The organism is Mesorhizobium sp. LjRoot246, from assembly GCF_964254115.1.
Classification (GTDB): domain Bacteria; phylum Pseudomonadota; class Alphaproteobacteria; order Rhizobiales; family Rhizobiaceae; genus Mesorhizobium.
The window spans coordinates 2728804-2949618 of the sequence record NZ_CAXUSN020000001.1 but is presented as its reverse complement, the minus strand read 5'-3'; the positions used below and the strand labels follow the sequence as shown (position 1 = coordinate 2949618).

Genomic DNA, 220815 nt, shown 5'->3' with positions numbered 1-220815 from the left:
AGATCCTCGAGCGCTGCCGGGAGGCCGACAGCCGCATCTCGATCATCTCGCGCGAAAACCGTGGCCTTGTCGCGACGCTCAACGAAGGGCTGGCGGTCGCCCGGGGCGAGTTTGTCGCGCGGATGGACGCCGACGACGTCGCCTATCCCTGGCGCTTGTCGCGCCAGGTGGCGCTGTTTGAGCGGCGGCCCGAGCTCGGCTTCTGCGGCGCCGGCGTCGATATGTTGATCCGCGGCCGCATCGCCAGGGGCAAGCCCGATCCGGTGTTCCAGTTCGGCCGCATCCCTATTTTGGCGATGTTCTTCACGATCTTCATGCACCCGACGGTCGTCTACAACAGGAAGGTCATCGACGACAGCGTTCTCCACTACGACCAGACCTACAAGCACGCCGAGGATTTCGATCTTTTCAGGCGGCTGGCCGGCCGTTACCCGGCAGCCATGATGCCCGAAAACCTGGTCGTCTACCGCGTCCATGAGGCAAGCGTGACCAGCCGGCACGTCAAGGAGATGCGCAGGACGCATTTGCGGATCGTTGCCGAGAACCTCGAGCGCGAGGGCCTGGCGCAGGCGACACGGGACCTGCGCGACATTGGCGACGCGGTCAGCCACGACACGGTTACCCGTGCGGCCAACTTCATCGTCGCGCTGGAGGAGGAGATTTGCTCATTGCCGGCCGCGACGCGGCCGAGCTTCGAGGCCGGCGCGCTGAACCTGTTCTATTTCCTCTATCAACTCGTTGCCGATGAAAAGCAGCCCCCGCTGACGCATGAATTGCTGACGCGGACCGCGAAGTGGAACGTCATCCGGCGCCGCGAGCAATATGCGCTGCGGCCCGGCGCCTGGGCGCCCTGGCTCAGCCTCGCCTCGCTGTCGGCCAGCAGGCAAGCGGACGCCATGGCATACTTCTTCAAATCCGCGCCCGCTGCGGCGGTTCTGGCACCTTATCAGGCGGGCTGAGGTATGATCGTCAAAGCCAACCAACCTCTGCAGCGCGATCGTTCGACGGCGCTTGGCCCTGCCTCGGCTGGTCCCTGCCCGGAACGATCGGCGCCGGAAGTCAGCTTCATCATCTGCACGCGCAACCGCGTCGCCGTGCTCGAGGCCTGCATCAAGTCGGTGCAAGCCGCGTGCCGCGCACATGCCGGCTTCGCGGCGGAACTCGTGGTCGTCGACAACGGTTCGAGCGACCGTACGGCCGAATGCCTGGCCAGCATTGCGGACATATCGGACATTCCGTTCACGCCCGTTTGCGAGCCGCGCCCCGGATTGGCGGCTGCCCGCAACGCCGGGCTGAGGCGCGCGCGGGGCCGTGTGCTGGTCTTCGTCGACGATGACTGCGCGGTCCATTGCGACTATTTGCGCGATCTGGAGAAACACTATGCGTCCGGGGAACGATGGCTCATCCGGGGAGGCCGTGTGGAGCTTGGCGATCCCAGGGATTTGCCGTTCACCATCAAGCGTTCGCGGGTGCGCGAGCGGCTGACGCCGGATGTTCATCCCGGCGGTTTTGTGCTGGGCTGCAACATGACGATGCACCGCGATGTCGCGGCCCGCATCGGCTATTTCGACGAACGCTTCGGCGCCGGCGGACCATTGCGGTCGGCCGAGGATACCGATTACCTCGTGCGGGCGATGCTGCTTGGTATCCCGGTCGAGTATGTTCCGGACATGACGATATACCATCATCACGGCAGGCGGGATCGCAAAGACATCGAAAAACTCCACCGCGACTACAGCCTGGGCAATGGCGGGCTCTGCCTGAAACATATTCGCCATGCGCCTTGGCTGCTTCGCCATTTCTACTGGGCCGCAAGAGGGGCTTTGCGGGAATTGGCGGGCGGACCTGCGTTCGATCGTGAACTCGACCTGTCGCACTGGCCGATCGTCGGCATGAATTTGCTCGGCGCGGCCAGATTCGCGGTTCTCCTGCTGGCGAGACGGCCGCATGATGCGCCGGTGCGGCAAGATCAACAGGCCAATGCCCAAGCGAGGTGAACCGCTGTAATGCCATTGCTACCGCCAAGCCTGCCGATGTTGTTTCGGGCGTTCGGAAAGCAGCAACTGCGCCTGCTTCCGGCCGTAGTGGTTCTCGGCCTGGTCAGCGCCGTCCTCGAAGGGTTCGGCATCGGCCTGATCATCCCATTGCTGGGCATTATCATGGGACACGGCGACGCAGCGGGAATGGCCGGCTTTTCCGCTGTCCTCCAGCATGTCGGATCGAGCCTGAGCGAGCGCGACCGGCTTGTCGTCATTTCGATCGCCATCCTCGGCTCGATCATCCTGAAGAACGTCTTCGCCTTCGCCAACACGCTGCTGACGACCTTCATCTCCGGCAAGGCAAGTCATTCGATCCGCAGCGCCTTGTCGGAGCGGCTCTTGCGGGTCGGCTACCCGTTCTTCCTGCGGCAGAGTCCGGGGCGGCTGCTCAACATCATCTCCAACGAATCCTGGCGGGCATCGGACGCGATCCAGATCATGCTGTCGGCCATCGTCAGCGCATCGGCCGCCATCATCCTGCTGGTCTTCCTGCTGCTGCTTTCCTGGCGCATGACGCTGCTGGTCACGCTCGGACTGGCGCTCGTCCAGATTGCGCACGCCATCCTCTCGGCCAATCTCAAAGAGCCCAGCCGCAGCGTCGCTTCGCGCAACGGCCACCTCGCCTCGCAGATGCTCCATCTGGTGCATGCCGGACGCCTGATCCGCATCTTCGGACAGGAGAACCGGGAGAAGGCGATATTCGATACGGCGTCCGATGCGGTTCGCCGCGCCTCCTTCGTCCTGCTTGTCCGCCAGGGAGCGCTGCCGCCGCTGACGGAGGTCCTGCACGCCATGCTGTTCCTGGCGGTGGTGATCGGCGCGTGGCTGGCGCAGGTGAGTTTCCCGCTGATCATCGCGTTCGTCATTCTGCTCTACAGGCTGCAGCCGCATATGCGTGCCCTGCAAGGATCTTGGAGCCAGTTGCAAGGCCTGAGCGGATCGCTTGAAGAGGTGACCTGGATGCTGGATCCCATTGGTAAGCCTCAACCGCCACAAGGCGACGGGCCGTTCCACGGTCTGCACCAGGGCATCGAGTTCGACGATGTGACGTTCACCTATTCCGGAACGGATCAGCGTGAAGTGGTGCTGCATTCGGCGACGTTCGAAATCCGAGGCGGCCGCTCGACGGCGCTGATCGGCCGCTCGGGCGCCGGCAAGACGACGATCGTCAATCTTCTGTGCCGCTTCGTGGAACCAGACACCGGCAGGATTCTCGTCGATGGATCACCGCTCGACGGGATCGACGCCAGCCAGTGGCGACGGCACATCGCCCTGGCCAGCCAGGAGCTGGAACTGGTCGATGGCAGCATTTTTGAAAACATAACCTACGGGCAGGACGCGGCGACAGTCGGCGACGCCGAGAGCGCCGCAAGACTAGCCGAAGCGCATGAGTTCATCGAGCGGCTGCCTCAGGGTTATGAGACGCTGGTTGGCTACAGGGGTGTCAATTTGTCGGCGGGACAGAGGCAGCGGATCGCCTTGGCCAGAGCCCTGGTGCGCGATCCCGACCTCCTGATCCTGGACGAGGCCACCAATGCGGTGGACGGGCTGTCGGAAGCGGCCATTGTCGAGACTCTGAAGTCGAGAGCCGGCCGGCGCACGACCATCGTCATCAGCCACCATCACAGCACCATCTCGTTCTGCGACGACGTTGTGATCCTGAGCGGCGGCCGGGTGAAAAAGCAGGCTCCATTCGGTGCCCTGGCATCGCTCAGCATGGACGAGCTTTACCAGCACGAACCGCTCGACTGACAAGGGTCCAGATCAGATCGGCACGTGATCGCTTCCCGCGGGCGTTCGTGGCCTGCCGGCTGGCGGGTCGCCGCAAGGGTTCGAATCAGAAGCCCAGGGGATTGCCGCTGGCACCCTCCGTGATCGCACCAATGCCGTGCGGAGCTGAGGCACGCTACCTTGCCTGTGCGGCGGACCTGTCGATCCGCCTGGCCGGCGCCCCATTGGGTTTACTCTCCGGGTGAGGTGCCGGCCTCCCATCGTGGCGCTGTCGTCATGGCCACTCCGTGCCAACTGGCGAAGCGTATGCGAAGCGACGTCGCGGACACGCTGGAATGACAACGCGAGCTACGAAGCGGCGCTGACATTCCTGCGGATGCGCCGCCTGCCCGTTGTCCGTGCTTTCTTCGTCATCACCCCGGCCATCTCGACCACGCCGTCTTCGCGCGGTCTACCGCTGGTGGCCTTGTGGAGCCGCTCGTAGGGCAGCAATTCCTTGATCCGGGCATTGAGTGACGCGATTTCGGCTTTGAGGTCCTCGCACTCCTGCCTCTGCACGTCGAACTGTATCTGTTCGGATGCCTGTTGCAGCGTAAGCTGTGAAAGATTGGCGTTCACCTTCGAAAGGCTCATCTTGTCGTTGTCGTTCTCCTGGGCGAGCGCGGACAATCTTTCATCGGCGATTTTCTTTTCGGCCAGGGCATCGTTCAATTCACTCTTGAGCCTGGCGATCTCGCCGGTGGCTTCGCTGTTCTCGGTCGACGTTTGCTCCAGTCGCGATTGCAGGGTCTGGATCTCCGAGCCCAACCCACGCATTTCCGCCTGGCCGCGCGCCAGCTCGGCTTCCTTGTCGCCTTCCATCATACGGGCCGCTTCGGTTGTTTCCGACAGCTTCGCCTGTGCGGCCTCGAGCGCCTTCTGGAGCCGCATCTCCTCCTTCTCGCTCTTGCCGAGCGCGGCCAGCAGCTCCGCGAGCCGCGCTGCTTCGCTGGCATGGATCGTCGAGAGCTCGTCGAGCCTGTGGCGCGCCTGCGATTCCCGCTTCAGCGCCTTGTCGAGCTCGATCGACAGGCTGACATGCTTTTCCCGCAGCATCTTGCTCTCGCGCAAGCGCCTGTTGGCCTCGACCGTCCTGGCGGTCAGCCGCTTGGCGATGTCGCCGAACTCCGCCTCGCGTTTTGCGCTCGCATTGGCTGTCTCGACAAGTTCCAGCCTTGTCGCGGCAAGTGCCGCACGAAGCGCATCCCTGTCCTGAACCAGGCTTGTCTCGCGCTGTTGCATCGCTTCGAAAGCGCCATCACGCTCGCGCAGCTTTTTCACCGCGTCGTGCAGCTTTTCCGACAGCGTCCTTTGTTCGGCGGCCAGGCCGGCATTTGCAACCTCCAGCTCGTTGGCGCGAAGGATGTCGTTGTGCAGGATGTTGAGGAATTCGCGCGTCAGATGGTGCGAGGTGCCGATCTCCGACAGCTTGTCGTTGATCTCATCCAGATAATCCCTGGCGTCATGGAAGAGCCCCTCAAAGGCGCTCAATGCAGCCAGTCGGGTCTGGGTATGGGCGGTCAGGCGTGGCGCGGCTTCGGAGCTGTCCGTATCGCCCGCACTGTCCGCGTTCTCAGCACTATCGCCATCTGCCGCATCGGCTGGCTCGTCATGAGGTCCCGCCGCGAATTCCGGGACATCGTCGCTCTCGGGCGGCACCAGCTCTTCGGCGTCTAGACTTGCATCCAGCGCGTCCGCCAAATCGGTCTGCAGGTCCTGAATTGCTTTATCTACGTCTTCAGCACGCTTGATCAGGCCTCTGAAGTTCATGGCCGAACTCCCCTTACGCATACCTCACAAGGAACTTAACAAATTGCTAATATATCCTTACATCCGCTGATGGCGCAGGGGAAGCCCCCGTTGGCGGGAAGGTAAGTTTGGGACATTTGGGGGTTGGACGGCGCGAGGTAACCGATGCCGCGGCCTGGTTCCTCGCCCCCGCAAAGCGGGGGAGAGGTGGCTCGGGCGAAGCCCGAGACGGAGCGGGGGAATGGCTCGGCCTCAATGAATTCAGTGGGTACCCGCCAGCGTCGCGCTGCCCCCTCTCCGACCGCTTCGCGGCCACCTCTCCCCATTTCATGGGGCGAGGAACCCAAAATTTCATGGGGCGAGGAACCCAAATCTTGCAGCGCCGCGCTGACCCCCACCCCGCTGCTTCGCAGCGACTTGCCGGGGCGAGCCACGGGTCTCGCCCGTCCTTCGGACCCCCACAAGGGGGAGGGTGAAGACGCGCCCTGCCCGCCGGCGGATAGCGCTCTCATGGAGATGCGCAAAAAATGGGCGCCCTACCTCCCCCTTGTGGGGGTGAGCTGCCGGTTCGCGAAGCGAATTCATCGTGCCGGTGGCACGATGAAAGGCGGCGAACGCCGGGACGCTGCGCAGCAGCGGGGACCCGGCAGACGAGACCGCAGGTCCGGGTGGGGGTACTGGCGCTGGCCTTGCAGAACCTGGGTTCCTCGCCCCCGCAAAGCGGGGGAATGGCTCGGCCTCAATGAATGAGGGTACCCACCAGCGTCGCGCTGCCCCCTCTCCGCCTCGCTACGCGAGGCACCTCTCCCCATTTCATGGGGCGAGGAACCCAAATCTTGCAGCGCCGCGCCGACCCCACCCCGATCCGCTTTGCGGATCGACTTGCCGGGGCGAGCCACGGGTCTCGCCCGTCCTTCGGACCCCCACAAGGGGGAGGGTGAAGACGCGCCCTACCCGCCAGCGGATAGCGCTCTTCTGGAGATGCGGAATGGAACTGCGCCAAAAACTGGGCGCCCTACCTCCCCCTTGTGGGGGTGAGCTGCCGGTTCGCGAAGCGAATTCATCGTGCCGGTGGCACGATGAAAGGCGGCGAACGCCGGGACGCTGCGCAGCAGCGGGGACCCGGCAGACGAGACCGCAGGTCCGGGTGGGGGTGCTGGCGCTGGCCTTGCAGGACCTGGGTTCCTCACCCCCGCAAAGCGGGGGAGAGGTGGCTCGGCGAAGCCGAGACGGAGCGGGGGAATGGCTCGGCCTCAATGAATTCAGTGGGAACCCACCAGCGTCGCGCTGCCCCCTCTCCGCCTCGCTACGCGAGGCACCTCTCCCCATTTCATGGGGCGAGGAACCCAGGTCTTGCAGCGCCGCGCCGACCCCCACCCCGCTGCTTCGCAGCGACCCTCCCCACAAGGGGGAGGGTAAAAAGTCACCCCGCCATGGCCATCGGCACGGCGCTCTTGTTGGGGATCTGGATGTCGATTTCCAGCGTCGACATGGTCTCGCCGCGATCCATCGAGACCTGCAGATAATCCTGGTCGATCTGCACATGCTTGGCGATGACGGCCATGATCTCCTCGCGCAGGATGGAGACGAGGTCGGGCTGGCTGCGGTTGCGGCGCTCATAGGCGAGCAGCACTTGCAGCCGCTCGCGCGCCACCGGCGCGCTGGAGCGCCGCTTGAAGATGTCGAGCAGGTTCATGCCGCCCTCCTTCCCAAAAGACGATCGAGAAAGCCCTTGCGCTCGAAGGGCACGATAACAGGCAATTCCTCGCCCTCCAGCCGCCTGGCGGCGTCGATATAGGCGCGTGCCGCAGAATTGAGCGGCTCCGACAGCGTCACCGGCGAACCGAGGTTGGACGCCCTCAGCACGTCCTGGCTTTCCGGAATGATGCCGAGCAGCGGCACCGACAGGATTTCCAGCACGTCGTCGATGGACAGCATCTCGCCGCGCGACGCGCGGGCGGCATCGTAGCGCGTCACCAGCACATGCTTGGCGATCTGCTCGCCCTGCTCGGCACGCAAAGTGCGGGCATCGAGCAGGCCGATGATGCGGTCGGAATCGCGCACCGACGACACTTCCGGATTGGTGACGATGACCGCCTCGTCGGCAAAGCGCATGGCGAGCTGCGCGCCGCGCTCGATGCCGGCCGGGCTGTCGCAGAACACGTAGTCGAACACCGAGCGCAGCTTGTCGATGACTTCGCCGACGCCGTCCTCGGTCAGCGCATCCTTGTCGCGCGTCTGCGAGGCCGGCAGCAGGAACAGCGTCTCGACGCGCTTGTCGCGGATCAGCGCCTGCGACAGCTTGGCCTGGCCCTGGATGACGTTGACGAGGTCGAACACCACGCGCCGCTCGGCGCCCATGATCAGGTCGAGGTTGCGCAGGCCGACGTCGAAATCGACAAGCGCCACCTTCTTGCCGGTCTTGGCGACCGCGGCCCCCAGGGCCGCCGTCGAGGTCGTCTTGCCGACGCCCCCCTTGCCCGAGGTGACCACCACTACCTTGCCCATGAAAAGCCTCCGTTGTTGTTGGTTTGTTGTGTTGGTCGCGGCCATTGCCGGCCGCAACGAATGTTCAGCTCAGCGTCGAAACCCGCAGCGCGTCGCCGTCGAGAAACGCCTGCACCGGCTTGCCGCGCGAAACGCCTTCCATCTCCTCGGCGGTGACGTACCAGCCATCGACCGCCAGCAGTTCAGCCTCGTTCTTGCGGCAGAAGATGCGCGCGCCTCTGTTGCCCAGCGCACCCGCCGAAGCGCGCCCGCGCAGCGTGCCATAGACATGGATCGAGCCCGCCGCGATGATCTCCGAGCCGGACGCGACCGAGCCGAGCACGATGACATCGCCATGCGGATGCACGATCGCCTGGCCCGAGCGGATCGGCGCCTTGATCATCAGCGTGCCCGAAGCCTCCTGCGCAACCTGCGGCTCGCTATCGCCCGCCTTGCTTGCGTCAACCTTGCCGCCCTTGTCCGGGCCGACTTCAGGCGCCCTGCCCTCGGCCTTGCCCTCTGATGTGCCGGAAACATTCTCTCGCACCTTGCTGCCGGGCAGCAACCCATCCGTCGTCGCCTCCTTGGCGCCGACCAGCACCGGCGGCAGGTTGGGCTCGAGTGCGGTGTGGCCGTCGAGCTCGATGGCGTAGATGCGGATGCCGCGATGGCCAAGCACGCCGACCAGCGATTCGATCGCGGCGACATCGGGCTTCAAGGTGTTGAGATCAAGCACCACCGGCCGCCCGGAAAAATAGCCCGGCGAGTTGCCGATCCAGTGGTCCAACCCCTCCAACCAGGCCGCCAAAGGATCTTCCGGAGTCAATGTGAAAGCGACGAAAGAGCGGGCGCGAAAGCGGATGGATTTGGCCTCGAGGGGGGCGGCAAAGGTCACGGCTGGCGAATCCTTACTGAGAGGTAAACGCTAGCGAGGGAATGGTTAACGAATGGTTAATGAGAGGGGTGTGGAGGGAGGCAGTACTGACACGCTCGAAGCGGTTGCATTTCTCTCGGCGCGTTCAGCGGCGCGTGGACGCCTCAATGTCGGCGCCCATTGTATGCACGCCATCGTTGCGATGGCGGAGGCGCCAATCCGTGTTCGCAACAGAATAAAGGGAATAACCCTCAATTTTTGACTATTCAGGCCCTCGAGTAATCGTGCTCATAAGCATCCCTTGCTAGGAAGCGGCTGTACGCTGTGAGCAGTGACGCCGCGAGAGGATCGCGAATACGACCACACCTTCGGATGGGATATGCGAAGCCGCCACTGTCGTAGGATCCGTATTTAGCAAATGCCTTCTTGGGCGACCCCCGTGGGATGACGGCCGCCGCCAACAACGTTGCGACTGCATCTTTGTGAGCAGTACGAGCATCCTCAATCTGCTTGGTCACCTTGGAAAAATGGCTCCTCAGCTTCCCATCTCGATTTTCCCAGGCCTTGCTGGGAAGGCTAAGGGCTGGATCTGATGCGGCACCCAATTGGCAGCGACCATCTTTATTTAGAACAGCGAGGTCGAGAACATGTAAATTGGCGGGCGTGGCGTCAGCCAACTGGACCACGGCCGATTGTGCACCATCATGATCGTAGTGATCCAACGAAAAACTCAAACCGTCCTTTGGGGCTGTCTCGCCCAAAGGCCGTCTCCGAAGGGGCGCCAAAACAGCCACTTTGAAATTGTCTTCGCGAACACGTTCCCCGTTACTGCGAACCATGAGATCACATGGCTGGGCGATGAGTACCCAGAGTTTTAGGCCTTCACCTTCGCCAACCTCAAAGATGTCACCGTTGCGAAGAGGGTCATTGTACCCGTTGATCAGTTGTTCGCTCTCGTAGAGTTCTTCCCAACGCAGCTTGTGGAGACGCTCTTGGGCGGTCGCCGAAAGTTCTCTACCAATGTCGGCGATTTCCTTAACCGTGCGAGCGGCTAGCGAAAAATCGCCTACAGCGGCGTGTTGAAGGATGTGAGCCTTGACCTGATCTTTCTGAATAATCCCGTAGAGCCGTATGAGGGTATCCAACTCTGAGACACCTTCGACCTCCGAGGATTTGACTATCATATGCTCGAAGTCGATGGGGTCTAGGTCGGAAAAGCGTTCAAGCGCGTCTTTAAGCGCCGCCCCGAAGGCCGAGGATGCCAAGCCCTTCATTGTCTCGCAGTAGGTATTTATGAGGGTTCGGTAGACAGCCGCGTAGAATGCCGGCGCATCGTCAAGGTTGGCCTTGGCGATTGGCATGAAGAAACGGAGATCAATCTTCTCCTCCTTTTCCAATCGTCGCCATGAGGCCACTTCGTCGCCCTTGTCGACCGTGTGGGTGAGCATCCCGCAAAACCACCGTGTACCAAAACCTGCCTTCTCCTTCTCGGCCATGTCCCTGATAATGTCGGAGCCCTTAGCGAAGCCAAGATTCGCGTCATCAACTTCCAGTTCCTGATCGAAGAGAAACAGCGTCCGACGGTCCTCAGAGCACTCGGCGATCAGTTCGGCTCGTCGGTCATGCCAAGCGTGAGGCGTTAGCAAATGCGCCATTGTGGTTTCGGGAAGCAAGGTTTGTAGACGTCCCAGTGCTTCGCGCTCGGCTGAATCCTCAGTCTGTGCCGCCAGCACATCGCGAAGAGCCGTTAGTCCTTCGGTATCGAGTTCCCCCAAGCGAGCACCAACCTGCTCTTGCAAGGCTTCGTTGTCGAGCGCCAACTCGACACCGGGAAAGAACCGAGCTAGTGCGTCACTGGCTGTGGGCTTTCCTGCCAAGACCTTAACGATGGCCCCGACGTCGGTCTGAACCTCAGCCTTATCATCGACGAAAACTATCTTGACGATGTTCAATCGGTGGAAGAGCTGAGCAAGTCTTGCACTGTTTTCATCCGGAGAGGTCTCGTCGGGTTCGACGGCAGCCGCGTTGACGCCAAGGTCGGGCGCAGCAGCCTGTTCGACAGGCTCCGTAATAGCCGCCGGCTGTGCGGCGTCCGATTTCGGGGGTTTGGGCCTACTCGCCATCGACGATTCCTGACAGATCAAGTTCAAAAATGTATCTGCGGTTGTGTGCATTGCGCTCACTAAGGAGCGATATAGTGCAGCCCAGCGACTCCAATATCTGAGCACTAATAAATAGCCCAAGCCCTCGTCCTTCTTCTTTAGGCTTCAATGTGATGAAGGGCTCGAAAAGCGCATCTTCAACCGCCGGATCGACGCCGCCCGCATTGTCCCAAATTCGTAAGCGAGGGGAAGCGTAAGAGATGATCAGTTTTGGTTTAAATTCCCTATCCCGTGATTGAGTCTGCTTGAGCCAATATTCCGAGTTCAAGAGAATATTGTCGACGACTTGTGTCAAGCGCCCTCTGTTGGTTTTCACTGAAAAGTCGACACTATCCGATTGAGTCTCTGTTCGGATGTTCTTATCCGCCCATCGATCCCTGAAGTGTTCGGCGATCTCTTCGACGAGCTTCGATATTTTGAAGGTCTCTATCTTGTCTCGCTGATAGCGTAGGGACGGTGAGAGGTGGCCGATCTGTCTGCGAAGCGCAGACGCTGCAGAGGTGACTTCCTGACCAAGCACTAGAAGGTCTAAATTCTGAGGCACCGTCTTTCGCGCCCGCGCAACTGCGCTGGACGCCTTTTGCATCAGGCGGTCCGTCTGGTTTTGAACCTCGTGCGAGAGCGCTTCCGCGAGCAGTCCAAGACCTGCAAGCTCTGAGAAATCTCGAAGCTGGTCGGTCAAGACGTCCAGCCTCGGCGATAGACCGGCCACGATATCTGCGAGTTCCTTAGCCTCCGCCGCATATCTGCTGAGTTCGTTGAATAGAGCCTGCGACGCTTCGAGTGCTTGATTCGCCTCGTTAAGCAATTCGGCCAGCTGTCGCTCCGCGGCACTCGACAAGATAGGCGTCTGCTGAATTCCAGCGGTGACAGTGGTGATCTTTTTCTGTGCAGCGGTGGTGCTGGCCTCAAGTGACTTCGCAGCTTGGCTGTAAGTCGCCAAGCGGCGCGCAACGCCTTCGGCATCCATTATCGCCTTACGGCTCCCTTCGAAGGGCTTCGATCGGTTAGGAAGGTCGGCCTTATATGTGTTAAAGTTGCGCCTGGTCCATTCGTAGAAACTACCGATTGTCTCGGCGGCATGGATCATGAGGCGCCGGAAATTTTGGGAATACGGGTTAGAGACAAAGCCCTCTCGATCGGTCTTTTCCTTAAGATTCCCGTTTGCGGCTTCGCTGATTGAGACGAAGCCGATAACATTCTGCGGTCGCAACCCGTAGTACGATGTCGCGCTGGTCTGCTGAGCGCTTAGCCGCAGCCAGTCTTCCCCATTCAACCCATAAGGCTTGATAGCGAAGCCATCGCGAAACACTTTAATGCCCGCGTGAAGTTGAACGATCTCTTTGACTTCCGTAATGTTAGCCAACCCGCCGAGCTTGGCTCCCACCTCGTCACCACGCAGCAGAAACTCATCGATTTCCGCGTGGAATGGTCCGGGGTCGGCGATGATCACGGGGGAGCCGGCTGCACCTGGCATAGTCTCGATGTTGCCAAGCGCCGACAGCGGAACTCGGTATTTGAACTCAATGAAGTAGTTCGGATCTTCGCTGTATTTGAACTCCACGGCCGATTTCCGACCCCTCAGGTAGTCGAAAAAGGCTTTCCCATTATCCCGGGCTAAGAGTTGCTCGAACGAGTCTATGTCCTGATTGCCTCGGAGTTTGACGAGCCGAAATTTGCCGGCGAGATCCAATTGGCAGTCGGCATAGTCAACAACGAACTTTCCGACCGCAGCGCCGCGGACCCTTGCAGAGACCTGACCCAAGTCGATAGGCCGCCCGTCGATCCGAAGAGTCACCAAGAAAGGGCGAGCTTCCACAAATGGTGATATGATTTGCGATAGATCAGCTATTAGCTTCTCCACCCCGGTTCCGCGCCAAACGTCCGCATTTCGTAGGCCGGAGATGGCGAGCACAGTGCCCTTCTTCCGGCTCTGCTTGCCTGCCGTTTCGATCGAAACCGGAACCTCGCTGAGGCTCTTGTCGTCAGTGAAAGCGTTCCACGCAAAGGCGACGTGAAGAGTGTCGGGGTGGCCATCCTTGCGGGTATAGAGTTCGAGATTCTGGCCCAGCTTCTGGGTACTCAGACGCCCCAATCCCTTGTCACCTAGCGGTGTTCGGCCCTTCGGGGTGGTAAGGCCAGCGGCTTTCATAACCCGCTTTCCTGAGAGCGATATCATTAACCAGCCACGTTCAATATCGGTTTGGTCCATCCCCATGCCATCGTCATCGATGGTTATATAGCCAACTGCACCGGGAAATTTGCTCTCTGCACCGGGGGGCGGATCGACCGTGTTGACAACCACATGAGCGTAATCGGCGTCTGCATCGTAGGCGTTTTTGACCAACTCAACGATCGCAGTTACTTCGTCGGAGACCAACTCGTCGCCGAGTTGCCGGACGACGGCGGCGCTGATGTCGAAATGCGGACCGGCCATGCTGGCTACGCCTCGCACTTCCGGACTAGAAGGATTTTCTCTTCTCTCATCGTCGCCGAGCTAGCGTTCCGATCCGGCATTCGCTTGTGATGGATGCGCCGAGTCAGCGTGGTGACCACCTTACAGTTTAGCCCCTCGACCAAGTCGCTGAGCACCAAGTCGGTAGGGACTTGCTGGCCGGCAATGTTCCGGTTGCCGACCGTCCAGATCATGTAGCTGTTAGACTTCATCACGCCAGTGATGCTGTCGAGGCTCGCTCCGAAATCTCGGTAAAAGCGGAGTAGTCGACTCCGCCCGTCCTCAGGCTTGGCTGGCAGTCCATCGGCGAAGCGTTTCAACCGAGGCGAGGCCTCAAGCAGCGCGTCTTCGGTCCAAACGCTGTCACTTGAAACGCCTCCAAGGCTGCGACGGTCGATCTCCTGGGTAGTTCGAAGGGCCGCACTATCCGCTGCGGGATCAATATCCTTGAAGTCGATCCAGTGCAGCGGGAGATAGGAATGCTGTCCATAGGTGACAGTTGTAAGATTGTCGCCATAAGGCGGTGACGTCATGAGTAGGTCGAAAGGAGCTGCATCGCCCCAGTAATCGAGAGCTTTCCGTGTGTCTCCAATGCGCACGTCAGTCTCGGCGACATACTTGCTCGATTTGATCTGCTTCGCCTCAGTAAGCCTCCGTCGGAACGTCGAGAAGCTCGCAGCATTTTCTCGCGCCAGGTCGCGGAAAACAGTTATCGGCGAAAGCTTCCGCTTTGCGGTCTCAGCTGCCGGTCGGGCGTGAAGCTTGTATGTGGACGTCCGATCGTTACTCGTCAATCTGATGGTTTCGGCCAGAGTAACCCATAGGAAGCGCCTCACCCAGAGGCTCTCACACTTGCGGATCGCCCGCCGCAATCTGGACAAGTCAATGGAAACATCAGCCTGAAACCATTTTTCGCGGTTAGGCATCGATGTCTCGATGGTCTCACGACGATCAGCCTCAGCCTTCTTCGCGACAACATCGCCGATCGCCCCAATGGTGAACTCCACTGATCGCGCTGTTCGCACTCGACTGATAAGGACGGCAAGAGGATTGATGTCGTTGCCGTATGTATTCAGACCAAAGTGCATACCACTTACGAGCGATGTGCCAGATCCGAGGAACGGATCATAGACCGACTGGATGTCAGGACGCGCCTCTAGAACTGCGCCCAGCAGTCGGCGCTGGACAATCGGGACCATCATAGCAGGATACTGGAAGATGCAATGGACGCTATCGCTTCGGTCCCGCTCTTTCGAGGACCAAAAGTCAGGGTCTGCGCCTTTGGTATTGAGTAGCTCTAGAAGTTGCGCATCAACTTCTAGCGGCGTTCGGAGAGATTGTCGGCCAGGATCGCGTCGCGCAATCAGATTCATTAAGCGCTCGTCCTAAGCCGGCGGGGTATTCTGAAGTGGTCGTAAGATGAGCCTAGAACTCGGGATAGCCTTGCCGAAGCCCCACTCTCCGGTCAGTATCAGGTATCATAGGCTCAGTTGATGATTCCGTAAAGCTGCCATCGCAGGGCAGAGCCCCGACCCCTCCAGCACCTCGACCGTGTCATGTAAAACGCCTGCGCCTGATAGTCGTCGACATTTGCATCGCGGCCTTGCTTGGCGTCGGAGCGGGTTGTCGTGCTAGGATCGCCGGTCGGCACCCTGCTGCCCCAGCGCAACACGGCGGCAAATGCCGGTTCGCACGCACGCTGCCAGGCTGGCGGCGCAAGATTTTCCTGGCCGCAGACTTCGCAGGAGCAAGGGAATGTCGATGAGCGCAAGGGACCGATTTTTCCGCAGCCTGATGATGGCTGGCCTGTTTGCCGGTGTGTTCTGGGTGGATGCCGCCCTGGCGCAGGGCGCAGGCTGTACGTTCGCGCCGGTGGCCGGCACGGCTCGACAGATTCTGAGATGTCGGCAAGGCCTTACCATCATTGTCGAAGGCGGCTCTCGTTTCACGCTGGTGGACCGCGATCGAAACGGCAAGGTCGATGCGGTCAGGTTGCGGCGCAAGGCGCTGCTGCTCGATGCTCCGGCCGGCTCGGTCCCGGCTGGCTTCGCGGTTGTCACCCCGCAGGCGATCGCCGCGGCGCGCGGTACCAAATGGGCAGTCGACGTCGGCCAGGGCAAGACGTCTGTTTTCGTCCTCAGAGGTCACGTCGCCGTAAACCGGCCGGCGTCCAGTGCCGGCGTGGTGCTGGCGCCGGGCGACGGCGTCGACGTCGAGGCCGGAACAGGACCACTGACCGTCAAGCGATGGCCCGCCAAGCGCGTTTCCGCATTGCTGGCCCGTTTCGGCCAGTGAGCTTGCGGTGAGCAAGCGAGCGCTTCCGACGCTGATCGCGCTCATCCTGGCGGGTCTCTGGGGCGCCGGCCTGGGCTTCGCGCACTGGCGCGGCAATTTGTGGTTTCTCGATCGCGTCGAAGCAACGATGACCGATCTTCGAACGCTTGTGCGAGGACCAGCAAAGCCACCGGAGCTGATGACCATTGTCGCAATAGACGATGAAACGGTGCGGCGCGAGGGTACATATCCCCTCAGCCGCGCCACGCTTGCCCGACTTGTCGATACGATAGCGCGCCTTGGACCGAAAACCGTTGCGCTCGACCTGCTGCTGGTCGATCCCGGGGCAAAAGACAACGATGAGGCGCTCGCGCGGTCGCTGAGCGGGGGTGCAAGCGTCATCGCTGCCGCGGCGGTCTACCCCGGAGGTGAACAATGGACGGTGGGCGAAGGACCCATCGCCCGCGTACCGAATGCCGAACGGTTCCTGTGGCCCCTGAAAGCGTTCTCGGATGCCGCCGCTGTCGGCGTCGTGAACGTGGTCACCGACAAGACGGGAACGCCCCGCTTCGTGCCGTTGCTGTTTCGGGCCGGAGATCGGCTGGAAGCGTCTTTCCCCTTGCGGGTTGCCGCCGTGGCAGCGGGAGAGGATCCAGAAATCGCACCCGATCGTCTATCGCTGGGCGGACGCTCTATTCGGACGGACATTGGTCACATCCTGCCGCTGACATTCTATGGTCCCCGCGGCACGATCCGCACGATCAGCGCCGCGACGGTGCTGGACGGCCAACTCGATCCCGGCACCATCCGGGATCGAATTGTCGTGATCGGAGCGACGGCGACCGGCACCGGCGATGTTTTCCCGACACCGTTCGATCCCATACTGCCGGGCGTCGAAGTCATATCGACGGCGATTGCCCATCTGATGGCCGGCGACGCAATTGTGCGAGACCAGTCTGTTCGGCTTGCGGATGCCGGCTTTGCCGTGGTGCTGCCAATGGTTCTTGTCGGGCTGTTGGCATGGCGGCGAAACGCCGGCGGCCTCGCGGCGATCGCCGGCGTGATCCTGATCTGGTTCGTGGTCAACATGGCCGCTTTCTGGCACCACATCTGGCTGAGCGCCGCGCTGCCGATGACCGCCGCCGTTCCGCCGGCCATCTTGTTCGGAGCCGCGCAGCTTTGGCTGGGCAGGAGCCGGGCTCAATTTTTCGCTACGCAGAGCCAATTGCTTCAACGCGTTGAAGCCCCAGGCATGGGGGAGTGGCTGGCCAAGCATGGCGACTTTCTCTCGGACCCCGTCAGGGGAGACGCCGCCATCCTGTTCATCGACCTGTCCGGCTTCACGGGACTGAGTGAGACACTGGGACCGGTCGCCACACGCGAACTCCTGAACGGTTTTCATGCGTTGGTCGGCGAAGAAGTGACGAGCTGCGGTGGCGTCGTCACGAGTTTCATGGGTGACGGGGCCATGATCCTGTTCGGTCTGCCGGAACCAGCGGCAAATGACGCCTTCAATGCCGCCCGCTGTTGTGTGGGGCTCTCCAGCCGCACCAACGATTGGCTCGCCTCGTTGCCTGCATCGACCGCATCCCGGCTGGGCTTCAAGATTGGAGCCCACCACGGAACAATCGTCGCCTCCCGTCTCGGCGGCGAAGCCCGTCAGCACATCGCGGCCATAGGCGACACGGTCAACGTTGCCAGTCGCTTGATGGAGATCGCGGCCGACCAGAATGCCGAAGTCGCGGTGAGTGACAAAATGCTCGATGTCGCCGGCCGCGACTGCGCGTTGTTCAAATCCGGTACCCTGAAAGGACCCGTGGAAACACAAATCCGGGGACGATCCGGCTCGCTCGCAATCTGGCTTTGGCAGAGTGCACGGACGGCCAGGCCCTGATCGATGATGGCCGGCGCCCCAGGCCTCGAGACCCCCTCAATGCCGCTTGAAATACTGCACTTCCCTCTCATGGGCAAAAGCGCCGGCCAAAACGCAAAAACCCGCCTATGCGGCGGGTCACTGGCGCAAATCAGCACCATAGGGAAATATGTAGCATAGCTGCCGTCACCGAGTCAAGAAAAAATTCCTATCGACATGAAAACCCAACCGCACGAAGCTGCCCGCCGGACACATGCACTCCCGACTACGAAGGCCAGCGGCGCGATCGCGACTGGAGGCCGACATCCGAACGAAAGTAGCACCCAGATCCAGCTCGACGGAACATTAGCTAGAACTAATTGTTGATATGTGCGGCGGGTGGTGCCCTCCATCGCCTGCCGAAGATCGGCCGTCCGATCGGCCCGCGTCCTCCGCCAGAGGCGCGGGCTTTCGTGCCCAGGGGAAGACGCGGGCTTTCGCGCCCTGCGTAAGAGATGACCGACCAGCCCGTCGCAACCTGAGCGTTTTCGAGAAGCCGCATTGGCGGACCGTGCTCACGACCAGGGCCAAGGCTTTGGCCATGGCGAAAAAGATTTGCGCGAATAAAGCCGGTATTTTCCACCTTTCAGTTTCCGGATCATTTCGCTTGTCCCTCATCTGGGTTTCGCCGCCTCTTGAGGCTGCGCGCGGCTTGCTCGACCAAAGCGCGGTCGTTGCCCAGGCGGTCGATCAGTTCCTGCGCCTCGTCGCCCGATATGCCGGTGCGCACCGCCAGCGCCTCGACCTCCAGCACGTCGGAACTGGCGATCTCGCCGGTTTCCGGCACGGCATCATCCGCCGTCAGCGGCAGGGCTGACTCGCGGTCGATCTCGGCCTCGGCCTGGTACCAGTGCCGCTCGGGGTCGCCTTGCATGCGGCCTTCCCGTTCCCAGATCTGGTAGGCGCGCTCACGAATTCTGTCGTTCCGGTCGTGGCTCATGGTTAGTCCTCCTTTGGGATGAACGCCGCGCCAATGCGAACGCTCCAAAAAATCCGCGTGATCGGATCGCCATGGCTTCGGCGCGCGGGCTCTACTGGCATTGCCGCCTCGGACCGCCGGAGTATGGCTGGTAGGAGTTGTCTTCCGGGCGGTAGGAGCGGTAGCGGCTGAAGCAATAGTCGACATGGTCGGCGGAAAGCTCGGCGCCGCTGTCGTCGGCGGCATAGACACCCAGGCCAGCGCCGTTTTCGTCGCCATCGCCAGCAGCAGGCTGGGTAGGCTGATCGGCGGCTTCGGGATGGGGCGAGATGCAGGGGCGCAGCTGCCCGCTATAGGAGAGATAGCTGTTGTCGTCCGGATGGTAGGAGCGATAACGGCTGGCGCACCAGGCAAGATGCGAAGGCGACAGGTCGGGCGCGATGGCGCCGGTCACGACGGGATCGGGCGTCTCGCGCGGTTTGGCGGCAATATCGGGCGGCGCGGTCTGCCCGGCCGGCAGACGCTCAAGCCCCTGCCCTGCTTTGTTCACCGGGCGCGCTTTTTTGGTCCACAGCTCCGCCACGCTGACGGTGGCCGCTGCCTGGCGCGGCGACTTGGCGGCAAGCAGCCAGGCGGCGAAGCCCAGTCCGCTGGCGAAGACCGCAAGGGTCAGCACGAAGCCGCAGACCAGTCCCAACACCGCTTTCACGACACGCTCCTTGAGCTCCTGCTTATAGAATGCAGGGGCTCAAGGCTGGTTCCAGAAAAACGCGTGGGCGCACGCCCCGGCGCTGCCGCCGAGCGCCCCCGCAAGAGCCGACAAGCGGAGGGTCAAAAAGAGCGCCGAGACACAGTTCAGAAACAATATTCAACAGTTCGGAAAAACTGGCGAAAAGATCGGATGGCATAAGCATCCCGCAGCAATCGGAAAAATGGCCGTGCCGGGCAATGCCCGGCCTGGACGAGAAAGTATGGAAATGGATCACGGTGTCGACATCGCCGAACTGGACGCGGAACGATCGGGGCCGGAAAGCAGCCTGGCAAGCGTCGATGCGCTGGTAAAAACGGCCCCGGCAACAGTCACGCGCGGGCAAATCCTGACCGGCGCCGACTTTGCCCGGCAAGGCCTGCCCGGCGAGCGGCTCGATACGGTCTTCGAACAGCTCGCGCGGATGTTTGCAGCGCTGCCGGCGGTGATCTCCGACGGGCGTGTCTGGACGTATCGGGAGTTGGACAGGCGGGCCAACCAGTTCGCCCGCCTGCTGGTCAAGCGCGGCGTGCGGCCAGGCGACCGGGTCGGGCTCATTCTCGACCGCTCGGCGGAGACCTATGTTGCGCTTCTGGCGGTGATGAAGGCGGGCGCGGCCTTCGTGCCGCTCGCCACCGCGTTTCCCGAGGAGCGGATGGCGCTCATCATCGAAGACGCCGGCGTCAGCCTGATCGTCACCATCGCCGCCTACGCGTCGCGCGCCGATCAACTGCCGGTTCCGCATCTGCGGATCGACAGCGCCGACGCCGAAATCTCAGCACAATCCGACGCGCCGCTGAAGCCGCATGCGAAGACTTCGGACGACACCTGCTACATCCTCTACACCTCGGGCACGACAGGCCGGCCCAAGGGCGTCGTCATCAAGCACCAGAGTTTTGTCAACTTCATCCGCGTCGCCGCCGCCTCCTACGGCTACCGGCCGGGCGACCGTGTCTACCAGGGCATGACGATCGCCTTCGACTTTTCCTCCGAAGAGATCTGGGTGCCGTTCGTCGCCGGCGCGACGGTGGTGCCGGCGCCGGGCCAGATGCCGCTGGTGGGCGAGGAACTCGCCGATTTCCTGCGGCTCCACGACATCACCTGCATGGCCTGCAGTCCGACGCTGCTGTCGTCGATGACATCTGATGTGCCCAGCCTGCGCACGCTTCTGGTGGGCGGCGAGGCCTGCCCGCACAATCTGGTGGTGCGCTGGTCGAAACCGGGGCGGCGGATCCTCAACACCTATGGCCCGACCGAGGCGACCGTCACCGCGACCATGGGTACGCTGACGCCGGACAGTCCCGTCACCATCGGCGCGCCGCTGCCGACCTACTCGATCGTCATTCTCGACGCTTCTCTGCCGCAGCTCGCCGAGCCGGGCGAACTGGGCGAGATCGGCATTGCCGGCATCGGCCTCGCGGTCGGCTATCTCAACAGGCCGGACCTGACCGAACAGAAATTCATCGCCGATTTCGTCGGCCTGCCGAACAACCCGTCTGGGCGCATCTACCGGACGGGCGACCTTGGCCGGATCAACGACCGTGGCGAGATCGAATATGCCGGGCGCATCGACACCCAGGTGAAGATCCGCGGCTACCGCATCGAGCTCGGCGAGATCGAGGCGGTGCTGCTCGACCAGCCCGAGATCGCGCAGGCCGCAGTCACCACCTGGGAAATCGAGCCCGGCCGCGTCGAACTCGTCGCCTATTACGCGCCCAAGGCCGGCCTGCCGGCGATCTCGCGTGCGGAACTCGCCAAGACGATGAAGCGTCGCCTGCCCGATTACATGGTGCCCTCCTATCTGGAGGAGCTGCCGGCCATCCCGATGACGGTCTCCAACAAGGTGGATTTGCGCCAGCTGCCGAAACCGACAAGCGTGCGGCTCTCAGTCGATCGCGCCATGGTCGCGCCCGCCAATGACGACGAGCGTTTCCTGGCCGATGCACTGGCGACCGTGCTGAAATTCGACGAAGTGTCCGTCGAGGACAATTTCTTCGACGATCTCGGCGCCAACTCGCTGCTCATGGCGCATTTTTGCGCCCGCCTGCGCACCAGGAAGCAATGGGCGACGGCGTCGATGCGCGACATCTATCTCCACCCGACCGTGGCGCGGCTGGCGCAGCATCTCGGCGTGGCGGAAGAGATGACGACGGCCACCAATGAGCCTGTCCTCACCCGCCGGGCATCGAATTTCGCCTACTGGACCTGCGGCGCTGCACAGCTTCTGTTCTACGGCCTCTACAGCTATCTCGCCTTGTGGGCGGTCAATGACGGCCTCAACTGGATGTATGACGCGCTCGACGATCCGCTGCAGCTGTATCTGCGCTGCGTGGCGCTTTCGGCCGCGGTATTCTTCGGCATGTCGGGCTTTGCCGTCATCGCCAAATGGGTGCTCGTCGGCCGCTGGAAGGCGGAAGCGTTTCCCATCTGGGGCCTACGCTACTTCCGCTTCTGGATGGTCAAAACATTGATCCGCACCGCGCCCGTCGTGCTGTTCCGCGGCAGCCCGCTTTACAGCATCTACCTGCAGCTTCTGGGCACCAAGCTCGGCAAGAACGCCGTCATCGAATCCAAATCCGTGCCCGTCTGCACGGATCTGATCTCGATCGGCGCCAACACCATCCTGCGCAAGGAATCGATGATCCTCGGCTTCCGGGCGCAGTCCGGCTATATCCACACCGGACCGCTGACCATCGGCCGCGACGCCTTCGTCGGCGTCGGTTCCACGCTCGACATCGACACCAGGATCGGCGACGGCGCCCAGCTCGGCCATTCGTCCTCGCTGCATCGCGGGCAAAGCATCCCCGATGGCGAACGTTGGCATGGGTCGCCGGCCGTGCCGACCACCGCGGACTATTGCAAAGTGCGCAATGTCGATCCTTCCAACATCCGGCGCTTCCTGTTCGAGGCGATCCAGTTGATCGGGCTGTTTGCCATCGTCACCCCCTTGCCGCTGCTGTTCCACAGCTATTGGGAGAACGTCGGCGACGACTATCAGGAGACGATCGGCGTTGTCGCGATCGGCACCACGGTCACGCTGTTCGGCTACATCGCCACGGCCTTCCTGGCGGCCACGCTGGTGCCGCGCCTGACGAACCTGATCCTGAAGCCAGGCCGCACCTACACGCTTTACGGCTTCCGCTACTGGCTGCAGACCGTCGCCGAATTCTCGAGCAATTCCCGCGTGCTCGGTCTCCTGTTCGGCGACAGCTCGGCCATCGTGCACTATATCAGCGCCATCGGCTGGAACCTCAACAGAGTGGTGCAGACCGGTTCCAATTTCGGCAGCAATCAGCAGCACGAAAACCCGCTTCTGTGCGAGATCGGCACCGAGACCATGGTGTCGGACGGGCTGTTCATGATCAACATGCACAAATCCGCCTCCGCCTTCCGGCTCGAGCCGACGCGCATCGGCGAGCGCAACTATCTCGGCAACAACATCTACTATCCGCCGGATGGACGCACGGGCGACAATGTCCTGCTCGGCACCAAGGTGATGATCCCCATCGACGGGCCGTTGCGCGAGAATGTCGGGCTCCTGGGTTCGCCTGCCTTTGAAATCCCGCGCATGGTGAACCGCGACAAGGAGCTTATCGCCGGCATCGACGAGGCGGACCGGCGCCAGCGTATCCCGTTGAAGAACCGCCACAATCTGGTGACGATCCTTCTGTTCGTGGCAACGCAATGGGTCATGCTGTTCGCCACGCTGGCGATCTGGGACCGGGCGCTGAACTACTACACCGAATGGGCGGAGGTCGCGCTGTTCGTCGCCGTGCTCCTGACCTCGGCGATCACCATTCCGTTCTACATCTTCGTGGAACGGGCAAGCCTTGGTTTCGGCAGGCTGAAGCCGCAGATGACGACGATCTACGACGTCGCCTTCTGGCGCCACGAACGCCATTGGAAGCTGGCGGATTCGCCGATCGTGCGTCTGTTCGCCGGCACGCCGTTCCGGCCGATGATCCTGCGCCTGCTGGGCGTCAAGGTCGGCAAGAGGGTCTATGACGGCGGCAGCAATTTGACCGAACGCTCGCTGGTGGAGATCGGCGACGACGCCACCCTCAACGAAGGCTGCGTCATCCAGGCCCATTCGCTGGAAGAAGGCGCCTTCAAGTCCGACTTCATCCGCATCGGCAAGGGCTGCACGCTCGGGCCTTCCGCATTCGTCCATTACGGCGTCGTGATGGGCGAAGGATCGGTGGTCGATGTCGACTCCTTCGTGATGAAGGGCGAAGAGCTGGAGCCCAACTCGATCTGGCGGGGCAACCCGGCCAAGCTGCATCGCTTCGTCGAGCCGGTCACCGATGATGGCTCCCGGACTTCGGCTTGAAGAATGGCATCGGCTTGAAGACCGCGGGCATCCGTCTCGTTTCCGTGACTGAGGCCAACCGGACCCTGGTCACGGCCCTGGAGCTGGCGCCGGACCAGATGGATTTCGTCGCCAGCAATGCGGAGTCCCTCGACGAAGCCGAAACTGACGTGGATGCGCGGCCGCGCGTCGTGATGGCCGGCGATCGCGTCGTCGGTTTCCTGATGTACGAGGCGCCGCAGCGCGACGACGAGGCGCGCATCTACCGTTTCATGGTCGACCGCGCCTCTCAGGGCAAAGGCTACGGCAAGGCCGCGCTGCGTGAGGTGTTGGACGAGATCAAAGGTCTCGGCCACGTCAGGCACGTTTCGATCTGCTACGAACCGGAGAATGATGCGGCGCGAAACCTCTATCGCAGCGCCGGTTTCGTCGAAGAAGGGCTCGACGAGGACGGAGAAATGATCGCCGATCTCGCTTTGCCGGCACGGTCGCATGAGCCGTGACGCGGCCACCCGCAAGCCTGCGCGAGGAAACCGCCTTGGCCGAAGCGATGGCCGCCATTGCGCCAGTGGGTGTCCGCACCGGATGCCGGGTCATACGCGACGGCGATGACGCCCATCTGCTGCCCAATGAAGCGCATTCCATCCCTGCGCGTCAGCCTGCCATGCGGCGCGCCAGTGGCGCGGCGCGGTGGATCGCGCACCGATTGCTGGCCGAGCTTGGCGTCGACAACGTCGGCATCCTGCGCGCGCCGTCAGGCGCGCCGGTCTGGCCCGACGGGATCATTGGCTCGCTCGCTCACGACGACGACATGGCCGTGGCGGCGGTTGCGCCCGTCGGCCATATCAGCGCACTGGGCATCGACGTAGAGCCCGCGCAGCCTCTTCCAGGCGATATTTTAGCACTCGTGACAATTCCGGCGGACCGGACGGACGCAGCCGACCGGCATCTTGCCGGCCGCATCCTCTTTGCCGCCAAGGAAGCCGTCTACAAGGCCGTCTATCCGCTTGATCGCGAGGTACTGGGCTATGAGGACATCGCCGTCGACCTGAACGCAGGCCACGCGACGACGAAGACGGGCCGCAGGGCCAGCCTCGCCTACTGCGCCGCCCCGCGTGTCGTCGTGCTGGCGTTTGTCGAGGCGCGGTAGCGCCCCACTCGCCAACCACCTCTCGTTACCCCCTCACCTCGCATCCAGCCCGCGCAACCGCCAGTTCCCGGCCTCCGGCTGGATTGCCACAGCAAGAATTCGCCTACGGGCAGGTCTTCTTGCCGCAGACCGCGATGCAGATCGCCGGGTTCGAGCAGGTGTAGGTCTTCTTGGAATTGGTCCCGGATGAAGATCCGCTGCTGGAAGCGGCGAGCTGCCCGGAGGCGCCTTTTTTGGTCAGATCCAGCGCCTTCATGTCGGCGTTGTGCGCGCTTATCTTGCCGCATATTTCGCTGCCGCAAACCGCCTTGCAGATCGCCGGGTTCCAGCATTTGTAGGCCGCGAGGACCTGTGTCGGGAGAATGACGCAGAATATCGAGATGCCGAGAAATATTGCCTTCGCCGCACGCATTCTTGCCTCCAGAGGGCCAGCTATCCTGATGTCACGGAGGCCTGGCCGCTGCGCCCCCGCTGATGCCGATGCACCCGCCAGGGACAACATTTCAAGATTTATGCGGACCTGCCGCGCAAATGTGGCGGCAGGTGCAAGGAATGTGGCCGCACGTGCAAGATCGACATCGGCAGCCGCGCGCGAAAGCGCCGGACGGCACTTCACAAGCCCGCTGACCAGACACGGTTTCACGTTGATTTATCTGCGCTCCGGCGGATGCTGCCGCCCTATCGCAGCTCGCGGATCCAGTGCCACATGGTGTGGTTCCCGCCACGCCCGACCAGCAGCCCGCGCCCCTCCGCGGCAAGCGCTCGCATCTCGCGCGGCGTCATGTCGAAGGAGCGCCGGAAGGCGCGGACAAAACTCTTTCGGTGGCCGAAGCCGTAGCGATCGGCGATCCCGGCGATGCTTTCGTGCCGACGGCCTGGATCGACAAGTTCGGCGCGGCAGCGGCGCAGCCTTTCCTCCTGGATGTATCTGCAAAGCCCGCCATGGGGCTCGAAGAGATAATAAAGCTTGCGTAAGGAGATGCCGAAGATGGCGGCAATTGCACCGGCGCTGAGATCGTGGCCGAAGATATGCCTGTCGATATGGCGGCGGATTTCGCTGGTCAGCGCCATCTGTACGGAGCCAGCGCTTTCTTCCCCCACGGCCGAATTGATGGCGGCGGCGGCGAGTTCCAGGGTCGGCCTGATCACGGCCTCCGCGTCCTGGCGGCTGATGGCGGGCGCTGCCTCGTAGAGGCCGATGAGATGGCCGCGCAACAGCGCGGTCAAAGGGGCACTGCCCGCGATGACGCGCATATTGTGCTCGTCGGGCGCCCGCAAAAGCGGCGCCAGCAGACGGCGTGGTACGGTAAGATTGAGGCTGTCGAAATCGGAGGTCCCGGTCGACTGGGCCTGCGCCAGGTCGGCCACGATCAGATCGCCCGACGAAGCCTTTTCGTCGCATCCGCCGTCACGCCGTCCATGGCTTCCGCGCAGGCAGACCTGGAGCGTGATATGGTCGAGACCGTCGCGTCCGATGCGGGCGCGCGAGCGATCGAAACTCTGCGCGATGCATTTGTACGAGGTGAGAACGATCTCGCCGAAATGGAACGCATCCGCGTGGAACTGAAACCGGTCGTCGCCGGCGTTGCGCAGGCGCACATCATAGAGAAGGCCGATGCTTTCTTGCCAGAGCGCCACCGCTTCCCTGGGCACCAGGCCCCCCGTGTCGAGCACGCAACGCTGGATCCCGGTGGCCGCAAGCGGGCTCCGCGACACCATTTCTTGATTGCTGCCCCCAGCCGTCATCCGCCACGATCCTGAATCCGCGAACCGCTCAACATATGCATTTATGCCGAGGCGCGACAACAGCGAGCTTGCACGGCAATCACCGGTCTTCGGCGCCGGTCTTCGGAAAATCACAGAAATAACCGCGCCGGAATTGACAAGATCCGGGATGCGCTTCGGCGTGGGCCTACGCCCCCACTATCTCCGCATACGCTCTCACCTCGCCATCGAGCCCGCGCAGGCGCCAGTTCTCGCCCTCCCGCGCCTCGACATAACACGGCCCGATCGGCACCTTGCCGCCGCCTTCCGGCAGGTCGAGCACATAGACCGGGTTGCAGATACCGGACAGCCGCGCCCGCAGCGCCTCAGTCAGCGCCTGTCCCTGCGCAATCGTGGTGCGGCGGTGCGCCATGCCGCGCGCCAGGTCGCCGTGGTGCAGATAATAGGGTTTGACGCCAAGGCGGTACATCAGCTCGCGGCACAGCTCCTCCAGCACCTCGACGCTGTCGTTGACGCCCTTGAGCAGAACGCTCTGGTTGAGCAGCACGAAGCCGGCTTGGCGCAGCGTGCGGCAGGCTATCTCGGTCGCGGGCGTGATCTCCCGCGCGTGGTTGAAATGGGTGACGATCGTGACCATCAGCCGGCCCTGCAAGGCCGCGACCAGCCCTGATGTGATGCGCGACGGCAGCGCCACTGGCACACGCGTGTGGATGCGCAGCAGCCGTACATGCGGGATCGCCTCGATGCGCGCGAAGATTTCGGCAAGTGCTGCGTCCGGCAGCGACAGCGGATCGCCGCCGGTCAGGATCACCTCGCGGATTTCGGGGTGATCGGCGATGTAGGCGAGCGCCGGCTCCAGCGCCTCGCGCGTATAACCCCTACCGATCGAGGTTAGCGATTCCTTGCGGAAGCAGAACCGGCAATAGACCGCGCATTGATAGGTCGGAAACAACAGCACCCGGTCGCCATGGCGATGCGTCAATCGCGACACCGGGCTGAATTCATGGTCGGCGATCGGATCGTCGAGTTCGCCCTCCGCTTCCTCAAGTTCTTGCGGAGACGGGATGACCTGCGCCCGGATCGGATCGGCCGGATCGTTCCAGTCGATCAGGTCGAGATAGGCCTTGGGCGCGCGCACCTTGTGGTTCGCGGCCGCGGCTTGGGCGGCTGCGCGCTCGGCCGGCGACAGCGGCAGGGAGGCGAGATCGCGCACATGGCGCACGCCGGCGCGGATGTCCTCCTGCCAGGCGGTGTCGGGGGTAGCGGGTGCGGCGTGGAGGCTGGTGTCTGAAGGCATGGGATTTCTCGAGCGGCTATATTTGGGGCGGACCTATCCGCTGGATGACAAACCGGGTCAACCACGTGCTTTGCCGCAGATTGTCAGCGCCGCGATCCTTCACCCCCCTCTGTCCTGCCGGACATCTCCCCCGCAAGGGGCCGCAAGGGGGGAGATTGGATATCGCCATCGCTTTCGCCAACCGTCAACGTTGTAGAACGAGCGCCATGTTTGAAGCTGCCGATCTCCCCCCTTGCGGGGGAGATGTCCGGCAGGACCGAGGGGGGTGTTCAAGCGCCAACCTACCCACCCAACTTTCGCCGCATCGACCAGAGCCGCAATTTCAGGCATCTATGAACCGACAGCGCCGCATGGGAGATGCGGCGCCGCCACGGGAGGACTGCCATGACCAACACACCGGCGCCGCTGCCGCGCTACATCGATGCCGTTGCGCATTTTCGCATCGAGAACGAGATCGCAAAACTTCACGGCGATCCCGCCACAGGCATCAATGCCTGCGTCGAATGCTGCGACCGCCACGCCGGCCAGAACCGACTGGCGCTGCGCGCCATCTCCGCCGGCGGCGAACTGCGGGAATTCAGCTTCGACGATCTCAAGGATATGTCCGCGCGCGTTGGCAATGTCCTCAAACACGCCGGCGTCGGCCCCGGCGATGTCGTCGCCGGCATGCTGCCGCGCATTCCCGAACTGGTGGCGCTCATCCTCGGCACCTGGCGCATCGGCGCGGTCTACCAACCGCTGTTCACCGCCTTCGGCCCCAAGGCCATCGACCACCGGCTGAAGACCAGCGGCGCGAAGCTCGTCGTCACCAACATGGCCAATCGCGAAAAGCTCGACGAGGTGGAGGACTGCCCTCGGGTTGCGACCATCCTTGCCCCAGGCGAAGCCTTGCCGGCCGGCGACATCGATTTTCGCGCCGCCTTCGCCGCCGCCTCGCCCGACTGCGCGCCGGTGATGCGCAAGGGCGATGATTTGTTCATGATGATGTCGACCTCGGGCACGACAGGTTTTCCCAAGGGTGTGCCGGTGCCGCTCAGCGCGCTGCTGGCCTTCGGCGCCTATATGCGCGATGCCATCGGGCTCAGGCCCGACGACGTCTTCTGGAACATTGCCGATCCCGGCTGGGCCTACGGCCTCTATTACGCCATCACAGGCCCCCTGTTGCTCGGCATCGCCACGACCTTCAACGAGGGCGCATTCACCGCCAGGAGCACCTACGACATCATCGAGCGCCTCGGCGTCACCAGCCTTGCCGGTTCGCCCACCGCCTTCCGCCTGCTGCTGGCCGAAGGCGCGGAGGCGGCGGCCCACGTCAAGGGCCGCCTGCGCGTGGTGAGCAGCGCCGGCGAGCCGCTGAACCCGGAAGTGATCCGCTGGTTCGACGCCCATCTCGCCGCCCCCATCCATGACCATTACGGCCAGACCGAGAACGGCATGATGGTCAACAATCATCACGGCCTGTCGCACCCCGTGCGCCACGGCTCGGCCGGCTTTGCCATGCCGGGCTACCGCATCGTCGTGCTCGACGAGGCCGGCAACGAGCTTGGCCCCAACCAGCCCGGCATCCTCGCGGTCGACATCGCCAGATCGCCACTGCGCTGGTTCGGCGGCTATCACCAGGCGGAAACGCCGGCCATAGCGGGCGGCTACTACCGCACCGGCGACACGGTCGAGTCCGAGCCCGATGGTTCGATCTCCTTCATAGGTCGCGCCGACGACGTCATCACCTCCGCCGGCTACCGCATCGGCCCGTTCGACGTCGAAAGCGCGCTGATCGAGCATCCGGCGGTCAATGAGGCGGCGGTGGTCGGCGTGCCCGATCCGCAGCGCACCGAAATCGTCAAGGCCTTCGTCATCCTGGCGCCGGCCTTTCAAGGCACCCCGGAACTTGCCGAAGAACTGGCCCAGCATGTCCGCAAGCGCCTCTCGGCCCACGCCTATCCGCGCGAGGTCGAATTCGTCAGCGAACTGCCGAAGACGCCGAGCGGCAAGATCCAGCGGTTCTTGCTGAGGAAGGCTGAGGTGGAGAAGCGGAAGGGCGGGTGAAAAAAAGGCGCGACGCTGACGCTGCCAATCTCCCCCCGTGTGGGGGAGATGGCCGGCAGGCCAGAGGGGGGCGCAGTCCCGCCGACCTGTCTGGATAAATCGCGCTGCGCTCTCACGCTGGTCGGCTGAAGAAACGGTGGCAATCTGCTCTGTAGTGGAGGTTAGCGCTCTACGGCGCCCCCCTCTGCCCTGCCGGGCATCTCCCCCACGAGGGGGGAGATTGGCAGCTTCAGCGACTGGCTGTTTGCGGAAGTGGCGGCCGACTGGGTTGGGATGCCCAAGGCAGATTGAATCCTGGTCCTGCAGGTTTGTGCCAGCACCCCCACCCGGACCTTCGGTCCGACCTCCCCACAAGGGGGAGGTAGGGAGCCCAGCTTTTTCGCATCTCCATAACGATAGTGTGCTGAGAGTTCTGCAAATTCGCTGAGAGAGTGCTGTCCTGCGGGCTGGCAGGGCGCTTCCTCACCCTCCCCCTTGTGGGGAGGGTCGCTGCGAAGCAGCGGGGTGGGGGTCCGCGCGGCGTTGCAAGACCTGGGTTTCTCGCCCCGGAGGGCGGGAAGGGTCCGAAGGACGTGGCTCTCCCCGAACCGGCCCGGCGCTACTCCTTGGCGCGATAGGCGTCCGGCACCACGAACACTTCGTCGGCCCGGCCATAGCCGCCATCGGCGACTTCCTCGACCAGCACCATCGTGTAGGGGCGCACGCCCTCGCCGAAGAAGTCGACGAACATGGCGGTCGTTCGATGGATGAGGTCTTCCTTCTGCGCCCTGGAGAGAGCGGCCTGCGGCATCTTGATGTTGGCGAATGGCATGGTGGTTTCCTTGGTTTTTCGAGGGTGGGGATTCAGGCTGTCAGGTAGAGCCAAGCCGGCATGTCAGCCGCCTCAGACCACGCCGCCATTGGCGCGGATGATTTGTCCGTTGACCCAGCCGCCGTCCGGCCCGGCCAGGAACGAGACCACGCCGGCAATGTCGTCGGGCTGGCCGAGCCGGCCGAGCGGGATCATCTTGCCGATGGCCTCGATCTGGGCTTCGCTCTTGCCGTCCGTGAACAGCGCGGTCTCGACGGGTCCAGGCGCCACCGCGTTGACGGTGATGCGGCGCGCGCCGAGCTCCTTGGCCAGGATGCGGGTCATCGCCTCGACGCCCGCCTTGGTGGCGGCGTAGACGCCGTAGCCCGGCTGGTAGAGGCCGACGACGCTGCTGGAAAAACTGACGATGCGGCCGCCGTCGCGAAGCCGGCGCGCACCTTCGCGCATGCCGCGGAACACGCCGCCGAGATTGAGCGCGATTTGCGTGTCAAAGGAAGCGTCGTCGGTCTGCGCGAGCGGCGACGTCTTCATGATGCCGGCATTGTTGACGAGGATGTCGATGCCGCCGAACGCCTTCTCGCCGACGTCGAACAGTAAGGCGATGCCGGCCGGATCCGCGATATCGGCCTGCACGGCGATCGCCTTGCCGCCATCGGCTTCGATGTTGCGCACAAGAGCCTCGGCCTCCGCGCGGCCCCGTGCATAGTTGACGATAACGGCGACGCCGTCGCGGGCGAGCCGCCGTGCGATCGCGGCACCGATGCCCTTGGAGGCGCCGGTCACGATCGCGGTTCTGGTTTGATTGGATGTCATGGAAGTGTCTCCGCTTGGTCGGCGACACGGATATAGATCGGCCCGTCTTCCGGATAATCAGCCGCCTATTGACATCACTATTCGGAAACTGCGAACAAAAGCCATGGATCGTCTGGACACAATGCGGCTCTTTGTTCGCGTCCTGGAGCGACGCAGCTTCACCGCCGCCGCGGCCGACCTCGGCCTGCCGCGTTCAACCGCGACGGAAGCGATCCGGCGGCTCGAAGAACATCTTGGCGCACGCCTGCTGGAACGGACGACGCGGCAGGTGAACGCCACGCAGGACGGCGAAGCCTACTACCGGCGCTGCCTGTCGATCCTGGCCGAAATCGAGGATGCCGAGGCCGCCTTCCGCAATGCCGAGCCCTTCGGCCTGCTGCGCATCGACGCCAGCACGCTGCTCACCCGTACCTTTCTGTTGCCACGCCTGCCGGAGTTCCTCGCCCGCTATGTCAAGATCGACCTGCAGATCGGCCAGAGCGACCGGCTGGTCGATCTCGTGCGCGAAGGCGTCGACTGCGTCATCCGCGTCGGCGAGCCACCCGACAGCGGCATGATCATGCGCCGCCTGGCTGTCATCCGCGAGATCACCTGCGCCAGTCCCGCCTATCTCGAACGCCACGGCACACCCGCCTCCCCCGATGCGCTCGATGGTCACCAGGCGGTCGGCTTCGTCTCGTCGCGCACCGGCGAGACGCTTCCGTTCGAATTCACGGTCGACGGCAAGACCCGCGAGGTTCGGCTGCCGGGCCGTGTCGCCGCCAACAATTCGGATACCGCCGCCGACCTGGCGCGGCTTGGGTTGGGCCTCATCCAGGCGCCGCGCTATCGCTTCGAGAAGGATCTCGCCGATGGGACGCTCGTCGAGGTGCTGGCCGACTACCCGCCCTCACCCACGCCGCTGTCGGCGCTCTACCCGCAGAACCGTCAGCTCTCGCCGCGCCTGCGCGTCTTCCTCGACTGGGCGTCGCGCATCTTCGCCGAGGCGGATCTTTAAATCGACGCCGACAATCGTCCCCTCATTCCCTGAAGGCGCGGCTGATCTGGTCCTGCAGCGGCTTGACGAGGTAGGAGATCACGGTCCGGTCGGCGGTCTTGATGAAGGATTCGACCGGCATGCCCGGAACCAGCTTGACCTCGCCGAGGCGCGCCACCTCCGCGCTCGTCGTGGCGATGCGAACGGTGTAGTAGCTGATGCCGGTGCGCTGGTCGGTCGTCGTGTCGGGCGAGGTGCGCTCGACCGTGCCGTTGATTTGCGGCGTGGTGCGCTGGTTGAAGGCCGAGAAGCGCAATGCCGCCGCCTGGCCGACCCAGAGCTGGTCGATGTCGCTCGGCGCGATCTTGGCCTCGACCGTCAGGCTGTCGCTGTCGGGCACGATCTGCATGATCGTCTGGCCAGGGGTGATGACGCCGCCGATGGTGTGGGCGATGGACTGCTGCACGACGCCGTCCTGCGGTGCACGGATGTCGATACGCTTGAGCTGGTCCTCGGCGGCGATCTTGCGCTCCGTCAGTTCGCCGACCTTGCCGTCGATCTCACGCAGATCCTTGTTGACGTCGGTGCTGAGCTCGAGGTCGATCTGGATGATCTGCAGATTGATCTCGGCGATCTTGCCTTGGGCCTGCGCCAGGGCCGCCGTCAGCTGGCCGCGCTCGCCGTCGAGCCGCGCTGACTCGCGCTCCATCGCGGTCAGCCGGTCGATCGAAATCAGCCGCTTTTTCCACAGTGCGCGTATGCTGGCCAGTTCCTCCTCGACAAGCTTGATTTCCTGCGACTTGGCGTCCGCCTGGGCCGTGTCGCCGCCAATCTCCTTCTGCAGCTGGAGGATGCGCTCCTGCAGTTGGCTCTTCTGACCGGAACGAGCCGCCCGTCGCGTATCGAAAACCTGTTCTTCGCCAGCGATGATCTCGGCGATCGCCGGATCGCCACGGCGAGCGAGAAGGTCCTGCGGAAAGGCAATGGCGTCGGTGCCCTGGCGTTCGGCTTCGAGCCGTGCCTCGCGTGCCGACAATTGGTCGAGCGCCTTGGTGACGACGGCGAGATTGGCCGCCGGCATGGTCGGGTCGAGCCGCACAAGCAGCGCACCGCGCTTGACCCGGTCGCCGTCACGCGCCGCGATCTCGCCGACGACGCCGCCAGTCGAGTGCTGCACGTCCTTGACGTGGGAATCGACCACGAGAACCCCGGACGCGATGACCGCTCCCGAAATCCGGGTCAGCGAGGCCCAGCCGCCAACGCCGCCGACCAGCAGAGCGACCGCAATGAGGCCGAAACGCATATAGCGTCGAATGGATTGGTGTGAGGGACCGAGCATCGTGGATCCTCACTCACCCGCCGCCGCGACAGGCGGCGCCGGCGGCTCTTCGGTGGCGAGCCTAAGGTGCGGCACGGCGGTCACTGCCGGCTGCGGCCGCGGAAACAGCTTGTTGAGGACGTCTTCCTTGAGGCCGAACGCCTGGACGCGGCCCTGGTTCATGGCAAGGATGAAGTCGACCGTGACGAGCGCGCTTGGCCGGTGCGCCACGAGCACGACGATGCCGCCACGCTGCCGCACCGAGACGATCGCCTGGAACAGCGCCTGCTCGCCTTCGGCATCGAGGTTGGAGTTCGGTTCGTCGAGCACCACCAGGAAAGGATCGCGATAAAGCGCGCGGGCCAGCGCGATGCGTTGGCGCTGACCGGCCGAGACGGCTTCGCCGAGTTCGCCGATCTGTGTCTCGTAGCCGTCACGGAAGCTGACGATGAGATCATGCGCGCCGGCGGCCTTGGCGGCGGCAATCACCAATGCCGGATCGGCGTCGGGCTCGAAACGCGCGATGTTTTCGGCAATCGAGCCGGCAAACAGCTCGACATCCTGCGGCAGGTAACCGACGAAGCGGCCGCGGTCTTCCGGCGACCACTGGTCGAGGTCGGCGCCATCGAGCCTGACCCTGCCGGCGGCAAGCGGCCAGGCGCCGACAAGCGCCCTGACCAGCGTCGACTTGCCCGAACCGCTCTGGCCGATAATGCCGACGGCGTGTCCCGCCTCCAGCGCAAAACTGGCGTCCTGCACCAGCAGGCGTTGCGTGCCGGGCGCCGCGACGCTGACGCCCTGCATGAAGACGTGGCGGTTCGGCATCGGCATCGCCATCGGCTCGGCGTCGGCCGGCACGGCGGCGAGAATCCTGGTCAGTCGTTGCCAGCCTTGCCGCGCTGTCAGGAAACCTTTCCAGTTGGCGATGACCAGATCGACGGGCGCCAACGCGCGGCCGCTCAGGATCGACGCGGTGATGATGATGCCGGCGGTCGCCTGCTGCTCGATCACCAGCCAGGCGCCGACGCCGAGCATCGCCGATTGCAGCAGCATGCGCAGCACCTTGGACACGGCGCCGAAGCCGCCGGCGATGTCACTGACGCTGCGCTGCTCGGCCAAATAGTCACGGTTGGCGTCTTCCCATCGCTTCGCCATCCGGCCACCCATGCCGAGTGCCGCGATGACTTCCGCGTTACGATTGCCGGTCGTGGTCAGGCCGTTGCGGACGATGCCAGTCTGGGTGCCGGAAGTGACCGGCTTGCGCGTCAGCCGCTCGGCGAAGACCGTCAAAAGCACCAGCACGATCGCCCCGACCAGGGCTGTCAGGCCAAGAAGCACGTGGAACATGAAGATGATGGCCAGATAGAGCGGCAACCACGGCAGATCGAACAACGCGGTCGGGCCGGTGCCCGAAAGGAAGGTCCGCACGCTGTCGAGATCGCGCACCGGCTGCATGCTGTCGCCGTTGCGCCCGACCTTGAGCGGCAGCTTGAGGACGCTGGAATAGACGCGGGCGCCGAGCATCTCGTCGAGGGCGCCGCCGATTCGCACCAGGATGCGGCCGCGGATGAAATCGAGCACGCCCTGCCCGGCATAAAGGATTGCGACGAGCACGCTGAGGCCGATGAGCGTCGGCACACTGCGGCTCGGCAGCACGCGATCGTAGACTTCGAGCATGTAGAGCGAGCCGGCGAGCATCAGCACGTTGAGCACGCCGCTGAACAGCGCGATGGCGATGAACGCCGAGCGGCAGGACTTGATCGCCGCCGCGAGCTCCGAACCCGGCTGGCGAACGCCGGGCCTGACAGCTCGCTGCGCCGTCGCCGCGACCCGAGGGGCGGCGCCCGGGCCGGTTTCGGCCGCAGCGCGGCTGCCGCCGCGAAACAGCAGAAGAGCGCCAAATCCCGCCAGCGCCAGGCAGAGCAACCAGACGCCCGGCGACACCGGCAGCACACCACCGAGCCCAAGAAAAAGGGCGCAGGCGATCAAGACCAGACCCAAAGGTCTGATCCTGGCCCGCGCCGAGTTGAAGATAGTGGAGCCCCTTTCCATGCCAGTTCACGCGGGCGACGCTGCGGCAAGGCACCCGGCCCGAGGGCCGGAAGCCCGCTTCAGGCGATGCCCGTCAGGCCTCCCACTTCATGCAGCGTGAGCCAGAATTGATCGAGCGTGTTGGGATGCTCGTCGACGATGTTGGTTCCATCGAACCAGGCCACATGGCCGCCCGGCCCGGATGTCACCAATTGATCCTGGTTGAACCACATCAGCGCATTCTTCAGGCCCTCGCCGTCGGCCTCCTTGCCGCCGTTCCAGTCGGCAATGCCGGAACTCGCGTCGGTGACGTCGACATATTTGGTCCAGGCGGTCGAACTCGTCTTGACTGCACTGCCTGCCAGCGCGGTGCCGGCGGCGTTGGTGTCGATCTTGTCGTCATCGTTTGTGTCGAGATTGACCAGACCGGCCCATACCCCTTCGCCCTTCAGCCACATTACCGCCTCGGTGATCAGGTCGTTGGGCTGGGCGACGTGGTTGTCGATGTTGAGCTGGGTGGCGATTGCCTGCTGGAGCATGATGATACGAGCGTCGCCACCGGTCGAGCTCGATTCGATGGATTTCGCAAGCGAGTTCGAAATCAGCAGGGTGTGTTCGGCGGCGTCGGCGACACCGTCACCATCGGTGTCACCGAGCAGCAGGTTGCCGTCGTGGCGCGGGTTGATGTCCAGGCCCCAGATGACGCCGCTGCCAAAGGCGCTCTTGGTGGGATTGCTCTCGTGGCCAGTGACACCGTCCCAGGCGTCCGTATGGCTGCCCCAGAACCCTTGCGTCAGCGCCTTGTTCGAGAAGCCTTCATAATCGCTGCTGTCGGTAGCGGTCGGGATAAGTGAATGTCCGGCCGTGTCAGCGTAGGCATCGGTGGTGGCCGTTGCATTGTTGACGTAGCTGCCGGGCTGCGCGATGCCCGTAGCTTTGAAATGCCAGATCTCGTCCGTATCGAGTAGATTGTTGTGGTTGACGTCGCCGCTGTTGAAGCCGCCGCTGGTTATCGCCGCGGCATTGAAGTCATCACCGGTGCCGAGCGTACCATTGTCGTCCTTGACGACGACATTGGCGAGCGCGACATTGCCGTCGTTCTTGACATCGTAGGTCCAGGTCACAGGCTGGCCCTGGAAGATGTTGAGGCCGTGGTCGACGCCGTTGGTCTTCTTGTCGAGCGTGATATGCGGATTGGCGCCGAAGTAGCTGGAGCCGTCCGTGTCCTCGGGGGTGGCGGTATGGCCCGCGGTATCGGTAAACGACCCTGTGGCGGTGCCGATATTGCTGTAGTTGCCGATGCCCGCCACGCCAGTGCCGGTGAAGGTCCACGTCTCGTTTGTGTCGAGTTTGCCGTCCTGGTCGATGTCGCCGACATTGAAGCCGCCGCTGAGATCCGCCGTGACGATCACGCCCTGGTCGTCGGTCACGTCGATACCTGAAAGCGCGACGTTGCCGCCATTGGTGACCGTGTACTTCCAGGAGATCGCCTCGCTGGCCAGGATGGTCAGGCCGTCGCCGGATGTCGCGCCGTCGACCGTCACCTTGTCGATGTTGATCTTCGCATTGGCGCCGAAGTAGCTGGAGCCGTCCGTGTCCTCGGGGGTGGCGGTATGGCCGGCGTCATCGGTGAACGACCCTGTGGCCGTGCCGATATTGCTGTAATCGCCGATGCCTGCCACGCCGGTGCCGATGAAGCTCCACGCCTCGCCGAGGTCGAGCTTGCCGTCATGGTTGATGTCGCCGACATTGAAGCCGCCGCTGAGATCGGCCGTGACGACCACGCCCTGGTCGTCGGTCACGTCGATACCTGAAAGCGCGACGTTGCCGCCATTGGTGACCGTGTACTTCCAGGAGATCGCCTCGCCGGCCAGGATGATCAGGCCGTCGCCGGATGTCGCGCCGTCGACCGTCACCTTGTCGATGTTGATCTTCGCATTGGCGCCGAAATAGCTGGAGCCGTCGTCATCGGTAACGGTAACCGCTCCGGCCGAACCGGAAACATGGCCGATATTGGCGTAGTCGCCTGCGATGGCCGTGCCGCTGCCAGTGAAGCTCCAGGTCTCGGTGGTGTCTAGCAGACCGTTGTGGTTGGTGTCGCCAACGTTGAAGCCGCCACTCAGATCCGGCGTCACAACCACGCCTTGGCTGTCACTGACCGTGATGCCCGACAAAGCAACGTTGCCGGTGTTGGTCACGGTGTATTGCCATTTGATCGCATCGCCGGCGAGCACGGTCAGGCCGTCGCCGATCGCCGCGCCGTCGATCGTCACCTTGTCGATGCCGATCCCGGGGGTATCGGTGCCGGTGCCGGGCGTCGTCGTGGTGCGCCACTCCTCGAAACCGCCATTGGAACCGGAGAAGCTCGAATACAGCGTCACATAGGATCCGGCGCCAGCGCCTGCATCCGTAAATAACTTGACCGGAACGAGCACCCGATAGTCGTCCGTTCCCGATCCATGATTGGAATCGATCAGCAGCTCGTCGGGACCCAGATGGAAGATGCCAGTGAAACCTGTTGTAAAGCCCGCAGTGTAGTCGGTAAGGATTGCCCCTTCGTTGGAGATGTAGATATCCAAACCGGTCAGCGTGATGTCGGCGTTTGTCGCATTGTTGCTTTCGTTGAGGTCCAGCCGAAATTCGATATAGCTGACGCCGCCGACGATGATCGGTTGAATGTTGCCGTACTGCAGGTCGTGCGTGAAGGACGCCTTGTTGTCTAGGACATTGCCATTCTGATCGGTGTTGAAGCCCTGCTCGACATTTGTTGCCTGTATCCGCAGGAAGGAATCGTAGTTGCCGGTTCCCGAACCGATGGTCGTTGACTCAAGGAGTACGCCCAAGCCTATGTCCGCCATTGTTGTTTCCTCCACATTGTTGTCCGGTCAGCGGTCAAGCCGCGCCGTGTACCCAGCTTGATTGCAGCGCAAAGCGTTCGGCTGTCCGCAAAACGCGGCCAGGCCGGCGAGCAATCGTTTCGTGACAAAAGCTTTGAAAAGGGAAAGGACCGGCCGGGAGATTGCCCCCCGGTCGCCAGACACAGCTATTCCCGGACGGAACTGGCCCGCCGTCGGACTGACTGCTACACCCACACCCAAAGCCCCTACACGATCCCCAACGATCGCCCAGACGTTAATAATTCCCAAACCATATTTCGCAGGTTGCAATGCGCTCGTCTATATATCCCCGGTTATAGACAACAAGGCAGAGTTAATTTCAGAAAATTTCTTATCTCTGGAAAGAATAACTCTGCCATACCGATTGAATTATTTTCCACACTTGAGCTTAACGAGGAGAATTATAAAATTTTCCTGGCGGCACCGATGGTTTTTTCAAGATGAAGACCAGCATCGGCGCCCCGGAACGGCATCTTCTTCCGACCCGACGTTGCGCGCCTTGCTGGAGATGCCGCTTCGGGATTAACTAAGCAGTTGCTAATGTTTTGCGCAGCCACGCTGCTTCTGTCAACATGGCCTCACGCTTCGGGGGATGCGAGCCGGTTTGCGATGTTCGCTTGCGGCAAAAAGCAGTCACCGGCGCGTCATGGACACACGCAAAGGGAGAAGACGCCATGACCGAGCACGAGCGCAGGCCGCCCCCCATCGACGGCAATTTTCCGGCATGGAGCCGTAGCACCGAAGGCCGGCTGCTGGCGCACTGACGATGGTCACCACGGTTTTCGTCGCCGACGACCATCCGCTGTTGCTGCACGGTCTGACCGACCTGATTGGCCGCGACCCCGATTTCCGGGTGATCGGTTCGGCGCAGGACGGCACCGTCGCCTTGGCGATGATCCGGCGCGACGTCCCTGATGTCGCGGTGCTCGACATCAGCATGCCGGGATTGAGCGGTCTCGACATCGCCGCCGAAATCGGCAGGCAGGGCCTTGCGACGCTCTGCGTGCTTTTGACGGTCGGCGCCTCGCAAGCCCAGCTTTACGACGCGGTCGCGGTCGGCGTTGCCGGTATCGTATTCAAGGAGACCGCCGTCGAGGCGCTGCTCAGGTGTCTCCGCGAGGTCGCTGGGGGCGGCCGCTGGCTGCCGGCCGAGATTGTCGGCAAGGCCGTGCATAACGAGGCGTCCCGCCGGATCAAATGGCAGAAACTGTCGTCGCGGCTGACCAGGCGAGAAATGGAGATCGCCCGACTGGTTGCCAAGGATACGCCGTATGAACGCATCGCGGTCGATATCGGCATCTCGAAAGGCACGCTGAAGATCCATATGAACAACATCTATCGCAAATTGGAGGTCGCCTCGCGCGTGCAGCTTTTGCAGCTAGCCGCCGGCCAGATCGGACTGAGTGTCGCCAGCGTCGCTCCTGATCAATTCGGTTTTGCAAATCCGGCCAGGGACGCGTAACCGCGCACGACGCCAGCCTCCGTTCGCTGGCATAAAACCGGACAACCCGCGTGCTACCTAATCCGGACAACTCGTGTGCTTACGACAACAGACACCGTGGCCGTTGCGGACCGATCGCCACATTGTTATAGAGGCGCCGTCGGAAAAGGCAGACTTGGTTTGGTAAGCCCAAGTCCTTTCGGTAACGAAAGCTCTGGTCTTTGGCTTCGTGCACGAGATCCCCACGACGAACATCGGACGCTGATCGAGCGCCCAATCGTTCGTCCGTGTGGTGCTCAAGCTTGAGGAACGCTCCGGTCGAACATCGACCAAGGAGTCTTCCATGTATGAGCGACATTCCCCTCTCTATGACGTCGTAATTGCCGGAGCCGGCCCCGTCGGCTTGCTTCTTGCCTGCGAGTTGCGTCTCGCCAACCTTTCGGTCCTGGTGCTGGAGCAGGCCGAGGACCCGCACTCCCCCTTGAAACGGCTTCCGTTCGGTATGCGCGGCCTCTCGGTGCCGACCCTCGAAGCCTTCCATCGTCGCGGGCTGCTGAACGACATCGCGGCGCCGCAAAGCGCGAAGCAGGGCTCCGGCGGCGGCGCCGAGACCGTCCCGCATTGGATGCGGCAGCCACGCCGTGCGGGCGGCCATTTCGCGGGCATCCAATTCCACCTCGACGCCATCGACACCTCGAAATGGCCGTATCGCCTGCCGGGGCCGGCAGGCACCAGCATGATGGTCGAGATGGAGCATCTCGAAACCGCGCTTGCCGCGCGTGCAAGCGCGATGGGGGTCGAGATCAGGCGCGGCGTCGGCGTTGAAGACCTCGACCAGTCGGGGCAGGACGTGACCATCCGCGCTGGCGGGGAGACTTTTCGCGGACGTTGGCTCGTCGGTTGCGATGGCGGCCGCAGCACGGTTCGCAAGGCTGGCGGCTTTGAGTTCGTCGGCACCGATCCCGAATTCACCGGCTATTCCGTTGAAGTCGATATGGCCGATCCCGACAAGCTCAACCCGGGCCGCCACTACACGCCGACGGGCATGCACACTTATTCGCCGCCCGGAGTGATCGCGATGGTCGATTTCGACGGTGGCGCGTTCCACCGAACCCAGCCGATCACGCTGGAGCATGCGCAGGCGGTGTTGCGCCATATCTCCGGCACCGACGTCACGGTGACGGCGCTTCGGCTTGCCACCACCTGGACGGATCGCGCCTACCAGGCGACCGCTTACCGCAAAGGACGGGTGCTGCTCGCCGGCGACGCCGCTCACATCCATTCTCCTCTGGGGGGCCAGGGGCTCAATCTCGGGCTTGGCGATGCGATGAACCTTGGCTGGAAGCTGGCTTCCACGATCCGAGGCGACGCGCCGACCGGCCTGCTCGACAGCTATTTGAGTGAACGGCATCCGGTGGGGGCGCAGGTCCTCGACTGGTCGCGCGCCCAGGTCGCGCTCATGCGCCCGAGCCGCAGTTCCCGCGCGCTCGAAGCCATCATCCGCGACCTCATCGACACGCGCGACGGCGCGACATACTTCGCCGAGCGCGTGTGGGGAGTTTCTCTCCGCTACGATCTTGGCGGCAGCCATGGGCTCGTCGGCCGCAGTGCGCCGGACTTCGAGCTGGTCGACGGCACGAGGCTGGGAGAACTGCTCAGGGCGGGACGCGGCCTGCTTCTGGACTTCGACATCAGCTCTCCCCTTCAAGCGCTTGCAAGCCGCTGGAGGGAGCGGATCACCTATGTCGCAAGCAACGCCAAGGACCAGTTGGGCTTGAGCGCTGTGCTGGTGCGCCCAGACGGCGTCGTCGCTTGGGCCAGCGATGGCGCTCCTGAGCTTGTGGACGCTGTCCAGGCTATGTCGCGATGGTTCGGCGAACCCGACTAGGTGCGGACCGCATCGATCGCCTGATCAAGGCCGTTTCGGTCCAAAGGCGGACAAAAGCGAATGAGCGCACTTGATCCCCAACCGAAGTTTCCCGAAAATCATCCCAAAGCCGGTTGCTGCCATTCAGTGCGCCAATTTCGGTCTGTTGGACTTGATATTGCGGCGCCTGGCCTAATCGCCGCGGATGAGGAACCGGATAGCCATTGTGAGGAGACTGTTTATAACGGTCGCTGAAATGGCGATGACCAAGGGGAGACGATGCGCTACATACGTCCGCTTTCAATAGAAGATGCCGTTGGCCAGTTGGCCGGGTCGGCTGGCACTGCCGCCATCCTTGCGGGAGGCAGCGACCTCCTGGTCAGGATGAAGGGCGGCTTTGTCGAACCCGACCTCATCGTCGACATCAAGGCGATCGATGGCTTGAGCGAGATCCGGGAAACGGCTGAAGGCTTCAGCATTGGTGCCGCGGTCCCCTGCGCCGTGTTGGGTGAGAATGCTGCGCTGAAGAAGGCATGGCCCGGCGTCGTCGAAGCGGCCAAGCTGATCGGCTCCAAGCAGGTGCAGGGACGCTGCACCATAACAGGCAATCTCTGCAACGCCTCGCCGGCCGCCGACAGCGTACCGGCGCTGGTCGCCGCCGGCGCCAGGGCATCGGTTGTCGGGCCGGCGGGCCGTCGGACTATCTCCGTGCAGAGCGTGCCGACCGGGCCAGGCAAGACATCGCTCGCCAAAGGCGAGATCATCGAGGCGATCCTGCTCGACAAGCGCGCGCCGCGCTCGGGCGATGCCTATCTGCGTTTCATTCCACGCACCGAGATGGACATCGCGGTGGTCAGCGCCGGCGTGAACCTGACGCTCGATGAGCACGGTGTCGTGAAATCGGCCCGCGTGGCACTCGGTGCCGTGGCGGCGACGGTGATTCTGGTCGAAGAGGCGGCGGAGGTTCTCATCGGCTCCAAGCTGGACGAAGCGACGCTGGAGCGGCTCGCCAAGGTCTGCTCTGGGGCCTGTCGTCCCATCGACGACAAGCGCGGCACCATCGAATTCAGAAGAAAAGTCGCGGGCGTGCTGGCCAAGCGGGCCGCCACGACTGCCTATGCACGTGCGGGAGGCAAATGATGGCTGGAGTTGCGGTTTCAACGACAATCAACGGCGACGCTATCGAGTATCTTTGCCAGCCGGACGAGACGCTGCTCGACGTGCTGCGCGATCGGCTCGGGCTGACGGGCGCCAAGGAAGGCTGCGGCACCGGCGACTGCGGCGCCTGCAGCATCATCCTTGACGACCGGCTGGTATGCTCATGCCTGGTGCTTGGCGCCGAGGCTGAAGGCCGGCGCGTCGAGACCATCGAGGGCATGGCCCATGGCGATACGTTGCACCCGCTGCAGCAGAAGTTCCTCGAGCACGCCGCACTGCAATGCGGCATCTGCACGCCGGGCTTCCTGATTGCGGCAAAAGACCTTCTGGCCAAGAACCCAGACCCGACCGAGGAGGAAATCCGCTTCGGCCTCGCCGGGAACCTGTGCCGCTGCACCGGCTATGACAAGATCGTGCGTGCCGTCCAGGACGCCGCTAGCGTGATGAAGGGAGCGTGACCATGAATTTCGACCCGCGTTATTCGGCTCGCAACTTCGCATCGGTCGGCACGCGTCCGATCCGTCCCGACGGCGTCGACAAGGTGACCGGCCGTGCCCGTTACGGTGCGGACTTCAACATGGCCGGCCAGCTGGTCGGGCGCGTCCTCAGGAGCCCCCACGCCCACGCCACGATCAGGAAGATCGACACCTCGAAGGCGGAAAAGCTTCCCGGCGTGAAGGCGGTGATCACCGCGGCCGACCTGCCCGACCTCACCAATGGCGATGCCGCCATGTACGACATCCTCGACAACTGTATGGCGCGCAAGAAGGCGCTCTATGACGGCCATGCGGTGGCCGCGGTCGCGGCCGTGGATGCCCGCACGGCCAGGCAGGCGCTGAAGCTGATCGAGGTCGACTACGAGGTCTTGCCGCATGTCACCGATGTCGACGAGGCGGCGAAGCACACGGCACCGCTGATCAACGACACGATCTTCACCGAGGGCCTGGAGGAAAAGCCCGCCAAGCCGTCCAACATCTCCAAGCGCAGCCAGTTCGGCCATGGCGATGTCGGGACGGGTTTCGGACAGGCTGATTTCGTCGTCGAGCGCTCGTTCAAGACCGGGCAGACGCACCAGGGCTATATCGAGCCGCATGCCTGCGTGGCCAGTGTCAGCTCCGACGGCACCGCCGACCTTTGGGTCTGCACGCAGGGCCATTTCGTCTATCGCCAGCATTGCGCCCAGTTGCTTGGCATGGAAGCTTCCAAGCTGCGTGTCACCTCCTCGGAGATCGGCGGCGGTTTCGGCGGCAAGACCCATGTCTGGGCCGAGCCGGTCGCGCTGGCGCTGTCGCGCAAGGCCGGCCGCCCGGTCAAGCTGGTGATGACGCGCGACGAGGTGTTCCGCGCCTCGGGGCCGACCAGTGCCACCTCGATCGATGTCAGGATCGGCGCCCGCAAGGACGGCACCATCACCGCGGCCGAGGCGACGCTGCGCTATTCCTGCGGCCCCTATGCCGGCATGTGGGCCGAGATCGGCGCCATGACCGCGTTTGCCTGCTACAAGCTGGAAAACGTCAAGACGGTCGGCTACGAAGTGTTGGTCAACCGGCCGAAGACCGCCGCCTATCGGGCGCCGTCGGCGCCGATGGCGGCGTTTGCGGTGGAAAGCGCGATCGACGAGCTGGCCAAGGAGGTCGGCATGGATCCGGTCGCATTCCGGATCAGGAACGCCGCCCAGGAAGGCACGAGATCCTCCTACGGCCCGGTCTACGGCCCGATCGGCATCGGCCCGACACTCGAGGCGGTGCAGAGCCATCCGCACATGAAGGCGCCGCTAGGCAAGAACCAGGGCCGCGGCATGGCTTGCGGTTTCTGGTTCAACTTCGGCGGCCAGACCTGCACGGACCTCAACATCGGCATGGACGGCTCGGTCTCGTTGGCTGTCGGAACAGTCGATGTGGGTGGTTCCCGCGCTTCGCTGTCCTTGGTGGCGGCGGAGGAACTCGGCATCGACTATTCCCAGGTCAAGGCGATCGTCGCCGACACCTCCAGCCTCGGCTACAACGACATGACGGACGGCAGCCGTGGCACCTTCTCGTCCTCGATGGCGACCATCTCGGCCGCCCGCAACGCGATCAAGATCCTGCGCGATCGCGCCGCGCAGATGTGGGACATTTCCGTCGACGATGTGGTCTGGGAAAAGGGCCACGCGATCGCCAAGGGTGAGAAGCACGGCAATCTCGGCAAGCTGTCGCTGAAGGAGATCGCGGTCGAGTCGGGGAAAACCGGCGGACCGATCGCCGGCCACAGCGAACTCGTCGCCGACGGCGCGGGCGTCTCCTTCGCCACCCATATCTGCGATATCGAGGTCGATCCCGAGACCGGCGCCACCAGGGTGTTGCGCTACACGGTCGTGCAGGATGCCGGCAAGGCGGTGCACCCGACCTATGTCGAAGGACAGTACCAGGGCGGTGCCGCGCAAGGCATCGGCTGGGCGCTCAACGAGGAGTATATCTACGGCAAGGACGGGCGACTTCAGAACCCGGGCTTCCTCGACTACCGCATCCCGGTCTGCTCGGACCTGCCGATGATCGACACGCAGATTCTAGAGATCCCCAACCCCAACCACCCTTACGGGGTGCGCGGCGTCGGCGAGACATCGATCGTCCCGCCGCTGGCCGCGATCGCCAATGCGGTGTCGAATGCGGTCGGGGTGCGGATGACGCATATCCCGATGTCGCCGCCGCGCATCCTGGCGGCGCTGGAGGAACGGGCGGGCTGATGGTCGAAGTGACGCTCTGGGGGTCGCTTGGCGCGGCCGCCGGAGGCAAGAACAAGGTCGAGATCGAGGCCAAGGACATAAGGGAGCTGTTCAGAAAGCTGGCTGAGCAGTATCCCGGCCTCGAGCCGTTGATCGACCGCGGCATCGCCGTCGCCATCGACGGGACGATCTACCGCGACACCTGGTCGAAGGAATTGCCTAAAGGCTCCGAGATCTTCCTGCTGCCGCGTCTTGCCGGGGGGTGACAGGACAACCGTCTCGTTGCCAAGATCTGGCCTGTCACATGGACTCCAGTGAGGCGTCCCTATGACTGCCCTGGGTCAATGCCGCACTATATGACTCGCTCAGCTTCGCAGCCCCTGCGGCCCAAGCGCCTGCCGTCGGCTTCGTGGCGCCCCGTAGCCAGATTCAGGGTCGCATGCCTGGAACCAATGACGGACGAGACTGTTCAGTTGTAACTTTGATACGACGCCGACATCCCGGCCGATTGGGGCAATGCGGCGACCTTGAGGAGTTCTCATCATGAAGATTTCGTCCGGATTTCGTTCAATCGCGGTTGCCGCCGCCATCGCCGCTGCGAGCGTCAGCTTTGCCAGCGCCGCACATGCCGACAGCGGCACCATTCGCTTCGCCGTCTACAAAGCGGCCTTCTTCGTCGGTGGCTCCGGAGGCGAGGGAACGCTGACCTTCCACGGTCGCCGTTATCCGATCTCGGTCGGTGGCGTCTCGGGCGGTCTCGCCTTCGGAGTTTCCAAGACCTATTTCCAGGGCACGGTGCGCCATATCAGGCGCGCACGCGATGTGACCGGGGTCTATGGTGCGGCGGGCGGTGGCGGCGCGCTCGGCAAAGGGGCTCAAGTGATCGTCATGAGCAATGACAAGGGCGCGCAACTCGAACTGACGGGCAGGCAGGTCGGCCTGCAAGTCAACGCCGATCTCAGTGGCATGAGCATCTCGCTGCGGTAAGGGCCTAGCTCCTCAACCCCGGCGCTTCCTGCCCCGTCCGCTCGACATATTCGGTATAGCCGCCGCCATAGGTGTGGATGCCTTCGGGCGTCAGTTCCAATACGCGGTTGGACAGTGCCGCCAAAAAGTGCCGGTCGTGCGAGACGAACAGCATGGTGCCTTCGTACTGCGAAAGCGCCGTGATCAGCATCTCCTTGGTGGCGATGTCGAGATGGTTGGTCGGCTCGTCGAGTACCAGCAGATTGGGCGGGTCGAACAGCATCAGCGCCATCACCAGACGCGCCTTCTCGCCGCCTGACAGGACGCGGCACTTCTTCTCGATCTCGTCGCCGGAAAAGCCGAAGCAGCCGGCGAGCGCGCGCAACGGCGCCTGGCCAGCCTGGGGGAATGCATCCTCCAGCGTCTGGAACACGGTGCGCTCGCCTTCCAGCACTTCCATGGCGTGCTGGGCAAAATAGCCCATTTTCACACTTGGCCCGCGCGCCACCGTGCCGGTGTCGGGATCGGAAGCGCCGGCGACCAGCTTCAAGAGCGTCGACTTGCCGGCGCCGTTGACGCCCATGATGCACCAGCGCTCGCGGCGGCGGACCTGGAAGTCGAGCCCCTCATAGATGGAGCGGCTGCCGTAACCCTTGTGGACGTTCTTCAGCGTCACGACGTCCTCGCCGCAGCGCGGCGCCGGCTGGAAATCAAAGGACACGGTCTGGCGGCGCTTGGGCGGCTCGACGCGGTCGATCTTGTCCAGCTTCTTCACCCGGCTCTGCACCTGTGCGGCATGGGAAGCGCGCGCCTTGAAGCGCTCGATGAAGGCGATCTCCTTGGCCAGCATCGCCTGCTGGCGCTCGAACTGTGCCTGCTGCTGCTTGTCGGCGATCGCCCGCTGCTGCTGGTAGAATTCGTAGTTTCCCGAATAGGCGGTCAGCGAGCCGCCATCGATCTCCACCACCTTGTTGACGATGCGGTTCATGAACTCGCGGTCGTGCGAGGTCATCAACAGCGCGCCGTCATAATTCTTCAGGAAGGATTCCAGCCAGATCAGGCTCTCCAGGTCGAGATGGTTGCTCGGCTCGTCGAGCAGCATCGCGTCGGGCCGCATGAGAAGAATGCGGGCCAGCGCCACGCGCATCTTCCAGCCGCCGGACAGCTTGCCGACATCGCCGTCCATCATCTCCTGGGAAAAGCCGAGACCATCGAGCACTTCGCGGGCGCGGCCGTCCAGCGCATAGCCGTCGAGTTCCTCGAAACGATGCTGCGCCTCGCCATATTTTTCGATGATCTCGTCCATCTGGTCGGCCTGGTCGGGATCGGCCATGGCCGCCTCGAGCGCTGCCATTTCAGCCGCGACTTCAGAGACCGGACCGGCGCCGTTCATCACTTCGGCCACAGCGCTGTGGCCTTCCATGTCGCCGACATCCTGGCTGAAATAGCCGATGGTGACGCCGCGATCGACCTGCACCTGACCCTCGTCGGGCTGTTCCTGGCCGGTGATCATGCGAAACAGCGTCGTCTTGCCGGCGCCATTGGGGCCGACGAGGCCGATCTTCTCACCCTTCTGCAGGGACGCCGACGCTTCGATGAAGACAAGCTGACGGCCGTTCTGCTTGCTGATGCTTTCCAGTCTGATCATGCGGTTTCCGGGGCTATGCCTGCGATGAAAGGATTTGCCCGGCGCCTTACGCGAAGGATGGCCGCAAAGGAAGAGGCGCAAGCGCCGCAGACTGCCGATCTCCCCCACGAGGGAGGAGATTGGCAGCTTCACCACCAGACACACTCCAGAAACAAGATTCAACACTCCGGAAAAACTGGCGAAAACATCGCCTGTCATAACCATCCCCGCAGCGGCCGAAGCGGTCTGCGGCACAACGCAAAGCGATGGTCCCGAAACATGCAACGACGTTCGACCGGATGGATGGCTGCCCTGACAGGCATTTCGCTCGCCATGCTTGCGGTCGCACAGCCGGGTGCGGAAGCGGCGGTTACCCGAAGCGAATATTGCAACCGGCTCGGTCTTCAACTCGACGGGGCCATTCAAACGAAAGCCGAACCCGGAGCCAATGCCAGGGAGATCGCCGAGGCAACCGCGCTCCAGGACAAGGCGAACCGGTTTTGTGCCGAGCGCAAGCAGGCACAAGGCATCAGGACCTTCGCCAACGCCCTGAAGCTTCTTGGAGTGACGCCGGTCAACCTGAACCAGTGAACAACAGCCGTCAACCGTTTGGCTTCTGATATCCTCCCGGGAAAAGGCCGCCGCTCGCGAAAGCGAGGGCAGCTTTTTTTGACTACGCAGCTCCATAACGTGTGTAAAAACAAATACTTATATCGGTTCGACGATTCAAGACTTGCGGCCGGCTTCGGTCTTCGCACCGACGCAGGAATCGGGTGTCGGTTGGCGGTACGACATGCGATTGCTGATCTGCCACAGCAGAGGGACCGCCATGCTCACGCTTCATGATTATTTGCCATCGCAGAATGGCTGGAAGGTCCGGGTCCTCCTCGGGCTGCTCGACATCGCCTATGACAATCGCCTTGTCTCGATTTTCGAGGGCGAGAGCCGCACCGGCGCCTTCCTTGAACTCAATCCGGCCGGTGCCGTCCCCGTGCTTCAACTCGAAGACGGGAGCGCCATCGCCGAATCCAACGCGATCCTCACTTACCTCGCCGAAGGAACGCCCTTTCTGCCTTCGGACCGTTTTCGGCGCGCCAAAATCATGCAGTGGCTGTTCTTCGAACAATACAATGTCGAACCGGTCATCGGCTCGCTGCGCTTCTGGACCTTGACTGGACGGCTCGAGCGCAACCAGGGCATGGTTGCCGGCAAGCGCGAAGCTGGAGCCCGCACCCTCGCCGCACTCAACCGAAGCCTTGGCGACACCCCGTTTCTCGTCGGAAACGATTTCACGATCGCGGATATCGCCGTCTATGCCTACGCCCATCGCGCCGAGGATTGCGGCTTCTCGCTGACGGACTACCCGGCTTTCACCGCGTGGACCGGCCGCGTGCGCGACGCCATTAGTCCCGGTTATCCCGTGCACCCTTACAGCATCGATCCGCACTCGGGCGCCTGAGGGGCTTACTTCCTGCCTTGCGGATGGATCGTCTCGCCGCGCTTCAGCATCGCCACAAACGTCTCGATCTTCTTCTTGCGTCCAGCCTCGGTCTTCATGTTGTGGGTGCGGAAGGCGAGCGCGAAGCGGTTCTGTGCGCTGAGTTTTTCAAGCATCGCCTTTGCGGCGGGTTCGGCGTCGATTGCCGCTTGCAAGTCATCGGGGATTTTCATCTTCTTGCCGCTGCCATAGGCGCGCGCCCAGCGCCCGTCCGCCTTGGCCGCCTCGACCTGTTTCAGCCCATGCTCGGTCATGCGGCCCTCCTCGATCAGCCCTGCGACATTGTCGACGTTGATCAGGCTCCAGATGCTCTTCTTGCTGCGCGGCGTGTAGCGCTGCAGAAAACTCCGGTCGTCCAGCCCCTTGCGCACCGCATCGATCCAGCCGAAGCACAGCGCCACGTCGATGGCTTCCTTGGGCGTGATCGATTTCAATCCCGACCCCACCTTGTGCACCTTGATCCACACTTCGGTTTCCGTAGCGTGGTGCTTACCGAGCCAGGCGTAGAAGCTGGCGGGATTCGCGAATTCGTGGACCTTGTCCGGATCGACCTTGACCGGCGCCATCAGCCGGCCTGCTTGTTTAGTGCTGCTCGCGCCATCATGTCTCCTGCTCTCACCGCCTATAGCCTCCGGCATCTTGCCGCCCATCGTCAGTTTCCGTCAGCGCGCTGCCGCAAAGTCCGCGGAAGAAGAGAGCGCGCGCGATATTCCCCCACCATGCTATAGGACCGCAAGGTGTCAGGCTGGGGGAATGTGCCACCATGAAATCTCTGTTGCTCGCCTTTGTGCCCTTGCTGCTGCAGTCGACCCTTGCCCTTGCCGAGCCGATCGAAACCCGGAAAATCATCACCGCTGTAACCGGCGACTTCAACGGCGATGGCGCTGTCGACCTTGCCATGGTGGTCGAGACTGAGCCTGGCCATCCCATGGACGTCCACTTCTTCCTCAGGGACAAGGAGCACAATTACCTCAAGCCCATTGAGATCGTGCACGAGCTGATCCGCGGCGAATGGAACAACTACGACCGGCCGGGCTACGAGAACTCCGACACCGAGCCGGAACTGACGATGCTGCCCAACGGCTCGATCAAATTCTACCTGCCGGCGATGCCGATCGGCAGCGAACGGACCGACATGACGCTGACCATCGCCTGGCGCAACGGTGCCTTCATCGTCGCCGGCTTTGCTTATGACTATTATGACTATATGAAGGAGAATGCCGAAAGCGCCTGCGAGTACAATGTGCTGACCGGCAAAGGTACCAGCAGCGAAAAGCAGCCGGACGGCAGCACGAAGCACAAGATCCTCTCGGTCGAAGGCCAGACCATCGCCTTCAAGGACTGGAACCCGGGCACCACCTTCACCGCTTGCGGCGAGTGACCGGCGCCTCTTCGACCGACTTCAGGTTGGTGGCGGCGCTGCAGGCGTCAACCCGTGGCGGCGCATGATGTCCATCATCCTGGCCTTGTCCGGCGGACCGCCAGCGGCGGCGTAGAACATGGCGAATATCTCGCGGAAATAGTCCGGGCCGATCGCCGCCGGTGTGACGACACACAGCGCCTTCGCATCCATGCTGCCATTGTTGTCGAAGCGATGGACAGCGCCACGCGGAATGCACAGCGCCTCTCCCGGTCCGACCTCGATCGCCTTGCCGTCGACGGTCCAGGTCAGCACCCCGTCAATGCCATAGATCGTCTCTTCACAGTGATCATGGCTGTGCGCCGGCGCCAGCAGCCGCAACCCGCTGGCCACCTTCAACTCGAAGGTGGCGATGCTGCCGTTCGAACTGTCGCCCGTCACGAGGAAGTGAACCGACAGCCCTTTGTCGCCGATGGTCTCGTCGGCTGGATTGACCTGAAGATTCATGACTGACATTGCGCAAACCCCTCCGGTAAACTACATTTACCAGCTATCAGTAAACTCAATTTACCGGATCGTCAATGGCCACCTCAACGGAAGTTCTGCAGACCAAGACCGAGAACCTGTTGATCGGCGCCCTGCTGCGCGTGCCGGCACAAGCGATCCAGCGGCGGCTGATCAAGGAGCTCAACGCCGCCGGTTTCGACGAATTGCGCCTGCCGCATATGGCGGTGCTGCAGTTTCCCGGACCGGACGGCGCGCGGCCTGGCACCATCGCCGAGCGTGCAGGCATGAGCAAACAAGCCATCAACCAACTGCTCAGCAGTCTCGAAGGGTACGGTTATCTCGTCCGCTCCGACATTCCCGGCGACGGCGGTGCGCGCGTGGTGCGGTCCACCGAACGCGGCCATGCCGCCTTCTGGAAAATGGTCGATATCCTGCGCGACATCGAGGAGGAGTGGCGCATCGAACTTGGGCCGGAGCGCTTTGCCCAGCTGAAAGCTTTGCTGTTCGTCGTCTGGGAAAGTCCGCTGGTGCGTTGAGCCAGAGGCGGCGCCCATGTGCAGCTGACACAATCGGCATTTCCGATGGCGCCATCGGTTTCTTCCGTTTCCCCTCACCGCGCCTACCTGCCAATTCCTTGCCTTGTCCATCCAAGCAAAGGCAGAGCGATATGAACATCTCGAGACGGAAAATCCTGATCGTTGGCGGTGGCTCCGGCATGGGCCTGGCGCTGGCGCGGCGCTGCGTCGAGGCAGGAGCCAAGGTGATCATCGCCGGGCGCGGCGAGGACCGGCTGCGGCAGGCGCGCGAGGCGCTTGGCAACCCCGCCGGGCTGGAGATGGCCGCCGTCGACATCACGTGCGAAGATCAGGTCGCAGCTCTGTTCGCAGGGATCGGCGACCTCGATCACATCGTTAGCACCGCAGCCGACATCGAAGGCGCCTACCAGCTGTTGCCGGCGCTTAACCTGAAGGCGGCGCAAAAGGTGATTGAGAGCAAGCTCTACGGCCCGCTCCTGCTCGCCAAGCACGGTGCGCCGCGGCTGACAGCGACCGGCTCGATGACCTTCGTCTCCGGTATCGCCGCCTACCGGCCGGCCGCGCGCGGCTCCGTCGTTGCCGCTGTCAATGCGGCGCTCGAAGGGCTGGTGCGAGCGCTGGCCGTGGAACTCGCGCCAATCCGCGTCAATGCCGTGTCACCCGGCTGGGTCGACACCACCATCTGGGTGCAGGTGGCCGGCGATCGCAAGGACGAGACGCTGGCTGCGATGGCCGAGCGGCTGCCGGTCGGGCGGATCGGCCAACCCGACGACATCGCCGACGCCATCGCCTTCGTGATCGGCAATGGCTTTACGACGGGCACGACGCTGCATGTCGAGGGCGGGCACCGTCTCGTCTAGCGTGCGGCCGCTCCATCAGGAGTTGTTTGCAAACAAGGTCTTGGAGCGGCTCGCCGATTCAAGTCCTGAACCAGCCCTGGCGGCACCAGCGTGTCGCGCGCAGCGGCGAGCAATTGCTTGAGCGCCGGCGGCTGGACGCGCCGGCGTCGCCAGATCATCGCCAGCGGCGCCGTCCGCACCTGGCCGGGCCAGGGCATTTCGACGATGTCGCCACGCGCGAGCGCGTCCGTGACGGCAAGGCGCGGAACGAAGCCCAGCCCCGCGCCGGCCGCTACCAGCCGCGCAATGGCGCCGATGCTGCCGACCTCCGTGGCAAGTTTTGGCGCGGCGACACCTGCCTCGGCAAAGGCCGTGTCGAACATGTGCCTGTAGATGCATCCGGGCTCCGTTGCCACGAAGGAGAGCGTGGCAAGTGCTGCCAGGTCATGCTCTGCGCTGCCCTGCCCCGGAGCCGCGACCAGCACCAGCGGTTCGGCTGCTATCGGACGCACGGAGAAGCGTTCATCGGAGGCGGTCTTCGCCTCATCACGACGGTCGAAGCAGAACGCGACATCGATTTCGCCATCCTCCAGCTGGCGCAGCAGCGCGCCGCTGCCCGCCACCTTCATCCGAACGGTGATGTCGGGATGGCCGGCCTGGAACCCAGGCAGCCAGGGCGCCAGCCGGGCGGACGCAATCGTCTCCAGTGCGCCGATCGCCACCTGCCCGCTTGTCTGACCTGTGACCGCCTGCACTGCCGCGCGCGCCTCGCCATCGAGCCGCAGCAAATCCTCGGCGATCGGCTTCAGCGCCAGTCCTGCCGGCGTCAGTTCCAATCCTGTTTTCGAGCGCGTGAACAGGATCGCACCGAGCTCGGCCTCGAGTGTCTGGATCTGGTCGCTGACGCTCGATTGCGCGAGGTGGACCGCCTCGGCGGCGCGCGTGACGTTGCGGCGGCGTGCAACCGCGAGGAAAGTCTTGAGCAGTCTCGGGTGCATCGCGTGGCTAAATCGCCTATTGCAGCTGCGGCTTTTTCAGAAAACTGCCGCGGTCGGCTGATTTGACGCGCAGCCAGGTTTCGCGTCCGTCGCGCAGCACCCGCATCGGTATCTCGGCACCGGCCGAGCCGCTCTCCCACAGCTTGCGGTAAAAATCGGCCAACCCATCGACAGCGCCGTCGCGGATGTCAGAGATGATGTCGCCTTCGCGCAGGCCGGCCTTGGCCGCCGGGCCGCCTTCGGTGACGCTCATGACCACCACCTTGCCGTCGCTTTCGGCCGACAAGGCGCCGAGCCACGGGCGCGGCGGTTTGGCCACCTGCCCGCGCGTCAGGAGATCGTCGAGTATAGGCGGCAACAGATCGATCGGCACCACCATGTTGATATCGGCAACCTCACCGTTGCGGCTCATCTGCAGGCGCAGCGAACCGATGCCAAGCAGCGAGCCGTCGGCCCCGAACAGCCCGGCACCGCCCCAGGACGGATGCGCCGGCGCGATGAAGATCGCCTCGTCGAGCAGATACTCCCAGTAGCCCGCGAATTCCTGCTTGGTGACGATCCTGGCCTGCACCGACTGACCGATGCCGTCGGAAAGCACGACGGCATCGCCGACCTTGGCCTTGCCGGCATCCCCCAGCGCCACCGCCGGCAGGCCGAGCGGTGCCAGCGCCTGCACCAGCCCAAAGCCGGATTCCTGGTCATAAGCCAGCGCGTGCGCGGGCACGACGCGGCCGTCATGGCTGGTCAGCCAGACCTCTTCCGCCTCGGTGATGAGATAGCCGATGGTCAGCACCAGGCCGTCATTGCGAATGACGACGCCGCTGCCTTCCCTGAGCGTGCCCAGCGCCCCGGCCGTAAAGGCATCTTCGGGAACGGTGGCCCGCACGGCAACGACCGAGCGCGGATTGGGATTGATGGTCATGCTTTTGTCCTGGGTGGGCTTTGGTGACATCTTCTATAGGTATGCCACGTTCTATAGGTATGCCACGGACGGGAAGGCGCAAGGGTGAGGAGAAGCCGAATTGCAGATGGTGGCGCCGCCCCTCACCCGACAATAGTTCAACGCAAGTTGAACTTCCGCGTTTGCAGCCCTAATTGTAATTGGTTAAGCCCACCCGTTCCCGCCCCATCCTTCCCCGCGACACGAGGCCCCGAGATGACCGACTATACCCCGCCGAAAGTATGGACCTGGAACAAGCCGAGTGGCGGTGCCTTTGCCAGCATCAACCGGCCTATCGCCGGGCCGACGCATGACAAGGAACTGCCCATTGGCAAGCATCCGCTGCAGCTCTATTCGCTGGCGACGCCGAACGGCGTCAAGGTGACAGTCATGCTGGAGGAGCTTCTGGCGCTTGGCCACAAGGGCGCCGAATATGACGCCTGGCTGATCCGCATCAACGATGGCGACCAGTTCGGCAGCGGCTTTGTCGAGGTCAATCCCAACTCCAAGATTCCGGCTCTGATGGACCGCAGCGGCGCCACACCGGTGCGCATCTTCGAGTCCGGTTCGATCCTGGTCTATCTCGCCGAAAAATTCGGCGAATTCCTGCCGACCGAACAGCCGGCCCGCGCCGAAGTGCTGTCCTGGCTGTTCTGGCAGATGGGCTCGGCGCCGTATCTGGGCGGCGGCTTCGGCCATTTCTACGCCTATGCACCGGAAAAGTTCGAATACGCCATCGACCGTTTCTCGATGGAGGTGAAGCGCCAGATGGACGTGCTCGACCGCCGGCTGGCTGTGTCGGAATATCTCGGCGGCAAGGATTACAGCATCGCCGACATGGCGGTGTGGCCCTGGTATGGCGGGCTGGCACTTGGCCGCATGTACAATGATTCCGCCGAGTTCCTGTCCGTGCACGAGTACAAGCATGTGCAGCGCTGGGCGCAGGCGATCGACGCACGGCCGGCGGTCAAGCGCGGCCGCATGGTCAACCGCGCCTTCGGCGAGCCGGCCATGCAGTTGCACGAGCGCCACGACGCCAGCGATTTTGAGACGAAGACGCAGGACAGACTGGCGGCGGAATGACCTGAGGGACAACGAGCTGATCTCCCTCGCTGTCGAGGGAGGCCGGCAGCCTCAACTCACCCGCCTGTTCTCCACAGCCGACATCCACAGCCTGTCGATGTCGGCAAGAAACGTCTCATCGATCTCGTCGAGATGGTTCCAGTACATGCCGTCCTCATAGAAATAGCCGAGGTCCCTCTCGATCTCCTCAGCCTGTTGGGGCCTTGTCGAGCTGGATGTTGCCAAGAATTTCCGCCTTCATGTCGGCAATCCGCGTAAGCGAAAGGTCACCAAGTTCGTCGAAGCCGAGCCTGGGAAAAACCAGCCGGCTGCGCGGCAGGTCGGACAAATTGATGCACAGGCAGCCGTGCTTCAGCGCCTGGACAAGCAGGCGCGCCGACTTGGCTTCAAGGTTGCGCAGGGTGACGTCATCGCGCAGCGGATCGGCACGGCCGACGCCATAGAAATGTGTCTTATCCGGCCGATCGTAGATCATGTCGCAGCCCAGGAATGCCAGCACATCGGGCTTCTGGCTAAGAATGGTCCAATATGCAGCGGTTAGCGCCATCGTGGCGCCGGCATAGACGAAGCCGCCGAAGGCGTTCTGCGCCGGAACATACTGCGTGGCGCTGAATATCCGAGACTGCCGCAAGGTCGCGTCGTGGGGCAGCCGGTCCGACGGGAAATCGCCGGCATGGACGAGGAAATCCCAGTCGGGGCGCACCCGCCAGGCATTGTTGATGGCGACGATCCGGCTGAACGCCTGCTTCGGCCAAGGCTCGCAACGCACCGCGTCGGGCGCGCTGCCAAGCAGAAGCAGGATGCGGGGTGCGTCATCGCGAATAGTCTCGATGGGCGGCATGATCATCGAAGGACTTCCAGGTCTCGATCGAAAAACCGCACAATTGCAACCTGCATCCTGGCGGACGACTTTGCCAGCCTAATGCGCCGCTGAGCAGGCCACGGCAAAGCCCACTTCCAAAAGAAAGCCCGCCACCGACGCGATGTCGAGGCGGGTTTTCCCAGGTAAGTCCGACGCCGGTAATCTCCGTGTCGGGGTCATCGCTTAGCGCAGCACCTCGACGATCTGACGGGTATCGGGATCGACCAGGACGGTCCGGTGGTTGATCACGGCGACGCGGTATTTGACCTCGGGCACCTCACGCAGTTCGACCGTATCCGGCACCGACGAACCGAGCTTGAGTTCAACGCCCAAAAGGTTCACCGAGGCAAGCGGCTCCCTCTTGATGTATTCGCGAACGACCGTCTCCTGCTGCGGCTGGACGACGACGACATTTTCCGCCAGCGCCGCACCAATACCGCCCATCAGGACGACCGCGGCCGCCGCGCTTGAAAGATGAAGTTTCATGACAACCTCCTAGCGGTTAACTGATATTCCGCCCTGAATGGAAACTCCATCGCCGCCGTGAGGTTCCATTTCAAATTCCGAAATTCAGAACGCCACCGGATCAGCCATGCTATTGGCGGTTGCTGACCATATATCCAACAGCCAGCGCGAAAACAGCTTCAAGGTTTCGCGGATAAATTGTTAGATGGTCGATACTAGTGTGGAGAATGCATAAATCCAAGAAGCTTGTCTGGCGCACGCGCGAGTGGATGGGCCGGTAGGGTTACCCGGCCTCAAAACCAGACACCGTCGCGATGCAGCGGCGGGACGGCGTCGACTGGATCCTGGCTCGTCGCGACATGGTTCGCGCGCCTGAAGATCAGCCGCACGACGAGCACGAAGTAACCGACCTGCAGGATAAGCAGCGTCGCTATCGTCCAGGCAAACGCCTCCCAGAAAGACCCGGTGGCCAAGTAGGTCCAGACCGCAACAATGACGGCCATGGCTGACATTCCCACAAGAAACTGTCCAAAATACATCGGTCCCCAAAATCGTCGAAACCGCCCCGGTTCCAGCGACTCCCTGTCCCAATTCCCATTCCCACGGACAACGTTCCATTATTTTAGCAACTTCGCAACTATGTGATCGCTCGCCGGGTATGCCCTCGCAAAATTTGTTGCGCGCCGGCCTGGTCGGGAGCAATTTGATGCTCACGGACTGGGGTAGCGGAGAAAACGAGTCCGAGGGATGGGAAAATGACGCTCAAACTGATCGGGGCCGGTTTCGGCCGCACCGGCACGTGGTCGACCTTTGCCGCGCTGAACAGGCTCGGCTTGCCAGCCTACCACATGCAGGAAGTGATCATGAACAAGGCCAACAAGGGCCATCTCGATTTCTGGCGCAAGGTGGCCAACAGCCCGCCAGGCAGCCAGCACGACTGGAACCGCGTGTTCGCCAACTATACAGCCACCGTCGACAATCCCGGCTGCTGCGTGTGGAAGGAATTGATGGCCGCCTACCCCGACGCCAAGGTGTTGCTGACGCTCCACCCGCGCGGCGCCGAAGCGTGGTATGAGAGCACGATCGACACGATCTACTTCACCGAGAACGTCTGGCAGTTCAAGATCCTGGAATGGCTGACGCCGTTCGGCCGGAAATTCGGGGACATGTCGAGCAAGCTGGTGTGGGGCCGCACGCTGAAAGGCGCAATGGACGACCGCATCAAGGCGGTGGCGCGCTATAACGCCTACGTCGAAGAGGTGAAGGCAGCAGTGCCGCCGCAAAAGCTGCTGGTCTACAAGGTGACCGAAGGCTGGGGTCCGCTTTGCGAGTTCCTGGGCGTGGCCTTGCCCAACGAACCCTTCCCCAACCTCAACGACCGCGAGACGATCAAGAAGATCATCCGCGACATCATCAAAGGCTCCTATGTCATGCTGGGGCTGGCGATCGCAGCGATAGTGGCCGTGGTTGCGGTGCTGTGGTGGTGGTTAGGCTGACGCGCAAGCCGTCGGCAACCCAAAAGCAAGCCCGGCCTTTGCTTGTCGGGCACGGGAACAAACACCGGCACCCCGAGTTTCGCCCCCAGCCTTTTCAAGGATTGGAGGCCAGCATGGCACCGCGCAGCAAACCAAGCATCGACATCGAAGATGACGCACCGCAAGCCGATGGCCCAACCATCGAGCAGCAGGATTGGGAGGCAGTCAAGGGCGGCCGGATCCTGCCCGACTCCGCGCCGGCAAACGGCGACATGCGCTACGGCACCGAGAAGGATGGCGATCTGCCCGATGAAGATGACGACAACGCCTACCAGGAGAGCGACGACGCCCTGCCCGACGACGAGGAAGAGGCAGCGATACGACGCCATCCGACTCGCGAGGGGCGGTTCGATGAGACGTGAGCCTCTCGTCGCTTGAGATGTGACGGTCTGTTGTTGAACTTGCCAAAGCCACACTTTCCATGCCTGTTTTGCGGGCGAAGGCGCTTGGCCGGCTAAGTTTTCTGCCTGGTATTATATCAGTTTTGACTAAAATAGCGGAACGTCCAAGGGACATTGCCGGAACTGAACAAGGCCCCTTGGACCTTTGCGCTCAGCACCTAAGACCTTGGTCCTACAGAAAAAAGCAAAAGCCCGATGTGACCGATTGAAGCCAAGACAAGGGAACATCGGGCCTCGCTTTGCCGTTTGTCGCGAAAGCTCCGGTATCGCCGGGACTGTGTCAGGAGAACAGCGCGATGCCCCATCGTTCAAGCATCGTCAAAACGGGCCATGGGCCGGGCACGGCGATCGCCGTGCTGATGGTCGGATTGATGGCGGTGGGCATCGTGTTCCTCGCTCTCGGTGGTTCGCTCTACTTCGGAGAGCAGCCATCGGATCAACACGCGCTATCTTCGCTGCCCGCCCGATCGGTTCAGGCGGCCAATGGCAGAGCGGCGAATTGATCGCGCCCGACGGTTTGAGCTTGCATTAACATTAGATATAACTAATATATAATCGGCCGGCGACCGCCAGAAGTCGGCTGGCCCGGCGTGCCTCCCTTGCACCTGGCCGCCGGGCCAGTTTTCACCTTGCCGGCTTATCAGCGATCGGCCAGGCAACCTCATCTTCTTCGGGTTGTCGGGTCGAAGGCTGAAGTTATCAATGGATGAGAGAGCGCAAGGATGGATCCAGCACCTGGAACATCGGCCGCTGCGCCGATTGGGCGGCCTGCGACTGCAAGAGCCGCCGCCACTGCAATGCCAGACACTGCTGCCATCAAGCAGGCAGCCCCGGCGCATGGTGAAAATTGAGGATTCGCGAGCCGCCGAAGCAGCTCGCGAATCCTATCAGCGCAGGAAGGGACGTAGCTGCGCCGACCCACGACATGTCAGCCAAGGACTATTCCCATCACCAAGAAGGTGACGGCTGTCGCGAAAATCGGTGCAAGCAACCAGCGCGCTTGGCCAACACTTTTATCCATCTGCTTTCTCCGAATTTGCGAGAGACAACAGCCGCGAGCAACAGGCCGTTCCAGCCGCTGCCCTCGGTAAGACCAATGCGCTTTCGAACCCGACTTAAGTCGCAAGCCTCGTCCGACCGAAGCCCAAGGCGAGGAACATTTTTATTTGGCTCAAGTTCAGAAGATCACGTCAGCGTAGGACGATCCTGTCATGTGCTGACCTCACAAGGAGAAACGGCATGAGAAAGCATCTAACGGGCGCCGCAGCGGCGCTGTTGCTGTTGGCCGGAGTCGGCGCTGTCGCGGCTCAGGACGTTATCATTGAGCCGGAACAGGACACGATCATCCGCGAGTACGTGAAGAAGCAGCCCCTCGCTTCGGTTAAGATTCCCGGCGTGGAACTGAATGTCGGAACTGCTCTGCCGGACACGGTCGAACTTCATGAGGTTCCCAACGTCAAATACCGCTATGTGGTGATCGACAACCGCACGGCTCTGGTCGATCCGGGCACCCGCAAGATTGTGAAGGTCTACGACTGACCTTCGAATTGACCCAAGCCCGCCGCCAGTCATGGCGGCGGGCTTGCACATGCCAGCTTCAGTCAAGACGAGTGAAGCTGTGACGTCCCCTGTCTTGGGCGGTCGGATTGATGGTGGCGATCTGATAGCAGCATCGTTCCTCGACATGCCGACGGCCGTCGTGATTTGGTCGCGGTCGGAGCGGCGCCAATTGACATTGGGCAGTCTGCTGACATTGGGCAGTCTGCCTGGGTCGGTACAGAGAAGGAACGGCCCGGCACGCTTCACAGTCGGGGGGACGTTGGGGTCGTGCCAGGCCGTTACGGGTTCGGATATGGATTGTGCCCCGCGCTGCCCAATCTAGAGGCATATTAGAATTGGCGCAAATAAGACTGAAGTCCTGCCAGAACCGCCGGGAATTCGGCACGCCGAGATCCGGGCACAGAATCGGTAATTTAGCCCGGCCTATTCCGCTTTCGCGGAAGTTTCGAGCGGCGTGCAATGTGCAATGTTGCTAATGCGGCGGTACGAGCCGCCCTGGTTGACGCGGGCGCCCGAGCCATCCCAACAATGCGCCCCCCCGTCCGCGTCGACCACGGCAGACGCCTGGTCATCCAATTGCACGAAGTCGTGCGACGGCGGGCCGGACAATGCCGTCATCGCGCGAAGCGACAGCCGCCATGTTCGCTGCGGCTTCAGCCGCCGATCAGCGCCTTTGTAGTCACCAGATTGACGCCGGCCTCGGCGAATTCGCCATTGTGCCTGATGATGACCTGCTCGGCGCTCTCGCTGGCGCTGTCCAGCGTGCTGTGGGCATCGGAAACCACGGTCACACCAAGCCCCCTGGCCATCGCGCCCTTGACCGTCGCCGCCACGCAAAAATCGGTCTGTGCGCCCAGGAGCACGACGGCACCCGCGCCCTGCCCGGCAACCCAGTCGCCGAAGGCGGGATTGCTGAAGGCATCGCCTACGGATTTGGCAAAGGTCGGCTCGTCCGCTGCCTGGCCAAGTTCCGGCCACACCGGCCAGCCGGGTTCACCCGGCGCCAGCGGATCACCCGCCGGTCCATCGTGCCTGATAAAAGCGATCTTGCGCCCGCTGCGCCGCGCCCAGTCGATCACCGCCCGGGCACGCTCGACAATATCGGGCGCATCATGGATCGCCGGCTCGTGCACGCCGTCGAACATGCCTGTCTGAAGATCGATGACGATAAGCGGCGCGTTGTCGGGGAGGCTGGGTGTTAACATGGTTTTTACATAGCACGGCGGGCGAGGTGATCAAGGCACCACTCACTCCCGCGCACCGGCAAACAGCACCACACCGTCCCCGCCAGCCGCCGGCCAATCCCTGATGGTGCGATCGTCGCCGCCGGTCAGTACCGTGTCATCGGCAGCGGAGGCCACAGCATAGATCGGGCCGGTCTGGCTGTCGAACAGCGCAATCAGGTTGCCAGTGTCCATGTCCCAAAGCCGCGCCGTGCGTCAGCACCAGGTCGTCCAAGACCATTTTGCCAATAGTGTTTGTCGACAGGCGAACGCGCGCCGTCGCCTTACTTCAACACCACCCACACCGGCGCATGGTCGCTGGCGCCATCCTCGCCGCGCACGTCGCGGTCGATGCCGGCCGCGGTCAGGCGCCGCGCCAGCTTCTTCGACAGCAGGACGTGGTCGAGCCTCAGGCCGGCGTCGCGCGGCCAGCGGTTGCGGCGATAATCCCAGAATGTGTAGAGCGTCTCCTTCGGGTATATCTTGCGCAGGCCATCCGTCCAGCCCTGCTCGAGCAAGGCAGCGAAGCAAGCCCGGCTTTCCGGCTGCACCAGGGCGTTGTCGTCATAGGAGCGGGTGGGGTAGATATCACGCGGCTCGGGCACGATGTTGTAGTCGCCGGCCAGCACCACCGGCAGGCCGGTGTCGAGCAACTGTTCGGCATGCGCCTCCAGTCGTGCGTGCCAGTCGAGCTTGTAGGCGAATTTCGGTCCCGGCCGCGGGTTGCCGTTCGGTGCGTAGAGGCAAGCGATGATGATGCCGCCCACCGCCGCCTCGATGTAGCGGCTCTGCTTGTCGGCATCGTCACCGGGCAAGGCATCGCGGGTCAGCACGGGTTCGGCGCCTCGGGCCAGGATGGCAACGCCGTTCCAGGTCGGCTCGCCCTTCCACACCGCGCCATAGCCGGCCGCCGCAAGGGCCGAGCGCGGAAACTGCATGTCGCGCGCCTTCAGCTCCTGCAGGCAGACAACATCGGGTTTTGCGACAGCCAGCCATGCCAGCAGGTTTTCCAAGCGGCTGTTGATGTTGTTGATGTTGAAGGAGGCGATCTTCATCGAAGGTCAGGCAACGATCCGCTCCGCCCAAGCCCTCACCGTCTCCGCCAGCGTCTTCAAATGATCCCCAGCCGAAAATCCCGACACGCTCTTGCGTGGCTTGAGATCATGGTCGCCATCCTCCAGCCAGATTACCTCGATACTGTTGGACAGCCCGTAGCCCGCAACCTCGTCCCTGGTGCCGAACTCGTCGCGTGTGCCTTGGAAGATCAGCGTCGGCGTCTTCAATCCGGCGAGATGCTTGGTCCGCAATTGCTCGGGCTTGGCCGGCGGGTGAAAGGGATAGCCAAGGCACAGCAGGCCTGAAATCTCGCCCTTGGCAAACATCTCGTCGGCGACCATCGAGGCGACGCGCCCGCCCATCGACTTGCCGCCGATGATGAGCGGTCCCGTGACGCCCTTGGCCCTGAGGTCGGCGATCGCCTTGACATATTCCGGGTTGACCGTCTCGGCCCGCGGCGGCGGCTTGCGATGGCCGTAGCGGCGCGCGGCCATATAGTGGAATTCGAAACGCGCGACCTGGAAGCCGGCGGCGGCGAGCGCCTTGGCGGTCGCCGTCATCGAGGGCGAGTCCATCGACGCGCCGGCGCCATGGGCGAGCAGGATGGTGACGGGGGCGGTATCGTGGCCATCGAAGAGGAAGGTGGTCACGGAGCGGCCTCGCTAGAGAGGCCGCGTTCCGTCACACCCCCCTCTGTCCTGCCGGACATCTCCCCCGCAAGGGGGGAGATTACGCGCTCCGCCGCCTTCGCTAATCTCCTACTTTGCAAGAACGAGCGAAGCGCCCAAGCTGCCGATCTCCCCCCTTGCGGGGGAGATGTCCGGCAGGACAGAGGGGGGTGCTCAAGCGCCAGCATCCCTCACCCCGCCGATTTCTGCGCCAGTTGCAAATCCACAAACTGCACGCCCTTGATCGCCACCCGCGCCCATTCGGACTCCGCGTCGAGTTCGAGATAACGCACCCACAGCCGCCGCGCTTCCAGCAGATTACCGGCGTCGAATTCCAGTCTCGCCAGGTTGAACACCGGATCGGCATAATTCTTGTCGAGCGCAATCGCCTTCTGCAGGTGTCGGCGCGCCGAGGCGTCGCGGCCTTGCTCGCTCATCAGCCCAGCCAGGTTGAACCAGGCTTCGACGAAGGCCGGGTCGAGTTTTATCGCGCTGATATAGTCATGCGCGGCGTCCGCCGCGTGGCCACCGGCGCGCAGGCAGTTGGCGCGGTTGAAGGCGGCAATCGCATCGCTCGGGTCGATGGCCAGGCAGCGCTGGTAGAGTGCGGCTGCACCTTCATGATCGCCGCCCTCCTCCGCCGCTTCCGCCTCGGCGAACAGCTCTTCCAGCGTGTCGTCACCTGCCGAACCGGCGTTGCCGAGATCGAACAGCAACTGCCCGTCGAGTTCACTCTGGCCGCCTTCGAGATAGATGGCATCAGCGCGCCCGTGCTGCGACCCGACGTTGAGCGACTTCGCGGTCAGCGACGCCACCGGACCGGAACGATGGACGGAGCGCGCGATCGCGCCCCACGTCGCACCGCCGGTGATGAGCCCGGCATATTTGCGCGCCAGGATCAGGTCGCGGAAGGAATAGGGTTCCGCGTCATGCTCGAAGGCATCGAACAGCGACAACAGGTCGAGATCGGCGCCCGATAGCCGCGATTGCTCGATCAGCGATTGCCGCGACAGCGAAGACGCCTCCGGCGCCTTCATCAGCCCGAGCAGGCGCAGGAAACCGTTCTCGCTGAGCAGCTTGTGTCCGGCCGCGCGCTCGGCGGCGAGACGGCGCTCGATCTCGGCGTCACCGTTCTTGGTCAGTGCCGCCTTGGCGAGAAGTGTCCGGCCAAACACCACATGCGTGGTGCGCCTAGTCACACCGCGCCGCAACTGGCCGTGCTGGCGCTCGACCTCGCGCGCGGCCAGCCTGAGCGGAAACGCCGCCAGCGCGCCGATGGTGCCGAAGACAGCGCCCGGGACGGCCGGTGCCGTCATTTCTTGCTCTTGCCGACCGCCTTCAGCAGATTGGCCTTCAGCGGATTTTCATCAGCACCACCCGCTGCCGCCTTCTTCGCGGCGGGCTTGGCAACCTCGTCGGCCTTGCTCTTCGACTTGGCCGGCGGCTTCGATTGCGAGAGGCTCGCCTTCAGCGCATCCATCAGGTTGATGACATTGCCGCGCTCCGGTGCCGCCGCGATGATCGGCTTGTGGCCCTTCAGCTTCTCGCGGATCATCGTCATGAGCGCCGCCTCGTAGCGGTCCTCGTAGTTCTTCGGATCGAAGGTGGTTTCCTTCTGCTTGATCAGCGCTTCCGCGAGCTGCAGCATTTCCGGATCGGGCTTGCCGGCCGGGATGTTGCCAAAATATTCAGCCGTGCCGCGCACTTCGTTCGGGTTCCTCAAGGTGCACACGAACATGCCGTTCTCGCGCGCGCCGATTGTCACCACCCGCTCGCGGCTCGATAGCACCAGGCGTGCGATCGCCAGCTTGCCGGATTTGCGCATCGCTTCGCGCAGAACGGCGAAGGTTTCCTCCGCCATCGCACCGTCGGGCGCCAGATAGTACGGCGCGTCCTGATAGATGACGTCGACCTCGTCCTCGTCGACGAAGGCCTCGATGTTCATCGTATGGTTGGATTCGATGCGCACAGCGTCGAGGTCCGCATCATCGATGATGATGTACTGCTTGTCCTCGTATTCGTAACCCTTGACCAGGTCCGAACGCTCAACGAGTCCCAGTTCGGGGTCAACCGGCTTCATGTTGATGCGGTTGTGGGTCTTCTTGTGCAACTGATTGAAGCTGATGCGCTCGCTCGCGCTGGTGGCGGGGTATAACCGCACCGGACAGCTGACGAGGCTGAGCTTGAGATAACCCTTCCAACTTGCCCTGGGCGCCATGATATACTCCTACGCGGCCATGCACTGACATTTGCTGCAGCGCTTGCGTCCGAAGGACGATTGAGGCTGAGCAAATCCTACACCGACCGCACACAATACCGGCAAATCCCTGACGAAATCTTCCGCCATGCATTTGAGGTCGTGGACAGAGAATAATTCAAATTGTTCGAAGCGTCGATGGACTGGAATTTGAAACGCTGGCAGGACAGAGGGGGGCGCCACGGATCGCGGCGGTCCACATTCTGCAACCACTACCTCGCCCCCGAAACCACCGGCAAATCCCGTGCGAACTCATCAATCTCCGCCCACGGATCGCCCGACGTCGCCAACAGCCCCGGCAGCGAGGAATAGTTCAGATCCTGCGGCGCATCGATGGCCTCCAGATCGCTCCAACTCACCGGCGTCGAGGCTGGCAGATTGGTGCGGGCGCGCAGCGAATAGGGCGCCGCCGAGGTGTGGCCGCGCGCGTTGCGGTGATAGTCGATGAAGATGCGCTTCTTGCGGTTGTCCTTGCCCATGGTGGTGGTGAAGGTATCGGGCGCGGTTGCCGCCAGATGCGTGGCGATGGCGCTGGTCGCCTGGTGCAGCTTCTTCCAGTTCTGCTTACCCGTCACCGGCACCGTGATGTGGATGCCGCTGCCGCCAGAGGTCTTGGCGAACGGCACCAGCCCCAGGCCCTCCAGTTCGCCCTTGATGTGCACGGCGGCCTCGACCACCTCACGCCACGAAATCCCCTCGCCCGGATCAAGGTCGAGGACGATCTGGTCGGGCCTGTCGAGGCTGGTGCGGTGCGTGCCCCAGGTGTGGAACTCGACGACGCCGAACTGCGCCAGTGCCAGATAGCCTTTTGCCCCTTCGACCGAGAGGTAGGATTTGGTCTCGCCTTCGGAATTGGTCGCCTCGAACGTCACCACCGAGGGCGGCATGCCGGTGAAGGCATGCCGCTGGAAGAAGCAGTCCTTCGGCAGGCCGGTCGGGCAGCGCACCAGCGACACCGGCCGGCCGAGGATGTGCGGCAGCATGAAGTCGCCGACCAGCGCGTAATAGACGGCGATGTCGAGCTTGGTCGGACCGGTCTTGCCGAACAGCCGCCGCGTCGGATTGGTCACCCAGATGGTGGCCAGATCAGCCTCCGAGATCAGCCGCTTGCGTGTCGAGGACACCGGCGTCGACAGGCCGACATCCCTCAAGCCGCGGAAGACGCCGTGGCGCAGCGCATTGTCCGCCGTGCGGTTGGCGTAATGGATACGCGCCGACAGCAGCGGCCGCACCCAGTTCATCTCGCGCATGATCTCGCGCGGAACGCCCTCGGGCGCAGTGGCGCCTTCCCGCAGCGGCTGCAGCCTGGCGAGCAACTCACTGGCGGTGGCAGCATCGAAGCCGGTGCCGACCTTGCCGCGATAGTGCAATTCACCACCCTCGAACTCAGCCATGCCGAGCGCCGCCAACCCTTCGGCCGCATCGGAGATGGTGTAGCCGGCGATGACGAAGTCGCCCGATGGCAGCGCCTTGGTCTTGGTCCAGCTCTTGGTGCGGCCGCTCTGGTAGGTCGCGGTGGCACGCTTGGAGACGACGCCCTCCAGACCTAGTTCCGACGCCTGGTCGTAGAGCCCCTGTCCCGAGCCCTCGACATGGTCGGAGAACTGGATGGCGGAATTGGCGCCAAGGCCCGACAGCATTTGCGCCAGCAGCGCCTTGCGCCGGATAAGCGGCACCTTGGTCAGGTCCCAGCCGTCGAGATAGAGAAGGTCGAAGGCGTAGAAATGCAGCTTGCTGCCGGCCCCTTCCGCCAGCGCATCCTGCAGCAGCGCGAAGCGGCTGATGCCCTTGGCGTCGAGGACGACGATCTCGCCATCGATGATGGCGTCGCGGCACGGCAGTTTGGCAAAGGCATGCGGTAGGTCGCCATAGCGTTTCGTCCAGTCGATGCCGCCACGGGTGATCAGCTTCACCACGCCCTCAGTGAGATGCGCCATGGTTCGGTAGCCGTCGAATTTGATCTCGTGCAGCCAGGTTTCCCTGGTATCCTCGCCATCGGGCGGTTTTGGCACCTGCGTCGCCAGCTGCGGCTCGATGCGGCTGAGTGCCGGGGCCTTGAATGCACCCGGCAGCGTGCCTGGCTTCAGCGAACCTTGCTTGGGTGCGGGTTTGGCGGCCGGTCTCGCCGGCGCCGCCAGCTCTTCGATGCGCAATCCGGATTTGACGCTTTCCGGCCGCGCCGTGAGGATGTCGAGCGCGGTGTCGGACGCAAGGTCGCGCTCCTTGAAAAGCAGCCAGTTCTTCTTGTTCTCGTCCTCGCCGGGTTTCGGCTTCAGCCGCGTCAGCATCCAGCCGCCATTGAGCTTGTCGCCGGCCAGCCGGAACTTGAAAGCGCCGGTGCGCAGGCTCTTCTCGACGTCGTCCATCGGTGCCCAGGTGCCGGTGTCCCAGACGATCATCGGCCCGCCGCCATACTCGCCCTCGGGAATGACGCCCTCGAAGTCGATATATTCGAGCGGATGATCCTCGGTCTCGACCGCCAGGCGCTTGTCTGCCGGATTGAGCGAAGGCCCGCGCGGCACCGCCCAGCTCTTCAGCACATCGCCGACCTGCAGGCGCAGATCATAGTGATCCGATGTGGCGTGATGCTTGTGCACGACGAAGCGGTTGCCTTCGCCAGAGATCAACCCACCGGCCGGTTCCGGCGTTTTGGTGAATTCGCGTTTAGCGCGATAGGTCTTGAGTTTGGGCGGGGTGGTCATGGCAAAGGTCGAAGCACGGTGGCCAATTGCAAACGCCTCGTTCCTTCGCGCTACGTTTGCACCGCTCGCGATTTGTCACTTGCTCTCAATCGTCGATGGCCGGCGTCAACTCGAGCTCCGCCGGTGACAACCCCTGCTGCAGTTGGCTCAACCGGAATTCATCGACCCAGTACGCTTCGCCGTCGACCAGAACGCGGGCCTGGTAGGTGCCGTCCGAAAAACTCTGCGCGGTGATGTAGACCTTGTGGCGCTCGAGCGCCTTGCGCACCGCGGCGCGCTTGGAATTCTGGCCGATGACGGGACTGAACATGACACTGCCCTCGGTCGCCTGACACCCAACGCGGCCGCTGTCCGCAGCCTGGCGACTGGGCTCAAGGATGACGGAGACGCGCCATCCTGTCAATTTCGGTGCGCATTCCACCTTCAGTCCTTCAGTCGCCGCAAGCGGCGCATCAGGCTCTGGATGGTCTTGTTCAGTCGCGGATGCGACCTCGCCATGCCTTCGGCCCGGCTGCGCAGCAAAATGGCCGCGTTCGCAGCCCTGCCCCGCACCGTCATCGGTTCGCAAATCTCGGCCAGAACCGAGCTCGAGGCACCGATATGCTCCTTGTAGCCCTGGCTGCCAACCGACAGGTCGAAATAGTCGAATCCCCGCTCGCATCCCCACATCATCAGCTTGCCCATCGTCGTCAGACCGGGTGAGACATTGGCGACCGCATTCTGGTCGATGCCGAGCAGGAGGGTGTGAAGCGTGCCTTTTCTAGCCAGAACATAGATGGAGGCGAGCCAGGCTTCACCGACGCGCAGCCCGAAGAGCCGCACCGATCCATCGGACAGACCTTGGAGCGCTGCATGGCGGTAGAAGTCGACGACCGGGGCCTGCGTCAGGAGGTCGAAACGCCCAAGCTCGCGAAAGCGCTTCAGCCGCAGTTCCAGCAACGCGTCGAAAAGCTCCTCGGTCAGTGCCGGCGTGTCGGCCTCGACCAGAGCGAGGCCGCCACGCTGTTCGAAGGCGCGGCACTGCTTGTGGAACGTCTTGGCGAAGGACGGCCTGCAGATGCGCTTGATGAGCGTCTGCGAGTCACCGTGCAGGACGAGGCCGGAGGTGATCTGAATGGAATCGCGCGCCACCGAAAGCAGCGCCAGCGGATTTGCCACACCGTGCACCTGTTGCGGGATTCCGGCGATGTGGATGCGATCCGCCGGCGGCAGCGCGGCGCGGACTGCCGCCCAGACGGCGTCGGCACCCTGCCTGGTCCACGCTCTCGCATCCGCCAGCAGCGGCACCGAATAATCGCACACGCAGCAGCTCAGCCATTCGATCACGTGGTGGCCGAGAGCCCGGCGTCGCATCAGCGGCAGCAGCATGACCGGCGCACCCGTCATGGCGTCACTCACCTCGACGAAGACCAGGTCCGCATCTCTGGGCATCAGCCGTGCGGCGATTCCTTCGACCCAGGCATAGTGCTGATGGGCGGTGCAGACGCCGTCCGCCTCATGCTGCAACCAGAGCGGTCTGACGGTCTCGAAGCTGCTGTGCAGCCGCGCCGTATAGCGCACACCGGCCCCGGTGCTGGCTGCAATCGGGGAAGCCGGCCCATCGGAAAGGTCTGTAACAGCAGCCATTTGCATTGCCCGGCTTGCCACATGCTTCTCCCGTCATTCCGGTCCTCCACGCAGGCGCCGCAAACCCCGCATCAATCCCTGGATCGCCTTGAGCAGCCGCGGTTTGGAGCGCACGAAAACCTCGGTCCGGTTGCGGAGCTTGATGGCGGTGCTTACAGCACGGCCGCGCACCGTATTCTCGTGACAAAGCTCACCCAGGCTCGAACCTTTGGCGCCCATATGCTCCTTGTAGCTCTGGTTGCCTACCGACAGGTCGAAATACTCGAAACCCCGCCCGCGCGCCCAGCTCATCAACTTGCCCATGATCAGAAGCCCCGGCGAGACGTTGGGCACCGCGCCCTGGTCGATTGCTATCATGAGAGCATGAACGGTTACTTGATGGATCAACAGGTATTGTACCGCGATCAGAGCCTCACCGACGCGCAGCCCGAAGAGCCGCACCGACCCATCCAACAGACCCTCGAGCGCGGCGTTTCGATAGAAGTCGACAACCGTCCCCTGCGTCAGCAGGTCGAAACGGCCCAATTCACGAAAGCGGCTGAGCCGCATCCGGACTAGGTCGCCGAAGATGAGCTCCACCAGAGCCGGCGTGTTGGCCTCGACCAGTTCCACGCCGCCGAGCCGCTCGAGCCGGCGCCAGTCCTTGTTGAAGGCCTTGACGAAGGATGGCCTGCATAGGCGCTTGAGGACGGTTTCCGGGTCGCCGTCGATGGCCATGCCGAAGCTGGTGTGCAGGGAATCGCGCGTGGCCGTGAGCAAGGCCAGCGGGTTGGCGATGCCGCCGATCTCTTGCGGAATTCCCGTGATGTGGATGCGGTCCGCCGGCGGCAGCACGGAACGCACGGCTGCCCACGCGGCCTGTGCGGATTGCCTTGTCCAGGGGCTCGCATCGGCCAGCAGCGGCGCCGAATAGTCGCAAACGCCACAGCTCAGCCATTCGATCAACCGATGGCGGAAAGCCGGTCGCCGCATCAGCGGCACCAGCATCCGCGGCGCGCCCGTCACGGCGTCGTTTACCTCCACGATGAGCAGTTCCGCACCTTCCGGCATCAGCCGCGCGACGATCCCCTCGGCCCACGCATAATTCTGGTGGCCTGTGCACACACCATCCGCCTGGAAGCGCCGCCAGAGCGGCCTGGCCGCTTCCAGACTGGTGTGCAATCGCGCCGTATAGGCGTCGTTCGCGACGCCGGTGACGGGCTGGGAGGACTGCCCGTCGGGCAAGCCGCTCACCGCAGCAATTTGCACTGCCTGGACTGCCATACTTTTTCCTATCGTTTTGCCGTCGCGAACGAAAGCGTCCGCCGCCAAGCACCCAACCGGCTGTCGCGCGCCTCATCGGGATGCTCGATGTTCCATATGCGGTGATGCGCGAAATACCATGATGCCACGAGCACGAATATCTCGGAGACGGCGGAACCCGCCAACGCCCACGGCGGAGACGCGATTGCCAGCAGGATCGCGATCAGCACCAGCCCGACGACCGCGCCGCCCGTCGTGATGAACGCGACGATCCGGAAATCACCGAGTATCTCAAGCACGATGCGGGGCATGATATAGAGCATGATCGGGACAAAATTCGCGATAACGAAAAGGGCGATGAACCAGATCGAAGCGTCCTGGAGGGCCTGGGATTTTATCATCGGCAAGATGAACATGATGGCGCATCCATAGGCGAGGCCACCGAGCCCCATGACGAGCGCCCAGATCTTCGCCTGCGCCCAGACACGGACTGTTTCGTTGTTCCGCATCAGCCTGGCGAGATCCGGCTGCGTCATGTTGACGAAGGCGAGACTGATGATGCGCAGCGGGGCAAACAGCACCAGAACCGCCGCCAGCGGTGCGTAGGCGGCAGGCCCGGCAATGCCCGCGACCAGCAGCGCCAGACATTGACCCTGGATGTTGGTGGTGGTCGCGCTGAATGCCGACCAGCGCAACTGGGGCCAGAGCCCGATATAGCGTCGACGCGTCGGCATGCGGAAGCTGATGCGAAGTGTGCGCCTGGCCAGCCGGGTCAGGACGAAAATGCCGAACACATTTGCCGCGGCAAGTGCATAGAACACCGTCTGCAGCGGCTCCTGGACCTTCCAGATCGTCAGGCCGGTCAGGACAATGCCGGCGACTGTAAAAGCGCCGTCGCTGATGGAAACGATCACCTGCTGGCGACGTGCGAAGAAAGTCGTGCGCATATGGCTGCGCAGCGACCAGGCGCCGACGAAGCAGCCGGCGGCAATTCCGCTTGGATCGCCAAGCAGACGCATCAGAACAGCCGTACCGACGGCCATCAGCAACGCCACGATCAGCGCCGCCGTTCCGAACGCCACGTCATAGGCATCGACACCGGCGCTGTTGGTGCTTTTGCTCATCCAGATGCTGGCGGGAACGGCGGTGAGCGATCTAATATAGGATAAGCCGACGCCGCCCATCACCATGCCGATGGCGAAGAGGCCGTAGCCTTGCGCCGACAGCATGTGCAACAGCATGATGTTGAGGGCAAAGTGAAAGCCGCTCTGCATCGCCTCGCCGCCGATCATCAGCACGAGGCGTCGAACCAGATGGCTCGGGAACGCAAGTTTCAAGGCCGTGTCTCCGCTTCGCGGGCGGCCGGCGCCCTGCCCGGCCGTGCGATGGTCGCCTTTAGCTTGTCGGCGGCGATCGCCGCGATCGCGGCGGCCGCGACCGGCTCGCTGAAGATTGCCTCGTAGCGCGCGCGCCCGGCAGCGACAAAACGGCGCCAGGCCTCGGGGGTGAGGATGATCTCCTGCAATTTCGCGCCAAGAGCGGCTGCATCGCCGGGCGCAACATGCCAGCCGGTCTCGCCGTCGCTGACCACCTCCACCAGCCCGCCGATGGCCGACACCAACGGCGGCCGGCCATAGGCCATCGCCTCGATGGCGACGCGGCCGAGCGATTCCGGACGCCGCGACGGCACGGTGACGATATCGGCCCAGCGGTAGTGTTCCGAAGGATCTGAAATGAAAGGCAGGACGCTGACGCGCCCGGTGAGGCCCATGGTCTCGACCAGTTCGGCCAAAGCGCGCTCGCGCTCGGTGCTTTCGAAGGCGCCGCCGACCAGCCGCACGTCGACCCTCGCCTGCAGCGCCGGCGGCATCGAGGCGATCGCCTCCAGCAGCACCTCCTGCCCTTTGATCCGGTTGATGCGGCCGAGCAGCAGCACCCGCAACGGCCGCTTGCCGTCATAGGTCGTCGGTTCGACCGCCGCCGGCCCGGCAACGCCGTTGTAGACGACATGCGTGCGCGCGGCCCTGGGGTCGCCGAAAGCGGCCCGCGTCGCGCGCGAGTTGAAGATCAGATCCGCATGGCTCCAGTGCATCAGGCCGACGAGTATCCTGCGCATGGCGCCTTCGGGGATCTCGTGGATATGCAGGACGGCTTTGTGAGGCAGCAAGCGCGCGGCCAGCGCATAGTCGGCCACGATCGAGGTGTTGACATAGACGAGGTCGCAATGCCTGAGGCGCCGCCACGCCCTGAACACAGTAACCGGCAATCGCGCCATCTCGACCGTTGCAAGACGCGCAATGGCCTGGCGCCTCAGCACCCAGAGCGGTTCGAAGACAATCCGGCTGGCATGTGCTTCCAGGATCTGCACGATCGGCCCGCTGCGCGGCAAGACCACCTCGATGTCGGCCGACGGAAACGCCGCGCGCAACGCAGCAACGCTCTCCGCGAAGCTGCGGTCCGAACCATAGAGTTCATAGCCCTGATGAACGCAGGCAATCCGCATCTTTGTATCCCGCCAGGTGCTACAACCATCGCGCTCGGCGATAATGTGCAGGAGCCTTGCCGCAAGAACCATGCCGGATTCAATAGGCCGGCTACCCGGCCGCACGACCCCGGCACTGCTTCGTTTCGATACAGCTACGCACAGAAGGGTTGACCGAGAATGAAACAACTATCGGGTTCAACACCGTTTTTTTACAACCCCACGCGATGATCACCCTCCCGAACACCGAAATCGGTGGATGGCACGGAAGTTGCCACCTGCTTCTTAGAAATTAAGCTATATCTAATATATAGACATATGAAAGTGCCGCCGGCCATGAAACCAGAGACGCCTGCCATTCTGATCCTGGGGACGCGCGGCATACCCGCGGCCCATGGCGGCTTCGAAACCTTCGCCGAAAGACTGGCGCTGTTTCTCGTCGGGCGCGGCTGGAAGGTCGGCGTCTATTGCCAGGATGAGGTCGAGCGCATTGACCAGCGGGTGCGCAGCGAAACCTGGCGCGGCATCGAGCTCATTCACATCCAGGTTGCCTCCAAGGGGCCGCGCGCGACCCTGGAATTCGACTGGCAGTGCGTCCGCGACGCCGCCAGCAGGACGGGCGTCTGCCTCGTGCTCGGCTACAACGGCGCGGTCTTCCTGACTTGGCTCCGGCTGAAGCGGCGCAAGATCTTCACCAACATGGACGGCATCGAGTGGCGCCGCCCCAAATGGGGAATGGCGGCGCGCACCTGGTTCTGGCTCAACGAATGGATCGGCGCCTGGGCCTCGCATCGGCTGGTCGCCGATCATCCCGCCATCGCAGACCACCTGGCGACGCGCCGGCCACGCAGCGCCATCGCCACCATCGCTTATGGCGCCGATCCGGTGACATCGGCTCCGGAAGCGCCGATCCGGGCACTCGGCCTCGAGCCAGGGCGCTATCTGGTCTCGATCGCGCGCATCGAACCCGACAACAACATCCTGCCGATCGTCGAAGCTTTTTGCAGCCGCAAACGCGACATGAAACTGGTGGTGTTGGGAACGCTGTCCGACGACATCCCCTATCATGTCGCCATTCGCAAGGCGGCGAACGACTCGGTGGTCCTGCCGGGCGCCATCTACGACCAGGCGACCGTCAAGGCGCTCAGATACCACGCCCGCGCGTATCTGCATGGCCACACGGTGGGCGGCACCAACCCGTCGCTGGTCGAGGCGCTGGCCGCCGGCAACATGGTGATCGCCCACGACAATCCCTACAACAGGTGGACCGCCGGCGCTGCGGCGATCTACTTCACCGATAAGGACAGTTGCGCCGACCGGATGCAGCAGGCGCTGGACGATGATGCCCTGGTCAGGACCTGCGGCGTTGCCGCCAGGGCGCGCGCCCGCGAAGCCTTCCGCTGGGACGATGTTCTACTTGCCTATGAAAACGAAGCCTACCGCTTGCTCGGCGTGACCGCCGCCGAGACCGCCGCGATGGATCACGCATCGCACGGAACCGCATGACAGGCTGGTCGCGACGGCGGGTGCTGCGGACGGCGCTGTCCACGGCGGCGGCCCTTGGCTCGCTCCCGATCTCGCCGGCCGCCGTCGCCGCAGAGCCGCGGTTTCGGCGCGGCGTCAACGCCTGGCCCTGGTTCTCGCTGACACGCGAATTTCCCGCACCGCGCACCGACTATGACTGGCCGCCCTTCCAGTCGCAACGACCAGTGCCGACCCCAGACGACCTTGATCGGCTGCGCAGGACCGGGCTCGATTTCATCCGCCTGCCCGTCGATCCCGGCCCCTTCCTGGCCGCCGACGCTGCCGCGCGCGGCAAGTTGCTCGATATGCTGGACGCGGCCGTCACCGCCACACTCGACGCCGGCCTCGGCATCATCGTCAACATCCAGGCCAATGGCGCCACCCACTACTGGAACCCCGACCGCATGGTCTCCAGCACCGCGGCGCCCGCCTTCGATCTCTATCGCGGGCTGGTCGGCGAGCTTGCCGGCAGGCTGGCCCAGTTCCAGCCCGGCAGGGTGGCGCTGGAGCCGGTCAACGAGCCGGCGCAGGCCTGCGCGTCGAACGTCTGGTCGCAGATCCAGCTCGCGCTTCTGACCGCTGCAAGGGCATCGGCGGCGACCCTGCCGCTGGTCGTCACCGGAGGCTGCGGCTCGATGGTGAGCGGACTGACCGCGCTCGATCCGGCACCGCTGTCGCCCTTCGAGCCGATCCTGTTCACCTTCCACTTCTACGAGCCCTATCTGTTCAGCCATCAGGGGGCACCCTGGATGCGCGAGCCGGTCTACCGGTCGCTCAACAACGTGCCGTGGCCGGCATCCGCCGGCTCGCTGGAACAGACGCTGGCATCGGTCAGGGCGCGCATGGCGCAGGATACCGAAACCCCTGAAGACGCCAAGCAGGCCGCCTATGCCGAAACCGAGCGCGTGCTGAAAGTCTATTTCGACGCCAGGCCCGACCGCTGGTTTGTCGACAAATATCTTGGCGAGGTTCGCGCTTGGGCCGACGGCCACGCCCTTGCGCCGGAGCGCATCATCATGGGCGAGTTCGGCGCGCTGCGCACCGACGTCCGCTATGTCGCCGCGCCCAACCCGGATCGCGCGCGCTACATCGCCGATGTCAGGCAAAGCGCCGAGGCGTTCGGCTTCCCCTGGGCATTCTGGGATCTCTTCGACGGCATGGGCATGATGGATGACAGCACGCGGGCGCTGGATCCGGCGATGGTCGAGGCGCTCGGGTTGGTGATGCCGCAGTAGTAGAACTCGGACTGTGGAGATTAGCCGAAGACCTCCCCCCGCGTCGTCATCCTAGGGCGGAGCAAGGAGCGAAGCGACGCGGCGCAGACCCTAGGATCCATGCCGTGACGGTGATGATATGCTCCGGCGGTGCAAGAAACCAAACGCTCACCACCCGGTTCCACGAAAAAGTTCAAACCACTCCGGATTGGTCTTTTCGATCAAGTCGATCTTCCATTGGCGTGGCCAGCGTTTCAGGGACTTCTCACGTTGGATCGCATCAGTGATATCGAAATACTCCTCGTACCAGACAAGGCGTTGCACGCCGTAGCGGCTGGTGAAGCCTGAGCCTTGGCCGGACTTGTGTTCGGGTACGCGGCGGCCGAGGTCGTTGGTGACACCGATATAAATCGTGCCGCGCTTCTGGCTTGCGGTCATGTAGACGTAGCCGGTCATGGTTGAAGGGTAGCCCGCGTTCGTCCGTGTATAAGCACCATTCTGATCCGCCGCATTCTACGACTACCGTCACGGCATGGATCCTAGGGTCTGCGCCGCGTCGCTTCGCTCCTTGCTTCGCCCTAGGATGACGAAACGCGAGGGGAACCTGACGCTAACGATGGAGAGGAAAGCCCTGTCCCTGGCCATCCCCTGGTCCGCGCCCCGCTTGCGCCCTTTGCCGCACCACCGCCCGCGCCGGCCGGTAGAGCACCAGCGCCAGCACCACGAACTTGGTCAGCAGCGTCGTCTTCGACGCGACGCTTTCCGAGGTGTTGATCAGGATGATCCAGGCCAGCATCGGCAGCCAGATGCCGGGATGGCAACGGCGCGCCACCTCGAACAGGAACAGCACGAAGCCAAACGTCAGCAAGAGGGTGAAGAAGGCGCCCTGATAGACGATGGTGCGGATGATCGGGTTCTCGATGCCCTGTTCGAGGCCGTTGATGCGGCGCAAGCTGTCGATCAGGTCGACGTCCGGCCCCACGATCAGATCGCGCCATTCCAGGTACTTGAAGAGCTCGAACATCTCGACGCGGGCATTGGCGCTGCCGCTGTCCGACACGAAGCGCTCCAGCAGCGCGTCGAAGAAACCATAATATGCCGCCACGACGATGACGACCGGCAGCAGCGCGGCAAGCATGAAGCCGAGCGCCGCACCCAGCAGGTTGACGCGGCCCTGGCGCAATTTGGTGATGCCCTGAAAAAGCAGGTAGCAGCCGCCGAGCACGACCGTCGTCACCATCGCCGTGCGGCCGCCGAAGGCGACGAGTGCCGCGCATTGCAGGCCGATCAACCCTATCCGCACAGGCATCGACAGGGATCTGGCACCGGAGAGCAGCGCAAGCACGTAGATCGCTGTCACCATGGCATTGGCAAGCGGATGCCCCTGCAGCGCGCTCGAGCGCAGATCGGTGGTAAACGCCACGCCGTCGAGGCGATAGGGGAAAATCAGCGTCTTGGTGGCGAACTCGAAAAGTGCAAGCAACGCATTCGCCGTCATGACCACATGAACGACGGTCTGCAGCCCGGCGAATGTCCGTTCGTCGTCCTCGCTGAGCATCAGCACCAGAAGTGCTGATACCACGAATGTATCGATCATGCCGGCCATGCCGGGACGCTGTCTGACGATGACGACGAACAGCAGCACGACGGATATGGCGGCCATCAGAGCGCTGGCCGGTCGCCTGTCGGCGACATGGATGAGATAGCCGACCGGATTGCCAAAAGTGCAGGAGCGCCAGGCGAGCAGGAGCACGATCAGATAGGTGGACGGGTGGATCTTGGTCGCCGGGTTGCCGAACAGGCCGTCGTAATTGTAGCCCACCAGCCACAGCATGCCGCCCGATACGCTGAACAGCACCGCCACCGCAGCAATCAGTCCGAACCGCGTCAGCGCATCGACCGATGTGCCGGCCCGCGGCACGGCAGCACCATGGTTCGAAGCGCTTGCGCTCCAGCTGGCGGCCATATCAGGCCGCCTCGTCGACCAGCAAGGCCCCCGTCGGCAGCCGCCCCATGACGGAAACGGCCTGCGAGGTCGTGGTGACGTCGCGCATCGGCGTGGTGTTCAGCGTGGCGACGAGCACGATCTCGTCGGCCATGGCAACCAGCGGCGAGGCATTGAGATTGTCGGCCAGCGCACCGCCGTCGATGACGACGAGCTCGAAGCTCCGGCTGGCCTGGGCCAGCATCTGCTGCGCAAAATAGATGCCGTGCGCTTCCTGGAAGACCGCCTTCGAGCGGCCCCTGCCCAGCAGCGCGACATTGCTGCCGGTCGCGTAGTGGCTGACGGCTTCAAACGCGTATTCGCCGCGCAGCACATCGAGGATTCCCGGCTGCGGATCCTTCTGGCTGCCGCCGCCATTGGCATCGATGAACAGCACACGGCTGCCCCTGGACGCAGCGGCATTGGCCAGCAGCCGCGCCACCCGGCTGCGCTGCGCACCCTCGCCCGGCGACGACGTCACCAGGATGGATGGCACCAGCGGCCAGTCCGGCGGCCGCTGGCCCGAACTGAACATGCGCCTCAGCGCAAAGCCCATGACGGCGTCGGCCTTCTGGCTGGACGCGGCGGCGCGCGCGCCGCCAAAGGGCCACCAGCGCCGGCCAGTGCCTGACTTTGCCGGCACCACGCCCAGCACCGGCGCCTCGATGGCCGACTGCATCTGGGCGCTAGAAAGCACCGTTGGCGAGACATATTCCGCGATCAACGCCAGACCGGTGCCGAGCCCCAGCCCGCCGAAGATCGCGCCGACAAGCAGCAGCGGCAAGGGCGGCCAGCTCTTCTTCAAGGCGGGCATGGCGTTGGAGATGATGCGTGCATTCGTGCTGTCGACATTGATCTGCTCGCGCGTCTCCTGGGCGCGCTGTAGATAGTTCGAGTAGACGGAACGCAGCGCCTCGAGATCGCGCTGCAATTCACGCAGCCGCACCGAGGCCTGGTCGGTGTCGAGCGATTTGCTCTTCATGCCGGCGACCTTGGCTTCCAGCGCCTGCTGGTTGGCCAGCGCCCGTTCGTAGTCGGTCTCGGTGGCGGTGGCGATGCGGCCGAGTTCGCGCGCGATGAGCTGGCGCGTGTCGCGCAGCTGCTGCTGGGCCGCGATCAGAGAGGGGTGACGCGGCCCCAGCTCCGTGCCGAGCTGCGAAACCTGGTCGACAAGTGTCGCCTCTTGCGCCCGCAGGCTCGAGATCACCGCCGAGCGCATCGCTTCCGAGGTTGCGTCCGCCGTGCCGCTCTGCCGGCGCATCTGGTCAACCTGCGCCTTCAGCGCCGCGGTACGGCTCTGCGCCGCCGCAAGCTGCGTGTTGATCTCGGTCAGTTCCTGGTCGCTGACCAGATTGCCCGCCGCCATCACCATGTTGTTGGCGGACTTGTAGGCCTCGACGGCATTCTCGGCTTGCTGGACACGTTTGCGCTGCTCATCCAGCCGGGCGGTTATGGACTCGGAAGCATCCTTGGCCATTTGCGCCCGCGCGCTCGCCTGGTCGACCAGATAGGCCTGCGCGATGGCATTGGCCAGAAGGGCGGCCTTGTCGGCGCTCTTGGCGGTGACGATGACGTCGAGGACCAGGACCTTGTCGGCCCGCTTCACCGCCAGCCGCCGGCGCAGCGCGTCGAGCGTCTGCGCCGATCTGTCGCCTTCGGCCGATGCCGAACCAAGCAGCCGCGACAGCAAGCCCTGCCCGTTGAATTCCGGATCCTGCGTCAGGTTTGTCGCTGCGATCGCCCGCATCAGCACGCCTGTCGACTGGACCACACTGACCTGGCTCTCGACCTGCGTGATGCCGCCATCGGGTGAGATACGGCTGGGATTGACGTCGTTGGTGACGACCTGCAGGTCCTGCGGATCGATAAGGATTTCCGCCGCCGAGCTATAGAGCGCGGGCGTGAAAAGGCCGTAGACCAGGGCCACCAGCGTCAGAAGCGCGACGGTGCCGAAAATCCAGAACCGGCGGCGCACCAGGATGCGCTTCAGGTCGCCCAGTTCGACGGTTGAAGCTGCGTATGATCCCGCGGATCCCACATCGGGAGCGTATTGCTGAGGAACCATGGGCAGGGATGATTGCATGGCTGCCTCCGACAATACCCCATCTGCCGGCAAGATCAGATTGCGGCACCACCGTAGCTATTCCTCCAACTGTTAAAACATTGTTAATTACGTTGAGAGGTCGTGTGAATTTTGGCATGCAGTTTGCTTAAAAATATACATACCGAGGTGTTGGCGGCGCAGCGAGCGGAGACGTATGCAGATGGGGCTAAAATTTGACCGGACCGGCCTAGCCGGCAAGGCCGGGCACCGCCTTTTCGGGTCTCCGCCATGCAGATAAGCCTGCGCCTGAACGGCGACTGTGTGCGTGCCTTTCATGTCGCGCTGCTGGAACGCCTCGCCGCGCTTGGCGATGTCGAGTTGTCCGTCGATATCAGGCCGGCGAGCGGCGGCATTCCGAGCAGCGCCGCCGCCCTGTTTCAACTCGAAACGGCCATACATGGACTGTCTCATGATGGGCTGGCCAAGCGTGTGCCGCTTTCGGCGCTCGCCCCCTACCGGACACAGTCCCCCGCTTCGCCCGACCTGGTGATCGACCTCTGCGGCGATGTCAGGCTCGAAGGCACGCGAGTGTGGCGCGTCACCTATGACGGCGCCAGTGGCGAAGCCGCCTTGCTGGCCTTGATCCTCGCCGGCCGCACGCCGCTTGCCCGTGTCGAGGAGAGCGGCGTTGCGGTTGCCGTCGGGCGCCTGGGAACCGAATATGGCGGCATCGCGTTCGCGTCCTTCCAGGACATGCTGGCGCGCACCGCAAGCCTGATCGTCGCTGCGATGTCAGGCGCGGCAAGATCCGTGCCTGATCTGCCCGAGCCGGCGCAGGCAGGCAGCCCGCCGCCAATGCCTTCGGCCGGCAAGCTTGGGGTCAGAGCTGGCAAGGCGCTGGCGCGGCGGATCGTCCAGAAGATCTATCACCTTTGCTACAACGCGCCGCACTGGAAGGTCGGCTGGCGGCAAACCGGGGGCCGCGATCTGTTCGACCTGCGCGCGCATCCGGCATCGGGCTGGCAAGAACTGCCGGACGATGGCAGCCGCTTCTACGCCGATCCGTTCCCGATCCTGTATCAGGGCAAGCTCACCCTGTTCGTCGAGGACTATATCCATCGGCTGGGCCGGGCCATCATCTCCGCCGTGCCCTTCGGTCCGGCAGGCCCGATCGGGCGCCCTGAACCGGTGCTCGACCTGCCCTACCATCTCTCCTACCCCTTCGTCTTCGAGCGCGACGGCGAGGTCTGGATGGTGCCGGAAAGCTGCGCCAGCGGCACGGTCGATCTCTACCGCGCCACAGCCTTTCCCGGCGGATGGGTCAAGGAGGCGACGCTTCTGTCCGGCGTCGTCGCCAGCGACGCCACCCTGGTAGAGCATAGCGGTGCCTGGTGGCTGTTCGCCACCGTCCGCGACGGCGGCGGCGCGTTTTCCGACGCGCTGCATCTGTGGTCGGCACCCGATTTTCGCGGCCCCTGGACGCCGCACCCGAACAATCCCGTGCTGATCGACATCGCCTCGGCGCGGCCGGCCGGCCGCATGGTCAAACGCGGCAACGACCTGCTGCGCCCGGTGCAGGACTGCCGCAGGAGCTACGGTGCGGCTCTCGGCATCGCACGCATTTCTCACCTTGATTTGATCGGCATGGAGCAGGTCGTTGAAACCATCTTAAATCCCGGTGCGCTATGGAGTGGGCGCAAACTTCACACGCTCAACGAGGCAGGCGGTTTTGAGTTCATCGATGGTTCGGCGATCGCACCGCGCTGGAAACGACGGGTCCGCTATTAACCTAAACATTGGTTACCACCGGACACGCGCTCCGGTTGCTTGAGGTTGATTTTGCTTCGGAAGATATTCCGCCGCAGATCGTGATGCGGGAGGATCCGACTAGAAGGGGCTGTAAGATGAGTATCGCAGAGGCTGGCCAGACCGAAGTCGAAGTGGCGATCGTCGGCGCCGGAATGGCCGGCACCACCTTGGCAACAGTGTTGGGAAAAGCCGGCCGCAAGGTGGCGCTGATCGATCCGCACCGCGTCCATCACGACGAGTTCCGGGCCGAGAAGATCGGTATGGATCAGATGCTGCTGTTCGAAAAGCTCGGCCTCGATGCGATGCTCAAGCGTCTCGTCACCTCAACAACCGACACGCATATCTTCCGCCTCGGCCAATTCTTCGCGCACGAGAAGAAGTCTGAATTCACATTTTCCTATGGCGCGCTGATCAACGGCCTGCGCGACGCCTTGCCGCCGCAAGTGCCGCTGACGGTCGGCAAGGTAACCGAGGTCTCGACTGGACCGGACCGGCAACGGCTTGTGCTGGCCGACGGCACCGTCATCGATGCCCGCCTGCTGGTGGTGGCCACCGGCCACGGCGAAGCGGTGCGGCGCGCCGTCGGGGTCGAGCGCATAGAGCAATCGAAGGCGCATTCGCTCTCGATGGGATTCGACCTCGCCATCTCGCCGCGTGAATTCGGCCATCAATCCGTCACCTGCTATAGCAGGCGGGCTGCCGACCGTATCGCCTACATCAGCATCTTCCCCCTCGGCGACAAGATGCGGGCGAACATGTTCCTCTATCGCAATGTGGCCGAACCATGGACGCGGGCGTTCCGCCAGGAGCCGCAAAAGATGCTCTGCGAGCTTATGCCCGAAATAGCCGCGCGATGCGGCAACTTCGAAGTCGCAAGTCCTGTCGAGGTCAGGCAGATCAGTCTGAGCACGACGCAAGGCCATCGCCGCGACGGGGTCATCTTCATCGGCGATGCGTTCTGCACGACGTGTCCAACGCCCGGCGTCGGCATCGGGCGGGTGATGACCGATGTCGATCGGCTGCATTCGGTTCACATTCCGCGCTGGCTCGAAACACCGGGCATGGCGGCCGAAAAGATCAACGCTTTCTATGACGACCCGGTCAAGGTGGCTACCGATGAGGATGGCATGCGGGTGAGTTACTATGCCAAATCGATCACCATCGAAACCGGGCTGGAATGGCGCGTACGGCGCTTGCGCAACAACACCGCGCGCCAGTTGATGATCATCGGCCGCAAGGTGCGGCATCTGGGACAGCGGCGGGCGCCCGGCATGGCGTGAGGGGTCCTTCCACCCATCCGCCATCGAGGGCGACGGCGTCTTTCCTTCTCTTATCACTGTCTCTCATCGCTGCTCTCATCGCTGGGGGAGAAGGGAAGCGTCGAGGCACCCCAGCCTCGGCGCGACATTCCAGCGTTCCGCAAAGGCGCGCGTTGTAAATCGTCTAATCCACGGTAATTTGCCATCGAGAAGACGCGAGGCGGATCGCGCCGGGAGGACCCATCATGTCAGACAACACCTTGCCGCTGGTCATCAGCGCGCCTGAGCCACGCACGCTCGACCTTATCTTCACATCGCCGCAACTGGCGCGCCTGAAGGCGAAATACCGCATCGTCGAGACCACCGCCGACGGCGTTGTAAAACTACCGGCCGATGTGCTGGCGCAGGCCCGCTACATCGTCGGCCAACCGCCGATATCGCCGCAAACGCTCGAGCAGATGAAGGCACTGCGCTGCGTCTTCAATGTCGAGACCAATTTGATCAACAACATGCCCTATGAGACACTATTTGCGCGCGGCATCCATGTCGTCACCACCGGCCTTGTGTTCGCCGAGCCGGTGGCCGAGCTTGGCCTTGCCTTGGCGCTCAACCTCGCCCGCAACATCGTCGACGCCGACCTCGCTTTCCGCAATGGCAAAGAGCTCTGGGGCGGCGACGGAAACCGGACGGCGCGGCTGTTGTCCGGCGCCGATGTCGGCATTATCGGCTTCGGCGATCTCGGCCGCGCGCTGAACCGGCTGCTGTCGGGCTTCCGTGTCAGCACAAAAGTCTTCGATCCCTGGCTGCCGCCGTCGATCCTCATCGACAATGGCGTCGAACCGGCCTCGCTCGACGAGGTGCTGTCGACCAGCGACTTCGTCTTTGTCGTCGCCTCGGTAACCAGCGAGAACCAGGGTTTTTTGGGCGCCGAGGCCTTCGCGTCAATGCGCGAGGGTGCGGCCTTCATCCTGCTCAGCCGTGCCGGCGTCGTCGATTTTTCCGCCCTGATGGCAGCGGTGAAGAGCGGCCACATCGTCGCCGCCAGCGACGTCTTCCCGGAAGAACCGCTGGCGCAGGACCATCCCGTGCGCACCCTGCCCGGCTTCCTGCGCTCCGCCCACCGCGCCGGAGCGCTCGACATCGCCTTCAAGCGCATGGGCGACATGGTGCTCGAGGACATGGACCTGATCGACCGCGGCCTGCCGCCGCTGCGTTCCAAGCGCGCCGAGCGCGAGACGGTTTCACGCATGCGCTCCAAGCCGGCCGACCGGAACTGAGCCGGGGTTCGTCGCTGTCCGGTTGGCCGGCCTTGACCGCTTCGGTTCGCTCTTCCACGCATCATCGGCATCAGCTCGCCGATCGAGGTGGCGATGGCCGACGCGGGATTGGGTTGGGCGGGGGGGCCGGGTCCCGCGTCGGCCAAGGCGGCTCCCGAGGTCCGCCGCGTTGCGAAGCTAGCGAGTTACCGCCAGGCGAACAATTGCCTGGACCGATGGGTACGTTTTCGGACAGTTCGCGGGTCCGCTAATGCCCAAAAGTGACGCCGGTTCCAGGCGGGCGACATAGATCAGATTTCCCTTGGCGTTCATGGCTGTTTTTTCGATCTGCGGGCGACTGCTTCCATAAACGAGCGGGCGGCCGCGTCGCAAGCTGTTCTGGATGGTCCGTTCGCCGACAGCACAACCTCCGCGGCCTTCTCCGACATGCCATATTTTCTGGCAAAGACAGCGATTTCGTAAGGCTCCTTTTCAGCCCCGGGCGTCGAGGACGTAATCCTGACCTTGGTCATTGGCGAGTCCGCCTGAAACTCTCAAGCAATTCGCTTTCATTTCGGCAGCCATTCGCGAAAAGCGAGAACACCGTGGCTGCCAGTCGCTGCACGTCCGGCTCCACCGACATCCGGTCAAGTTTGCGTTCGGAGCAGACCTGATTGAAGACGCGTTGGCACAGCTGCAGATCGGAAGGATGGAAAGCGGAATTGTGCTTTTGAAGGCTCGACATGAGAAGCCCCTTTCGGAGCAGCGACCCACTTGCCCTGACGCTGTCGATCAAAAAATGAAATCGGGCACGGCAAGAGTCAATATCGGCGCCATCACAGTAAAAATCGTACAATTCTCCCGTGGGCATCAAGCGCCCTTTCGAACGGCTCGCAGGTCCGGGCACAATATGGCGCCCTTGTCGTTAGCCGGCGGATTTTATCGACCGTTGGCGCCTCGATGAAATGTCGGTTTTGTACCAAGCAGCGTTTGGTACGCTTCCGACACTAACATTCGGGCCGATCTTTTCATATGCGAACGGGCGGGGGGCGCCGTGTTTCGAATTTCACATCGTATTGATAGCTTTCTTCGTTCAGAGCTCCTATACATAGGCCATCGTCCGCACGTTTTTACGGGCACGGACGGCTGGGAGATCGGATGGCTCTTGCCCTGCATTGGGCTGCGCCATGTCTGATCCCGATAAGAAATCCGATAAGAACCATCGATACCGAAATCAGCTGCTGCGGCGCATGTCTGCGAACGATCTGGCGCTGCTCGAACCGCATATGCAGCGCTGCGACCTGCCGTTGCGCATGATGCTGGTGACCCCCAAGATTCCGATCGAAGCCGTCTATTTCATCGAACAGGGCATCGGCTCGGTGGTCGCCAGCACGACGAGCGGCCAAGAGGCCGAAGTGGGCTTCATCGGCTTCGAAGGCATGACGGGGTCCTCCCTGGTGATGGGCGACGACCGTGCGCCGCATGCCTGTTTCGTGCAGCTCGAAGGCGAGGCGATCCGCATCGAAGCTGGCGCTTTCAACGCGGCGCTGGCGGCAAGTGCGACCTTGCGTATGTTCCTACTGCGCTTTGTCAACGCGCTCCAGACCCAGGCCGCCTGCACCGCCCTCGTCAACGCACGGCTTAAGCTCGAGGAGCGGCTGGCGCGCTGGCTGCTGATGTGCGACGACCGGGTGCCCGGCGAACACCTCGCTATCACCCACGAATTCCTGGCCATCATGCTGGGTGTCAGGCGGCCGGGCGTCACCGTCGCCCTCCAGCTGCTCGAAGGCCGCGCGCTGATCCGTTCGCGTCGGGGCGAGATCGTCATTCGCGACCGCGCCGGGCTGCTGGAACTCGCCAATGGCAGTTACGGCGAAGCCGAGACTGAATATATCAGGCTGTTCGGCGAGATCGGCGCGGCCTGATCAGGATCGGTTGCCGCGCGCGGCCGGCTTGCCCAATGGTTTCGCTTCGCCGGGCCGAGCTTTAAAGCCATCCGCCGCTTGGTACGGGCCAATCGGCAGCCCGGCATGCTCCAGGCTTGCGAGCTTGCATTTCGTCTGTTCGGCGGCCGCCCCGACAAGGCAGTCGATGGCGAACATGGCACCCGCGTGGTCGCTTGCCGCGACCGCCTGGCGTATCTTGGTCAATTGCGTGTGCGTGTAGCCCAGAAGCTCGACCAGGTCGGTGTGATCCAAACCGCCCTCCATCATACCATGTCGAGTGGCCGATGTGAGGTCGCTCTTGGCACCGAAATACGCCCATTTGCACGGCTTGCATAGCCAGACTGTCAAAACCGTACAGTTTTGGCGCCACTGGACCGGTGCAATTGGCCAAAGGTCCTCCTTTGCGCCGCCGCTGCGGCGTGCGATGCTATATAAGAAATAACTAATAATGGTCCGGACGTCTGTCGCGGGGCGATGTCGTGCCAATTCGCGAGAATCTCGCCGCCAATCTCAGGCGGCTGATCCGACGCCACGTTTCCGTAAGCGCGGTGTGCAGGGAGCTTGGCATCAACCGCACCCAGTTCGAGCGCTATCTGCAGGGCAAGGCGGTTCCCAACAAAGCCACCGCCAGTCTGATCTGCGATTATTTCAAGATCGACGAGAATGAGCTGTATCGCGAGCCCGCTGTCGCGGCAGCCAGCGGCGACGGCCACGCATCGCTGCGCCAGACGCTGTATGAGAACATGGTGCGGCCGCCGTCGCCCGCTATCGCCAGCGGCACCTATTTCACCTACTTTTCGATCCCCGGCCGCCCCGATCTTCTGATGCGTTCGGTCACCTTTGTGCGGCGCGAGGCCGATTTGGTCACCTTCAGGCGGGTGACGCGGCCGGCTCTGGGCGATGTCCAGGGCGGAGCGAGTGTGCCCGGCAACCATTACGGCGTGGCGATCTCGCGCCTGAACTGGATCTATTTCAGCGGCATCAACCGCCGCCGGACCAGCGAGCCCTCGATCATAACCGTGCAGTGGGCTCCGATCTCCGAGCCGGTTCTGGTCGGCAGGGCGATTGTGCTCACCGGATCGGGGCCAGCCTTCGTGTCGGTCATCATGCGGCAGGACTTCGCCCGGATCAGCATGAAACGGGCAATGCGGATGGCGCGCATCGTCAGGCTCGACGACCCCAGCGTCGATCGACTGGTGGTCAGTCTCGCACGTGAAGCTGATAAACTCGGCTGAAATGGAAAAAATCGAGAAAATTTCAAGTTTTTCGACTATATTTTTCTTCTATCGGGCGGTTTTGCGCAAAAATCGCCGGAACCTTCATCCAGACCTGTCGTTTTTTAAGACGATCGTTGCTCGACGATCTCAAAGCAACAGGAGGATACGCCATGAACATCAAAATGATCTGCTTGGGCGCCATGGCACTTTCGATGGTCGGCGGCGCGGCGTTTGCTAAAACGTCGGCCCTCGACGACCCGGCCAAGATGCAGCCCTTCTACACCGACAGCAGTATGAAGACGATGGTTAGCGACGACGCCTTCGTAAAGGCGTGGAAGGCAATGACGCCGGACGACCAGACCGCGATGATGAAGGCCTGCGAGGACGAGTCGAAAGACGCCAACCCCACCAACAGTCACCCGGAATTCTGCAGCAGCGCGAAAAAGATCGGCGGCAGCAAGTAGCAGTCCACCGAGCCGACGAGAAAACAGCCCCGACGAGGGGCTGTTTTGCGCTCGGCCTTGAAACAGGCAAGCCCGCCGCCACGACGTTTGAACGTTTCCGGTGCCTTACGAGCACCGGCTTTGGCCCAACAAGCGCACCCCAAACCGTCTCTCATCACCGTCGTCCCTATTCTGGCCATGTTGCACTGCGAAAGATTTGTTGCATTGCGACGTCGGCCTACCCGGCCGACACTGCCGAGGCTTGGGCGGGCTGGGCTTGCACGAAGGAGCCGTCGTGGCAGCATCGTTCCGGCCGGACATACAAGGATTGCGCGCGCTCGCCGTCGGCGGCGTCGTCGCCTACCATTTCGGCCTCACCGCGCTGCCCGGCGGCTTTGCCGGCGTCGACATCTTCTTCGTCATCTCCGGCTGGCTGATATCGACCCACCTCATGCAGGAGATCGGCGACACCGGCCGGCTCGACCTTTGGCGCTTCTATGCTAGGCGCGCCCGCCGCCTTCTGCCGGCAGCTTTGTTCGTCATCCTGGCGACGCTTGCCGCCGGCTACTTCATCCTGGCGCCGCAGGAGCAGGCGCTCTATTCGCGCGGCGCCATGTTCGCCTCCGCCTATGCCATCAATCTGTGGCTGCTGCGCTGGTCGTTCGACTATTTCGCCGCCGACGCCGCCAGCAATCCCTTCATCCACTTCTGGTCGCTGTCGGTGGAGGAGCAGTTCTACCTGGCCTGGCCGGCACTGCTTTTGCTGGCCGCCTGGCTGCGCCCGGGGCGGCGCATGACGGTGATCGTGATCGGCGCGGCCGGCCTCGCCTCCTTCGCCGCCTGCCTGTGGCTGACCAGTGCGGCACCGGCCTGGGCCTTCTATTTCTCACCGCTGCGCGCCTGGGAGTTCGCTGCCGGCGGCCTGGCGACACTGGTCCCGGTAATTATCCTGCAATACCGCGCCTGGCTGCGGGCCGCACTAGGCTGGCTCGGTCTGGTGCTGATCGCGGCGGCCTATCTGCACTTGAGCGAAAACATGCCCTTCCCCGGCTGGTACGCGCTGCTGCCGGTTGTCGGCACCGTGCTGGTGCTGCTGAGCGGTGCAGGCGCAGAGCAGACCAACGGACAGACCAATTGGCAGGCGCTTGGCCCGGCCACCGCCTTGTCGCTGCCGCCTTTGCAATGGATCGGCACGCTCTCCTATTCGCTCTATCTCTGGCACTGGCCGGTCATCGTCTATGCCGGCATGCTGGTGCCGGATCTCAGCGTGCCGCAGCGCCTCGGCTGCGGCGCGCTGGCACTGGCGCTGTCAGCCTTCACCTATCACCTGATCGAAAACCCGGCGCGGCGCGGCGCCTGGCTCATGGCCGGCGCCCGCGCCTTTCCCACCGCAATTCAAGGCGCAAAACCTCTCCGCGCATTTCCTGGACTTGTTCTGGTCCCCGCGCTGGTGCTGACCGGTACCGGCGTGGCGGTCGCCTACGCCAATGCGCATCTGGCCACGCGCAACATCAGCCCCGAACAGCGCGGCATCGTGCAGGCCGCCGAACAACCCTCCATCGTGCGTGCGGTCGACAAAAGTTGCCTGCTCGACTTCCAGACGGTGACGCCCAAGCCCTGCGTGTTCGGCGCGGCGGATGCCGCCCACACCATCGTGCTGTTCGGCGATTCGCACGCCGACCACTGGTCGACGCCGCTGATCGAAGCGGCCAAGCGCAACGACACCAAGGTGGTGACCTATCTCAAATCATCGTGCCGCGCCTCGCGGCTTTCCACCTTCAACACGGTGCTGAAGCGCTACTACACCGAATGCGACGCCTGGCGCGAGCAGGCGATATCGGACATCATCCAGGCCAAGCCGCGCCTGGTGGTGATCTCGGAATTCTCTATCGGCAATCTGACGCGCGATATGCCCAACGCCAGCCGCACCGCCGAGGTAGAGCGCTGGCAGGCCGGCCTGCGCTCGACATTGCAGGCCTTCAGCCGGGCCGGCGTTGAGACGGCTGTCATCCGCGACACGCCGATCAACGCCAGCTTCGCCGACTCCTGCGTAGCGCGCGCGCTCTGGTGGCGCGAGGCCCCCTCGCCGCACTGCGATACGCCAAGGGCGGACGCCGCCAACGACGGCATCGCCGCCGCCGAGCGTGCCGTGGTGAAAAGCGTGCCGGACACGCGCTACATCGACCTCACCGACCGCTTCTGCAACAGTGCGACGTGCCATGTCTTCATCGGCGGCAAACTCGCATTCCGAGACCGTCACCATCTGGCCACAGCCTTTGCGGAGACGCTGGAGGGGCCGTTGGAGAGAGCGCTGTTTTGAGATGAGTGGCCCTCCCTTTTTTGGGTAAAACACGACATCATCTGCGCGAATCAACGAGACGACGGAAAAGTGGATACCCTTTCGACCACCGAACGCAGCGAGCGGATGGCGCGTATTCATGGCAGGGATACCAAGCCAGAGATGGTCGTGCGTCGGCTTCTCCACGGGATGGGATATCGCTATCGGCTCCATCGTGGCGACTTGCCTGGGAAACCAGACATTGTTTTTGGAAAACGCAAAAAGGCGATTTTCATTCATGGGTGCTTTTGGCATCGTCACGATGATCCGGCCTGTCGCCTAGCTCGCCTTCCAAAATCCAGACTTGATTTCTGGGAACCGAAACTATCAGCCAATGCGGAGCGCGATGCCCTAAAACAAGAAGCTTTGAAGCGACTTGGCTGGAACGTACTGGTTGTCTGGGAATGCGAATTGCGGCAGAGTGAACAATTAGAGAACAAGCTGCGCCAGTTCGTGGGGGAATAGCATGAAATCGATCGAGCTCTTCGCGGGCGCTGGCGGGCTTGGCATGGGCGTTAGCCGTGCCGGCTTCGCACCACAGGCCGTTATCGAGTGGGACCGGTGGTGCTGTGACACCATTCGCGAAAACCGAGCGGACGGCCTCGGCTTGGTTGGTGATTGGCCCGAGCCGACCGAAGGCGATGTTCGCGACGTGGATTTCCGCGAGCATGAAGGCAAGATTGACTTGGTGACGGGCGGTCCGCCGTGCCAGCCGTTCTCGTTGGGTGGCAAGCACCGTGCCCATGCGGATTCCCGCGATATGTGGCCGGAAGCTGTCCGGGCACTACGGGAAACAAAGCCACGTGCCTTCATTTTCGAAAATGTGAAGGGTCTTACCCGCGAAACCTTTGCCACATACTTTTCGCACATCCTTTTACAGATGACCTATCCGGAACTCGCGGCGGAACGTGACGAGGGTTGGGAAAGCCACCTACGCCGACTTGAAAAACACCATACCGGCCGTCGCGGCCCGGCCGGTTTGGAATATCGTGTCGTTCAGCGCGTGTTGAACGCAGCAAATTATGGCGTCCCCCAACGCCGAGAGCGCGTGGTTTTTGTGGGCTTCCGCGCCGACCTCGACATCAAGTGGGCTTTTCCGCTGGAAACGCATTCCCTCGACGCTTTGCTGTGGGATCAGATCCAGGGCGATTATTGGGATCGACACAGGGTCCGCAAGGCTGATCGCAAGGTCGGAGATCGATACTCAGAGCGCGCGGCTCGCCTCGATGACAAGCCGAAAACAGCGCCATGGCGGACAACGCGAGATGCGATTGGCGATCTGCCCGATCCCGAGCATGAATGGCGCAAGGCCGTGGACCACAACAATCATCGGTTCCAGCCTGGCGCGAGATCATATACAGGCCATACAGGAAGCCCACTCGACGAACCCGCCAAGACCCTGAAAGCGGGCGTGCATGGCGTGCCGGGTGGAGAGAATATGCTGCTGCGGCCAGATGGCAGCGTTCGCTACTTCACCGTGCGCGAAAGCGCCCGACTGCAGACGTTCCCGGACAATTTCCGCTTCCACGGCGCATGGTCCGAAACCATGCGTCAGCTCGGCAATGCCGTGCCGGTCGACTTGGCGAACATCGTCGCGCGCAGCGTGAAACGTCACCTCACCTTTGGGGGATCGGACTTCCTGAAATGAAGGGTTACGTCGAATTCGAGTTCGACCTTCCAGGCGCACTGTTGGCACGACTTATCGAGGTGCTTGACGGGCTTGACACTGCTCCACTCAACAGCGCGAGTTTGCAGGCGGTCCCCGAGGAACAGGGCGTCTATCAGCTCCTGCTTGATGACCAGCTTGTGTATGTCGGCAAGACCGACGCCGAGGCCGGGCTCCAGAAGCGCCTGTCCCGCCATGCGCGTAAAATCATCTATCGAGTCGGCCTTGATCCTGAACGTGTGAGCTTCAAGGCAGTCCGGATTTTTGTATTCACGGCGGTGGACCTAGAATCCGATCTCATTCGACACTACGGCGGCGTGAAGGCCATTGATTGGAACGGCAGCGGATTCGGGTCCAACGATCCAGGCCGACAACGTGACACCACAAAGGTTGATCCCAAGAACTACGACGCCAAGTATCCAATAGATGTTGACCGAGAAATTGCCTTCGCCATCGACGGCGACGAGACGGCCTCCAGTGCTCTCGCGCGTCTCAAGGATGCCCTACCCTATACGTTTCGCTATCAGCGAGCGCATGTGGATTTTGATGAAACCGTGTTGACGGCCTTGAAAGGACCTCTCACACCACGATCTGCGATCCGTCATATCGTAGAGCCATTGCCTCAAGGTTGGCAGGCGACCGTACTGCTCGGTTACATCATTCTCTACAAAGAGGAGCGCGATTATCCGCAAGCGGAAGTAATCGCGATTTCAAAGGGGTAGAGAGCGGCACCCGGCGCGTCTTCAGATGGTTTTTGGCGAGACCGCAAGGATGGGCGGCTGCTGACATTTCGCGCGCCCGGCTCGCTCCGTTCGTCACATCTTACGAATCTGTGGAACGGCGCCGCATCTCAGGGGTTATATTAGTCCAACCTTGAAAAGGAGGTAGCTATGAAGAAGCTCCTGCTTGTTTCGGTTATCGCCATTGCTTCGGCGGCGGCGATGATCGCCCCCGCGGATGCCCGCAGCCGTATCACGATCGGTATTGGCGGCTATTCGGATGACTATTACGGTGACGACTATTACAACGGTTACGACTATGGTGATCGCTACGTCTATCGCCGCCCCTATTACCAGTATGACGTCTACGACAATGACTACCGGCCGCGTTATTACCACCGCCGCCACCATTGCCGCATCAAGCTGATCAAGCACTGGCGCCATCACCACAGGGTCATCGAGGAAATCCGCATCTGCCGGTAATCTGATCTGTGAAAATGACGATCCCGGCCGGCATCGCCGGTCGGATCGCTCCCCTCCCTCACCGCCTCCCCATCATCATCCCATAATGCACCGCCAAGAGATCCAACCCGATCTTCAGCAGCTTCGTCACCAGATCCCGGCGCTCGCCGGTCTGCTCCGCCACGCCGTTGATCGACACTTCCGCGCAGCAGACTTGTCGCACCACGGTGGCGACATCCCGGTGGCTTAGCGCCCTGGTGGCGGCGGCGTGCGCGCGGCCGGCTTCGAGCACGCTATCGGCGATGTCGCCGCCATGGCGGCCGCCGTCGACGCGCTCGGTCCAGTGCATCGGTTTTACACTGGCCTGCTGGCTGCAGCGGAAATCCTCGCGGTAACGCAGGCCGGCCTCGCGCTGCTGGCGCGACAGCGAGGCGATGCCGACGAGCGGATCGACAGCGCGCACGCGCACGATGCCGCCGGTGGCGGTGTAGCCATCATTCGACACCTCGTAGACACGGGCAGCTTCCAGTGTACCCGCCGCCAGCCGCTTGCGGCCGAAGGCGTCATCCCTGAGCGCGAAATCATGGCCGACCTCGCGGCGGATGCGCACCTGCTCGGCCTCGCCCTTCGGCAGTTTTGGGGCCTGGAGTTTGGCGTGTTTGGTTTTCCTGGACATGGAGTGGCTCCTCGGTTTTGCAGAACTTGGGTTCCTCGCCCCCACGGGAGTGGGGGAGAGAGTGGCTCGGGCGAAGCCCGAGACGGAGAGGGGGCAGCGCGGCGGAAAACCATTGGCCTAACCTGTAGTTCGAATAGGGCCTTATCCCGCAGTTGGTTCCGGCTTCGCACAGGGCGTCCCCCGCTCCGTCTCGGCTTCACCGAGCCACCTCTCCCCCACTCCGTGGGGGCGAGGAACCCAGGACTTGCGAGGCTGCCAGCGCGTCCGCCGAGCTACATTAAGGGCCACTCGCCCATGGCCACACCTGCGCAAGCAGGCCCGGCATCCGGGCCGATGGAACCAGCGCGAAACTTCGGGCGTTATGTCGCGTCCATGCCAAGGAAGGTTCCGATGACAGCCTTCATGCCGGTTACCCTGCGCTTTTGCGACAACAGGACCATGCTGGTCTCCTCGGTGGCCGAGGCCGCCAGGGCGCTGGGACAGCAATGGCCCGATAAGACAGCACCGAGCTATGTCGAGGCGGCCCGGCTGGTTATGCTCGCCGTCGACGGCACTTGCTGCCAACGCATCGCCTTCGACGCCCTCACCAAGGCGGCCAGGCAACAGAACATACTGATCGCCAAGCCGAAAAGCCGCGCCCATGACTGGCTGGACGCCGTGACCAGCCGGTGAGAGGCATGCGTCTGCCGAAGATGTGATGCAACCGCCCGCCGGGGCGGCGCGTTTACATAAGCGGTAGGTGCAGCCGCGCGCAGAGCGAAGGTGAACGCCGTGGGTACGATGAAAACCGGAGTGCCTCTGAAAGTAGAGCTTGACGGGCAGATCGAAGAGATCGACAGCGTCAGCGACGCCGCCGATTTCCTGCAACGATGGCCGCTTGAGCGGCGCGGCCATGTCTATCGCAGCGCCCTCAATGCATGCAGCGCGGCAATCGCCGCGCAGATTTCCGAAGCCGACGCCATCAAAGTGTTCACCGGTTTTGCCCGGGTGACCGGCATATTGGTCGACGGAGGCAGATCGGCCATGACGATGGACGCAAGGAGCGCGCAGAGCGGCCTGCCCAAACAGGGCCGGCAGATGCCGAAATAGGGTTGCAGGAAGGCTCACGCCGGCGTCGCCTCAAAAACACGGCGCCGAAAACGCGCCTGATGGTAGGTGCAATAACTTTTCCGCGCCTTGGTGCGCATCCCGCAGCACAACATGTCGGCGCCCGGCCGGCTGCCCGGTGCATCCCCCTCTTCGGCAATAGAAATGTCTATGTCCTCTTCCAACGTCAGATCCAACGGCGCGCGGCAGCGGTTGAATAGGCAGTCGATGAAGCGCATCGCCACGCCATGCGGCTGGCGTCCGACGGGCGTGCGCGGCGGCACCGGAACTTTGAAACGATAGGCTTCGTCGTCGGCGATCAGCACGCCCACCTCGCGCACCAACAGACGCGGCGGCAGCCAGGCCGGCGAGCGACCGCGCTTGGCGGCCACCTTGCGCGTGCCAGTAACAGCGACGGCGGTGTCGGTCGTGCCGGCGGCCGGCCGGGTGCTCGCTTGTGCTGATGTTCCGCTTGGTTGCTTGGCTCCGGTTCGCTTGCCTATGGCCCGCTTTGTGCTGATAGGCGCGCCCTTGCCATTGGCAAAGCCGATCGCGCCTAGCATGGCGTTGCGGTGCACGATGCCGATAATGGCATTGCGCGATACCGAGCTGCCGAGCAGCGCGCTGAATGCTGCCGCGATCCTGGAGGCGGACAGCCCGTCCTCGAGCCAGCGGGCGATCTCTTGCAATTCCGCGTCGGTGTAGCTTGCCATTTCCAGACTCCATCCAAGGTTCTGCCTTCGGCCGCGCGCCGCCAGGCAAGCATTGGGGTACGACCACACGGTTCAGGGTTGTCTTTTCGAAAGGCTTGCCGGACCCCCTGGTCAGCCTCGACCGAGACGCGAAAGCCGCGCTTCGGCCGTCTTTTTGTCGGGCGCGGAAACCGCCCTGCCCGTCTGCCTGTCGAATAGGATGACGGTGCCGTCTTGGGTGCGGATGCACGACCTGGCGGGCAGGTCGGCGCCGCGCCGATCGAATTGGGGGCCGGAGCCGTTGGGAGCGGCGGCTCCGGCCGTTCCGGTCGCCGATGACGGGCGGACCGGACCCGAGGCTGGTGCAGTCAAGCACCGAGCCTCGGACTTCGCCCCGGTCGGGGAGGACGACGACCGGGACGGAAGGGGGCCGGCGACATCAGCCGGATGTGCCTCATGCGAGGCCGGCGCCACGGCGCCATGAGTGGTGGACAGGTTTTGCATGGCCATATAAAAGCATAACTCAAAAATTAATGCAAGCGATTCTTTCATAGACGAGAACCGCTTTCATCGCTCACATGGGTGCCATGGCTAAAACGGAACTGTCGATCAAGGTCGGGGCGGCGATCCGCAAGGCGCGCAAGCAGCGCGGCCTGGTCATGCGCCACATCGCCGAGCACAACGACACCGATGTCGCCGCCGTCGGCAACTGGGAAACCGGCCGCAATCTGCCCAAGACCGAGAACCTCCTGAAGACCGCCGCCTTCCTGCGCGTCGACCCTGTGGCACTCGGCCAAGGGCAGGTCGTCTTCCTCGACGATGCCGGCCCGGTCGCCGACGCCGAGATCGTCACCGATGCCGGTCCGCTACCCGCCGGGTCGATGGATATCGAGGTACTGGGCGCGGCCGTCGGCGGCGACGATGGCGATTTCACCTTCAACGGCGAGCCGGCCGGCTATGTCCAGCGCCCGCCGGGCGTGCGCAACTTGCCAAAGGTGTTCGCGCTGCACGTACTCTCGGATTCCATGGTGCCGCGCTACGAACCCGGCGACCTGATCTATTGCGGCGGCCGCGACGCCGTGCCCGGCGACCATGTGGTGATCGAGACGTTTCCCGAAGAAAACGAGCGCAACGGCAAGGCCTTCATCAAGAAGCTGGTCAAGCGCACCGCCGCCGAACTGGTCGTCGAGCAGTACAATCCACCGAAGACGCTGACCTTCAACCGCTACGCGATAAAGCACGTCTGGCGCGTGATTCCGCTGAAGGAATTGCTGGGGTATTGAGGACGGGGCGCGCAAGGGAGAGCGAACCCACACATGACGCGGCGCTGCATGGATTTGTAGAAATCGTCGAGGCAGTGCTCTACGATGCCCCCCTCTGTCCTGCCGGACATCTCCCCCTCAAGGGGGGAGATCGATGGCTTCAACGCCCCCACCCATTCCTGCAACGCTGAAGATTGGCGAAAACTAAGTGACGGCCAATCTCCCCCCTTGACGGGGAGATGTCCGGCAGGACAGAGGGGGGGGGGGCGCCACAGAACGCGACGACGGACGCTGGATCTCCACGCCCTCTCCCCTCAAGCTCGCCGCGATCCCTCCAGCGGCACCTCGCGCTCATTCAGCATCCGCGCTTCGCTGCGCACGCGCTGGCGCTCGTCGACAAACGCCGCCTGGATCGTAACCGTTGCCCCCGGCAGTCCGTCGGCGCGGCAGGCCGAGCAGACGATGCGGCCCGACAGAGCGGACAGCGGCGTATTCCCCGTCACCCCGAACCGCTTCAGCTGATCGGGCCGCCACCACCTGTTGCGCCCGCAATCGGCGCACTCGACCGAGATCGAGGCGACATGTGCGATTGTTGGTTCCTTTCCCGGCAATGCCATCGCCCCTCCTCGCTCCTTTTGTTCCTGATTTGTTCACATATTCCTGCGTTTTGTGCCGGGAGTCGAGTCGCAGTTTTCAAACAGTCCCAAAAGTTTTTCTTCTCCATGTACTTGAGTTATGCTTATATTAACTCGTAAATGTGAGTCGGGATTTGAACCGCCGTCACATCGAGCCCCGGGAGTGACGATGGACGCCGCCGATTTCGCCCGCACCTGCGGTTACACTGGCGACAGCCCTGCCCTCCTCGAAGCCTTCGAAGCCATCCGCGGCAACGGCATCGCTCACGCGCGCCATGATCATGTCAGGCGCAAGGCGGTGATCGACGAGTTGAAACCGTCGCAGGCGCTGTTCCTGGCCGCGATCGGCCCGGCGCAGTCGGCGGAGGAAGCCATCGAGGATGCCGTCCGTCTCATCGCCTGCTGGCGCAACATGCCGCGCTGGCGCCAGGAGCGGCGCCTGCCCGATTTGATCAGGGCCAAGCAGCAGCGGCTGGTGGCGCGCTTCTTCCGGCGGTACGGCCACCTTCTCTGGGCACGTAAAGCTGCGTGAGATCTGGACCAGCCATTTGCGGGTTCCATCGGCCATTTTTTCTTTCTAGACTGCGCGTGGGTGGCTGATCGTTCGACGTGCATAGTTTGGAATGTTCAAGACTGCCCGCTCAAGACTTCAGACCTGGATAACGGCCGGCGCGGGAACCATTGCCGCCCTGTTCGTCGCCGGCCTGATGGGGGCCTTCGGCGCCCTGCCCGCCCACGCCCCGCCGCAATTGCCGCCCGATGCCGCCATCGATGCCGGGCGCTGGCGCGTCCAGCCGGTGCGCGCCTATGTCAGCCGCGCCAAGGTCTATGGCGTGCCGCTGAAACCAGGCCAAAAGGCGCTGGTGCTGGAGGCCGACCTGACCAACCGAACGGCGCAATCCGACAAGGCCTATTTCAATGTCTTCAAGCCGGACGGGCTTGCCCTGCCCGACCCCATGCCAATGGTCGTGCTGACCCGCGATTCGACGCTGACGCCGGAACTGCATCCCGGCATGACCGAGCGCATGGCCTATGTCTGGCCACTTGCCCGCGACGCCGCCGTACCGGCAAATCTCAGCTTCGGCATCACCGCCGAGACCTTCAAGCCGCGCGACAATCTCTACGGCACCCCCGGCTGGTTCAATCCCTACCGGCTTGGCACTGTCGCCTTGCCGGTCGCCGACCTGCCCGAGAGCGGCTCATGAGGATCCGGGCCATCGGCAATCTCCTGATCCTTTGCGCGACCGTGGCGCTCGGCTACGGCATGCAGGTGTCCAAGCCGCACTACGCCGAGCTGACCGCCCCGATCCCGCTCGACGGCGCCATGCATGACACGGTGCGGGCGCGCAGCTTCGATGTCCGCCTCGACAGAGTGGTCTTCGCCCGCACGCTGAAGACCGACCAGTTCGGCCAGGAAAAGCTTTTGACCACCAGCGGCCTGTGGGCCGTTGTGACGACCAATCTCACCGCCATCAGCACCTCCACCATGGTCGCCGACGGCATTTGGCAAGGCCCGACCGGCCTGCGCTACCACCAGACGGAGCGGCTCAGCTATCGCCAGGACATGCCGCCGCATGCCGTCGATCCGGGCCTCGAAAAACGCGGCCTGTTCGTCTTCGAGGTGCCGCAAGACCAGATCCGTGGCGCCAGCCTGCTTATTGCCGCGCGCCAGTTCGGCCCACTCGACGCCCAGGCCCGCATCAGCCTCGATGCATTGGCGACCGGCGCCGATGGCCAGCCGGCGAATGTCTTGCCGGAGTACGATCTCGACGACCCGGCGCAAGGGAAGACATGACCGCAGTTTCGACCGACATCGAACCCGCCGGCGATGACCGGCAGGCTGAGAAAAAATGGCGCCGGCGCAGTCTTGTCGCACTGGCAATCCTGCTGCCGCTGACGCTGGCCGCGACCGGGTATGACAGCGTCCGTGAATGGCTACACGGCGAAGACCTCATCGCCAGGGATGTCGATTTCGGCCAGTCCGTGCCGTTCGGCGGCAGCGACTGGCGGCTGGCCGACCTGCGCGGCGGCAAGGCCGGCCGCTTGCCCGAGCACGCCTTCGCCGTCATCGCCACCTTCTCCGTGACGGTCGGCGATCCCGATCTGCAAAAGCAGTGGCTGGGCTGCAAGGTGATGCTGACCGACGCCGCTGGCCGCCGCTGGCTGCCGGATTTCATCAGCGGCGTCAGCCTGCCGGACGGCGTGATGAACTGCACCTCGGCGATCTTCTCCGGCGCCAAAAAGGGCGACGTCATCACCATCGGCGAGACCTTCATCGTGCCCGAAGATGCCGTCAAGACCATCCGCCCGGCCATTGGGCTGGGCAGCGAGCGGCCGTGGTATCTGCGCTTCCAAAGGCCGCCGAAGTGAGCCGCCCTCCCAGAACTTGGGTTCCTCGCCCCCTCGGACGTGGGGGAGAGGTGGCTCGGCGAAGCCGAGACGGAGCGGGGGCTGGCGCGGCCTTTAATGATTGTATGGAACCCACCAGCGCCGCAGCCCCCTCTCCGACCGCTTCGCGGCCACCTCTCCCCCGCTTTGCGGAGGCGAGGAACCCACGTTCTGCAGGGTCAGCGCCAACAAAATCATCTACTTCGATGCCTCGACAGCCCCGCCTGTCCCCGCCCGCTTCGCCATCGAAAACGCCGTCTCCAGCACAGCAGCGAGAAAGCATATGCGCAGCGGCTCGATCAGGATGCCGGTGGAGGAATCCTGGAACGGGCTGCCGAACAGCAGCGTCACGCCATACGAAAAAATCTGCCAGACATCGAGCTCGTGCGGGCCGATCAACCGCGTCGCACCCAGCCATAGCCAGGCAGCGCCCCAGTCGAGCAGGCGGTAGCCGACGACCAGCGTGCACAAGAGCACCATGCTGGAGCTCACCGTCAGCCGCACGCCGTTGGCGATCGGCAGATAGCGCGAGCGGTAGCCGGCGATGAAATGCTCTACGAAATCGCGCAGGAATTTCGGCAGGCCGGCATAGCGCCGGCCGGCGCGCTCCAGGCGGCCGTGCACGCGCATCAGGGCGGCATCGTCGCGCACGTCATAGCCATAGATCAGCGCCGCCATCACCAGCCAGATCAGCGGCAGGAGCATGTAGAAGAACAGGTTGATCGCCACGGTCGACGGCGCAATCGAGGTGATCTCGACCGGCACCATGGAGGCGGCCGAGGCCATCGGCACCGGGCTCGCCAGCCCGTCCGCCGACGCCTGCACGACCGACCAGAAATTGTGGCTCATCAGCCATTGCAGCGCGGTGTCCTTCCAGCGGCTGATCACATAGAGACCGACGAAGATCCAGTTGGTCTCGCAGATGACCACGACGATCTGCCAGAACGCAGCGGCTCCCATTTTCGCTTGCACGGAGCCTTTGGCCTGCATGAATTTGGCCAGCCGGCGGACCAGCCAGGACACCGCCACCGAGACCAGCAGCCAGCGAGAATCGAGCACGTCGAGCACATTGGCGCTCTGGCCGAAATCGGCCTGGTCGAGTGTTTCGCGCGAATATTGCCGCACGATATCGCCGAGGAATCCCCAGGCCGCGTAATAGGCAAAGAACGGCAGCAGCGCGATGGTGATCATCCGCACCAGCCGCGAACCGCGCCGGTCCGCTGCTGCGCCCGGCTCCGTTCGCGCCTCGGTGGTTGCGGCCTTGTCGGCGGCGCGTTGCGCGGCCAGCACATGCGGCAGGCCGGGGCGCAGCACATGGAACATCGCCACCGTCACCACCAGCTGCACCAGCGCCACCAGCGTCAGCATCGCCAGCCCGGCGAAATGATTGGCCAGCGCCACTTTCGCCGCCAGCTGCATGAGGAGATCGCCGACCAGCACGCCGGCCAGCACCAGTGCGACAAGTTGCGGCCAGAACCGCCGCAGCAGCGAAAAACTCAAGCTGATCGGCCTGATGATATCGGCAAACATGAGATTCTCTCACGATGCCACCCGCCCCCGGTCTTTCTAGCAAAGAGCGAATGTTTTGCAAGGAATGGGGTTACCTGGCAATGACAGAGCGAGGCGCCCCCCTCTGTCCTGCCGGACATCTCCCCCTCAAGTGGGGAGATTGGCAGCTTCGTCTTCGCCGCTTTCTCTACAACGTTGAAAATTGGCGAAAGCAGAACGGACAGCCAATCTCCCCCCTTGAGGGGGGAGATGTCCGGCAGGACAGAGGGGGGCGCCGTAGAGCGCCAACAGCCCCTTTACCCTCACCGTCGCACCCGCGACTTCAGCCACCGATCAAACGCCACCGCCAGGATCAGGATCAGCCCGATGACGATGCTTTGCGTGTAGGACGAGACGTTGTTGAACTGCAGCCCGTTCTGCAGCACACCGATGAGTGCCGCGCCGACCACCGTGCCGCCGACCGAGCCGATGCCGCCGAACAGCGAGGTGCCGCCGATGACGACGGCCGAAATCACCGTTAGCTCGTAGCCGATGCCGGCCACCGCTTCCGAGGAGTTGAGCCTTGCCGACAGCACGAAGGCGGCCAGCCCCGCGAAGAAGCCGACGATGACATAGACCGAGACCAGGATGCGATCGACGCGCAGGCCCGACAGCCTTGCCGCCTCGGCATTGCCGCCGACGGCATAGACGGCGCGGCCGTAGCGCGTGTAGCGCAGCACGATGTGGCACAGGATGGCGGCCGCCGCGAAGATCAGCGCCGGCACCGGCACCGGACCGATCAGCCCGGTGCCGAACCAGCGCATCGAGGCATCGAAGCCCGAGATCGGGCCGCCATTGGAGATGGTCAGCGTCAGCCCGCGGAACACCGTCAGCCCGCCGAGCGTGACGACGAAGGGCGGCACTTTCAGACGGGTGATGACAAGCCCCTGCACACAGCCGGCCGCAGCTCCCACCACGATGGCGGCCAGCAGGGCGGCGAACCAGCCAAAACCTTGCGTTCCGGAGGTCGACAGCGACAGCGTGTTGGCCGTGCCGCCCTTGGCCACCACGGCGGCGACCATGCCGCAGAAGGCAAGCAGCGAGCCGACCGACAGATCGATGCCGGCGGTGAGGATGACGAAGGTCATGCCGAGCGCGATCAGCCCGGTGATCGAGATCTGCCTTGTGATGTTGAACAGGTTGATCGGATCCATGAAGCTCGGCTTCAGCACCGTGAAGACGACGATCAGCGCCACAAGGAACAGCAGCGGCCCGAAACTCATCAGAAGCCGCGCGAAATTGATGCCGCCGCGCTGGTCCTGTTCCCCGGCCACGCTCATAGTGTCTCCTTGCGGTCGAGTGCCATCAGTTCCATCAGTCTTTCCTCGTTTGCCTCGACGCCCGGCATCTGGCCGGTAATGCGTCCCCGACGCATGGTGACGATGCGGTCCGAAACCGCCAGCACCTCGGGCAGTTCGGACGAGATCATCATCACCGCTATGCCGCGCGCCGCAAGCTGCACCAAGATCTGGTGCACCTCGGTCTTGGCGCCGACATCGACGCCGCGTGTCGGCTCGTCGACGATCAGCACTTTTGGATCGCGCGCCAGCCAGCGCGCCAGGATCACCTTCTGCTGGTTGCCGCCCGACAGGCCCTCGATCGCCTGCTCGGCCGAGGCCATGCGGATCGACAGCATCTTGCGAAAACCCGCCAGTGCATCGCGCTCACGCCGTTCGGCCATGAAGCCGAAACCGTTGCTGAAACTGCCCAGCGAAGCGACGGAAAAATTCGGCAGGATGCCCAACGCGGCAAAGATCGCCTGATGCTTGCGGTCTTCCGGCACCAGGCCAATGCCGAGCGCGATGGCATCGGCGGGCGATGCCGGTGCGATGTGCTTGCCGTCGAGCGTGATGGTACCGGCCGCGATGCGGTCGGCGCCGAAAATGGCGCGCGCCAGTTCGGTGCGGCCCGAGCCGACGAGGCCGGCGACGCCGAGGATTTCGCCGGCCTTGAGATCGATGTCGACGCCGTCGAGCACGATGGCGTGCGGCGCCTCGGGGTCGCGCACGGTGCGCAAGCCGCGCACCGACAGCACGACATCGCCGGCAACCGCGCGCTGCGCCGGCCGTGCATAGAGCTCGGACGCGGCACGGCCGACCATCTTCTCGATGATTTTCGGCAGCGCGATCGGCCCGCCCTCGCGGTCAAGATGCCCGGCCAGCCTGCCGTCACGCAGCACCGTCATGCGGTCGCAGATGGCCGACGCCTCCTCCAGCCGGTGGGTGACGAACATGATGGCGACCTTGTCCTTGCGCAGCCGGCCCATGATCGACAGCAGCCGCTGCACCTCGGTCTCGGTCAGCGCAGAGGTCGGCTCGTCCATGATGATCAGCCGGCTTTTCAGCGATAGGGCACGGGCGATCTCGACCAGTTGCTGTTCGGCCACCGACAGCGCCGAGACCGGCGTCATCGGGTCGATGGACAGGCCGACGCGGGCGATGATCGCGCGGGACTCTTGCTCCATGCGCCTCCAGCTCACCAGCCCGAGCGGTCCTACCGGCGCGCGGCCGATAAAAATGTTCTCCGCCACAGTCAGCGTCGGGATCAGGCTGAGCTCCTGGTAGATGGTGACGATGCCGAGCCGCTTGGCATCCTGTGGGCTGGATGGATGATAGTCGGCGCCGTCGAAAATGATGTGCCCGCTGGAGGGCGGCATGACGCCCGACAGGATCTTTAGGAGCGTCGATTTGCCGGCGCCGTTTTCGCCGAGCAGGCCAAGGATTTCACCGGGGCGGATGTCGAGCGAGACGTCGCTGAGCGCCGTCACGCCCGAGAAATGCTTGGTGATGCCCTCGACGGCGAGCAGGATGGGCAATGGGGTAGTGGCCTCAGCTGCAGCAGGCGGCAAGGGTGGCTCCTTCCATGCAGTCATGTTCGCTCGTCGGCGCTTGAACGCCCCCCTCTGTCCTGCCGACCTTTCCAATCGCCCCCTACTTCGTCTCGCCAATCCGCTCCGCCTTGTCCAGATTGTCCTTACCAATCACGATCGGCGTCAACAGCACCAGCTTCTCCTTCGGTTCGGTCTTGTCCTTGGCGAAGGCGACCGCGATGCGCACCGCGGTGCGCGACTGCTCGCCGGGGAATTGCTCGACAGTGCCGGCAAGCTTGCCGTCGCGCACCGCGACCAGCGCTTCCGGCAGCGCGTCGAAGCCGTAGATCTTGACGTCGGTGAAGTTGCGCGCCGCGCAGGCTTCCATGGCGCCGAGCGCCATGTCATCATTGGCGCAGACGATGGCGTCCGGCTTGCCGTTGGCGGCAAGGCCGGCTTCGGTCACCGACAGCGCCTCGGCGCGGGCGAAGTTGGCGGTCTGCTCGAAGACGATCTGGTACTTGTCCTTCAGCGGATCGAGCACGTTGTGAACGCCCTTGTTGCGGTCGATCGCCGGGCCGGCACCGGGCTGGCCCTGCAGATGGAACAGCTTGGCGCCGTTGGGGAACGCCGCCACCACGGCGTTGGCTTCCGCCTCGCCGCCCTTGACGTTGTCGGCGCCGACATGGGCCAGGATGCCCTCGACGCCGTCGACGCGGCGGTCGATCGTCACCACGGGAACGCCTGCCTTGACCGCTTCCTCGATGGCCGGCGCCAGCGCGTTGACGTCGAGCGGCGAGATGACGATGGCGTTGACTTTCTGCACCAAGGCCGCCTCGATGTCGGCGGTCTGCTTGGTGGCAGAGTTCTGGCCGTCGCTTTCGGTCAAATTGACGCCTTGCGTGGCGGCTTCCGCCTTGATCTCGTTCAGCATGTGCACGAAGAACGGAAAGCCGAGACTGGGCACCGAGCCCAGGATGGTGAGCTTGTCTTGCGCAAACACCGAGGGTGCGGCAAGCACCATGGCGCCAAAGGCCGCGGACGACAGCAGGAATTCGCGTCTGTTCATGGGATCCTCCTCCACAAGAACGCACGACCCCGAAAACCGGGATCGGTTTCAGGAAGGATCATGCGTCGGTTCAAAGTGTTGGAGCATCCTCCCTGCGCCCGAAAACGCATGCCGCTCCAGCTGGCCGCCGCTGTAAAAAGAGCCTCCCACCGACGCCTGCGCTGGGATGCTAACCCAGGGTCAACCATTTGTGCAACATCGATATAACAGAGGTGCCGGGCAGTTTATCGGAATTCTCGGATTTTTGATTTGCGGCGTGGGCAACATCTCCCTGAGGCGCCTGGCTTCCATTCCCTCTGGCCGGCACTACCTTGGACTGACTCGCGAAGCTTTTGTGATCTGGAGAACCCGTATGAAGCCGCAAATCATCTGCCACATGCTCGCATCACTCGACGGCGGCCTCCACCCGAGCCGCTACACGACAAGTCCGGACGGGACCCGGGCGGAATGGTCGAGCCTCTACGAGCACATCCACAATGACCTCGCCGGCGACGCCTGGATGGTCGGCCGCGTCACCATGGCCGAGATGAGCAAGGCCGGCGCGCATCCGCCGGCGCATGCCGGCAAGGTCGACCGGCCCTATCATTTCGCTCAAAAAGATGCAGGAACCTATGCCGTGGCGCTCGACGCCTCGGGCAAACTGCATTTTTCCAAACCCGACATCGGCGGCGACCATGTCGTGGTGCTGCTTGGGCATGATGTTGCCGACAGCCATCTGGCCGAACTCGCTGCCGATGGCGTGTCCTACATCGCCTCGGAAACGGCAGACATGGATCTTGCCGCAATGCTCGAGGTTCTCGGCCGTGAACTCGGCATCCGCCGGCTGCTGCTCGAAGGTGGCGCCGGCATCAACGGTTCCTTCCTCGCGGCTGGGCTCGTCGATGAATTGAGCCTGCTCGTTGCACCCGCGATCGATGGGCGGGCCGCCAACCAGGGTTTCGTCGAGTTCGGCGAAAACGGCCTGGCGGGCAAGACACAATTGTCGCTGAAAAGCTGCGAGGCGCTGGCGCATGGGCTCGTCCATCTGCGCTACGCGGTGATCCCTAGGTGAGGGGCTGATTGCACCGCACGGAAAAGGGCCGGTAACCTCATTGAGGTTACCGGCCCTGTATCGTCCGCTTCGGCTCCGAGGCTTCAGCCCGTCAAGCGGCGTATCGCATGGCGTCGAGATCGGCGATCAGCGTCGGGCCGGTCGGCTGCCAGCCGAGCCGTGCCTGGGTCAGCGCGCTGGAGGCCGGCAGGTCCATGGGCGCGAACATCGCCATCCAGCCGAAATGTTCCGCCGCCTTTTCCGGCGCGATGGAAACGACCGGCAATTTCAGGCCCCGGCCAAGTGCCTCGGCGATTGCGCGCACGTCGACACCTTCCTCGCCGACCGCGTGATAGCGCGCTCCCGGCTGGCGCTTTTCCACGGCCAGCCGGTAAAGCCGCGCCGCGTCCAGCAGATGGCCGGCCGAATAGCGATTGCGGCCTTCGCCGACATAGGCCGAGACGCCTTTTTCACGCGCGATCTCGATAAGCGGCGAGATGAGGCCTTGCTTGACCGGGTTGTGGACCTGCGGCAGCCGCACCACCGACAGATTGATGCCGGCCTCCAGAAGCGCATTGCCGGCCAGCTCGGAGGCAATGCGCGGATTGGGGTGGCTGGCGTTGAAGACGTCCTCGATCGCCAACTGGCCATGTCCGGGGCTGCCCATGCCGACGCCGGAGGTGATCACCAGCGGCCGGTCGGAACCGGCAAGGGCGGCGCCGAGTGCTGCGATGACGCGCTTGTCCTTTTCGCAATTCTCGGCAAACCGCGAGAAATTATGGTCGAACGCGGTGTGGATCACGCCGTCCGCACTGGCCGCTCCGTCGCGCAGCCCCTCGGGTTCTTCGAGGGTTCCCCGGTGCACCTCGGCGCCTGCGGCGGCCAGCGCCTCGGCGCCGGCATCGGAGCGTGTGACGCCGACCACCTGGTGGCCTGCCTCGATGAGTTCGGCAACCAGTGCCGAACCGATGAAACCGGTCGCGCCGGTAAGAAAGATACGCATGCAAAATCTCCTGCACAGTTGCCCGCGCAGTATCTCCGGTCTATTATTCCATTAAAGTAGTGATCTTATCATGGTATAATGGCTAACAGGATGTCCATCAATTCCGCCGGCTCACTGGCAGCATTCCTCAAAGACCGGCGTACCCGGCTCGATCCCGCATCATTCGGGTTTTCCGGGCGCAGGCGCACGCCGGGGCTGCGCCGCGAAGAGGTCGCCCAGCGCGCCAACATAAGTCCGACCTGGTACACGTGGCTGGAACAGGGCCGTGGCGGCGCGCCCTCCGCCGATGTCCTGAACCGTATCGCCAAGGGTCTGCTGCTGACCGAGGCCGAGCGCGAGCATCTTTTCATGCTCGGGCTCGGGCGCCCGCCCGAGGTGCGCTACACCGGTGCCGAGGGCGTCAGCCCGCGGCTGCAGCGCCTCATCGACACGCTCGATGCCAGCCCCGCTTTGATCAAGACCGCCACCTGGGATGTCGTTGCCTGGAACCGCGCCGCGCAAGTGGTGCTGACCGACTACAGTGCCCTGCCCGCCGGCCAGCGCAACATCCTGCGCTTCATGTTCCTCAGTCCCCATATCCGCGCCAAGCAGCACGACTGGAAAAACCTGGCCCGTTTCGTGGTCGGCGCGTTCCGCGCCGATGCGGCGCGCGCCGGCGCTGTCTCCGAGGTGCGCGAGCTCGTCGACGAACTTTGCAGCGCCAGCCCGGAATTCGAGGCGCTGTGGCGCGAAAACGACGTGCTCAGCCACGGCGACGGGACAAAGCGCCTGAAGCACCCGGAACTCGGTGATATCGAACTGGAATATTCGGGCTTCGCGGTCGATGGCCGCCCGGATCTGAGCCTGACCGTCTACAACCCGGTCGACAGCGCCGTCGCCGACCGCATCCGCACCCTCGCCCGGCGCGCTTCAGGGCAAGGGTCGGACGACGGTTGATATTTGCAACGACTGCGACCATTCCAGACGCGGTGCTCCGGCCCAACCTGACCGGCCCCTTACTTAGCAGCGTTCGCAGACCGCCTTCAGGATCTGCAAGGTCGGCCCCCAATATCGCCATTCCAGGCAGTGCGGATGCCGTCGTTGCTCCATGCCTTGCATGCGAAGGCAGCAGCACGCTTGCGAAGCCAATGCGGCCCATGGCATCTGTCGGCTCCACCAACGCAGACGACGGCATGACACCACGGCAGACACGAAACACCGGCAGGCCAGCCGGCCCAGGCGTCAGCCTGAACCGGGCGCTGTCCAAGCTTGGCCTGTGCTCACGCACGCAGGCCGAGGTGCTGATCGCCGAAGGCCGCGTGCGTGTCGGCGGCAAGGTGGTGCGCAATGCCGCTATGCGCGTCGACCTCGACCGCGACCGCATCGTCGTCGACGACAGGCCGGTGGTTGCCGAGCGCAAGGTCTATCTCATGCTCAACAAGCCGCGCGGACTGGTCACCACCCGCGACGACCCGCAACAGCGCGACACCGTCTATGCCTGCCTCGAAGGGCTCGATTTGCCCTTCGTTTCGCCGGTCGGTCGCCTCGACAAGGCCAGCGAAGGCCTGCTGTTGATGACCAACGACACCCGGTTTGCCAACCGGCTGATGGACCCGGCCTCGCATTTGCCGAAAACCTATCACGTGCAGATCGGCACGGTGCCCGACGCGACGGTGCTGGACAAGTTCCGCGCCGGCGTGACCGTCGACGGCGAGACCCTGACCGCCAATTCGATCGAACTGTTGCGCAGCGGCGGCCGTACCGCCTGGCTGGAGATCGTGCTCGACGAAGGCCGCAACCGCCACATCCGTCGCCTGCTCGCCGCGCACGGCATCGAGGTGCTGCGCCTCATCCGCATCGCCATAGGCCAACTGCCGCTCGGCGACCTCGCCAAGGGCACGGCGCGGCGTTTGACGCCTGAGGAACTGGCGCTGCTGAGCGCGTAAGCGAACGGGCTGAAGGTAGAGTTCTACGGCGCCCCCCTCTGTCCTGCCGGACATCTCCCCCTCAAGGGCAGGGCTGTCCGGGGAAAACGTCAGCTGAATCGAAATGCCGCATGCGCATGCCCCGTAAGACGGCGGTTTTCCGTCTACCTTCTGGTTGTCGAGACTCAGAAAGGGAACGGAGCATGCGCTTTACACCTAGCATTCTTGGCAAGCTGGTTGAACCGATCAATCGGCGCGGCTTTCAGACGGTTGTGGATAGCCATGACGGGGATGCCTACGACAAGTCGTTCAAGAGTTGGGACCACCTGATGGTGCTGGTTTATGCGCAGCTCAGTGGCGCCGACAGCCTGCGTAGCCTGGAAGCCGGCTGGAACGCCAACTGCCAGCACCATTATCATCTGGGCACCGACCGGTTGCGCCGCTCGACCTTGTCGGATGCCAACCGCCGCCGCCCCGTTGGTCTCTTTGCCGAGACTTTCGGTCTGCTTGCCGGCCAACTTGACCGGCAGACGCGCCGTGAGGGCACGGCCATGCTGCGGCTGATCGATTCCACGCCTATTCCGCTCGGCAAGACCTGCGCCTGGGCCAAGTCGAACGGCCGCATTCGTGGCATGAAGATGCATGTCGTCTACGATCCCGACAGCGATTGCCCGCGCGTCCTCGACATCACCGATGCCAACGTCAACGATGCCCAGATCGGCCGCACGATCACCATCGAGAAGGGCGCCACCTACGTGTTCGACAAGGGCTATTGCCATTACGGCTGGTGGACGGCGATCGCCACCGCCAAGGCCTTCTTCGTCACGCGGCCCAAATCCAATATGGGTCTCAAGGTCGAGCGCCAGCGTCGCATCGCCCAAACTCAGGGTGATGGCTTCACCATCCTGGAGGATGCCAACGTAAGTCTTGCCAGCAAAACCAACAGCAAACTGGCAATCCCGTTGCGCCGGCTCATCCTCAAGCGAAATGACGGCGACACCATCACGCTCTTGACCAACGACCTCAAGCGAACCGCCGTCGAGATCGCACAGCTCTACAAAGGCCGATGGCAGATCGAACTCTTGTTTCGCTGGATCAAGCAGCATCTCAAAATCCGCAAGTTCCTCGGCAACAACGACAATGCCATCCGCCTGCAACTCTTCGCCGCCATGGTCGCCTATGCGCTGCTGCGCATCGCCGCTCGCGCCTACCGTATCGCCATGCCAATCCTCAGGTTCACCGATCTGGTCAACCGATGCCTCTTCGAGCGCCGAAACATCGCCGCCATCGACAAACCGCCACCCGTCAACCCAAGTCAACGAAAACCCAATTACTCCCCAAACCAGATGTGCTTCACCTATGAATGACTTTCCCCGGACAGCCCTGCCTCAAGGGGGGAGATCGGCAGCTTGGGCGCCCGCACTCCTCCTGCAACGTCGAAGATTGGCGAAGGTCGTGATGACGGCCAATCTCCCCCCTTGCGGGCAGGGCTATCGCATATGAGTAAAGAGCTGGAAGAGGAAGTCTTTGTTCCATCTGGCTCTTCGCATCTTGCCTGCGATGGATTTGTCGATCGGATGGGCTTGCAAGATGTTTTGAGCGAGACGTCGGATGATGGCCAGGTTTTGCGGCCCGTTATCCTTGCGGGTTCGGGCATCGTCCTCGTGGAAGACGACATCGAGGCTCCAATGCAACTGGTTCTCGATGGTCCAATGTGCTCTGACGGTCTCGGCCAGTCTTTTGGGCATGAGCACTTTGGAAAGTGCGACATAGCGGACCGAGGTGGTGGGTTTGCCGCCTGCCACGCTGCGGGTGGCTTCGATGCGGCCGATCGCCTTGAGGCCGGGAAAGTCCGGCGCGTCGAGCAGCCGCTTGAGCGGCAGCACCGAGGCTCTTCGCGTTTCGGTACGGCCATGGCTGCTTTCGCTGGTCTCGAAGAAGGCGATCTCGCCGGCTGCGGCGAAGCTTCGCTCTGCTGCGGCGAACAGCTTGGGGCGATTGCCCTTCAGCCCCAGCGCATAGTGCGCCTTCTTGCCGATCAGCGCCTTGGCCGTGTCGGGACGACAGTGCAGCGCATCCGCCGTCACCGTGCAGCCCTTCAAATCCAAGCTCTTCAGAAGATCCAGTGTGGTTGTGACCTCGTCGCCTTCGGGCGCGCGGGCAGCGGCAATCGACAACCTTGTCTCGGCGTCCCACACGCTCACCATCAAAGGCGGCATAAAGACCCGACCCTTGGTGTAGCCGCGCCGCAGCGATTTGCCGTCGACCGCCACCACGCCGCGCGGCGAAGGCCCAAGCGTTTGTCGCAACGCTGCCATGAAGGCGGCAAAGCTGCGCGAAAGCTCCTCGGCGTCAAGAAGTCGAAACACCCGGCTGAACGTATCGTGGCTTGGACAGCCATGCTCCAGCGTCACGATTTCTTTCAGCTCGTCTTCCCGCCCCTCGACGAAATCGGCAATATCAACACAGCTCTTGGCACCACAAAGCGTGGCAACCAGAGCCAAGAACAGAAGCTCCGCCAGATCATGACGCGCGTTGACGTCACGCGGGTCCCGGACTTCACGCAAAATCGAAAACAGAAACGACATACGGCCTCATCTTCAAGGAGAAGGCCGCTAAAGAATCAATCTTTTAACTCGGCGCAAGACGCACTCTTACTCAAATGCGATTCCCCTGCCCTTGCGGGGGAGATGGCCGGCAGGCCAGAGGGGGGCGCCACAGAACTCGGCGGTGGGTTCCTGAGAGCGCCGCAGAAAAAACTTTCGCCCGCACCGATGATTTCTGCCCATCCCCACTGTCTTCAGCTACAGGCACCGGAATCCTCCGGGCCGGAAAAAGCGAGGTGATCCATGGGATCGTTGCAAGGTCAAAATGTCGTTGTTGTCGGAGGCAGCCGGGGTGTCGGCCGCGCAATCGTCGAAACCGTGCTGAGCGAGGGCGCGGCGGTGCTTGCCGTTGCCCGTGGCACGCAACCCCTTCAGGAACTATCCTGGGAGCATCCCCGGGTGAAGACCCTTGCCGCCGACGCCACGCAGGACACGGCGCCCGATGCGGTGTTCGCTGCCTTGCAACCGGACGTGCTGGTGATCTGTGCCGGTGCGCTGGCCCCGTCAGCGCCCGTGCAGGACCAGAGCTGGGAGGATTTCTCCGCGAACTGGGACATGGACGTCAAGGCGTCATTTCTGTTCTGCAAGGCGGCCCTCCAGGGCGGGTTGAAGCCGGGCAGCCGCGTGGTGTTGATCTCCAGTGGCGCGGCACTCAGCGGCGGGCCGCCGAATTCCGGTGGTTATTCCGGCGCCAAGCGCATGCAGATGTTCCTCGCCGCCCACTGCCAGAAGGAGGCCGACCGGCTTGGCCTCGGCCTGCGCTTCATGGCACTGGTGCCGATGCGCATCATGGCCGGCACCGGTGTCGGTCAGGCCGGCATTTCAGGCGTTTCGGCCTATCTCGGCATCAGCCCGGCGGATTTCCTTGCCAGCATGACCGATGTGCAGACGCCGGCCGATGTCGGGCGCGCCGTGGTCACGCTCGCCGGCGGCAGGCTGCAGGGCGTCTCCTTCACGGTCAGCGGCAGCGGCCTTGCGGCGGCGGCATGAGGCGCGCAGGATGCCGGGCGAACTCAGCATTGTGGGCTCGATATGACAGACGCTCCTGGCGCCTCTGAGCCGGAAGGCCAGCCGGTCCTCGACCGGCTGGCCTTCGAGCGCCTGACAACGGCCCACCGCCGCGCGCTCAAGCTGCACTGCTACCGGATGATGGGCTCGCTGCACGAGGCCGACGACCTCGTGCAGGAGACGTTCCTCAGGGCATGGCGCGGCCGCTCCCAATTCGACGGGCGCGGTTCGCCGCGCGGCTGGCTCTACACGATCGCCACCAACAGCTGCCTCAACGCCATCAAGGCGAGGTCGTCAGCGCATCGGGTCATCGAGCAGCCCGGACGGCCGCCGACCGAGGGGCGCGCCGCTGCCGGGCCAGCCGCCGAACTCGCCTGGCTGGAGCCCTACCCGGACGCCGAACTGCCGGATCTTGTCGACGGCGAGCCCGGCCCGGACGCGCGCTACGAGACCCGCGAAGCGGTGCAGCTTGCCTTCGTCGCCGCCATCCAGCTTCTGCCACCGAGGCAGCGCGCCGCGCTGCTTCTGTGCGACGTGCTGGGCTGGTCGGCGCTGGAGACGGCGCACTTGCTGGGAGGTACGACCGCTTCGATCAACAGCGCCCTGCAGCGCGCCCGCGCAACGCTGGCAATGCGCTATCCCCAAGGACGCGCCCTGCAGCGCGAGCGGCCCAACCGCGAAGAGAGCCTGCTGCTCGAACGCTACATGCAGGCCTGGCAGGCCGCCAATCTCGACGGCTTCGTCGAACTGTTGCGCGAGGACGCAACCTACCACATGCCACCATGGCGCGACTGGTATCACGGGCGCCAGGCGATCCACGGTTTCTTCAAAACCGTGTGGGGCAATTTCGCCGGCTATTATGCGGTTGCCACTCGCGCCAACGGCCAGCCAGCCGTCGCGCTCTATGCGCGGCGCCATCAGGAACCCGAATGGCGCGCGCAGTCCCTGCATGTCATCGAACCGGCCGATGGCCAGATCGCCTCGCTGACGGTCTATGTCGCGCCGCTCGGTCCCGACCTGTTCGCTGCCTTCGGCCTGCCAGCCGTCTGGTCAGCCTCCTGACGGTAGGCTGTCAGGAGGACTGGTCTATAAGGCGATCATGGACCGGCAACGGCTCCGGTAATCAAGGAACAACGCGATGAATTTCGTCTCCCGGATGGCAATCTGGTGAACTTCTTCACGCCGATGACCGCCGAGGCGATCCGGAAGTCGACAAGTAGAGACATTTGGAATTGGCTGAAGCTCCCCAACTTCGTCATCCACGGGCGGAGCAAGGAGCGAAGCTCCGTCGCGAAGACCCGAGGATGACGAAGCCGGCGTTTTGCACCGAGCCAGCGTTACTGCCGACCTACTGCTGGTTCCACTTGCGCACGACCGGCTCGCTCAAATCATGCTCGTAGCCCAGCACGCTGATGCTGGCCGTATCGAGCACCAGCAGCGCGCCGCCTTGGGGCGGCAGGCCGATCCAGCGCGCCGCCAGGACACGCAAAAAATGCGCGCTGGAAAACACCAGCATGTCGGCATTGGCCTCGCGCAGCCCAGCGATGATCCTGCCGGCGCGCGCGGCGACATCGGTCGCCGTCTCGCCTTGCGGACAGCCATCGCGGAACACATTCCAGCCGGGGCGCTCGGCCAGGATCTGCTTGGTCGTCAGCCCCTCATAGGCGCCATAGTCCCACTCCTGCAGATCGTCCTTCTTCACACTTTGCGCACCGAAGCCGGCGAGCACGCTCGTGTTGTAGGCGCGCTGCGACGGGCTCGACCATACGGCCGAAAACGACAGGCCCTTGAGCCGCTCGGCAACACCCCGCGCGGCGGTCTCGCCAACCGGCGTCAGCTTCATATCGGTGCGGCCGGTGTGCTGCCCCGAAAGGCTCCACGCCGTCTCGCCGTGCCGGACCAGATGAATTTGGGGATACGTGCTGCCCATGGGATGCCTTTCGGTGTCGCCCATACCTTAGGGGACGATCCCGCAAAGGGGAATCCGGTTGGTTGGTACAAAACTGAGTGGTCGCCTGGCCTTGATCCGCATCGAGCCAGCCCTGTGATCAGCCCTACCCCGCAACTATATCAAGATCAGCCTCGCCAAGGCTCCCGCCACCACAAGGGCATCTGCCCTTGCAGAACAGGTCAAGATCATCATGTACAAACATTTGCTCATCGCCACCGACGGATCGGAATTGGCCGACAAGGGCGTTGCCCACGGCCTGAAGCTGGCCAGGGGCCTCGGCGCCTCCGTCACCTTCGTCACCGTCTCGGAATCATTCCCGATCTTCGCCTGGGGCGGCGCCATGGCCGGCTATACCGCCGGTGACGAACTGGTCGCCTACAAGGAAGAGGCCGGCAAATATGCCAACGAGGTTCTCGCCAAATGCAAAGCGTCGGCGGAAGCCGCCGGCGTCGCCGCCGAAATCATCCATGTCGAGGACAAAAGGCCCGCCGAGGCGATCCTGGAACTGTCGCAGGCCCTGGGCTGCGACCTGATCGTCATGGCCTCGCATGGCCGCCGCGGACTGGGCAAGCTGCTCCTCGGCAGTCAGACGGCGGAAGTGCTGTCCTACACCGAAATCCCTGTTCTGGTGGTGCGGTAGGCCCTACTGCGGATTGCATGCTCCATAGAGCCAGCACAGCGTAATGACAACGTCATTACGTTGTGCTAGACACGCACAAGAAGGAGCTATCCATGCCAACGTCACATCATCCATTGCCGAAGAGCGTGCCGCTCAACATCCGCGTCAAGCCGGAAGTGCGCAATCTGATCGACCGTGCAGCGGAACTGCTCGGTAAGAATCGCACCGACTTCATGCTTGAAGCCTCGCAACGCGCCGCTGAGGAAGCATTGGTCAACCGTCTCGTGTTTACCGTCGAACCGGATGTCTACGCTGCGTTCCTGGCACGCCTCGACGCGCCGCCGCAACCGAATGATCGATTGCGCCGCACGATGACGACGAAGGCTCCTTGGGACGCTGCGTGACGCTGTCGGTCCCGGTTCCGCTCGCGGATCATCACGAACTCGGCGAATTCTTGTCAGGCATGTCCTCGCTCGACGATTGGTTGAAAAAACGTGCTCGCACCAACCAAGCGGGCGGTGCATCCCGTACCTATGTGACTTGCGACGGCAACCGTGTGATTGGCTACTACGCTGTTGCCAGCGGCGGCGTGACGATAGCCGAAGCTCCCGGTCGCTTCCGGCGCAACATGCCCGATCCGATCCCGGTTGCGGTGCTGGGCAGGTTGGCCGTCGACCAGGCCTATCATGGCCGGGGCATCGGTCGTGCACTGGTAAGGGACGCCGGTCTACGGATACTGCAGGCTGCTGAAATACTGGGAATCAGAGGCATACTGGTGCATGCAATATCCGACGACGCCCGAGCCTTCTACATCGCTGTCGGATTCGAGCCTTCGCCAGTCGAGTCGTTGACACTCATGGCCACGCTCGCCGATCTCAGCGCAAGTCTCGGTTGAGGACTTCCTGCCCGTGCTCTCGATAAGTCCGGCGCCTAGAGCAGCGCCTCCGCCGCGAGATAAACGCCCAGCGCCAGCAGCCCGGCGAAGAACACTTTGCGGAAGGCCTCGACGCTCATCTTCTGGCGCAGCGCCTGGCCGGCGAACATGCCGGCCAGCGCCGGCGCAAGGGCTGCGACCGACCCCGCCAGTTGCGCCGTCGGCGATGCGAAAGCGCCAGTCCGAAACAGCCCGATCGCCAGCGCTGCCGTCGACACGGTGAAGGACAGGCCGAGCGCCTGGATGAGGTTTTCCCTATCCAGCCGCAACGATTGCAGATAGGGCACCGCCGGAATGACGAAGACGCCGGTAGCGCCGGTGACCAGCCCCGTCGCCACGCCGACCAGCGGTGACATCAAGGCTTCGTGGCGCGCCGACGTGGTGAAGCCGGCTTTGGCGAGGCCGAAGACGGCATAAACCACCAGCGCCACGCCCAGCCCGGCCGAAGCCAAGCCCGTATGCGTGCCGGTCAGTAGGCCGGCGCCGGCGATTGTGCCGAGCACGACGCCGGCCATCATCGCCCACAGCCGCTTGCACAGGCCGCCGAAGGACGGGCCAGTTAACAATTGCCAGAGATTGGTGACCAGCGACGGGATCAGCAGCAGCGCGGCAGCCTGGGCCGGCGCCATCGTCACCGCCAGCAGGCCCATCGCCACGGTCGGCAAGCCCATGCCGACGACGCCCTTGACGAAGCCGGCGGCGAGGAACACGGCGCCGATCCATGCGAGGACGCCCGCGCTTAGCATGATCGCATCCCCAGGGCGCGATCAGTCATGCAGCAGCATGTCGGTTGCGTCGGCCTCTGGCGTGGATTTCTTCGGCGCAACATCGCGGTTGATGGGAGCGAGCGTCGCCACGCATCTCCGCAAACCGGGTTCCGCCCGCGCCACGACCATGCACGCCACGGCGACGGCCAGCACGATCGCCATGCTTTCAAGAAGGCCAAGCCGGCCTGATGTTCGTTCGCTCATCACAGGTCTCCACGCAAACTGTTTGACGAATATCTCGCCCGATCACAATGTGGAAATTGCGCTGTCAGCCTTCGGCCAGGACGAAGGCTGACAGCTCCGAGCCGAGCCGTTTGCAGGGGGCAAAACAATGCGCTTCGATCTCACCGATCTCAGACTGTTCATGCTGGTTGCCGAGCGCGGCAGCATCACCCATGGCGCCGAACTTGCCGGGCTGGCCTTGGCGTCGGCCAGTGCCCGCATCAAGGGCATGGAGGAGCGGCTCGGCGCGCCGCTGCTGGAGCGGCGCCGGCGCGGCGTGGTGCCGACGGCGGCCGGACAGGCGCTGCTGCATCATGCAAGAGCGGTGCAAAACCAGATCGAGGCGATGGCCGGCGACCTCGCCGCCTATGCCACCGGCCTGCGCGCCCGCGTGCGGCTGATGGCCAACACCGCCGCCACCAGCCAACTGCTGCCCAAGATCCTGCCGGCCTTCCTGGTCGCGCATCCCGGGATCGACATCGACCTCGACGAGCGGCCCAGCCATGAGATCGTGGAAGCCGTGGCCAGCGGTGCGGCCGATCTCGGCATCGCCGCGACCTGGGCCGGCCTGTCGCATCTCGAGCAGAAACCATTCTTCACTGACCGGCTGGTGGTGATCGCCGCGCGGAACCGGCCTGGCCTCGGAGGCCGCAGCATCAGCCTCACCGAAATTCTCGGCGAATCCTTTGTCGGCCTCAGCACCGGCCATGCGCTGCAGGAGCACATCACGCGCCAGGCCGCACGCCTTGGCGGCCATCTGCATTTTCGCATCCGCGTGCCCGGTCTCGACAATGTCTGCCGGCTGGTCGCGCAAGGCGCCGGCATCGCCATCGTGCCGGAAAGTGCCGCGCGCCGCTCGGTGCGCTCGCTGCGAAGCCTTCGGCTGACCGACAACTGGGCGACGCGCCAGCTCAATCTCTGCGCCCGCCGCTTCGACGAGTTGACGCCGCAGGCAAAACTGCTGGCGGCCGCTCTGGCCTGAATTCCGACCAGCGACCGCACGGCTGAGCCGGCCGGCGCTGCCCATCCCATCAGTTTTGAATCAATGCCTTGCTTTTCAAATAGTCGTGACGTAGCTTGTTTGCACATTGGCAAAAAAATCGCCAAACTTTTTTCCTTTTATGAAAGACGGGGACTTTGCGGGAACATCTCGATCTGACCGATCGGCGGCTGGTCAAACAGCTGTCGCAGGACGCCCAGCCGGGCATCAACCGGATCGCCGAGATGTTGGCGATTTCGGTGCCGACGGTGCGCTCACGGCTGCGCAACTTGCTCGACCGCAACCTGCTCAAGATCGTCGGGCTCTTGAATCTGACCGAGCGGCCCGAGCTGATCTCGGCCATTGTCGGCATCAACGCTCAGGGGCGCGGCCGGGCTCGCGAGCTGGCGCAGCGCATTTCCGAACTGCCCTTCGTCAACTCGGCTTCGGTGGTCACCGGCCGCTTCGACATCATCGTCGACGTGACGGTGGCCGGCGACGTCGCCGACCTCTACCGCGTCACCAGCGAGCTGATCCCCGGCGCCGGCGAGCCGGGCGAAGTGGTGCGCAGCGAGACCTTCGTGGTCATGGCGTCCTGCAACAAATGGGTCAGCCTGCCGGAAGGCTGCTGGTCGGACGACCGCAAGGAGCCGGCATGAAGATCGCGGTTCTCGGCGGCCTCGGCCTGCAAGGCCGGGCGGCAATCGCCGACCTCGTCGCCAGCGACGGCGTCGAGGAAATCGTCTGCGTCGACACCGCAGCGGACGGCCCAGCCCGGCTTGCCGGCCTGACCGACCTTGCCCGCGTGCGCTTCGTCGTGCCCGAAGGCGCGATCGGCCCGGCTCTGGCCACTGTGCTTGATGATGTCGACGCCGTCATCGACCTGTTGCCGCAGCCGCTGATGCGCGAGGCGGTGCAGGCCGCGATCGCGACGCGCACGCCGCTGGTCACCACCAATTACGCCAAGTCGATCGCCGACCTGGCGCCGGCCGCCGAACAGGCCGGCGTTTCGATCATGACCGAATGCGGGCTCGATCCCGGCATCGACCTCGTACTCTACGCGCGCGCCGCAAAGCAATTCTCTTCGATCACCTCGATCGATTCCTATTGCGGCGGCATCCCCGAGCCGAAGGCGATGGCCAAGCCGCTGTGCTACAAGGTGAGCTGGAATTTCGACATGGTCCTGGTCAGCCAGAACCGCGACAGCGTCATGATCGAGGACGGCAAACGCGTCGCGGTGCCGGCTGGCCAGCAGCACGACAATCCCTTCATCCATGAGATCGAGGTCGCCGGCCTTGGCAAGCTCGAAGCCTTCCCCAATGGCGACGCACTGCACTATGTCGAGATGCTGGAAGCCGCCAAAGGGTTGCGCCGCTCCGGCCGCTACACACTGCGCTGGCCGGGATGGTCGGCCTTCTGGGCGCCGCTGAAGGAGCTCGGTTTCCTTTCCGAAAACAAGGTTCCCGGCACCTCCAGCAGCCCGCGCGAATTCCTCGGCCGGCTGCTCGGCCCGCAATTGCAGTATGGCCCCGGCGAGAAAGACCTGTGCGTGATGCGCAACGTCTTTTCCGGCCTCGAAGACGGCCGCGCCAAGACGGTGACGTCGGACCTGATCATCGAGCGCGACCTGGCTTCGGGCCTGTTCGGCATGAGCCTCGGCGTCGGCTATCCCGCCAGCATCGTGGCGCAGATGCTCGCGCGGCGTGAGATCGCAACGCCCGGCCTGCTCAACCCGCTGCTCGATGTGCCCGACGAGCCCTTCTTCGACGAGCTGGCCAGGCGCGGCATCAAGGTTGCCGAGACGGTGGCCTGGGACTGAGGATTTTCGAACGGTGGCTGCCGTCGGCAACGGCGCTGCCGCTCAAAAAGCACCCAAAGGGTGAAAAACAACGAAGACGTGGAACAATAAAACAAGGAGGAATACCGAAATGAAGATTGCCAGACTTTTCATCGCCGGACTTGCACTCGCCGGGCTCACCACCGCTGCCAGTGCTGGAACATTGGACGACATCACCAAGCGCGGCGAGTTGCGCGTCGCCGTGCAGACTCAAGGTCCCCCCTTCTCGCTGGTCGGCGCCAATGGCGAGCGCACCGGAAGTTCGGTTGAACTCGCCGAACTGATGGCCAAGGAAATGGGCGTCAAGATCACCTTCCTCGACTTCGACTGGGACGGCCTGATCCCGGCGCTCCTGTCCGGAAAGGCCGACCTGCTGGTCGCCGACATGACACCGACGCTGGCGCGCGGCATGAAGGTCGCCTTCACCACGCCTTACATGTACACGGGCAGCACCGTCTTCACCAAGGCCGACAGCAAGTTCAAGACCACCGAGGACTGCAAGGCCAAGGGCACCAAGATCGCCGTTCTGCTCGGCGCCACCGGCGAGAAGGAAGCCAAGAACGCTTTCCCTGACGCCGACATCAAGAGCTACAAGGGCGGTGGTCCGCTGCTGCTCGACGCCGTCAACAATGGCCAGGCCGATTGCGGCGTCAACGACGTCTCGGCGGTCAAGGGCCAGTCGACCGCCTATCCGGCCGGCACCTTCACCATCATGCCGGACCTCCTGTCGAAGGAGCCGCTTGCCTTCGCCACCCGCTATGACGAGCCGGACCTGCTGGTCTGGATGAACCTGTTCCTCAACCAGGTCAGCATCGACGGCCGCCTGCAGAAGAACCTCGACTACTGGGTCAATTCCGACGCCTGGAAGAAGGATCACTGAGGAATTAGCGAGTAGCGAATAGGGAGTAGCGAATAGCGAATAGGGCATGGCCGTTCCGGCCATGCTTTGCTGCTCCCATACTCCCCTACTCGCTACTCACTATTCGCTATTCGCTACTCGCTACTCGCTATTTGCCCCCCTCTCACCGCCGCGCGCCCATGCTCGAAAATTTCAGTTTCCGCACCATCGTCGAATATCTGCCGCTGTTCGGGCAGGGCCTGGTCACGACCGTCTGGCTGTCGGCGCTGTCCTTTGTCGGCGCGCTCATCGTCGGCATAGTTCTCTGCGCCATGAACCTGCAGCGCGGCTGGCTGTTTCGCGTGCCGGCCAAGGCCTATATCGACGCGGTGCGTGCCACGCCGCTTCTGGCGCAACTCTATTTCCTCTATTTCGGCTTGCCCCGCCTCGGCTTCGTGCTGCCGGAACTGGTCGTCGGCATCCTCGCGCTGTCCCTCAACAGCGGCGCCTATATCGCTGAAATCATCCGCGCCGGCATCCTGTCGATCCCGCGCGGTCAGGTCGAAGCCAGCGTCGCCTCGGGCATGACCTATACCCAGCGCATGCGCTTGGTTGTCCTGCCGCAGGCCTTCAAGGTGACGATCCCGCCGCTGCTCGGCCAGGCGATCGTGCTGGTCAAGGATTCCGCCCTTTTGTCGCTGATCTCGGTTTCCGAACTGACACGCGCCGGCCAGTTGCTCGCCTCCGACCGTTTCATGCCGGCGGAAGGCTTTCTCACCATCGCCGCCTTCTATCTGCTGCTCTATTACGGTCTGAAAGGGCTCGCTGGCGTCTCCAGCCGCTGGCTCGGCACAGCGGGGGCGCGGACATGATCTGGCAGCAACTGCAAAGCCTCGCCGGCTCCTATCCGCTGGCCCTGCGCGGCCTCGGCACGACCGTGGTGCTGTCGCTGATCAGCCTAGTGCTCGGCACGTTGCTCGGCTTTGGCCTCGGCATCCTGCGCACCGGGGGCAACCGGCTGATATCGAGCGTCATCGGCGCCTGGGTCGACCTCATCCGCGGCACGCCGTTCCTGGTGCAGATATTCCTGATCTTCTTCATCCTGCCGGAGCTCGGCATCGAGCTCGATGCATTCACCGCCGGCATCATCGCGCTGACCAATCTGGCCGCCTGCTTCATCTGCGAGATCGTCGTCGCCGGCATCCGCTCGGTGCCGACAGGCCAGGTCGAGGCGGCGCTGGCGTCGGGCTTGTCGCGCTGGCAGCGCATGCGCCAGGTGGTGCTGCCGCAGGCGATGCGCATCGTGCTGCCGCCGCTGGTCGGGCAATATGTGCTGCTGATCAAGGATTCTTCCGTCGTCTCCGCCATCGGCCTCACCGACCTCACCCGCGTCGGCTGGCTGGTGGTGCAGCGTGTGCCCAACGGCTTGCTGGTCTTCTTCCTCGTCGGCGCCGGCTATTTCATCGTCTGCTATCCCCTAATCATGCTCGCCCGCCGGCTCGAACGCCGCATGGGCGCGGCGCATGGCGAGGTGCAGTTATGACTTCCAATCCCAAGGGTCGAGAAAACATGACCAAAACGGGCCTCGCCAAAACCGGCATGATCGACTTTCGCGGCGTCAACAAATGGTTCGGCTCGCTCAACGTGTTGAAGGACATCACGCTGAGCGTCGAACCGCGCGAAGTGGTGGTGGTCTGCGGCCCGAGCGGCTCCGGCAAGAGCACGCTGATCCGCTGCGTCAACGGCCTGGAAGCGATCAAGGACGGCGATCTGGTCGTCGATGGCCAGCGCCTCGGCGACCCCGCCACGAACATGACGCAGCTGCGCACCGAGATCGGCTTCGTCTTCCAGTCGTTCAACCTCTACCCGCACAAGACCGCGCTCGAGAACGTCACGCTCGCTCCCATCCATGTCCGCAAGATCCCGCGCATCGAGGCCGAAAAGGCCGGCCGCGAATTGCTGGCCAAGGTCGGGCTGGCCGACAAGGTCAACGCCTATCCGGCGCAACTCTCCGGCGGCCAGCAGCAGCGCGTGGCGATCGCGCGTTGCCTGGGCATGCGGCCCAAGATCATGCTGTTCGACGAGCCGACCTCAGCCCTCGATCCCGAGATGATTTCCGAAGTGCTCGACGTCATGGTGGCGGTCGCCGAGGAAGGCATGACCATGATGGTGGTGACGCACGAGATGGGCTTTGCCCGAAAGGTCGCCCAGCGCGTGGTGTTCATGGACGCAGGCGCCATCGTTGAAAGCGGCACGCCGGAAGAATTCTTCTCGCACCCCAAGACCGACCGCAGCCGGGCTTTCCTGAGCAAGATTCTCAGGCACTGAGCGGGCGCCGACACTTCGATCGATCTGAATGGATGTCCGGCAGTGAATGCACCCTGAGGCATCACAGATGTCGTTCAACGTCCATTCGTTGGTGCAGGATGCGGATAACGTCCAGGGTGCTTTCGGATTGACGGAAGAAAATGAAATGCTGGCCGACTGGGTATTTGAAGTACCCCTCGCGCACGTCGGTGCGGCGGCCGGTTTTAACGCCGCGGGCCAAGGCCTCGATAGCATCGATCAAATCGTGGTGGTACCGATCCGCTTGTTCCAGCGACCAGTGTTTGAACGTGTACAGCCAGATATCTTCCAGTCAGCTTCAGCCAGCGGCGAGAGCCGATACTGGCGGCTCTCATCTGGCATGCTTGGCCCGCATCTTGCTCAGGAATGCGGTGCTGTCGAAGGCTACGGGGGCGCCAGATTCCTCGCCGGCGATGAGGGCGTTTTGCAAGGCACGGACCTTGGCCTCATGCTCTTCGAGCAACCGCAGGCCGGCACGCACGACATCACTTGCCGAACCGTAACGGCCTGTCTGAACCTGCGTATCGATGAAACCGGCGAAATGGTCGCCAAGGGAAACAGAGGTGTTTCGGGGCATGAGCTCCATCCTAAGGTTGTGATGTCAACATATACCAAAAATTGGTATATGTTCATAATTCTGGGTAAGGGCCAAGTCGCGCGGCCATCGCGCATGTCCCTGGTTCAGGTCGCCTCTTCCGGACTGCCACCAATGGCGAACGAAACCCGGCCGCCGCGCCGTCTCAGCAGTGCGATGGCGAGGAAGGCGATCACGCCGCCCGCAGCGACGACCACCAGCACCCACAGCGAATTGGCGACGGATGTCCGCGCCATCATGAAGGCGAGCGCGAACGGCGCGAAGGCCGAGGTGAACTGGCGGGCAGCGCTCGCCCATCCGAGCCGCGCGCCATAGCCCTCTCGGCCGAAGAGTTCGAGCGGCAAGGTGCCGCCGACGATGCTGGTGAGGCCGGAACCGAGGCCAAACAGCAACACGAACAGAAAAGCGCCGGGCAGCCATGGCGTGGTCAGCAGCAGCGCACACAACCCGGCTGTGAGCAGCAAAGCTGCGATGACGGCGAGATGCGTTTGCTGCAGCCGTCCGCCAAACAGCATGTTGATCAACCGGCTGGCGACCTGCGCCGGCCCGAACAGGGTCGACACAAAAAGGCCGGCGGTGCCCAGCCCAAGGGCCGCCGTCAGCGGCACCATGTGGATGAGGATCGCCGACAGCACGAAGCCCTCGGTGGCGAACCCCGCCAGCATGAGCAGGAACGCGGCCCGGCCGCGCCGCGCATCCAGCAGCGCGGCCGCTTCAGGGATCGGCCTGCGCTCTTGGCTCGCGGCCGTGGCGTGGCGGCTCGACAGGCGCATCAGCCAGGCGTGGATCGGCAGGCAGAGCCCGAGATTAAGCGCCGCGAATAAGAGATAGACCTCGCGCCATGTCAAATGGGCATGCAGCGCCGAGGTCAACGGCCAGAACAGGGTCGAGGCAAACCCGGCTATCAGCGTCAGGTGGGTGATGCTGCGTTGCGGCCGGGGAACCCCGATCTGCACGATCGCCACGAAGGCGGCGCTGTAGAGGACGAAGCTGGAAGCCAGCTCCATCGCCAGCAAGGCCAGAACGAAGCTCACGCGGCCGGGCGCGACGGCGCATAGCGCCAACGCCACGGCTGCCGCGACCGAGCCAACGGTCATGATGCGGCCGGCGCCGAAGCGGTCGGCCCATCGCCCGGCCGTCGGCGCGAACAGGCTGCCGGCAAACAGCGAGGCGGACAGCGCGCCGAACACCCAGCCTTCCGCGAGACCGAATTCGCTGGCTATTGCCGGCGCCAGGATCGAGAAGCTGTAGTAGAGCGTGCCGTAGCCGATGATCTGGGTCAGCCCAAGCGCCCAGATTGCCTTGTGCAGGACGGACCGGTCAGGCATCGACGCTGGCCGCCATATTCTTTCGCGCCTCGGTGCCGGCCGGCGCGGTTGCGCAGCCGCAACCCGATGCGCCCTTGGCCTTAGCCTGTGCATCCTCGACACAGCAGGCGTCGACATTGGCGGGCGCAGGCCCGCCGCAGCAGCCGGCACTTTCCGATGCCGTCACGACACCGACGGCGCTGCACACCCCGGTCTCCGGCAGCACCAGGCGTACCTCGCGGGCCGCGGCACGGTCTCCGGCAATATCGGCAATCACCGAGCGGACCTGCTCGTAGCCGGTCGCCATCAGAAAGGTCGGGGCGCGGCCGTAAGATTTCGAGCCGACGATGGTGAAGCCGGGCTCGGGATGGGTGAGTTCCATGATGCCATGCGCGGGAACCGTGCCGCATGAGTGGAAATTCGGATCGATCAGCGGCGCCAGCGCCGGCGGCGCTTCGACGGCGGGATCGAGCGCGATGCGGATTTCGCTCAGGAACGACAGATCAGGCCGGAAGCCCGTGGTGACGACAATGCGGTCGACGGCCAGGCTGAACGGCTTGCCGGCAAGGTGAGCGTCGACGACGAGCCCCTCGCCTTGCGTCTCGATGCGATTGGCGGCGAAGGGCGCCAGCATGTTCAGCCTGCCGTCGGCCATTGCCTGTTTGGCGGCCAGCCCAAGCGCGCCGCGTTCCGGCAATTGGTCGTTCAGCCCGCCTCCAAGCAATCTGTCGACGCTGGCATGGCGCAGCGCCCAGAATATCTCGGTGCCAGGTGCCGCGTCCTGCAATTCCATCAGCGCCAGGGCGACATTGATGGCCGAGTGGCCGCCGCCGATGACCAGCACCCGCTTGCCCGCATAGTCTTTTCTCGCCTCGCCGACCACGTCGGGAATGCCATAGGCAATGCGCGTCGACGCCGCGCCTTCGCCGGGAACCGGCAGCCCATCGACGCCGATCGGGTTCGGCCGCCACCACGTTCCGGACGCGTCGATGACGGCACGCGCGAGAACGCGGTGCTCGCCACCGGCATCGCGATAGCGGATGACGAAGGGCGCGTCGTTGCGGCCGTCATTGGCGACCTTGTCGTGTCCCTGACGGGTGATCGCGGTGACCTCGGCGCCGAGCTTCAGATTGGCGGCGATCGCGGGAAGCCGGCCAAGCGGCGCCAGATAGTCGCGCACGATCTCGCCGCCGGTCGGCAGGCCTCGCATGTCCGGCGCCGCCCAGCCGGAGCGGTCGAGCAGCGCCCGCGCCGCCGCGTCGATGTTGTATTCCCATGGCGAAAACACCCGCACATGGCTCCATTCGAGCAGTGCCGCACCCACGCTTTCGCCGCGCTCCAGGATCAGCGGGCGGATGCCGCGCTCGACCAGATGCGCCGCGGCGGCGAGGCCAACCGGGCCGGCGCCGATCACCGCGACGGGAAGATTTGCCATCATGTCCATAGGTTCGATCCTTCCGGTATCTTCGAATTATAAGCGCAAAAAAATCAGGCCAATGCTTTGCTGGCGGCGGGCGCGCAGATGGCGTCGGCGCAGCACTCGTCGGCGAGATAGCCGATCAGCGCATTCATGCCGGGATAATTGGCGCGGCAGATCAGCGTCGTCGCTTGCCGCTCCTGCGTCACCAGGCCGGTGTCGACCAGCCGCCTGAGGTGATGCGACAGCGTCGAGGACGGAATGTCGAGTTTGCCCTGGACACTGCCGACGGCAAGCCCATCATCGCCGGCGCGCACCAGGATGCGATAGAGCTGAAGTCGCGTCGGATTGCCGAGCGCTTCGAGTTGGGATGCTGCTTTTTCGAGTTTCATGGAAATAAGCTATACGGCACTTTTCGCGCCGTCAACCCTATTTCGAAAATTATGGAAACATGCGATGCATCATGCTTCGCTAAGACAGAAAATTCCTCATCAGGAATATATAATCTATAAAATGCCTTAACAAGCATATTTCCTATCAGACATGAATGTCACTCCGACCTCGTTGGTCAAGGCGAGTTTGGCAGTGCGCTCCAGCAGTTTATCCCTGTAGTCTTGGGGCATCGGCAAATCACGGATTAGTGTCGGCCATTCATCCGCCGCTTGCTCGACCGTCTCGACTATTTCTTTTTTTGCTCGTTGCGTGGGAATTCCACACAACTCAGCAGCTCGCTCGAACCTGTTCAGGCCAATGATTTCTGAATTTCTGCTGTTACGGAATTTCAGGGCCATTTCGTTTGAATGGTCGTAGACGTAGGCAGCAACGATGTCATAGGCAGGGCTCAATTCGCCGCGGGTCGGCACGGGATACCAGAGCGACCAGTTCTTCAGATGGGCATCATTGTTGCCTAGGAGCAAGTTGACCGCGACGCGCTTTGCAGCTTGCAGGAACGGCTTGGTACCGCCCTCGCCCAATCGAGTGGCGATGTTCAGCACGGTTTCTTCGTTGGCCGCGAAATATTTCTGGTCACCGCTGACACCCATCACCTGGGAAAAATCCTCCATATGCACGCGCATGCCGTCGTCTGTGCGGTCGAAACGATTTACCGCAAGCACCTGAGAACCCGCCTGAAGGAACTCTTCCTTGATGCCGTAGACCGACTCTGTCGGCAGCAACTCGAAAGATGGCACGGTTACGCCCACGGCTTCGGCCAGTTTCATCGACGTGTATTCGACCTCCGGCAAATACGGGAATTTTTCGCTCGGAAGCTTCGCAATGATATCGCCGTTCCGGCCCGTCGCGGGAAAGGTCAGTCTTCCGCCCTGCTTCAGCATCGACATCTTCAACTGCACTCCGGCCAGCGAGAACCTGATCAGGGTCTGATCTCCGCGGGTTTCTCTCACCCTTTGAAAACCCGAATCGAGCGCTCCCTCCGCCCTGATGACAACCGCACCGGGAAGATCTTCGCCAAGCCAATTGAGCACGTCGAAATTCGACGTCTTGCCAGTCGGCAGTTCCCTGTTCACCAATTCACGCAACGCACCTTCCGGAAGCAGGTTCAGGAACCACGGGGGCAGGTCGCGCCCTCCGGAAAGCATTGGCCCCGATCGCAGTTGCTGGACTGTTTTCGCCTCGTCGCCGATGTGCAGCAAGGCGGAACTGAGGATGGGGCGATTCTGGCCGAGGTCGATGTAGGATTGGTCTATGTCGAAATGGATCATCGATCCGGTATCCCGGATCAACGATCCCACTCGGGCCGACGTGCCTTCGGCCTCAAGATAGACGCCAAGCACCTCGATTTTCTTGGCCATGCTCAGCGTCCCGGCCTTTGCGGGTCATCATCGTCATCGGCGTCGGGGATAAACAGTTCGTCGACGGCACTGTCGGTCTGGCGCGCGACCGTCGGATTGCGCTCACCATCCAAACTGGAAGACACAATCGCTCTTACCTGGACGAGAGCTTGGCGCGGAACAAACACGATCTCGCAATCCAGGGCGGCCGCGATCGCGTAGAGCGTCGCACTTTCCGGATTGATCCGGCCGCTTTCCACCTTTGAAACATACGCCTGCGTGGTACCGGCGAGATCGGCCAATTCCCCTTGAGTCATGCTCCGGCTTCGACGCAAATCCCGGATGGCAGTCAGAAATCTGTAAACCACGGTCGTCGTCCCTTCTGCTGCAAACTACCACAGGCCAACAGAGACGGCAACAAAACATGCCTTATAAGAAATATATATTAAAGAATATGCCTTTCTAGGCATGTTTTTTGAATAACTCGGCGAAGCATCCGCATAGCTTGCGTCAGCCGGTGCGCTTGCCCAAGGCGCCGGTGACCACCTCGCCATCCTCCTTGGTGAACGCACCGATGTCCGGGTTGGGCAGGATGTCCAGCACCTTTTCCGACGGCCGCGCCAGGAGGACGCCGAGCGGGCTGACCACGATCGGCCGGTTGATCAGGATCGGATGTGCCAGCATGAAATCGAGGATCTGCTCGTCGGACCATTTCGGATCGGCAAGGCCGAGTTCGGCAAAGGGCGTGCCCTTTTCGCGCAGCAGGTCGCGCGGCGTCATGCCCATGGCCGCGATCAGTTCGACCAGCCTTTCGCGTGACGGCGGCGTCTTCAGATATTCGATCACCTCCGGCTCTTCGCCGGACTGCCGGATCATAGCCAGCGTGTTGCGCGAGGTGCCGCAATCGGGGTTGTGGTAGATGGTGACGGTCATGTCGCGGCCTTCATCTGTTTGATCGGTTTCGCTTCGGCAAGCAGCCAGCCCGCCAGCGCCATGGCCAGCAAGGCCCCTAGCAATTCGGCGGCGATGAAGCCCGGCAGGTCGACCGGGCGGATGCCTGAAAACGTGTCGGAAAAGGCACGGGCGATCGCGACGGCCGGGTTGGCGAAGGAGGTCGAGGCGGTGAACCAGTAGGCGGCGGTGATGTACAGCCCGACAAGCCAGGGGATCGCGTCGGAGCGAAAGCGCAGGCCTGCCAGGATGGTGAAGACGAGACCGAAGGCGGCGACTGCCTCCGCGAGCCACTGCCCGGCTCCGGTCCGCACCGTCGCGGAAAGCTGCAGGATCGGCAATTCGAACATGGCGTGCGCCAGAAACGATCCGGCGATGCCGCCCACGATTTGGGCGCCGACATAGGCAAACGCCGCATTCGCCTCGATTTCCCGGCGGAGCGCGAACACCAGCGTGACGACCGGATTGAAATGCGCCCCTGAGATCGGCCCCAGTATCGTGATCAGCACGACGAGAATCGCCCCGGTCGGCAGCGTGTTGCCGAGCAGCGAAATGGCGCCGTCGTGGGTCAACCGGGCCGCCATGATGCCGGAGCCGACCACGGTCGCGACCAGAAGTGCGGTTCCCAGCGCTTCCGCGACGATGCGGCGTGGCAAGTCGTCGGCCACCGCCCTCATCCGACGCGGCCCGGCATCGTCTCGGCTAGGATCGACCGGGCCGAGTTGCCGGTGCATGGCAAAAGGATGTTGAATGTCGGATCGCTCATCGGTGTTGCTCCCAGACAAGACTAGCAGTCACAGGTCACGGCGTTGATGACGGGACGACAGAGTTCCGGCGCGCCATTGCAGCAATCTTCCATCAGATAGGCCAGCAGGTCGCGCAGGCCGGTCATGTCGGCGACGTAGCGCACGATCCGGCCGTCGCGTTCGGGGCGGACCAGCCCGGCATGGGCGAGCACCTTCAGATGCGCCGACATGGTGTTCTGGACCGTATCCAGCCTCGTCGCGATCTCGCCCGCCGGAATGCCTTCCGGCCCGGCGCGCACGAGCAGCCGGAAGACATCCAGCCGCGTCTCCTGGCCAAGTGCGGCCAACGCGTTCAAAGTATCTTTCTTATCCATACATCCAAATCCTTGGATGTATGGATATCGACTTCCTCGCGATCTGTAAAGCGTCCACCGTCAGGTGACGGCCAGCACCTTGCCCGTATCGTGCTGGCGCACGAAGTCCACGCGGGCGCCGTCCCAATGGTAGCTGTAGTGGCGGCCCTGCACCGGAATGGTGATGATATCCGGCCAGAAGATGCCGATGCAGGCGCCGCCCGGCATGCGCACGCTGTTCCACACTAGCCCGTCGCTGCCTGCCGCCCGCAACCCCCGCCCTTCCGCCTGCGAGGCGGAATAATCGTCCGGGTCGAGCACATCAGGCACGGCGTTCACGTCATCAAGGTCACGGTCTACACTGCCGATCAGCACTCGGAAATCCGCCGTCCAACCCGGATCCTCGTTGGTGGCGCGCATGAATTTCTGATGGTGGTGGATGGTCTCGGCCAGCGCCACGTCTTCGCTGTCGCCGGCATAGTAGATGCCGTAACTGCCATCCGAGAAACGCCCGGGCCGCAGCGTCGAACAATGCACGAAGGGCGCCATCACGAAGCTGGCGCCGGGGCCGGAGACGCGCCTTGCGGCGGCGACCTTGCCGAGATCGCCGATCTCGAACCTTATGCGCGGGTTGGTCTTCGCCTCGACGGCGGCCAGCGCCTCCCAGTCGCGCGGGTCGGCAATGTCCTCGAACAGGTCGATCGGTGGATGGATGGAGCGGATGATGCGGAAGGCCTGGTGCCAGTCGACGCGGCGACGGACCGCAAGCCCACTCACCATGCACCACGCTCCGCGTCGAGCCATTCCCGCATCGCCGAGAGATCGGAGATTTCGCCGCGCAGCATCAAGTCGAGCGCCGACTGGCCGCCGAACGTGGCATTGGGCTTGCGGATCCAGGCATAGCCGCGCGCCGGCTCCGTGAACAGATAGCGCAGACCCTTGTGGATGCCCATTAGGTGCGCCATGCGGGTGCGCAGGTCGCGGTCGATCCTGCCGACGCCGCCTTCCTTCGCCCCAGTCTTCCAGCGTGCCCAGGTGCGCGCCGACATACCGCCGAGCAGGATGCAGGCCTCGAGGTCGGTGAGATTCCAGGCCTTGAACAGGTTGACCGTGGTGCGCGCCAGCGCGCCAGCCTCGTCATCGGTGATGACGCTTCCAACCGTGGCCGGTGTCGTAACAATGGACTGAAGCTGCATTTTAGTGCCTCGCTATTGGCATATATATAGCATGTATTTGCCAATTGGCAAGATAAGTCCAGCCGCATCTCGATGGGAAGAGGATGGCGGGACGCGTAGCAAGGCTTGGGTTCCTCGCCCCCACGGAAGTGGGGGAGAGGTGGCTCGGCGAAGCCGAGACGGAGCGGGGGATGGCTCGGCTTTGAAAGACATTCAGCGGAACCCCGCCAGCGTCGCAGGCCCCCTCTCCGACCGCTTCGCGGCCACCTCTCCCCCGCTTTGCGGGGGGCGAGGAACCCTAGTCCTGGAAGGTCGCTGCCAGTACCCCGTCTACTCCGCCGCCTCATACCCCGCGATGCCCTTGATTTCGAGGAAATCCTCGAGCCCGTATTCGGCATATTCGCGGCCGTTGCCCGACTGCTTGTAGCCGCCGAACGGCAGGCCGGCGTCCCAGGTGGGATAGTTGATGTAGACATTGCCGGTACGCATGCGCGCCGCCACTTCGCGCGCCTTCTTCATGTCCTTGGCCTGGATGTAGGAGGCGAGGCCATAGACGGTGTCGTTGGCGGTCTCGATCACCTCGTCGACGCTGTCATAGGGCATGATCGCCAGCACCGGCCCGAAAATCTCCTCGCGCGCGATGCGCATGTCGTGGGTGACGTCGGCGAACACCGTCGGCCTGACATAGTAGCCGCGGTTGAGTTCGGCTGGACGGCCGGGGCCGCCCGCCACCAGCGTCGCACCTTCGTCGATGCCGGCCTGGATCAGGTCCTGGATCTTGTCGAACTGAACCTGGCTGACGACCGGGCCGAGCCTGGTGCCGGCCGCGTCGGCGGGGCCGACGGTGAACTTTTCCGCGACCACCTTGGCATAGCCGGCCGCCTCGTCGTGGCGGTCGCGCGGCACGAACATGCGCGTCGGCGCGTTGCAGGACTGGCCGCTATTGCTGAAGCAGCCGGCGACGCCCTTGCTGACGGCGCTTGCGAGGTCGACATCCCCGAACAGGATGTTGGCCGACTTGCCGCCAAGCTCCTGATGCACGCGCTTGACCGTGTCGGCGGCGGCCTTGGCCACCAGTATGCCGGCGCGAGTCGAGCCGGTGAATGACATCATGTCGATGTCGGGGTGGCTGGACAGCGCCTGGCCGACGCCGGGTCCGTCGCCGTTGATGAGGTTGAACACGCCCTTCGGCACGCCGGCTTCGTCCAGAATCTCGGCGAAGATGATGGCGTCGAGCGGCGCGATTTCGGAGGGCTTCAGCACCATGGTGCAGCCGGCGGCAAGCGCCGGACCGACCTTGCAAGTGATCTGGTTGAGCGGCCAGTTCCATGGCGTGATCAGGCCGACGACGCCGATCGGCTCCTTGACCACGAGATGATTCCCCTTCACATGGCGGAATTCGAAGTCCTTCAGCACGTCGGCCATCTTCTGCAGATGCGATAGACCGATGCCGACCTGGCTGTCCAATGCCATCTGGCGCGGCGCGCCCATCTCGCGCGACACGGCAACCGCCAGATCGGCGCTGCGCTTTTTGTAGACCGCGATGATGCGGTTCAACAGGTCGAGCCGCTCGCCGACCTCTGTAAATCCGAATGTGTTGAAGGCGCGCTTGGCGGCCGCCACCGCCTTGTCGACATCGGCCTTGGAGCCGAGCGATATCTGCGCGAAGGCATCCTCATTCGACGGATCGATAACGTCGAATGAGTTGGGCACAACAGGATCGACCCACGCGCCATCGATATAGAACTGCAGATTGTGTGACATGGTTTTCTCCTTTGCCGCGTGGCCGTGCCGGCCGTCATATCTGGCTGGAAATAACGATGCACAAACGCCGCTGTCAAACGCAACCCTGGAAGTGGTTAAGCCAGTGCGGCAGTCATTGATCCAGAGGGCGCGGTAAAGAACCGGGCTTCCGCCGTCGAGTTCCTTCGCGCCCCCCTCTGTCCTGCCGGACATCTCCCCCACGAGGGGGGAGATTGGCCATCACCGGGGGCCTTCGCCAATCTTCGATGTTGCAGGAGGAGCGCCGGCGCCGAAACTGCCAATCTCCCTCCTTGTGGGGGAGATGTCCGGCAGGACAGAGGGGGGCGCCGTAGAGCGCTGATTTTGAGCCGTTCATGCTCTAACAGGGATTGAAGCGGCAACAGTCAGGATGCTCCGATCGTCCGCGTCAACCTGCCAGCTTCTTGCTCATATAGACCGCCACGCCATTCATGAACGGCTCTTCCCGGTCCACGATATAGCCATGCCTCTTGTAGAGCGACACGTTCGCTTCGAAGGCGCCATTGGTCAGCAGGCGAAGCTCGGCACGTCCTGCGTCGACCGCCTTGCGCTCGGCCAGCTCCAGCAACCGCCGGCCGATCCCCCTGCCCTGCGCCTGCGGCGCGACGCAGACATTTTCGATCCAGAGGTGGTCCTCGGCCAGCATGGTTTCGATCATCCCGACAATGCCGCCATCCTCGACGGCGAGATCGAACGGATGCTCGCCAACGGCCTTGTCGTAGTCGGCGCGCATCGGCAGCGGCTCGCGGCCGATCACCGGCACCCATTTTGCATAGGCGGCGCGCACGATATCCCTGATCGCGGCGGCATCCGCCGGCTCGGCCGGCCGAAGCCGGATGGAAGAATTATTGGTCATCAAAGTGCTCCGGACATGGAAAACCCCGCCGGCGGATGTCGCGGGCGGGGCTGGAAACGAACGAACCGGGTCTATCGTGCCGGTCTTTGTCGTCGCGCAATCAGTCTGCCGCTCCGCACCGTGCAGTTGCGGCGTCGCTTGGTGTTGGCGGGCGCGAGAACGAACATGCGCCAAGCTGGAGCAGGAAGCGCGGCGCTGTCAAGGGCGCCGCTCGATCGGTATTGTCTCACGTTCGGCGGGACGCTTCTGGTCTTTAGGTCCGGTCGGCATGAGTTAGCTTTTCGAGCCGGCTGGGGTGATTGTGCCAGGAACAATATCCGTGTTCTGAGCCACCTTGATTCGCCATCCTGACTGGCCATCTTGGGCAATCAAAAGCAATATGCCTTTCCTAACCCCGGCCGGGGACCCGTCCGGAGCAGATGCTCCCGTTAGGGTCCAAGTGTAATGAATAGAAGCAAGCCCCGGAGCCAATTCCACAACCGACGAGATATCGCCTTCTAATCGGCTGTCCCGAAACATGGTGTCATGAGTGGCTCGGTGCGCTGCTTCGATCTCGGATCGGTTCTTCCACCAAACACCTACGACGTTGACGAAATTTGCATCGGAGGCGAACAGAGATGCGAACTCATCCATATCATGCCGGTTCCAAGCGTTCGCAAAAGCGGTAGCGACATGCTCTGGCTTGCTCGTCGCGCTCATGCCTACGTCTCCCGCGCATACTTTCCGCTAAGCATATAGGAGTTCAGACCGATATGGGAAATGCATGTTGTTGTCCTACGTCGGCGAGGCGCTTCTGGCCTTTAGGTCCGGCGAGCATATGATGCTGCGCCAACGGCAATTGATTGATGGACAAAATATGACCGGGACGCTGAACAAAGCGGTGCGGATGGTTGCCATCCTGAACCTAGCCTATTTCGGGATCGAGTTTGCCGTAGCCGTTTGGATCGGATCGGTATCGCTGTTCGCGGACAGCATCGATTTTCTGGAGGATGCATCCGTCAATCTCCTGATCTTGGTCGCGTTGGGCTGGACTGTCCGCAATCGAGCCCGGCTCGGAATGGCGCTGGCGGGGGTACTGCTGATCCCGGCATTGGCGACCCTTTGGACGGCCTGGGAGAAATTCAACATTCCAGTCCCGCCTGCTCCCGTTCCGCTAACGCTCACAGCGGCTGGCGCGATCCTCGTCAACCTGTCGTGCGCGCTGACACTGGCCCGCTATCGTCATCACAGCGGCAGCCTTACCCGTGCAGCCTTCCTGTCGGCGCGCAACGATGTTTTGGCGAATGTCGCAATCATTGCCACCGGCTTGGTTACGGCATTTGTGTGGAACTCGGCCTGGCCCGATATCGTCATTGGCCTCGCAATCGCCGTCATGAACGCGGATGCTGCCCGCGAGGTTTTCACGGCCGCGAGACGCGAGTTCGCAGAAAGCCAAATTTCAAACTGAGACACTACCGCCCGGTCCGGGCACGATCCTTGCGACCGCTCAATACTCCTGCACCGTCGGCCGAAACAGGATCTCGTTGATGTCGACATCGTTGGGCTGGCTCATGGCGAACACAACCGTCCGGGCGAAGGAATCCGCAGGGATCGCCACCCGGTCGTAGAGCGCGCGCACGCCTTCGGCAACGTCGACCTCGGTGACGCTGTCGGGCAGCTCGGTGGCCACCGCGCCCGGCGAGATGATGGTGGTGCGAATGTTGTAGGGTTTTACTTCCTGCCGCAGGCCTTCGGAGATGACACGCACCGCATGCTTGGTGGCGGCATAGACCGCGCCGCCCGGCCCCACCTTGTGGCCGGCGACCGACGATACGTTGATGATGTGGCCGCTTTTCTGCGTCTTCATGTGCGGCAGTGCCGCGGCAATGCCGTAGAGCACGCCCTTGATGTTGACGTCGATCATCCGGTCCCAGTCCTCGACCTTGCCGCGCTCCAGCGGTGAATGCGGCATCAGCCCGGCATTGTTGATGATGACGTCGACGCGGCCGTGCGTCTTGACCGCATGATCGACCAGACGCCGGACCTGGCCGACATCGGTCACGTCGGTCTGCAGGATGGCGTCCTTGCCGAGCGACAACTCGCCGGCCAGCGCTTGCAGCCGGTCGAGGCGGCGCGCGCCTAGCACGAGCTTTGCGCCCTCTTTCGCCAGAAGCCGCGCGGCGGCTTCGCCCAGCCCGCTGCTGGCTCCGGTGATGACGACAACCTTGTCTTTGATATTCTCGGTCATAAGATTTTCCTTTCTGATTTCGGCTTCGCTGCGCACGGCAGCCTGAGCGTTCGAACTGGCGGCTCAGCCGGGCATTTTGATCTTGCCCAGCCAGCCTGTGACCTCTTCAAGCGTCTCGCGCTCCTGGTCGCACTGCTTGGAAAAACCTTCGATGAGCCGCGCCGCTGGTGCATGGTCGGCGAGGACTTTCAGGCTCTGCCCTAGGCCGTAGCCGCCATGGGTGATGAACGGCACCAATGTCTTGCCGGTGAGATCGCGCTTGGACAGGAAGGAGCGGATCACTGAAGGCGCCGTCATGCCCCAGATCGGAAATCCGAGGAACACTGTCTGGTAGGATCCGATGTCGGGCACCGTGGCGGCGAGCGGCGGTTCGAAACCGGACTCCCGCTGCTGCTCCGCCACCGCGACCTGCTGCTTATAGTCTTCCGGGTAGGGATCGACGGTCCGTATCTCGAAAAGATCCGCTCGCAGAGCCCGACTGATCTGGCGCGCGATGACACGCGTGTTGCCGGTGCGGGTGTAGTAGGCCACCAGCACCTTGCCGCCGCCGGCCGGCTGCGCGCTCGACGCGCTGGCGGGCCGGCTCGATCCGGCACTCAGTCCGGCGCCCAGTGCAAGCGCGGTCATAAGCGCACTCCGTCTTGATACCGACTGGCTCATCGCGAGTTCCTGTGCTCCTCTCAACGCCCGACCCGCGCCTGCAGGTGCGCGGGATAACGGTCGCCCTGTACCGTGATGCCAGACATGGCGGTCTCGATGTCGATAAGATCGTCAGCGCTCAGCACGATGCTGGCCGCGCCGATGTTCTCCTGGAGACGATGAAGCTTGGTGGTGCCGGGGATCGGCACGATCCATGGTTTCTGTGCCAGCAGCCAGGCCAGTGCGATCTGCGCCGGCGTCGCCTGCTTCGCCGTTGCAATGGCACCAAGCACCTCGACCAGCGTCTGGTTGGCCTTGCGCGCCTCGGGTGAGAAGCGCGGCACGATGTTGCGGAAATCGTCGCTGGCAAAAGTGGTGGTCTCGCTGATGGCGCCGGTCAGGAACCCCTTGCCCAGCGGGCTGAACGGCACGAAGCCGATGCCGAGTTCTTCCAGTGTCGGCAGTATCTCTTTCTCGGGCTCGCGCCACCACAGCGAATATTCGCTCTGCAGCGCGGCGACCGGCTGCACGGTGTGAGCCTTGCGGATCGTCTGCGCGCCAGCCTCGGACAGGCCGAAGTGCCCGACCTTCCCCTCGGCGATGAGCTGTTTCACAGCACCCGCGACATCCTCGATCGGCACATTGGGATCGACGCGATGCTGGTAGAGCAGATCGATGTGGTCGGTCCTCAGCCGCTTTAGCGCCGCCTCGGCGACCTCCCGTATATGCACGGGCCGGCTGTCCATGCCGTGCGATACCTCGCCGCCGGCAAAGCCGAATTTGGTTGCGATGACGACCTTGTCGCGGACCGGCGCCAGCGCCTCGCCCAGCAGCTCCTCATTGACGAACGGGCCATAGGCCTCCGCCGTGTCGAAGAAGGTGACGCCGCTGTCGACGGCCGAGCGGATGAGCTCGACGGCCTGCTTTTTATCGGTCGCCGGGCCATAGCCATAGCTCAGCCCCATGCAACCCAGCCCGATGGCCGAGACTTCGAAGCCATTGTTTCCAAGTGTGCGCTTTTGCATTGTCGTCTTCCTTTATTCAGGCTTGGTACTGCGCGTCGCTGACGTGCTCCATCCAGTCGACCGCCTTGCCGTTGAGCGCTTCCTGGATGGCGATGTGGGTCATGGCGGTGGTCGGTGCCGCGCCATGCCAGTGCTTCTCGCCCGGCTCGAAGCGCACCACGTCGCCGGGCCGGATTTCCTCGACCGGGCCGCCCTCGCGCTGCACGCGGCCGCAGCCGGCGGTGACGCTCAGCAACTGGCCGAGCGGATGGGTGTGCCACGCGGTGCGCGCGCCGGGCTCGAAGGTGACGGCGTTGCCGGCCGCGCGTGCCGGTGCAACGGCCGCAAACAGAGGGTCGATGCGCACCGTGCCGGTGAACCAGTCGCCCGGTCCCTTGCCCGAGGCTTGAGAGCCGCTTCGCTTGATATCCATGATTTTGTTCCTTTTCCACGCCGGGCCAGACCCTGCCATTGGCTTCAAGGCCGCCCAGCTTTGGGCCGCCCGATTTTGTGATGCCAATTTAGGGTCAGCAATTGGCCTCGATTAGGTGCTATATCCGGCATGTACTTATGAAGGACGCTCATCAATGCCGCGCGACAATCTGAACGAGCTGACCGTCTTCCTCGCCGTCGCGCGCGAACAGAGCTTCACCCGGGCGGCGGCAAAGCTCGGCGTGTCCCAATCGGCGCTCAGTCACACGGTTCGCGCGCTGGAGGAGCGGCTGGGCGTGAGGCTTCTGACCCGCACCACGCGCAGCGTGTCGCCCACCGAAGCCGGCGAGCGTCTGGCTCGCACCGTGGGGCCGCGGCTCGACGAGATCGAGACTGAGCTTGCTGCACTCAGCGCCTTGCGGGAAAAACCCGCCGGCACCATCCGCATCACCGCCGGCGAGCACGCCGCCGATGCGATGCTGTGGCCTGCCCTGGCGAAATTCCTGCCCGACTATCCCGACATCAAGGTCGAGATCATCGTCGACTACAGCCTGACCGACATCGTCGCCGAGCGCTACGACGCCGGCGTGCGGCTCGGCGAACAGGTGGCGCGCGACATGATCGCGGTGCGCATCGGCCCCGACATGCGCATGGCGGTGGTCGGGTCGCCGGCCTATTTCGCCACGCGGCCGAAGCCACGTGTGCCGCAGGACCTGACCGACCACAATTGCATCAATCTGCGGCTGCCGACCTATGGCGGGCTCTATGCCTGGGAGTTCGAGAAGGCCGGGCGCGAGCTGAAGGTGCGGGTCGAAGGCCAGCTGGTGTTCAACACTGCCGCGCTGCGCATGAATGCCGTGCTCGCCGGATTGGGTCTCGCCTATCTGCCCGAGGACCAGGCGCGCACGCGGCTTGCCGACGGTGAACTGGTGCGGGTGCTCGCCGACTGGTGCGCGCCCTTCCCCGGCTACCACCTCTATTACCCCAGCCGCCGGCAGGCGACGCCAGCCTTCTCGCTGCTGGTCGACGCGCTGCGCTACCGAGGCTAGATGTAAGTTCTCGACGGATCTGGTTGACGAAACAGGACGGCATCGGCATCATTCTCCACGGCGCGGCCTGCGCCGAACCTCCAGGGACCGTCCCCAGCCCGGTCTTGAACGGAGGCAAAGGGGCTTTCCAGTCTCAGGCCGCTGTCTTGGTCCAATCGTTTCGGGTGTGGTTGCTGGGGAACGCCATCCGGGACGTGAAAGGCCATGACAATGACGCAAAATACAAATTTCAAACGTCGTGTGCGGGCTCGCGCTGCCAAGACAGGCGAGTCCTATACGGCTGCTCTCAGGCATTTTCACCGCGACGCACCGGATGATCCTGCGCCCCAAGTGAGATCGGTGCGATTGGCGGTGGCGCAAAGCACCGTCCATGATGATCCTCGCGACATCGGCAAGCTGCGCGACAGCGGGCTGGAGATGCGACGCCTGATGCGGGAAGCGCGGCAGGCGGGCGCGAGACTGCTGCACTTTCCCGAAGGCGCGACCTGCTTTCCCAACAAGCGCATCATGTCGGCCAGCGGCCGCGAACATATCGGACCTGCCGATTGGAGCCGGTTCGAATGGACGGTGCTGCGCGAGGAACTGGAGGCGACGACAGCACTTGCGCGTGAGCTTGGGCTGTGGACAGTCTTCGGCTCGGTGCATCAGCTCAGCGGGCTGCGCCGGCCGCACAACAGCCTGTACGTCGTCTCCGATCGCGGCGAGTTGGTGACGCGCTACGACGAGCGCATGCTGTCGAACACCAAGATCTCGTTCATGTATACCCCCGGTTCGATCCCGGTGACGTTCAAGGTTGACGGGCTACGCTTCGGCTGCGCGCTCGGCATGGAAGCGCACTTTCCCGAGATTTTCATCGATTATGAGAGGCTCGATGTCGACTGCGTCCTGTTCTCGACAATCACCGCCGCCGATGGCCCGGCTTTCGCCGTCGAGATGCAGGGACACGCGGCAAGCAACAATTATTGGGCCAGTTTCTCCCTCCCTGCGCAACACAGCCTGACCGCGCCTTCGGGAATCGTTGCTCCCGGGGGCCGGTGGGCGGCGCAATGCCCGGCCGATGGAACACCCTCGATTGCGGTCGCCGATATCCACACCAATCCGGCGGACCCGGCCCGGCCTTGGCGGCGAACGGCGCGGACGGGAATCTATCAACCGCATCTGGTGGAAGACGACCGGCGAAGCAACGACCGCAGCATGTTTTAGCCGGGCGTCACGCCCAGGGGTTGGCTGGCCGCGCTGCCTGGGCGAGCTGGTGCGGTCGGTTGCCGCCCGTCCTTCCCGGCTCAGCCATCCCCGCCTTTCGCTGTTGGTCGGCCATGTGGACTGCATCAGCGGTCGTTCTATCTTCTTGCTTGAGCGTGACCTTTTCCAAGCACCGGAGCCATCGCCGTGACCGTGACCGACCTCTATCGAGGCTACATCGCCTGCCTCAACAGCCAGGACTGGCAGAAGCTGCATCGCTTCGTTCATGACGAGGTCCACTACAATGGCGACCGCGTCGGGCTGTCGGGTTATCAGGAAATGCTGGAGCGCGATTTTCGGGAAATCCCGGACCTCCATTTCGACACCCAGCTGCTGATCGCCGAACCGCCGTTCATAGCCAGCCGGCTCCAGTTCAACTGCACGCCGAAGGGAACCTTCATCGGCCTGCCTATCAACGGCCGGAAGGTCTCCTTCAGCGAGAACGTCTTCTACGAATTCCTCGACGACAGGATCAGGAACGTCTGGTCGGTGATCGACAAAGCGGCCATCGAAGCGCAGCTTTGATGCCTGAGTGCGGCACCGCATCCTCCGGTCAAAGGCATCGTCAAGCGCGCAAACCATCCATCGCCCTTGCAGCTGGTAGTAAACTTGCCTACCTTCGTGCGCAGGAGAATATGCGGATGGCGAATGTCGAGAAGGTGAGCGTTGCCCTCACCCCTGAAATGGCAACCATGATGCGCGAGGTCGTCGCGGCGGGCGAATACGCCTCGGCAAGCGAAGTCATGCGTGAGGCGTTACGCGAGTGGAAGTTTCGCCGCATGCAACGCGAACAGGCTGTCGACGAGTTAGGCCGGCTTTGGGACGAAGGCATCGCAAGCGGTAGCGCGGTCGACGGACGCGAAGCCTTCGCCCGGATCAAAAGCAAGCTCGATACGAGGATCGCCGAGCGCGAGTCGCGATGACGCTGCGCTTACGACCCGAAGCCGAAGCGGATATTGAGGCCATCGCGCTCTATATCGCCGAGGATAATCCCTCAGCGGCATTGCGTTGGTATGATGAAATCAATGCCCAATGCCAGCGAATCGCCGACATGCCGGGAATGGGTGTTGCTCGACCAGAAGTGCGAGCCGGCTTGCGCACGTTTCCCGCGGGAAACTATCTGATCCTCTATCGCCAGATCGAGGACGGCGCGGAGATCGTGCGCGTCATCCATGGCGCACGGCAGTGGCAAGAATTGCTCAAGCCGGACGACCCTCTGAGGGAGTTAACTTATTGCAGACCCCAGGGAGCCAATCCTGCGGACCATGACAATCGTTCGTAAAAATCGATCATTCTAACAACAACAATTCGTTGGAAAGATTGGTTTGGGAATGACATTCCTCCGGCTCACCCGCCTGGAGCATTAGATTGTCTTCCGTTTCCCACTTCGCGAACGATATTCCGAAAAGCCTGATTTCCGCCGAACTAGCCCGAGGGCGAAAATCCCTCAACTGGAACGGCATCATACCTGGCATCGTGCTTGTCACGATGATCACCGCCGTCGCCTTCTCGGCCCGCAATGTCTCCGGCTTCGCTTTGTTCAGCCCGATGATAACAGCGGTGGTAGCCGGCATGATCTACTCCAACGTGCTCGGCACGCCGGTGCACGCCAAGGCCGGCATCGCATTCTCGCAAAAGCGCCTGCTACGCTTGGCCATCGTGCTGCTCGGCTTCCAGCTGACGCTTGGCCAGGTCGTCTCCATCGGCGCCGGCGGCGTCGGCATTGTAGCGGCGACCCTCGGTGCCACTTTCATTTTCACCATCACGCTCGGCCGGTTGATCGGCGTCGACGCCAAGCTGGCGCAGCTGATCGCCGCCGGCACCTCGATCTGCGGCGCCTCGGCCATCGTCGCCACCAACATCGTCACCGACGCACGCGACGAGGACGTCACCTACGCCGTCGCCTCGATCACCCTGTTCGGCACCGTCGCCATGCTCGGCTTCCCGCTCATGGCGCCCATTCTTGGCCTCGACCAGCACGCTTTCGGCCTGTGGGCCGGCGCCTCGATCCATGAGGTGGCGCAAGTGATCGGCGCCGGCTTCCAAAACGGCACCCAGTCCGGCGAGATCGCCACCGTCGCCAAGCTGACCCGCGTCGCCATGCTGGCGCCCATGGTGATCGCGCTCGGCCTGATGGCGCGCCGCAAGAGCAGCGATCCCTCGGCCGCGCGGCCGCCCATGCCATGGTTCGTCGCCGCCTTCGTCACTGTGGTGGCGCTGAACAGCCTGGTCACGGTACCGGTCGAGGTGAAATCGGCAATGGCGCTCGCCACCACAATCATGCTGACCATGGGGCTAGCCGCCATGGGCCTGCAGGCCGACATTTCGCAGTTGCGCTCACGCGGCCTCCGCCCATTGGCGCTCGCCTTCTCGGCCTTCCTGTTCATCGGTTGCTTCAGCCTGATGCTGGTGAAGCTCGCCTGAGGAAGCAAAGGCAGCGTTCTACGGCGCCCCCCTCTGTCCTGCCAGACATCTCCCCCTCAAGTGGGGAGATTGGCATCGGCTCTTGCCTTGCAACGTCGAAAATTGGCGAAGGCGATCGCGGCATCAGATCTCCCCACTTGAGGGGGAGATGTCCGGCAGGACAGAGGGGGGCGCCGTAGAGCTCGACGATGGCCGCTTAGTTCTATGCCAAGTAGTTTAGCTCAGTCCTCGAACGAACTCGCCGCGGCATAGATCGCTGCCAGCGTCTCGATGCCGGCCTGGTCGGCTTTGTCGAAGCGGCCAGGCAGCGGGCTGTCGAGATCGAGCACGCCGAAGACGCCCTCGTCGTCCTCGAGCAGCACGACCAGTTCCGAACGCGAATCGGCGTCGCAGGCGATGTGGCCGGGGAAATCATGCACGTCCTTGATCAGCATCGAGGTGCCAAGTTCGACCGCCGTTCCGCACACGCCCTTGCCGACGGCGATGCGCACGCAGGCCGGCTTGCCCTGGAACGGCCCGAGCACCATTTCCTCGTCCGACTGCAGGAAATAGAAACCGGCCCAGTTGAGGTCCGGCACCATCTGGAAGATCAGCGCGGCGGTGTTGGCGGCGTTGGCGATCGAATCGCGCTCGCCCTCGAGCAGCGCCTTCAACTGCGTGGCGAGGTCGCGGTAGAACGCGGCCTTGTCCGACGTGTCGATGGCCTTGGCCGCAAACATGGCTTGTCTCCGTATCGAGAATCGCGGTTCCGTTTCCGCAAGCTCTCTGCACCAAACGATCACCGGACGATACTAGCTTGAATTCCAGTCGCCGCGAAAGTCGGAAGAAGATGCCCTGTCCGACACTCGGCAGCACGGCACGTCCATCGAACCGTGCTGCCTTGAAGGCAAGTCCATCAGCCGGCGGGTTTGTACGCGCCGGCGGCCTTGTTGGCGGCCGCGAGCACCGCCTTCATGTCGAGTTCTTCCAGTACAACCATCTGGGTCAGCGAGCCGCTCGCTCGCACCGCAAGGGACATGCCAATCCCCGCTGACTGGTCCGGCACCTCGCCATTGACGACGACGTCATAGATGCCGCGCGTGAACATCACGCTGGTCACCTTGCCGCCGACGCTTTCAAAAAGCGCCTTGACCGCAGCTTGCCTGTCCGAGCCTTGCATCAATCCTTTGGCGGCATGAGGCGCATAGTTTGCCAAAATAGTTACTTTCATGGGTATTTCCTCCAAATGTCATTGTCTCGTGGCTGCTCCATAATTCGAGCGCCACGGAGCGATTTATTTTTCGGAACAATTGCAGGCGCCCTTGGACGCGTTGGCGACCAAGGGTCCACTGCCGGATGAATATGCGCTGAAGCTAATATAATGACAATACCGGACATGCCGATAGCAGCCACCGGGATTGCGGAGGTGATCTGGCTGGATCACAGCTCGGCCAATGGCATCGAGCTCGGGCCGGAAAGCAGCGGCGTCTCCGCCACCTCACATCGGGCGTTTGGGTTCGCTCTTTGATGGCGTCGCCGTGTCGGAATCGGATTTCTTGTGCTTGTCGGCGGCAATCCTGCGGATGCGGTCGAAGCGGCTTTCCTCGGTTTTTTCGGTCGTGACGACCGTCTCTGGCTTCTGCACGAACGTGATCATGGATCCGTCTCCTGGGCTAGAGGCCTGTACGCCGGGAGAAAATCCCCCGGCGGTAGTTATCCCATCTCGACTCAGCAAGGAGCCGGGGGCTGATTCAGGTCAGGCCTGAAAGGTGACTTCCATGAAGCCACCTTCGCAGACCGGCCGAATCTTTAGTAGCCGCCCATGCCGCCACCGCCACCACCCGCAGGGGCAGCGTCTTTCGGCGGAATGTCACTGATCATCGCCTCGGCGGTGATCAGCAGGGCTGCGATCGAGCCGGCATCCTGCAGTGCGGTGCGCACCACTTTCGCCGGATCGACGATGCCCGCCTTGATCATGTCGACATAGGTCTCGTTCTGGGCGTCAAAACCCTGATTGTGGTCCTTGCTGTCGGTGAGCTTGCCGACGACGATGGAGCCTTCGACGCCGGAATTCTCGGCTATCTGGCGGATCGGCGCTTCAAGCGCCCGCAGCACGATCGTGATGCCGGCCGTCACATCGGCATTGGCGCCGGTCAGGCCGCCAAGCACGGTCCTTGCACGCAGCAGAGCGACGCCGCCGCCGGGCACAATGCCTTCTTCAACCGCCGCGCGCGTGGCATTCAGCGCGTCGTCGATGCGGTCCTTCTTTTCCTTGACTTCCGACTCGGTGACGCCGCCGACGCGGATGACGGCAACGCCGCCGGCGAGCTTGGCCAGCCGCTCCTGCAGCTTTTCCTTGTCGTAGTCGGAGGTCGTCTCCTCGATCTGGCCCTTGATCTGGGTGATGCGCGCCTGGATCGTCGCCTTGGTGCCGGCGCCGTCGATGATGGTGGTGGTGTCCTTCTCGATCAGCACGCGCTTGGCGCGGCCGAGCATCTCGATGGTAACGTTTTCGAGCTTGATGCCGAGATCTTCCGAGATCATCTGGCCGGATGTGAGCACCGCGATGTCTTCCAGCATCGCCTTGCGGCGATCGCCGAAGCCCGGGGCCTTGACGGCCGCGACCTTGAGGCCGCCGCGCAGTTTGTTGACGACCAGCGTGGCCAGAGCCTCGCCCTCAACGTCCTCGGAGATGATCAGCAGCGGCCTGCCGCTCTGCACCACCGCTTCGAGGATCGGCAGCATCGCCTGCAGATTGCCGAGCTTCTTCTCGTGGATGAGGATGTAGGGCTCTTCCAGTTCGACGCGCATCTTGTCGGCATTGGTAACGAAATAGGGCGAGAGATAGCCGCGGTCGAACTGCATGCCTTCGACGACGTCGAGTTCGGTCTCGGCGGTCTTGGCTTCCTCGACGGTGATGACGCCGTCATTGCCGACCTTGTCCATCGCCTTGGCAATCATTTCGCCGACGCTGGCATCGCCATTGGCAGCGATGGTACCGACTTGTGCGATCTCGGCCGACGACTTGACCTTCTTGGCCCGCGCCTGGATTTCCTTGACCACAGCAGAAACCGCCTGGTCGATGCCGCGCTTCAAATCCATCGGGTTCATGCCGGCGGCGACCAGCTTGGCGCCTTCGCGCAGGATCGAAGCGGCCAGCACCGTTGCGGTGGTGGTGCCGTCACCGGCGAGATCATTGGTCTTCGAGGCAACTTCGCGCACCATCTGCGCGCCCATGTTCTCGAACTTGTCGGCAAGTTCGATTTCCTTGGCGACGGTGACGCCGTCCTTGGTGATGCGCGGCGCGCCATAGGCCTTGTCGATGATGACGTTGCGGCCCTTGGGGCCGAGCGTGACCTTCACCGCATTGTTGAGGATCTCGACGCCGCGCAGCATGCGATCGCGCGCATCGGTGGAGAATTTGATTTCCTTGGCAGACATGATTTTTATCCAGTTCGTTCGGAGAAAGTGAGATCAGGCAGCCTTCTTGGCGGCCACGGTCTTCTCGATCACGGGCTTCTCGATAATGCCCATAATGTCGGCTTCCTTCATGATCAGAAGGTCCTCGCCGTCGATCTTGACCTCGGTGCCCGACCATTTGCCGAACAGGATGAAGTCGCCGGCCTTGACGTCGAGCGGAACAAGTGCGCCGTTTTCGTCGCGTGCGCCAGGGCCGACAGCGACGACTTCGCCCTCCTGCGGCTTTTCCTTGGCAGTGTCGGGAATGATGATCCCGCCCTTGGATTTGATATCGCCTTCGGCGCGACGAATGACGACGCGGTCGTGGAGAGGCCGAAATTTCATGGGAACTTTCTTTCTGGGGCCGGCACAGGCGGCCACGCCCCTCCTCTATAGACGCGTTGGCACTCGATAGATAGGAGTGCCAAAAATTATTCACGAGCCGAATTAAATATTCAAAAGTATTATTTCGGTCTGCCGTTTCGTGATATCGACAGGGCGTCAAATATTTCAAAAGATTGAATTTTGCCGATCGAGTGCCTATTTATCGGACAAGTTCATTTTCACGATTTCACGAACAAGGGAGATTTCTTCGATGGCCGAAGGCAATCAGACGATCATGGAAAAAGCTGAAGCCCGCTTTGTCGACAAGCAGAAAAAGACGGCGGAGAAAAACAAGGCAACCGCCGAATACATGTCCGAGGCAAGGGCCAGGGAGATCAAGACGGCAAGGCTGAGAGAGCTTCGGCTGGCCAAGGAAGAAGCCGACCGCGTCGCCGAGGCCCTGAACCCGACACCGAAGAAGAAGCGGGTGACCAAGAAAGCCACGGAGGTAAAGACATGAGTCTCACCTTCCCCAACCGCAGCCGCAGCTATGACGAAGCCGGCCAGCGCATCCGTTTCGTCGGCCATGACGGAATGTTCCAGATCTCCTTCTCCGTCGCCGCCGACGCCATGGCCAAGATGCGGCCGGGAACTGCTGCCGATGAAGCCGGCTACCTCCAGACATTCGACACCGAGAGCAGCGCCATCCGTGAGGTGGCGTCGAAGGCCTACGGCCGCACCCACAAGAGCATGTATGTGCTGACGGCAGCCGATTTCAGCTGATCAGCCTAATGTATGTCGCTTAAAAGTGAGCTCGGTTTTGAGACAACGACATGCTTGGAAATGACGATTAAAGGTCCATCTCCTCGACCATCGTGCGTATCTTTTCAGCTTTTTCAAAATGATCGAGGCGGTGGGTTCTGATCCACCATTCGGCGGCTTCCATCAGGAGTTCGGGGTCGTCGTTCCTGTTGGCGAAGAACGCATAGAACGACACGCCGACGCCGGTCCCTTTTTCGGCGATCTTGCGGTCGCAGATTTCTAGTATCTTGTGCTTCAGGCTGGCTCTCACGGGATTCCTTTGATTTGCGGTGCGCAGGCTGCTGCCGGCGCCGAAACCCTGACGCAACGGCCGATACGGTTCAGGGCTTGCGCTCGGCCCGTTCGCGGCGCTTGACGTCGCGGATATTCATCTGCACGACCATGTCCTCCGCCTCGCGCGGACCCATGCCGACCATCACCTTTTGCCGGACCACCGCAGGCTGGCCAGTGAAGACATCGATGATGCTCCAGCTCTGGGGAAGCTCCATGCGCAGCGTGTAGCGGTTGGCCATGCCGGTCAGCCCTGCATCATGAAGAACACGGCGCCCAGGATCAGCACCGTCCAGGCGACGACCGACAGTTTCAGCACCATGCCGCCATGCGCGGCCAGAAGATCCCGTAGGCGCGACACGACACCCGCCGGCCGGGCCGGTGCGGCCACAAACGTGACAGGCGCTTTGAGGCCAAGTTTTCCAAAGACGGGCAGCAGCGAAGGTTCACGCACGAAAATGACCTCGAATGTCGGGAAGAGCGGAGCAAGAACGCTCATGTCCCTTTATAGCACCCTTTCGCGAACGACCTGCATGCCAAAATGCAACACAGGACTGCTTTAGCGGCCGGTCTGCACCGCCTTCGGAATGCGCAAATCTACTCGCTGGGAATTGACTGCCCTTGGGCAGATTGGAACTGCTGTTCGACGCGAGATTTTGGAGGCCTCGCCTCGGGATCGAACCGAGGCTTCAGAGATTTGCAGTCTCCAGCGTAGCCGCTCCGCCACGAGGCCATGGCTATTGAAGTAGCGGCCAAACATTTACGGAAAGGTTAATCCCGAGGGATTGTTCAGGATTTTTGGCAGCGATTTTCAGAACGCGCCAGCACGTGTGTTGGAGAGGCTTGCCCAACCAACTTTCCCCTTGAACGATCACCGGATCTGGCCTAGCCTTGAGTTGAGAAAAGGTTTTTCCAAACATCTCCGATCGGGCTTGGCCATGTGCCGGGTCATTTTCGAGCCAGCAAGAGAAAACCTTTTCCCAACTAAGGATTCTCGACGCGATGCCATCGGACGATCTGCCTGTTCCGGTCTTTTCCAAGCCAGTCACCTTGCGTGACGTGGCCGCGCAGGCAGGAGTCAGCGTCGCCACCGCATCGAAGGCGCTCAATGACCAGGGACGGATGACCGCCGAGACGCGCGAGCGTATCCGCGAGACGGCCCGGCGGCTCGGCTTCCGGCCCAACAGCCTGGCGCAGAGCCTGCTGAGGCGGCGCAGCTTCACCGTCGGCCTGCTCACCAACGATACCTATGGCCGCTTCTCGCTGCCGCTGATGTCGGGCATTTCGGACGCGCTGGTCGACAATGGCGTCTCGGTGTTCCTGTGCAACGTCGAGGAGGACCCGCGGCTGGGCCAGATGCATGTCGACGCCATGCTGGACAAGCGCGTCGACGGCATCATCGCCACCGGCAAGCGCATCGATCGCCATCTGCCCGTCGACCTCTCCAATCTGCGCGTCCCGGTGATCTATGCCTTCACCCAGCCCGATCCCGACGCCATCGCCTTCGTCTCGGACGACGCCGACGGCGCCAGGCTGGCGGTCGAACATCTGTGCCGGCTGGGCTGGAAGCGCATCGCCCATGTCACCGGACCGGCGAGCTTTGCCGTGGTGCACGCCCGCGCCCAGGCTTACCGCGACGTGCTGACCGAAAACGGCCTGCCGGTCACCGAGCCGCTGCTCGGCTCCTGGTCGGAAGCCTGGGGTCACGAAGCGGTGGCGCAACTGTTCGACAGGGGGAAAAAAAGGCCGGACGCCGTCTTCTGTGGCAACGACCAGATCGCACGTGGCGTCATCGATGCCTTGCGCGAGCGCGGCTTGAGCGTTCCTGGCGATGTCGGCGTGATCGGTTTCGACAATTGGGAGATCGTGGCCGAGGCGACGCGCCCGCCGCTGACCTCAATCGACATGAACCTGATCGCACTCGGGCGCGAGGCCGGGCTGACCCTGCTTTCGCTGGTCGGCGGCAAGCCCGCCGCGCCGGGCATTCGAAAACTGCCGTGCCGGCTGGTGGTGCGGCAGTCATGCGGCCATCCGTTGGATGGCTGAAGACGAAGCGCCGCGTGATCGGCGCCAAGCCGCGGAGCGCGGTCAAACCTGGAGGAGGAGAATATGAGGAACCTGATTGCCAAACTGACCCTGGCCGCTGCCGTGCTGGGCAGCGGTCTCGGCACTGCCGCCGCCGAAACGGCCAATATCTGGGTGCGTGCCGACGGCTCGAATTTCATGCCGAGGATCGTCGATGCCTACAACAAGGCGCACACCAACCAGATCAAGCTGGATATCATCCCCAATGCCGAGATCATCCCGAAATACGGTGCTGCGGCCGCCGGCGGCACTGCGCCCGACGCGCTTTCGCTCGACCTGATCTACACGCCCTCCTTCGCCGCTGCCGGCCAGTTGGAGGACATCACCGACTGGGCCAAGTCCCTGCCCTATTTCGCCAGCCTGTCGCCGGCGCATGTGAAGACCGGCACCTACAAGGACCACATTTACGGCCTGCCGTTCTCCGCCGACGCCTCGGTGCTGATCTGGAACAAGAAACTGTTCAAGCAGGCCGGCCTCGACCCTGAAAAAGGCCCGGCCAACTGGGCCGAGATCGCGGCCGACGCCGAGAAGGTCAACGCGCTCGGCGGCAACATCAAGGGCTTCTACTTCTCCGGCAATTGCGGTGGCTGCAACATCTTCACCTTCACGCCGCTGATCTGGGCGTCGGGTGGCGACATCCTGAGCGAGGACGGCTCGAAGGCGACGCTGGACAGCCCGCAATTGCGCGGCGCCATCGATCTCTACCGGTCGATGGTCAAGAAGGATCTGGTGCCGGCAGGCGCACAGACCGACACCGGCGCCAATTTCTTTGCCGCCTTCGCCGCCGGCAATATCGGCATCTCGCCGTCCGGCGCCTTCGCCATCGGCGCGCTCAACACCCAGTATCCCGATATCGACTACGGCGTCACCTTCCTGCCGGGCAAGGACAGCGGCTGGTCGTCCTTTGCCGGAGGCGACAATTTCGTGGTCACCAAGGGCACCACCAAACTGCCCGTGGTCAAGGAGTTCCTCGATTTCGCCTATTCGCTCGAGGGTCAGACCATCCTCGCCAAATACGGCAGCCTGCCGGTGCGCGGCGACATCGCCAAGGACGCGTTGAAGGATCTCGATCCGCGCTATCAGATCGCAGCCGAGGCCATGGCCAAAGGCAAGACACCCTATTCGGTGGTGTTCAACGACCTGATCAACTCCGCCAACGGCCCGTGGACGCAGATGATCAACGAGGTCTTCTTCGGCGACGATGTCGACGGCGCTATAGCCAATGCGCAGGAAACGATGCAGTCGATCATCGACCAGGCGCCGCAGAAGTAGCGGACGCCTGCCGGCCACCCGCCTGTCTCCCTAGGTGGGTGGCCGGCGCGCTCCTTACCCTCCCCCTTGTGGGGAGGGTCGCTGCGAAGCAGCGGGGTGGGGGCGGCGCCAAGCCCCCCACCCGGACCTACGGTCCGACCTCCCCACAAGGGGGAGGTCGGGCGGCCAACTGGATCTAACCGAAAAACAGTCCACGCATGAGCTCCATCGCAGCAACCACCGCCGCACCACGCGCCCGAAAGCTCACCGGCGCCAGCCGCCAACAATGGATCGGCCTGCTCTATGTCGCGCCGGCTGTCGCGCTGGTCGTCGTCTTCTTCCTGATACCGCTCGGCATGACTGCTTGGATGTCGCTGCACAACTGGCCCTTGATGGGCGAGCACAGCTATATCGGCCTCGGCAACTATGTCGCCATCCTGCGCGACACCAGGTTCTGGAACGCGCTGCGCTTCACCGCCTACTACACCGTGATCGTCACCATCGCGATCTTCGTGGTGGCGTTTCCACTGGCGCTGTTCGTCGAACGGCCGCGGCCGCTGACCAATCTTTACCGCACCATGTTCTTCATGCCGGCGGTTGTCGGCTTTGCCTCGGCCAGCCTGCTCTGGTCATGGCTGTTGAACGTCGATTCCGGCCTGTTCAGCCCGGCCGCCTACGACCTTGGCCTGATTGACAGGAAGTTCAACCTTTTGGCCACTTTCCAGCCAGCCTTCTGGTCGATCATCGCCATGGTCGTCTGGAAGGTCGCTGGCTTCACCATGATCATCCTGATGGCCGGCCTGCAATCGATCCCGCAGGATCTGCAGGAGGCGGCCGTCATCGACGGTGCCGGTCCGTTCGCCAGGTTCAGGGCGATCACTTTGCCGCTGATGCGCCGCACGCTGGCCCTGGCGCTGATCCTGTCGGTCGCCGGCTCGATCCTCGCCTTCGACCAGTTCTACATCATCCTGCGCGGCGGCCCGCGCAACCAGACGCTGACGGCGGTCTACTGGATATTCAACCAGTCCTTCGTGTCGTTCAAGCTCGGCTACGGCGCGGCTTTATCGATGGTGCTGCTGGTGATCCTGGTAGCGCTCAGCCTTGTCCAGTTGTGGCTGCTGCGCAAACCGGAGGGGCTCGACTGATGGCGCAGGCCGCATCCCGCAACCGCAAGCTGTTGGCCCGCATCGGCGAGCATTCGACCGGCATCATTGCCTCGGTGCTGTTTGCCGCGCCGATCGTGTGGGCGGTGCTGTCGGCGTTCAAGCCGGCGGCCGAAGCGCGCCTGCCGCCGCTGCCGCCCTGGCCAACGTCGGGCTTCTCGCTGGAAAACTATGCCACGCTCAACAGCTTCGGCGACGGGCTGTGGGTCTCGGCGCAAAACAGCATCTATGTCTCGGTGATGACCGTGGTGCTGTCGGTCGCCGTCAGCGTGCTGGCCGGCTACGGTTTTTCACGCTTCCGATTTCCGTTCAAGAACCTGTTCTTCATCCTCATCCTGTCGACGATCATGATCCCGTTCCAGTCGATCCTGACGCCGATCTTCCTGGTGCTGACCAAGCTTGGCCTGCACAACACGCTGACCGGCCTGGTCGGCGTCTATGTGACGCTGCAGCTGCCGTTCTCGATTTTCATGATGCGCAACGCCTTCGACGCGGTGCCGCGCGAGATCGAGGAAGCCGCCCGCATGGACGGCGCCAGCAATCTCACCATGCTGTTGAAGGTGATGCTGCCGCTGGTCTGGCCGGGTGTAGTCACCATCGCGCTGTTTGCCTTCCTTGGCGCCTGGAACGAATTCCTCGCCGCCCTCGTGCTGATGACCGACCAGTCCAAATTCACGCTGCCGGTGATGATGACCGCACTGCAGTCGGGCCGCTTCGGCGCCATCGACTGGGGCGCGGTTCAGGCGGGCGTCACCGTGATGATGGTGCCATGCCTCATCCTCTTCCTGGCGCTGCAGCGCTTCTACATCCGCGGCCTGATGGCCGGGGCCGTCAAATAGAATGGAGTAAGTTCATGACCGCATCGCCATCCGCCCAAGCGGCAAAACTGGAAAAGAGGCCAAAGCTCGCCTTCCGCCCGCTGCCGGTGCCGCAGGTCGACGTGCACGGCTTCTGGGGCGACCGCGCCGACGCTGTGGCCACACGCACCGCCGATATTCTCTACGAGCGCTGCGTCGAGGCCCGCATGCTGGAGCAGATCGACCCGGACCGGCCCTCGCCCGGCATAGTCATCCCCTTTCACTCGCCCTCTCCCGACGAAGCCGACCGCCAGGGCGCGGAATTCACCGGATCGACGGTGACCACGCAGATGTTCTGGGATTCCGATTTCGGCAAGACGATCGAGACCGCGGCCTATTCGCTCTACCGGCGCAAGAATCCCGAACTGGAGAAGAAGATCGATGCCGTCATCGATATGTATGGCAGGCTGCAGCAAGAGGACGGCTATCTCTCGAGCTGGTACCAGCGCATCCAGCCCGGCAAGCGCTGGACCAATCTGCGCGACTGCCACGAGCTCTATTGCGCCGGCCACCTGATCGAGGGCGCGGTCGCCTACTACCAGGCGACGGGAAAACGCAAGCTGCTCGATATCATGTGCCGCTATGCCGACCATATCGCGTCGGTGCTCGGTCCCGAGCCCGGCAAAAAGAAGGGCTATTGCGGCCATGAGGAGATCGAACTGGCGCTGGTCAAGCTGGCACGGGTGACCGGCGAGCGAAAATACATGGAGCTGGCCAAATACTTCATCGACCAGCGCGGGCAGCAGCCGCATTACTTCGACGAGGAGGCCCGCGCCCGCGGCGCCGACCCGAAGGCCTATCATTTCAAGACCTATGAATACAGCCAGTCGCACCTGCCGGTGCGCGAACAGGACAAGGTCGTCGGCCATGCGGTGCGGGCCATGTATCTCTATTCGGGAATGGCCGACATCGCCACCGAATATGGCGACGACAGCTTACGCGCAGCGCTCGACCTTCTGTGGGACGATCTCACCACCAAGAGCCTCTACATCACCGGCGGACTGGGACCATCGGCACACAATGAGGGTTTCACCAGCGACTACGACCTGCCCAACGAAAGCGCCTATGCCGAGACCTGTGCGGCCGTCGGCCTGGTGTTCTGGGCCAGCCGCATGCTGGGCATGGGTCCGAACGCCCGCTACGCCGATATGATGGAACGCGCCCTCTACAACGGCTCGATTTCGGGCCTGTCGCTCGACGGCTCGCTGTTCTTCTACGAGAACCCATTGGAAAGCCGGGGCAAGCATAACAGATGGAAATGGCATCGCTGCCCGTGCTGCCCGCCCAATATCGGGCGCATGGTCGCCTCGATCGGCAGCTATTTCTACAGCCTGGCCGACGACGCTCTTGCCGTCCATCTCTACGGCGACTCGACAGCCCGCTTCGACATAGCAGGCGTGCCTGTCAGCCTGACGCAGGCGAGCCGCTATCCCTGGGACGGCGCCGTCGGGATCACGCTTGAACCGCGGGCGCCGGTCGAGTTCACGCTGCACTTGCGCATTCCGGCCTGGAGCGCCGGCGCTGCGCTGAAGATCAATGGCGAGACGGTCAAGCTGGCTGAAATCACCAGCGACGGCTACGCCGCGATCAAGCGGACATGGAAAAAGGGCGATCAGGTCCGGCTCGACCTCGACATGCCGATCGAGCGGCTCTACGCCAACCCGCAGGTGCGCCAGGATGCCGGCCGTGTGGCGCTGTCGCGCGGTCCGCTGATCTACTGCGTCGAGGCAACCGACAATGACAGCCAGTTGCATCGCCTGACGTTGCCAAGGACGGCCAGCCTCGAAGCACGGTACCGGCCGGAGCTTCTCGGCGGCGTGGTGACGCTGTCGGCCATAGCGCAGGCCGATGCTGCGGGCGGCTGGCAGAACGGGCTCTACAGGCCCGAGCCGCCCGCCACCGCAGAGACGCGCCTGAACGCCATCCCCTATTTCGCCTGGGACAACCGCGAGCCCGGCGAAATGCTGGTGTGGCTCAGGGACGGGTGAGCTGTGACGTCAGCCCGATCTCTTCGGCCACCAGTTCCTGCAGCCGCCACAGATTGCGGTCGCGAATGCCGCAGGCGTCGAGATGGCGGATCGTCTCGAACAGATATTCGGCACCTGAGCCCCAATGACCGACGGCCGTGGCCAGCGTCGCCGCGATCGCCTGCTTGTCGAGCTTGCCGGCATAGCGCGGATTGGCGGGATCGACGACGAAGCCGAGCGCGCGACATAGGCCGCCTTCGGTTCTAACCTGCAGCCAGCGCGGCACGTTGACGGCGGGCAGGATGGTCATCTCGCGGCGCAGCAGTGCCTCAAGGTTGACGGCCACCGGCTCGGCGATCTCGAACACCATGCCCTGGCATTGGCCGCCGCGGTCGAGCGCCATCATCAGGCCGGGCTGCTCGATCGTCCCGCGAAAACGCTGCACCGTGAAGCAGAACGAACGATGCCAGCCCGTCGCCACTGCTCGCTCGCCGCCCCTCACCTCGCCGGCGGGTTTCCACAGCAGCGAGCCATAGGCAAACAGTTTCACTGGCCCTGCCGGCGCTGTGACCAGCACCTCGTCGCGGATGCGTGCATAGTCGGCGTCGGTCATATAGACCATACCCGGCGTCGGCCCGGCATCCTCGACCGCACGCATGGTGCGTGCGACCAACGCTTCGGTCAGCGCCATCGACGTCTTGCGCGGCGTGGACTTGCGCGGCGGTGCAGCGGAAATCAGCTTGTTCATTTCATGCCCTCGACCGTCGCGTCATTTTGCCGAAGGCAGAGGGATTCTCAAGGGTCCATGTGATTTCAAGGGTCTATGTGACCGGCGGGAAATTCGGCGGCCGATGCCCGGCGGGCGCGACGCGCCCGCCGGGCAATCTATTCTAGTGCTTAGTGCTCCTGCCGCCGATGGGAATGCGCTTCGTCTTGCTCTGTGCCTTTTCGGACTTCGGCAAGGTGACGAACAGCACGCCGTTGCGGAAATCAGCCGCGACCTTGTCCTCTTCGATTTCGAAGCCGATCGGGATGCGACGTTCGAAGCGGCCGTAGAACCGCTCGGAGAACTGACGTTCCTTGTCGTCGCTTTCAGCGTGTTTTTCACCGCGCATCGTCAGGACGCCGTCATCGAGCAGCAGCTCTATGTCCTTTTCCTCCATGCCGGGTATCTCGGCGGTCACGCGGATTTCCTTATCCGTTTCGGAGATTTCCACGCTGGGCCAGCCACCGCCGGCTGAAGACAGTCTGCCTAGGGATGGAAGCCGTGAACCGAAGCCGCGGAACATGTCGTCTACAAGGCGGTTCATCTCGCGATGCAGGCTCATGAACGGATCCTGGTCGCGGTCGCCAGAGAGGGTGTGGACCTGGCTTGGGTCGCGGCTCCATGGCATTAGATCACGAATGGTCATTGCACTTGCTCCTTTCCTGATCCTGTTTGTGGTTCGTTTGTCTGCCCTGGTAGCCATGCTCCGGGACGATGCGCGTCTGACCATTTGCGCCTGCTGTTTCGGTCTGCTCCCCATTGGGAACGTCTGGATTTGTCGCAGGTCTCGCACACACCTTCATCACCTCCGGCCTGATGCCCATTCGATGGCCACCAAACCATCAACCGATGCGGCGCCCATGAAGTGCCGCCCCGTTGATACTGGTGTGGTGGATTTGGGGTCCGTCGCGGTGGCGTCAAGACCCGGTAATGCAATGTGATTGTTGAATTTCAGGTGCCTACGGCATCGGCGGCGTCATCGCCTCGAGCCCTTCGATCGGCGCGTCGCCAAACAGCGCGATCGGGCGGGTGGCCTGATGTCCGCTGGGCCGGAGCCGCCTTCGGCCTCGCCGCCTGCTGGTCGACTGGATCGGCGGCCTGGAGGACAAGGAACAATGCCGCCGGCAAACTGTTCTAGTCTTTGCCGGAGGATGCCATGAACGACGCGTCGGCAAAGCCCGCTGGCCCCGTCCTTTCATCGACGGAGCGCGTCAACACGCTGTCGCATTTCCACCGTGCCGAGATCGCACGCATGGCGGGATGGCGCGATCGGCTCGACAGGACGACCAACTGGGCAATCACAGTGGTGGCGGCGCTGCTTTCGGTGTCGCTGTCGACGGCGAGTGCCCATCACGGCGTGCTGCTGTTTGCCATGCTGCTGATCTTGCTGTTGCTGTGGATCGAGGCGCGCCGCTATCGGTTCTTCGATTTCTATCGGGCTCGCGTGCGCCAGTTCGAGCGCCACTATTTCGCGCAGATCTTTTCCCCGCAGCCCGACTTCGCCTCGGATTGGCTGCTCATTGTCGGCGAAGGCTTGCGCGCGCCAAAATTCCTGCTGTCGCAACGTGTCGCGCTGGCGCGTCGCCTGCGGCGAAATTACCTCTATCTCTTCCTGATCCTGCTGCTCGCCTGGGTCCTCAAGATATCGACCCCCAGCCTTCAGGCCGCGGGCGTCAGGACCGGCTTTGTCGGCTCGCTTCGCGAGGCCATCGACAGCGCCACCCTCGGCCCCATTCCCGGCCTGGCGATCGTGGCAATTGTTGCGGCATTCTATGTCGGGCTATTCGCCTTCGCCTTTTTCGCGGCAGGCGACGACGGCGAACTCTCCTTCGGCGACGTCCATGTTTGACGTTGATGTCCGGCGACAGCCGCTGTCGCGGTCCGCCCAGGTGTTTGAGCGTTCTGTCTTCGATCCTAGATGCCGAAGAACTGCTTGCCAATCATGTAGCCCAACGCCGCCGCCACCAGCGGAAACAGCGCCGGCGCGGCCTTGCCGAGAAGGGAGACCTGCTGGTCCTTCGCCGGCGTGTGGCGTGCATTGCCGAGATTCTTGGTCATCGCTTGCCCCAGTTGAGATATCTATTAGCAAATGCTGATTAACAGCACGACCGCATTAACGGCTTGCAAAGAAAATAGATCGAATAGCCGACCTTTGGCCGTCGCCGCACAGCCGGGGAACCAAAGGAAAACCAGCGCTCGGCGGGAACCGAAACGCGGCTGATCTTGTGCTGGCGCGAAGGCTGCGGTCCGACAGCTGTGGCAACAGCTGAATGGCGAGAACCAAGAGCAACCAGAAAAGATTGTTGACGAACAAGACGATAGAGCCGTGTCTCGATTCAACGAATGAGCGCTGGCTCCCAGTCGCCAAGATCGAACCGGTGCAGTTTGTCCGGCGACTTGAGCAGAGCCATGGCGCGGTTGCCGATCGACAGCGTCGATGCGGCGAACTGCTCGTCGAGGGATGCGTGAGGCGGGTGACTTTGATTGGGGCGCGGGGTCGAATAGCATGCGCCAACGGGACGCGGACTTGAAAAAAATCCGAGAGCCTATGTCGGACTGGCTATGCCTCGTTCGTCCTTGGAATATCGAACAGGCATTCATGAAAGGATCAAGGATATGCCCGGCACCGTACGTTTGCATCGCGTTCTGACGACCAGCCCGGAAAAGGTCTATCGCGCCTTCGTTGAAGCGGATGCGTTGGCCAAGTGGCTTCCGCCGAACGGCTTCACCTGCACGGTCCATCAGCTCGAGGCAAAGGTCGGCGGCACGTTCAAGATGTCCTTCCGCAACTTCACAACCGGCGACAGCCATTCCTTCGGCGGTGAATATCTCGAACTCGTTCCGGCCGAGCGGCTGCTCTATACCGACAGGTTCGACGATCCCAATCTGCCCGGCGAGATACGGGTGACCGTGATCTTGAAAAAAGTGTCGGTCGGCACCGAAATCGACATCACCCAGGCTGGCATTCCGGACGTCATTCCGGTCGAGGCCTGCTATCTCGGCTGGCAGGAGTCGCTCAGAAATTTGGCAAAACTCGTCGAACCCGAGATCAATCAATAGGCGGAGCGTTCTTGTTCATGACCCTAACCAATCGGGACATCGTCGAGCTGACAGCGTGGCGGCGCCAGTTGCACCAGCACCCGGAAATCTCGAATGAGGAGGAGAAGACGGCAAAGGAGGTCGTCGACTTCCTCGCCGACACAGGGCCGGACAAGGTGCTGACCGGATTGGGCGGGCACGGCGTGGCGGCGATATATGACAGCGGCAGAGCGGGGCCGACCGTGCTGTTCCGTTCGGAACTCGATGCGTTGCCAATCGAAGAACTTTCCGGCGTGCCGCATGCATCGCGCGTGCCGGGCAAGTCGCATATGTGCGGCCATGACGGACATACCGCGATCCTGGCGTCCCTTGGCCGCCAGTTGGGGCGCGAGAGGCCCGCAAGGGGCCGTGTCGTGCTGATGTTCCAGCCGGCGGAGGAAACCGGCAATGGCGCGGCCGGCGTCGTCTCCGACCCCCGCTTCGGCGAGATCGCGCCGGATTTCGCTTTTTCGCTGCACAACCTGCCCGGCGTGCCGTTCGGCGAGGTGCGGCTCAAGCCTGGTGTGGTCAATTGTGCTTCGCGCGGCATGCGCATCGTGCTGGAGGGCAAGACCGCGCATTCGTCGATGCCCGAGACCGGCACCTCGCCGATGATGGCGATCAGCCAGCTGATGCCGGCGCTGCCTGCACTTGGGCGCGGAACCTTCGCCGACGACGATTTCTCAATGCTGACCGTCACCCATGCCGCGATGGGCGAAGCCGTGTTCGGCATCGCACCCGGTCATGCCGAGGTGTGGGCGACATTGCGGACCCGTCGCGACGAGCGCATGGCAGATCTGTGCGCCACCGCCGAGGCGCTGGTCGCGAAGATCGCCGGCGAGCATCGCCTTTCCGCCCGGTGGGACTATCACGAGATCTTCGTCGCCAGTGTCAATGCAACCGATGCGGTGGAGCACCTGCAGCGCGCGCTCGACGAAGAGGGTGTCGCGCACGGCGAAGAAGCCCTGCCGATGCGCGCTTCGGAAGATTTCGGCCTGTTCGGCCACAGCGCTTCATCGGCCATGTTCTTCCTCGGTGCAGGCGAGCGGCATCCTGCTTTGCACAATCCGGACTATGATTTTCCAGATGATTTGATCCCGATCGGATCGAAAATCTTCATGCGCACGGCGCGCAACCTTCTGGGCTGACTTCCACCGGAGACATGGCAGGCCGCGGCTAATGACGCTTGAAGTACTGGACCTCCCGTTCGTGCTTCTCAGCGGCCTCCCGCGATTTGAACGTACCGAGATTTCTGCGCTTGTGGGTTTTTGGGTCGACTTTCCGGGAATAGAGGCGGTACTCCCCGGACTTGAGCTTACGGATCATGGCAACCTCCTGTGCCAACACTAAATCCTTCAGGGCCATGCCGGTTCCGTCAACCCTTTTGGGCTGCAAAACGCGAAGCAGCCAGCCACACTTGCCGGCTTGTTTCCAACGGGGTGGCGGGAAGCGGGTGGCGACCTATGTCAGAAGTGCGTGGGTGGACCCAAGAACGGAAGTCTGGCTTGAAAGGAACACGCGAATGCCAGGGAATGCGATACCAAAGAACATGATTTGCCTCTGGTTCGACAAGGACGCGGAGGCCGCGGCTCGCTTCTACGCAGAGACCTTTCCCGACACCAAGGTGGGTGCCGTTCACCATTCGCCGAGCGATTTTCCGTCCGGCAAGAAGGGCGACGTGTTGACGGTCGAATTCACAGTCGCAGGCATTCCTTGCATCGGATTGAACGGTGGCTCCGCGTTCAAGCAAAGCGAGGCCTTCTCCTTCCAGATCGCCACCGACGATCAGCAGGAAACCGACCGTTACTGGAATGCCATCGTCGGCAATGGCGGCCAGGAGAGCGTTTGCGGCTGGTGCAAGGACAAATGGGGCGTGTCCTGGCAAATCACGCCGCGCACGCTGATCGAGGCGATGGCGGCCGGCGGCGACGAAGCCAAACGCGCGTTTGATGCGATGATGGACATGGGGAAGATCGACGTGGGGAAGATCGACGCGGCGCGGCGTGGCTGACGCCCGATCTCAGGCGCGCACTTCTCCCGCGCCTTACCTCATCGACATTAAGTTCGTGATCAGACCCGCCTTGATGTCCAGCACAGGCCGATCGGCCTCCGGATGCCCTATGTCGTTCAGCTGATCGGGCGTCAAATCTGCCAGCACCCTGCGTCTTGCGCGGGTCCGCCACCATTTGTCGAAGGCGGCCATCATCGTTGCTACGCCTTTGCGAACGGACCCGAGCAAGTGTCTTTTCGATGCGCTGGCGCCGGTACGGGTTTCTGTGCGAGCCATTTTCATCTCCCATTTCAAGATGCGGCTGGGAGCGTGCCAGGCGGGTGTTTTCGGGCTGTTCGGCTGCACGTGAACAAAACGGAAAAGTTCGACAAACCGCCGCTAAATCGGTGTTAAATCTGTCCGCCGAAATGCTATTCTGCCGCCGCAGCGGCAAAGTCTGGAGATGATCCGTGCGCATCAGGTTGCTGGGCGGCCTAGAGGTTACATCCCTGGAACACCGGCCAGTCCGCTTCTCCACGCGCAAGACTTCGCTTCTTTTCGCAGCCCTGGTGCTAGCGGGCCGCCGCGGCCATCGTCGCGAACAGCTTTCCGAAGCCTTCTGGCCGGGACGAAGCAATGGGCAGGCACGCAACAGCTTGCGGCAAGCGCTGGTCGACATCAGGCGGTCGTTCCCGAACAGCGAGGATGCCACCGTCCATGTCGATGGGGATCAGGAGGCGGTCGCGCTGATTATCGGTCCGGATGACGTGGACATTTCGATCTTCGACCGGAAACTGGAGGAGGGTAGGATCGCCGATCTTGCCTGCGCGGCGGACCTCTACCGTGGCGACGTCCTTGCGGACGAAGCCATTCCCGACGGTCTGGAGGAGTGGTTTGGACCGTATCAGAGCAAATATCAACGGAAGGCGCGGCAACTGGTGGAACGGCTGAGCCTCGCGCTCTCCGAGCCCGGCTGCGCGGAGGAGACAGCCTGCGAAGGGCTTGCGGAGCGGCTGCTCGCTTCGGACCCGACCGCGGAGGCCGCCCATCGGGCGTTGATGCGGATCCATGTTCTCAGAGGGCACGAAAATGCAGCCTTGCGCCAATTCGAGTCCTGCCGAGCGCTCTTGAAGAAGCATCTGGACGTGGAACCCGAAGCACAGACGACTTCCCTGGCGGCTTCGCTTCAATCACGGGAGGGAACCGCATCGAAGCCCCATGTCGTGTCGCAGCCTCAGGTCCTCTCAGTCGCGGCGAAACATCATGACCGGCCCTCGGTAGCGGTCTTGCCGTTTCAGAATTTGAGCGGGGATACGGAGCAGGAATATTTTGCCGACGGCATAGTGGAGGATATCATTATCGCCCTGGCTCACTTCCGCCACTTGTACGTCATCGCACGGAATTCGAGCTTCACTTACAAGGGGCAGGCCGTCGACATAAAACAGGTCGGGCGCGAGCTGGACGTGCGCTATGTGGTCGAGGGAAGTGTGCGCCGGATGGGTGACCGCCTGCGCATTGCCGGGCAGCTCATCGACACATCGACGGGTGCCCATCTCTGGGCCGATCGTTTTGACGGAACGCTGGCGGATGTATTCGATCTTCAAGATCAGGTTGCCTCAAGCATAGTGGGCGCAATAACCCCGAAAGTGGAGGAGGCCGAGATCGAGCGTGCCAAACGCAAGCCTACAGAGAGCCTCGACGCTTACGACTACTATCTTCGCGGGCTGTCGGCCTTTGACCGGACGATCACCAATAGATCAGCCATCGACGATGCCTTGCAGCTGTTCATGAAGGCGATCGACCGTGACCCGGAGTTCGCCACAGCCCATGCCCGGGCCGCGCGGTGCTATGCCACCAGAAAAAGCAACGGCTGGATGGTCGACCGTGCGGAAGAGATTGCCGAAGCCACTCGACTGGCCAGGAGAGCGGTCGAACTCGGGTGGGACGACGCGGTTGCGCTCTCCTACGGTGGATATGTCCTTGGCTATGTAGGCGGTGACCTCGACAGCAGTGCTGCTTGCATTGATCGCGCGCTCGCGCTCAACCCGAATTTGGCCGCTGCCTTGGGCGTCAATAGCTGGGTGAAGGCTTGCCTGGGCGAGCCTGATAGGGCCATCGAACACGCTGCGCTTGCCATGCGCCTAAGCCCGCTGGATCCTCGCCTGTTCGCTTGGCAGTTTAACACAGGGCTCGCTCATTTTTGTGCTGGCCGCTACGATGACGCCGTCGCTTGGGCGAGAAAGTCATTGCGGCACCAGCCGAACTACCCAAGCGCCATGCGTGTGGTGGCGGCGGGTCATGCCCTGGCGGGGCGGCTTGCAGAAGCACAGGAAATGATTGTCCGGGTGTGCGAATTCGATCCCGCGCTGCGGCTTTCGAATCTGGCCGATATACTGCCACCGTTCCGGCGGCCGGACGATCGCGGTCGGTATATCGAGGCTCTTCAGAAGGCTGGGCTGCCGGAGTAGCACCGTATCAGAGCGAGCGAGACCGCCACGTCTACTTCCACGCGGCCGGACCCGGCAAGCTCATGCGACGGCCCGCACGTCTCCGCAACCAGGTCGAGACAGGAATGCGACGCGATTCTCGGTCAGGTCGGGCTCAAGGGCACTCGCGGCAGGGAAGCTATTTGACCTTGATGACCACCTTGCCCTTGGCGCGTCCTGTTTCGACGTAGGCCAGCGCCTCGTTGGTCGCTTCGAAGGGAAAGACGCGATCGACAACCGGCCGGATAGCGCCGGTTTCGATGAGCGATGTGATCTTGCCCAGCTGCTCGCCCTGCGCCCACATGAAAAGGAACGAGAACGTCACGCCACGGCGCCTGGCTCTGGTACGAATACCGCGGCTCAGCAGGCGCAGCACCAGCTTCAGCATTACGTTCAGTCCCTTATCCCTGGCGAATTCGGGATCCGGCGGACCGGAGATGGAGATGAGCTTGCCACCCGATTTCAGCACAGCGAGGGATTTTTCAAGCGTCTTGGCGTCCTGGCTGTTCAAGACGACGTCGTAGCCCGACAGGACTTTTTCGAAATCGTCTTTCCTGTAGTCGACGACGACATCGGCGCCGAGCCCCTTGACCAGACCGGCACTCGCCGCGCTGGCGGTGGTCGCGACGGTTGCGCCGAGATGCTTTGCCAGCTGGATGGCGAATGTCCCCACGCCGCCGGAACCGGCCTGAATGAAGACCTTCTGTCCCTTCTTCAGGTTTGCCCTTTCGACGAGCGTCTGCCAGGCGGTCAGGCCGACCAGCGGGATCGAGGCTGCCTCCTCCATGCTGAGATTCACAGGCTTCAAGGCCACGTCGGCCTCATCCATGGCGATGAATTCGGCGAACGTCCCGATCCGGCCGTCGCGCGGCCGAGCATAGACATCATCGCCGGCTTTGAATTTGCGGACTTTCGCTCCCACGCGCACTACCCTCCCCGCCACGTCATGGCCCAGGATGAAGGGCCGGCGATAGGGCAAGATGAGCTTGAACTCTCCGGTCTTGACCTTGGAATCGAGCAGGTTTACCGCTGCGGCATGAACCTCGACCAGGACATCGCTGTCCCCGAGTTTCGGCTCCGGCATCTCGGCCAGCCGCAGAGTGCCGTTCTTGCTATACTTGTCGACGACGAATGCCTTCATGGCAGTGACTTTCTGAAAGATTGTTGATGTTCCGGGACGAAAACCGCCCCGGAGAGAGGCGTCAGGCCTTGAGGAAGGCCAGCGCTTTCGGAACGAAATCCGCGTGGTTCTGGAACACCCCGCCATGCCCGGCATCCGCATAGATCACCAATTGCGCTCCCGGAATGCGCCGGGCGAGATCGTAGGTGTTTCCGCTCGGCACCATCCTGTCGTGATCGCCGTTTGCAACCAGCGCGGGGATGCGGATGACGCTCAAATCTTGCGGCGCCTGCAGTCCATAAGCCTTGACCGCCTTGAGTTGCGCGCCGAACGCGCTTAGCGATATCGGCCTGTCGCGGTCGGCCTTGCGCTCCGTCAGCCGCTGCAGGAACGCCTTGGCGGCGCGGCGCCCATTCACCGTTCTTGTGAAGAACAGATAGTATTTCGGATCCCGAAAAGTCAGCGCACCCTTGATCATGTCGACGATCGTCAGTGGCGTCATCTTGTCTATACCTTGGCCACCGGCCGGCCCGGTTCCGGCCAGGATGAGCTTGCGCACAAGCTTGGGCTCGGTCAGCACAATCTCCTGGGCCACGAAACCGCCGAGTGAAAAGCCGAAGAGATCGACTTGCTCGAACCCCAGCGCCCGGACAAAGGCGACCGCATCGCGTGCCATCTCGGCAATGCTTGACGGCGTTTTGCCGCCCGAAGCACCGACACCCCTGTTGTCGAACGCAATCACCCACCGGGTCGCGGCGAGGCCATCGACGATGCGTGGATCGAAATTGTCCAGTTGAGCGCCGAGATGGTTGAGCAGGATCACCGGCACGCCCGTCCTGGTGCCGACTTCCCGGTAGACAAATGCCGTGCCGCCGACATCGACGGAGCGCGTCGGCGTGTCCTGGAACAATGCCGGTGAGTGAGGCAATCGATTGAATCCATGCGTCATGCTCGGCACCTCCGTCTTGTGGGGCCTGGCCGACTGTGTTGTCGTTGCGAGTCGCATGTGCGTGAAATCCTGTGCTCGCTGTCGTTCAAACCGGCAGGCGGAACTGTTTGCGCAGGCTCTTGTCGAATATCCCCGCAGGGGCAAAGCGGCGCAGCAGGCTGACCTGGCGCGCAGCCTTGCCGGCGGTGTAGCGCCGTCGCGGATGGGCATCGGTCGCTGCCTTGACGACCACCGCCGCCACCACTTCCGGCCGGTCGGCTACGGGCATCACATCGCGAAGCAGCGCTTCCAGCGTAGCTCGAGCCTGATCGTATTCCTTCAACAGCGAATCCGGCTGGATCCCGTTCTGGTCGAAGACAGTGCGAACGAATGCCGGCTCGATGACCGAGACGCGGATATTGAAGGCACGAACCTCGTGGTCGAGCGATTCCGAATAGCCCTCGAGCGCGTGCTTGACCGCCGAATAATGCGCTGAATACGGCGCCGGCACCAGTCCCAACACCGAGCCGATATTGACGATGCGCCCTTCGCCACGTTGCCGCATCGACGGCAACACCGCATTGGTCATGCGGATGACGCCGAACAGATTGACGTCGAACAGGGCCTGCACCTGCGCGATCGAGAATTCCTCGGCGCCTCCAAGCAGGCCGACGCCGGCATTGTTGACCAACAGGTCGATCCGGCCGGTCTGCGACAGCACTGTCGAAACGAGTGCGGCGACGGCCTCACCGTCGGTCACGTCGCAAACCAGCATGGTCACCCCGTCCGGGTCGTTGCCGGCCTTGCGCCGGCTGGTCCCGAAGACAGTGAACCCAGCCCGCGCCAGGGCCTCGGCACTGGCGCGGCCGATGCCCGAAGAGGCGCCGGTCACAACAGCGGTTTTTCCGGAATTCGCATTCATTTCGTGCTCCAAACTCATGGGGGCTAGCTTTTTTGCTGCGGTTGAATTACAGTCGTAATATCAGATTATGGTCATAATGCAATAGCAGAAAGGAATGGCAGCCATGCGCTACGAAAAGGGCAGAAGGGACGCCTCACGCGGACGGATCCTGGAGGTCGCCGCCGACCGTTTTCGCGGCGAAGGCATAGCCGCGTCCGGACTGGCGACCATCATGAGCGACGCCGGGCTGACGAACGGCGCCTTCTATCCGCACTTCCAATCCAAGGCGGAGCTTGTGCGCGAAAGCGTGGCGGCGGCGATGGAGCTTCAGGCGCAACAAATACGGGAAGCGTTGGCCGCCGGTGGCCCGGAGATGGCAATGGAGATGTATCTATCGACGGAGCACCGCGACAATCCCGGAAAAGGCTGCGCGTCAGCCGCGCTGCTGCCGGAGCTTGCCCGTCAGCCGCCTGAAACGCGTGAAGCCTATACAGATCACTTGCTGGCTTTGGTGCGCCAGTTGGCTGAAGCATTTCCGCAGGCCAGGGATCCGGAAGGCGTGGCGCTGGCTGTCTTTGCGACGCTCATCGGTGCGCTTCAAATGGCCCGCGCCGTGGGGGGGACGGAATTGTCCGATCGCATCCTCTCAGCGGGGAAAGATGCGGCGCGCGTACTGATCGAGCAGCGTTAGCCAGCGTCGCGCACCATCAGTCACATTGGTCAGGAAAGCACATCCTCAAGCCGCCCTGCCCGAAAAGCTTCGCATCAAGGTCGCCACTCTTCAATGCCCAGCGCCGCGACCAAAGGGTCCGGCGTCCCTTGCCAGCACCAGCTCCGCGTCGTCGGCGATATAGCTGACATAGCGGTAGTCGCGGATGAAGCTGATCCGCCCTTCTCGCCACTCCAGCCACATGAAGTGATGCGGCTTCGGGTCGGCCTGGTGTTCGAAGTGTTACTCATCTATCGGCTGGACACCCGGCGCGTTTCACTCCTCCCGGAATGCGCGCTGTATCTGATCCGCCAGCGGCTTGATGAGATAGGACAGCATCGTGCGGCTGCTGGTCGAGAAGAACACCTCGACGGGCATGCCGGGCGCCAGGGTCAGTCCCTTGAGTCTCGTAAGTTCCGCGCGCGGCAAGACGATATGCACGGTGTAGTAGCCGGCGCCGCTTCGCTCGTCGGTGCTGAGATCGGCGGAGATCTTGCTGACGGTACCGTTGAGTTCGGGCGTGGTTCGCTGATTGAAGGCCGAAAGCCGCAGCGTCGCCCCCTGCCCCTGTTTCAGCTGATCGATGTCCTGCGGGGCGACGCGGGCTTCGACGGTCAGTTGGTCCGCGACCGGCACGATGAGCATGACCGGCTCGCCCGCAGTGATGACGCCCCCAATCGTATGCACGGCAAGCTGAAGGACGACGCCGGCCTGCGGGCTGCGTATGTCGATGCGCTTGAGCTGGTCCTCGGCCGATACCTTGCGTTCGACGAGTTCCGAGAGCTTTGCCTGGACCTCACGCAGCTCCGTGGCAACCTCGCTGCGCAGATCCTGATCGATCTGAATGATTTGCAGGCGGATTTCCGATGTGTGGCCTTTCGACTGTGCTATCGCCGCGGTTAGCTGCCCATGTTCAGCCTCCAGCCGCACGGCCTCGCGCTCAAGGGCGGTGATGCGATCAATCGAGACCAGCTTGCGGTCCCATAATGTACGCATGCCCGCGAGCTCGGTTCCGATCAGCTTGATTTCCTGGCTCTTGGCGTCTCTTTGCTCGGTCAATCCGGAGACCTCTTCCGCGAGCTGGGAGATACGTTCCGCCAACTGCGCCTTCTGGCCGGCGCGTGCCTGTCGGCGGAACTCGAACAGCGACTGCTCGCCGGCCATTGTGCCGCCGACATCGGGATCGTCCCGCCGAGACGTCAGCGACGGCGGAAAACCGATGGCGTCCGCACCATCGCGCTCGGCCTCGAGGCGTGCCAGGCGGGCATCGAGTTCATCCGTGCTCTTGGTGACAATAGCCAGATTGGCGCGGGTGACGGTTTCATCGAGATGAATTAGAACCTGTCCCGCCTGCACGGCATCGCCTTCACGCACGAAGATCTGGCCGACCACGCCGCCCGTCGGATGCTGCACCTTTTTGACGCTGGAATCGACAACCAGCTTTCCCGAGGCAATGACCGCGCCGGAGAGGTCGGTCACCGCGGCAAGGCTGCCCGCTCCGCCGACCAGAAGGATGCACGTCGCAACGCCGCCAAGCAGATAGCGTCGGATGGTCCGGTCGATCACCGATGTCGCCCTCTCCGCCATCAGAGCGCCGCCTCTTCAGGACTGGAGACAACTTTCAAAGGAACACTGATGGGGCGGGTCACCTTGGTCATGATCTCATTCTTCGGGCCAAAGGCCTGAATGCTGCCGTTCGTCATGACAAGGATCTGGTCAAGGCTTTGCAACGCGCTCGGCCGATGAGCCACCACGATGGCCATGCCGCCTCTGTCGCGCACGCCCTGGATAGCCGCCGTCAAGGCGGCTTCGCCGTCGGCATCGAGATTGGAATTCGGCTCGTCGAGTATGACAAGAAACGGATCGCCATAGAGAGCACGCGCCAAGGCGACCCGCTGTCTCTGACCCGCGGAAAGCGCCGACCCGGCCTCGCCGATCCGCGTTTCATAGCCTTCAGGCAGATGAACGACCAGATCATGAACACCGGCGGCGCGCGCGGCGGTCAGTATCTTGTCCGAGGGCGCCTGGGGTTCGAAGCGAGCTATGTTCTCGGCAATGGTGCCGTCGAACAGCTCGACATCCTGCGGGAGATAACCGACATGCTTGCCGAGTTCTTCCGACGACCACTGGTCGAGCGTCGCACCGTCGAGCCTGACGGTACCGCGCACCGGCAGCCAGACGCCGGCGATAGCTCTGACGAGCGAGGATTTTCCCGAAGCGCTCGGACCGATGATGCCGAGGCCAGCGCCTTTCTCCAGCACGAAGCCCGCATCCTGGACGACAAGGCGGCGCTCGCCCGGCGGCGCCACACTGACGCCTTCCACCGAAAGGCGAAACAACGGCGGCGGAAGCGAAACAGTTGTTGCTGCCTCGGGCAGCAGCGCCAGAAGCTGGGTCAGGCGCGCCCAGGCCTGGCGGGCGCTGACGAAGCTCTTCCAATGCGCGATCGCGAGTTCGATCGGTGCCAGCGCCCGGCTCATCATGATCGAACTGGCGATCATGATGCCGCCCGTCGCCTCCTGATGGATGACGAGGTAGGCGCCGATCGCCAGGATGCCGGATTGAAGCATCATGCGCACGACTTTCGAAATCGTTCCGAGCGTCCCCGCCAAATCGCTCGCCTTGGCATTGGTCCCGAGATAGTCGGCGTTGACGACTGACCAGCGCTCGGCGATGCGTGGGCCAAAACCCATCGCCTGAAGGACCTCGACATTGCGGCGCGTCGCCTCCGCCAGCGTGTTGCGTGCGGCGGCTTGGAGGTTGGCACGTTTCGCGGGCTCCTTGGTGCGCACTTCCGCCAGCAAGGTCAAGCCAAACAGAATGATAGCGCCCAGCAGCGCGGTCATACCGATCCAGAAATGGAACAGGAAGCAGATTGCGAGATAAAGCGGCATCCACGGCAGGTCGAACAGCGCGGTCGGCCCAACGCTCGACAGGAACGATCGGACCTGATCGAGGTCCCGCAATGACTGCAAGCCATCGCCGGTGAGCTTCGCGCGCAACGGCAGACGCATTAGTGCGGTGTAGACCTGCCCGCTGAGCCGCGCATCGAGCGCCATGCCGATACGCACCAGCAGCCGCGATCGGATCAGCTCGAGAACGCCCTGAAAGACGAACAGCATTGCCGCAAACACGGCAAGGCCGACCAGCGTCGGCACGCTGCGGCCGGGGATGACGCGATCGTAGACCTGCAGCATGAAGAACGAGCCGGTCAGCGCCAGGACGTTGACGACCCCGCTCATCAAGGCGATACCGGCGAATGCCCTACGAAAATAAGCCAACACCGCCGTGAGGGTCGTTCGCGGCGGCTCAGATGGATGGGAGTGAGACATCGTCTTTCACCTTGGTTCCAGCTCGGGCGCGAGCGGCAATGAACGCGTACGAGAACAGTTGGCGAAGGGTGTCGGTTTCACTCCATCTTCCAGCATGGCCCCTAGATGAACCAATCATTCAGCGCGTAGGCATGGACATAGTCGATGTGCATTTCAGAAGGGGTGGCGAGCCCGTCGGCCGGCGCTCCCGCCATGCCGCCGACAGCCTGGTCGACCAGCATATACATTGGCTTGTGCATGTCGGCGGGCGTTGGTGCACGGGCAACTTCGACATCGTCGAAGTACCAAACCAGTTCGCTTGGTGTCCAAAGCACCCCATACTTGTGGAACCCTTCGGTATCCGCTGCATATACGGTCGAGGTCACTTTCGTATGCGACCCCGTCGCATTCGAGTGGCTGGTCAGGGTGAGCTTGTTGGGATCCTGGCCGACCATCTCCACGGCGTCTAGTTCCGGCGGCCAGGACCCATCCGCCGGAAGAAGCCAGAAGGCCGGCCATGCACCCTGCTTTTCGGGCATGTCGGCGCGAATTTCGAAATATCCGTAGGTCTGTGCGAAGGAATGGTAGGTCGTCAGCAGACCTGATGTGTAATCATAGTTGTTTATATAGGGCTTGATCGCGTCGGGAGCCCGGGCGGCCGTAATGGTGAGAACACCGTCCTGGACGCTGAACGGGTTGACGGAACTCGTGGGGGCGTAGCTGGCGTCGATATACCACTGAAGCTCGCCGTTGGAGGTGAGCGAGCTGCCGTTCGGAGCACCCCACCAGAAGTTCGTATCCCAGGTCCCGCTCGAACCGCTATGCAGGTTCAGCGTATTGAACTCGTCCGAGAAGGTGAGCGTCAGATGCGATCTGTCCAGAGCGAGATCGAATTGGTTGGCGCTGAACTGGTCGATGGTCTTGTTGGCGAAGACGAGAAACTCGGTTGGCGACAGATTGAGTCGGACGTTCGATCCCGACTGCACCATGTTGGCGTGCACCTGGTCGAAGGAGGTGAAGCCGTAGCCCCCGACGCGCACGGTATCGTCGGCGCCGAAGTCGAGAATGAGGTCGCTGCCATTGCCTGGATTGACGACAAAAATGTCCCCGCCGGAACCACCCTTGAGAACATCGTCGCCCTTCAAACCGTCGAGCGTCTGCTGGCCGGAGCCGCCGATGAGGATGTTGTTCAGCGCGTTTCCGAAGGCATATTGTTTATCGCCCGTGACGGTCAGATTCTCGAAATTCTCCGGCAGCCTATAGCTCGTCCAGGTTGAGATCGTATCGATACCCTCGTTGGGCAGCTCCACCGCTTTGTTCTTCAAGGAGTACAGGTAGTAAATATCGTCGCCCTTGCCGCCATACATCGTGACGCTGACGCTGCCATCGCCATACAGCGAATCATTATAGATGCTGCCGTAGAGGGCCGGACCCGAATTCGTCGCCGAGTACCACCTTACGGAGGACCCGCTATAGGGGAGCGGAACGCCCTTGGCGTTGGTTACGGTGGCCATTTTACTCACAGCTCCGTTGGTTTGTTCCAAGCCCTAACACGATGGAAGGCAAAAGGAGCCGATACGTTTTGTCTCCCAACTTAGGAGGGTTACCAAAAGGTAAATGCGGGAGCGGCCGAACGCCTCTGGTGGTGCCTGAAAAAGCGGACCTTGCCGTCGATCCTGTGGAAGTTCGCGGGTGCGCCACCCACGATGAGAATCAGAAGAGAGTGAGCGAAGGCTCTTCGGGTTCGGACTGCGTATAGGCCAGGAACTCGGCGTGCGGAACTCGGTTGACGGACCAGTTCCCTGCGCCCGGCGGGCGGGTACGCCAGGATGACTGTCAGGCCGGAGATGACCGGGTGGTAGATGCAGACGATGAAGGCGCTGCCGCCGGGCTGACGCGCACGCATCCCAGCCGATACTGCCCTAAATATCGAGCGCAACCATCATGCCGCGGACTTCGGCCATTTCCAGCAGCAGGTCCTGCAGTCTTTCATCCAGCGCGGCACCGGTCAGCGTCAGAAGCTCCGTGATGCTCTCTTTCATCGATATGACGGCGGCGCCTGTCTTCTCGGCGAGCAGCCTTCCAATGGCCGCTCGGATCAGGTCGTCCTGATCAGACATTGTTTCACGTTCCAACGCTCTACAACCTCCCCTTGCTTCCCTTGCCTCACCGCCGCTTTCGACGACAGAGCGTGATTTCCCTTACGGTATGATTTTTTGATGCGATGCCGGCTGGCCTTGCGCACGCCAACAGGTCATCTCAAAGCGACCGATCGCCTTGATCGGCCCGCCAGCAGTTCAACGCCGACAAGGATGGCAGCGGCGAAAAATTGCCGGGCTGGACGGTTTCCGATCGCGGTAAGCAGTGCCAGCGGCACTTCGTGCCGGCAAAACCCGATGCACGGGTCTCCTTCGACCGTTGCGGACAATTTCCATCCCCACCTCCCCTTGCACAAAAGTAGCGACCAATGCCGATACCCCTAAAAGGTTCCCTCCGCGATATTTTTCTCGTCTTGGTTGTAGCGCATGCCCGGCAAGCCAATCATTCCGGAGGGCCACATGGCCAAAATCTCTGCGCATCATTTTAAATCTTGACGCGTGTCAATTTTTTATAAAACATGTGGAAATGCTTGCATGGGCATCGGCTAGCGCTCTGGGAGGAGCAATGCCTGACATCAAAAAGCGCCCGAACCGGGGCTGCATAGACTCGACCATCGACGCCGAGCAGGCCAAGGCCGTGTTGAAGTGAGCACACCTGCAGACAACGCGCTCGCCGCCCATTCGGCGGGCGCTGAGGAGAGCCGCCCCTCCCTGGCGGCTCTCCTCCTCGATCCCTCTTTCTGGGCCGACTGGGCATCCGTCGTCGGCCTGGTCAGTCACCTTCGACTACGGCCATTTCGCTTGTCTGTATGACGCGATGGTCGACGATCTCGGCCTGTTCGACGCCAAGGTCGAGGTGCATTCCAACACCCGCTCGGCCCGGTGACGAAAACCTCCGGGCCGCTCTATGGCGATGCCTTCTCAAATGAACTCGAGATTTTCCACCGCCACATCACCGAAGGCACCAAACCGCTGACCGACCTCGCCGATTCACGCCGCGACCTAGCGCTGATGGCCGAAATCATCGAACGGATGAAGGAGAACAGCCAGCGCTGAGGCGTACCTACTGCCCTACTGCCCTACTGCCCTACTGCCCTACTGCCCTACTGCCCTACTGCCCTACTTCCCACAATGATGATCGTTGATCTTGTTCAACGCATTCGCGTCGGGTCCGACACGATGGTAGGAGCAGGCGCCGGCCGCCGTCGTGAACAACTGCTGGTCGTAGTAGCGCGGGCCGCCGAACAGGAAGTCGATGAGATCGTCATCGGCGGGAACGTAGCGTTCGGATTGAACCCGGCGGTCGTGATGCCGGTCGCCGGCGAAGGCCGAGGCGCAAAAGCTTGAGCCCATGGCAACAGCGAGGGCGAGGATCGCAACGCATTTCGTGGTCATCGGCAACACCCCTCCTGGCCATTCTGGAATCACAGCATACATCCAAAATCGCCAGCCGGACAAAAGTTCCAGAAAAGGCCGCGATAGGCTCTTGCCGAAGCTAACGGCCTCGCTCATCCATGGCGCGTGGAAATTTGGGACCAGCAATGACCGATGCCAGCCTTCATCTCGTCGAAGCGACGATCGACCAATTGCGGCGCGCGCTCGACGACGGCACCGTCACCAGTGTCGAATTGGTCGGAGCCTATCTCAGGCGCATTGCGCATTTCGACCGCCATGGCATCGCCCTCAACGCCGTCCCCGTGCTCAACCCCGCGATGTTCGAAGACGCGGCCGCTTCCGACCAGCGGCGCCGCAACGGCGCCGTGCTCGGGCCGCTCGACGGCATTCCCTACACCGCCAAGGACAGTTACAAGGTCTCGGGCCTGACGGTCGCCGCCGGCTCCCCGGCCTTCGAGCATCTCGTCGCCAATGAGGACGCCTTCACCATCGCCCGGCTGCGCGCCGGCGGCGCGGTGCTGATCGGCCTCACCAACATGCCGCCAATGGCCAATGGCGGCATGCAGCGCGGCGTCTATGGCCGCGCCGAGAGCCCCTACAATGTCGACTATCTGACCGCCGCCTTCGCGTCGGGCTCGTCCAACGGTTCCGGCACGGCGACGGCAGCCAGCTTCTGCGCCTTCGGGCTTGGCGAGGAAACTTGGTCATCCGGCCGCGCACCGGCCACCAACAATGCGCTGGTCGCCTACACGCCGTCGCGCGGCGTCATTTCAGTGCGCGGCAACTGGCCGCTGGTGCCGACCATGGATGTCATCGTGCCGCACACGCGCAACGTGCCCGACATGCTCGAACTGCTCGACGTGATTGTCGCCGACGATCCCGAGACGCGAGGCGATTTCTGGCGCGCCCAGCCTTGGGTCGCGCTGCCGAAAAGCTCCGACGTGCGGCCGCCCCGCTATACCGACCTCACGCTGGCGGGATCGCTGAAAGGCAAGCGCCTAGGCGTGCCCAGAATGTATATCGGCCGCGACAGCGAGGCAGACAAGCCGATCGAAACCCGCGCCTCGGTGCTGGCCCTGTGGCAACAGGCGGCAGCCGATCTCAGACGGCTTGGCGCCGAGGTGATCGAGGTCAATTTTCCCGTCGTTTCCAACTATGAGCGCGACCGCCCCGGCGCGCGCAGCATGGTCGAGCGCGGATTTGTGCCGCCGGACTTCGCCGAGCGCGAACTCTGGGATCTCTGCATCTGGGGCTGGGACGATTTCTTGCGCGCCAATGCCGACCCGGCGCTGCCCGATCTCGTTTCGGTCGACGGCCCAAAGATCTTCCCGCAGCCGCCGGGCACACTACCCGACCGCTATGAAGGCGGCTTTGATCTGGCCGAGTATGTCGAGCGCGCGAAATCCGGCGTCACGCCTGTTTTGGATATCCCGACGATGGAGGACGGCCTGAAGGGGCTGGAAGCGACGAGACGGATCGATTTCGAGGACTGGCTCGACGCGCAAGGGCTCGACGCCGTGGCGCTGCCCGCCGCCGCCGATGTCGGTCCGGCCGACGCCGACATTAACGAGGCGTCCGCCGACCTTGCCTGGCGCAACGGCACCTGGGTCGCCAACGGCAATCTGGTCTGGCGCCATTTCGGCATTCCCACTATCACCGTACCGATGGGCACCATGGCCGACATCGGCATGCCGGTCGGCCTGACTTTCGCCGGCAAGGCCTATGACGATGAGAGGCTGCTGCGCATGGCCGGCGACTACGAACGCTCCAGTCAGCGCCGTAGCCGCCCGCCGCGCACGCCTGAGTTGGACGACGATGTTTTTCCGAGCCGGCCCGCCCAATCCGGCGACGGCAAAGCGCCTCCGTTCGCCATCGCGCTTTCCGCCGAAACGCGGCCTTCCGGCGATCAGGACGAAATCGTCATCACACTCGACCTGCCCAGCGAAGCAACTGAGGCGGCCAGCGTCAGGGTGCATATCAACGGCGAGCCGGCTGCGATGCAGCGAAGCGGCGCGCGCTTCACCGGACGCGCGCTCGTCCCGACTGCCGAACATCAGCGGTTCCACAGCGTCTGGCGCGGCTCGTATGGCTCGATCGTGACGGCGGTAGTGCGGTTGGAGGATGAGCGTAGCGCCGGCGCCTATGCGGTCACCGGCGGCATCGGGTGAGCGGAGCGGGAAGAATCCAGCGACCAACGTCGAGTTCCTTCGCGCCCCCCTCTGTCCTACCGGACATCTCCCCCACGAGGGTGGAGATTGGCCGTCATTGCGGCCTTCGCCAATCTTCGACGTTGCAGGAAAAGGGCCGGCGCCCGAACTGCCAATCTCTCCCCTCGTGGGGGAGATGTCCGGCAGGACAGAGGGGGGCGCCGTAGAGCGTCACCGCTGCCGACTCTCGGCAAAGGCAATATCCCGACGAATGGCATCCCGCTTGTCCTGAGACAGGCCGGCAAGCAGGCCTTCGTCGAGGTAGCCTGCCCGAATGAGTTGAGCGAAGACGAAAAGAAGCTGGGAGTAGCGATAGTCGAACATTCGATCAATCTTCCGTCGCTGTTCATTCAAATAGTCTTCGACCTCCCACATCTCGGCGGGGAGCGTCGCGGCGTTGGCCTTGCTTTTGAATTCGGCCATCGTCCTTGCGAGCGCCACCTCAAGTGCCGCGTCGAAGGCGTGGCGTGCGATCTTCTTTTCGGATGCGGACCAGCTTTCCCTAGAATCCATGATTTTCTCCGTCCTTGGATTACCCCACCGCCAAAACGTCGCCAGACGACCCCTCTCAATCCGTCCTGATCCACACACCCTTGGTGTTGAGATACTCCTCGAGATGCTCCGCACCGCCCTCCCGGCCGTAGCCGCTCATCTTGTAGCCGCCGAAGGGTACTGCCGGGTCGATCGCGTGATAGGTGTTGACCCAGACGGAGCCTGCGCGCAGGCGGTTAGCCAGTTGGTGGGCCTTGCCGAGGTCGCGGGTGAACACGCCGGCACCCAGCCCATAGGGCGTATCGTTGCCGCGCCGCACCACTTCGTCCAGCGTGTCGAAGGGCAGCGCCGAGATGACCGGGCCGAAGATTTCTTCCCGGGCGAGGCGCATGTCGTCGGTGACACCGGAAAACACGCTCGGCGCGATGAAATTTCCGGCGCCGAGCGCACCGTCGGTGATGCGGTTGCCGCCTGTGACCAGTCTTGCGCCTTGCCTGGTGCCGTCCTCGATGAAGCCGGTGACGCGTTCGAGTTGCCTGGGCGAAATCAGCGGCCCGATCTCGGTCTCGGGGTCGGCGCCGTCGCCGATCCTGAGTTTTGCCGCATAGGCCGAGACCCGCTCGACGAACTCGTCATGGATCGGCCGTTCGACGAACAGCCGCGAGCCGGCGATGCAGATCTGGCCGGAATTGGCGAACACCGACATAGCCGCGATCGGCACGGCGCGCTCAAGATCGGCGTCGGCACAGACGATGACCGGCGACTTGCCGCCGAGCTCTAGCGAGACGCGCTTCATGTTGCCGGCCGAGGCGCGCAGGATGTTCTGGCCGGTGACCGTCGAGCCGGTGAAGACGATCTTGTCGACATCCATATGGGCGGCAAGCGGCGCCCCGGCCTCAGCGCCCGTGCCGGTGACGACGTTGACGACGCCAGGCGGCACGCCGGCCTCCATCATCAGCGCGCCGATCAGCAGCGGCGTCAGCGGCGCTTCCTCGGAAGGCTTCAGCACGATGGTGCAGCCGGTCGCCAGCGCCGGGCCGATCTTCCAGATCGAGGCGGCGGTCGGCGCGTTCCAGGGAATGATGGCGCCGACGACGCCGATCGGCTCCTTGCGCGTATAGGATACGATCTCGCCCGGCAGCGAATTGCCGATCGTGTTGCCATGGATCGACGTCGCCATGCCGGCATAGAAGCGCAGCATGCCCAAGACGCGGTTCTTGTTGGCAAGCGTGCGCACGATGGGCATGCCCATGTCCGTGGTGTCCGAAAGCGCGATCTCTTCCCAATGCCGCTCCATCAGGTCGGCGATCTTGAGCAGCAGCACCTGGCGTTCATAGGGCTTGAACCGGCTCCACGGCCCGTCGAAGGCGCGCCGGGCAGCCGCCACGGCGAGATCGATGTCACGGGAATCGGAGAGCGGCACGGTGCCGATCACAGCCCCTCTAGCAGGGTTGCGTGTCTCGAAGGTCCGGCCGCTCAGCGCATCGCACCAGGCGCCGTCGATCAGCATCTTGCGATGCCGGCCATCGATGGGCGTATGCAGCGGCAAATCCCTCACCGGTACGGTCATGCTCGTGTCCTCAGTTCGCACCGACCTAGCGGGCGGCCCAGATGAGACCCCGCTCGACAATCAGCGCCATTTCCGGCACCGCGAATTCGTCGGCATTGTGCCCCAGCGCGCTGTAGAAGACCTTGCCCGCCCCATAGCGACGCTTCCAGACGACCGGCATGACGACGCCGCCTATCCCCGGGAAATGCGCGTCGGTGAAGGTGGTTGTGGCCAGCACCTCGTTGCTGGGATCGACATGCATGTAGTATTGCTCCGACCGGTAGGCGAAATCACTGACGCCCTTTGTGATCGGGTCGTCGGGCCGGGTGATCGCGACCGTGTAGTCGATGATGTCGCCGGGATGCGCGACCCACTGGCCGCCGGTCATGAACTGATAGTCGGGCTCATTGCGAAAACTGTCGCCCATCGTGCCGTGAAAGCCGCCAAGCCCGGTGCCCTGGCGAACCGCAAGCGTCAGGTTCTGAAGTTCAGCCTTTTCGATCTTCGACATCGTGATGACAGGCACGATGAGATCGAAGGAAGCAAGCTCCGGATCGGCGAACATCGCGGTGCCCTGGCCGAGCGTGACGTCGAACCCGTTGCGTTCAAGCAGGGTGCGAACGATGTTCGCGCTCTGCTCCGGCGTATGGCCTTCCCAGCCGCCCCAGGCGATCAACGCCTTCTTCGCCATAGTGTACCTCCCTGGAATGTTCCGTCTTGATCCGGTGTCAGCGCCAGCCCAGCGCCGGCGCGACATGGGTCAGGATCGCCTCGATGACATGCGCATTGTAGTCGACGCCGAGCTGGTTCGGAACGGTGAGTAGCAGCGTGTCGGCCTCGGCGATTGCCTCATCCTCAGCCAACTCCTTGATCAGCACATCCGGCTCGGCGGCATAGCTGCGGCCGAAGATCGCTTTGGTGTTCTCCTCGATGAAGCCGATCTGGTCGCGGCTTTCATTGCCGCGGCCGAAATAGGCGCGGTCGCGGTCGTCGACCAGCGCGAAGATGCTGCGGCTGACCGAGACGCGCGGCTCGCGGCTGTGGCCGGCCGCCTTCCAGGCCTCGCGGTAGATGCGTATCTGCTCGGCCTGCTGGATGTGGAAAGGCTTGCCGCTCTCGTCGAATTTGAGCGTCGAGCTCTGCAAATTCATGCCGAGCTTCGCCGCCCATTCCGATGTGGCGTTGGTGGCCGCGCCCCACCAGATCCGCTCGCGCAATCCTTCCGAATGCGGTTCGAGGCGCAAGAGGCCGGGCGGATTGGGGAACATCGGCCGTGGATTGGGCTGTGCGAACCCCTCGCCGCGCAGCGTGTCGAGGAAGACTTCCGCGTGATGCCGTGCCATGTCGGCGTCGCTTTTGCCTTCCGGCGGCGAGTAGCCGAAATAGCGCCAGCCATCGATCACTTGCTCGGGTGAGCCACGGCTGATGCCAAGCTGCAGGCGGCCACCGGCGATGATGTCGGCGGCACCCGCATCCTCGGCCATGTAGAGCGGATTTTCGTAGCGCATGTCGATGACCGCGGTGCCGATCTCGATGCGGCTGGTCTTGGCGCCGACGGCGGCCAGCAGCGGGAACGGCGAAGCGAGCTGGCGGGCGAAATGATGCACGCGGAAATACGCCCCGTCCGCGCCCAGTTGTTCGGCGGCGACGGCAAGGTCGATGGATTGCAAAAGCGCGTCCGAAGCCGAGCGCACTTGCGATTGCGACGAGGGCGTCCAGTGCCCGAACGACAGGAAACCGATTTTCTTCATAGCCATGCGATATAAGGATGCGCGTCAGGCTTCAATGCAAAAGAGATTCCGGCGCGTCCGGATCAGCTCATGCATCGCTATTCTCGAAGGCGCCGATGCCTTGCGCGATCAGGTTGGTCGCCATGACCAGCGAGACGATTGCCGCGGAATTGAAGACGACGACCCACCATTTGCCGCCGGTCAGGAAGCCGTAGCCGTCGGCGACGGCCAGCCCCCAATCGGCCGATGGCGGCTGGATGCCGAGGCCGAGAAAGCTCAGCGTCGCGATCGAAAAGAACGCATAGCCGAGCCTTGTGACGAGCTCGATCAGGATCGTTTCCCTGATGTTGGGCAGTATTTCCAGGAACATGATGGCAAGCGGACCTTCGCCGCCAAGCCGCGCGGCGCTGACATAGTCGCGCTCCTTCTGCTCGCGCACGGCCGCCCGGACGGTGCGCGCCACCAGCGGCGCGTAGGCGATGCCGATCACCAGGATGACGGTGAGGTTCGACGGGCCGATCGCCACCAGCGTCATGGTGACGAGAACGATGAACGGAAAGGCCATCAGTGTATCGAGCAGCCGCGCCCCGATGGCATCGACCAGGCCGTCGAAATAGCCGAGCACCAGACCAATGATGCTGCCAGCGGCAACGCCGGCAAGTGTCGCCAGCGGCGCAACCAGCAGGATATCGCGCGATCCGACGATGATACGGGACAGCACGTCGCGGCCGAGCTGATCGGTTCCGAACCAGTGCGCGGCATCGGGCGGTGTCAGCATCGCCAGAAAATCCTCGACATAGGGATCGTATGGAACGAAGAGATTGCCGAACAGCGCGCAGGCGACCCAGAACAGCAGCAGCAGCGATCCGATCACGACCGATGGGGGCAGTGCGGACAAAGCACCGCGGATCCCGCGCACTGCCGGAAAGCCGGCCACGGCGCGCCGCGGCGAGGGAAATTCCGCCACATCCGTCATGAAGAGGTCCGGCGGCGTTGCCGCGGATCGAGCAGCGCAAGCACAAGGTCGCCCGCCGCCGCCGACAGCACGAAGATCGCCGCCATCACCAGGACGCCGGCCTCAAGCATCGGGAAATCGCGCGACTTGGCGGCGTTCAGAACCAGATTGCCAAGGCCCTGGATGCCGAACAGCGCTTCGATCACCACCAGCCCGCCAAGCATGTAGCCGGTCTGCGTCGCCAGCACCGCGATGGTCGGCGTCAGCGCATTGCGCAGCACATGCCGAAAAATGATCTCGCGGCGCTCGAGCCCTTTCAGGACGGCGGTGCGTGTATAGTCGGCGGCGATTGCCTCGATCACGCCGGCCCGCGTCATCCTGGCGATATAGCCGGCAAGGTTCAGCACCAGCGGCAGCGCCGGCAGGATCAGATAGTGGCCGTTCGTCCAGAAGCCCGCGCCATCAGGCGCAACACCCGAAATCGGGAACCAGTTCAGCCACAGACCGAAAACGATGAGCAGCATCAGGCCGGAGACGAAATCAGGCACGATGCCGAAGGAAACGCCTGCCATGACGATCAGCCGGTCGACCAAGTGGCCGGCATTGAGACCGGCGATCACGCCGGCACCAACTCCCAGCGGAACGAGAAAGAGCAGGATAATGCCGGCAAGGGCGGCGGAGCGCTTGAGGCTTTCCAGCACGAAGGGCGCCACCGGTGCGCCCATCGACAACGAGGTACCGAAGTCGCCGGTGACGGCCTTGCTGAACCAGAGCCAGTATTGGATGAGAACCGGCTGGTCGGCGCCCAGCCGCTTGTTCAGTTCCGCCACCGCCTGCGCATCGGCAAACGGCCCGAGCATCACGCGGCCGACATCGCCGGGCAGAACCTGCCCGGCGAAGAACACCAGGATGCTGACCAGCCATAGCGTGAGGACAAGTGTGCCCACACGCGCTGGCAGAATGCGGCCGGTCAGCATGTCGCGATCATGCCTGAACGAAGGAAACGCGGTCGAGCAGCAGATGCGAAATCGCGGTGAAGCGCACGCCCTCGACCTTCGAGCTGACGATCCGGCTGTATTGCGAGAAGTAGCTGATGATCGCCGGCGTCTCGTCGAGCAGCAAGGTCTGGATCTTGCCGGCAACGAGGCGCTGTGCCTGCAGATCACGCGCCTTCGAGTAGTCGAGCAGCAGCGCATCGTAGGCAGGGTTGTTGAAATGCGCCGCGTTCCAGGCACCTGAACTCTTCAGCGTGGCGTTGAGGAAGATGTCGGGCGTGCCGCGATGGCCGTAGTCGGTGATGCCGAGCACCGAATCCAGCCAGGGCGAGCTGCCGAAGGTCGCCGAGCCGTAGTAGGCGTCCTGTGGCAGGACGTTGAGCTTGACGTCGATGCCGGCCTTCTTGGCGAAGTTCTGGATGATCACCGCGTAGTCGGGAATGTCATAGGCACGCTCGGTGGTCAGCGTCACCTCGAAGCCGTTCGGCACGCCCGCCTCGCCGAGAAGACGCTTGGCTTCAGTGATGTCCTGCTTGCGCTGCGGCACCGACGGATCGGCCGACGGGAAGATCGGCGCGAACGGGGTGTCATTGCCGACGATGGCGCGGCCCTTGAGCAGGCCCTTGACCACCGCCTCGCGGTCGATGGTGAGCGCCAGCGCGCGGCGGATGCGCTTGTCGGTGAACGGCGCCTGGTCGGTCCTGAGATGCACCTGGTCATGCGAGCTTGCCTGCACGCTCAGCAGCTTGAAGTTGGGATTGCCCTCGATCGCCAGTTCCAGGCGCGTCGTGCTCGGGATGACATCAAGCTGGCCGGCCTGCAGCGCCAGAACCTGGGCTTGCTCATCGTCGAAGAACTTGATCTCGACCCGGTCGGGCAGCGCCTTGTCGCCCCAATAGTCCGGATTGCGCACGAAGCTGGCGCCCTGCTTGGGACGGAAGGATTCGAGCTTGAACGGGCCGGTGCCGTTGAAACTCTTCTCGAAATCACCGGCATAGTCGGCCGGCAGGATGACGGCGTTGTAGACGTCGGAGGAGACATAAAAGGGGAAGTTGCTGTTCGGGCCGTCGAGATCGAACGCGACTGTTTCGTCGTCGACCAGCTTGGCGCCGCCCTTGGACAGGATGCCCTTGTAGGCCGACAAGGCCGACGAGCCGCTGGCCGGATCGACCAGCCGCTCGAAGCTCGCCACCACATCCCGGCCCGTGACCGCGCGGCCGTCGTGGAATTTCACGCCTTGCCGCAATTTGAAGGTCCAGCGGCTGGCCGTCTCGTTGGCCTCCCAGGACAAAGCGAGCTTCGGCTGCAAACCGTCCTTCGGATCGTCGAGGATCAGATATTCGCCGACCTGGCTGATCACCCCGATGCTGGCCGGATCGGTCACCGAAACCGGATCGATCGCCTTGGTCGGCTGGCCGAGCCCGACGCGGACCGTGCCGCCGGCGGCTCCCGCTGCGCGCGCGCCTCCCAACCCCTGCGAGGCGGCAAAGCCGGTGAGGCCGAGCAGTGCGGCATATTTCAGGAGATCGCGGCGCTTGAGAAAGCCGCCCTGATATTCGTCGACGGCAACATTCCAGATGTCCCCCGACAAGTTGCGAACTGCGTCGATATCTCTGCGTTTGGTCATGTTAAACCCCTACTCTGAAATGAAGATTGAAAAGCTATTCGACGGGTTCGCCGTCGAGATGGATGCGGTCGACGGCCTGCGGATAGAAGGCGATGAGCCCTTTGATCTTGGGCATCTCCGCGATTGGATCGCGGTAGCTCCAGGCGATGTCCGGGCGCACCGACCCGTCGCTCAGCAGGCCGGACCAATAGGAGGCGATGCCTTTGTAGGGACAGCGCGTCGTCGAGTTGGACGCTGTCAGCCGCTCCAGCCGAATGTCTTCCGCCGGCAGGTAGAAACGCGTTGGCAGATGCGTCTCGAACAGCAGTACCGGGCGGTGGCTGTCGGCGATTGGCTCGCCGTCGAACCAGACCTGCACATGGCTCGAACTTTGCAGCACATCGATGCGCGCATAGGGATCGCGCGCGTGGACGAAGACCTCTTCATCTTCCTCGAACCATTGATCGACGGCCTTCCAGGTGAAGGCGATGCGTCCCGCCAGCGGCGCGAGGTTTTCATCCGGCGGCGACACGAACGCCCAGGCCGCGTTGGCGGCGCGCCTGTCGCCGCTGTCGATATCCCAGTACGCGGTCTCGCCGCCGACCGGATGCGGTTCGCGATGCAGCGAAGGCTTCAGCACCGACGGATCGACCGATGATGGCGGGAAGAAATAGATCGGCAGGAAATGGTTGGAGCGCAGCACCAGCACGTTGCGGCTGTCGGCGATGGTGCGGCTGCCGAACTTGACGCGCACGCGCTTGGGGCTGTGCAGGACATTGACGAGCTGCGGCGCGGTCGCTTCACGCGGCTGCAATCTTGGCGCAACGGTCATGATTGTTCTCCCGGTCAGGACACGGCGCGCGCATTGTCGCGCTGCTCGGCGAAGCGGTTGGCGGGCCGCGCCAGGCCGAAGCGGTCGCGCAGCGTTCCCGGCGCGTATTCGGTCGGGAAGACGCCGCGCCGCTGCAGCTCGGGCACCACCTGTTCGGCGAAGTTCACCCAATCCTCGGGCAGCAGCGGGAACATCAGGTTGAAGCCGTCGGCGGCACCCGAAACGAACCAGTCCTGCAACTGGTCGGCAATCTGGACCGGCGTGCCGGCAACGGTCGGCACCGAACCGCTATTGGCGAGCTTGCGCGCAATTTCGCGCAGGCTGAGATTCTGCTTCGCCCACTGCCTGACCCGGTTGAGCGACGTGCGCCCGCCATTGAACGTGCTCTCGTCCGGCAGCGGAGGCAGCGGCCCGTCCGGCGGATACACGGAGAGATCGATGCCGCTCCAGCTCGACAGAAGGTCGATGCCGACCTGGTCGGGCAGCAAGGTCTGCAGATATTCCTGCTTTTCCCGGCCTTCCGCCTCGGAGGCGGCGACGATCGGCAGGATGCCGGGCAGGATCTTGAAGCTCTCCGGCCGCCTGCCGTGACGGGCAAGACGCTCGTTGATGTCCTGCCGGTATTTGATGCCATCTTCCTTGGTGCTATAGATGGCGAAGTGCGCATCCGCCTGGGCGGTAGCGAAGTTCTTGCCGTCCTCTGACGAGCCGGCCTGGACGATCAGCGGATGGCCCTGTGGCGGTCGCGAGACGTTGAGCGGCCCGCGCACCTTGAAATGCTTGCCCTTGTGATCGATGGGATGAACCTTGTCGGGGTCGGCAAAATAGCCTGAGGCCTTGTCGATGAGCAGGGCCTCGTCTTCCCAGCTGTCCCACAGCGCCTTGACGATATCGAGGAATTCGGCCGCGCGCTCATAGCGGAACGCATGCTCGATATTGCCGTCACGACCGAAATTGCGCGCCTCCTCATCCATGGCCGAGGTGACGACGTTCCACGACGCCCTGCCCTTGCTGATATGGTCGAGCGAAGCGAACATGCGCGCCACATTGTAGGGCTCGCTGTAGGAACTCGACGCGGTGGTGATCAGGCCGATGTGTTTTGTCACGCCGGCCAGCGCCGACAGCAGCGTCAGCGGTTCGAGGCGGGCATTGGCGTAGTGGGCGACGCCGCTCTTGACCGAATCCCAGATCGACACGTGGTCGGCGACGAAGATGGTATCGATCCTGGCGCGCTCGGCCGCCTGCACGAGATCGCGGTAGAACTCGAAATCCAGCACCTCCCGCCCCGGCGCCCTCGGATGGCGCCACGACATCCGATGATCGCCTTGCGGGTTGAAGAAAAAAGCGCTGAGGATCATGTGGTCTCGAGCCATGCCGGCCTCCTTCCAGATCTGCTCCGGAGACCATCGCGCTGCCTCGGCAAGCGGCGACAATCTCTGCTGTGCGATGAAAGGTAGATTGCGCTTCGACTTAATCCGAGTAATTTTATAGAGATAATGCATTGCGAAAGCGGAAGCGATTGCCCTCGATGGCAGCGCTGGAAGAAAGTGGTTTCAGGCTCCCATGTCCTCCTCGGTTCTGAACGTAGATCAGCTGTCTATCGCCTATGACGGGCGGAGGGGATCGCATCCCGCCGTCAGCGGGGTGTCGCTGCACATCGACGAAGGCGAGGCGCTCGGCCTGGTGGGCGAGTCGGGATCTGGCAAAAGCTCGGTGGCGCTCGCCATCCTGCGCTATCTGCCGAAGAACGCCCGCATCGCGGCGTCGGCGCTTGAATTCCAGGGTCGCGAAATCCGCAACCTTTCCGCCGAGCAACTGCGCCAGCTCAGGGGAAATCATATTGCCGCCGTCTACCAGCACCCGGGCGCGGCCCTCAATCCAAGCATGACGATCGGCCGCCAGATCACCGAGACGATCATGCGGCACCGCCCGGTTCGCCCCGACGAGGCGCGCGAGCGTGCCGCCGAACTGCTCGGGCGGGTCAGGGTAAGCCATCCGGAGCGCGTGCTGGGACTCTATCCGCACGAACTCTCCGGTGGCATGCAGCAGCGCGCCAACATTGCCATCGCGATTGCGCTCGACCCGTCGCTGCTGGTGCTGGACGAGCCGACGACGGCGCTCGACGCCAGCGTCCAGTCCGAGATCGTCGCCATCCTCTCCGACCTGCGCAAGGATCACAAAACCAGCATCCTGCTGATCAGCCACGACATCAACATGATCCGCCGCTCCTGCGACCGGGTGGCGGTGATGCAGTCGGGAGCCATCGTGGAAAGCGGCGTTGCAGGCGATGTCTTCGACAACCCCTCTCATGCCTACACAAAGGCACTCATCGCCTCGATCCCGGCACTCAACTACACCAAGCGGGATGGAAGACTGGCGGAGACGGACAGACCCGGCCTGCCAGCTTCAGTCCAGGACGAAGACGCCGGCGCGCGGAAAGAACGCCGGATCGCGATCGCCTGCACGGGGATCAGCCATGCCTTCGGCAGCCAGCCAGTGCTCAGCAATATCGATCTCGACATCGGCCAGGGCGAAACCTTCGGGCTGATCGGCGAATCCGGTTCCGGCAAGTCGACCCTGGCAAGGATCGTCACCGGCCTGCAAACACCAAGCGCCGGATCGGTCGAACTGTTCGGCAGGACCGTCGCGCCGCGCGTCGAGAAAAGAAACCTTGCCGAACGGCGCGATGTGCAGATGGTCTTCCAGTCGCCGGACCGCACGCTCAATCCGCGCCAGCGGATCGGCAGGATCCTCGGCCGCCCGCTGCGGCGGCTCGCCGGCCTGCGCCGTGGCGAGGTGAGAGCCCGGGTCAGCGACCTGCTGCAGTCAGTCCGCCTCGCCGGCGCCACGGCCGAGCAGAAGTCGCGGTCGCTGTCCGGCGGCCAACGGCAACGGGCGGCGATCGCGCGCGCTTTCGCCGGCATGCCGAAGGTCGTCGTGCTCGATGAACCAACCTCGGCACTCGACGTCTCCGTCCAGGCGACCGTGCTCAACCTGCTCAACGACCTGCAGCGCGACAAGGACACCACCTATCTGTTCATCAGCCACGACCTCAGGGTGGTGCGCTACATGGCCGACAGGATCGGCGTCCTCTATCGCGGCCGGCTGGTTGAGACCGGCTCGTCCGACCAGATCTTTCGCGGCCCCAACCACCCCTATACGGCCCTGCTGCTGGCCGCGTCCTCCGATGGCGCCGCGCCCAAGCTATCCGCTCCGGCCGAGACCGAGGCAGCCGGCATCCCGCACACGGGATGCTCCTTCGCCGGCCGCTGCCCCCTGGTCCTGCCTGACTGCCGCAAGGCAGAGCCACCCGCCAGTCAGGTCGTGGCCGGCCACTGGATCGCCTGCTGGCGGCACGGCCAGGGTTCCTGAACGGCTCAGCGGCAGTCCGAAGCCCGCAGCAGCGCGTTTCCTTTCAGGCACAGTGCGATGCCGGCATTGTCGCAGCATTGGAATCCGGCTTGCAAATGCCGTCTTTTGAGCCCAGCCTAGAGGGATGATGGCACGCTGGTCGCCAAAACATATCCTTGTCATGCTGCTCGCGGTATTCCTGACCGCCGGGTTCAGCCTGTCTGCCGCCCAGCCGAGCATCATGTCGGCGAAGATGATGACGACCGGCAGCAGCATGACCATGCCTGCCGACACCGGCATGGCCAAGATGGCCGACACTGCCATGAATGGCGACTGCAACGCATGCCTCAAGGGCGCCGGCGACACCAACAAGCCGATGCACTGTCCACCAACCTGCATCGCGCCGGTGCTCGCCGTACTGCCGCAAGACTTCGCCGTCACCGCGGTTCCACCGGTGCAACAACCGTCGGCGTTGCCTATGCCGTTCCTGCATGGGCGAAGTTCCTTGCCCGACCCATTCCCTCCCAAATCCATCGATCTCGTCTGACGCAGTATCAGCCGCCCTGCGGCTGATACTGGCGTTTGATTGCCGCTGGCGCTTTGCGCCGGCGAGCACACGGCAATTCGACGTCGAGAGGCTCGCCGTCGATCGAGATCGTAAAGGGCTTGAGAGTGAGTATCGATTTCAGTCATTCCATTTCACGCCGCAGGTTCGTTGTTGCGGCGGCGGGGGTCGCTGCAGCCACCCTCGTACGTCCCGCAACGTTACGAGCATCCGCCGTCGATGAGCGCCGCATCAGGATCGCGCCGGGCCAGGTCAGGTTCACCGGCCCCAACGGTCCGTTCACTCCTGTCTGGGCCTATGACGGAACGGTTCCAGGTCCGATGCTTCGCCTACGCCAGGGCCAACCTGCTCGCATCACGGTCGAGAACGCATTGGACGAGGACACAACGGTCCATTGGCATGGCATCCGCCTGCAAAACGCCATGGACGGAGTGCCCGGCCTGACGCAGCCGCCGATCAAGCCGGGGACAGATTTTGTCTATGAATTCACGCCGCCCGATGCCGGCACCTTCTGGTACCATCCGCATGCCGACAGCCTCGTGCAGCTCGGCCGCGGGCTCGCCGGCGCTCTCGTCGTCGAGGAGGCCGAGCCCGTCGCCGTCGACCGCGACCTGCTCTGGCTGCTGCAGGACTGGCGGCTTGCCGCCGACGGGCAGATCGCCGGCGGCTTCGGCAGCATGATGGATGCGTCGATGTCGGGCCGCGTCGGCAACGTCGTCACCCTCAACGGCACGACACCAACAGACCTCAGCGTGAAGACGGGCGAGCGCGTCAGGCTGCGGCTCGCCAATGCCTCGCTTGCCCGCATGATGGCGCTACGATTCGAGGGCCACCGTCCGGTCGTCGTCGCCATCGATGGCCAGCCCTGCGAACCGCATGAGCCTGACGACGGCCGTCTGGTGCTGGCGCCCGCCATGCGTATCGATGTCGTGCTCGACATGCAGGGCGATCCGGGCAGCCGGCATGCCGTGATCGACGACTTCTATGACGGGCTTGCCTATACGCTGACCAACCTTGCCTATGACAAGGCGCCGTTCAGGGCACATCCTTTGACAGCATACCTTGCCCTGCCGCGCAATCCGGTGCCCGCGCCGGACCTCGCAAACGCCGTGCGCCAGGAGATCGTGCTGCAGGGCGGCATGATGGGCGGCGGCAAACTGAAAGGCGTCGGTGGCATGATGGGCGGCGGCATGATGGGCATGGGAATGCCAGGCATGAATGGCGGCGCTGCCTGGGCGATCAACGGCATGTCGATGACCGGTGATGGCCACGCGGGCATGGCGCCACAGTTCACCTTGCCGCGCGGTGCAACCTGTCATCTCACCATGCGCAACGAAACCGCCTGGTGGCATCCCATGCATGTCCACGGCTTCAGCCTGTCGGTGCTCTCCCACAACGGTTCGCCGGTGCCGCACCGGCAATGGCAGGACACGGTGCTGCTCGCCCCCAAGGACACGATCGAATGTGCCTTCGTCGCCGACAATCCCGGCGACTGGATGCTGCACTGCCATGTCGCCGATCACCAGATGGCCGGCCTGATGACCGTCTTCCGAGTGACCTGAATTTGAACCGCACCATCAAGGAGAACTGCAAATGAAACTAACCTACCGCCTCGCCGCCATTTCGTTGCTGGTCGCAACGCCGCTGCCCGCCTTCGCCGCAACGATCAACGCCGTCATGTACAAGAACCCGCAATGCAGCTGCTGCGAATCCTACGCCAACTATTTGGAGCACAACGGCTTTAAGGTCGAGATCAAGCCCGTCAACAATCTTTCTCAGATCAGCAGCGATGCAGGCGTGCCCGCCGACCTTGAAGGCTGCCACACGCTGATGGTCGACGGTTATGTCGTCGACGGGTTGGTGCCGGTCGATATTGTCAAGAAACTTCTGACGGAGCGGCCTGCCATCACCGGCATCACGCTGGCCGGTATGCCGACCGGCGCCCCCGGCATGGGTGGCGAAAAGGATGGCACCTGGACGATCTACGCCTTCACCAAGGACGGCAAGGCGCCAACCGTCTACGCAACGGAGTGAGGGCTTCGCCATGATGACCAGCCATGACGTGGCTCAATCCGCTGCCGGACCGCCGGCCATCCGGCGCACCAACTGGCGACGGCTGCTGGTCGTCCTGCCTGTGGTGGTTTTCGCCGGGCTCGCCATCGTGCTTGCCTGGGGACTCACCCGCAATGCATCGGACATTCCCTCGGCGCTGATCGGCAAGCCGGTGCCCCAGTTCAGTCTGGCGCCGGTCCAAGGCCGCACGCTTGGCTTGTCGAGCGGCGACCTCCGGGGGGAGGTTTCGCTGGTCAACGTCTTTGCGTCCTGGTGCCTGGCCTGCCGCGAGGAGCATCCTGTGTTCATGCGGTTGGCGGCAGGCAGGAAGGTGCCGCTGCATGGGCTCAACTACAAGGACCGGCCCGATGACGCCGCGCGATGGCTCGACACGATGGGCGATCCCTACACGCGCACCGGCGCGGACCTGAACGGCCGTGTCGCCATCGACTGGGGTGTCTACGGGGTACCGGAAACCTTCGTGGTGAGCGCCAACGGCCATATCGTCTACAAGCACATCGGCGCCGTGACGCAAGAGGCGCTCGACAAGACGATCCTGCCCCTGGTCGATCGCCTAAGGGCCGAGGCGAAGGAGCGGCAACCATGAAGATACTCGCTCTCGCCTTCCTCGGCGTGGTGTTCGCGGTGGCGCAGCCCGCAGCCGCCGTCGAGCCGCCGCAGAACTTTGCCGTTCATGAGGCTCCCGTGCCGGTGCCGGAAATCAGCTTTGAGGATGCCAACGGTCAACCGAAAACGCTTGCGGATTTCCGCGGCAAGGTCGTGCTGCTCAACATCTGGGCGACATGGTGCGCGCCCTGCCGGAAGGAGATGCCGACGCTCGACCGGCTGCAGGCCAAACTCGGCGGGTCGGATTTCGAAGTCGTCGCGCTGTCGATGGATCGCGCCGGTCCGGACAAGGTGAAAAAGTTCTTTGCCGAGATCGGCATCGAGCACCTTGCCCTCAATATCGACACGTCGGGCAAGGCGATGTTCACGCTCGGCGCCCTCGGCCTTCCGATGACGTTGTTAATTGACCGCGAGGGCGAGGAAATCGGCCGGCTTATCGGCCCTGCCGAGTGGGATGCGCCCGAAATGGTCGCCTTCATCCGCAGCTATTTCGCAGCCAACTGACGAAGGAACAGATATGTCCAACACAGAATCGTCCCCAACCTCGCAGGCTTCACCTGGCCGCGACATTCTTCATGCCGTTCGCTACCACCTCAGCGGCCCCCGCGGCCTGGTCATCGCCGGCGCGGTCGTGATCGTCGCCGGCCTTGCGTTCAACTGGAGCTGGCTGGTTGCCGTAGGAGTTGCGCCGCTGCTTCTCAGCGTTTTGCCCTGCGTCGCAATGTGCGCGCTTGGCTTGTGCATGAACCGGATGACGGGCCGGTCATGCTCGACGGCGGACGTTTCCGACAAGGCAGTCGAAGGCGCGAAAACGCATTCCGCCGATCTGAAAGGCAAGGGTTGATGCTCGTCCAGGTCCGAGACAAGCCGGATGCTCGCCGCGTTTCGTCGGCGTTTGGCGAATGGTCACCATTGCTGAGAAGCTTGGTCATCATCGCGGCGCTGATCGCGGGCTTCGCACATGGCGCACGGGCGCACTCGCTCGATGAAGTCGATGCCCTGCTGAAGAGCGACGAGAAATATTTCCAGACGATCGACAAGCCGGCGCCCGATTTCACGCTGCGCACCGCTGACGGGCGCGTCGTGCGGCTGGCCGATTTGCGCGGCAAGGTCGTCGTCCTCCACTTCATCTACACATCATGCCAGGACGTGTGTCCCCTGCACGCCGAGAAGATCGCCGAGATCCAGAAGATGGTGAACGGCACGCCGATGAAGGATCAGGTCACCTTCGTGAGCATCACCACCGACCCGACAAGAGACACGCCGGACGTCCTGCGCGAGTACGGGCCAGTGCATGGACTCGATCCCGTAAACTGGTTGTTCCTGACCACGACCCAGGACCAGCCGGAGGGCGCCACCCGCACGCTGGCGGAAGCTTTTGGCCACAAGTTCACCAAAACGGACGACGGCATCCAGACGCATGGCATCGTCACGCATGTGATCGACAAGGAGGGCCATTGGCGGGCGAATTTCCATGGCCTGGAGTTCGCGCCTATCAATCTCGTCACCTTCGTCAACGCGCTGACCAACAACGTCGAGCGTCCGCACCATGAGCAGGAAACTGGCTGGCTGGCAAAACTGAAGAACCTTTTCTGAAGCACTATCCGAAGAAAGGAGAACTCCATGACCTATGATTCAGGGCAATTCGCCAGAATTGCTGGCAAAACGGCCCGTTCCCTCATGCTCGCCATTGCAACGGCATGGCTCGCGTTCGGTCCCGGATTCCACAACCAGGCGTTCGCTGCGGACGACACGTCCCAGAGCCAGTTCGATCAACGCGTCCACGACTACATCCTCGCGCACCCAGAGGTCATCATGGAGGCGCTGCAAAGCCTGGACGCCCGCCAACGCGAGGCCGATGCAAAAGAGGCAAAGGCCGTCCTCGCGGCCAAAGCCGACGAGGTTTTCCGTGACCCGGCCAGCCCGGTCGGCGGCAACGCCCAGGGCAACGTCACCATGACGGAGTTCTTCGACTACAATTGCCCCTATTGCCGTCAGGTGGCGCCGATCATGGCGCAAGCCACGGCCGACGACCCGCAGCTCCGGATCGTCTACAAGGAATTCCCCATTCTCGGTCCGGATTCCGTATTTGCGGCCAAGGCGGCACTCGCCGCCAACAAACAGGGCAAATACGCAGAATTCCACAAGGCGTTATTCGACACCAAGACGCGAGTGAGCGAAACGATCGTGCTCAGGGTGGCGGCAGATGTCGGCCTCGACGTGTCGCGTCTGAAGACCGACATGCAGCAGCCGGAAATCCTGGCGGCGATAGAGCAGAATGTGAAACTGGCTCAGGCACTGAAAATCAACGGGACGCCGGGCTTTGTCGTCGGCGATCGGATTTTCCCGGGTGCGACAGATCTCGCGACAATAAAGAGCCTGATCGAACAGGCGAGGGCCGGCAAATGAACCGCATATCGCACCCCAGTCGGCGGACGGTTTTGGGCAGCATTTTGGGGGCCGCGGTGATTATAGGTTTTCTCGGGGATTCGGATTCGGCAATCGCCGCGGATGATCCCGGCCTTGTCGGCCGCTTCAAGGACCTCAGCGAAAACGGCAACAGCACATGTTCGGCCAAATTTACGGAGTCGATCGCTACCATGCCGCCGACGTCGCGGATCAAGGGTTCCTGTTGCAGCCCGATGGAAATGAAGCGCTATGTCGAGCAGATCAACGGCTTGGCCAAATACCGCGACATCGCGATGATCCCAGCCGATCCATATGACATTCCCGCGGGCATCGCACAAAAGATGATGCCTTACTACGACGTGCGGCTCAGCGGGACCGAACAGCAGGCCTATGACCATGCTATGGCAAATTCCGAAGAAAAGGGACCATGCTGCTGCCAGTGCTGGCGCTGGAAAGTGTATGGCGGACTGGCGAAATATCTGATCCGCGAACACGGTTTTAGCGGCAAGCAGATCGTCGAGGTATGGAACCTTTCCGACGGCTGTGGCGGCGGAATGTGATCTGCCGAGGCGCCGATCGCCCACGACCGGAAGTCCAGTCGTTGACGAAGGCACATGGCGACCTACTTCACCTCGCAACCGCGGATGGCCCCAATGAAAACGAGGGGTCACTGGTACGAAGAGGTCAACTAACATGATGGATGGTTCAAGTATGTGGATGGATGGGTGGCATGGCCCTCATCTGGGTTCTAGTGCTTGTCACGCTCGTCCTCGCGATAGCATCCCTCGTCAAATACCTGCGAAGCTGACGGGATTGGCGGCCGCGATCTGGAGAGCGAAGCAGATGTCGCTGGCCGACCTCGAGGCCGCCACACACTCCGGCATCACGTTGGCCGGCATGCCGACGGGCGCTCCCGGCATGGGTGGCGAGAAGGTTGGCCCTTTCATCGTGTACGCCTTCACCAAGGACGGTAAGGCACCCACGGTCTACGCGACCGACTGAAAAAGGCACCGACGCTCGAGCTCGGCGGGCCGGACTTCAAGGTCGTTGCCTCGCTGAAACTGGAAGCCCGGAGTTCCTGGCGGCGTGCTGGGCTGGGGTGCTTCCTCGCATACAATTACATTCGATTGTGCTAATATATTTTGGTCACGCGCACTTGGTGCGTGACCAACATGTGGGAGGATGCAATGAAAGCCATAAATCGCAGGTCTGCAATTGCTCTCGGTGTGACTGCTGCCGCGATAACGCCTCTTTTCACCCTGGTGGCGTCCGCGAAGAAATACGGCCCGAAGGAAGGCAAGGAGATTGCGCCCGGCGTCAGGGTGGTAGAGGTCGGCACCGGGAACGCCGACATTCCCGCCTACAAGAGCATCTCGATCATCGACGTGGTCTTCCAGCCCGGTGCACACGCGCCTCAAATGGTGATGGACAATGACATGGTGTGCACCGTTACATCAGGCGCATTCACCATCAAGAAGGCAGACAAGGAATTCAAGCTCAAGGAAGGCGACATGTACACCTGCGCCAAGGGCAAGACCGACGAGGCGACAAATACAAGCAAGGAGGTCGGCGTGCATCGTATCGCCGTCCTGATACCTGCCTAGCAGACCGGATTCCGGCCGGATGGAAGGTCGCATTCCGTCCGGCCGGCGCTTGCGTACAGCCGGGTGCTGGCCTCGTCCGGCCAACGCCCTTCGGCAAGATCGGCAGGATTCCGCAGCTGGTGCCAACCGGGTCACAGTCGCATGCCCGCTTCCTATCAGGCACAGTGCGATGTCAGAATTGGCTCTTGAAGGGTCAACTCGGACACGCGTAACATCACCCCATCTGAATTGAGTCTGCTTTATTAGTCCGGTCTAACGTCCGGATTGGTTTGGATATTTTCCTTGAACACGCAAGCAATCGGCGGCGCGCCGGAGCGCGGCAAATCGTTTGCCCATGTGGCGGAAGCCTCCTGGGGCAAGGGCCTCAGCACCTTGCTCCGCATCGTGCGCATGACACTGCGCCATCCCTGGCAGGTCGCCATCACCATCGTCTCGACCTTCATCGCCGCGACGCTGCAGCTTTTCATTCCGCGCCTGCTGGGACGCGCCATCGACCAGGCGCAAGGCGTCATGGCCGCGGGTGCCGGCACTGCTGCGGAGCAGGCGCTGTGGAACACGGCGCTGACGCTGCTCGTCGTCAGCATCCTGCGCGGCCTCTTCACCATGGCGCAGAACTACTATGGCGAGGCGGTCGGCCACCGCACCGGCTATGAACTGCGCCTCGCTTTCTACGAGAAGATCCAGCGCCTGAGCTTCGCCTACCACGACAGGGTCCACACCGGCGATCTGATCACGCTCGGCCTGCTCGATCTCGACGGCGTGCGCATGTTCTTTTCCACCGGCATTTTGCGCGTCGTGCTGCTCGGCGTGCTGATCGGCGTCGGCGCCTATCTCCTGATCAGCACCGATCTCGTGCTCGGGCTGCTCAGCCTGAGCTTCGTGCCGTTCGTCGCCTGGCGGTCCTCGGTCACCCAACTCAAACTGCGCAGCACCTGGCTGACGTTGCAGGAGCGCCTGTCGGTGCTGAGCCGGGTGATGGACGAGAACCTCGGCGGCATCCGCGTCGTGCGGGCCTTCGCGGCACAGCGGCATGAGCTCGAAAAATTCGACCGTGCCAAGCTGTCGGCGCTGGAGCTTGCAAATCAGCGCGTCGACATCCGCGTCTCCAACACCAGCGCCATGAACTTCTCGTTCCTGGCCGCCATGGGGCTGGTGCTCTGGTTCGGCGGCCAGAAGGTGATCGCAGGCCAGATCAGCGTCGGCACGCTCGCCCAGTTCCTCACCTTCATGACCATTCTGCAGATGCCGGTGCGCCAGCTCGGCCTGATGGTCAACTCGTTCGCGCGCGCCTCGACCTGCGGCACCCGGCTGTTCGAACTGCTCGACGCCGAGCTCGACATCGAGGACGCACCCGGCGCCAAGGATCTCGTCGTCACCGACGGCGTGCTGCGCTTCGACAATGTCGGCTTCCGCTACGAGGGCGCGGGCGACCGGCCGACGCTGTCGGGCATCTCCTTCGAGGCAAGGTCCGGCGAGACCATCGGCATCGTCGGCCCACCGGGCAGCGGCAAGTCGACCATCGCCCATCTGATCCCGCGCTTCTACGACGTCACCTCAGGTGCGATTACCATCGATGGCCAGGACATCTGTGCGGTGACGCTGCAATCGTTGCGCAAGGTGGTCGGCGTGGTGCAGCAGGATGCGTTCCTGTTCACCACCTCGATCGAGAACAACATCGCTTACGGCAATCCCTGGGCGCGCGAGACCCGCATCGGGCAGGCAGCCGAGTACGCCCAGCTGCACAATTACATCATGGGCCTCCCGGCCGGTTACACCACGGTCGTCGGCGAACGCGGCGCCTCGCTCTCCGGCGGCCAGCGGCAGCGCCTGACCATAGCCCGCAGCCTGATGCTGCGGCCATCAGTGCTGGTCTTCGACGATTCGACTGCCGCAATCGACGCCGGCACCGAGCAGCGCATCCGGGCGGCGATGAAGCGCTTCGCCAGGGATCGCATCACGCTGATCATCTCGCACCGGCTGAGTTCACTGATGCATGCCGACCAGATCCTGTTCGTCGAAGGCGGCCGGATCGTCGAGCGCGGCACGCATGAGGAACTGCTGACGCTCGGTGGCCGCTATCGCGCGCTCTACGATTTGCAGCTGCGGCCGGACGACGATCGGCCTCTCGTGGCGGGAGCCGCGTGATGTCGACACAAAGCGACGACGACAAGGAAGACACCACCGGGCGGCCGACAAAGGCTGTCGTCGGCTCGCATCGCGACGAGGAAGAGGTTTTCGGCAAGGCCTACGATCCGCGCATTGTCAGACGCATCTGGAGCTTCGTGAAGCCGTATCAGGGCCGGATTTTCATCTCGGTCGCCGCCGTGCTGGTGTTCACGCTGACGCAATTGGCGATCCCGCTGGTCATCCGCTACGCCATCGACCACGGCATGACGGCGGGCAGGCTCGACCAGTCGGTGATGATCGCCGCGACCGGCGCTTTCGCCGTGATCATCCTGATCAACTATGCCGCCAGCTACGTGCAGGAAAGCGTCGTCGGCAAGGTGGCCGAGAACGTGCTGTCCGATCTGCGCCGCGCCATGTTCAGCCATCTGCAGCGCGTCTCGCTGAGCTTCATGGACAAGACCGAGGTCGGCCGGCTGATGTCGCGTCTGCAGGGCGACGTCAATTCGATGCAGGAATTCCTCGAGACATCGGTCATGTCGGTGGGCGACATCGTGCTGTTGTTCGGCATCGTCACCGTCCTGCTCTGGCTCGATTTCCGGCTCGGCCTGCTGACGCTGTCGACCATGCCGGTGCTATTCATCGTGCGCCTGTTCTGGCTGCCGCGCGCCAAGGTCGCCTTCATGGCCGCGCACGAAACCAACTCCATCGCCAACGGTGCGCTGGCCGAAGGCATCCATGGCGTGCGCACGGTGCAGAGCCTCGAACGCCAGCACGTCAATTTCGACCTCTACGACGAGAAGGTGCTGGCCAATCTCAATGCCCATTTGAGGTCGGCGAAATACGCGCAGGTGATGGTGCCGATCGTCGACACGCTGACCGGCATCGCCATGGCGACCGTCATCGTCGTCGGCGGTTCGATGGTGCTCTCGCACAGCCTCGATATCGGCGTCATGGTGGCGTTCCTGTTCTACATCCAGCGCTTCTTCGACCCGATCCGCTCGCTGACCATGCAGTACAGCGTCATGCAGCGCGCCATGGCTTCCGGCCAGCGCATCTCCGAAGTGCTCGACGTGCCGGTGGATGTCAGCGACAAGAACGGCGCTATCGCGCTGTCGTGCAACATGGACGGCTCGGTCGAATTCAGGAACGTCACCTTCGGCTATAGGCACAACCAGCCGGTGCTGAAGAACATCTCGTTTCGCGTCAATCCGGGCGAGACCGTCGCCCTTGTCGGCCCGACCGGATCGGGCAAGTCGAGCTCGATGGCGCTGGTGCACCGCTTCTACGATGTCTGGTCGGGTGAGGTCATGGTCGGCGGCCATGATGTGCGCGACCTGACGCAGGATTCGCTCGGCGACCAGGTGGCGATGGTCCTGCAGGAGCCGTTCCTGTTCTCCGGCTCGGTGCTGGAAAACATCCGCTACCACAAGACATCAGCCAGCCGCGAGGAAGTGGTGCGCGCCGCGCAGGCCGTTGGCGCGCACGACTTCATCGAGAACCTGCCCGGTGGCTACGACACCGAGCTCGAACAGCGCGGCGGCAACCTCTCGCTCGGCCAGCGCCAGTTGATCAGTTTTGCCCGCGCACTGGTGGCGGATGCAAAGATCCTCGTGCTCGACGAAGCTACCGCCAGCATCGATTCCTACACCGAAATGCTGATCCAGAAGGCGTTGATAACATTGCTGGAAGGCCGCACCGGGCTAGTCATCGCCCACCGTCTCGCCACCATCCGCGGCGCCGACCGCATCATCGTGCTGCAGAACGGCGAGATCGTCGAAAGCGGCAACCACGAACAGCTGATGGCAAGAAAAGGCCTCTACGCCCGCCTCTACAACATGAACTATGCTTCCTTCGACGATATTTCGGAAGGCGAGCTGGAACTGGACGCGGCGGTCGGCAAGGCGACGTGATTGGCCTGCTGGTGACCGCAGTCGCCTACGCCATTTCGGGGCGTTTTGAAGCCTCGCGAATGGCCTTGTGCACACCGCGCTGCAGATCCATGAATACAGGGCTTTCCATCACCTCTTCGCGGCGCGGGCGCTCGATATCGACGTTGAAGGTCTGCGTGATGCGTCCCGGGCCGATGCCCATGACGACGATCCGGTCCGACAGATAAACGGCCTCCTCCACATCATGGGTGACAAACAGGACGGTCAACCTGTTTTCCTCCCAGATCTGGGTCAGCAGTTCCTGCATCTGGTGCCGGGTCAAGGCATCGAGCGCGCCGAAGGGCTCGTCCATCAACAGCATCTTGGGCCGATAGGAAAGCGCACGCGCAATGGCGACGCGCTGTTTCATGCCGCCCGAGAGTTCGGCCGGATATCGGTCTGCGCTACCAGATAGTTTGACGAGTTCGAGATGCTCCAGCGCGATCCTGCGGCAGGTCGAGCGATCGTAGCCGGCGGCCTTGAGCGCAAACTCGATGTTCTGCCGCGCCGTCAGCCAGGGAAGCAGCGTGTAGGACTGGAAGACGACGCCACGGTCGAGGCCCGGCTGCAGGATCGGCGCGCCGTCGATGCTGAGATCGCCGGCATCGAAGTCCTGCAATCCGGCCACGATCGACAGCACCGTGCTCTTGCCGCAGCCCGACGTGCCGACCAGGGAGACAAACTCGTTGTCGGCGAGATCGAGGTTGATGTCGCGCAGCACTTCCGTGCGCCGCTCGCCGGTGCCGAAGCTCTTGTGCAGGCCGGCGATCCGCAATTTGGGGGGGTTCATCGGCTGGGCCTCATTGCGAACGGCCCTCTTGCTTGAACAGCACCTTTTCCAGCGCCTTCATCACCTGATCGGTGATGAGGCCGAGCAGGCCAAGCAACAGGATGTAGCCGATGATGGTGTTGGTCTGGAAATAGCGCTGTGACACGGTGATGCGATAGCCGAGACCCGATGTCGCGGCGACAAGTTCGGCCAGCACCAGCCAGGTCCATGCCCAGCCCAGGCTGATGCGCAGCGTATCCCAGATACCCGGCAAGGCGCTGGGCACGACGATGCGCGTCAGGATCTTGCGATCCGGCAGGCCTAGCGTGCGCCCAAGGCCGATGAAATCGGCTGGAACCCGTTTCACATTGTCCATGATCATCAGCACCTGCTGGAAGAAGGTGCCGATGAAGATGATCAGGAACTTCTGCGAATCGCCGGTGCCCGCCCACAGGATGGAGAGCGGCACGAAGGCGACAACCGGCATGTAGCGGATGAAATCCACCAGCGGCTCGATGGCCGCTTCCCAGGAACGGAAACTGCCGATCAGCACGCCGATCGGTATCGACAGTGCCGAGGCGATGAGGAAGCCGATGGAAATGCGGTACATCGAGGCTTTGAGGTCCAGCCATAACGTGCCGTCGGCCGCTAGCTTGGCGATCTGCGTCGCGACACTGCCCGGCGACGGCAGGAAGATCGGCTTTACCAACCCCAGTCCGGTCGCCGCCCACCAGGCAAGGCCAAGCCCGACGAACACGGCCACCGCGATCGTCAGGAAGCGCGACCTGGCGATGGGCACGCCGATCCCGGAGGATCGGCGGCGCCTCGCCGGTTTCGTGACCGGCCCTGGCGCCGGTCGCTCCCCGGGCATCTGCGTCACCACCGCGATCCGGCCTTGGTCATTCCGCCGCCTCGACGAAGGACGGGTCGATCATCTGCTCCGGCGTCACGTCGGCCTGCAGCAGCTTGGCGTTCTTGGCGGCGGCTTCGACATCGGCGAAGGTCTTGGTGGTGAAGTCGCCGGTCAGCGCCGTCTTGTTTTCGGCGAGCGAGTAGTAGCGCACGCCGTCAAAGGCGGTGTTGAGGTCCTTGACGTCCGAGCCGACGGCCTTGGCGATGATGGCGCGGCCACCGGGCGTGTCGGCATTGTAGTCCTTGAGCGCCGCGTCCCAGCTCTTGATCATGGCCAGCACCTGGCCGGGCCGCGACTTGATCACCTCGTCGCGCACCACCAGCACGTCGCTGATCAGGCCGGGATCCTCGCCGGCGGTGAACAGCAGCTTGAGATCCTTGTTCTGCGCCATGGCGACGGTGAGGTACGGTTCATAGGTGACCGCGACCGGCACCTGGCCGGCGATCAAGGCGCTGCCGGCGTCGGACGCCGGCATCGGAACCGGCTTCACGTCGTCGATCGACATGCCGTTCCTGGCGAGTGCGTATTTGAGCAGGATGTCGCTCGTCGTGCCTTCCTCGAAAGCCACCTGCTTGCCCTTGAGGTCCGCGATGGAGGTGACGTCCTTGCCGGCGATGATGGCGTCGGCGGTCATGGAGACGTCGAGCAGCAGCACGATCTTCACCGGCAGGCCGGCCGCCACCATGCCCATCGCCGTGTGGGTGGCGATGTTGGCGGCGTCGAGCTGGCCGCTGGCGAGTGCTGCGTTGATGTCCTTGTCCTCGGCGAAGTTGACGATCTGGACGTCCGTCAGCCCGTTTGCCTTGAACAGCGCCTTGGCCTCGGCGACATGCCACTGGCCGTAGCCAAGCCAGGGCTCGATGCCGATCTTGAACGCTCCTGCCTCGGGCGTGGTGGGAATGGCCGCATCGGCCGCGTAGGCTGCCGGGGCGGCGGCGAGCCCGATGGCGGCCGCCATCACGAGCGCGCGAAATTGTCCTGTTAGGTTACGCATCATCTTTGTTCCCCTTGATGATCAGACCGCTTTTTCTAACCCAGGTAGCCGGTCTGGTGAGACTGCGGGTTTCTGCTCTTGCGGCACTGTGCCTCGGCGTCTTACCTGCCACTTCATGGTGAAGTGCGAGGATATTTCAGCGTCAGCGGGAGCGGATGTCAAGGCTAAAATACATACATGCATATACAAGTTGGAGAGGCTCGATTTTCCACCCTGATCGGGCGCGTGCGCCTGCTTCGTGGGGACGCTCACTCACGCGTTTTCCGGATCGATCCGGTCGAGGAAACCGGTCACCCGATCGGCCCCGGTGACAGGTTCGCTGCCGACCATGACCGCTACTGAAAAGCCAATGAGGGAGGAGGTTGGCGTGTGGTTGCGCGCGCCGGCGCGCAGGTTCATGACCAGCGTCGGCGACAGGAAAAGCCCTGCCCGCAGCACCGCGCGCCAATCGGCCGGAAGCATGCCGCACCGTTTGAGCTCCAGCAGCAATGGCCGCCACAGCGCTGTCGCCTTGACCTCCAGCAGGTCGCGACGAACCGGGCTCAGGTCCCAGTCCGTGTCGACATGGAGCAGGTTTCCGTCCAGCCGCGCCTGGGCGCGAAAAGCCTCTGTCGCGGTCGCCGGATCGTAGAGCCAGAACGGGTGGGCGAAGATATTGTGGAACGTCGCCTTCACCTCCGCCAGCAGGGTCGGGATGTGCGAGCCGGCAAAGGCTGGATCGAAGAAGGACAGTTCCGCCCGCCCCGCTTTCGCCGTGTACCAGACATTGGCATTGTGGGCGTCGCCATGCGCGACCACGCCGCCGGCATCGGCAAGCCGGTCGGGCCGCAGGCGTACCGCGGCGGCGTCGAAAAGTTCGCCGACGCTGTTGGCGTAGCGCTGGCCGTTGATGACGAATTTCAGTCGGGAAAATTGATCCCAATCCAGTTCGACGCCGGGAAAGACGAAAGGCCTGCCGACATAGAAATCGGCCAGCCGGCCGCCCGGCGAAGAGCGCGTTTCGGCATCGATCAGCCGTTCGTAAAACAGCCTGTGGATTGGCTCCGCCGACACCTCCTCAGCGGTCACCGGATGCAGCGTCTCCAGATAGACCTTGAGCAGCTTGGCCGACAGACCGCGCTCGGCGAGAACCGCCTCACGCCGTTTGCCGGCATCGTCTTCCGTATCCAGCGCGAACAGCACATCCGAAAATCTCGGATCCGTGCGGCGGCGATAGACAAGGATCTGCTCGCCCGGCTGGGCCGACATATGCACGGGTTGGTCGACCGGCAGGCCGGCGCGCGACAGTATCTCGGCGCGGTAGTACTCGCCCGACATCGCCTCTTCCCGCTCTTCCTGATGGAACTTGAAGAAATAGGCCTTGCCGTCATCCTCGAAGAAGCCGTTCAACGAATTGAGGCTATATTTGTCGAAGTTGATGCGGACATTGCGGGGGCGCATCTCGAACAGGTCGCCCAGCAGCGCCGCCAGCGCGCTTTGTGCTTGGGCGACATCATGCTGCGCGAGCGCCCGGATCCGCGCCGTGCGGCTGGGTGCCGGCGTCATATAACATCCCCTCTGGCCGGTTCATCCGCGGAGGGTGAAACCGTTCCCATCAGTACATGTATATACATCGGTGACGAAACCTTTCCGGCTTGCATTCGCAACCTTGCCGTCAGCTATGCTTGGACGGGGAATAGCGGCTGCCGAGCGAGTAGCGGCTGCCGGCATAGGTCAGCTTGCTGATCGTCGCCACCACCGCACCCGTCCATGTCCGGCGGTGTAGGAAAAGGCAACAGCTGCCGACATCGATGCCCAGATGCCGCGCTGTCTCGGCGTCGGCCGGGATCGCCGAGATGATATGCTCAACCTCGGTCACCGGGGTTTTCTGCATGAGATAGTCATAGGTCGCCGTCTTCGAAAAATCCTGCTTGTCATAGTCGGGGATGAGGCTCGGATTGACGAAGCGTTCTTCCAGCTGCACCGGCAGGTCGTTCTCGAAATTGACGACGACGGAATGATAGATCGAGACACGCTTGGCAAACTCGAACGACAGCGCCAGCTCCTTTGTCGGCATGATGGTTTCGAGGACGAGGACTTCGGAGCGGTGCCTGTTGCCGCGCTCGATGATCTCGGCTGCGATGTTGTTGATCTCGATCAGCGTCGACTGCGGCCTGGGCGGCGCGATGAAGGTTCCCACACCTTGCAGCCGGGTCAAGAATCCCGCCGCGGTCAGTTCCCGCAAGGCCCGGTGAACCGTCATCCGCGATACGCCAAGCGAAGCCACCAACTCATTCTCGGACGGCAGCTTGCGATCCTTGCCCCACTGACCCGTTCCGATATTGGTCAGGATGTAGTCCTTCACCTTCTCGTAGAGAGGGCTGGCCGTGTCGGGCAAAGTGATCATTTATCAAAAATCCTTTCCGGCGATTTATCGGAAATCACGACTGCTCGACAGGTTGCCGCATGCGGATGATTGTTTTCAAGCCGTCGCTGCGCCCCGCCAGCAGCCGCTGATAAGCGGCGGGAACCTCATTGAGGCCGATCTCCTGGTCGATCAGCGCCAGCAGCGGTTCGCTGAGTTCACCCAGCATCCGCACGGCCTCGGGCAGCTCGTCGGCAAAGGCATGGCATCCCAGCAACCCGATTTCGCGTTCGACCAGCATGTTGGGGTCGATGTCGAGGCGGCCATGGAAGATGCCGACCATGGCAACCGTGCCGCCGGGATCGAGAACGCCGAGCAACTGGTTGAGTGCCGCGATGCTGCCGGTCGCCTCAATGGCCGCCAGCAAGGGGGCATTGGCGGTTGCGGCGGCAATGGCATCCCGGTCGAGGTCCACGATCGTTGCACCGGTCACCTGCGCCACCCGGGCGCAGCGGGCCTGGTTGCGGTCGGCGACCAGCACGGTGCCGGCAAAGCTTCGCGACAAAAGCAGCGCGGCAAGACCGCCGATCGGCCCGCAGCCGACAACAAGCACCGAGCCTGCCGTTTTCGGCAGCCGCCGCACCGCATGCAGCGCCACCGCGAGCGGCTCGGCCATCGCCGCGACCCGCTCGTCGAGCGTGGCGTCGATGGTATGCAAAAGCCGTGCGGGCAGCACCGCCTGTTCGGCAAATCCGCCGTCGCAGATTTCTCCGACGAAGCCAAGTGACGCGCAGAGATGCCGCCTGCCGGCACGACATTGCGCGCAGTCTCCGCACCAGAAGCGGGAGTCGGCGACCACCCTGTCGCCCACGGCGACGGTGCCGACGCCCTCGCCGATGGCGGTCACCGTGCCGGTCAGCTCATGGCCGGCCGTCGAAGGCGACCGGCTTATCCACTGTCCCGTGCGGAAATTGTGCAGGTCCGAACCGCAGATGCCGGCGGCATCGACCCTGAGCTTCACCCAGCCGGCATCCGGCGCGCCTGGCGTCGCAACATCCTCCACGCGCAGATCGCCGGGTCCATAGAGTCGGGCAGCCTTCATCGCGATCGCTTCCGCTCAGACGGCAAGATAGCGGTCGCGGATTTCCGAGACCGCATTCTCGTGCGAGCTGAAGCCCTCGTAGCGGGCGAGCCTGCGGGCATGCAGCGCCAGTTCCGGATAGGCGGCCGAGGTGACATAGCCGACCGACGAGCGCTTGACGAAATCCGTCACCGAGAGCGGCCCGTAGGTTCGCGCCCAGCGGCTGGTCGGCAGCACCGCATTGGGTCCCAGCACGAAGTTGGCAAGGGTCACCGGCGTGTGCGGACCCATAAGGATCTCGGCCGCTTCGGTGATGTGCCCGAGATGCGCGAACGGCTCCTTCGACAGGATCTCGAGATGTTCGGGCGCATAGTCGTTGATGAAACGGTAGCTGTCTTCCAGCGACGGGGTCAGCACGATGCCGCCGCGCTTGCCCGTCAGCACCGCGCGCGAGAACTCCACACGCTGTTCGGTCATCCGCGACCAGTGCTCAGGAAGTGCCGCGAGTGCTGCTTCGGCGACCTTGCGGCTGTGCGTCACCAGAAAGGCCGAGGAATCCGGCCCGTGCTCGGCTTCGATGAGAAGATCAAGTGCGGCAAGGCCACCGTCGACGCTGTCATCGGCAAAGATGATCGCTTCCGACGGGCCGGCCGGAAGGCCGGTGTTGATAACCGATGACAGCACGCTCTTGGCCGCCACCACCCACGGGCTGCCGGGGCCGACGATCTTGAGCGCGGGCCTCACTGTCTCGGTGCCGTAGGCGACGGCGGCAACGGCTTGCGCGCCGCCGCATTTGTAGACGGTGCCGACGCCGGCGAGGCGCGCGGCGACGAGCGTTGCCGCGTCCACCGAGCCATCCGATGTCGGCGGCGTCACGATGGCGATCTGCGGCACGCCGGCAATCACCGCCGGCACCGACGTCATCATCGTCACTGATGGAAAGGCGCCCTTGCCGCGCGGCACGTAAAGCGCGACGGACGCGATCGGCGTGTACCTGTCGCCAGCATAGGCGCCCGGCCGGACTTCCTTGAGCCACATCGTTTCCGGCTTCTGCTCCTCATGGAAATGCCTGATGTTGTCGATGCCGAACTGGATGCTCTCCACGACGTCCGTTTCGACCTTGTCGAACGCCGCGTCGAACTCCCTCTCCGACACCTGCAGTCCGCCCTCGGCGACATTGGCCTTGTCGAGTTCCTTGGCGAAGCGGATCAAGGCGGCGTCGCCCTCGTCCTTGACGGCCTGGATGATCGGGCGAACCTTCTCGACGAAGACCGTCAGATCGGCCTCGGCACGCTTCAGCAGGCCGGCGCGCTGGTCGGCATCGATGGATGACAAATCGTGGAAGCTGATGTCGGACATGGCTGCTCGTTCTCCTGGAACTCTCGGAACGCAATGACGGCTGGCCCCCGGATGGGCCATATTCTGCGGGCCGACAAGTCGACCCGGGACAAGGATCAAAGCCATCGAGAGGCTGCGCTATGGCAAAAGTATATACATGTATGTATGATAGTCGCCAGCAATTTTTCCATCACCCTTCCGGTCGAAACCGCAGAGACAAACCGCAAGATCAGATCGAGGCGAGAAAGCCGCCATCGACCGGAATGGACTGGCCGGTGATATAGGCCGCCGCATCCGAAGCAAGGAACACCGCGATGCCGTGCAGGTCGCGGAGATCGCCGAAACGGCGCTGGGGGATCTTGGCCAGCATGGTGTGCTGCCATGCCTCGTTGCTGTAGAAAACGTCCGTCATCGCCGTCCTGAAATAGCCCGGCGCGATGGCGTTGACCCTTATGCCAAGCTCCGCCCACTCCGCCGCGAGCGCCCGCGTCATGCCGAGCAGGCCCGACTTCGACGAGCCGTACGGCACCGCGGTCGGAATGCCGACTTCCGATGTCAGCGAGCACAGGTTGATGATGGCGCCAGGCCGCCCGGTGTCCCGCATCTGCCGCGCCGCGGCCTGGGCGCAGAAGAACGCTCCCTTGAGGTTCGTATCGACGATCCTGTCCCAGAGCGCCTCGTCGACATCGAGCGAGGGCCGCACCTCCTCCATCCCGGCATTGTTGACGAGAATGTCGAGACCGCCAAGCAGGCCGGCGGCCTCCGCGGTAGCTGCCCGGCACCGGCTGACATCGGTGACGTCGAGAGCGATGGCGTGCGCCACCCCGCCGGCCGCGCGGATGGCTGACGTGGTGTCCTCCAGCGAGGCCAGGCTGCGCGCCGTGACCGCGACGTCGGCGCCGGCAGCACTCAGCGCCTCGGCGATGCTGCGCCCTATGCCGCGGCTTGCACCGGTGACAAGCGCCTTCCTGCCGGAGAGATCGAAGAGAGAAGCGTTGCGCATGTGATCCTCCTTGCCGGCGTCGGCCTCGGCGCCCGTATCAAGCCTAGCATATCAAGTCCCATATACAAGCATATACAAACTATTTCAGCTACGGTACTGATGACGAAATCCGCAGCAGAGGAGCCTGCCCGTGTCGAAAGCCTCCGATATGGTCCGCACCGAAGTCAACCGTCTGTCGCCCTACAATTCCGGGCTGACCATCGACGAGGTGCAGGAACGATACGCGCCGGCAAGGATCGCCAAACTGGGCTCGAACGAAAACCCGCTTGGCCCGAGCCCGTTGCTGACCACGATCATGCAAGCCGGCTCTGAGATGTTCCGCCTCTATCCCGACCCTGCTGGGCGCAAACTGCGCCAGGCGATCGGCGACAAATATGCCGTCACCGAGGACCAGATTATCCTGGGCAATGGCTCGGAAGATCTTCTCTCGGTCATCAGCCGGGCCGTATTGCGACCCGGCGACGCCGTCGTCACGCTCTATCCATCGTTCCCGCTGCATGAGGACTATGCGACGCTGATGGGCGCCACCGTCAAGCGCGTTGCCGTCAACAGTGATCTCACCATCGATGTCGACGCGCTGGTTGGAGCGGTGCGCGAACGGCCGCGCATGCTGCTGTTCTCGAACCCGATGAACCCGGTCGGCAGCTGGCTCCCCGGCGACGATCTGTCGAGGGTTTTGGATGCGGTCAGCGACGAGACACTGATCGTCATCGATGAGGCCTATGCGGAATATGCCGAGGGCGACGACTACGCGTCGTCCCTGCCCTATCTCGGTAAGCTCGACACTCCATGGATCGTGCTTCGAACCTTCTCCAAGGCGTTCGGCCTGGCCGGATTGCGGATCGGTTTCGGCATCGTCGGCGACTCGGAGCTGCGCGCGCTGCTCGACCGCGTCCGCACGCCTTTCAACGCCAACGGCATGGCCCAGGCCGCCGCACTGACCGCGCTGGCCGACGAGGAACACCTCGCCAAAGTCATCGCATTGGCCAGAATGGAAAGAGCACGTGTCGAGAATTTCCTGGCGGACAAGGGCCTCGACGTTGCTGCCTCCAGAGGCAACTTCCTGTTCTTCAACTGCCGGCAAGATGCTTCCGACTTCGTCGAAGGCTTGCTGCGGCAAGGTGTCATCGTCAAACCGTGGAAGCAGCAAGGCTTCGACAGCTATGTGCGCGTCAGCATCGGCTCGACTTCGGAGAACGACCACTTCATGGCCGTTCTGTCGGAGCTGTTGTGAGTGCGCGCCCGCGAGGATCGTCCTGCGCTCGTGCCCGATCCTTGGTCACCCGATTTGCACGAGGCTTTGAGCAAGCTCATTGACCGCCGTGCGGCTCGTCGATGACGGAAGCTATTTTTTTGCACGTCGGACTGGCCGCAGGCCTTAACTTTCACGGCATGGGTTTTTACATCTCAGGGGTCTGGAGACGATCGAGCTTGAGGAGGCTCCCTTGCAGCGACCAGAAGACATCGCCGCCCGCCGGCTGGGCATCATCATCGAGCAATATGTGGAAGCGCGCAAAAAGCGCTACGACTATGTGTCGACAGAGCAGGCCTATCAGGCCATCCGGCAGGTCCTCAAACCCGCCATTCCCGATCGCGAGCTCGACGACATGGTCGCCTCGCTGGCCGTCAAGAACGGGCTGGCGGTCGTTTTCGACCGCCAAACCAAAGCGTCGGTTCCTCCGGGGCCAAGGCCCTAGACAGCCGAGCAGCATTGATTTTCAGGTGACCTGAGCGAATCCGCTTGCCAGGGGACTTCACTTAATAGCATGTTAAGTGAACCCTGAGATCGCCATGAAAAACGCCGCGGATCACGCACTCAACGACAATGCCGCAACCAGCGCCGAAGCGCGCCGCTCGACGGTGCTGGGCAACCGCATCAAGGCCTATCGCACCACGCGGCGCCTGACGCTGCGCCAGCTCGGCGACATGATCGGCACCACGGCCAGTTTCTTGAGCCAGCTCGAGCGCGGCCTTTCGGGAGCCAACACCAGCACGCTGATGCTGATCGCCAACGCGCTCGGCATCAGCCTCGCCGATCTTTTCGACGAATGCGAAGTGTCGCCGCACGCAGTGCTGACGCGCGCCGAGCGGCCGGCGCTGCCGACCAGCGAGGGCTACCGCAAGACGCTGCTGTCGCGCCGGCCGATCCGCGAGATGGAAGTTTATTGCGGCGAATTCGCCGTCGGCGGCTCGACCGGCGACGTGCCCTACACGCATGGCAACGCGCACGAGATGTTCCTCGTGCTGCGCGGACGCGTGCAGCTGACGCTCGGCGACGAGAGCTTCACCCTCGAAGAGGGCGACAGCATCGAATATTCGACCTCGACGCCGCACAGGACGATCAATGTCGGCGATACGGTGGCCGAAGTGCTGTGGATCATCGCCCCGCCGACCAGCGGCGCCATCGATCTCGACCAATATGTAGCCCGGAAAACGCTCGCGTCCGGCCTGCCAAAATCAAACAGCGAGCCATCGGAGGGTTAGAAAATGGGAAGCAGATCAAGATTGGCCGGATTTGTCGGCGCCGCCGCGCTGGCCTTGCTTGCGGCCGCCGCTCACGCGCAGAATGCACCGCCGGCCGGCACCGTCGTCGACGGCTCGCTGAAGGGCAAGACGCTGACCTTCGTCTCCTATGGTGGCATCTACCAGGACGGCCAGGTCGCCGCGCTCAAGGAATTCGTCGACAAGAGCGGCGTTAAGCTTTTGAACGACGGACCGACCGAAATCGCCAAGCTCCAGGCGCAGGTCGAGTCCGGCAATGTGACCTGGGATGTTGTCGATACGGACGACTTTCCGCCCTTCGTGCATTGCGGAAAACTGTTCCAGAAACTCGATCTGACCAAGCTCGACATCTCGCACATCCCGGCCGGACAGGTCGGCGAATGCAGCGTGCCGGCGATGAACTACGGCATGGTCCTGATGTACAAAAACGACACGTACAAGGACAATCCGCCGAAGGACTGGAAGGATTTCTTCGACACCGCGAAATTCCCCGGCACGCGCGCCATCGACGGCAGCGGCAGCCCTATCGGCGGCCTGATCGAACAGGCCATCCTGGCCGACGGCGGCAAGGTCGACGCCATGACGCCGGCCGATATCGACAAGGGCATCGCCAAGATCAAGGCGATCGGTCCGGATACCATCTTCTGGAAGACCGGCGCCGAATCCCAGCAGCTCGCCGAATCCGGTGAGGCCGACATGATCATCATGTGGACCGGCCGCGCCATGACGGCGGTCAAGAACGGCGCTGCCTACACGCCGGTGTGGAAGGACTGGCTGGTCGTCATGGATCAGCTGACCATCCCGGTCGGCGCCAAGGATACCGACGCGTCCTACGCGCTGATCAACGCCTATCTCGGCAAGAAGTCGCAGGAGACCCTGACCGAGCAGACCTCCTACTCGCCCATCAACAACGAGGCTCAGCCGAAGGTGGACGCATCCGTCGGCGCCTTCCTGACTAACACGCCGGACCACGCCAAGCTCGGCTACCAACAGAACATCAAGTTCTGGGTCGCCAACTTCGCCACCGCGTCCGACAAGTGGACGGCGCTGATGGCCGGCAACTGAGCCGGCCGGACCGCAGGCGTGAGCCAGATCTCGCATACGCTAACGGCCGGGGGTGAAAATCCCCGGCCATCAGGTACCGTGCAGGGGCCGCAACGGCGCCTGCGCCTCGCCGCCTATCCTTCGCTCCTGGCGATGCCGGCCTTGCTCCTGCTCATCGCGGCGATGGGCTATCCCCTGCTGACCGTCACGCTGCGCAGTTTCTCGGACCCCGCCTGGGGCTTGCAGAACTACGTCTGGTTCTTTTCCACGCCGGTGAACGTCACCGTCCTTTGGCGCACCTTTTCCATCGCCGCCTGGGTCACCATCGTCTGCGTCATCGCCGCTTATCCCTATGCCTATCTCATGACGGCCGTCGGGCCGCGCCTGCGGCTGGTCCTCATCCTGTGCGTTCTAGTGCCGTTCTGGGTCAGCGGCGTGGTGCGCACACTGGCCTGGGTCATCCTGCTGCAGGATTCCGGCATCATCAATTCCGTGATCAGGCTGCTCGGCTTTGATGGAGTGAAGCTGATCCGCACGCAGACCGGCGTCGTCATCGGCATGGCGCAGGTGCTGCTGCCCTTCATGATCCTGCCGCTCTATTCGGTCATGCGTGGCATCGATTTGCGCCTCGTCCAGGCGGCGCGCAGCCTTGGCGCGCGCCCGGCACGTGCATTCCTGCAGATCTATCTGCCGCTGTCGCTGCCCGGCGTTTTCGCCGGCGCCATCATCGTCTTCATCCTGTCGCTCGGCTTCTACATCACCCCGGCCCTGCTCGGCGGGCCGCGCAGCACCATGCTGTCGACGCTGGTGCAGAGCCAAGTGCTCAGCCTGCTCAACTGGGGTCGCGGCGGCGCCATGGGCGTCGTGCTGCTGGTCGCGACCTTCGTGCTTCTGGCGCTCGCCGCCCCGCTGATGCGCCAGCGCCACAAGCAGGCGTCCAGATCATGAGACTGGCGCCGTTCCGCATTCTGCTCGGCCTGTTCTGCCTGCTGGTCGCCGTTTGGCTGGTGATGCCGACGCTGGTCATCATCCCGATGTCATTCAACGAGAAGAAGTCGCTCGCCTTCCCGCCGTCCGGCTTCTCCTGGCAGTGGTACGAGAATTTCTTCACCAACCCGGATTGGCTGTCGAGCTTCTTTAATTCGCTGAGGGTCGCCGGCCTCGTTGCCATAGCCGCCACGCTGATCGGCACGCTGGCGTCACTCGGCCTCAGTCGCATGAAACATTCCGGCGCCGGCCTGCTGCGCGCCATCCTGATCACGCCGATGATCGTGCCCGGCGTGGTGCTGGCCATCGGCATCTATGCCGTCTATCTCGACTACCGGCTCGTCGGCACCACCACAGGCTTCGTCATCGCGCACACGATGCTGGCGATCCCCTTCGTCATCATCGCCGTGTCGGCAAGCCTCGAAGTCTTCGACGTGCGGCTGGAGACGGCGGCGGCCAGCCTCGGCGCCAACCGCTTCACCACCTTCCGCACCGTGACTTTGCCGCTGATCGCCCCCGGCATTCTGTCGGGGCTTTTGTTTGCCTTCGTCACCTCCTTCGATGAAATCATCGTCGCGCTGTTCATCACCAGTCCCTACCTGAAGACCTTGCCGGTGCAGATCTTCACCAGCATCACCCGAGACGCCGACCCAACGGTGACAGCCGTCGGGACCATCATCTTCATTGCCACGACGCTGATCATCAGCGCCGGGCTGATCATCAGCTCGAAATCGACGAGGAGTTGAGATGACTGCGAGGGAACGTGGCGCGGCCATCGACATCAAGGGCGCAACCAAGCGCTACGGCAATTTCACCGCGCTCGACGATGTCAGCCTGCATATCGAGCCGGGCGAGTTCATGACGCTGCTCGGCCCCAGCGGCTCGGGCAAGACCACCACGCTGAACGTCGTGGCCGGCTTCACCGACCTCACCTCCGGCGACCTCGCCGTCGGCGGCAAGAGCATCGTCGCGCTGCCGGCGCACAAGCGCAACATCGGCGTCGTCTTCCAGCACTACGCGCTGTTTCCGCACATGACCGTCGGCAAGAACGTCGCCTATCCCCTCACCTTGCGCGGTATGGACAAGCAGGCGCGCGACCGCCAGGTCGCGCGGGCGCTCGACATGGTCAAGATGGCCGATTTCGCGCATCGCTATCCCTCTGAACTCTCCGGCGGCCAGCAGCAGCGCGTGGCGCTTGCCCGCGCCATCGTCTTCGATCCGCCGCTGCTTTTGATGGACGAGCCGCTCGGCGCGCTCGACAAGAAACTGCGCGAATGGCTGCAGCTGGAGATCAAGCGCATCCACCGCGAGCTCGGCACCACCTTCGTCTACGTCACGCACGACCAGGAAGAAGCGCTGGTTCTGTCCGATCGGATCGCCGTGTTCAACCGGGGCCGCATCGAACAGGTGGGAACCGGCCGCCAGCTCTATGACGAGCCGACGACGTTGTTCGTGGCGAAGTTCATCGGCGAATCGACCAGTTTGCGCGGCGAGGCCCAGGCGTCCGGAAACGAGACCAGTCTGACGATCGCCGGCCAGAGGATCGTTGTCGGCGGCAAGCTCGCCGGCGGCCATAAACCGGTGGTCCTGCTGCGCCCCGAAAAGCTCTCGCTTGCCGGCACCAACACGCCTCCCTCCGCCGGGCAGAACAGCCTCACCGGTGAGGTCAGCGAAGCAATCTATCTGGGGTCCGGCTCGAAATACCAGGTGACGCTTCGCGACGGCTCGGTCGCCATCGTGCGCTCGTCTCTGGAAGCCACACCGTTCTCGATTGGTGACACGGTCGATCTGCGCTGGTCCGTCGTCGATGCAAAACTTCTTGCCGACGACGACCGCGCCGACATGACGATGACCTGACCGCTCTTCCCCGCAGGATTTTTAGACATGGACGCCAAAGCCAACGGCAACGTCTCGTTCTGGTATGCCGACATCGGCCTGCCGGCCTATCGCGCGCCGCTCCCGGGCGATCTCGAAGCCGATGTCTGCATCGTCGGCGCCGGCTACACCGGCCTGTGGACAGTCTACTATCTGAAGAAGGCCGATCCATCGATCCGCATCGCCATCGTCGAACGGGAGTTCGCCGGCTTCGGCGCGTCGGGCCGCAATGGCGGCTGGCTGTCCGGCGGCTTCAGCTGGTCGCGCGAGAAATATCTTCAGACCTCGACGCGTGGCGCCGTCATCGACATGGAAACCGCCATGCATGGCACGGTCGACGAGGTGATCAAGGTGACCGAGGCCGAAGGCATCGATGCCGACATCCGCCGCGTCGACAATTTGACGGTCGCGACCAACCCGCCGCAACTCGAACGCATCAAGGCTGCCTATGCCGATGCGATCGGCTGGAGCGTGCCGCCGGATCGCGTCAGCCTGATCGACCAGGCAGAGGCCAAGGCCCGTATCAACATCAAAAATGTGCTCGGCGGCTATGTTCATCACGGCACCGCGCGCGTGCAGCCGGCCAAGCTGGTGCGCGGCCTGTCGCAAGCCGTCGAGCGGCTTGGCGTGCGTATCTATGAGCAGACAACCGTGACCGGCATCGAGAAGGGCAAGGTCACCACGAACCGCGGCATTGTGCGCGCGCCCATCATCATCCGTGCCACGGAGGGGTTCACGGCCGGCATACCAGGCAACGAGCGGCTCTGGCTGCCACTCAACAGCGCGCAGATCATCACCGAGCCACTGTCGCAATCGCTGTGGGACGAGATCGGCTGGGAAGGCCACGAGCTTCTGGGCGACGCCGCGCACGCCTATTGCTATGCGCAACGCACCCGGGAAGGCCGCATCACCATGGGCGGACGCGGCGTGCCCTATCGCTACGGGTCGCAGACGGATGTGCGCGGCCAGACGCAGCAGGCGACCATCGAAAGCCTGCACGCGATCCTCACCCGGCTTCTGCCGCAGACAGCCAAGCTTCGCATCGACCACGCCTGGTGCGGCGTGCTGGGCGTGCCGCGCGACTGGTGCACGACGGCCGGTCTCGATCCGCAAACCGGCATCGGCTGGGCCGGCGGCTATGTCGGGCTCGGCGTGTCGAGCTCCAACCTTTCGGGCCGTACGCTGCGCGACCTCATCCTGCGCCGCGACACCGAACTGACCCGCCTGCCCTGGGTCAACCGGCAGGTCAGCAAATGGGAGCCCGAGCCGATGCGCTGGCTCGGCGTCCATTCGATGTATCAGCTCTACCGCGTCGCCGACGAGCGAGAGGAAGCCGGCCTCCAGCACACGTCGAAACTGGCCGCAGTCGCCGACCGCATCACGGGACATTGAGAGACTGCCATGACCGACTTCCAGAATTTCGCCCATCTCGCCTCCATCGATCTTGGCGAGCCCGAGCCCAAGCCGACCTCGATCAGCGGCGATCAGCTAGAAGCGTCGAAGACGCTGTGGACCTCGCCGGACGGCACGCTGGAAATCGGCCTCTGGGAATGTACGCCGGGCCGCTTCACCGCGTCGCGCGACAGCAATTCCGAAACTTGCCACATCGTGTCAGGCCGGGTCTCGCTGCACGGTCCCGATGGCCGCAGCGAGGATGTCGGCCCCGGCGAAATGCTGGTGCTGCCGAAAGGCTGGAAAGGCGAATGGACGATCCACGAGAAGACGCGGAAACTCTACATCCTGCACTTCGAGGCGTGAGCCGGCTGGAACAGCCGCTACTCGTCGTCTGAACCATCATCCCCAGCAGGGGTCGGCTTGTCTTCAATCGCCCGCCGCAAGGCGTCGTTGATGCGGTCCTGCCAGCCGGGACCGTCCGCCTGGAAATGGTCCAGCACGGCGCGGTCGATTCGGATCGAAACAAGCTCCCTGACACCTGGAGCAGCCGACGGCTCACGAACCGGAGCAACCGGCTTCTTGATTGGCTTGAAAGCCGCCTCGGCGGCCGCCATCGGATTTGTCGGTCGGCGCGGAGGATTTGCCATTGGATGACCCTGACTGAAGACGATTCGCGCGCGACGCCGCACGCTTGCGCCACCATAGCCCAACTGGCCTCGTCGCGCAGGCCCCCCGGTCAGACAATCACTCGGCTGCTTGAAGACTTTGTGCGTCGATGATGACCCTGATCTCGGCGCGGCAGGAGCCGCAATTCGTGCCGGCATGCAGGGCCGCGCCGATTGCCGCGACGCTGCCGCAGCCGCGGTGCACCGCTTCCGCGATCTGGTTGGCGCCGACGCCGAAACAGGAGCAGACGATGGCGCCGCGATCGACGTCGACCCCGCCCGGCCGCCCGGCCACGATCGCCAGCCTGCCGCGCCGGTCGACATGATCGGCACTCAGTTGGTCCGCCGCCCAGCCGCGCGACACGGCTACAGGTCCCGGCGCGACAAACAACGCCCCGGACAGTTGATCGCCGTCGAAAGCGGCGATGCGGTGCTGGCCGGCGTCGCGGTCATGATAGGCTGACATTTCGACACCCGGTGAAGCGCCGAACAGTGACCCGGCGAAGCCGGACCAGTCGATGTCGTCATCGGCGAAGGCCAGTTCGACCCGCCAGCCGCCCGTGCATTTGGCCACGGCCCAGTAGGCTGCGATATCAAGCACCGGCCGCTGCCGCGTCACTGCGAAGCCGAAGGCTTTTGCGGCGAATTTCTCGATGCGGACGGCGACATGTTTCAGCGCCGGCTGGCCGGAAACCGGATCGGTCAGCGGCGCTGTCAGCGTGTCGAGCCGGCCCCTTGCGGCAAACTGATCGGTCCAGTGCATCGGCGCAAACAGGCTTCCCTGGCGCTGGCGTGCCGTCACCAGCACGCGCACCAGCACCTCGCCGCGGGGGCTGGAAACGCGTGCGATGTCGGCGTCGCCGATGCCGAAGCGTAGCGCATCCACTGGGTGGATTTCGACAAAGGGCTCGGCGATGTGCTGCGAAAGCCGCGGGCTCTTTCCCGTCCGCGTCATGGTGTGCCAATGGTCGCGGATACGGCCGGTGTTGAGGATCAGCGGATAGTCGGGACTGGTGCGGATTTCGACAGTGGGGCGGATGGCGATGAAGCGCGCCTTGCGGTCGGGTGTGTAGAAATCGCCGTTGGCGAAGAAGCGGGTGGTGTTGCCTTCTGGGTTAGGTCCAGCTTGAACACCCCCCTCTGGCCTGCCGGCCATCTCCCCCGCAAGGGGGGAGATTGGCAGCTTTGGCTCCGCCGCCCATCCTGCATCGTCGGAAACTAGCGAAAGCGGTTGCGACTGCAAATCTCCCCCCTTGCGGGGGAGATGGCCGGCAGGCCAGAGGGGGGTGACTGGGCTCGGCGCTGGCCATTGGAACGGCTCAAGCGCCTCATACCCCTCCGCGCCAACCCCCGCATAAGCCCCAATATCGAAATCCCGCGCGCCATCATTCTCGAACCCCGACAGCGCGGCGTGTTCGGCGAACACCTCTGCCGGCGTCTCATAGGAAAACGCCCCGCCGAACCCCATCCGTCGCGCCACCTCGGCGACAATCCACCAGTCGGGCCTTGCCTCGCCGGGCAGGTCCAGGAATGCGCGCTGGCGCGACACCCGGCGCTCGGAATTGGTGACGGTGCCGTCCTTCTCGCCCCAGGCGGCGGCGGGCAGCCGGACATGGGCGTGACGAACGGTGTCGGTCTGGGCCAGCACGTCCGACACCACTACGAACGGGCAGGCCTTGATCGCCGCTTCGACAGCGTCGGCATCCGGCATCGAATCGACCGGGTTGGTGGCCATGATCCACAGCGCCTTGATGCGCCCATCGGCAACCGCCTGGAACATCTCGACCGCCTTCAGCCCAGGCTTTTGCGCGACATCAGGCGCATTCCAGAAGCGCTGCACGCGGTCGCGATGGTCGGGGTTTTCGATTTCCATATGGGCGGCCAGCATGTTGGCCATGCCACCGACCTCGCGCCCGCCCATGGCGTTGGGTTGGCCGGTCACCGAAAACGGCCCTGCCCCCGGCTTGCCGATGCGGCCGGTGGCGAGATGGCAGTTGATGATGGCATTGACCTTGTCGGTGCCGGAAGACGACTGGTTCACCCCCTGGCTGTAGACGGTCACGGTCTTGGAGGTCGCCGCGAACAGGCTGTAGAAGCGGCCAAGCTCGTCCTCGCTCAGACCCGTGGCGGCGGCGACGCCGGCAAGATCGAGCGCCGAGGCCGCGAAAAGCGCTTGCCCGAAGCCGGTCGTGTGCGTCGTGATGTAGGCGCGATCCAGCGCATTGTGCTGCCCGAGATAGGCGAGCAGCCCCGTGAACAAAGCGACGTCGCCGTCCGGCGCGATCGCCAGATGCATGTCGGCAATGTCTGATGTCATGGTGCGGCGCGGATCGACCAGCACGATCTTCATCTCCGGCCGCTTTTCCCGCGCCGCCGCGATGCGCTGGTAGAGCACGGGATGGCACCAGGCGAGGTTGGAACCGACCAGCACGACAAGATCGGCGAGCTCCAGATCCTCATAGGTTCCCGGCACTGTGTCGGAGCCGAAGGCGCGGCGGTGGCCAGCGACCGAGGAGGCCATGCACAGGCGCGAATTGGTGTCGATATTGGCCGAGCCGACAAAACCCTTCATTAGCTTGTTGGCGACGTAGTAATCCTCGGTCAGCAATTGGCCGGAGACATAGAAGGCAACCGCATCGGGTCCGTGCTCGGCGATAGTTTGCGAAAAGGTCGAGGCGACAAGGTCGAGCGCCTCATCCCAGCCGGCGCGGCGGCCGTGGATCTCGGGATGGAGCAGCCTGCCGTCGAGGTCGATGGTCTCGGCCAGTGCCGAGCCTTTGGAGCAAAGCCGGCCGAAATTGGCCGGATGGTCGGGGTCGCCGCGTACGGACACTTGCCCGTCCACGGCGACCTTCGCCAGCACGCCGCAGCCCACCCCGCAATAGGGGCAGGTGGTCCTCACCTCGCGCGCTTCCTCAATCTCCATGGTTCAGGCCGCGCGGCTGGCCAGCGCTTCCAGCGCGATGAACAGACGCTCGCCTTCGACCCGCACCGGAATGGTGCGCACCGCGCCCTCGTCGGCGCCGAGCGCTTTGCCGGTCTCCAGCGAAATCACCCAATTGTGCAAAGGACAGGTCACCGCCGTGCCGTGCACGATGCCCTGGCTAAGCGGGCCGCCCTTGTGCGGGCAATGGTCGTCGATGGCGTAGACCTGATCGTCCTGGGTGCGGAAGACGGCGATCTTGCCTTCCGGAGTGGCGACGCAGCGCGCGCCGCGGCGGGGGATGTCCGAGATGGAGCCGATTGATACCCAGTTCATTGTGATCACTCCGCCGCCTGCGCAAACCCGACCGATGCCATCGGCCGGAATTCGTGCTTGTCCTTGCCGGAAACGCGTTCCGACCACGGATCGACCTGGGCGAATTTCTGGCTGAAGACGAAGCGGTCGTAATAGGCCTTGCGCTTCTCGCCATCGTCCATGATCTGGCGCTTGATCTCGGGGATGCCGATGCGCTTGGCCCATTTGTAGATGCGC

General features: G+C 63.2%; 225 protein-coding genes, 1 tRNA gene and 2 pseudogenes (2 of these 228 cut by a window edge). 108 read left to right on the top strand and 120 right to left on the bottom strand.

Going from position 1 to position 220815, the window contains the following annotated elements; translation table 11 throughout:
* The 3 genes in view from ACSQ3L_RS14225 to ACSQ3L_RS14215 are tightly spaced (at most 9 nt apart) and all read left to right on the top strand, a layout consistent with a single transcriptional unit that may run on beyond the window.
* A protein-coding gene (locus ACSQ3L_RS14225; RefSeq protein ID WP_436160523.1) for a glycosyltransferase family 2 protein crosses the window boundary here: on the top strand, positions 1–959 show its 3' portion. 148 nt of this gene lie to the left of the window's left edge; 959 of the gene's 1107 nt are visible here — the last part of the coding sequence; the start codon falls outside the window, past its left edge; its stop codon occupies positions 957–959.
* A 3-nt stretch (positions 960–962) separates the two neighbouring features.
* Entirely contained in the window at positions 963–1997 is a 1035-nt protein-coding gene (locus ACSQ3L_RS14220; protein WP_436160522.1) for a glycosyltransferase family 2 protein, read from the top strand.
* Between the two features lie 9 nt (positions 1998–2006).
* Positions 2007–3791: an ABC transporter ATP-binding protein gene (locus ACSQ3L_RS14215; protein ID WP_436160521.1), complete on the top strand. Its 1785-nt coding sequence runs from the start codon at positions 2007–2009 to the stop codon at positions 3789–3791.
* Between the two features lie 327 nt (positions 3792–4118).
* Here the strand turns inward: ACSQ3L_RS14215 and ACSQ3L_RS14210 are convergent, their stop codons facing one another.
* The 7 genes from ACSQ3L_RS14210 to ACSQ3L_RS14180 form a co-directional block, all read right to left on the bottom strand.
* Positions 4119–5579: a hypothetical protein gene (locus ACSQ3L_RS14210; protein WP_436160520.1), complete on the bottom strand. Its 1461-nt coding sequence runs from the start codon at positions 5577–5579 to the stop codon at positions 4119–4121.
* Positions 5580–6981: 1402 nt separating this feature from the next.
* Positions 6982–7254 (bottom strand): cell division topological specificity factor MinE, encoded by a 273-nt coding sequence (gene minE / locus ACSQ3L_RS14205; protein WP_023813379.1) that lies wholly within the window; start codon positions 7252–7254, stop codon positions 6982–6984.
* On the bottom strand, positions 7251–8066 hold the full coding sequence (gene minD, locus ACSQ3L_RS14200) for a septum site-determining protein MinD (RefSeq protein WP_436160519.1): 816 nt from the start codon (positions 8064–8066) through the stop codon (positions 7251–7253). Before minD ends, minE begins: the two co-directional genes overlap by 4 nt.
* 64 nt (positions 8067–8130) lie before the next feature.
* Positions 8131–8940, bottom strand: a complete 810-nt coding sequence (gene minC / locus ACSQ3L_RS14195) for a septum site-determining protein MinC (protein ID WP_436160518.1) — start codon at positions 8938–8940, stop codon at positions 8131–8133.
* A 245-nt stretch (positions 8941–9185) separates the two neighbouring features.
* Complete coding sequence (locus tag ACSQ3L_RS14190) at positions 9186–11042, bottom strand: hypothetical protein (protein WP_436160517.1); 1857 nt, start codon at positions 11040–11042, stop codon at positions 9186–9188.
* Positions 11032–13518, bottom strand: a complete 2487-nt coding sequence (locus ACSQ3L_RS14185; RefSeq protein WP_436160516.1) for a sensor histidine kinase — start codon at positions 13516–13518, stop codon at positions 11032–11034. Before ACSQ3L_RS14185 ends, ACSQ3L_RS14190 begins: the two co-directional genes overlap by 11 nt.
* A gap of 5 nt (positions 13519–13523) precedes the next feature.
* Positions 13524–14909, bottom strand: coding sequence for a hypothetical protein (locus tag ACSQ3L_RS14180; RefSeq protein WP_436160515.1), 1386 nt, complete (start codon positions 14907–14909; stop codon positions 13524–13526).
* A gap of 388 nt (positions 14910–15297) precedes the next feature.
* Between ACSQ3L_RS14180 and ACSQ3L_RS14175 the strand changes: the two genes are divergently transcribed.
* Together ACSQ3L_RS14175 and ACSQ3L_RS14170 are read left to right on the top strand one after the other, a co-directional pair.
* The gene (locus tag ACSQ3L_RS14175; RefSeq protein WP_436160514.1) at positions 15298–15831 is read left to right on the top strand and encodes a FecR domain-containing protein; all 534 of its coding nucleotides are present in this window, start codon (positions 15298–15300) and stop codon (positions 15829–15831) included.
* 7 nt (positions 15832–15838) lie between these two features.
* Entirely contained in the window at positions 15839–17704 is a 1866-nt protein-coding gene (locus tag ACSQ3L_RS14170; RefSeq protein ID WP_436160513.1) for a CHASE2 domain-containing protein, read from the top strand.
* A 616-nt stretch (positions 17705–18320) separates the two neighbouring features.
* Here ACSQ3L_RS14170 and ACSQ3L_RS14165 read toward each other — a convergent pair.
* Complete coding sequence (locus ACSQ3L_RS14165) at positions 18321–18662, bottom strand: DUF2934 domain-containing protein (RefSeq protein ID WP_436160512.1); 342 nt, start codon at positions 18660–18662, stop codon at positions 18321–18323.
* A 91-nt stretch (positions 18663–18753) separates the two neighbouring features.
* The gene (locus tag ACSQ3L_RS14160; RefSeq protein WP_436160511.1) at positions 18754–19350 is read right to left on the bottom strand and encodes a BA14K family protein; all 597 of its coding nucleotides are present in this window, start codon (positions 19348–19350) and stop codon (positions 18754–18756) included.
* A 262-nt stretch (positions 19351–19612) separates the two neighbouring features.
* On the opposite strand from ACSQ3L_RS14160, the gene ACSQ3L_RS14155 reads away from it, so the two are divergent.
* Genes ACSQ3L_RS14155 through ACSQ3L_RS14145 form a run of 3 tightly spaced genes read left to right on the top strand, consistent with a single transcriptional unit; the run spans position 19613 to position 24848 of the window.
* Positions 19613–23719 (top strand): Pls/PosA family non-ribosomal peptide synthetase, encoded by a 4107-nt coding sequence (locus tag ACSQ3L_RS14155; RefSeq protein WP_436160510.1) that lies wholly within the window; start codon positions 19613–19615, stop codon positions 23717–23719.
* The gene (locus ACSQ3L_RS14150; protein ID WP_436160509.1) at positions 23716–24201 is read left to right on the top strand and encodes a GNAT family N-acetyltransferase; all 486 of its coding nucleotides are present in this window, start codon (positions 23716–23718) and stop codon (positions 24199–24201) included. Before ACSQ3L_RS14155 ends, ACSQ3L_RS14150 begins: the two co-directional genes overlap by 4 nt.
* 47 nt (positions 24202–24248) lie before the next feature.
* Positions 24249–24848: a 4'-phosphopantetheinyl transferase family protein gene (locus tag ACSQ3L_RS14145; RefSeq protein ID WP_436163439.1), complete on the top strand. Its 600-nt coding sequence runs from the start codon at positions 24249–24251 to the stop codon at positions 24846–24848.
* A gap of 103 nt (positions 24849–24951) precedes the next feature.
* Here ACSQ3L_RS14145 and ACSQ3L_RS14140 read toward each other — a convergent pair whose 3' ends face one another.
* From ACSQ3L_RS14140 to ACSQ3L_RS14130, 3 genes are all read right to left on the bottom strand, one after another.
* Positions 24952–25260 carry a hypothetical protein gene (locus ACSQ3L_RS14140; protein WP_436160508.1) on the bottom strand — a complete coding sequence of 103 codons (309 nt, stop codon included), beginning with the start codon at positions 25258–25260 and terminating at the stop codon, positions 24952–24954.
* Positions 25261–25526: 266 nt separating this feature from the next.
* Complete coding sequence (locus ACSQ3L_RS14135) at positions 25527–26522, bottom strand: helix-turn-helix domain-containing protein (RefSeq protein ID WP_436160507.1); 996 nt, start codon at positions 26520–26522, stop codon at positions 25527–25529.
* A gap of 238 nt (positions 26523–26760) precedes the next feature.
* Positions 26761–27870 (bottom strand): KamA family radical SAM protein, encoded by a 1110-nt coding sequence (locus ACSQ3L_RS14130; protein WP_436160506.1) that lies wholly within the window; start codon positions 27868–27870, stop codon positions 26761–26763.
* A gap of 384 nt (positions 27871–28254) precedes the next feature.
* Between ACSQ3L_RS14130 and ACSQ3L_RS14125 the strand changes: the two genes are divergently transcribed.
* Entirely contained in the window at positions 28255–29916 is a 1662-nt protein-coding gene (locus tag ACSQ3L_RS14125) for an acyl-CoA synthetase (protein ID WP_436160505.1), read from the top strand.
* A 598-nt stretch (positions 29917–30514) separates the two neighbouring features.
* Here ACSQ3L_RS14125 and ACSQ3L_RS14120 read toward each other — a convergent pair.
* Positions 30515–30727 (bottom strand): tautomerase family protein, encoded by a 213-nt coding sequence (locus tag ACSQ3L_RS14120; RefSeq protein WP_436160504.1) that lies wholly within the window; start codon positions 30725–30727, stop codon positions 30515–30517.
* A gap of 72 nt (positions 30728–30799) precedes the next feature.
* Positions 30800–31540, bottom strand: coding sequence for an SDR family oxidoreductase (locus ACSQ3L_RS14115; RefSeq protein WP_436160503.1), 741 nt, complete (start codon positions 31538–31540; stop codon positions 30800–30802).
* Between the two features lie 103 nt (positions 31541–31643).
* On the opposite strand from ACSQ3L_RS14115, the gene ACSQ3L_RS14110 reads away from it, so the two are divergent.
* Positions 31644–32537, top strand: coding sequence for a LysR family transcriptional regulator (locus tag ACSQ3L_RS14110; protein WP_436160502.1), 894 nt, complete (start codon positions 31644–31646; stop codon positions 32535–32537).
* A 22-nt stretch (positions 32538–32559) separates the two neighbouring features.
* On the opposite strand, the gene ACSQ3L_RS14105 is transcribed toward ACSQ3L_RS14110, so the two are convergent.
* The 3 genes from ACSQ3L_RS14105 to ACSQ3L_RS14095 all read right to left on the bottom strand — a co-directional run bounded on the left by ACSQ3L_RS14105 (position 32560) and on the right by ACSQ3L_RS14095 (position 38723).
* On the bottom strand, positions 32560–33855 hold the full coding sequence (locus ACSQ3L_RS14105) for an HlyD family type I secretion periplasmic adaptor subunit (RefSeq protein ID WP_436160501.1): 1296 nt from the start codon (positions 33853–33855) through the stop codon (positions 32560–32562).
* Between the two features lie 9 nt (positions 33856–33864).
* Positions 33865–35595 (bottom strand): type I secretion system permease/ATPase, encoded by a 1731-nt coding sequence (locus tag ACSQ3L_RS14100; protein ID WP_436163438.1) that lies wholly within the window; start codon positions 35593–35595, stop codon positions 33865–33867.
* Positions 35596–35945: 350 nt separating this feature from the next.
* Complete coding sequence (locus ACSQ3L_RS14095) at positions 35946–38723, bottom strand: DUF7507 domain-containing protein (protein ID WP_436160500.1); 2778 nt, start codon at positions 38721–38723, stop codon at positions 35946–35948.
* A gap of 805 nt (positions 38724–39528) precedes the next feature.
* Here ACSQ3L_RS14095 and ACSQ3L_RS14090 point away from each other — a divergent pair.
* The 7 genes from ACSQ3L_RS14090 to ACSQ3L_RS14060 all read left to right on the top strand — a co-directional run bounded on the left by ACSQ3L_RS14090 (position 39529) and on the right by ACSQ3L_RS14060 (position 46916).
* Positions 39529–40224: a response regulator gene (locus ACSQ3L_RS14090; protein WP_436160499.1), complete on the top strand. Its 696-nt coding sequence runs from the start codon at positions 39529–39531 to the stop codon at positions 40222–40224.
* Positions 40225–40546: 322 nt separating this feature from the next.
* Positions 40547–42091 (top strand): FAD-dependent monooxygenase, encoded by a 1545-nt coding sequence (locus ACSQ3L_RS14085; protein WP_436163437.1) that lies wholly within the window; start codon positions 40547–40549, stop codon positions 42089–42091.
* Positions 42092–42349: 258 nt separating this feature from the next.
* Positions 42350–43210, top strand: a complete 861-nt coding sequence (locus tag ACSQ3L_RS14080; RefSeq protein ID WP_436160498.1) for an FAD binding domain-containing protein — start codon at positions 42350–42352, stop codon at positions 43208–43210.
* On the top strand, positions 43210–43686 hold the full coding sequence (locus ACSQ3L_RS14075; RefSeq protein ID WP_436160497.1) for a (2Fe-2S)-binding protein: 477 nt from the start codon (positions 43210–43212) through the stop codon (positions 43684–43686). The genes ACSQ3L_RS14080 and ACSQ3L_RS14075 overlap by 1 nt, the downstream gene beginning before the upstream one ends.
* A 2-nt stretch (positions 43687–43688) precedes the next feature.
* On the top strand, positions 43689–45950 hold the full coding sequence (locus ACSQ3L_RS14070; RefSeq protein WP_436160496.1) for a xanthine dehydrogenase family protein molybdopterin-binding subunit: 2262 nt from the start codon (positions 43689–43691) through the stop codon (positions 45948–45950).
* Positions 45950–46195, top strand: coding sequence for a MoaD/ThiS family protein (locus ACSQ3L_RS14065; protein ID WP_292643612.1), 246 nt, complete (start codon positions 45950–45952; stop codon positions 46193–46195). The genes ACSQ3L_RS14070 and ACSQ3L_RS14065 overlap by 1 nt, the downstream gene beginning before the upstream one ends.
* A gap of 277 nt (positions 46196–46472) precedes the next feature.
* Positions 46473–46916 carry a hypothetical protein gene (locus ACSQ3L_RS14060; protein ID WP_436160495.1) on the top strand — a complete coding sequence of 148 codons (444 nt, stop codon included), beginning with the start codon at positions 46473–46475 and terminating at the stop codon, positions 46914–46916.
* 4 nt (positions 46917–46920) lie between these two features.
* Here ACSQ3L_RS14060 and ACSQ3L_RS14055 read toward each other — a convergent pair whose 3' ends face one another.
* Positions 46921–48543 (bottom strand): ABC-F family ATP-binding cassette domain-containing protein, encoded by a 1623-nt coding sequence (locus ACSQ3L_RS14055; protein WP_126069824.1) that lies wholly within the window; start codon positions 48541–48543, stop codon positions 46921–46923.
* A gap of 258 nt (positions 48544–48801) precedes the next feature.
* On the opposite strand from ACSQ3L_RS14055, the gene ACSQ3L_RS14050 reads away from it, so the two are divergent.
* A complete protein-coding gene (locus ACSQ3L_RS14050) occupies positions 48802–49113 on the top strand; it encodes a hypothetical protein (RefSeq protein ID WP_436163436.1) in 312 nt (103 codons plus the stop codon).
* Between the two features lie 238 nt (positions 49114–49351).
* The gene (locus ACSQ3L_RS14045) at positions 49352–49981 is read left to right on the top strand and encodes a glutathione S-transferase family protein (RefSeq protein ID WP_436160494.1); all 630 of its coding nucleotides are present in this window, start codon (positions 49352–49354) and stop codon (positions 49979–49981) included.
* A gap of 5 nt (positions 49982–49986) precedes the next feature.
* Here ACSQ3L_RS14045 and ACSQ3L_RS14040 read toward each other — a convergent pair whose 3' ends face one another.
* Positions 49987–50586: a YdeI/OmpD-associated family protein gene (locus ACSQ3L_RS14040; protein ID WP_436160493.1), complete on the bottom strand. Its 600-nt coding sequence runs from the start codon at positions 50584–50586 to the stop codon at positions 49987–49989.
* Between the two features lie 197 nt (positions 50587–50783).
* Between ACSQ3L_RS14040 and ACSQ3L_RS14035 the strand changes: the two genes are divergently transcribed.
* Positions 50784–51401: a hypothetical protein gene (locus ACSQ3L_RS14035; RefSeq protein WP_436160492.1), complete on the top strand. Its 618-nt coding sequence runs from the start codon at positions 50784–50786 to the stop codon at positions 51399–51401.
* Between the two features lie 21 nt (positions 51402–51422).
* Here ACSQ3L_RS14035 and ACSQ3L_RS14030 read toward each other — a convergent pair whose 3' ends face one another.
* The gene (locus ACSQ3L_RS14030; protein ID WP_436160491.1) at positions 51423–51896 is read right to left on the bottom strand and encodes a cupin domain-containing protein; all 474 of its coding nucleotides are present in this window, start codon (positions 51894–51896) and stop codon (positions 51423–51425) included.
* A gap of 65 nt (positions 51897–51961) precedes the next feature.
* Between ACSQ3L_RS14030 and ACSQ3L_RS14025 the strand changes: the two genes are divergently transcribed.
* Both ACSQ3L_RS14025 and ACSQ3L_RS14020 read left to right on the top strand, forming a co-directional pair.
* Positions 51962–52423, top strand: a complete 462-nt coding sequence (locus tag ACSQ3L_RS14025) for a MarR family winged helix-turn-helix transcriptional regulator (protein WP_436160490.1) — start codon at positions 51962–51964, stop codon at positions 52421–52423.
* Between the two features lie 131 nt (positions 52424–52554).
* Positions 52555–53283: an SDR family oxidoreductase gene (locus ACSQ3L_RS14020; RefSeq protein WP_436160489.1), complete on the top strand. Its 729-nt coding sequence runs from the start codon at positions 52555–52557 to the stop codon at positions 53281–53283.
* Here the strand turns inward: ACSQ3L_RS14020 and ACSQ3L_RS14015 are convergent.
* Entirely contained in the window at positions 53280–54260 is a 981-nt protein-coding gene (locus ACSQ3L_RS14015; RefSeq protein ID WP_436160488.1) for a LysR family transcriptional regulator, read from the bottom strand. The genes ACSQ3L_RS14020 and ACSQ3L_RS14015 overlap by 4 nt on opposite strands.
* Before the next feature lie 16 nt (positions 54261–54276).
* On the bottom strand, positions 54277–55182 hold the full coding sequence (locus tag ACSQ3L_RS14010) for a S1C family serine protease (RefSeq protein WP_436160487.1): 906 nt from the start codon (positions 55180–55182) through the stop codon (positions 54277–54279).
* 234 nt (positions 55183–55416) lie between these two features.
* Between ACSQ3L_RS14010 and yghU the strand changes: the two genes are divergently transcribed.
* Positions 55417–56283 carry a glutathione-dependent disulfide-bond oxidoreductase gene (gene yghU, locus ACSQ3L_RS14005; RefSeq protein ID WP_436160486.1) on the top strand — a complete coding sequence of 289 codons (867 nt, stop codon included), beginning with the start codon at positions 55417–55419 and terminating at the stop codon, positions 56281–56283.
* A gap of 51 nt (positions 56284–56334) precedes the next feature.
* On the opposite strand, the gene ACSQ3L_RS14000 is transcribed toward yghU, so the two are convergent.
* The 4 genes from ACSQ3L_RS14000 to ACSQ3L_RS13985 all read right to left on the bottom strand — a co-directional run bounded on the left by ACSQ3L_RS14000 (position 56335) and on the right by ACSQ3L_RS13985 (position 58113).
* Positions 56335–56508 (bottom strand): hypothetical protein, encoded by a 174-nt coding sequence (locus ACSQ3L_RS14000; RefSeq protein ID WP_436160485.1) that lies wholly within the window; start codon positions 56506–56508, stop codon positions 56335–56337.
* Positions 56471–57130, bottom strand: coding sequence for a hypothetical protein (locus ACSQ3L_RS13995; protein ID WP_436160484.1), 660 nt, complete (start codon positions 57128–57130; stop codon positions 56471–56473). The genes ACSQ3L_RS14000 and ACSQ3L_RS13995 overlap by 38 nt, the downstream gene beginning before the upstream one ends.
* A 198-nt stretch (positions 57131–57328) precedes the next feature.
* A complete protein-coding gene (locus ACSQ3L_RS13990; RefSeq protein WP_436160483.1) occupies positions 57329–57631 on the bottom strand; it encodes a DUF1236 domain-containing protein in 303 nt (100 codons plus the stop codon).
* A gap of 272 nt (positions 57632–57903) precedes the next feature.
* Positions 57904–58113: an exopolysaccharide production repressor protein gene (locus ACSQ3L_RS13985; protein WP_436160482.1), complete on the bottom strand. Its 210-nt coding sequence runs from the start codon at positions 58111–58113 to the stop codon at positions 57904–57906.
* A 252-nt stretch (positions 58114–58365) separates the two neighbouring features.
* Between ACSQ3L_RS13985 and ACSQ3L_RS13980 the strand changes: the two genes are divergently transcribed.
* From ACSQ3L_RS13980 to ACSQ3L_RS13965, 4 genes are all read left to right on the top strand, one after another.
* Positions 58366–59106: a sulfotransferase family protein gene (locus ACSQ3L_RS13980; protein ID WP_436160481.1), complete on the top strand. Its 741-nt coding sequence runs from the start codon at positions 58366–58368 to the stop codon at positions 59104–59106.
* 113 nt (positions 59107–59219) lie between these two features.
* A complete protein-coding gene (locus tag ACSQ3L_RS13975; RefSeq protein ID WP_436160480.1) occupies positions 59220–59507 on the top strand; it encodes a hypothetical protein in 288 nt (95 codons plus the stop codon).
* Positions 59508–59842: 335 nt separating this feature from the next.
* The gene (locus ACSQ3L_RS13970; protein ID WP_436160479.1) at positions 59843–60049 is read left to right on the top strand and encodes a hypothetical protein; all 207 of its coding nucleotides are present in this window, start codon (positions 59843–59845) and stop codon (positions 60047–60049) included.
* A 736-nt stretch (positions 60050–60785) separates the two neighbouring features.
* Positions 60786–61085, top strand: coding sequence for a DUF1236 domain-containing protein (locus tag ACSQ3L_RS13965; RefSeq protein WP_436160478.1), 300 nt, complete (start codon positions 60786–60788; stop codon positions 61083–61085).
* Positions 61086–61759: 674 nt separating this feature from the next.
* On the opposite strand, the gene ACSQ3L_RS13960 is transcribed toward ACSQ3L_RS13965, so the two are convergent.
* From ACSQ3L_RS13960 to ACSQ3L_RS13905, 12 genes are all read right to left on the bottom strand, one after another.
* Entirely contained in the window at positions 61760–62311 is a 552-nt protein-coding gene (locus ACSQ3L_RS13960) for an isochorismatase family protein (protein WP_436160477.1), read from the bottom strand.
* Between the two features lie 42 nt (positions 62312–62353).
* Complete coding sequence (locus ACSQ3L_RS13955) at positions 62354–62524, bottom strand: hypothetical protein (protein WP_436160476.1); 171 nt, start codon at positions 62522–62524, stop codon at positions 62354–62356.
* An 89-nt stretch (positions 62525–62613) separates the two neighbouring features.
* Positions 62614–63384, bottom strand: coding sequence for an exodeoxyribonuclease III (locus ACSQ3L_RS13950; protein ID WP_436160475.1), 771 nt, complete (start codon positions 63382–63384; stop codon positions 62614–62616).
* A gap of 6 nt (positions 63385–63390) precedes the next feature.
* Entirely contained in the window at positions 63391–64035 is a 645-nt protein-coding gene (locus ACSQ3L_RS13945) for an alpha/beta hydrolase family protein (RefSeq protein WP_436160474.1), read from the bottom strand.
* 209 nt (positions 64036–64244) lie between these two features.
* Positions 64245–65369 carry a tetratricopeptide repeat protein gene (locus tag ACSQ3L_RS13940; RefSeq protein ID WP_436160473.1) on the bottom strand — a complete coding sequence of 375 codons (1125 nt, stop codon included), beginning with the start codon at positions 65367–65369 and terminating at the stop codon, positions 64245–64247.
* Positions 65366–66271 carry a Ku protein gene (locus ACSQ3L_RS13935; protein ID WP_436160472.1) on the bottom strand — a complete coding sequence of 302 codons (906 nt, stop codon included), beginning with the start codon at positions 66269–66271 and terminating at the stop codon, positions 65366–65368. Before ACSQ3L_RS13935 ends, ACSQ3L_RS13940 begins: the two co-directional genes overlap by 4 nt.
* 251 nt (positions 66272–66522) lie before the next feature.
* Positions 66523–69012: a DNA ligase D gene (gene ligD / locus ACSQ3L_RS13930; RefSeq protein ID WP_436160471.1), complete on the bottom strand. Its 2490-nt coding sequence runs from the start codon at positions 69010–69012 to the stop codon at positions 66523–66525.
* An 85-nt stretch (positions 69013–69097) separates the two neighbouring features.
* On the bottom strand, positions 69098–69322 hold the full coding sequence (locus ACSQ3L_RS13925) for a hypothetical protein (protein ID WP_436160470.1): 225 nt from the start codon (positions 69320–69322) through the stop codon (positions 69098–69100).
* 113 nt (positions 69323–69435) lie between these two features.
* The gene (locus ACSQ3L_RS13920) at positions 69436–70638 is read right to left on the bottom strand and encodes a GNAT family N-acetyltransferase (protein WP_436160469.1); all 1203 of its coding nucleotides are present in this window, start codon (positions 70636–70638) and stop codon (positions 69436–69438) included.
* Between the two features lie 33 nt (positions 70639–70671).
* A complete protein-coding gene (locus tag ACSQ3L_RS13915) occupies positions 70672–71901 on the bottom strand; it encodes a GNAT family N-acetyltransferase (protein ID WP_436160468.1) in 1230 nt (409 codons plus the stop codon).
* An 8-nt stretch (positions 71902–71909) separates the two neighbouring features.
* The gene (locus tag ACSQ3L_RS13910; RefSeq protein WP_436160467.1) at positions 71910–73217 is read right to left on the bottom strand and encodes a hypothetical protein; all 1308 of its coding nucleotides are present in this window, start codon (positions 73215–73217) and stop codon (positions 71910–71912) included.
* Positions 73214–74383, bottom strand: a complete 1170-nt coding sequence (locus ACSQ3L_RS13905; protein WP_436160466.1) for a glycosyltransferase — start codon at positions 74381–74383, stop codon at positions 73214–73216. The genes ACSQ3L_RS13910 and ACSQ3L_RS13905 overlap by 4 nt, the downstream gene beginning before the upstream one ends.
* Positions 74384–74698: 315 nt before the next feature.
* Here ACSQ3L_RS13905 and ACSQ3L_RS13900 point away from each other — a divergent pair, with 315 nt between their 5' ends.
* A complete protein-coding gene (locus tag ACSQ3L_RS13900) occupies positions 74699–75868 on the top strand; it encodes a DUF1972 domain-containing protein (RefSeq protein WP_436160465.1) in 1170 nt (389 codons plus the stop codon).
* Entirely contained in the window at positions 75865–77121 is a 1257-nt protein-coding gene (locus ACSQ3L_RS13895; RefSeq protein ID WP_436160464.1) for a glycoside hydrolase family 5 protein, read from the top strand. The genes ACSQ3L_RS13900 and ACSQ3L_RS13895 overlap by 4 nt, the downstream gene beginning before the upstream one ends.
* Positions 77122–77268: 147 nt before the next feature.
* Here the strand turns inward: ACSQ3L_RS13895 and ACSQ3L_RS13890 are convergent, their stop codons facing one another.
* The 3 genes from ACSQ3L_RS13890 to ACSQ3L_RS13880 all read right to left on the bottom strand — a co-directional run bounded on the left by ACSQ3L_RS13890 (position 77269) and on the right by ACSQ3L_RS13880 (position 81167).
* The gene (locus tag ACSQ3L_RS13890) at positions 77269–77556 is read right to left on the bottom strand and encodes a GIY-YIG nuclease family protein (RefSeq protein WP_436160463.1); all 288 of its coding nucleotides are present in this window, start codon (positions 77554–77556) and stop codon (positions 77269–77271) included.
* 154 nt (positions 77557–77710) lie between these two features.
* A complete protein-coding gene (locus tag ACSQ3L_RS13885; protein WP_436160462.1) occupies positions 77711–79066 on the bottom strand; it encodes a VpsF family polysaccharide biosynthesis protein in 1356 nt (451 codons plus the stop codon).
* 1 nt (position 79067) lies between these two features.
* Positions 79068–81167: a GumC family protein gene (locus ACSQ3L_RS13880; RefSeq protein ID WP_436160461.1), complete on the bottom strand. Its 2100-nt coding sequence runs from the start codon at positions 81165–81167 to the stop codon at positions 79068–79070.
* A 249-nt stretch (positions 81168–81416) separates the two neighbouring features.
* On the opposite strand from ACSQ3L_RS13880, the gene ACSQ3L_RS13875 reads away from it, so the two are divergent.
* From ACSQ3L_RS13875 to ACSQ3L_RS13865, 3 genes are all read left to right on the top strand, one after another.
* Entirely contained in the window at positions 81417–82916 is a 1500-nt protein-coding gene (locus tag ACSQ3L_RS13875; protein ID WP_436160460.1) for a glucosamine inositolphosphorylceramide transferase family protein, read from the top strand.
* 116 nt (positions 82917–83032) lie between these two features.
* Positions 83033–84217 (top strand): FAD-dependent oxidoreductase, encoded by a 1185-nt coding sequence (locus ACSQ3L_RS13870; protein ID WP_436160459.1) that lies wholly within the window; start codon positions 83033–83035, stop codon positions 84215–84217.
* A gap of 224 nt (positions 84218–84441) precedes the next feature.
* On the top strand, positions 84442–85473 hold the full coding sequence (locus ACSQ3L_RS13865) for a hydroxyacid dehydrogenase (RefSeq protein ID WP_436160458.1): 1032 nt from the start codon (positions 84442–84444) through the stop codon (positions 85471–85473).
* 308 nt (positions 85474–85781) lie between these two features.
* Here the strand turns inward: ACSQ3L_RS13865 and ACSQ3L_RS13860 are convergent, their stop codons facing one another.
* Positions 85782–85985 carry a hypothetical protein gene (locus ACSQ3L_RS13860; protein ID WP_436160457.1) on the bottom strand — a complete coding sequence of 68 codons (204 nt, stop codon included), beginning with the start codon at positions 85983–85985 and terminating at the stop codon, positions 85782–85784.
* Positions 85982–86197 (bottom strand): hypothetical protein, encoded by a 216-nt coding sequence (locus ACSQ3L_RS13855; RefSeq protein ID WP_436160456.1) that lies wholly within the window; start codon positions 86195–86197, stop codon positions 85982–85984. The genes ACSQ3L_RS13860 and ACSQ3L_RS13855 overlap by 4 nt, the downstream gene beginning before the upstream one ends.
* A gap of 442 nt (positions 86198–86639) precedes the next feature.
* Between ACSQ3L_RS13855 and ACSQ3L_RS13850 the strand changes: the two genes are divergently transcribed.
* Complete coding sequence (locus ACSQ3L_RS13850; RefSeq protein WP_436160455.1) at positions 86640–87377, top strand: Crp/Fnr family transcriptional regulator; 738 nt, start codon at positions 86640–86642, stop codon at positions 87375–87377.
* Here the strand turns inward: ACSQ3L_RS13850 and ACSQ3L_RS13845 are convergent, their stop codons facing one another.
* Positions 87378–87650: a hypothetical protein gene (locus ACSQ3L_RS13845; RefSeq protein ID WP_436160454.1), complete on the bottom strand. Its 273-nt coding sequence runs from the start codon at positions 87648–87650 to the stop codon at positions 87378–87380.
* Between the two features lie 227 nt (positions 87651–87877).
* On the opposite strand from ACSQ3L_RS13845, the gene ACSQ3L_RS13840 reads away from it, so the two are divergent.
* The 7 genes from ACSQ3L_RS13840 (at position 87878) to ACSQ3L_RS13810 (ending at position 94264) form a co-directional block, all read left to right on the top strand.
* The gene (locus tag ACSQ3L_RS13840; protein WP_436160453.1) at positions 87878–88633 is read left to right on the top strand and encodes a helix-turn-helix domain-containing protein; all 756 of its coding nucleotides are present in this window, start codon (positions 87878–87880) and stop codon (positions 88631–88633) included.
* A gap of 152 nt (positions 88634–88785) precedes the next feature.
* Positions 88786–89079 carry a hypothetical protein gene (locus tag ACSQ3L_RS13835; RefSeq protein WP_436160452.1) on the top strand — a complete coding sequence of 98 codons (294 nt, stop codon included), beginning with the start codon at positions 88786–88788 and terminating at the stop codon, positions 89077–89079.
* Positions 89080–89353: 274 nt separating this feature from the next.
* Positions 89354–91378 (top strand): acyltransferase family protein, encoded by a 2025-nt coding sequence (locus ACSQ3L_RS13830; RefSeq protein ID WP_436160451.1) that lies wholly within the window; start codon positions 89354–89356, stop codon positions 91376–91378.
* Positions 91379–91447: 69 nt separating this feature from the next.
* Positions 91448–91861, top strand: coding sequence for a very short patch repair endonuclease (locus tag ACSQ3L_RS13825; RefSeq protein WP_436160450.1), 414 nt, complete (start codon positions 91448–91450; stop codon positions 91859–91861).
* Between the two features lies 1 nt (position 91862).
* Complete coding sequence (locus tag ACSQ3L_RS13820; RefSeq protein ID WP_436160449.1) at positions 91863–93044, top strand: DNA cytosine methyltransferase; 1182 nt, start codon at positions 91863–91865, stop codon at positions 93042–93044.
* On the top strand, positions 93041–93784 hold the full coding sequence (locus tag ACSQ3L_RS13815; protein WP_436160448.1) for a GIY-YIG nuclease family protein: 744 nt from the start codon (positions 93041–93043) through the stop codon (positions 93782–93784). The genes ACSQ3L_RS13820 and ACSQ3L_RS13815 overlap by 4 nt, the downstream gene beginning before the upstream one ends.
* Positions 93785–93952: 168 nt before the next feature.
* Positions 93953–94264 carry a hypothetical protein gene (locus ACSQ3L_RS13810; RefSeq protein WP_436160447.1) on the top strand — a complete coding sequence of 104 codons (312 nt, stop codon included), beginning with the start codon at positions 93953–93955 and terminating at the stop codon, positions 94262–94264.
* Between the two features lie 58 nt (positions 94265–94322).
* Here the strand turns inward: ACSQ3L_RS13810 and ACSQ3L_RS13805 are convergent, their stop codons facing one another.
* Positions 94323–94919: a DUF6456 domain-containing protein gene (locus ACSQ3L_RS13805; protein WP_436160446.1), complete on the bottom strand. Its 597-nt coding sequence runs from the start codon at positions 94917–94919 to the stop codon at positions 94323–94325.
* A gap of 390 nt (positions 94920–95309) precedes the next feature.
* Here ACSQ3L_RS13805 and ACSQ3L_RS13800 point away from each other — a divergent pair, with 390 nt between their 5' ends.
* Positions 95310–95591, top strand: coding sequence for a DUF982 domain-containing protein (locus ACSQ3L_RS13800; RefSeq protein WP_436160445.1), 282 nt, complete (start codon positions 95310–95312; stop codon positions 95589–95591).
* A gap of 120 nt (positions 95592–95711) precedes the next feature.
* The gene (locus ACSQ3L_RS13795) at positions 95712–96008 is read left to right on the top strand and encodes a DUF982 domain-containing protein (RefSeq protein ID WP_436160444.1); all 297 of its coding nucleotides are present in this window, start codon (positions 95712–95714) and stop codon (positions 96006–96008) included.
* A gap of 14 nt (positions 96009–96022) precedes the next feature.
* Here the strand turns inward: ACSQ3L_RS13795 and ACSQ3L_RS13790 are convergent, their stop codons facing one another.
* Positions 96023–96718, bottom strand: coding sequence for a GcrA family cell cycle regulator (locus ACSQ3L_RS13790; RefSeq protein WP_436160443.1), 696 nt, complete (start codon positions 96716–96718; stop codon positions 96023–96025).
* 557 nt (positions 96719–97275) lie between these two features.
* Here ACSQ3L_RS13790 and ACSQ3L_RS13785 point away from each other — a divergent pair.
* Positions 97276–97980: an XRE family transcriptional regulator gene (locus ACSQ3L_RS13785; RefSeq protein ID WP_436160442.1), complete on the top strand. Its 705-nt coding sequence runs from the start codon at positions 97276–97278 to the stop codon at positions 97978–97980.
* A gap of 293 nt (positions 97981–98273) precedes the next feature.
* Here the strand turns inward: ACSQ3L_RS13785 and ACSQ3L_RS13780 are convergent, their stop codons facing one another.
* On the bottom strand, positions 98274–98576 hold the full coding sequence (locus ACSQ3L_RS13780) for a hypothetical protein (protein ID WP_127383501.1): 303 nt from the start codon (positions 98574–98576) through the stop codon (positions 98274–98276).
* A 187-nt stretch (positions 98577–98763) separates the two neighbouring features.
* On the opposite strand from ACSQ3L_RS13780, the gene ACSQ3L_RS13775 reads away from it, so the two are divergent.
* The 4 genes from ACSQ3L_RS13775 to ACSQ3L_RS13760 all read left to right on the top strand — a co-directional run bounded on the left by ACSQ3L_RS13775 (position 98764) and on the right by ACSQ3L_RS13760 (position 100964).
* Positions 98764–99126 (top strand): hypothetical protein, encoded by a 363-nt coding sequence (locus tag ACSQ3L_RS13775; RefSeq protein WP_436160441.1) that lies wholly within the window; start codon positions 98764–98766, stop codon positions 99124–99126.
* A 91-nt stretch (positions 99127–99217) separates the two neighbouring features.
* Entirely contained in the window at positions 99218–99799 is a 582-nt protein-coding gene (locus tag ACSQ3L_RS13770) for a hypothetical protein (protein WP_436160440.1), read from the top strand.
* Positions 99796–100389 carry a hypothetical protein gene (locus ACSQ3L_RS13765; RefSeq protein ID WP_436160439.1) on the top strand — a complete coding sequence of 198 codons (594 nt, stop codon included), beginning with the start codon at positions 99796–99798 and terminating at the stop codon, positions 100387–100389. The genes ACSQ3L_RS13770 and ACSQ3L_RS13765 overlap by 4 nt, the downstream gene beginning before the upstream one ends.
* Entirely contained in the window at positions 100386–100964 is a 579-nt protein-coding gene (locus ACSQ3L_RS13760; RefSeq protein WP_436160438.1) for a hypothetical protein, read from the top strand. Before ACSQ3L_RS13765 ends, ACSQ3L_RS13760 begins: the two co-directional genes overlap by 4 nt.
* Positions 100965–101180: 216 nt before the next feature.
* Here the strand turns inward: ACSQ3L_RS13760 and ACSQ3L_RS13755 are convergent, their stop codons facing one another.
* The 5 genes and pseudogenes from ACSQ3L_RS13755 to ACSQ3L_RS13735 form a co-directional block, all read right to left on the bottom strand.
* Positions 101181–102512: a hypothetical protein gene (locus tag ACSQ3L_RS13755; protein ID WP_436160437.1), complete on the bottom strand. Its 1332-nt coding sequence runs from the start codon at positions 102510–102512 to the stop codon at positions 101181–101183.
* 281 nt (positions 102513–102793) lie between these two features.
* On the bottom strand, positions 102794–103810 hold the full coding sequence (locus tag ACSQ3L_RS13750; protein WP_436160436.1) for an ABC transporter permease: 1017 nt from the start codon (positions 103808–103810) through the stop codon (positions 102794–102796).
* Positions 103807–104874 carry a sugar ABC transporter ATP-binding protein gene (locus ACSQ3L_RS13745; RefSeq protein WP_436163435.1) on the bottom strand — a complete coding sequence of 356 codons (1068 nt, stop codon included), beginning with the start codon at positions 104872–104874 and terminating at the stop codon, positions 103807–103809. Before ACSQ3L_RS13745 ends, ACSQ3L_RS13750 begins: the two co-directional genes overlap by 4 nt.
* A pseudogene (locus ACSQ3L_RS13740) lies at positions 104848–105276 on the bottom strand (ATP-binding cassette domain-containing protein); the annotation flags it as partial. The pseudogene ACSQ3L_RS13740 and the gene ACSQ3L_RS13745, both read right to left, overlap by 27 nt.
* 184 nt (positions 105277–105460) lie before the next feature.
* Positions 105461–106408 carry a substrate-binding domain-containing protein gene (locus ACSQ3L_RS13735; protein ID WP_436160435.1) on the bottom strand — a complete coding sequence of 316 codons (948 nt, stop codon included), beginning with the start codon at positions 106406–106408 and terminating at the stop codon, positions 105461–105463.
* A 352-nt stretch (positions 106409–106760) separates the two neighbouring features.
* Between ACSQ3L_RS13735 and ACSQ3L_RS13730 the strand changes: the two genes are divergently transcribed.
* Positions 106761–107459 carry a RibD family protein gene (locus tag ACSQ3L_RS13730; RefSeq protein ID WP_436160434.1) on the top strand — a complete coding sequence of 233 codons (699 nt, stop codon included), beginning with the start codon at positions 106761–106763 and terminating at the stop codon, positions 107457–107459.
* A 91-nt stretch (positions 107460–107550) separates the two neighbouring features.
* Here ACSQ3L_RS13730 and ACSQ3L_RS13725 read toward each other — a convergent pair whose 3' ends face one another.
* Positions 107551–108441: an SDR family oxidoreductase gene (locus ACSQ3L_RS13725; protein ID WP_436160433.1), complete on the bottom strand. Its 891-nt coding sequence runs from the start codon at positions 108439–108441 to the stop codon at positions 107551–107553.
* A gap of 90 nt (positions 108442–108531) precedes the next feature.
* Between ACSQ3L_RS13725 and ACSQ3L_RS13720 the strand changes: the two genes are divergently transcribed.
* The 3 genes from ACSQ3L_RS13720 to ACSQ3L_RS13710 all read left to right on the top strand — a co-directional run bounded on the left by ACSQ3L_RS13720 (position 108532) and on the right by ACSQ3L_RS13710 (position 111712).
* On the top strand, positions 108532–109377 hold the full coding sequence (locus tag ACSQ3L_RS13720; RefSeq protein ID WP_436160432.1) for a helix-turn-helix transcriptional regulator: 846 nt from the start codon (positions 108532–108534) through the stop codon (positions 109375–109377).
* Between the two features lie 236 nt (positions 109378–109613).
* Positions 109614–110366, top strand: a complete 753-nt coding sequence (locus tag ACSQ3L_RS13715; RefSeq protein ID WP_436163434.1) for a pseudouridine synthase — start codon at positions 109614–109616, stop codon at positions 110364–110366.
* 182 nt (positions 110367–110548) lie between these two features.
* Positions 110549–111712, top strand: coding sequence for an IS4 family transposase (locus tag ACSQ3L_RS13710; RefSeq protein ID WP_436158411.1), 1164 nt, complete (start codon positions 110549–110551; stop codon positions 111710–111712).
* Positions 111713–111835: 123 nt separating this feature from the next.
* Here the strand turns inward: ACSQ3L_RS13710 and ACSQ3L_RS13705 are convergent, their stop codons facing one another.
* Positions 111836–112933, bottom strand: coding sequence for an ISAs1 family transposase (locus ACSQ3L_RS13705; RefSeq protein WP_436158456.1), 1098 nt, complete (start codon positions 112931–112933; stop codon positions 111836–111838).
* A 261-nt stretch (positions 112934–113194) separates the two neighbouring features.
* On the opposite strand from ACSQ3L_RS13705, the gene ACSQ3L_RS13700 reads away from it, so the two are divergent.
* Together ACSQ3L_RS13700 and ACSQ3L_RS13695 are read left to right on the top strand one after the other, a co-directional pair.
* Positions 113195–113941: an SDR family NAD(P)-dependent oxidoreductase gene (locus ACSQ3L_RS13700; protein WP_436160431.1), complete on the top strand. Its 747-nt coding sequence runs from the start codon at positions 113195–113197 to the stop codon at positions 113939–113941.
* Positions 113942–113983: 42 nt separating this feature from the next.
* Positions 113984–115021, top strand: coding sequence for an RNA polymerase subunit sigma-70 (locus tag ACSQ3L_RS13695; protein ID WP_436160430.1), 1038 nt, complete (start codon positions 113984–113986; stop codon positions 115019–115021).
* Positions 115022–115307: 286 nt separating this feature from the next.
* Here ACSQ3L_RS13695 and ACSQ3L_RS13690 read toward each other — a convergent pair whose 3' ends face one another.
* A complete protein-coding gene (locus ACSQ3L_RS13690; RefSeq protein WP_436160429.1) occupies positions 115308–115889 on the bottom strand; it encodes a histidine phosphatase family protein in 582 nt (193 codons plus the stop codon).
* A 211-nt stretch (positions 115890–116100) separates the two neighbouring features.
* Here ACSQ3L_RS13690 and ACSQ3L_RS13685 point away from each other — a divergent pair, with 211 nt between their 5' ends.
* The 3 genes from ACSQ3L_RS13685 (at position 116101) to ACSQ3L_RS13675 (ending at position 117424) form a co-directional block, all read left to right on the top strand.
* The gene (locus tag ACSQ3L_RS13685) at positions 116101–116550 is read left to right on the top strand and encodes a universal stress protein (RefSeq protein ID WP_436160428.1); all 450 of its coding nucleotides are present in this window, start codon (positions 116101–116103) and stop codon (positions 116548–116550) included.
* A 92-nt stretch (positions 116551–116642) separates the two neighbouring features.
* A complete protein-coding gene (locus ACSQ3L_RS13680) occupies positions 116643–116933 on the top strand; it encodes a DUF1778 domain-containing protein (protein WP_436160427.1) in 291 nt (96 codons plus the stop codon).
* Positions 116930–117424, top strand: coding sequence for a GNAT family N-acetyltransferase (locus tag ACSQ3L_RS13675; RefSeq protein ID WP_436160426.1), 495 nt, complete (start codon positions 116930–116932; stop codon positions 117422–117424). The genes ACSQ3L_RS13680 and ACSQ3L_RS13675 overlap by 4 nt, the downstream gene beginning before the upstream one ends.
* Positions 117425–117459: 35 nt before the next feature.
* On the opposite strand, the gene ACSQ3L_RS13670 is transcribed toward ACSQ3L_RS13675, so the two are convergent.
* Together ACSQ3L_RS13670 and ACSQ3L_RS13665 are read right to left on the bottom strand one after the other, a co-directional pair.
* Positions 117460–118209, bottom strand: a complete 750-nt coding sequence (locus ACSQ3L_RS13670) for a sulfite exporter TauE/SafE family protein (protein ID WP_436160425.1) — start codon at positions 118207–118209, stop codon at positions 117460–117462.
* Between the two features lie 21 nt (positions 118210–118230).
* Entirely contained in the window at positions 118231–118434 is a 204-nt protein-coding gene (locus ACSQ3L_RS13665) for a hypothetical protein (protein ID WP_436160424.1), read from the bottom strand.
* A 127-nt stretch (positions 118435–118561) separates the two neighbouring features.
* Here ACSQ3L_RS13665 and ACSQ3L_RS13660 point away from each other — a divergent pair, with 127 nt between their 5' ends.
* From ACSQ3L_RS13660 to ACSQ3L_RS13630, 7 genes are all read left to right on the top strand, one after another.
* Entirely contained in the window at positions 118562–119434 is an 873-nt protein-coding gene (locus ACSQ3L_RS13660) for a LysR substrate-binding domain-containing protein (protein WP_436160423.1), read from the top strand.
* 155 nt (positions 119435–119589) lie between these two features.
* Entirely contained in the window at positions 119590–120090 is a 501-nt protein-coding gene (locus ACSQ3L_RS13655; RefSeq protein ID WP_269907013.1) for an Lrp/AsnC family transcriptional regulator, read from the top strand.
* Complete coding sequence (locus tag ACSQ3L_RS13650; protein ID WP_436160422.1) at positions 120087–121250, top strand: saccharopine dehydrogenase family protein; 1164 nt, start codon at positions 120087–120089, stop codon at positions 121248–121250. The genes ACSQ3L_RS13655 and ACSQ3L_RS13650 overlap by 4 nt, the downstream gene beginning before the upstream one ends.
* Positions 121251–121359: 109 nt before the next feature.
* Entirely contained in the window at positions 121360–122148 is a 789-nt protein-coding gene (locus ACSQ3L_RS13645) for an ABC transporter substrate-binding protein (protein ID WP_436160421.1), read from the top strand.
* 158 nt (positions 122149–122306) lie between these two features.
* Positions 122307–122978 (top strand): amino acid ABC transporter permease, encoded by a 672-nt coding sequence (locus ACSQ3L_RS13640; RefSeq protein ID WP_436160420.1) that lies wholly within the window; start codon positions 122307–122309, stop codon positions 122976–122978.
* Positions 122975–123649, top strand: a complete 675-nt coding sequence (locus ACSQ3L_RS13635; RefSeq protein ID WP_436160419.1) for an amino acid ABC transporter permease — start codon at positions 122975–122977, stop codon at positions 123647–123649. The genes ACSQ3L_RS13640 and ACSQ3L_RS13635 overlap by 4 nt, the downstream gene beginning before the upstream one ends.
* 26 nt (positions 123650–123675) lie before the next feature.
* Positions 123676–124434: an amino acid ABC transporter ATP-binding protein gene (locus ACSQ3L_RS13630; protein ID WP_436160418.1), complete on the top strand. Its 759-nt coding sequence runs from the start codon at positions 123676–123678 to the stop codon at positions 124432–124434.
* 61 nt (positions 124435–124495) lie between these two features.
* On the opposite strand, the gene ACSQ3L_RS13625 is transcribed toward ACSQ3L_RS13630, so the two are convergent.
* The 15 genes from ACSQ3L_RS13625 to ACSQ3L_RS13555 form a co-directional block, all read right to left on the bottom strand.
* The gene (locus ACSQ3L_RS13625; RefSeq protein ID WP_436163433.1) at positions 124496–124705 is read right to left on the bottom strand and encodes a type II toxin-antitoxin system RelE/ParE family toxin; all 210 of its coding nucleotides are present in this window, start codon (positions 124703–124705) and stop codon (positions 124496–124498) included.
* A gap of 78 nt (positions 124706–124783) precedes the next feature.
* Positions 124784–125029, bottom strand: coding sequence for a type II toxin-antitoxin system ParD family antitoxin (locus ACSQ3L_RS13620; protein WP_378981519.1), 246 nt, complete (start codon positions 125027–125029; stop codon positions 124784–124786).
* Positions 125030–125133: 104 nt separating this feature from the next.
* Entirely contained in the window at positions 125134–126375 is a 1242-nt protein-coding gene (arsK, locus tag ACSQ3L_RS13615; RefSeq protein WP_436160417.1) for an arsenite efflux MFS transporter ArsK, read from the bottom strand.
* Entirely contained in the window at positions 126368–127792 is a 1425-nt protein-coding gene (locus ACSQ3L_RS13610; RefSeq protein ID WP_436163432.1) for an NAD(P)-binding domain-containing protein, read from the bottom strand. Before ACSQ3L_RS13610 ends, arsK begins: the two co-directional genes overlap by 8 nt.
* 50 nt (positions 127793–127842) lie before the next feature.
* Positions 127843–128163, bottom strand: a complete 321-nt coding sequence (locus ACSQ3L_RS13605; protein WP_436160416.1) for an ArsR/SmtB family transcription factor — start codon at positions 128161–128163, stop codon at positions 127843–127845.
* Between the two features lie 126 nt (positions 128164–128289).
* Positions 128290–129582 carry a type II toxin-antitoxin system HipA family toxin gene (locus tag ACSQ3L_RS13600; protein ID WP_436160415.1) on the bottom strand — a complete coding sequence of 431 codons (1293 nt, stop codon included), beginning with the start codon at positions 129580–129582 and terminating at the stop codon, positions 128290–128292.
* A 2-nt stretch (positions 129583–129584) separates the two neighbouring features.
* Complete coding sequence (locus tag ACSQ3L_RS13595) at positions 129585–129929, bottom strand: helix-turn-helix transcriptional regulator (RefSeq protein WP_436160414.1); 345 nt, start codon at positions 129927–129929, stop codon at positions 129585–129587.
* Positions 129930–130071: 142 nt separating this feature from the next.
* Entirely contained in the window at positions 130072–130494 is a 423-nt protein-coding gene (gene arsC / locus ACSQ3L_RS13590) for an arsenate reductase (glutaredoxin) (RefSeq protein WP_436160413.1), read from the bottom strand.
* Entirely contained in the window at positions 130491–131189 is a 699-nt protein-coding gene (locus ACSQ3L_RS13585) for an aquaporin (RefSeq protein ID WP_436160412.1), read from the bottom strand. The genes arsC and ACSQ3L_RS13585 overlap by 4 nt, the downstream gene beginning before the upstream one ends.
* 110 nt (positions 131190–131299) lie before the next feature.
* Positions 131300–131632, bottom strand: coding sequence for an ArsR/SmtB family transcription factor (locus tag ACSQ3L_RS13580; RefSeq protein ID WP_436160411.1), 333 nt, complete (start codon positions 131630–131632; stop codon positions 131300–131302).
* A gap of 60 nt (positions 131633–131692) precedes the next feature.
* Complete coding sequence (locus tag ACSQ3L_RS13575; protein WP_436160410.1) at positions 131693–132391, bottom strand: RES family NAD+ phosphorylase; 699 nt, start codon at positions 132389–132391, stop codon at positions 131693–131695.
* Complete coding sequence (locus tag ACSQ3L_RS13570; protein WP_436160409.1) at positions 132385–132807, bottom strand: MbcA/ParS/Xre antitoxin family protein; 423 nt, start codon at positions 132805–132807, stop codon at positions 132385–132387. Before ACSQ3L_RS13570 ends, ACSQ3L_RS13575 begins: the two co-directional genes overlap by 7 nt.
* A 309-nt stretch (positions 132808–133116) precedes the next feature.
* A complete protein-coding gene (locus ACSQ3L_RS13565) occupies positions 133117–134550 on the bottom strand; it encodes an aldehyde dehydrogenase family protein (RefSeq protein WP_436160408.1) in 1434 nt (477 codons plus the stop codon).
* 406 nt (positions 134551–134956) lie between these two features.
* On the bottom strand, positions 134957–135424 hold the full coding sequence (locus ACSQ3L_RS13560) for an N-acetyltransferase family protein (RefSeq protein ID WP_436160407.1): 468 nt from the start codon (positions 135422–135424) through the stop codon (positions 134957–134959).
* 273 nt (positions 135425–135697) lie between these two features.
* Positions 135698–136123, bottom strand: coding sequence for an SgcJ/EcaC family oxidoreductase (locus ACSQ3L_RS13555; protein ID WP_436160406.1), 426 nt, complete (start codon positions 136121–136123; stop codon positions 135698–135700).
* Positions 136124–136280: 157 nt separating this feature from the next.
* On the opposite strand from ACSQ3L_RS13555, the gene ACSQ3L_RS13550 reads away from it, so the two are divergent.
* Positions 136281–136871, top strand: a complete 591-nt coding sequence (locus tag ACSQ3L_RS13550; protein WP_436163431.1) for a cation transporter — start codon at positions 136281–136283, stop codon at positions 136869–136871.
* Between the two features lie 39 nt (positions 136872–136910).
* On the opposite strand, the gene ACSQ3L_RS13545 is transcribed toward ACSQ3L_RS13550, so the two are convergent.
* The 4 genes from ACSQ3L_RS13545 to ACSQ3L_RS13530 form a co-directional block, all read right to left on the bottom strand.
* The gene (locus ACSQ3L_RS13545) at positions 136911–137651 is read right to left on the bottom strand and encodes an SDR family oxidoreductase (RefSeq protein WP_436160405.1); all 741 of its coding nucleotides are present in this window, start codon (positions 137649–137651) and stop codon (positions 136911–136913) included.
* Positions 137652–137714: 63 nt separating this feature from the next.
* Complete coding sequence (locus ACSQ3L_RS13540) at positions 137715–138278, bottom strand: flavodoxin (RefSeq protein WP_436160404.1); 564 nt, start codon at positions 138276–138278, stop codon at positions 137715–137717.
* Positions 138279–138331: 53 nt separating this feature from the next.
* Positions 138332–139315: an aldo/keto reductase gene (locus tag ACSQ3L_RS13535; protein ID WP_436160403.1), complete on the bottom strand. Its 984-nt coding sequence runs from the start codon at positions 139313–139315 to the stop codon at positions 138332–138334.
* A gap of 16 nt (positions 139316–139331) precedes the next feature.
* A complete protein-coding gene (locus tag ACSQ3L_RS13530) occupies positions 139332–139727 on the bottom strand; it encodes a (R)-mandelonitrile lyase (protein WP_436160402.1) in 396 nt (131 codons plus the stop codon).
* A 154-nt stretch (positions 139728–139881) separates the two neighbouring features.
* Here ACSQ3L_RS13530 and ACSQ3L_RS13525 point away from each other — a divergent pair, with 154 nt between their 5' ends.
* The 6 genes from ACSQ3L_RS13525 to ACSQ3L_RS13500 all read left to right on the top strand — a co-directional run bounded on the left by ACSQ3L_RS13525 (position 139882) and on the right by ACSQ3L_RS13500 (position 144441).
* Positions 139882–140775, top strand: coding sequence for a LysR family transcriptional regulator (locus ACSQ3L_RS13525; protein WP_436160401.1), 894 nt, complete (start codon positions 139882–139884; stop codon positions 140773–140775).
* Positions 140776–140985: 210 nt separating this feature from the next.
* Entirely contained in the window at positions 140986–141978 is a 993-nt protein-coding gene (locus tag ACSQ3L_RS13520) for a carbon-nitrogen hydrolase family protein (RefSeq protein WP_436160400.1), read from the top strand.
* A 186-nt stretch (positions 141979–142164) separates the two neighbouring features.
* A complete protein-coding gene (locus tag ACSQ3L_RS13515) occupies positions 142165–142542 on the top strand; it encodes an ester cyclase (RefSeq protein WP_436160399.1) in 378 nt (125 codons plus the stop codon).
* Between the two features lie 116 nt (positions 142543–142658).
* Positions 142659–142940 carry a type II toxin-antitoxin system ParD family antitoxin gene (locus ACSQ3L_RS13510; RefSeq protein ID WP_436160398.1) on the top strand — a complete coding sequence of 94 codons (282 nt, stop codon included), beginning with the start codon at positions 142659–142661 and terminating at the stop codon, positions 142938–142940.
* The gene (locus ACSQ3L_RS13505; RefSeq protein ID WP_436160397.1) at positions 142937–143299 is read left to right on the top strand and encodes a type II toxin-antitoxin system RelE/ParE family toxin; all 363 of its coding nucleotides are present in this window, start codon (positions 142937–142939) and stop codon (positions 143297–143299) included. Before ACSQ3L_RS13510 ends, ACSQ3L_RS13505 begins: the two co-directional genes overlap by 4 nt.
* An 86-nt stretch (positions 143300–143385) precedes the next feature.
* Positions 143386–144441: a YeiH family protein gene (locus ACSQ3L_RS13500; RefSeq protein WP_436160396.1), complete on the top strand. Its 1056-nt coding sequence runs from the start codon at positions 143386–143388 to the stop codon at positions 144439–144441.
* 221 nt (positions 144442–144662) lie between these two features.
* Here the strand turns inward: ACSQ3L_RS13500 and ACSQ3L_RS13495 are convergent, their stop codons facing one another.
* The 5 genes from ACSQ3L_RS13495 to ACSQ3L_RS13475 all read right to left on the bottom strand — a co-directional run bounded on the left by ACSQ3L_RS13495 (position 144663) and on the right by ACSQ3L_RS13475 (position 148224).
* A complete protein-coding gene (locus ACSQ3L_RS13495; RefSeq protein WP_027035323.1) occupies positions 144663–145160 on the bottom strand; it encodes a GAF domain-containing protein in 498 nt (165 codons plus the stop codon).
* Between the two features lie 176 nt (positions 145161–145336).
* The gene (locus ACSQ3L_RS13490; RefSeq protein ID WP_436160395.1) at positions 145337–145651 is read right to left on the bottom strand and encodes a GYD domain-containing protein; all 315 of its coding nucleotides are present in this window, start codon (positions 145649–145651) and stop codon (positions 145337–145339) included.
* Between the two features lie 267 nt (positions 145652–145918).
* Entirely contained in the window at positions 145919–146077 is a 159-nt protein-coding gene (locus ACSQ3L_RS13485) for a hypothetical protein (protein ID WP_436160394.1), read from the bottom strand.
* 152 nt (positions 146078–146229) lie between these two features.
* Positions 146230–147861, bottom strand: coding sequence for a chaperonin GroEL (gene groL / locus ACSQ3L_RS13480; protein WP_436160393.1), 1632 nt, complete (start codon positions 147859–147861; stop codon positions 146230–146232).
* A 33-nt stretch (positions 147862–147894) separates the two neighbouring features.
* Positions 147895–148224 (bottom strand): co-chaperone GroES, encoded by a 330-nt coding sequence (locus ACSQ3L_RS13475; RefSeq protein ID WP_436160392.1) that lies wholly within the window; start codon positions 148222–148224, stop codon positions 147895–147897.
* 250 nt (positions 148225–148474) lie between these two features.
* Here ACSQ3L_RS13475 and ACSQ3L_RS13470 point away from each other — a divergent pair, with 250 nt between their 5' ends.
* Together ACSQ3L_RS13470 and ACSQ3L_RS13465 are read left to right on the top strand one after the other, a co-directional pair.
* Entirely contained in the window at positions 148475–148723 is a 249-nt protein-coding gene (locus ACSQ3L_RS13470; protein WP_436160391.1) for a hypothetical protein, read from the top strand.
* A complete protein-coding gene (locus ACSQ3L_RS13465; RefSeq protein WP_436160390.1) occupies positions 148720–148986 on the top strand; it encodes a DUF1488 domain-containing protein in 267 nt (88 codons plus the stop codon). Before ACSQ3L_RS13470 ends, ACSQ3L_RS13465 begins: the two co-directional genes overlap by 4 nt.
* 67 nt (positions 148987–149053) lie before the next feature.
* Here ACSQ3L_RS13465 and ACSQ3L_RS13460 read toward each other — a convergent pair whose 3' ends face one another.
* The 4 genes from ACSQ3L_RS13460 to ACSQ3L_RS13445 all read right to left on the bottom strand — a co-directional run bounded on the left by ACSQ3L_RS13460 (position 149054) and on the right by ACSQ3L_RS13445 (position 150028).
* Positions 149054–149275: a DUF6500 family protein gene (locus ACSQ3L_RS13460; RefSeq protein WP_436160389.1), complete on the bottom strand. Its 222-nt coding sequence runs from the start codon at positions 149273–149275 to the stop codon at positions 149054–149056.
* A 70-nt stretch (positions 149276–149345) separates the two neighbouring features.
* The gene (locus ACSQ3L_RS13455) at positions 149346–149537 is read right to left on the bottom strand and encodes a hypothetical protein (protein ID WP_436160388.1); all 192 of its coding nucleotides are present in this window, start codon (positions 149535–149537) and stop codon (positions 149346–149348) included.
* 5 nt (positions 149538–149542) lie between these two features.
* Entirely contained in the window at positions 149543–149794 is a 252-nt protein-coding gene (locus tag ACSQ3L_RS13450; RefSeq protein ID WP_436160387.1) for a hypothetical protein, read from the bottom strand.
* 158 nt (positions 149795–149952) lie between these two features.
* Positions 149953–150028: transfer RNA gene (locus tag ACSQ3L_RS13445), tRNA-Cys, on the bottom strand.
* Between the two features lie 269 nt (positions 150029–150297).
* Here ACSQ3L_RS13445 and ACSQ3L_RS13440 point away from each other — a divergent pair.
* The 5 genes from ACSQ3L_RS13440 (at position 150298) to ACSQ3L_RS13420 (ending at position 156639) form a co-directional block, all read left to right on the top strand.
* The gene (locus ACSQ3L_RS13440; RefSeq protein ID WP_436160386.1) at positions 150298–151341 is read left to right on the top strand and encodes a LacI family DNA-binding transcriptional regulator; all 1044 of its coding nucleotides are present in this window, start codon (positions 150298–150300) and stop codon (positions 151339–151341) included.
* 63 nt (positions 151342–151404) lie between these two features.
* Complete coding sequence (locus tag ACSQ3L_RS13435) at positions 151405–152652, top strand: ABC transporter substrate-binding protein (RefSeq protein ID WP_436160385.1); 1248 nt, start codon at positions 151405–151407, stop codon at positions 152650–152652.
* 197 nt (positions 152653–152849) lie between these two features.
* A complete protein-coding gene (locus ACSQ3L_RS13430; RefSeq protein WP_436160384.1) occupies positions 152850–153776 on the top strand; it encodes a carbohydrate ABC transporter permease in 927 nt (308 codons plus the stop codon).
* Entirely contained in the window at positions 153776–154633 is an 858-nt protein-coding gene (locus ACSQ3L_RS13425; RefSeq protein ID WP_436160383.1) for a carbohydrate ABC transporter permease, read from the top strand. Before ACSQ3L_RS13430 ends, ACSQ3L_RS13425 begins: the two co-directional genes overlap by 1 nt.
* A gap of 14 nt (positions 154634–154647) precedes the next feature.
* On the top strand, positions 154648–156639 hold the full coding sequence (locus ACSQ3L_RS13420; protein ID WP_436160382.1) for a glycoside hydrolase family 127 protein: 1992 nt from the start codon (positions 154648–154650) through the stop codon (positions 156637–156639).
* On the opposite strand, the gene ACSQ3L_RS13415 is transcribed toward ACSQ3L_RS13420, so the two are convergent.
* Together ACSQ3L_RS13415 and ACSQ3L_RS13410 are read right to left on the bottom strand one after the other, a co-directional pair.
* Positions 156626–157366 (bottom strand): gamma-glutamylcyclotransferase, encoded by a 741-nt coding sequence (locus ACSQ3L_RS13415; RefSeq protein ID WP_436160381.1) that lies wholly within the window; start codon positions 157364–157366, stop codon positions 156626–156628. The two genes, ACSQ3L_RS13420 and ACSQ3L_RS13415, sit on opposite strands and share 14 nt — an antisense overlap.
* 142 nt (positions 157367–157508) lie before the next feature.
* Entirely contained in the window at positions 157509–158030 is a 522-nt protein-coding gene (locus ACSQ3L_RS13410; protein WP_436160380.1) for an Hsp20/alpha crystallin family protein, read from the bottom strand.
* 510 nt (positions 158031–158540) lie between these two features.
* Here ACSQ3L_RS13410 and ACSQ3L_RS13405 point away from each other — a divergent pair.
* Positions 158541–159233 carry a DUF2270 domain-containing protein gene (locus tag ACSQ3L_RS13405; protein WP_292183383.1) on the top strand — a complete coding sequence of 231 codons (693 nt, stop codon included), beginning with the start codon at positions 158541–158543 and terminating at the stop codon, positions 159231–159233.
* A gap of 65 nt (positions 159234–159298) precedes the next feature.
* On the opposite strand, the gene ACSQ3L_RS13400 is transcribed toward ACSQ3L_RS13405, so the two are convergent.
* Entirely contained in the window at positions 159299–159442 is a 144-nt protein-coding gene (locus tag ACSQ3L_RS13400) for a hypothetical protein (protein ID WP_292183381.1), read from the bottom strand.
* Positions 159443–160000: 558 nt separating this feature from the next.
* Between ACSQ3L_RS13400 and ACSQ3L_RS13395 the strand changes: the two genes are divergently transcribed.
* Complete coding sequence (locus ACSQ3L_RS13395) at positions 160001–160444, top strand: SRPBCC family protein (RefSeq protein WP_436160379.1); 444 nt, start codon at positions 160001–160003, stop codon at positions 160442–160444.
* Between the two features lie 17 nt (positions 160445–160461).
* Positions 160462–161610 carry an amidohydrolase gene (locus tag ACSQ3L_RS13390; protein ID WP_436160378.1) on the top strand — a complete coding sequence of 383 codons (1149 nt, stop codon included), beginning with the start codon at positions 160462–160464 and terminating at the stop codon, positions 161608–161610.
* Between the two features lie 28 nt (positions 161611–161638).
* On the opposite strand, the gene ACSQ3L_RS13385 is transcribed toward ACSQ3L_RS13390, so the two are convergent.
* Positions 161639–161827: a hypothetical protein gene (locus ACSQ3L_RS13385; protein ID WP_436163571.1), complete on the bottom strand. Its 189-nt coding sequence runs from the start codon at positions 161825–161827 to the stop codon at positions 161639–161641.
* Between the two features lie 172 nt (positions 161828–161999).
* Here ACSQ3L_RS13385 and ACSQ3L_RS13380 point away from each other — a divergent pair, with 172 nt between their 5' ends.
* Positions 162000–162473, top strand: coding sequence for a VOC family protein (locus ACSQ3L_RS13380; RefSeq protein WP_436163430.1), 474 nt, complete (start codon positions 162000–162002; stop codon positions 162471–162473).
* 33 nt (positions 162474–162506) lie between these two features.
* Here ACSQ3L_RS13380 and ACSQ3L_RS13375 read toward each other — a convergent pair whose 3' ends face one another.
* Entirely contained in the window at positions 162507–162749 is a 243-nt protein-coding gene (locus ACSQ3L_RS13375; protein ID WP_436160377.1) for a DUF1127 domain-containing protein, read from the bottom strand.
* A 173-nt stretch (positions 162750–162922) separates the two neighbouring features.
* On the opposite strand from ACSQ3L_RS13375, the gene ACSQ3L_RS13370 reads away from it, so the two are divergent.
* Entirely contained in the window at positions 162923–164920 is a 1998-nt protein-coding gene (locus ACSQ3L_RS13370) for a BTAD domain-containing putative transcriptional regulator (protein ID WP_436160376.1), read from the top strand.
* Between the two features lie 157 nt (positions 164921–165077).
* On the opposite strand, the gene ACSQ3L_RS13365 is transcribed toward ACSQ3L_RS13370, so the two are convergent.
* From ACSQ3L_RS13365 to ACSQ3L_RS13355, 3 genes are all read right to left on the bottom strand, one after another.
* Positions 165078–166079, bottom strand: coding sequence for an NADP-dependent oxidoreductase (locus ACSQ3L_RS13365; protein WP_436160375.1), 1002 nt, complete (start codon positions 166077–166079; stop codon positions 165078–165080).
* A gap of 61 nt (positions 166080–166140) precedes the next feature.
* Entirely contained in the window at positions 166141–167007 is an 867-nt protein-coding gene (locus ACSQ3L_RS13360; RefSeq protein ID WP_436160374.1) for an alpha/beta fold hydrolase, read from the bottom strand.
* An 85-nt stretch (positions 167008–167092) separates the two neighbouring features.
* Entirely contained in the window at positions 167093–167908 is an 816-nt protein-coding gene (locus ACSQ3L_RS13355) for an oxidoreductase (RefSeq protein ID WP_436160373.1), read from the bottom strand.
* 103 nt (positions 167909–168011) lie between these two features.
* Here ACSQ3L_RS13355 and ACSQ3L_RS13350 point away from each other — a divergent pair, with 103 nt between their 5' ends.
* Positions 168012–168578 (top strand): TetR/AcrR family transcriptional regulator, encoded by a 567-nt coding sequence (locus ACSQ3L_RS13350; RefSeq protein ID WP_436160372.1) that lies wholly within the window; start codon positions 168012–168014, stop codon positions 168576–168578.
* Positions 168579–168668: 90 nt separating this feature from the next.
* Here the strand turns inward: ACSQ3L_RS13350 and ACSQ3L_RS13345 are convergent.
* The 5 genes and pseudogenes from ACSQ3L_RS13345 to ACSQ3L_RS13325 form a co-directional block, all read right to left on the bottom strand.
* A pseudogene (locus ACSQ3L_RS13345) lies at positions 168669–168836 on the bottom strand (RNA polymerase sigma factor); the annotation flags it as partial.
* A gap of 36 nt (positions 168837–168872) precedes the next feature.
* Entirely contained in the window at positions 168873–170183 is a 1311-nt protein-coding gene (locus ACSQ3L_RS13340; protein WP_436160371.1) for an HlyD family type I secretion periplasmic adaptor subunit, read from the bottom strand.
* Entirely contained in the window at positions 170183–171928 is a 1746-nt protein-coding gene (locus ACSQ3L_RS13335; protein ID WP_436160370.1) for a type I secretion system permease/ATPase, read from the bottom strand. The genes ACSQ3L_RS13340 and ACSQ3L_RS13335 overlap by 1 nt, the downstream gene beginning before the upstream one ends.
* Before the next feature lie 101 nt (positions 171929–172029).
* Positions 172030–173421, bottom strand: a complete 1392-nt coding sequence (locus tag ACSQ3L_RS13330) for a family 16 glycosylhydrolase (RefSeq protein WP_436160369.1) — start codon at positions 173419–173421, stop codon at positions 172030–172032.
* Between the two features lie 408 nt (positions 173422–173829).
* Positions 173830–174027 carry a hypothetical protein gene (locus ACSQ3L_RS13325; RefSeq protein WP_292183359.1) on the bottom strand — a complete coding sequence of 66 codons (198 nt, stop codon included), beginning with the start codon at positions 174025–174027 and terminating at the stop codon, positions 173830–173832.
* A gap of 861 nt (positions 174028–174888) precedes the next feature.
* Between ACSQ3L_RS13325 and ACSQ3L_RS13320 the strand changes: the two genes are divergently transcribed.
* The gene (locus ACSQ3L_RS13320; protein WP_436160368.1) at positions 174889–175062 is read left to right on the top strand and encodes a hypothetical protein; all 174 of its coding nucleotides are present in this window, start codon (positions 174889–174891) and stop codon (positions 175060–175062) included.
* A 63-nt stretch (positions 175063–175125) separates the two neighbouring features.
* Here the strand turns inward: ACSQ3L_RS13320 and ACSQ3L_RS13315 are convergent, their stop codons facing one another.
* A complete protein-coding gene (locus ACSQ3L_RS13315; RefSeq protein ID WP_436160367.1) occupies positions 175126–175401 on the bottom strand; it encodes a hypothetical protein in 276 nt (91 codons plus the stop codon).
* A 146-nt stretch (positions 175402–175547) separates the two neighbouring features.
* Between ACSQ3L_RS13315 and ACSQ3L_RS13310 the strand changes: the two genes are divergently transcribed.
* Complete coding sequence (locus ACSQ3L_RS13310; RefSeq protein WP_436160366.1) at positions 175548–177569, top strand: amidase; 2022 nt, start codon at positions 175548–175550, stop codon at positions 177567–177569.
* Positions 177570–177779: 210 nt separating this feature from the next.
* On the opposite strand, the gene ACSQ3L_RS13305 is transcribed toward ACSQ3L_RS13310, so the two are convergent.
* From ACSQ3L_RS13305 to ACSQ3L_RS13265, 9 genes are all read right to left on the bottom strand, one after another.
* Positions 177780–178121 carry a hypothetical protein gene (locus ACSQ3L_RS13305; protein ID WP_436160365.1) on the bottom strand — a complete coding sequence of 114 codons (342 nt, stop codon included), beginning with the start codon at positions 178119–178121 and terminating at the stop codon, positions 177780–177782.
* A 55-nt stretch (positions 178122–178176) separates the two neighbouring features.
* On the bottom strand, positions 178177–179670 hold the full coding sequence (locus ACSQ3L_RS13300) for an aldehyde dehydrogenase family protein (RefSeq protein WP_436160364.1): 1494 nt from the start codon (positions 179668–179670) through the stop codon (positions 178177–178179).
* 25 nt (positions 179671–179695) lie between these two features.
* Positions 179696–180340, bottom strand: coding sequence for a ThuA domain-containing protein (locus ACSQ3L_RS13295; protein ID WP_436160363.1), 645 nt, complete (start codon positions 180338–180340; stop codon positions 179696–179698).
* Positions 180341–180377: 37 nt separating this feature from the next.
* Entirely contained in the window at positions 180378–181400 is a 1023-nt protein-coding gene (locus ACSQ3L_RS13290) for an LLM class flavin-dependent oxidoreductase (RefSeq protein ID WP_436163429.1), read from the bottom strand.
* 67 nt (positions 181401–181467) lie between these two features.
* A complete protein-coding gene (locus ACSQ3L_RS13285) occupies positions 181468–182355 on the bottom strand; it encodes an ABC transporter permease (protein ID WP_436160362.1) in 888 nt (295 codons plus the stop codon).
* Positions 182352–183311 carry an ABC transporter permease gene (locus ACSQ3L_RS13280; RefSeq protein WP_436160361.1) on the bottom strand — a complete coding sequence of 320 codons (960 nt, stop codon included), beginning with the start codon at positions 183309–183311 and terminating at the stop codon, positions 182352–182354. Before ACSQ3L_RS13280 ends, ACSQ3L_RS13285 begins: the two co-directional genes overlap by 4 nt.
* A gap of 7 nt (positions 183312–183318) precedes the next feature.
* Positions 183319–184956, bottom strand: a complete 1638-nt coding sequence (locus ACSQ3L_RS13275) for an ABC transporter substrate-binding protein (protein ID WP_436160360.1) — start codon at positions 184954–184956, stop codon at positions 183319–183321.
* 34 nt (positions 184957–184990) lie between these two features.
* Complete coding sequence (locus ACSQ3L_RS13270; protein WP_436160359.1) at positions 184991–185767, bottom strand: DUF427 domain-containing protein; 777 nt, start codon at positions 185765–185767, stop codon at positions 184991–184993.
* Between the two features lie 14 nt (positions 185768–185781).
* Entirely contained in the window at positions 185782–187140 is a 1359-nt protein-coding gene (locus tag ACSQ3L_RS13265) for an LLM class flavin-dependent oxidoreductase (RefSeq protein ID WP_436160358.1), read from the bottom strand.
* Positions 187141–187330: 190 nt separating this feature from the next.
* On the opposite strand from ACSQ3L_RS13265, the gene ACSQ3L_RS13260 reads away from it, so the two are divergent.
* The 14 genes from ACSQ3L_RS13260 to ACSQ3L_RS13195 all read left to right on the top strand — a co-directional run bounded on the left by ACSQ3L_RS13260 (position 187331) and on the right by ACSQ3L_RS13195 (position 200412).
* A complete protein-coding gene (locus ACSQ3L_RS13260) occupies positions 187331–189139 on the top strand; it encodes a dipeptide ABC transporter ATP-binding protein (protein ID WP_436160357.1) in 1809 nt (602 codons plus the stop codon).
* A gap of 127 nt (positions 189140–189266) precedes the next feature.
* The gene (locus ACSQ3L_RS13255; RefSeq protein ID WP_436160356.1) at positions 189267–189665 is read left to right on the top strand and encodes a hypothetical protein; all 399 of its coding nucleotides are present in this window, start codon (positions 189267–189269) and stop codon (positions 189663–189665) included.
* 131 nt (positions 189666–189796) lie between these two features.
* A complete protein-coding gene (locus tag ACSQ3L_RS13250) occupies positions 189797–191245 on the top strand; it encodes a multicopper oxidase family protein (RefSeq protein ID WP_436163428.1) in 1449 nt (482 codons plus the stop codon).
* Positions 191246–191276: 31 nt separating this feature from the next.
* Positions 191277–191717: a DUF411 domain-containing protein gene (locus ACSQ3L_RS13245; protein WP_436160355.1), complete on the top strand. Its 441-nt coding sequence runs from the start codon at positions 191277–191279 to the stop codon at positions 191715–191717.
* A gap of 13 nt (positions 191718–191730) precedes the next feature.
* Positions 191731–192342 (top strand): DsbE family thiol:disulfide interchange protein, encoded by a 612-nt coding sequence (locus tag ACSQ3L_RS13240; RefSeq protein WP_436163427.1) that lies wholly within the window; start codon positions 191731–191733, stop codon positions 192340–192342.
* Positions 192339–192866, top strand: coding sequence for a TlpA family protein disulfide reductase (locus tag ACSQ3L_RS13235; RefSeq protein WP_436160354.1), 528 nt, complete (start codon positions 192339–192341; stop codon positions 192864–192866). The genes ACSQ3L_RS13240 and ACSQ3L_RS13235 overlap by 4 nt, the downstream gene beginning before the upstream one ends.
* 13 nt (positions 192867–192879) lie before the next feature.
* Entirely contained in the window at positions 192880–193206 is a 327-nt protein-coding gene (locus ACSQ3L_RS13230) for a hypothetical protein (protein WP_436160353.1), read from the top strand.
* Positions 193206–193958: an SCO family protein gene (locus ACSQ3L_RS13225; protein ID WP_436160352.1), complete on the top strand. Its 753-nt coding sequence runs from the start codon at positions 193206–193208 to the stop codon at positions 193956–193958. The genes ACSQ3L_RS13230 and ACSQ3L_RS13225 overlap by 1 nt, the downstream gene beginning before the upstream one ends.
* Positions 193959–193985: 27 nt before the next feature.
* A complete protein-coding gene (locus ACSQ3L_RS13220) occupies positions 193986–194771 on the top strand; it encodes a DsbA family protein (protein WP_436160351.1) in 786 nt (261 codons plus the stop codon).
* Positions 194768–195331 carry a hypothetical protein gene (locus tag ACSQ3L_RS13215; protein WP_436160350.1) on the top strand — a complete coding sequence of 188 codons (564 nt, stop codon included), beginning with the start codon at positions 194768–194770 and terminating at the stop codon, positions 195329–195331. Before ACSQ3L_RS13220 ends, ACSQ3L_RS13215 begins: the two co-directional genes overlap by 4 nt.
* Positions 195332–195614: 283 nt before the next feature.
* On the top strand, positions 195615–195773 hold the full coding sequence (locus ACSQ3L_RS13210) for a hypothetical protein (protein ID WP_436160349.1): 159 nt from the start codon (positions 195615–195617) through the stop codon (positions 195771–195773).
* A 185-nt stretch (positions 195774–195958) separates the two neighbouring features.
* The gene (locus tag ACSQ3L_RS13205) at positions 195959–196375 is read left to right on the top strand and encodes a cupin domain-containing protein (RefSeq protein WP_436160348.1); all 417 of its coding nucleotides are present in this window, start codon (positions 195959–195961) and stop codon (positions 196373–196375) included.
* A 282-nt stretch (positions 196376–196657) separates the two neighbouring features.
* On the top strand, positions 196658–198520 hold the full coding sequence (locus ACSQ3L_RS13200) for an ABC transporter ATP-binding protein (RefSeq protein WP_436160347.1): 1863 nt from the start codon (positions 196658–196660) through the stop codon (positions 198518–198520).
* Entirely contained in the window at positions 198520–200412 is a 1893-nt protein-coding gene (locus ACSQ3L_RS13195) for an ABC transporter ATP-binding protein (RefSeq protein WP_436160346.1), read from the top strand. Before ACSQ3L_RS13200 ends, ACSQ3L_RS13195 begins: the two co-directional genes overlap by 1 nt.
* Before the next feature lie 25 nt (positions 200413–200437).
* On the opposite strand, the gene ACSQ3L_RS13190 is transcribed toward ACSQ3L_RS13195, so the two are convergent.
* The 8 genes from ACSQ3L_RS13190 to ACSQ3L_RS13155 form a co-directional block, all read right to left on the bottom strand.
* Complete coding sequence (locus tag ACSQ3L_RS13190) at positions 200438–201220, bottom strand: ABC transporter ATP-binding protein (protein WP_436160345.1); 783 nt, start codon at positions 201218–201220, stop codon at positions 200438–200440.
* A gap of 10 nt (positions 201221–201230) precedes the next feature.
* The gene (locus ACSQ3L_RS13185) at positions 201231–201998 is read right to left on the bottom strand and encodes an ABC transporter permease (RefSeq protein WP_436160344.1); all 768 of its coding nucleotides are present in this window, start codon (positions 201996–201998) and stop codon (positions 201231–201233) included.
* 100 nt (positions 201999–202098) lie between these two features.
* The gene (locus ACSQ3L_RS13180) at positions 202099–203106 is read right to left on the bottom strand and encodes an ABC transporter substrate-binding protein (RefSeq protein ID WP_436163426.1); all 1008 of its coding nucleotides are present in this window, start codon (positions 203104–203106) and stop codon (positions 202099–202101) included.
* 252 nt (positions 203107–203358) lie between these two features.
* Positions 203359–204651: a hypothetical protein gene (locus ACSQ3L_RS13175; protein WP_436160343.1), complete on the bottom strand. Its 1293-nt coding sequence runs from the start codon at positions 204649–204651 to the stop codon at positions 203359–203361.
* Between the two features lie 109 nt (positions 204652–204760).
* Complete coding sequence (gene hutC / locus ACSQ3L_RS13170; protein ID WP_436160342.1) at positions 204761–205492, bottom strand: histidine utilization repressor; 732 nt, start codon at positions 205490–205492, stop codon at positions 204761–204763.
* A 34-nt stretch (positions 205493–205526) separates the two neighbouring features.
* The gene (locus ACSQ3L_RS13165) at positions 205527–206552 is read right to left on the bottom strand and encodes a zinc-dependent alcohol dehydrogenase (protein ID WP_436160341.1); all 1026 of its coding nucleotides are present in this window, start codon (positions 206550–206552) and stop codon (positions 205527–205529) included.
* Between the two features lie 15 nt (positions 206553–206567).
* Entirely contained in the window at positions 206568–207890 is a 1323-nt protein-coding gene (hisD, locus tag ACSQ3L_RS13160; RefSeq protein ID WP_436160340.1) for a histidinol dehydrogenase, read from the bottom strand.
* 208 nt (positions 207891–208098) lie between these two features.
* Positions 208099–208872, bottom strand: a complete 774-nt coding sequence (locus ACSQ3L_RS13155) for an SDR family NAD(P)-dependent oxidoreductase (RefSeq protein WP_436160339.1) — start codon at positions 208870–208872, stop codon at positions 208099–208101.
* Between the two features lie 130 nt (positions 208873–209002).
* On the opposite strand from ACSQ3L_RS13155, the gene ACSQ3L_RS13150 reads away from it, so the two are divergent.
* From ACSQ3L_RS13150 to ACSQ3L_RS13110, 9 genes are all read left to right on the top strand, one after another.
* Positions 209003–210106 (top strand): histidinol-phosphate transaminase, encoded by a 1104-nt coding sequence (locus ACSQ3L_RS13150; RefSeq protein WP_436160338.1) that lies wholly within the window; start codon positions 209003–209005, stop codon positions 210104–210106.
* A gap of 211 nt (positions 210107–210317) precedes the next feature.
* Positions 210318–210569 (top strand): hypothetical protein, encoded by a 252-nt coding sequence (locus tag ACSQ3L_RS13145; RefSeq protein WP_436160337.1) that lies wholly within the window; start codon positions 210318–210320, stop codon positions 210567–210569.
* 94 nt (positions 210570–210663) lie between these two features.
* Positions 210664–211356, top strand: a complete 693-nt coding sequence (locus tag ACSQ3L_RS13140; protein ID WP_436160336.1) for a helix-turn-helix domain-containing protein — start codon at positions 210664–210666, stop codon at positions 211354–211356.
* A 3-nt stretch (positions 211357–211359) separates the two neighbouring features.
* A complete protein-coding gene (locus tag ACSQ3L_RS13135; protein WP_436160335.1) occupies positions 211360–212439 on the top strand; it encodes an extracellular solute-binding protein in 1080 nt (359 codons plus the stop codon).
* An 18-nt stretch (positions 212440–212457) separates the two neighbouring features.
* Positions 212458–213366: an ABC transporter permease gene (locus tag ACSQ3L_RS13130; RefSeq protein WP_436160334.1), complete on the top strand. Its 909-nt coding sequence runs from the start codon at positions 212458–212460 to the stop codon at positions 213364–213366.
* Complete coding sequence (locus tag ACSQ3L_RS13125) at positions 213363–214151, top strand: ABC transporter permease (protein WP_436160333.1); 789 nt, start codon at positions 213363–213365, stop codon at positions 214149–214151. The genes ACSQ3L_RS13130 and ACSQ3L_RS13125 overlap by 4 nt, the downstream gene beginning before the upstream one ends.
* A gap of 1 nt (position 214152) precedes the next feature.
* A complete protein-coding gene (locus ACSQ3L_RS13120) occupies positions 214153–215262 on the top strand; it encodes an ABC transporter ATP-binding protein (protein ID WP_436160332.1) in 1110 nt (369 codons plus the stop codon).
* A gap of 27 nt (positions 215263–215289) precedes the next feature.
* Positions 215290–216672 carry an NAD(P)/FAD-dependent oxidoreductase gene (locus ACSQ3L_RS13115; RefSeq protein ID WP_436160331.1) on the top strand — a complete coding sequence of 461 codons (1383 nt, stop codon included), beginning with the start codon at positions 215290–215292 and terminating at the stop codon, positions 216670–216672.
* Positions 216673–216681: 9 nt separating this feature from the next.
* Entirely contained in the window at positions 216682–217038 is a 357-nt protein-coding gene (locus tag ACSQ3L_RS13110) for a cupin domain-containing protein (RefSeq protein ID WP_436160330.1), read from the top strand.
* 17 nt (positions 217039–217055) lie between these two features.
* On the opposite strand, the gene ACSQ3L_RS13105 is transcribed toward ACSQ3L_RS13110, so the two are convergent.
* The 4 genes from ACSQ3L_RS13105 to nirB all read right to left on the bottom strand — a co-directional run.
* Positions 217056–217322, bottom strand: coding sequence for a BrnA antitoxin family protein (locus ACSQ3L_RS13105; protein ID WP_436160329.1), 267 nt, complete (start codon positions 217320–217322; stop codon positions 217056–217058).
* 97 nt (positions 217323–217419) lie between these two features.
* Complete coding sequence (locus tag ACSQ3L_RS13100) at positions 217420–220266, bottom strand: nitrate reductase (protein WP_436160328.1); 2847 nt, start codon at positions 220264–220266, stop codon at positions 217420–217422.
* A 3-nt stretch (positions 220267–220269) separates the two neighbouring features.
* On the bottom strand, positions 220270–220599 hold the full coding sequence (gene nirD / locus ACSQ3L_RS13095) for a nitrite reductase small subunit NirD (protein ID WP_436160327.1): 330 nt from the start codon (positions 220597–220599) through the stop codon (positions 220270–220272).
* Between the two features lie 5 nt (positions 220600–220604).
* Positions 220605–220815, bottom strand: the end of a protein-coding gene (gene nirB / locus ACSQ3L_RS13090) for a nitrite reductase large subunit NirB (protein ID WP_436160326.1). 2240 nt of this gene lie beyond the right edge of the window; only the last 211 of its 2451 coding nucleotides appear in the window; the start codon falls outside the window, past its right edge; its stop codon occupies positions 220605–220607.

Bases quoted from the DNA above. Each gene is read 5' to 3' on its own strand.
- ACSQ3L_RS13585 (WP_436160412.1), bottom strand. From the start codon at position 131,189: ATGAGGGCGGTGGCCGACGACTTGCCACGCCGCATCGTCGCGGAAGCG.
- ACSQ3L_RS13375 (WP_436160377.1), bottom strand. From the start codon at position 162,749: ATGGCTCGCACAGAAACCCGTACCGGCGCCAGCGCATCGAAAAGACAC.
- ACSQ3L_RS13885 (WP_436160462.1), bottom strand. From the start codon at position 79,066: ATGGCCGCCAGCTGGAGCGCAAGCGCTTCGAACCATGGTGCTGCCGTG.
- ACSQ3L_RS13350 (WP_436160372.1), top strand. From the start codon at position 168,012: ATGCGCTACGAAAAGGGCAGAAGGGACGCCTCACGCGGACGGATCCTG.
- ACSQ3L_RS13270 (WP_436160359.1), bottom strand. From the start codon at position 185,767: ATGACCGTTGCGCCAAGATTGCAGCCGCGTGAAGCGACCGCGCCGCAG.
- ACSQ3L_RS13395 (WP_436160379.1), top strand. From the start codon at position 160,001: ATGCCCGGCACCGTACGTTTGCATCGCGTTCTGACGACCAGCCCGGAA.
- ACSQ3L_RS14030 (WP_436160491.1), bottom strand. From the start codon at position 51,896: ATGTCAGTCATGAATCTTCAGGTCAATCCAGCCGACGAGACCATCGGC.
- ACSQ3L_RS13760 (WP_436160438.1), top strand. From the start codon at position 100,386: ATGACCGCAGTTTCGACCGACATCGAACCCGCCGGCGATGACCGGCAG.
- ACSQ3L_RS13450 (WP_436160387.1), bottom strand. From the start codon at position 149,794: ATGAGCGTTCTTGCTCCGCTCTTCCCGACATTCGAGGTCATTTTCGTG.
- ACSQ3L_RS13230 (WP_436160353.1), top strand. From the start codon at position 192,880: ATGTCCAACACAGAATCGTCCCCAACCTCGCAGGCTTCACCTGGCCGC.
- ACSQ3L_RS13700 (WP_436160431.1), top strand. From the start codon at position 113,195: ATGGGATCGTTGCAAGGTCAAAATGTCGTTGTTGTCGGAGGCAGCCGG.
- ACSQ3L_RS13110 (WP_436160330.1), top strand. From the start codon at position 216,682: ATGACCGACTTCCAGAATTTCGCCCATCTCGCCTCCATCGATCTTGGC.
- ACSQ3L_RS13490 (WP_436160395.1), bottom strand. From the start codon at position 145,651: ATGAAAGTAACTATTTTGGCAAACTATGCGCCTCATGCCGCCAAAGGA.
- ACSQ3L_RS14175 (WP_436160514.1), top strand. From the start codon at position 15,298: ATGAGCGCAAGGGACCGATTTTTCCGCAGCCTGATGATGGCTGGCCTG.
- ACSQ3L_RS13440 (WP_436160386.1), top strand. From the start codon at position 150,298: ATGCCATCGGACGATCTGCCTGTTCCGGTCTTTTCCAAGCCAGTCACC.
- ACSQ3L_RS13530 (WP_436160402.1), bottom strand. From the start codon at position 139,727: ATGGATATCAAGCGAAGCGGCTCTCAAGCCTCGGGCAAGGGACCGGGC.
- ACSQ3L_RS13730 (WP_436160434.1), top strand. From the start codon at position 106,761: ATGAAGCCGCAAATCATCTGCCACATGCTCGCATCACTCGACGGCGGC.
- ACSQ3L_RS13470 (WP_436160391.1), top strand. From the start codon at position 148,475: ATGGCCGAAGGCAATCAGACGATCATGGAAAAAGCTGAAGCCCGCTTT.
- ACSQ3L_RS13355 (WP_436160373.1), bottom strand. From the start codon at position 167,908: ATGAATGCGAATTCCGGAAAAACCGCTGTTGTGACCGGCGCCTCTTCG.
- ACSQ3L_RS13780 (WP_127383501.1), bottom strand. From the start codon at position 98,576: ATGGCATTGCCGGGAAAGGAACCAACAATCGCACATGTCGCCTCGATC.
- hutC (WP_436160342.1), bottom strand. From the start codon at position 205,492: ATGATCACTTTGCCCGACACGGCCAGCCCTCTCTACGAGAAGGTGAAG.
- ACSQ3L_RS13385 (WP_436163571.1), bottom strand. From the start codon at position 161,827: ATGGCCCTGAAGGATTTAGTGTTGGCACAGGAGGTTGCCATGATCCGT.
- ACSQ3L_RS13475 (WP_436160392.1), bottom strand. From the start codon at position 148,224: ATGAAATTTCGGCCTCTCCACGACCGCGTCGTCATTCGTCGCGCCGAA.
- ACSQ3L_RS14035 (WP_436160492.1), top strand. From the start codon at position 50,784: ATGAAATCTCTGTTGCTCGCCTTTGTGCCCTTGCTGCTGCAGTCGACC.
- ACSQ3L_RS14095 (WP_436160500.1), bottom strand. From the start codon at position 38,723: ATGGCGGACATAGGCTTGGGCGTACTCCTTGAGTCAACGACCATCGGT.
- ACSQ3L_RS13535 (WP_436160403.1), bottom strand. From the start codon at position 139,315: ATGCAAAAGCGCACACTTGGAAACAATGGCTTCGAAGTCTCGGCCATC.
- ACSQ3L_RS13650 (WP_436160422.1), top strand. From the start codon at position 120,087: ATGAAGATCGCGGTTCTCGGCGGCCTCGGCCTGCAAGGCCGGGCGGCA.
- ACSQ3L_RS13850 (WP_436160455.1), top strand. From the start codon at position 86,640: ATGTCTGATCCCGATAAGAAATCCGATAAGAACCATCGATACCGAAAT.
- ACSQ3L_RS13405 (WP_292183383.1), top strand. From the start codon at position 158,541: ATGAACGACGCGTCGGCAAAGCCCGCTGGCCCCGTCCTTTCATCGACG.
- ACSQ3L_RS13775 (WP_436160441.1), top strand. From the start codon at position 98,764: ATGGACGCCGCCGATTTCGCCCGCACCTGCGGTTACACTGGCGACAGC.
- ACSQ3L_RS13815 (WP_436160448.1), top strand. From the start codon at position 93,041: ATGAAGGGTTACGTCGAATTCGAGTTCGACCTTCCAGGCGCACTGTTG.
- ACSQ3L_RS13235 (WP_436160354.1), top strand. From the start codon at position 192,339: ATGAAGATACTCGCTCTCGCCTTCCTCGGCGTGGTGTTCGCGGTGGCG.
- ACSQ3L_RS13280 (WP_436160361.1), bottom strand. From the start codon at position 183,311: ATGCTGACCGGCCGCATTCTGCCAGCGCGTGTGGGCACACTTGTCCTC.
- ligD (WP_436160471.1), bottom strand. From the start codon at position 69,012: ATGACCACCCCGCCCAAACTCAAGACCTATCGCGCTAAACGCGAATTC.
- ACSQ3L_RS13100 (WP_436160328.1), bottom strand. From the start codon at position 220,266: ATGGAGATTGAGGAAGCGCGCGAGGTGAGGACCACCTGCCCCTATTGC.
- ACSQ3L_RS14125 (WP_436160505.1), top strand. From the start codon at position 28,255: ATGACCAACACACCGGCGCCGCTGCCGCGCTACATCGATGCCGTTGCG.
- ACSQ3L_RS13565 (WP_436160408.1), bottom strand. From the start codon at position 134,550: ATGTCACACAATCTGCAGTTCTATATCGATGGCGCGTGGGTCGATCCT.
- ACSQ3L_RS13510 (WP_436160398.1), top strand. From the start codon at position 142,659: ATGGCGAATGTCGAGAAGGTGAGCGTTGCCCTCACCCCTGAAATGGCA.
- ACSQ3L_RS13735 (WP_436160435.1), bottom strand. From the start codon at position 106,408: ATGAACAGACGCGAATTCCTGCTGTCGTCCGCGGCCTTTGGCGCCATG.
- ACSQ3L_RS13645 (WP_436160421.1), top strand. From the start codon at position 121,360: ATGAAGATTGCCAGACTTTTCATCGCCGGACTTGCACTCGCCGGGCTC.
- ACSQ3L_RS13400 (WP_292183381.1), bottom strand. From the start codon at position 159,442: ATGACCAAGAATCTCGGCAATGCACGCCACACGCCGGCGAAGGACCAG.
- ACSQ3L_RS14130 (WP_436160506.1), bottom strand. From the start codon at position 27,870: ATGCCTTCAGACACCAGCCTCCACGCCGCACCCGCTACCCCCGACACC.
- ACSQ3L_RS13215 (WP_436160350.1), top strand. From the start codon at position 194,768: ATGAACCGCATATCGCACCCCAGTCGGCGGACGGTTTTGGGCAGCATT.
- ACSQ3L_RS13770 (WP_436160440.1), top strand. From the start codon at position 99,218: ATGTTCAAGACTGCCCGCTCAAGACTTCAGACCTGGATAACGGCCGGC.
- ACSQ3L_RS13105 (WP_436160329.1), bottom strand. From the start codon at position 217,322: ATGGCAAATCCTCCGCGCCGACCGACAAATCCGATGGCGGCCGCCGAG.
- ACSQ3L_RS13220 (WP_436160351.1), top strand. From the start codon at position 193,986: ATGACCTATGATTCAGGGCAATTCGCCAGAATTGCTGGCAAAACGGCC.
- ACSQ3L_RS13620 (WP_378981519.1), bottom strand. From the start codon at position 125,029: ATGCCCCGAAACACCTCTGTTTCCCTTGGCGACCATTTCGCCGGTTTC.
- ACSQ3L_RS14145 (WP_436163439.1), top strand. From the start codon at position 24,249: ATGGCCGCCATTGCGCCAGTGGGTGTCCGCACCGGATGCCGGGTCATA.
- ACSQ3L_RS14140 (WP_436160508.1), bottom strand. From the start codon at position 25,260: ATGCGTGCGGCGAAGGCAATATTTCTCGGCATCTCGATATTCTGCGTC.
- ACSQ3L_RS13295 (WP_436160363.1), bottom strand. From the start codon at position 180,340: ATGGCGAAGAAGGCGTTGATCGCCTGGGGCGGCTGGGAAGGCCATACG.
- ACSQ3L_RS14055 (WP_126069824.1), bottom strand. From the start codon at position 48,543: ATGATCAGACTGGAAAGCATCAGCAAGCAGAACGGCCGTCAGCTTGTC.
- ACSQ3L_RS14075 (WP_436160497.1), top strand. From the start codon at position 43,210: ATGGCTGGAGTTGCGGTTTCAACGACAATCAACGGCGACGCTATCGAG.
- ACSQ3L_RS14090 (WP_436160499.1), top strand. From the start codon at position 39,529: ATGGTCACCACGGTTTTCGTCGCCGACGACCATCCGCTGTTGCTGCAC.
- ACSQ3L_RS13715 (WP_436163434.1), top strand. From the start codon at position 109,614: ATGACACCACGGCAGACACGAAACACCGGCAGGCCAGCCGGCCCAGGC.
- ACSQ3L_RS13255 (WP_436160356.1), top strand. From the start codon at position 189,267: ATGGCACGCTGGTCGCCAAAACATATCCTTGTCATGCTGCTCGCGGTA.
- ACSQ3L_RS13155 (WP_436160339.1), bottom strand. From the start codon at position 208,872: ATGCGCAACGCTTCTCTCTTCGATCTCTCCGGCAGGAAGGCGCTTGTC.
- ACSQ3L_RS13120 (WP_436160332.1), top strand. From the start codon at position 214,153: ATGACTGCGAGGGAACGTGGCGCGGCCATCGACATCAAGGGCGCAACC.
- ACSQ3L_RS13290 (WP_436163429.1), bottom strand. From the start codon at position 181,400: ATGAAGAAAATCGGTTTCCTGTCGTTCGGGCACTGGACGCCCTCGTCG.
- ACSQ3L_RS13600 (WP_436160415.1), bottom strand. From the start codon at position 129,582: ATGGCCAAGAAAATCGAGGTGCTTGGCGTCTATCTTGAGGCCGAAGGC.
- ACSQ3L_RS13955 (WP_436160476.1), bottom strand. From the start codon at position 62,524: ATGGACACTGGCAACCTGATTGCGCTGTTCGACAGCCAGACCGGCCCG.
- ACSQ3L_RS13785 (WP_436160442.1), top strand. From the start codon at position 97,276: ATGGGTGCCATGGCTAAAACGGAACTGTCGATCAAGGTCGGGGCGGCG.
- ACSQ3L_RS13985 (WP_436160482.1), bottom strand. From the start codon at position 58,113: ATGGCCGTCATTGTTGCGGTCTGGACCTACTTGGCCACCGGGTCTTTC.
- ACSQ3L_RS13995 (WP_436160484.1), bottom strand. From the start codon at position 57,130: ATGATCATGCCGCCCATCGAGACTATTCGCGATGACGCACCCCGCATC.
- ACSQ3L_RS13990 (WP_436160483.1), bottom strand. From the start codon at position 57,631: ATGAAACTTCATCTTTCAAGCGCGGCGGCCGCGGTCGTCCTGATGGGC.
- ACSQ3L_RS14105 (WP_436160501.1), bottom strand. From the start codon at position 33,855: ATGCTCGGTCCCTCACACCAATCCATTCGACGCTATATGCGTTTCGGC.
- ACSQ3L_RS13165 (WP_436160341.1), bottom strand. From the start codon at position 206,552: ATGAAGGCTGCCCGACTCTATGGACCCGGCGATCTGCGCGTGGAGGAT.
- ACSQ3L_RS14210 (WP_436160520.1), bottom strand. From the start codon at position 5,579: ATGAACTTCAGAGGCCTGATCAAGCGTGCTGAAGACGTAGATAAAGCA.
- ACSQ3L_RS13195 (WP_436160346.1), top strand. From the start codon at position 198,520: ATGTCGACACAAAGCGACGACGACAAGGAAGACACCACCGGGCGGCCG.
- ACSQ3L_RS13465 (WP_436160390.1), top strand. From the start codon at position 148,720: ATGAGTCTCACCTTCCCCAACCGCAGCCGCAGCTATGACGAAGCCGGC.
- ACSQ3L_RS13570 (WP_436160409.1), bottom strand. From the start codon at position 132,807: ATGCAGCTTCAGTCCATTGTTACGACACCGGCCACGGTTGGAAGCGTC.
- ACSQ3L_RS13805 (WP_436160446.1), bottom strand. From the start codon at position 94,919: ATGTCCAGGAAAACCAAACACGCCAAACTCCAGGCCCCAAAACTGCCG.
- ACSQ3L_RS13550 (WP_436163431.1), top strand. From the start codon at position 136,281: ATGACCGGGACGCTGAACAAAGCGGTGCGGATGGTTGCCATCCTGAAC.
- ACSQ3L_RS13300 (WP_436160364.1), bottom strand. From the start codon at position 179,670: ATGACCGTACCGGTGAGGGATTTGCCGCTGCATACGCCCATCGATGGC.
- ACSQ3L_RS13410 (WP_436160380.1), bottom strand. From the start codon at position 158,030: ATGACCATTCGTGATCTAATGCCATGGAGCCGCGACCCAAGCCAGGTC.
- ACSQ3L_RS13605 (WP_436160416.1), bottom strand. From the start codon at position 128,163: ATGAAACTCGAAAAAGCAGCATCCCAACTCGAAGCGCTCGGCAATCCG.
- ACSQ3L_RS14070 (WP_436160496.1), top strand. From the start codon at position 43,689: ATGAATTTCGACCCGCGTTATTCGGCTCGCAACTTCGCATCGGTCGGC.
- ACSQ3L_RS13630 (WP_436160418.1), top strand. From the start codon at position 123,676: ATGACCAAAACGGGCCTCGCCAAAACCGGCATGATCGACTTTCGCGGC.
- ACSQ3L_RS13720 (WP_436160432.1), top strand. From the start codon at position 108,532: ATGTCCATCAATTCCGCCGGCTCACTGGCAGCATTCCTCAAAGACCGG.
- ACSQ3L_RS13880 (WP_436160461.1), bottom strand. From the start codon at position 81,167: ATGCAATCATCCCTGCCCATGGTTCCTCAGCAATACGCTCCCGATGTG.
- ACSQ3L_RS13580 (WP_436160411.1), bottom strand. From the start codon at position 131,632: ATGGATAAGAAAGATACTTTGAACGCGTTGGCCGCACTTGGCCAGGAG.
- ACSQ3L_RS13575 (WP_436160410.1), bottom strand. From the start codon at position 132,391: ATGGTGAGTGGGCTTGCGGTCCGTCGCCGCGTCGACTGGCACCAGGCC.
- ACSQ3L_RS13975 (WP_436160480.1), top strand. From the start codon at position 59,220: ATGGCACCGCGCAGCAAACCAAGCATCGACATCGAAGATGACGCACCG.
- ACSQ3L_RS14215 (WP_436160521.1), top strand. From the start codon at position 2,007: ATGCCATTGCTACCGCCAAGCCTGCCGATGTTGTTTCGGGCGTTCGGA.
- yghU (WP_436160486.1), top strand. From the start codon at position 55,417: ATGACCGACTATACCCCGCCGAAAGTATGGACCTGGAACAAGCCGAGT.
- ACSQ3L_RS13970 (WP_436160479.1), top strand. From the start codon at position 59,843: ATGCCCCATCGTTCAAGCATCGTCAAAACGGGCCATGGGCCGGGCACG.
- nirD (WP_436160327.1), bottom strand. From the start codon at position 220,599: ATGAACTGGGTATCAATCGGCTCCATCTCGGACATCCCCCGCCGCGGC.
- ACSQ3L_RS13525 (WP_436160401.1), top strand. From the start codon at position 139,882: ATGCCGCGCGACAATCTGAACGAGCTGACCGTCTTCCTCGCCGTCGCG.
- ACSQ3L_RS14025 (WP_436160490.1), top strand. From the start codon at position 51,962: ATGGCCACCTCAACGGAAGTTCTGCAGACCAAGACCGAGAACCTGTTG.
- ACSQ3L_RS13865 (WP_436160458.1), top strand. From the start codon at position 84,442: ATGTCAGACAACACCTTGCCGCTGGTCATCAGCGCGCCTGAGCCACGC.
- ACSQ3L_RS13670 (WP_436160425.1), bottom strand. From the start codon at position 118,209: ATGCTAAGCGCGGGCGTCCTCGCATGGATCGGCGCCGTGTTCCTCGCC.
- ACSQ3L_RS13610 (WP_436163432.1), bottom strand. From the start codon at position 127,792: ATGATGGCAAATCTTCCCGTCGCGGTGATCGGCGCCGGCCCGGTTGGC.
- ACSQ3L_RS13940 (WP_436160473.1), bottom strand. From the start codon at position 65,369: ATGACGGCACCGGCCGTCCCGGGCGCTGTCTTCGGCACCATCGGCGCG.
- ACSQ3L_RS14110 (WP_436160502.1), top strand. From the start codon at position 31,644: ATGGATCGTCTGGACACAATGCGGCTCTTTGTTCGCGTCCTGGAGCGA.
- ACSQ3L_RS13695 (WP_436160430.1), top strand. From the start codon at position 113,984: ATGACAGACGCTCCTGGCGCCTCTGAGCCGGAAGGCCAGCCGGTCCTC.
- ACSQ3L_RS13135 (WP_436160335.1), top strand. From the start codon at position 211,360: ATGGGAAGCAGATCAAGATTGGCCGGATTTGTCGGCGCCGCCGCGCTG.
- ACSQ3L_RS14040 (WP_436160493.1), bottom strand. From the start codon at position 50,586: ATGGCGCCGGTCAAGGTCGATCCGGACAAGGTCCACGAATTCGCGAAT.
- groL (WP_436160393.1), bottom strand. From the start codon at position 147,861: ATGTCTGCCAAGGAAATCAAATTCTCCACCGATGCGCGCGATCGCATG.
- hisD (WP_436160340.1), bottom strand. From the start codon at position 207,890: ATGTCCGACATCAGCTTCCACGATTTGTCATCCATCGATGCCGACCAG.
- ACSQ3L_RS14085 (WP_436163437.1), top strand. From the start codon at position 40,547: ATGTATGAGCGACATTCCCCTCTCTATGACGTCGTAATTGCCGGAGCC.
- ACSQ3L_RS13915 (WP_436160468.1), bottom strand. From the start codon at position 71,901: ATGGCAGTCCAGGCAGTGCAAATTGCTGCGGTGAGCGGCTTGCCCGAC.
- ACSQ3L_RS13335 (WP_436160370.1), bottom strand. From the start codon at position 171,928: ATGTCTCACTCCCATCCATCTGAGCCGCCGCGAACGACCCTCACGGCG.
- ACSQ3L_RS13665 (WP_436160424.1), bottom strand. From the start codon at position 118,434: ATGAGCGAACGAACATCAGGCCGGCTTGGCCTTCTTGAAAGCATGGCG.
- ACSQ3L_RS14045 (WP_436160494.1), top strand. From the start codon at position 49,352: ATGCTCACGCTTCATGATTATTTGCCATCGCAGAATGGCTGGAAGGTC.
- ACSQ3L_RS13190 (WP_436160345.1), bottom strand. From the start codon at position 201,220: ATGAACCCCCCCAAATTGCGGATCGCCGGCCTGCACAAGAGCTTCGGC.
- ACSQ3L_RS14155 (WP_436160510.1), top strand. From the start codon at position 19,613: ATGGAAATGGATCACGGTGTCGACATCGCCGAACTGGACGCGGAACGA.
- ACSQ3L_RS13275 (WP_436160360.1), bottom strand. From the start codon at position 184,956: ATGACCAAACGCAGAGATATCGACGCAGTTCGCAACTTGTCGGGGGAC.
- ACSQ3L_RS13660 (WP_436160423.1), top strand. From the start codon at position 118,562: ATGCGCTTCGATCTCACCGATCTCAGACTGTTCATGCTGGTTGCCGAG.
- ACSQ3L_RS13560 (WP_436160407.1), bottom strand. From the start codon at position 135,424: ATGACCAATAATTCTTCCATCCGGCTTCGGCCGGCCGAGCCGGCGGAT.
- ACSQ3L_RS13980 (WP_436160481.1), top strand. From the start codon at position 58,366: ATGACGCTCAAACTGATCGGGGCCGGTTTCGGCCGCACCGGCACGTGG.
- ACSQ3L_RS13860 (WP_436160457.1), bottom strand. From the start codon at position 85,985: ATGACCAAGGTCAGGATTACGTCCTCGACGCCCGGGGCTGAAAAGGAG.
- ACSQ3L_RS13140 (WP_436160336.1), top strand. From the start codon at position 210,664: ATGAAAAACGCCGCGGATCACGCACTCAACGACAATGCCGCAACCAGC.
- ACSQ3L_RS13360 (WP_436160374.1), bottom strand. From the start codon at position 167,007: ATGACGCATGGATTCAATCGATTGCCTCACTCACCGGCATTGTTCCAG.
- ACSQ3L_RS13240 (WP_436163427.1), top strand. From the start codon at position 191,731: ATGACCAGCCATGACGTGGCTCAATCCGCTGCCGGACCGCCGGCCATC.
- ACSQ3L_RS13555 (WP_436160406.1), bottom strand. From the start codon at position 136,123: ATGAGCGCGACGAGCAAGCCAGAGCATGTCGCTACCGCTTTTGCGAAC.
- ACSQ3L_RS13765 (WP_436160439.1), top strand. From the start codon at position 99,796: ATGAGGATCCGGGCCATCGGCAATCTCCTGATCCTTTGCGCGACCGTG.
- ACSQ3L_RS13115 (WP_436160331.1), top strand. From the start codon at position 215,290: ATGGACGCCAAAGCCAACGGCAACGTCTCGTTCTGGTATGCCGACATC.
- ACSQ3L_RS13635 (WP_436160419.1), top strand. From the start codon at position 122,975: ATGATCTGGCAGCAACTGCAAAGCCTCGCCGGCTCCTATCCGCTGGCC.
- ACSQ3L_RS13750 (WP_436160436.1), bottom strand. From the start codon at position 103,810: ATGAGCGTGGCCGGGGAACAGGACCAGCGCGGCGGCATCAATTTCGCG.
- ACSQ3L_RS14115 (WP_436160503.1), bottom strand. From the start codon at position 31,540: ATGACATCCAATCAAACCAGAACCGCGATCGTGACCGGCGCCTCCAAG.
- ACSQ3L_RS13905 (WP_436160466.1), bottom strand. From the start codon at position 74,383: ATGCGGATTGCCTGCGTTCATCAGGGCTATGAACTCTATGGTTCGGAC.
- ACSQ3L_RS14015 (WP_436160488.1), bottom strand. From the start codon at position 54,260: ATGCACCCGAGACTGCTCAAGACTTTCCTCGCGGTTGCACGCCGCCGC.
- ACSQ3L_RS14190 (WP_436160517.1), bottom strand. From the start codon at position 11,042: ATGGCGAGTAGGCCCAAACCCCCGAAATCGGACGCCGCACAGCCGGCG.
- ACSQ3L_RS13425 (WP_436160383.1), top strand. From the start codon at position 153,776: ATGGCGCAGGCCGCATCCCGCAACCGCAAGCTGTTGGCCCGCATCGGC.
- ACSQ3L_RS13210 (WP_436160349.1), top strand. From the start codon at position 195,615: ATGTCGCTGGCCGACCTCGAGGCCGCCACACACTCCGGCATCACGTTG.
- ACSQ3L_RS13545 (WP_436160405.1), bottom strand. From the start codon at position 137,651: ATGACCGAGAATATCAAAGACAAGGTTGTCGTCATCACCGGAGCCAGC.
- ACSQ3L_RS13690 (WP_436160429.1), bottom strand. From the start codon at position 115,889: ATGGGCAGCACGTATCCCCAAATTCATCTGGTCCGGCACGGCGAGACG.
- ACSQ3L_RS13870 (WP_436160459.1), top strand. From the start codon at position 83,033: ATGAGTATCGCAGAGGCTGGCCAGACCGAAGTCGAAGTGGCGATCGTC.
- ACSQ3L_RS13325 (WP_292183359.1), bottom strand. From the start codon at position 174,027: ATGTCTGATCAGGACGACCTGATCCGAGCGGCCATTGGAAGGCTGCTC.
- ACSQ3L_RS13960 (WP_436160477.1), bottom strand. From the start codon at position 62,311: ATGTTAACACCCAGCCTCCCCGACAACGCGCCGCTTATCGTCATCGAT.
- ACSQ3L_RS14180 (WP_436160515.1), bottom strand. From the start codon at position 14,909: ATGAATCTGATTGCGCGACGCGATCCTGGCCGACAATCTCTCCGAACG.
- ACSQ3L_RS13390 (WP_436160378.1), top strand. From the start codon at position 160,462: ATGACCCTAACCAATCGGGACATCGTCGAGCTGACAGCGTGGCGGCGC.
- ACSQ3L_RS13415 (WP_436160381.1), bottom strand. From the start codon at position 157,366: ATGAACAAGCTGATTTCCGCTGCACCGCCGCGCAAGTCCACGCCGCGC.
- ACSQ3L_RS13485 (WP_436160394.1), bottom strand. From the start codon at position 146,077: ATGATCACGTTCGTGCAGAAGCCAGAGACGGTCGTCACGACCGAAAAA.
- ACSQ3L_RS13710 (WP_436158411.1), top strand. From the start codon at position 110,549: ATGCGCTTTACACCTAGCATTCTTGGCAAGCTGGTTGAACCGATCAAT.
- ACSQ3L_RS13640 (WP_436160420.1), top strand. From the start codon at position 122,307: ATGCTCGAAAATTTCAGTTTCCGCACCATCGTCGAATATCTGCCGCTG.
- ACSQ3L_RS13895 (WP_436160464.1), top strand. From the start codon at position 75,865: ATGACAGGCTGGTCGCGACGGCGGGTGCTGCGGACGGCGCTGTCCACG.
- ACSQ3L_RS13920 (WP_436160469.1), bottom strand. From the start codon at position 70,638: ATGGCTGCTGTTACAGACCTTTCCGATGGGCCGGCTTCCCCGATTGCA.
- ACSQ3L_RS13925 (WP_436160470.1), bottom strand. From the start codon at position 69,322: ATGTTCAGTCCCGTCATCGGCCAGAATTCCAAGCGCGCCGCGGTGCGC.
- ACSQ3L_RS13435 (WP_436160385.1), top strand. From the start codon at position 151,405: ATGAGGAACCTGATTGCCAAACTGACCCTGGCCGCTGCCGTGCTGGGC.
- ACSQ3L_RS13285 (WP_436160362.1), bottom strand. From the start codon at position 182,355: ATGACGGATGTGGCGGAATTTCCCTCGCCGCGGCGCGCCGTGGCCGGC.
- ACSQ3L_RS13175 (WP_436160343.1), bottom strand. From the start codon at position 204,651: ATGACGCCGGCACCCAGCCGCACGGCGCGGATCCGGGCGCTCGCGCAG.
- ACSQ3L_RS13685 (WP_436160428.1), top strand. From the start codon at position 116,101: ATGTACAAACATTTGCTCATCGCCACCGACGGATCGGAATTGGCCGAC.
- ACSQ3L_RS13420 (WP_436160382.1), top strand. From the start codon at position 154,648: ATGACCGCATCGCCATCCGCCCAAGCGGCAAAACTGGAAAAGAGGCCA.
- ACSQ3L_RS13310 (WP_436160366.1), top strand. From the start codon at position 175,548: ATGACCGATGCCAGCCTTCATCTCGTCGAAGCGACGATCGACCAATTG.
- ACSQ3L_RS13820 (WP_436160449.1), top strand. From the start codon at position 91,863: ATGAAATCGATCGAGCTCTTCGCGGGCGCTGGCGGGCTTGGCATGGGC.
- ACSQ3L_RS13950 (WP_436160475.1), bottom strand. From the start codon at position 63,384: ATGAAGATCGCCTCCTTCAACATCAACAACATCAACAGCCGCTTGGAA.
- arsC (WP_436160413.1), bottom strand. From the start codon at position 130,494: ATGACCGTCACCATCTACCACAACCCCGATTGCGGCACCTCGCGCAAC.
- ACSQ3L_RS13855 (WP_436160456.1), bottom strand. From the start codon at position 86,197: ATGTCGAGCCTTCAAAAGCACAATTCCGCTTTCCATCCTTCCGATCTG.
- ACSQ3L_RS13680 (WP_436160427.1), top strand. From the start codon at position 116,643: ATGCCAACGTCACATCATCCATTGCCGAAGAGCGTGCCGCTCAACATC.
- ACSQ3L_RS14065 (WP_292643612.1), top strand. From the start codon at position 45,950: ATGGTCGAAGTGACGCTCTGGGGGTCGCTTGGCGCGGCCGCCGGAGGC.
- ACSQ3L_RS13245 (WP_436160355.1), top strand. From the start codon at position 191,277: ATGAAACTAACCTACCGCCTCGCCGCCATTTCGTTGCTGGTCGCAACG.
- ACSQ3L_RS13260 (WP_436160357.1), top strand. From the start codon at position 187,331: ATGTCCTCCTCGGTTCTGAACGTAGATCAGCTGTCTATCGCCTATGAC.
- ACSQ3L_RS14185 (WP_436160516.1), bottom strand. From the start codon at position 13,518: ATGGCCGGTCCGCATTTCGACATCAGCGCCGCCGTCGTCCGGCAACTC.
- ACSQ3L_RS13800 (WP_436160445.1), top strand. From the start codon at position 95,310: ATGACAGCCTTCATGCCGGTTACCCTGCGCTTTTGCGACAACAGGACC.
- ACSQ3L_RS14050 (WP_436163436.1), top strand. From the start codon at position 48,802: ATGCAACGACGTTCGACCGGATGGATGGCTGCCCTGACAGGCATTTCG.
- ACSQ3L_RS14080 (WP_436160498.1), top strand. From the start codon at position 42,350: ATGCGCTACATACGTCCGCTTTCAATAGAAGATGCCGTTGGCCAGTTG.
- ACSQ3L_RS13520 (WP_436160400.1), top strand. From the start codon at position 140,986: ATGACGCAAAATACAAATTTCAAACGTCGTGTGCGGGCTCGCGCTGCC.
- ACSQ3L_RS13725 (WP_436160433.1), bottom strand. From the start codon at position 108,441: ATGCGTATCTTTCTTACCGGCGCGACCGGTTTCATCGGTTCGGCACTG.
- ACSQ3L_RS14120 (WP_436160504.1), bottom strand. From the start codon at position 30,727: ATGCCATTCGCCAACATCAAGATGCCGCAGGCCGCTCTCTCCAGGGCG.
- ACSQ3L_RS13705 (WP_436158456.1), bottom strand. From the start codon at position 112,933: ATGTCGTTTCTGTTTTCGATTTTGCGTGAAGTCCGGGACCCGCGTGAC.
- ACSQ3L_RS13835 (WP_436160452.1), top strand. From the start codon at position 88,786: ATGAACATCAAAATGATCTGCTTGGGCGCCATGGCACTTTCGATGGTC.
- ACSQ3L_RS14020 (WP_436160489.1), top strand. From the start codon at position 52,555: ATGAACATCTCGAGACGGAAAATCCTGATCGTTGGCGGTGGCTCCGGC.
- ACSQ3L_RS13965 (WP_436160478.1), top strand. From the start codon at position 60,786: ATGAGAAAGCATCTAACGGGCGCCGCAGCGGCGCTGTTGCTGTTGGCC.
- ACSQ3L_RS13935 (WP_436160472.1), bottom strand. From the start codon at position 66,271: ATGGCGCCCAGGGCAAGTTGGAAGGGTTATCTCAAGCTCAGCCTCGTC.
- ACSQ3L_RS13810 (WP_436160447.1), top strand. From the start codon at position 93,953: ATGAAGAAGCTCCTGCTTGTTTCGGTTATCGCCATTGCTTCGGCGGCG.
- ACSQ3L_RS13205 (WP_436160348.1), top strand. From the start codon at position 195,959: ATGAAAGCCATAAATCGCAGGTCTGCAATTGCTCTCGGTGTGACTGCT.
- ACSQ3L_RS13455 (WP_436160388.1), bottom strand. From the start codon at position 149,537: ATGGCCAACCGCTACACGCTGCGCATGGAGCTTCCCCAGAGCTGGAGC.
- ACSQ3L_RS13305 (WP_436160365.1), bottom strand. From the start codon at position 178,121: ATGGATTCTAGGGAAAGCTGGTCCGCATCCGAAAAGAAGATCGCACGC.
- ACSQ3L_RS14060 (WP_436160495.1), top strand. From the start codon at position 46,473: ATGAAGATTTCGTCCGGATTTCGTTCAATCGCGGTTGCCGCCGCCATC.
- ACSQ3L_RS13225 (WP_436160352.1), top strand. From the start codon at position 193,206: ATGCTCGTCCAGGTCCGAGACAAGCCGGATGCTCGCCGCGTTTCGTCG.
- ACSQ3L_RS13340 (WP_436160371.1), bottom strand. From the start codon at position 170,183: ATGGCGGAGAGGGCGACATCGGTGATCGACCGGACCATCCGACGCTAT.
- ACSQ3L_RS13890 (WP_436160463.1), bottom strand. From the start codon at position 77,556: ATGACCGGCTACGTCTACATGACCGCAAGCCAGAAGCGCGGCACGATT.
- ACSQ3L_RS13180 (WP_436163426.1), bottom strand. From the start codon at position 203,106: ATGCGTAACCTAACAGGACAATTTCGCGCGCTCGTGATGGCGGCCGCC.
- ACSQ3L_RS13540 (WP_436160404.1), bottom strand. From the start codon at position 138,278: ATGACCGCGCTTGCACTGGGCGCCGGACTGAGTGCCGGATCGAGCCGG.
- ACSQ3L_RS13125 (WP_436160333.1), top strand. From the start codon at position 213,363: ATGAGACTGGCGCCGTTCCGCATTCTGCTCGGCCTGTTCTGCCTGCTG.
- ACSQ3L_RS13505 (WP_436160397.1), top strand. From the start codon at position 142,937: ATGACGCTGCGCTTACGACCCGAAGCCGAAGCGGATATTGAGGCCATC.
- ACSQ3L_RS13790 (WP_436160443.1), bottom strand. From the start codon at position 96,718: ATGGCAAGCTACACCGACGCGGAATTGCAAGAGATCGCCCGCTGGCTC.
- ACSQ3L_RS13875 (WP_436160460.1), top strand. From the start codon at position 81,417: ATGCAGATAAGCCTGCGCCTGAACGGCGACTGTGTGCGTGCCTTTCAT.
- minE (WP_023813379.1), bottom strand. From the start codon at position 7,254: ATGAACCTGCTCGACATCTTCAAGCGGCGCTCCAGCGCGCCGGTGGCG.
- ACSQ3L_RS13315 (WP_436160367.1), bottom strand. From the start codon at position 175,401: ATGACCACGAAATGCGTTGCGATCCTCGCCCTCGCTGTTGCCATGGGC.
- ACSQ3L_RS13755 (WP_436160437.1), bottom strand. From the start codon at position 102,512: ATGTTTGCCGATATCATCAGGCCGATCAGCTTGAGTTTTTCGCTGCTG.
- ACSQ3L_RS13900 (WP_436160465.1), top strand. From the start codon at position 74,699: ATGAAACCAGAGACGCCTGCCATTCTGATCCTGGGGACGCGCGGCATA.
- ACSQ3L_RS14010 (WP_436160487.1), bottom strand. From the start codon at position 55,182: ATGACCATCAATCCCAATCCGCGCTCGGTCGTTGCCGTGCGGGCCACC.
- ACSQ3L_RS13330 (WP_436160369.1), bottom strand. From the start codon at position 173,421: ATGGCCACCGTAACCAACGCCAAGGGCGTTCCGCTCCCCTATAGCGGG.
- ACSQ3L_RS14165 (WP_436160512.1), bottom strand. From the start codon at position 18,662: ATGAGCCACGACCGGAACGACAGAATTCGTGAGCGCGCCTACCAGATC.
- ACSQ3L_RS13495 (WP_027035323.1), bottom strand. From the start codon at position 145,160: ATGTTTGCGGCCAAGGCCATCGACACGTCGGACAAGGCCGCGTTCTAC.
- ACSQ3L_RS13430 (WP_436160384.1), top strand. From the start codon at position 152,850: ATGAGCTCCATCGCAGCAACCACCGCCGCACCACGCGCCCGAAAGCTC.
- ACSQ3L_RS14220 (WP_436160522.1), top strand. From the start codon at position 963: ATGATCGTCAAAGCCAACCAACCTCTGCAGCGCGATCGTTCGACGGCG.
- minD (WP_436160519.1), bottom strand. From the start codon at position 8,066: ATGGGCAAGGTAGTGGTGGTCACCTCGGGCAAGGGGGGCGTCGGCAAG.
- ACSQ3L_RS13365 (WP_436160375.1), bottom strand. From the start codon at position 166,079: ATGAAGGCATTCGTCGTCGACAAGTATAGCAAGAACGGCACTCTGCGG.
- ACSQ3L_RS13265 (WP_436160358.1), bottom strand. From the start codon at position 187,140: ATGGCTCGAGACCACATGATCCTCAGCGCTTTTTTCTTCAACCCGCAA.
- arsK (WP_436160417.1), bottom strand. From the start codon at position 126,375: ATGCCTGACCGGTCCGTCCTGCACAAGGCAATCTGGGCGCTTGGGCTG.